This window comes from Xanthomonas sp. CFBP 8151 (genome assembly GCF_011761885.1).
Lineage (GTDB): Bacteria > Pseudomonadota > Gammaproteobacteria > Xanthomonadales > Xanthomonadaceae > Xanthomonas > Xanthomonas arboricola_B.
Genome location: NZ_JAASQZ010000001.1, coordinates 57,672 through 286,232, shown reverse-complemented (window position 1 = coordinate 286,232; position 228,561 = coordinate 57,672). Strand labels below are relative to the sequence as shown.

The window sequence follows — 228,561 nt, the reverse complement described above, 5'->3', positions numbered from 1 at the left end:
GGTATAGACCGCCAGCATCAATAGCGGGTTGAAGAACGACCAGGCCAGTCCAGCTATGGAACCGCGATAGCGCCCCAGAATCTCGCGTTTGGCGAGCTGATAGATCAGCTTGCGATGCCGGCCGAAGCTTTGCAGCGCCGAGGCTGGGGACAGAGAGTTGGTCATGAGCAGGTGTGCATCGATTGAAAGGAAGAGGCAGGAGCAAGCGATTGTTCCAAATCCCTGCGCAAATCCCCCAAATCCTCAACCCCCACGCTCAACCGCACCAGCGCATCGCTGATGCCAAGCTGGTCGCGGCGGGCCACCGGGATGGAGGCGTGTGTCATGACGGCGGGATGGTTGACCAGACTTTCCACGCCGCCGAGCGATTCGGCCAGGGTGAACAGTTCGGTCTTCTCGCAAAAACGCTTGGCCGCCTCGAAGCCGCCCTTGAGAACGATCGAGACGATGCCGCCGAAGCCGGACATCTGGCGCTGGGCCAGTGCGTGCTGCGGGTGTGATGCCAGGCCGGGGTAGATCACCTTTTCGATCGCGGGGTGGGTTTCCAGCCATTGCGCCAGCGCCAGGGCGTTCTCGCAATGCGCGCGCATGCGCAGCGGCAGGGTCTTGAGGCCGCGCAGCGCCAGGAAGCTGTCGAACGGGCCTTGCACGCCGCCGATGGAGTTCTGCAGGAACGCCAGTTGCTCGCCCAGTTCGGCGTTGTCGCCGACCACCGCGATGCCGCCGACCATGTCCGAGTGACCATTGAGGTACTTGGTAGCCGAGTGCACCACGATGTCGGCGCCCAGGCCAAGCGGGCGTTGCAGCATCGGCGAGGCAAAGGTGTTGTCGACCACGATCAGCAGGCCGTGCTTGCGCGCGATCGCGGCGATGGCCGCGATATCGACCAGCTTGAGCATCGGGTTGGTCGGGGTCTCGATCCACACCATCTTGGTGTCGGGGCGGATCGCGGCTTCGAACGCAGCCGCATCGGTCAGGTCGACGAAGCTGAAATCCAGGCCGGCGGTGCGGCGACGCACGCGCTCGAACAGGCGAAAGGTGCCGCCATACAGGTCATCCATCGCCACCACGTGGCTGCCGGCGTCCAGCAGTTCCATCACCGTGGAGGTCGCGGCCATGCCGGAGGCGAACGCGAACGCACGCGTGCCGCCCTCCAGCGACGCGACGCAGCGCTCATAGGCAAAGCGCGTGGGGTTGTGGGTACGCGAGTATTCGAAGCCCTGATGCTCGCCCGGGCTGGACTGCGCATAGGTGGATGTCGCATAGATCGGCGGCATCACCGCCCCGGTGCTGGGGTCCGGCGACTGCCCTCCATGGATCGCCAGCGTCGCGAGCGAGAGTTCGCGCTCGCCGCCGTGGCTGGGTGTGGTGCGATTGGACATGGAGGTTCCCGGAAAAAGTGGCGGATTGTAACAAGCAGGTCTGAATGGCCGGTGCCGCGCGTCGCATCCGGCGCGCGGCGTGGCGCGATCACTGCACGCGGCGGCGCAGGTAATTGAGCAGGTCGATGCGGGTGATCAGGCCGAGGAACTGGTTGCCGTCCATGACGATGGCGACCTGGCCGCGGTCGAACACCGGCAGCAGCGCCTCGATCGGCGAGGCGACATCCAGGCGATCGAGCTTGCTGACCATGGCGGTGGAGATCGGGTCGCGGAAGCGTGCCTCGTCGCCGTACACATGCAGCAGCACGTCGCTCTCGTCGACGATGCCGACCAGTTCACCGTCATCGATGACCGGCAGCTGCGAGACGTCGTACAGCTTCATGCGCTGGTAGGCGGTGGTCAGCAGGTCCTTCGGCCCGACCACCACGGTGTCGCGCTTGGTGTACGGGCGCAGGATCAGGTCGCGCAGGTCGCCGTGCTGCGGGCGTTCCAGAAAGCCGTTGTCCAGCATCCAGTAGTCGTTGTACATCTTGGACAGGTATTTGTTGCCGGTGTCGCAGACGAACACCAGCACGCGCTTGGGCGTGGTCTGCTCGCGGCAGTACTTCAGCGCAGCGGCCAGCAGGGTGCCGGTGGACGAACCGCCCAGGATGCCCTCCTTGGCCAGCAACTCGCGCGCGGTGTGGAAGCTTTCCGCATCGGTGATCGAATAGGCCTTCTTGACCCGCGAAAAATCGGAGATGTCCGGCAGGAAGTCCTCGCCAATGCCTTCGACCAGCCAGCTGCCGGACTTCTCGCTGACCGTGCCCTCTTCGATGTACTGGGTCAGGATCGAGCCGACCGGGTCGGCCAGCACCAGCTCGGTGTGCGGCGAGGCGGTGGCGAAGGCACGCGACAGGCCGGTCATGGTGCCGGAGCTGCCACAGCCGAACACGATCGCGTCCAGATCGCCGTCCATCTGCGCCAGGATCTCCGGGCCGGTGCCGAATTCGTGCGCAGCCGGGTTATCCGGATTGCCGAACTGGTTGATGAAGTAGGCGCCCGGGGTCTCGGCGGCGATCCTGGCGGCCAGGTCCTGGTAGTACTCCGGGTGGCCCTTGGCCACGTCCGAACGGGTCAGCACCACCTGGGCGCCCATGGCCTTGAGGTTGAAGATCTTCTCGCGGCTCATCTTGTCCGGCACGACCAGGATCAACCGGTAGCCTTTCTGCTGGGCGACCAGTGCCAGGCCCAGGCCGGTGTTGCCGGCAGTGCCTTCGACCAGGGTCGCGCCGGGCTTCAGGTCGCCGCGCTGTTCGGCCGCGTCGATCATCGACAGGCCGATGCGGTCCTTGATCGATCCACCGGGGTTGGCCGCCTCCAGCTTGAGGAACAGCTCGCAGACGCCGGTGTCCAGGTGCTGTGCCTTGACGATCGGCGTGTTGCCGATCAGTTCGAGTACGGAGGAATGGATCGCCATCGGAATATCGTCACTGCGTCGCGCGGGGCTTGGCCGCCCATTATCCGACGAACGGCTGGGGAATGCTCATTCAGACTGGAACCGATCGCGCCGGCCCGTGAACGGGCGGGCTCAGCCAGCGCTGCGCCACCACCATCGGCCTGACTGCGCGGCCGCTAGACGGGCATCGCGCCCTGCTGCCAGGCGCGTGACACGCAGATGCGCAAATAAAGACGCGGACGGTGGCAAGCCGACGAGGAGGCCGCCACCGCCCGCGGCGGTGAACTTGTTCTAACGGTGGGGAAGGATCAGTGAGTGAGCTGGTCGTACATCCGGGTGAGCTTTTCTTTCGCCTGCAACTTCTCGCGTTTCATCTGGCCCAAGGTCACGTCGTCGATGGGGAGCACCCCGAGTTCGGCATCCATGCATTTCTTGTTCAAGAGCTTGTGGCGTTGGTACAGCTGCTTGAACTCGGGATCGGACTTGACCAATGCGTCGATTTCGGTCTGCGGTTGCCCTTCGAACATGGCGTTACCTCCTTCACTTAAAACAAGAACGCCCCGGCCGCGGGCGGCACGGGGCGCTGCTTGGGGATGGAAGACGCGCGGATCACAATGGCAAGCGCACTGGCGGAACCAACAAGCTGTCCACCGAACTGCGTTGATGCGTGCCCTTGCGTCACTGGCCCGGCCCTCCGTACTTCCAGGCAGCGGAGTGCTGCCCGGGAGTACGACCCTACGCCGGTCGCGGAGGGGGTTCAAGGCCAGAACGGCTGCTTTTGCCGTTCCCTGCCTCAATCAGTGACCGCGGTTCAACCAGGCGTCATGCCTGGGTTAAAAGACCTTAACTTCCAACCACTTGCATTACGGCAAGACAACCACCTCGGCAGCGCGCGTCTTGCTGGCGGCGGCCTTGCTGCCATTGACCTGCAGCCGTGCACTGGCGACGCCGGCAGCCACCAACGCGTCGCGTACCGCTTCGGCCCGCTTCTTGGCCGTGGCCGCATCGCTGTCGTAGCCGACGATGCTGACCCGGCCTTTCTTGCCGATGTTCAGATACTCGGCCAGCGCCTTGGCCTGCCCTGCGGCATCGCCGGACAGCGCAGACTTGCCACCAAACGCGCCAGTGCCGAGAGAAAACACTTCGCCGCGGCTGTCGAACTTGGCGGACGGTAACTTGGCCCCGGCCACCAGCTCGGCTTCCTCGTGCGCCAGTTGCACCGCTTTTTGCTGGGCGGCATTGAGCTTGGCGGTCTGTTTGCCGGCCACGCTGGTCAGCGCCAGCTCGGCGTCCTGGCGGGCCAGGGTCTCCTGTTCGGCCGCCTGACGCATGCGCTCGGCCTCTTCGGCCTGGATCTGCGTCTGCACGCGTAGACGCTCGGCTTCCTGGCGCGCGCGCGCGGCGTCACGGCGGCTGGCCTCGATCAGCAGGTCGTTGCGGGTGCCTTCCAGTCGATCCAGCTCGCGCCGCGCCAACGCGGTGCGGGCGGTGAGCTCGGCGATTTCGACCCGGCGGTCGGCCAGGAACACCAGTTCGTCGCGGTCGCGCCGCTTGGCCTCGGCCAGCGCCGCCACGCTCTGCTGCGCCTGCAGCCGCTCGAAGCGGGCCAGGTCATTGGTCTGCGGGTCGTTCTGCAACATGGCCAGGCGCCGGTTGAGCGCGTCGGCCTGGGGGTCGTCCTTGGCAGCCAGCGCCAGCGGCGGCAGCGTGGCCAGGCTCAGCACACCGAGATAGAGAAGCGGGCGCAGTTTCATCGGCCGGCCTCCCCGGTGTTGAGGCTGTTCTGCAGTTGCGCCACTTCCTTGCGCCGCTGCTCCAGCTGGGCGGTGACCACTGCCTCTTCGCTGCGGGCCTTGGCCAGATCGGCGTCGGCCGCTGCGCGCAAGGCGAGCTGCGGCACCTGCTTGCGCTGGCGCTTGTCCAGTTGAGCCTGCTGGGCCTGCATCAGTTCCTGGCGGGCCAGGTTGACCAGATCAGGGGCGTACTGGTCAGCATCGGCCTGGGTGGCGCGTTGCACGGCCTGTTCGGCGGCGGTGAGCTCCGGTGCCACCTGGGCGGCAGCAGGAGAGGAAAGAACCATGAAACAGGCGATGCCATACAGGGATCGCCGCAAGTATGCGAAGCTAGCCGTCATTAGGGGAGCCGTAGCGAGAAGTCTCGAGCACGGCCATTGTCGGAAGCCTGCGGCGGACTTGCAACGAGACGCTGCTGTTTGTTGGGGAACCATTGCGCATGGATATCGGCTACTTCCTGAAGCTGATGACCGAAAAGAATGCCTCGGACATGTTCTTGACCACCGGCGCACCGGTGTACATCAAGATCGAAGGCAAGCTCTACCCGCTCGGCAATACGGGGTTGCCGCCGGGAATGGTCAAGAAAATCGCTTATTCGTTGATGGACGAAGGCCAGGTCCCGCAGTTCGAGCGCGAGCTGGAACTCAACATGGCCATCGCCCTGTCAGACGCCGGGCGCTTCCGCGTGAACGTGTTCAAGCAGCGCGGCGAGGTGGGCATGGTGATCCGCGCCATCCGCAGCCGGATTCCCAGCATCGAAGAGCTGAACCTGCCGCAGGTGCTCAAGGACGTCATCATGACCCCGCGCGGGCTGGTGCTGGTGGTCGGCTCGACCGGCTCGGGCAAGTCGACCTCGCTGGCCTCAATGATCGACCATCGCAACAGCACCACCACCGGGCACATCCTCACCATCGAGGATCCGATCGAATATCTGCACAGGCACAAGATGTCGATCGTGAACCAGCGCGAGGTGGGCCTGGACACGCACGCCTTCCAGAGCGCGCTGAAGAACGCGATGCGCGAGGCGCCGGACGTGATCCTGATCGGCGAGATCCTGGATGCCGAGACCATGGAGGCGGCGATCGCCTTTGCCGAGACCGGCCACCTGTGCCTGGCGACGCTGCACTCCAACAATGCCGACCAGACCATCGAGCGCATCCTCAACTTCTTCCCCGAGAGCGCGCACAAGAACGTGCTGATGAACCTGGCGCTGAACCTGCGCGCCGTGGTGTCGCTGCGCCTGGTCAAGGGCGTGGACGGACGCCGCCGGCCGGCGACCGAAGTGCTGCTCAACACGCCGATGATCCGCGACCTGCTGCGCCGCGGCCAGGTGCACGAGGTCAAGCAGGCAATGGAAGAGTCGCTGGAAGAAGGCGTGCAGACCTTCGACCAATGCCTGTTCCGCATGGTCAAATCCGGCGAGATCGAGCAGGAGGAAGCGCTGCGCGCGGCCGACTCGCGCGATGGCCTGGCGTTGAAGTTCCGCCTGTCCGAAGGCGGCTCCGGCGAGCACGACCCGTATGCGGATTACGAAACGGCAGCGGCGCCGAAGATCAGCCACGGGTTTGTTTAGAGCGACCAACAAAATTTAGCGTGCGGCCGCCGGGCGGTGAGCGCAGTGGTTTTGTAGGCCGCATTTTGGTGGATGCAGCCAGAAGCCCAGCTCAAACGCTGAGTGGGTCGAGGGCGCGGTGCCCTCACCGCTCGCGGGACACGCCGTAAACCCGTCCCTGGGGGCTCGGTGGCGGCATCCATGCCGCCACACGGTCCCGCAATCGGCGAGGACACCGCACCAAAGAGTTAATCGGTAGCTTTTTTGAAAGCCTGCAGACTGATCGCCTCGCGTTGCGAAGCTGATCCGACGCTGCGTTATTCAAAAAACGCACATCCTGCCTTGTTTGCAACCCTGCACACCGACCATCTCGACTGGTCCTTGCCCGCTCGCCGTCGCGGGACCTTACGTGGCATGGATGCCGCGTAAGAGCTTACAAGGACGTACTTGCAGCGTGTCCCGCGATGGTGGGCGGGCAAGGGCCCTGCAGCGCGGCCGCAGATCAGCGACCTGCAGTAGACCGGCGTGAGCGTCAGGGTCCGCACGCGCGTCGATGGCTTGGCGTGCCCTCTAACATTGCGGGAGGCTGCCGAAGGGCAGATGCGGTCGGCAACTCCCCGCTTCTACACTGCCGCGTCAGCCTGCATTTCCGGCCGCGCGGCGTCGAACGCCGGCACTGCCAGGCAGGCCTGTTCGATGCGTTGCAGGGTGGGATACGCCGTCAGATCGACGTTGAAACGGCGCGCGTTGTAGAGCTGCGGAATCAGCACGCAATCGGCCAGGCCCGGCCTGTCCTCGTGGCAGAACTCGCCCGTCTGCGCGTCGTTGGCCAACTGTGCTTCCAGTGCGGAGAAGCCGCGCTGCATCCAGTGACGCGTCCATTGCTGGCGTTGCGCGGCATCCAGTTGCCATTCGCGCTCGAAGAACTGCGTGACACGCAGATTGTTGAGCGGATGTACATCGCAGGCGATCACCTGCGCCAGGGCACGCACGCGGGCACGCGCGGCCGGTGTGGCGGGGAGCAGCTGCGTACTGTCCGCAAACGCGTCTTCCAGATATTCCAGGATCGCCAGCGACTGCGGAATCACCACCGCGCCATGCCGCAACGTGGGCACCAGTTCCTGCGGGTTGAGCTGCGCATAGGCCGGTGCATGCTGCTCGCCGCCGTCGCGCAGCAGATGCACCGGATGCGCGAGGTAGGCCAGCGCCTTGAGGTGCAGGCCGATGCGCACGCGATACGCGGCGCTGGAGCGCCAGTACGAGAACAGTTCCAGTGGCGCGCTCATGCCCGGCCTCGCGTGCGGTGTTGTGCAGGCGCCCTTGCCGATGTCATGGCAGCGGCTGACGTTCGACGCGCTGTTCGATCGCACCGAAGATGCTGGCGCCATCGGCAGCGAACATCTCGATCCGCACCACGTCGCCGAAGGACAGGAACGGCGTACTTGGCGTGCCGTCGCGCAGGGTCTCCACCACGCGCTGTTCGGCAAAGCACGAGGCGCCCAGCGTGGTGTCCTGGTTGGCAATGGTGCCGGAGCCGACGATGGCACCGGCCGAGAGCGGCCGGGTCCTGGCGGCGTGGGCGATCAGCTGGGCGAAGTCGAACTGCATGTCGTCACCGGCTTCCGGCGCGCCGAACCAGGCGCCATTGACGTGGGTGACCAGCGGCAGATGCACCTTGTTGTCGCGCCATGCCTGGCCCAACTCATCCACGGTGACGAACACCGGCGACAGCGCCGAGCGCGGCTTGGATTGCACGAAGCCGAAGCCCTTGGCGAGCTCGGCCGGGATCAGATTGCGCAGCGACACGTCGTTGACCAGGCCGACCAGCTGGATATGCGCGGCGGCCTGCTCGGGCGAGGCCCCCATCGGCACATCGTCGGTGATCACCACCAGTTCGGCTTCCAGATCGATGCCGTGGTCTTCGCTGATCACCTTGATCGCATCGCGCGGGCCGTAAAACCCGGCACTGGTGGCCTGGTACATCAGCGGGTCGGTGTAGAAGCTCTCCGGCACCTCGGCGTTGCGAGCGCGGCGCACGCGCTCCACATGCGGCAGGTAGGCGCTGCCGTCGACGAACTCGTAGGCACGCGGTAGCGGCGCGGCCAGCGCCTGCAGATCCAGATCGAACACGCCATCGGCACTGCCTTCGTTGAGCGAGGCCGACAAGGCGTTCAGGCGCGGCGCGAGATTGCTCCAGTCTTCCAGCGCGCGCTGCAGCGTCGGCGCGATGCCGGTGGCGCGGACCGCGGTGCGCAGGTCGCGCGCGACCACGATCAGGCAGCCATCGCGGCCGCCTTCCTTCAGGGAACCTAGCTTCATGACCGTCCTGTGCTGTGGCTGATCGGTCGATTGTACGGCCTGCCGCACTAGTGGTTGCAACTGAAACAACTGACCCGCAGCCCAACCGATCCACTCGCCTTTTGTGCAGCGCGCCAAACGCGCGTACACTGGCGCGGTCTGCATGCGGCCGTCCGTTTCCCTTAGGGACAGCCGGCGAGGCCAGGATCGATCGATCCGCTCGCCCGCCCCACCCGACGTCTTTCGTGGTGCCGACAAACCCATCGCTCCTTAGATTGGGTTGTTCCACCATCTCGCAGCGCGGTTCACGGGAACGCTCCGAGCCTCACTTTTTTGCATCTGCAATGCGTTTGCGCTCCGGGCCTGTCCTGGCGGCGACGCTTTACTTGGAGCTTTCCGATGTCTTTTGAATCCCTGGGCCTGGCGCCCTTCCTGCTGCGCGCGTTGGCCGAGCAGGGCTACGAAACCCCCACCGCGATCCAGCAGCAGGCGATCCCGCTGGTGTTGGCAGGGCATGACCTGCTGGCCGGCGCACAGACCGGTACCGGCAAGACCGCTGCGTTCGGCCTGCCGCTGCTGCAGCACCTGGGCACCTCGCCGCAGCCGGTCAACGGCCCGCGCAAGCCGCGCGCGCTGATCCTGACCCCCACCCGCGAACTGGCCACCCAGGTGCACGACAGCCTGCGCGGCTATAGCAAGTACCTGCGCATCCCGAGCGCGGTGATCTATGGCGGCGTGGGCATGGGCAACCAGCTCGACACGCTGCGTCGCGGCGTGGACCTGCTGATCGCCTGCCCGGGCCGGCTGATCGACCATATCGAGCGTCGCAGCGTGGACCTGTCCGGCATCGAAGTGCTGATCCTGGACGAAGCCGATCGCATGCTCGACATGGGCTTCTTGCCGTCGATCAAGCGCATCCTGACCAAGCTGCCGCGCCAGGACCGTCAGACCCTACTGTTCTCGGCGACGTTCGAGGAGAACATCAAGCAGCTGGCGCTGGAGTTCATGCGTAACCCGATGCAGATCCAGGTCACCCCGAGCAACACCGTGGCCGAGAGCATCACCCACCGCGTGCACCCGGTCGATGGCGCACGCAAGCGCGATCTGCTGCTGCACCTGCTGGCGCAGGACAGCCGCGAGCAGACCCTGGTGTTCGCACGCACCAAGCACGGCAGCGACAAGCTGGCGCTGTTCCTGGAGAAGTCCGGCATCAAGACCGCGGCGATCCACGGCAACAAGAGCCAGGGTCAGCGCATGCGCGCGCTGAGCGACTTCAAGGCCGGCCGCGTGACCGTGCTGGTGGCCACCGATATCGCCGCGCGCGGCATCGACATCGACCAGTTGCCCAAGGTCATCAACTACGACCTTCCGATGGTGGCCGAGGATTACGTGCACCGCATCGGCCGCACCGGCCGTAACGGCTCCACCGGCGAGGCGATCTCGCTGGTGGCGCAGGACGAAGCCAAGCTGCTGCGCCAGATCGTGCGCATGCTCGGCCGCGACGTGGAAATCCGCGACGTGCCGGGCTACGAGCCGCAGACCCCGATCCGTTGGGGCAATAGCGCGCCGGGCCGTGCCGAGCAGCCGGGTGGCGATCGCGCCCCGCGCAAGAGCCACGCCCGTCGTCCGCATGGCGATGCACCGCGTCAGGCGCATGCGCATGCCGGCCCGAAGAAGCCGGGTGGCCAGCGCAGCGGCGGTCCGCGTCAGGCCGGGGTTGCCGCCGGTGCCGGTGCAGGCCGTCGCGATGGTGGCCGTGGCGGTCAGCGTCCTGGCGGCACGCGCTGACGCCAGGACGCCAGTGCGACCGGCGCCCAGCTCTGCGTTGAACTGAAAAAAGCCGCCTTTCGGGGCGGCTTTTTTGTGGGCGCGGCACAGGCGATGCGGTGCAAACGCGACTGCGCGTCAACCTTCGACGCAATCTGTCACGCCCCTAGCCTTCGATCAACGCGGTATTGCGATCGATCGCCTCGCGATACCGATCCAGCACCACAGCGGTCTGCACGATGTAGGCGCTCAGATCCTCCCAACGCCGGTCTTCCAGCGCCTCGCGGATGCCGGGCAAGGTCTTGACCTCGTATCCGGTGGCCAGACCCGGTGCGTAGATCAGGTTCCGGTACCACGGCCGCCCCGGCAGACCGCCTTCGGCCAGCAGGGTCTGGTCGATGTGCTGCAGCGAGGCATTGAGCTTGCCGCGCACGCGTGCATCCAATGCGCCGCCGCGCGATGCCAGTGCATCGTCATAGCGTCTGGCGCTGGTTTGCAGGCGGCTAATGGCCTGATCCAGTGCGGCGAAGTCGATCTGCGGCACCGCGGCTTTCGGCTCGGGCGCACGTTGCGGTCGGTTCGGGTTGTCGACGGCCGCATAGGCACCGGCCTGCAACAACTCGGCCTGGGTGCGGGCGGCAGTGCGGTCGCTGTCGGCCTGCTGCTTGAGGTCCTGCGCGTAGCCGGCCACCGCGTCGGCGAAATCGCCAAAGCGTTGCGGCAACACTGGCGCGTTGGCGACGCGCAGCACCGTGCGGCCGACCGTCTGCGACAACAGCGGCAGATAGCTGAAGTCCGGGTCGATGTAGCGCGCGAAATAATCGTAGGAGTCATACAGCGAGTGATAGACACCGCTGCCGCCGCCCTGCCCGGCATAGCCCAGATCCAGCGTGGTCAGCCCCAGATGCTGCAGGAACGGGCTGTAGTCGCTGCCCGAGCCGAGCGCCTTGAGCGGCACGTCGCCGCCGGATGCGACCTGCTTGGCGATGTCTTTTTGCGCCGGCTTGGCGGTGGGCGCCAGCGCATCGATACGGGTACGGGCGCGTTGCCGTTCGAGCACGCTCACGCCGCTGTCGGGGTCGCGCAGATCCGCCGCCACGCCGTTGACCAGGCGTTGCAACGCATGGCTGCCGCCGGCATTGAGAAAGCCGCGCCCGTTGCCGTCGGTGTTGACGTACAGCACCGCCTTGCGGCGCAGTTCGTCGGCATGCTGTTCGGCCCATTCGGTGGAGCCGAGCAGGCCGGCCTCCTCGCCGTCCCAACTGGCATAGACGAGCGTGCGCTTGGGGCGCTGCCCCTGCCTGGCCAGCTCGCCGATCGCCTTGGCTTCAGCCAGCAAGGCGGTGGTCCCCGACAGCGGATCGGCCGCACCGAACACCCAGCCGTCGCGGTGATTTCCGCGCACCACCCACTGGTCCGGAGACTCGCTGCCACGCAGGGTGGCGATGACGTTGTAGATGGTCTTGCTGCCCCACTCCGCATCCACCTTGAGATGCACGCGCGCGGTGTCGTCGCCGCCGATGCGGTAGGTGATCGGCAGCGCGCCGCGCCAGTCCTCCGGTACCACCGGCCCGCCCAGCGCGGCCAGCAAGGGTTGCGCGTCGCCCCAACTGATCGGCAGGGTCGGAATCTTCAACACGCTGCCGGCCTGGTCGACCTTCAGGCGTTTGGCGCCCTTGCTGGCGCCGACGCCCGGCGTCAGCGGATCGCCGGGATAGATCGCGAAGTTGGCGACCGAGCCGCGTTGCACGCTCCACTGATTACGCGCCGGGCCATCCGGATATGCCCGATCCTGAAAATAACCGTCGTCGCGCGGATCGGAATAGATGATCGCGCCGATGGCGCCATGCTCCTGCGCCAGCCGCGGCTTGAGCCCGCGCCAGCCCTTGCCGTAGCGGGCGATGACGATCTTGCCGCGCACATCCACGCCGTTGCGCGCCAGCGCTTCATAGTCTTCGGCGATGCCGTAATTGACGTAGACCAGATCGCCGGTGACATCGCCGTTGCCGCCGTAGATCACATACGGCGGCAGCACGTTTTCGGTCTGGGTGGAGGTGCTATCGCCCGGCAACGGCGGCTCCTTCAGACGCGCGACATACGGCTTGGCCCCGAGCAACTCCAGCTGCGAGCTCCTGGGCGAGGGCCACAGCACCTCGAAGGTTTCGATGCGCGCGTCCCACCCATAGCCGCGCAGGCGGCTTTGCAGATCGCGGGCATTTTCCAGGTTGTGCGGCGCGCCGACATGGTTCGGCGCCGACGCCCATTGCTTCAACCAGCCGCGATAATCGGCGTCCTTCAGGCCGCTATCGAAACGCGCTTCCAGCGCGCGTTGCGCCTGTGCGGCAGCGGCGTCGTAACCCGGCAGCGCGGCGGGTTGGGCCGCAGGTTGGGCGGCAAGGGAAGGTGCGACAAAGGCCAGGGCGAGCAGCCAGGCATGCTGCGAAGACGTCATCGGAGTTCCTTGATAGAGTGTCCCGGGGGCGAACAGCGATTGGGTTGAGACAGCACGCTGGAGCACGCACGCACCATCGCACAAGCGTGCATGGGCCGTGGGTATGCCGATCAGAAGCGATAGTCCAGGCCAACGGTGAAGTAGCGCCCGCGCAGGTCGTACTGGGTGAAGTCGTAAGGCGCACGAATGCCCGGAAACGAGGCATCGACCGGCGGCTGCTTGTCGGCCAGGTTCTCGATCTTGGCGTACAGGGTGAGCTTGTCGATCCCGCTGTAACCCAGATACAGGTCGAACTGGTTGTAGTCGCCCACGCGCGACTGCACGGCACTGGCCGCGGTGCTGGCCTTCTGGTCGTAGCCGCCGGTGTAGTACCAGGTCAGTGCGGCGCTGACGGTGCCCAGGTTCCAGTCCAGCGTGGTGGTCGCCTTGTTGCGTGGCAACGACGGGCCGAGATTGCTGCCGGCGTAATCCTGCAACGGGCCACCGACCACGGTGGGACGACGGTAATCGCGCACATGGGTGTAGGCGGTATTGAGGCCGAAGTTGCCGGCCGCTTCGGTGCGCCAGCGCTGGCGCAGTTCCACATCGATCCCCGAGGTCGTCAGCTCGCTGAGGTTCTGGTAGCGGTTGTACACCGCCACCAGCGTGCCGCGCTCGTTGCGGATGACGTCGGCCGGGTCGTTGGTCTGCACGATGGTGGCGTTGTTGCCGGTGCCGACCAGATTCTCCAGTTCGATCTTGTACCAGTCCACGCTCAGGCTGGTGTCGGCCCACGGCGACAGCACCACGCCCAGGTTGTAGCTGCGCGTGCGCTCGGGTTCGAGCGCGGTGTTGCCGACGGTGAAGAAGGTCGGGTTCTGGCGCGAGCCCGGCACGTCCGGATCGAACGGGTCGACCACCGAGCCGTAGGAAATATTCGTGCTGGCCGCATTCTCCGACAACGACGGTGCGCGGAAGCCGCGCGAGGCGGCCGCGCGCACCAGCACGGCGTCCAGCGGTTGCCAGCGCAGGCTGGCCTTGGGCGAAAACGCCTCGCCGAAATCGCTGTAGTGATCGCCGCGCCCGGCCAGCTGCAGTTCCAGCGATCGCAGCAGCGGCAGGTTGACCTCGGCATACAGCGCCGACACCCGGCGCTCGCCATCCACCGCGGCAATTGCGGGGCGGATCTGCAGGCCCTGGTCGATCTGCCAGGGATTGCGCGAGACCAGCTCCTCCTGCCGCCACTCGGCACCGGCAGCGAACCCGACGCTGCCGGCCGGCAGCTCGAACAGGTTGCCGGACACCTTGGCATCGACGCCGCGCAAGGTCGATTGCGCCGGGCGCAGCGTGCTGAGGTTGATGCCGTCGATCACCGACTGCGGCGTGGCGGACGGGTTGAGCAGGTTGTAGCTGCCGTCGGCCAGCGCCTGCGCCAGCGTGAAGCGGTTGGCGAAACCGCCGGACACGGTCTCGTGCTCGGTGCTGCGTGCGGCGAACGCAGCCGCCTCCCAGTCCCAGCGCTCGGTCTTGCCGCGCACGCCGCCGAGAAAACGGTAGGACTGCGAGCGATTGGTTTTGACCGTCTGGCCCAGGTCGAAGAAGGTGTATTCGATCGGCACCGCAGTGCCGTACGGGTTGTACGGGCTGGAGGCCGGCAACAGGTTGGACACCGGCTCGGCCAGCCCGCTGGTGGCATTCAAGGCGAAGCGGCCGCCTTCCAGGGTGAAGTACGGGCTGGAGCCGAAGATCGACACGCCCTTGACCTCGCTGTAAAGCGCCTCGCCGAAGGCTTCGACGGTGTCGCTGAGCCGGAAGGTGGCGTTGGTGTAGGCCTGATAGCGCTTGGTCGAGGGAATCAGCGTGGTGAATGGAGCCTGGTTGAAGCCGCAGGTATCGCCGGCCAGGCCGTCGATCGGCGCGCTGGCGGTGAGCACCGTACCCGCGGGGCAATTGCCTTGCGCATCCAGCATCGGCACCGAGCGACCGCCGACCAGATAGCGCGCGCCCTTGGCCGACCAGCCGTTCCAGCGCCCGCCGGGCAGGTCGGTGTAGATGCCCGAACGGGTCAGCTCGCGCTGATCCTGATCCAGCCGGTCGCGGTTATAGGCGTCGAAACTGAAAAGGATGTTGTAGCCGTCGCGGTCCAGGTCGCCGATGCCGCCGATGAACTTGGCGCGCTGGGTGTCCATGCCGCCCTGATCGGAGGTACCGCCGCTTAGGCCCAGCTCGGCGCCCTGGAAATCCTGGCGGGTGATGATGTTGACCACCCCGGCCACCGCGTCGGAGCCGTATACGGCAGAGGCGCCGTCCTTGAGCACTTCGATGCGTTCCACCGCCACCAGCGGCAATGCGTTGAGGTTGACGAAGGTGTCGCCCAGGCCATTGGCGGGAAAGCCGTAGTTGGCCAGGCGGCGTCCGTTGAGCAGCACCAGGGTGTTCTTCTGCGACAGCCCGCGCAGGCCGATGCCTGCCGAGCCGGATGCCCAGCCGTTGTTGGTGGTTTCGTTGGTGGCGTTGCCGGTGTTGGCCGAGATCGAGCGCAGCGCGTCGGCCACGGTGACCTTGCCGGACTGCTCCAGCTGCTGGCGGTCGATCACCTGCACCGGGTTCGGGCCTTCGCTGTCGGTGCGCTTGATATTGGAACCGGTGACGCTGACGGTGGCCAGGGTCTTGCCCGTGTCGGGTGTCGCGTCGTCGGCATGGGCAAGGGGAATCAGCGCCGACAGAACGGCAGCAGACAGCAGATAAGGCATCGGGCGCTTCACGCACGGCATCCATGAATGGGGGTTTTGCAGTGGGCCATGCGCGATCGATTAACAAAAATTACAGATTTGCATAGAGATATGACGCGCCGTGACACACGCCGCTGGCCGGGCGCGGTAGGACGCGCATCGGAGCGCGTGCGGCCAGGCGGCGCTCCTGCGCGACGCGGCCGAGGCGTGCCGTGGTGCCACGCGAGGGCCCAGATGCGCGCTGGGCCGCCGCGACAGGTCAGCCCGGCAGGCATCGGCGCACTTACAATGTCGCGCATGGATATCTTCAAAGTCTTTACGCTCGAAGCCGCGCATCGGCTTCCCAATGTGCCGCCCGGCCACAAGTGCGCCCGCCTGCACGGGCATTCGTTCCGGGTCGAGCTGCATGTCAGCGGCGAACCCGGCGCGCAGACCGGCTGGATCATGGATTTCGGCGACATCAAGGCCGCCTTCCAACCGATCTACGACCGCCTGGACCACCATTACCTCAACGATATCGAGGGACTGGAAAACCCGACCAGCGAGCGGCTGGCGATCTGGATCTGGAACCAGCTCAAGCCGGCGCTGCCGCAGCTGAGCGAGATCGTGGTGCACGAAACCTGCACCTCCGGCTGCCGCTATCGCGGCTGATCGCGCAGCGCAGTCATGTGACGCAAGGCCGCCGCCGGGCGGCCTTGCCATTTCTGCGGCATGGATAATGGATTGATTTCAAAAGGCTTCGCAGACGGTTTTGGAAACTTTCAGCAAACGTGTTGCATCGCAGCAATATCCGCGTATGCTGCAACGCAACAACGGTCACAGCCTTCCCCAAGGGGTTCGCAATGTCGGCGCAGTTCGAAAACGGCTTCAACAGCTTCGCTTCCGCAGCGGCACGCGCCAACCAGTTGGCGATGGAACACGCTGAAAACGCGTTTGGCCTGCAGCTGAAGACGCTCGAACGCAACGTCAGTGCGACCACCAGCTTCTTCGGTGAATTTGCCCAGGCCCGCGACCTGGGCGCCTACCAGACGCTCTGGCCGAAGGGGTTGCAACTGGCCCGCGACAACCTGGAACGTCTGGCCTCGGTGAATCACGAAATGGTCGGACTGGGATTGAAGGCATCCGATGCGCTCGGCCAACTGGCCAAGCAGCAGTTCGAGGCCAACAACGAGCAGGCCGCCAAAGGCAAGACCCGGCGCACGTAACCGCCAACAAAAAATTCAGCGTCTTTGCATGGGTCCCTCCCCCCATGCAATCCGGCCCGACAGATCCCTCCCTCTGTCGGGCTTTTTTATTGTCTGCGCATTGCGCGTGCTGACAATTCGACCGGCGGTATGGCGGCGTTGCGCAGGCATGCCCTGGAAAACGCCGGGACGCAGTGCGAGTGCCGCACTGCGCGCAAGCTTCGAACAGCGTCTGGGGATCCTGGTAGCCGAGCGCATCGCGCAGCAGTTACGCGGTCGCCAGATGTCCCATGTCATTCAGACCGGCACGTGCAGCCCCAGCGATTGCGCCGCGGCATCGGCGTCCGGCCGCCAGGCGATCCGGCCCCAGCACGGCATCGCCAGGCGCTGGCGCAGCATGCCGATGTTCTCCCCGATGCGCTCCATCTGCGGGTCGACCTCGTTGGCGATCCAGCCGATGCAGTCCAGCCCGTCGGCAGCGATCGCCGCAGCGGTCAGACGCGCGTGATTGATGCAGCCCAGCCGGATGCCGACCACCAGCACGACGGGCAGCTTGAGCGCACGTACCAGATCGGCCTGGTCCAGATCCGCGCTCAATGGCGCGGCCCAGCCGCCCACACCTTCCACCACCACCACCTCGGCCTGCGCGCGCAATTGCGCGAAGGCCTGGGCGATCGGTTCCAGCGACAGGGTCATCCCGACATCGGCGGCGGCCAGTTCCGGCGCCAGCGGTGCCGGCAAGGCATAGGGATTGAGGGTGGCGTAATCGGGTTGCGGGTCGCTGGCGGCCTGCAGCGCCAGCGCGTCCTCGTTGCGCCAGCCCAGCGGTGTGTTCTCGCAACCACTGGCCACCGGCTTCATGCCGACCGCCGTGTGCCCTTGCTTGCGCAGCGCGTGCAGCAGCGCGGTGCTGGCCATGGTCTTACCGATGCCGGTGTCGGTGCCGGTGACATACAACGCCGGAAGCTGCATGGGTGTGGTCCTGCGGCCGCGCCGCGGTTGCCGTGGGGCGCGCAGCATAGCGTGCCGATCCAAACGCACGGCTGAGTCGCAATGCCGCTGCGGATGGCCGCTGCTAAACTTCGGCCATGTTCGCAACCTCTTCGCTGACCGGCAGCAAGCCGGAACAATACGCCCAGCTCACCGCCCAGGCCCAGGCACTGGTGCATGGCGAGCCGGACCGGATCGCCAATGCCGCCAACCTGGCGGCGCTGATCTTCAATTCGTTGCCGTCGCTCAACTGGGCCGGCTTCTATTTCTACGACGGCCGCGAGCTGGTGGTGGGGCCGTTCCAGGGCTTGCCGGCCTGCGTACGCATTCCGCTGGACAAGGGCGTGTGCGGCGCGGCTGCCAGCACCCGGCAGAGTCAGCGCATTGCCGACGTGGACGCCTTCCCCGGGCATATCGCCTGCGATTCGGCCTCGCGCTCTGAGCTGGTGATTCCGCTGGTGAAGGGCGATGCGCTGATCGGCGTGCTGGATCTGGACAGCCCGGAGCTGGATCGCTTCGACGCCGACGATCAGCGCGGCCTGGAAGCCCTTGCACAGGTCTTTGTCGGCGCGCTGACGTGACCACCGAACGGCTGCGCAATATCGGCCCGAAAAGTGCCGCGTGGTTGCGCCAGGTCGGCCTGCGCACGCAGCAGGATCTGCAGGCGGTTGGTGCGGTGGGTGCATTCGTCAAAGTACGCCGTGCCGGCTTCAAGCCCAGCCTCAACCTGCTGTATTCGCTGGAAGGCGCGTTGACCGACTGCCATTGGCAGGACGTGCCGGAAGCGCGCCGGCATGCCTTGCTTGCCGAATACGAAGCGGCCAGTGCGCTATTGCCGGTGCGCGGCCGCGCGGTCGGTGGGCCGGTGGAGACCGTGCACTACGCCCGCGCCGACAACGACGACACGCACGGCGACCTGGGCGAAGCAGACGACGACACTGCAGACCTGCGCGAAACGCGCGACGACTGAGTGCCTGCGTCGAATGGCCACCGCTGCATGCGCATGACGCTAGCGCTGCGACCGGCAACAGCGTGCTTGTCGATGCCCGGAGCGGTTTATCTTCGACCGCTTGCTTGATCTCACTTCATCAACGCGTCGCTGCATCCCGCAACGTTGGCGCGAGCGATGCGCCCAACGTCTTGCCATGGCTGAGGCCTGGTAGCGGTTGATAGTCGGCGGTGAGACCGGGTAACGACGACAGCAGCGCGACGAGGCGTTGTGCGGCCTGTGGCTCTGCAAGCGGCCGCCCCGGACGATCCGGTTTTGCGGGGTTCGCCGGTGGTCCGCCCTCGCCTGCCATCAGCGTGAGGCGACGCCTGGATGGCTGTGTGTCTGCCGAACCCTCCCGTGCATGGTCGACCACGCGCTGCGCCTGCTGGACGACAAACCCATCGCCCCACCACAGCGATGGATCGACCGCGACGTAGTGCTGGAACAGCTGCGGCTGCGTCAGCAACACCTGCAGCACGAACAGCCCGCCATACGAATGGCCCCACAGCGTCTGCCGCTGACGATCCACCGCCACGCGCGCTTCCACCTGCGGGCGAATGCCTGTTGCGATCAGTTGCGCGAACGCCGCCGCACCGCCGGTTCTGCGCTGCGGATCGAGCGGATCGGTTTCCACCCGCCCGTCGCTGTAGCGCGCAGGCGTGTAGTCCAGGCTGCGTCCCACCGCATCGATGCGCAACGCGCTGTCGTCGGCGATGAACACCAGCACCGGCGCATCGCCGTGCGTGGACAGGCTGTCGAGCAGGCGCTCATCCAGTTCCATCAATGCGGCATTGCCATCCAGCAGATACACCACCGGATATCCCGCAGCCGGTGGCGCAGCTTTGGGGGTGGCGATGCGCACACGGTAATGGCGCTGGCCATCGGCCGAATCCAGGCGCAACGCGCTGAAGACATACGTGCCACTGGGACGATCGGCGACGGTGCTGCCGATCGTGCGGCTCAGGTCCGGCTGTGCGAACGCCGGCACAACGCCGACGATCCACATCAGCATACCGGCACACGCAAACTGCCAACGCTGCTGTCGGGTCATTGCACTCTCCTGTTGCGGCGCGCACGTTCGCACGCGGCGCCGCATCGCTGTCAGAAACCGAAACTCAGGCTCGCCCAATACGCGCGACCGGGTTCGTTGTAGGTGGCTGCACCCGCCGCGCCGCCGGTGTTGTTGGTGCCTTCACGGAACAGGCGGGTGTCGAACAGATTGTCCACACCGACGCCCACGCTGACCTTGCGGGTGATGCGGTAGTGCGCACTGACACCCCACAGGTCGTAGGGGTCGCGCGAGTCGGGGGCGATGGCGCCGCCGCTGGTGCTCGATTGCGTGGCCGATTCCTGCTTGCCGTAGAAGGTCCCGGTGAGCAGCAGCGACAACGCCTGGGTCGGCTGCCAATCCAGCGTGGTATTGACGGTGTATTCGGGGATCACCGACAGCGGCTGATCGGTCGCGGTGTTCTTGTTCTCGATCATGTAGGTGACATTGGTGTTCCACTTCAGCTCGCGGCCCTGCTCGCCCAGCAGCGGCAGGGTGAGATTGCCTTCCACGCCCTGCACGATCGCTTCCGATGCGTTGGTCCACTGGAACACCTGCCCGCGCCGGTCGGCCGTGACACCCACCGGCACCATGCCGGCGACGATCTTGTCGTCGTAGGCATTGTGGAAGTACGTCAACGACGCATGGTGACCGGTCTGCGGTGCCCACTCGATGCCGATTTCCTTGTTGATGCTGGTCTCCGGGTCGAGCTCGTCGTTGCCCTGGATGTAGCAGCCGGAGCCGAGACTGGGGAACAGCACCGGGCAGCCGTTGCCGCGCGTGTAATACAGATAGTTGGCGTTGGACTGATACAGGTTGGGTGCCTTGAAGGCACGCGCGATACCGCCCTTGAGCAACCAGTCTTCGCTGAGTTTGTACTGCACGTTGAGGCTGGGACTGAGGTTGTTGCCGAACTGGCTGTGGTGATCCAGCCGTACACCCGGCGTCAGCGTCAGCCGCTCGCTGGCGTAGATGTTGTCTTCCAGATACACCGCGCTGAGCGTGGCCTCGCTGCGCGGGCTGCGTGTGCCGTTGGCAAGACCGGGAAAGCCGCCGCCGGCGCTCACCGTCTGCGACATCGAATACGCATCGCTGAGGCGGCTCTGGCGGCGCTCGAAGCCCAGCGTCAGCACCTGCTCGGCCCAGGCCTGCAGCGGCATGTTGAACTCGCCGTCGATGTTGAGATTGTCGAGGGTGGCAGTGGAATCGAGCAGGCTGGCGGCAATGGAGCCTTCGGGGCCGCCGGCCAGGCCTTCGTTGAGGCGGGTATTGTCGGTGCCTTCGTAGGCGGCTGTGAGGCGCGAGGTGCCGAGCGCCCAGGTGCCGCGATGGGTCAGCGAGGCGGTGCGGCGGAGCATGGTGTTGGTTTCGCTGCCGAACAATGCACCCAGATCTGCACCGGCCAGGCCATCGGCGCTGACCGCGCGATCACCGGCGTACAGGTTGCCCTGGCGGCTGACGCCGGCATCGAGTTCGATCACCTGGCCTTCCGTCGGATCCCAGCGCAGCAGGCCGTTGATGTCCTTGTTGCGCACGCCCTCGCGCCCGGCCGGCGGCACCGCAGCGGCACTGCTGGCAAAGCGGCGATTGAGATCCAGCGAATCCGGATCGGTCTTGTTGAGATTGCCGTAGAGGCGGAACGAGAACGTATCGGTCAGCGGTCCGCTGAGCTGGAAACCCGTCCGCTGGCCGCCGCCTTCGGCACTGTGCTGTGGCACCAGGCCGAACACCGTCATCGAGCCGGTCAGGTCGCCGGTCGGCTTCTTGGTGATGATGTTGACCACACCGCCGGAGGCACCGGAACCATAACGTGCCGCGGCCGGGCCGCGCAGCACCTCGATGCGCTCCACCGCTTCGGCTGGCACCCAATTGGTGTCGCCGCGCGTATTGCGCTCGCCGCTGCGGCCCATGCGCACCGCATCGCGCGATCCCACCGGCTTGCCGTCGACCAGAATCAGCGTGTTTTCCGGACCCATGCCGCGCAGATCGATCTGGCGGTTGTTGCCGTACTGGCCGGAGGCACTGTTGCCAGTGAGATTGACGCCCGGCATGGTGCGCAGCAACTGCGACAGATCGTTGACCGGTGGGCGTCGTTCGATGTCTTCGGCGGTAATCACCGATGACCCCAGGGCCTGGCGTGCGATTTGCGCGGCGGTGACGTGCACGGTGTCCAGCGATTGCGCATCGGCTATGGCGTCTTCGGCGGATGCGCTGCAGATGCAGCTGCCGCAACCGAGAGCAATGGCCAGCACCAGCTGAGGGTGGGACAACACGGGACGACGTGCAGGCGCAGACATCCATGACCGGCGTGATGCGGACATTTTCAAACCTCTCGACAGGAGATGGACCTCTGGCGACGGCTTGAGGTGACACGATGGGGGTGATGCATGCAGCGCCGCGCGCGACGTGCGTGCGCGGCGCTGACGCAGTCAAGCTTGTCCGCGCATTCTACACAGATGCGATTCATTCTCAAATCAAAGTGTTGCGCTGGCGCGGTGCAGGCGTTGCGGCTTTTGGCAGCGCGGGCGTCACCAATGGCGTCTACCGGAGAGGGGGCACGGCAGCTTGCTGACGATGCGGCCATCGTGCAAAAGACCATCATTCAAGGCGGCAAACGCAGCCAGCCGACGGTGGTGTTGGTTGCTACGCCGGGGTGTGGACGATGGCTGCACCCCACTCCACTACCACCGCGCCCCTTACTTCAATGCCAGCAATTGCCGCATGTCATCGACGATGGCCACGGCACCGGCGCTACGCACATCGAAGCCGCGCAGATAGCCGTAACGCACCATCGCCAGCGGCATTGCCGCGGCGTTCGCAGCGGCCGCATCGGTGGCCGAATCGCCAACCATCAGACACTGCTGCGGTGTGTGCCGGAACTGCCTGGCCAGGTGCAGCAGCGGCGCTGCATCGGGTTTGCGCTGCGGCAGCGAATCGCCACCGAGCACACTGCTGAAATGCGTAGCGATGCCCAGATGCTCCAGCAGCGGCGCGATGAAGCGCGCGGGCTTGTTGGTGCACAACGCCAGCGTGACGCCGGCATCGCGCAGGCCGGCCAATGCCTCGGCAACCCCGGGATACAGCTGCGGGTTGTGCAGCAGGCAGGCCTGGTAGTGACGCATCATCACCGGCATCTCGGTATCGGCATCGTGGGTGCCGCCTGCTTCGCGCAGGGCGGTGGCAAGCAGTACGTGCACGCCTTCGCCGATCCAGCTGCGGATCGTCGCCTCACTGAACTGCTGCAGTCCGAGTTCCTGCAAGGTGGCGTTGAGCGCTTCGGCGATATTGGGTGCGCTGTCCACCAGCGTGCCATCCAGGTCGAAGATCGCCAGCGGATACGGAAACATGCGCACGGTCTCGTTGGGGGGAGCGGATTGCAGTTTACGAGCTGCAGGATTCAGGACATGTCACCATGGCGCGATACAGACGGCCGATGCAAGCGTCGAGACAGGTGCTGATACGCAGGTGACTGCAATCATCGCTGCATGCACCCCGTCCGCGGCGCGGCAGGCGCGACGCGTCGCCATCACTGCGCCTGCGGCGTATCGCCAAACAACTCGCCCTGCACAACCCCCTCTTCCGCACCGCTGAAACCGCTCAATCCCACCCCGACCAGGCGGTAGCGCGTGTCCTCGGGCAGTTCCACGCGCCGGGTCAGCGCCAGCGCAATGTCCGCCAATGCCTCCAGCGAGGCCGGCGGCTGATCTGGCGTGTACGAGCGGGTCAGGATACGGAAGTTGGAGGTCTTCAACTTGAGAACCACGGTGCGCCCGATGCGCTCGGTGCGCCGCGTGGCCAGCCAGGTCTTTTCGGCCAGGCGCAGGATGTGCGGATCCAGTGCCTCCAGCGCGATGTCCTCGCTGAAGGTATCTTCCGAGGACACCGACTGCACCTCCTGATCCGGCTCGACCGGGCGCTCGTCGATGCCGCGTGCGCGCCGGTACAGGCTTTGCCCGAAGCTGCCGAAATGCGCCTGCAGTTCCTCCAGGGGGCGCAGCCGCAGATCGCTGACGGTGACGATGCCCAGCGCCGTCAACTTGCCATCCATCACCTTGCCCACGCCGGGAATGCGATTGACCGGCAGCGGCAACAGGAACGCATCCACCCGACTGGGCGCGATGACGAACTGCCCATCGGGCTTGCGCCAGTCCGAGGCGATCTTGGCCAGGAACTTGTTCGGTGCAATGCCGGCCGATGCGGTGAGTTGGGTTTCCTCGCGGATCTGGGTGCGGATCAGCTGCGCGATTTCGGTGGCCAGTTGCATGCCGGTCTTGGCCTGCGTGACATCCAGGTAGGCTTCGTCCAGGGACAACGGCTCGACCAGATCGGTATGCCGTCGAAAGATCTCGCGTACCTGCCGCGACACCGCCTTGTAGCGCGCAAAATCCGGCGGCACGAACACCGCATCCGGACACAGACGCTCGGCACGCAGCGCCGGCATGGCCGAACGGATGCCATAGGTGCGCGCTTCGTACGAAGCCGCACACACCACCGAACGCGCACCGCGCCAGGCCACCACCACCGGCTTGCCGCGCAGCGATGGATCGTCACGTTGCTCCACGGACGCGTAGAACGCATCCATGTCCACGTGCACGATCTTGCGCATCAAGCTGGTATCTCTCCGGAAGCGTTGGACAATGATAAATCAGCCGCGTCTCACCAATTGCGCCGCCCCCATGGGCCAGCCCGTGCGCGAACGGACGCAAGCGCTGGCGGGACGCTGCGCAGCATCTGTCTCTGCGCTGCCCCACACCAGTACGCACGCCTGACCGGCAGCCGCTGGACGCCATCACCTGCGTTGGCTGCTGTCCGCACAACGCGCTTGCCGCACTGCGCAATCGGCCGAAAACAGCACGCATGCGTACGGATAAAACGTTTGATTGAACCGCGCGCTCTCATGCACCCTTGCCGGCCTCGCCTTTCGCTTCTTGCAGGAAACGTTCGTCATGACTCGTCAAAGTGCGTACTCGCGCGACCAATTGCTGGCCAGCGCGCGCGGGGAGTTGTTCGGACCCGACAGTGCACGCCTGCCCAACGACCCGATGCTGATGTTCGACCGCATCACCGAGATCAACGACAGCGGCGGCGCACACGGCAAGGGCGTGATCCGCGCAGAACTCGACGTGCGCCCGGACCTGTGGTTCTTCGGCTGCCACTTCATCGATGATCCGGTGATGCCCGGCTGCCTGGGCCTGGATGCGATGTGGCAGCTGACCGGCTTCTTCCTCACCTGGATCGGCGCAGCAGGCCGCGGCCGCGCGCTGGGCTGCGGCGAGGTCAAGTTCACCGGCCAGGTGTTGCCGAACGCCAAACTGGTGAGTTACGAAATCGATGTCAGCCGCGTGATCAACCGCAAGCTGGTGATGGCACAGACCGATGCACGCATGCTGGTGGACGGGCGCGAAATCTACACGGCCAACGACCTGCGCGTGGGCATGTTCACTTCAACGGAGAATTTCTGATGCGTCGCGTCGTCGTCACCGGAATGGGCATCACTTCCTGTCTGGGCAATGATCTGGGCACCGTGTCCAGCGCCTTGCGCGAGAGCCGCTCGGGCATCACCGCCTTACCCGACCACGCCGAGGCCGGCCTGCGCAGCCAGGTCGGCGGTGCGGTGGCGCTGGATCTGGACAGCCTGATCGACCGCAAGCTTAAACGCTTCATGGGCGATGCCTCGGCCTACGCCTATCTGGCCATGCGCGATGCGATCGCCGATGCCGGACTGGATGCCGAGCAGGTCAGCGACCTGCGCACCGGCGTGATTGCCGGCTCCGGTGGCGGCTCAAGCCAGTGGCAGGTGGAAACCGCCGACCTGCTGCGCAGCCGTGGTGTGCGCAAGGTCGGCCCGTACATGGTGCCGCGCACGATGTGCTCGGCGGTCTCCGCCTCGTTGGCGACCGCGTTCAAGATCCGCGGCCTGAGCTATTCGCTGTCGGCTGCCTGCGCGACCTCGGCCCATTGCATCGGCGCGGCCGCGGACCTGATCCGGCATGGCGCGCAGGATGTGATGTTCGCCGGCGGCGGCGAAGAACTGCACTGGACCATGAGCGTGATGTTCGATGCGATGGGCGCGTTGTCCACCGGCTTCAACGATCGCCCTGCGGTGGCCTCGCGCCCCTACGACGCGCAGCGCGACGGCTTTGTCATCGGCAGCGGCGGCGGCATGCTGGTGTTGGAGGATTATGACCACGCCATCGCACGCGGCGCACGCATCCATGCCGAATTGCTCGGCTATGGCGTGACCTCCGACGGTGCCGACATGGTCGCGCCCAGCGGCGAAGGTGCGGTGCGCTGCATGCACATGGCCATGCAGGGCCTGACGCGACCGATCGACTACCTCAACACGCATGGCACCTCCACGCCGCTGGGCGATGTGACCGAGCTGGGCGCGGTACGCGAGGTGTTCGGCGACAACGTCCCGCCGCTGTCCTCGACCAAGGCGCTGTCCGGCCATTCCTTGGGCGCGGCCAGCGTGCACGAGGCGATCTACAGCCTGCTGATGCTGCGCGACGGTTTCATGGCCGGCTCGGCGCATATCGACGAACTCGACCCGCGCGCCGAAGGCTTCCCGATCCTGCGACAGACCCAGGACGCCACGTTGAACACGGTGATGTCCAACAGCTTCGGCTTCGGCGGCACCAACGCGGCGCTGGTGTTCGGCCGGGTGTGACGGCGCGGCGCCAGGCGCCGCGCGGAATTGGGAATTGGGGATCGGTATGCGGAGAGATCGCTCTTGCCACTTCCCCGATCCCGATTGCCCAATCCCGGTTCAGCCGGCCATGCCGTTGTGCCGCAACAGCGCATCGATGCTCGGCGCACGCCCACGGAAGGCGCGGAAGTTGTCGGCCGCGCTGCGGCTGCCGCCACGCGACAACACCTCATGGCGGAAGCGCGCGCCGGTGTCGGCCACCTGTCCGGGCGCTTCCTCGAAAGCGGCGTAGGCGTCGGCGCTGAGCACTTCTGCCCACTTGTAGCTGTAGTAACCGGCTGCATAACCACCGGCGAAGATGTGGCTGAACTGGTGCGGGAAGCGATTCCACGCCGGCGGGCGATTGACCGCCACCTCGTCGCGCACGCGCTCGATCAGCTGCAGCACGTTGTCCTGGGTCGGGTCGAAGCTGCTGTGCAGCTGCATGTCGAACAGCGCAAATTCCAGCTGGCGCACGGTGAACATGCCGCTCTGGAAATTGCGTGCGGCCAGCAGCCGGTCGAACAGGTTGCGCGGCAACGGCTCGCCGGTGCGCACATGTGCGGTCATCGCCTGCACGCGCTCCCATTCCCAGCAGAAGTTCTCCATGAACTGGCTCGGAAGTTCCACCGCGTCCCATTCCACCCCGTTGATGCCGGCCACGCCCAACTCGCCGATGCGCGTTAGCAACTGGTGCAGGCCATGGCCCATCTCATGGAACAGCGTGGTGACTTCGCCATGCCGGAACGTGGCCGGCGTATCGCCACTGCCGCGGCCGAAGTTGCATACCAGATACACCAGCGGCGTCTGCACGCCGTTGGCGGTGTCGCGGCGGTTGCGGCAATCGTCCATCCACGCGCCGCCACGCTTGCCTTCGCGCGCGTACAGGTCCAGATAGAACTGGCCGACCAGCTCGCCCTGCGCATCTTCCAGACGATAGAAGCGCACATCCGCATGCCAGACCGGCGCGCGATCGGGCTTGACGGTCAGGCCATACAGGCTGTGGATCACATCGAACAGACCGGCCAGCACCTTGGGCTCGGTGAAGTACTGCTTCACCTCCTGCTCGGAGAAGCTGTAGCGCGCCTGCTTGAGTTTTTCGGAGGCGTAGGCCAAATCCCAGGCCTGCAGTTCGTCCAGGCCAAGTTCGTCGCGGGCGAAGACTTCGAGCTCGGCACGGTCGCGTTGCGCATACGGCTTGGCGCGTACCGCCAGATCGCGCAGGAAGCCCATCACTTCATCCGGGCTTTGCGCCATCTTGGTGGCGACCGAATACTCCGCGTAACTGGCAAACCCGAGCAGCTGCGCCAGCTCGGCGCGCAGGGCCAGGATACGGTCGATATTGGCGCTGTTGTCCAGCGCGGCATCGCCGAACTCGGAGGCGCGCTCGGCGTTGGCGCGATACAGCCGCGCGCGCAGCGCGCGATTGTCCGCATCGGTCTGCACCGGCAGATAGCACGGCATCTGCAAGGTCAGCTTCCAGCCCTGCATGCCGTCTTTTTCCGCGGCCGCGCGTGCAGCGGCGACCACTTCGGCCGGCAGGCCAGACAGCTCGGTGGCGTCCTCGCTCACGTACGACCATGCATCGGTGGCATCGAGCACGTTCTGCGAAAACCTGGCGGCCAGCGCGGACAGTTCTTCCTGGACCTGCGCAAACCGCGCCTTGGACGCGTCATCCAGCTCGGCACCGCCGAGGCGGAAATCGCGCAGCGCGTTTTCCAGCACCTTGCGCCGCGCGGCGTCGTAGTGCGCCGCTTCCGGTGCTTCGGCCAGGGCCTTGTACTGCGCATACAGCGCCAGATTCTGCGCCAGCGCACTGCCGAAGCGACTGAGCTTGGGCAGGTTGCTGTTGTAGGCCTCGCGCAGTTCCGGCGTGTTGACCACCGCCTGCAGATGGCCAACCTGGCCCCAGGCGCGCCACAGCCGCTCGGTGGCATCGTCCAGCGGCACCACGAAGCTGTCCCAGCTGACCGGGCTGACCTGCTCGGCCGCGTTCACCGCCGCCTCGGCGTCGGCCAGCAGTTGATCGATCGCCGGGCCCACGTGCTCGGGGCGGATCGCATCGAAGGACGGCAGTCCGGACAGGTCGAGCAGCGGGTTGGTCATGGGGCGCTCCGGCGGTGGACTGGATCAGGAATCAGGGCGAGGGGATGGCAGACGCTGCGAGACGCAGCGGTTCTGCCAGCGGCTCACGGGATATGGCGGTCATTCCAGCGCCGCACAAGGCAGCGCGGGCAAGTCGCCGCCGTTCACCGCGATGGCAATGGCCGCATCGCTGTCGATGACGTCGATGTCGCGCGCCACGTACCAGGCCGGGTCGTAATAGCTGTGCGCATAGCGCTCGCCGGCATCGCACAGGATGGTGACGATGGAGCCGCTGCGACCCGCCTGGCGCATGCGATGGGCGGCCTGCAGCACGCCGACGAAATTGGTGCCGGTGGAGCCGCCGACGCGGCGGCCGAGCGTGGCGCTGACATGGCGCATCGCCGCCAGGCTCAGGGCGTCGGGCACCTTGATCATCACGTCCACGCAGCTGGCGATGAAGCTGGACTCCACCCGCGGCCGGCCGATGCCTTCAATGCGCGAGCCGCCGGTGATGGCCAGCTCCTTGGGGCACTGCCCGTCCACCGCGCGGCAATAGCCGTCGAAGAACACCGACACTTCCGGGTCGGCGCACAGGATGCGGGTGGCGTGGCGCCGGTAGCGCACATAGCGGCCAAGCGTGGCGCTGGTGCCGCCGGTGCCGGGGCTGCAGACGATCCAGTCGGGAATCGGATGCGGCTCCTCGGCCAGCTGCTTGAAGATCGATTCGGCGATGTTGTTGTTGGCGCGCCAGTCGGTGGCGCGCTCGGCGTAGGTGAACTGGTCCATGAAATGGCCGCCGGTCTCGCGTGCGAGCTGGTGCGAGGCGCTGTCCAGATCGCAGGCACGTTCGACCAGATGGCAGCGGCCGCCTTGGAATTGAATCGCGGCGATCTTTTCCGGCGAGGTCGAGGCTGGCATCACCGCGATGAAGGGCACGCCCAGCAGCCGCGCGAAATAGGCCTCGGAGATGGCGGTCGAGCCACTGGACGCCTCGATCACCGGCCGCCCGGCACGCAGCCAGCCGTTGGTCAGCGCGTACAGGAACAACGAGCGCGCCAGCCGGTGCTTGAGGCTGCCGGTCGGGTGGCTGGACTCGTCCTTGAAGTACAGGTCGATGCCCGCAAAGCCCGGCAGGTCCATCGGAATCAGATGGGTGTCGGCCGAACGGTTGAAATCGGCCTCGATCTTCTGGATGGCGGCGGCCACCCACTGGCGCTGCGACATGGCAGGACTGTGCGGCGAAGGAAGCACCAATTCTACCGCTGCCGGGCGCGCGGACACGGCGGGCGGGTCATCGGGCGGACAGCTGCAAGCCGGTGCTATGCTCATGCCACCTGTCCGCCCGCCCTGACTGCTCCGACTGCCCGTGCTGGATTGCCTGCTCCGTCTGCTGTTGTGCCTGTGCCTGGTTGCCAATACGGCCACCGGTGCATGGGCGTCGGTGGGCATGGCACTGCCGGAGATGGCGTCGGCCGGGGTGCCGTCGGCCGACTCGATGGCGCACGCGTCCATGCCGGCGGCGATGCCGTGCCATGAGCAGATGCCGCCGCCCGCTGCGGCGCACGCCCCCGATAAAACCCAACAGGCGCACGCGGCCGACTGCTGCAAGCTGGGCAGCTGCGACTGCCTGCAGCACTGCAGTCTCGCCTTGCTGACCCTGCCTGCAGTGCCCGCAGGCCTCCCTGGCCGCCCCACCCTGCTTGCCACACTGGCCGGAGGGCGCAGCAGCCCGGTGCCCGAGCAACCGGTTCGACCTCCCATCGCCTGAGCGCTGACGGCTTTGCGCCGTCGTCGGTCCCGCGCGCGTGTTGCGTGGGCTTTCCTAGCGATGCATGCGTCGGCCGTCAGTGGCCGGCCGCAGTGGAGATGTCATGTCTTTCGATCCTGCTTCTTTCGATCCCTCTTCCAGCGGCGGCCTGAGTCGACGCCGCTTCGTGCAAGGCCTCGCCCTGGGCGGTATTGCGGCCGCCGGCGGCCTGTGGCGCGGCGATGTACGTGCCGCCCCCTCGGCCACACCCGTGTTGCGCGGCACCAGTCAGGTGCTGCAGATCGGCCGCATGCCGGTCAACCTCACCGGGCGCACGCGCAGCGCCATCACCGTCAATCACAGCGTGCCGGCCCCCACGCTGCGCTGGCGCGAGGGCGACACGGTCAACGTGCGCGTGCGCAATACGCTGGCCGACCAACCCAGCTCGGTGCACTGGCACGGCCTGTTGCTGCCCGCCAACATGGATGGCGTGCCGGGGATGAGTTTCGACGGCATCGCGCCGGGCCAGGAGTATCACTACCGCTTTGCGCTGCGCCAGTCCGGCACTTACTGGTATCACAGCCATTCGATGTTTCAGGAACAGGCCGGCCTGTACGGCGCGATCGTCATCGACCCGCTGACACCGCCGCCGTATCGGCACGATCGCGAGCACGTGGTACTGCTCTCGGACTGGACCGACCTGGACCCGGCCGCGCTGTTCCGGCGGCTCAAGCAGATGCCCAGTCACGACAATTACGCGCAGCGCACGGTAGGCGATTTCCTGCGCGACGCGCGCGACGACGGCTTGCGCGCAACGCTGGCCGATCGCGGCATGTGGGGCCGCATGCGCATGACCCCGACCGACCTGTCCGACGTCAACGCCAATACCTACACCTACCTGCTCAACGGCGTCGCCCCGGCGGGCAACTGGACCGGCCTGTTCAAGCCCGGCGAGAAGGTACTGCTACGTTTCATCAACGGCTCGTCGATGACCTACTTCGACATCCGCGTTCCCGGCCTGCGCATGACCGTGGTGGCCGCCGACGGCCAGTACGTGCATCCGGTCAGCGTGGACGAGTTGCGCATTGCTGCAGCCGAAACCTTCGACGTGCTTGTCGAGCCCATTGGCCAGGACGCGTTTACCGTGTTCGCGCAGGACATGGGCCGCACCGGATTCGCCTGCGGCACGCTGGCGGTGCGGCATGGACTGCAGGCACCGATTCCTGCGCTGGATCCGCGCGCCATCCTCACCATGCAGGACATGGGGCACGGCGATGGCATGGCGCATGCAGGTCACGCCATGCACGGCGCCGACACGCCGCACAGCGACCCACACGCGGCACACGCGATGGCAATGCCGATGCCGGCCGCGCAGACGCACGGGCATGCAAGCGGCGATGCGCAGCGCAAGAGACCGCACCACCCTGCCAGCGAAGACGGCAACCCGCTGATCGACATGCGCAGCAATGCCACGGTTCCACGCCTGGACGACCCCGGGGTTGGCCTGCGCGACAATGGCCGCCGGGTGCTGCGCTACGCCGACCTGCGCAGCCTTTTCGAGGATCCGGATGGACGCGCGCCTGGGCGCGAGATCGAACTGCATCTGACCGGACATATGGAAAAATTCGCCTGGTCGTTCGACGGCATCGCCTTCGCCTCGGCAGAGCCACTGCAGCTGCAGTACGGCGAGCGGCTGCGCATCGTGCTGGTCAACGACACGATGATGCAGCACCCCATCCATCTGCACGGCATGTGGAGCGATCTGGAAGACGCCGACGGCAATTTCCAGGTGCGCAAGCACACCATCGACATGCCCCCCGGCACGCGCCGCAGCTATCGCGTCCGCGCCGATGCGCTGGGCCGCTGGGCCTACCACTGCCATCTGCTGTACCACATGGAAGCGGGCATGATGCGCGAAGTGCGGGTGGAGGCATGAGTACGCCACGGACGCAATACAGGGCGCTGCTCGCCCTGCTGCTGAGCGCATCGGCAACTGCACAGGAGCATCAGCATGCGGCGGTGGATTCATCCGCGCATGTCGATGGCGCACATGCAATGCAGATGACCAACCAGGCAACGGCTGCCCAGCCACAGACATCCAGCGCGACGGCGGCGTCGCCACCATCCACACAACAGAGCGCTGAGGCGATGCAGATGGATCATGCGCAGATGCAGCACGCGCAGCACTCCAGCAGTGCATCGGCATCGGCAAACGATGCTGACAGCACGCCTGAGCAACGCCCGGTAGAGGCCGACGTTTCAGCATCGCCGGCATCGATGCACCACACAGGCATGCAGCACGCCGCACACCAGACCTCTGCAAATCCACAACTGGACCACACCCGGCAATCGCAGACAGACAGCGACCACGGCGCAATGGAGCACGCATCGATGGATCATGCCTCGATGCATCATGGGCAAGCCCAGCATGGGGCGATGGATCACATCGGCATGGAACACGCGCCGCACACCGAAGCGGCGACGCAGACGCCGGCATTGGCCATCGCCGGCGCACTGCCCCGCACGCCGATCCCCGAGCCCACTGCCGAGGAGATCGCTGCGGCATTCGCACCCTTGCAGCACCATGCGATGCACACACCAGGCATCAATCACTACGTATTACTCGATCGCCTGGAAGCCTTCGACACCACGCGCGGCAGCGGTCACGACTGGGAAGCGCGCGCCTGGATCGGTGGCGACATCGACCGGCTCTGGCTGCGCAGCGAAGGCGAGCGGCAGGACGGGCGCACGCAGGCCGCATCGATGGAAGCGTTCTATGGTCGTGCCATCTCGCCATGGTGGGACCTGCTGGTCGGTGCACGTCAGGACATCGGAGCGGGCGAGCATCGCAGCTGGGCCGCCTTCGGCGTGCAGGGCCTGGCGCCCTACAAGTTCGAGACCGAAGCAACGCTCTATGTCGGCAGCGGCAGCCGCGCGGCACTGCGCCTGGAAGGCGAGTACGAAGTACTGCTCACCAACCGGCTGATCCTGCAGCCGCGCGTGGAAGCCGACATCGCCCTCACCGACGATGACCGGCGCGGCGTCGGCAGCGGGCTGGAGCAGGTCCAGGTCGGCCTGCGGCTGCGCTACGAAATCACCCGCCGCTTCGCGCCCTACATCGGCTGGGTGCACAGCCGCAATTTCGGCGACACCGCACGCCGCGCCGCGATCGAAGAGGAACCGGCACGCGACAGCCGGTTCGTTGCCGGCGTGCGCGTCTGGTTCTGAGACAGCCGCTGTGCGCATGGGCCTGACCGTTCGGATCCAGGTCCATGCCGCGACCTTGAACAGCGCAGTTCGTGCTGTCGCGCGCGATCGGTCACAGAGCGACGCCAGACCGCCGACGCGCACGGTGCAGACATGCCGACAACCATTGCCCCGCTAACATCTGCGTCCGACGCAGCGTGACCTGCCCCCCACATTCCACCGAGGAGACCGTAATGCCTTTGTCCGATCTGCAACACGTCCCCGGCGCCAGCGCCGCGCCTGCCGACACCGCCGGCTTCGTGTTCAACCACACCATGCTGCGCGTCAAGGATGCGCAGCGTTCGCTGGATTTCTACACGCGCGTGCTGGGATTCCGCCTGCTGGACGCGCGCAATTTTCCCGATGCGCAATTCAGCCTGTACTTCCTGGCCCTGCTGCCCGACGGCACCGCGATCCCCGACGACGATGCCGCGCGTCGGCTGTGGATGGCCGGCATCCCCGGCGTGCTCGAACTCACCCACAACCACGGCACCGAAACCCAGGACGGCCCGGTCTACCACGACGGCAACAGCGAGCCGCGCGGCTTTGGCCACATCTGCATCTCGGTGCCCGACATCCACGCCGCCTGCGCGCGCTTCGACTCCCTAAAAGTGCCGTACCAGAAACGCCTGGAAGACGGCCGCATGAAGCACCTGGCCTTTATCAAGGACCCGGACGGCTACTGGGTGGAGATCATTTCCAATACGCCGTTGGCGTGACGCATAACAAAATGCCCGGAGTTCACGGGCATTTTTTGTTTCAAGCACGTGCGCTGTCGGCACGTCGCTTTCGAGCAGGGTATGTCGGCAGAGGGGGCGCCCACGCAGTTGGATCGGCCAGGCTTTGCTGGACGGGCGAACAGTCGGACCGCGGAAATACGCCATCAGGTGAGCTGCAGCGCCGGATCCTACCCCAACAACGTCGCATTGCGTGTCCCCCACGCAATGCGACATGGCACTGTCAGATCGCGCGGACAGCGATCAACGGCACAGTGCTTTGGTCCATCGGACAACGATCCGCAGTCGGCTAGAACGCTCAGTTGCGCACTTAGTGTGAGCGCATCGTGCGCAATTGGCAGTCGGGGCGGTCCCCACGTCTGTAGGGGCCGCCCCGGAGGTGGCACTTCTCTACGCGCGCAGCAGTCCGCCATGACTGCGCTGCCACTCGTGCGGCGGGCGCAGGGCGGCAAGCGTGTGGACCAGCTCGCGATAGGTGGCGGCCAATTGCGCGAACAGGCCTGCATCGCTGTAACGCGTGTCGGCCACCTCGAAATACGCGCCGCGGCCCAACGCGATGAAATAGTCGACGCTGAGCCGTCGGCGCTGCGCAACTCCGGGAAACAGGCCCGCAATCAACAGGCATTGATCTCCGATATCGCGTAACGCATCCGCCCGCAGGCTGCCGATCTGGTTCTGGGCATGCAGCCAGGCCAGGGCCTGCGTGCGCGAAAACAGCTGCGCATCGCGCTGCAGGCGCAGCAACACGAAGACCAGATAATGCTCGCGCGATTCGTCCAGCGGACGTGCAATCCGCTGCCCCGCTTCACGTACCAACGCCTGCCACACCTCGGCCGGCGCGCCCTGTTTGAAAGACTCGTGCATACGTCCTCCTGCGTGATGGGACCCTCGCAGGAAGCGTATGCATAACCTGGACCAGAGCGTTGGCAGCCGGATCGCTCGTCTGCCAATCTTCCGTCGCTGCGGCACCGATAGCGACCCAAGCGCGGTCGCGCGAAGCGGCGCCGCATCTGCCCTTGCGCGATGCCGACGCAGAGCCACTCGTAGCGTCACCCGACGCCGACATGTGCGAGCGAAGGAAGCGATGAAACGTAGCGGGGGCGTTGGGCGGGCGCGCGAACCCACAACAGTGCATGGTGGTAGAGGCCGCCCGGCAGCGACTGCGCTCATTCGAGTGAGCGCAGCCCTGCGATCGGCCGTGCTTACTCCACCGTCACCGCCTTGGCCAAATTGCGCGGCTTGTCCACATCGGTGCCGCGCGCCAGTGCGGTGTGATACGCCAGCAGCTGCACCGGAATGGTGTGGATCACCGGCGACAGCACGCCGGCGTGGCGCGGGGTGCGGATCACGTGCACGCCTTCGGATTCGCTGAAGTGGCTGTCCTGGTCGGCGAACACGAACAGCTCGCCGCCGCGTGCACGCACCTCCTGCATGTTGGACTTGACCTTCTCCAGCAGGCGATCGTTGGGCGCGATCACCACCACCGGCATCGCCGCGTCCACCAGCGCCAGCGGGCCGTGCTTCAACTCGCCGGCCGGATACGCTTCGGCGTGGATATAGGAGATTTCCTTGAGCTTGAGCGCGCCTTCCAGCGCGATCGGGTAATGCAGGCCGCGGCCGAGAAACAGTGCGTTTTCCTTGACCGAGAAACGCTCGGCCCAGGCCATGATCTGCGGCTCCAGATTCAGCGCGTGCTGCACGCTGCCGGGCAGAAAGCGCAGCTGCTCCAGATAGTCCGCCTCTTCGGCTTCGCCGATGCGCCCCTGCAATTTGCCCAGCACCATGGTCAGCTGGAACAGCACCGCCAGCTGGGTGGTGAATGCCTTGGTCGAGGCGACGCCGATCTCGGCACCGGCACGCGTGTAGCAGACCAGCTCGCTGGCGCGCGGGATGGCGCTTTCGGGCACGTTGCAGATCGACAGCGTGTGCAGATGCCCCAGCGATTTGGCGTATTTCAGTGCCTCCATCGTGTCCAGCGTTTCGCCGGATTGGGAGATGGTGACGATCAGATGTTTCGGGTTGGCGTAGGCGGCGCGATAGCGGTACTCGCTGGCGATCTCCACGCTGCACGGCAGCCCGGCGATCGCCTCGATCCAGTAGCGCGCGGTCATGCCGGCGTAATAGCTGGTGCCGCAGGCCAGGATCTGCACGCCTTCGATGTCGCGCAACACCGCTTCGGCAGTCGGGCCGAACAGGGACGCAGGGAAGCCCTTGGCATCGATCGCCGCTTCGATGGTATCGGCCAGCGCACGCGGTTGCTCGTGGATTTCCTTCTGCATGAAATGGCGGAACGGGCCCAGTTCCAGCGATGCCAGCGACACATCCGACAGATGCAGCGGGCGCTCGACCGGCGCGTCGTTGCCATCGAAGATGCGCACGCCATCGCGGCGCAACTCGGCGGTGTCGCCTTCTTCCAGGAAGATCACCTGGCGGGTGGCCTGCACGATGGCCGAGACATCGGAGGCGACGAAGTTCTCGCCCTCGCCCACGCCGATCAGCAACGGGCAGCCCATGCGCGCGCAGACGAAGCGCTCCGGCTCGGCCTGGCTCATCACCGCCAGCGCATAGGCACCGGTGAGTTCCTTGACGGTGCGTTGCAGCGCGGTCAACAGGTCGCCTGCACTGCCCAGATGGTGATGGATCAGATGCGCGATGACCTCGGTATCGGTCTGCGACTCGAAGGTGTAGCCGAGCGCGCGCAGCTTCTCGCGCTGCTGCTCGTGGTTTTCGATGATGCCGTTGTGCACCAGTGCCACGCCCGCACTGATGTGCGGGTGCGCGTTGGCCTCGGTGACGCCGCCATGGGTGGCCCAGCGGGTGTGGCCGATGCCCAGCGTCGCGCCGAACTGCTCGGCCTGCGCCGCCTGCGCCATCTCCGCCACGCGCCCGGTGCGGCGCACGCGGCGCACCTGGTCGCCATCGAGCACGGCGATGCCGGAGGAATCGTAGCCGCGGTACTCCAGACGCTTGAGTCCCTCGATCAGGACCGGGACCACGTCGCGCCCGGCGATCGCTCCGACAATGCCGCACATAGGACAACCCTTGAGGACGAAGCCGCGCATTTTAGCGTGTCCGCTCTTGTCCGCTGCATGACCATGCCCGGACAACCTGTCCGCAGCGGTGTCCGCGGACACTGCGGACACCGTTCGCCAGCCCATAAAGCTGATTGCTTTCAATCACTTGAAGGTTGGCACACGTCCTGCTTTATCGCAGTGACGCCACCGAGCCAGCCGACCATGATTCGCGATACCTCCGCCCAGGACCAGGTTCTCCGTACACCCGCCCGGCACGCGCCCTGGCGCCGTTGGCTATGGCCCGGCGTCGCCGCGGTCGCGGTACTGGCCGGCATTGGCTGGGCGGTCACCGCGTGGAGCGCCGGCAGCCGTTCGTTCGATGCCAGCCGGGTGCGCATCGCCACGGTCAGCCAGGGCGACCTGGTCCGCGACATCGCCGCCGACGGCCGCGTCATCGCCGCCAACAGCCCGGTGCTATATGCCATCTCGGCCGGCACGGTGACGCTGAGCGTGGTGGCCGGCGACGTGGTCAAGCAGGGCCAGGAGCTGGCACGTATCGACAGCCCGGAGCTGCGCAGCAAGCTGGCCCAGGAGCAGGCCACCCTGGCCGGGCTGGAAGCCGAGTCCAGCCGCGCCGCCCTGGATGCCACCCTGGCCCGCGCCACGGCCAGCAAGCTCACTGACCAGGCCAAGATCGACAAGCAGGCCGCCGCGCGCGACCTGGAACGCTACCAGCGCGGCTACGATGGCGGCGCGGTGCCGCAGGTGGAACTGGCCAAGGCCCAGGACACCCTGAAGAAGACCGACATCGACCTGCAGCACGCCCAGCGGGATGCGTCCCTGAAGAGCCAGGGTGCAGACCTGGATTCGCGCAACAAGCGCCTGCTCGCCGACCGCCAGCGCGCGGTGGTGGCCGAGGTGCAGCGCCAGGTGGATGCGCTCACGCTGCTGTCGCCGTTCGATGGCCAGGTCGGCCAGGTGCAGGCCGTGCAGCACACCCAGGTCGCGGCGAACGCGCCGATCCTGGGCGTGGTGGACCTGTCCAAGTTCGAAGTCGAGATCAAGGTGCCGGAAAGTTTTGCGCGCGATCTGGCGATCGGCATGCCGGCGCAGCTCACCAGCGGCAGCGGCGAGCCGTTTCCGGGCGCCATCTCGGCGGTGTCGCCGGAAGTGGTCAACGGCGAAGTCACCGCGCGCATCCGCTTTGCCGACAAGCAGCCGCCGGGCCTGCGCCAGAGCCAGCGCATGAGCGCACGCGTGGTGATGGACACGCGCCGCAACGTGCTCAAGGTCGAACGCGGCCCGTTCGTCGAACAATCCGGCGGCAGCTACGCCTACGTGATGGACGGCAACACCGCGGTGCGCCGGCCGGTACGCATGGGTGTCAGCAGCCTGGGCGAGGTGCAGGTGCTGTCCGGGCTGCAGGTCGGCGACCGCGTGGTGGTCTCCGGCGCAGACAACTTCGGTGACGCACCGCGCGTCACCGTCCACTAATTCTTTCTTCCCACCTTACCCGCAAAGGAATCGGCAATGCTCAAGATGCAATCGGTCTCCAAGGTCTTTCGCACCGAACAGGTGGAAACGCACGCGCTGCGCTCGCTGGACCTGCATGTGCGCGAAGGCGAGTTCGTCGCGGTCACCGGCCCGTCCGGCTCGGGCAAGACCACTTTCCTCAACCTGGCCGGGCTGCTGGAGACCTTCACCAGCGGGCAGTACCTGCTCGACGGCGAAGACGTCAGCCATCTGTCCGACGACGCGCGTTCGCGCCTGCGCAACCGCAAGATCGGTTTCATCTTCCAGGGCTTCAACCTGATTCCCGATCTCAACCTGTTCGACAACGTCGATGTGCCGCTGCGTTATCGCGGCATGGCCGCGGCCGAACGCAAGCAGCGCATCGAAGAAGCCTTGACCAAGGTCGGGCTGGGCTCGCGCCTGAAGCACTACCCCACCGAGCTGTCCGGCGGCCAGCAGCAGCGTGCCGCCATCGCGCGCGCACTGGCCGGCAGCCCGCGCCTGTTGCTGGCCGACGAACCCACCGGCAACCTCGACTCGCAGATGGCACGCGGAGTGATGGAACTGCTGGAAGAGATCAACAGCCAGGGCACCACCATCGTGATGGTCACCCACGACCCGGAGCTGGCCGCACGCGCGCAGCGCAACGTGCATATCGTCGACGGCCAGGCCACCGATCTGGAACGCAACCCCGCCCTGATGCGCGCGCGCGACAGCGTCCCCACCCTGGCCGAGTAGGAGGCACACCCCATGTTCGGCTACTACTTCAATCTTGCCTTACGCAGCTTCCGCCGCAACAAGGTACTCACCGCGCTGATGGTGCTGGCCATCGCGCTCGGCATCGGCGCCAGCATGACCACGCTGACGGTGTTCTATGTGCTGTCCGGCGATCCGATCCCGCAGAAGAGCGACCGCTTGTTTAGCGTCCTGGTGGATCCATACCCCAAGGCCGGATACCAGCCGGGAGAAGAGCCTGGCGACCAGGTCACTCGCTTCGATGCCGAAGCGCTGCTGCGTGAAAAGCGTGCAAAACGCCAGGCGCTGATGACCGGCGGAAGAGTGGCGATCGAGCCCAGCAAGAATGGCATGACCGCCTTCAAATCCGAAGTACGCTTCACGTCGGCAGATTTCTTCCCGATGTTCGAAACGCCTTTCCTGTATGGCCAAGGCTGGTCGGCCAGTAGCGACGAGGCGCACGAACGCGTTGCGGTGATCACCCAGGAACTCAACGACAAGCTGTTCGACGGCAGCAATAGCGTTGGCCGCGACCTGCGCATGGACAAGAACACCTTCCGCATCGTTGGCGTTCTTGCTCACTGGAAAGCCAATCCGCGCTTTTACGATCTCAGCGATAGCTACGGCTCGAACGAACAGGCGTATCTGCCGTTTTCCGTGGCGATAGATCTGAAAATGGACCATTACGGCGGCACGAATTGCTACGGCAAGAGCGCCAGCAGTGATCAAACCGCGCTCAATGCGCCCTGCACCTGGATGCAGTACTGGGTGGAGCTCGATAGCCCAGCGCAGGCTGGCGACTACAAAGCCTACCTGGATAACTACTCCGATCAGCAGCGCGCTGCAGGGCGTTTCGAACGTCCGAACAATACCCGCCTGCGTAACGTGATGGAGTGGCTGGACTACAAGGAAGTGGTTCCTGGCGACGTTCGCCTGCAGCTGTGGCTGGCGATGGGCTTCCTGCTGGTGTGCCTGCTCAATACCGTGGGTCTGTTGCTCGCCAAGTTCCTGCGCCGCAGTGGAGAGATCGGTGTGCGTCGTGCCCTGGGCGCCTCACGCGGCGCCATCTTTGCGCAGTGCCTGGTCGAAGCCGGAACCATCGGACTTGCGGGCGGTATTACAGGGCTTGGGCTGGCATGGTTGGGCTTGTGGGTGGTGCGCCAACAACCTGTCGACTACGCCAAGCTTGCGCATCTGGATCCAAAGATGCTGTTGCTCACCTTCGCACTGGCGCTGGTTGCCAGTCTATTGGCCGGCTTGCTGCCGTCCTGGCGCGCCATCCAGGTCGCGCCCGCACTGCAGCTCAAAGCATCCTGACTCCCACACCCGCCGCGCTGCGGCGGGCACGGCCTCTTATCGAAGGTACCGCCCATGGACATCCGCCCCATCATTTCCACGTTGCGCCGTCACAAGACCGCAGCCGCATTGATCGTGCTCGAGATCGCACTGGCCTGCGCGATCATCTGCAACGCCATGTTTCTGATCGGCAACCGCATTGAAACGCTGCAACAGTCCAGTGGCATCGCTGAGTCGGAACTGGTCAGCGTCCAACTGGGGGGCATCGGTACCCAGGTCAATGCGCAAGCACGTACGCGCGAGGATCTGGCTGCGCTGCGAAGCCTGCCCGGTGTCCGTGGCGCGATCGTCATCAACCAGGTGCCCTTCGTCCATTACTCATGGAATAGCGGCATCTCCCTGACCAGGGAGCAGGAGCGCCAGACGCTCAATGCCGCACAATTCATGTCGGGCGAAAGCACCGTGGGCACGCTTGGCCTGCAACTGGTAGCCGGCAGGGATTTCGCTGCAAGCGAATTCATTGATATGGAGCAAACGAACAACGACAGATTTCTCGACAGCCGAGGGATCTCGGTGATCATCGCGCAACCCATGGCCGACAAGCTGTTCCCGAACCGCAATGCGTTGGGCAAGACAATTTACGCGGGTGAAACGGCATTACACATCATCGGCATCGTGCAGACACTGGCACGCCCGAACAACAACAATTTCAATGGCGTCAATCAAAGCAACTACTCGATGTTGCTGCCCATACGCATCGATTACACCGCAGGCCAGTACATCATCCGTGTCACCGACCAAGCGCGTCGCGCAGAGGTGTTGCAGTCCGCAGTTGCCGCATTGATGAAGTTGGACAACGGCCGACTGGTGCTGAAGCAGCAGACCTACAGCGAGATCCGCGACGAATACTTCCAGAACGACCGCGCGATGGTCTGGTTACTTGGTGCAGTCTGTATCGCGCTGCTGATCGTCACCGCGCTGGGCATCGTTGGCCTGGCCAGCTTCTGGGTGCAGCAACGCACCAAACAGATCGGCATTCGTCGCGCCCTGGGCGCAACGCGCGGCCAGATCCTGCGCTACTTCCAGATCGAGAATTTTCTGCTGGCCTCGGTCGGCATCGTGCTCGGCATGTTGCTGGCGTACTCGATCAATGTCTGGCTGATGGCCCGCTACGAGTTGCCGCGCCTGCCGGTGCTGTATCTGCCGATCGGCGCACTGCTGCTCTGGTCGCTGGGCCAGATCGCCGTGTACTGGCCCGCACGGCGCGCCGCGCTGGTACCACCGGCGGTGGCCACGCGCAGCGCGTGATGCGCACGCTGCACGTCAGCGGTCGCTGTCGACCCGCTAACGTGCAGCACATGGCATCCAGCGATGTTGCGCAGATCCTGCACGATCGCAGCACGCTGAAATTAACGAGGACATCGGTCGTTTGTGAAACGCTGATTGCGCCACGATCGCCTTAGCCAAGGCGCCTGCGGCGCGGATTCCTGGCCGCCTGATATCTGGCGCTGCGCCCGGACCTGCGCTTGAGGTCGGCATCGACGCAACCTGCTGCCAACCTCATTGCACTGCTCAGACGATCCCCACATTGCCGGAATCTGCCCCATCTGGCAGGAGATTGTCAGGCGCATGCACTCTCCTTTGCCCGCACAGTTCCGCCACGCGTCGAATCCTGTTCTGATAGTCGTTCCCTCCCGCGCCTTCCACCGAGCAATGCGATGCCGCAGATCCTGATCATCGACGACAACACCGCTGTGGCCACTGCGCTGGAGGTGCTGTTTTCGCTGCACGATATCGAAGCGCGGCATGCGCACTCGCCGCAGGCCGGGTTGGCGCTGCTGGACGAGCAGGGGTTCGATCTGGTGATCCAGGACATGAACTTCACTGCCGACACTACCTCCGGCGAGGAAGGCGAAGCCTTGTTCACCCAGATCCGTCAGCGCCACCCGGACCTGCCGGTGATCTTGCTCACCGCCTGGACCCACCTGGGCAGCGCGGTTGGCCTGGTCAAGGCCGGTGCGGCCGACTACATCGCCAAGCCCTGGGACGACACCAAGCTGCTGACCACGGTCAACAACCTGCTGGAACTGTCCGAAGCGCGCCGCGAACTGGAACGTCGGCGCGAGCGCGAGCGGCGCGGTCGCGAGCAGCTGACCCAACGCTACGATCTGCGCGGCGCGGTGTTCGCCGACCCGGCCAGCGAGCGCGCGATCGCGCTTGCCTGCCAGGTCGCACGCTCGGACCTGCCGGTGCTGATCACCGGCCCCAACGGCAGCGGCAAGGAAAAGATCGCCGAGATCATCCAGGCCAACTCTCCCGCCAAACACGGCCCCTTCATTGCGCTCAATTGCGGCGCATTGCCGGGCGACCTGATCGAAGCCGAACTGTTCGGCGCCGAAGCCGGCGCCTATACCGGCGCCAACAAGGCGCGCGAAGGCAAGTTCGAAGCTGCCGATGGCGGCACGCTGTTTCTGGACGAAATCGGCAACCTGCCGTTGGCCGGGCAGATGAAGCTGCTGCGCGTGCTGGAAACCGGCCGCTACGAACGCCTGGGCTCCAACCGCGAACGCCACGCCAAGGTGCGCGTGATCAGCGCCACCAATGCCGACCTGCAGGCCATGATCCGCGATGGCAGCTTCCGCGAGGATCTGTACTACCGCCTCAACACCGTGGAAATCGCGCTGCCCGCCCTGGCCGAACGCCCCGGCGACATCGGGCCGTTGGCCGAGCACTTCCTGGTAGGCGAAAAACCGTTGTCCACCCAGGCCCGCGATGCCTTGCAGCGGCACGCCTGGCCCGGCAACGTGCGCGAGCTGCGCAATGTGCTGCAACGCGCGTCGCTGCTCGCGCAAGGTGTGCGCATCGAGGCCGGCGATCTGAACCTGCCGCGGCCAGCCGCGTCGCGCCCGGCCGCGCCGGCAAGCGGCGAACCGGATCGCGCCCGTATCGAGCAGGCACTGGCGCGCGCGCAGGGCGTCATCGCCCAGGCTGCCGCCGAGTTGGGGCTGAGCCGGCAGGCGCTGTATCGGCGCATGGACCGCTACGGCATCACTTCGGAATGATCCCCGACATGTGGCAACGCTCCTTCACGTTCTCGCTGTTTTTGCGGCTGTTGCCGGTGCTGGCGCTGGCCGCCGCGCTGCCCTGGTTCATGGCGTACTGGATGGACCGCGGCTGGCAAGTGGCCGCAGTGTCGGTGGTGGTGGTGCTGTCGGCGATGTGGTTCAGCCTCAGCCGCGCCACCGCGCCGATGCGCTCGCTGTTCCGCGCCCTGGCCGGCACCACCAGCAGCTACCGCGATGGCGAATACAACTTCGGCGTGTACTGGCGCGGTAGCGACGAACTGGCGCAACTGGTGCAGGCGCATGCGGAACTGGGCGAGGTGCTGCGCGCGCAACGGCGCAACCTGGTGCAGCGCGAACTGATGCTCGACACCATGCTGCAGAACACTCCAGTGGCGATGCTGCTGGTGGTGGCCGGTGGCGATGGCGTGCGCCGCATCAGTTTCTCCAACAACGCCGCACGCAAGCTGTTGTACGACGGCCGCAAGCTCGAAGGCCAGCACCTGGACGACCTGCTCGCGCGCATGCCCGGCGAACTGCGCGATGCGCTGGCGCGCGGCGGCGATTGCCTGTTTGCGGTCCGCGAGGACGGCGATGACGAAGACGACGAGCAGATCTATCACCTGTCACGCCGCAGTTTCCATCTCAACGGACGCGGTCACGAGTTGCTGCTGATTCGCACCCTGACTACCGAACTGCGGCGCCAGGAAGTGCAGACCTGGAAAAAGGTCATCCGCGTGATCAGCCATGAATTGAACAACTCGCTCGCGCCGATCGCGTCGCTGGCGCACTCCGGCGCCGAGTTGCTGCGTCGCGAACGCACCGACCGGCTCGGCACGGTGTTCGAGACCATCGAAGAACGCGCACGTCATCTGGAAGGCTTCATCCGCGGCTACGCCCGCTTTGCGAAGTTGCCGCAGCCGCAGTTGCAGACCATCGAATGGGCACCGTTCCTGGAGCGTTTGCGGCAGCAGATTCCGTTTCAGCTGCAGGGCGCACTGAGCGATGTCTCCAGCCGCATCGATGCCGCGCAGATCGAGCAGGCGCTGCTCAACCTGCTCAAGAACGCGCACGAAGCCTGCAGCGAGGCGCAGCCGCCCAACAGCGAGGTCGCCGTGCGCGTCACGCGCGTGCCGCAGTGGCTGCGGATCGAGGTGCTGGACCGCGGCAACGGCATGAACGAGGCCGTGCTGCATAACGCGCTGATGCCGTTCTACTCGACCAAGCGCAACGGCACCGGGCTCGGGCTTGCGCTCACCCGCGAGATCGCCGAAGCGCACGGCGGGCGCATCTCGCTGCATAACCGCGAGCACGGCGGGTTGTGCGTCACCTTGCTGCTGCCGGCTGCGGCGGCCGGCTAGCTCGCAAGCCCCTGGGGCGCGTTTCTCGGCCATTTCCATTGCGATACCGCTGGCATGCGATCGACCCTCGAGCCGACCGGGACGATCGCCAGCACCACTGAATTGCCACGCGTCGCCAGGCTGCCCAGGCCATTGCCTCGACCAGCATGCCAGCGTGGCCGGCATCGTCTCGCGATCATTCGCCGATCGCAGCTCAATCGCCGCGGATCGTCCCACGCTCGTCGATCCGCGGTTGTTTCAACGCACCGCAGGCATCGTCGGCACCGCTGGTGCGGGTGGCGGCGATGGCGCCGTAATAGCCGGCTCCCACGGTATTGTCGACGAACTGCCCGCCTTGCGACGGACATTCGCCATCGGGCTTGATCCAGTCCGAAAACGCCGCGTACTTGCCGGCCCGGACAAAACGGTTGGTCGCCACGTAGGTGTTGTCGGAGGCATCGCGGGTACGCACGGCATCGCCGTTGACCTCGGTGAAGGTATTGCTTTCGATGCGGTTGCCGGAGGAGTGGCGCGCCAGGTAGATCGCGTGCACGAAACCCGAGGTCCGGGTGTCGTTTTCGATGGACACGAAACGATTGCGTTCGATGCGGTTGTCGCGCGAGTTCTGCAGGCGGATCGCCGCGAACGAATAGGCGGCCTCGCTGCTGCTGCCATGGATGCCACCGATCCGCTCGAAGGTCATGTTGCGGATGACGTTGCCGCTGTTGCCGTCGGCGCTGCGCTTGCTGCTGCCCAGGTCCATCGCCATCCAGTAATTGCTGACCTTCAACCCGGCGAAGGTCAGCCGGGTGGCGGCATCACCACCGCCCTTCAGCGTGAACCAGGTCGCACCGCCGCGCCCGTCGAACCACGGTGGCGCGGCCGCATCCGGCGCAGCGATGAAGCGAATGGGCGCCCCGTTGGTGAAGGTCCATTGCACCGACTGCCGCAGATACGTGCCTGCGGCAATCACCACGTCCACCGCACCGCCCGGCCGCTGCTCCAGCAGCCGTTGCTGGGCAACCGCCAGGCTCCGCAATGCGGTCGTTGCGCTGGTACCTGCCGCCGCATCGTTGCCATCGGGCGCCAGATATAGCCGGTAGGTTTGCGCATGGGCCGCAGCTGGCAGCACTGCCGCCGATAGCAGCAGCCATGTCACCAGCAACGCGCAACGTGGCGTTCGCATCGTGCACCTCCTGACCCATCGTGACGAGCGTAGCCTATGCATGGCATCGCTTTACAGCAGCTGTGCGCGCTGCAGCGACGTGCAGCCAGGCCGCACGCCTGTAGACACACTACTTCTTGACCGGGCGTTCCCAGCCTTCGACCACGGTCTGACGCGCACGCGTGACGCTGAGTTGCCCGGCCGGCGCATCGCGCGTGATCACCGAGCCCGCACCGATGGTGGCCATGGCGCCGATCTCGATCGGTGCCACCAACGCGCTGTTGGAGCCGACGAAGGCGCCATCGCCGATGGTGGTCTGCGACTTGTTCACCCCATCGTAATTGCAGGTGATGGTGCCGGCGCCGATGTTGACCTTGCTGCCGATCACCGCATCGCCCAGGTAGGTCAGATGGTTGGCCTTGCTGCCCACGCCCATCGTGACCTTCTTGGTCTCGACGAAGTTGCCGATATGCACGCCATCGGCCAGCACGGTGCCAGGACGCAGCCGCGCGAACGGGCCGATCTGCACCGCCCCTTCGGTCACCACGCCTTCCAGGTCGCAGTGCGCGCGGACCTGCGTGCCGGCGCCCAGCGTCACATCGCGCAAGCGCACGAAGGGGCCGATCACCACGCCATCGCCCAGTGTCACATCGCCTTCCAGGACCACATCGATGTCCAGCTGCACGTCGCTGCCTACCGTCACCGAGCCGCGCTGCTCCACGCGCGCCGGGTCGGCCATGCGTACGCCCTGCAGGCAAAGCGCACGCGCCGCACGCAGCTGCCAGGCGCGCTCCAGCTGCGCCAGCTGCCAGGGGTCGTTGGCGCCTTCCACGTCCTGCGCATCGGCCACGTGCACCATGTCGGCCGGAGTGAAATCGGCAGCGGCGCTGGCGAACACGTCGGTGAGATAGAACTCGCCCTGTGCATTCTCGTTGGACAGACCGCCCAGCCAGCGGCGCAGCGCCGTGGACTCGGCAGTGAGGATGCCGGTGTTGATGGTGCGGATGCGGCGCTGCTCGTCGTTGGCATCCTTCTGCTCGACGATCGCGGCGACCTTGCCTTCGGCATCGCGCAGGATGCGGCCGTAACCGGTGGGATCGGGCACATCGGCCACCAGCACCGCCATGCGCCCGGGGGCATGCAGCAACTGCAGCAGGTCCCGGGACTGGATCAGCGGCACATCGCCGTACAGCACCAGCACGGTGGCCGCATCCGGAATCGCATCCATCGCCTGCTGCACCGCATGCCCGGTGCCCAGTTGCCGACGCTGCTCGGCCCAGTGCAGATCGCCCTGCGCGGCGAACGCCGCCTGCACCTGCTCGCCGCCATGCCCGTGCACCACATGGATCGCTGCCGGCTGCAGCTGCCGCGCGGTGGCGATCACATGTGCCAGCATCGGCTGGCCTGCCAGCGGCTGCAGCACCTTGGGCAGGGACGAGCGCATGCGCTTGCCCTCGCCCGCGGCCAGGATCACGACGTGCAAGGGCAGAGTCATCGAAGCGTTCCAGAACGTGGGAGCGCTAAATTCTAGTCGCTGTCCCGGCAATGCGTCGTGTCCCGCCTGCAGCACGCGCGACGATGACACTTTTCAAGCGCCGCTGCCGTTAGCATGAGCGCCCCTCCACGATGACCCGGCCTGCATGAGTCTGTTCCGCCAAGGCAGCCAATTCATGATCATTGGCGCCCTGCAGCTGGCGGTGGATTGCGGCATCTTCATCGCCGCCACCGCGGCCGGCATGCCTGCCGTGCCGGCCAATCTGCTCGGGCGGATCAGCGGCGCGGTGCTGGGCTTCTGGCTCAACGGCCGCTACACCTTCGCCCAGGACGGCGGTGCACGCCTGGGCTGGCCGCGTTTCCGTCGCTTTGCGCTGATGTGGCTGGCACTGACCCTCATCAGCACCTGGCTGTTGTCGGCGACAGTGGACCTGGTCGGCCTGCGTCAGGCCTGGCTGGCCAAACCGCTGGTGGAAGGTGGCCTGGCGATCGTGTCGTTTTTCCTGGGCCGGCACGTGGTGTATCGCTAGCGAGCGCGCTGACGTCAGCGCAGTCGCCGACAACGGTGCTGCATTGGACTGACAGAAAACACGATCGGCGTTGCCGTCACCCGCACCGCCGAGGTCTGCGCCGTGCATGGCGCGCCTTGGACACCACGCGTATCAGTGGCAGAAATCGCCCAGGCTGCGGACCAGCGCCGCGCGATGCAGCGCGTCCAGCTGCCATTGCGCCGCATACCGGGCGGCGGCATGCGCGGTATTGGCCGGGCATTGCGGCGCTGCACGTGCCGGCGCGACATCGGCCAGTGCGTCGAGCAGTTCGCCTTGCAGCTGATCCAGACGCGTGCGCAGGCCCGCCAGATCCGGCCGCGCCGTGTCCGGCGCGCGCCCACGTTCGCGCCAGTGGTTCAGCAGTGCGTACTGCACCGACTTGTTGGCCTCGATCTGCGCAGCGAAGAAGCGCGCCGCATCGTCGGCATCCAGCCCGTGCGCAGGCGCCTGCTCGCGCACGCTCTGCAGCACCGCCGCCTCGCGGGTCTGGTCCAGCACCGGCTTGCCGCTGTCCCACTTGCTCAGCGCCACCGCATCGCCGATGGCGTTGCGTTGCACGATGCGATCCAGCAACGGATCCAGCGGCGGCTGGCTGCGTACCGGCAGCGCACACCCCAGCAACGCCACGGCCAGCAGGCCGCTCAGCGCGTAGCCACGAAAGTCATCGATCGTCCGGGTCATCGGGTGTTCCTCGATATGCAGGTGAGATGCCGCGCCGCCGGCAGCACAGTACAAGCCACGCAGTGTGCCTGCAGTCCCCGAGCCTGCAAGCCGCCCCACGCATGCGCAGCGCCAGAAACGAAAACGCCGACACGAGGGTCGGCGTTTTCACTCCACACCTCGGTGTGGCGGTGCAGCAGGTACCGCGTAACGCGCAAACGGGCGCGAGCCCGCGTGCTTAGTGCTTGAGGGTGCGACGCAGGCGTTCCAGTGCCTGCAGCTGCACGGTCGCTTCGGCCAGCCGACGCTGCGCATCGGCCACGTCCACGGTGTCGCCACGGTTGGCCAGCAGACGCTCGGCCTCTTCCTTGACCTTGCGCACGGCGGCTTCGTCGATGTCCTGGGCACGCACTGCGGTGTCGACCAGCACGGTCACCACCTGCGGCTGCACTTCCAGGATGCCGCCGGAAATGGCGAAGTCCAGGTGTTCGCCATTGGCGGTGGTGACCACCACCTTGCCCGGCTTCAGGCGCGTGATCAGCGGCGCGTGCTTGGGCGCGATGCCCAGCTCACCCAGCTCGCCGGTGGCCACGACCAGCGTCGCCTCACCGTGGAAGATTTCCTTCTCGGCGCTGACGATGTCGCAACGGATAGTGCTCATGGTGCCTCACTCTGTGAGGCGGGGAATCGGAAATCGGGAATGGGGAATCGGAAGAGCGGCTGGCTGCGCACGCTTCCTGTTCCCCGCATTTCCGACTCGCCTACAACCCGCCTTTACGATTCCCGATTCCCGATTCCCGATTCCCGATTCCAGCCGCACAGCGGCTGGGATCCTTCAGGCCTTGGCGCTCATCTTGTTGGCTTTCTCGACGGCTTCTTCGATGCTGCCGACCATGTAGAACGCCTGCTCCGGCAGGTGGTCGTACTCGCCGTCGCAGATCGCCTTGAAGCCGCGGATGGTGTCCTTCAGCGAGACGTACTTGCCCGGCGAGCCGGTGAACACTTCGGCCACGTGGAAGGGCTGGCTGAAGAAGCGCTCGATCTTGCGTGCGCGCGACACCGACTGCTTGTCTTCTTCGCTCAGCTCGTCCATGCCCAGGATCGCGATGATGTCCTTCAGTTCCTTGTACTTCTGCAAGGTCTGCTGGACGCGCTGGGCGGTGTCGTAATGCTCGTGGCCGATCACCAGCGGGTCCATCTGGCGGCTGGTGGAATCCAGCGGATCCACCGCCGGGTAGATACCCAGCGAGGCAATGTTACGGCTCAGCGTGACGGTGGAATCCAGGTGGGCGAAGGTGGTCGCCGGCGACGGGTCGGTCAGGTCGTCCGCGGGCACGTAGACGGCCTGGATCGAGGTGATCGAACCGCTCTTGGTCGAGGTGATGCGTTCCTGCAACACGCCCATTTCCTCGGCCAGGGTCGGCTGGTAGCCCACTGCCGACGGCATGCGGCCGAGCAGCGCGGACACTTCGGTACCGGCCAGCGTGTAGCGGTAGATGTTGTCGACGAACAGCAGCACGTCCTTGCCCTTGCCGTTCTCGTCCTTCTCGTCGCGGAAGTACTCGGCCATGGTCAGCCCGGTCAGCGCAACCCGCAGACGGTTGCCCGGCGGCTCGTTCATCTGGCCGTATACCATCGCGACCTTGTCCAGCACGTTGGAGTCTTTCATCTCGTGGTAGAAGTCGTTGCCCTCACGGGTACGCTCGCCCACGCCGGCAAACACGGACAGACCCGAGTGCGCCTTGGCGATGTTGTTGATCAGCTCCATCATGTTGACGGTCTTGCCGACGCCGGCGCCACCGAACAGGCCGACCTTGCCGCCCTTGGCGAACGGGCACATCAGGTCGATGACCTTGATGCCGGTCTCCAGCAGTTCGGTGCTGGAGGACTGGTCTTCATACGACGGCGCAGCGCGATGGATTTCCCAATGGTCCGACGCCTGCACGTCGCCGGCTTCGTCGATCGGACGACCCAGCACGTCCATGATGCGGCCCAGCGTCCCGGCACCGACCGGCACCGAAATGGCACGTTCGGTATTGGTGGCCAGCAGGTTGCGCTTCAGGCCGTCGGTGGAGCCGAGCGCAATCGTGCGCACCACGCCATCGCCGAGCTGCTGCTGCACTTCCAGGGTGATTTCGGTGCCTTCGACCTTCAACGCGTGATAGACCTTCGGCACTTCATTGCGCTGGAATTCGACGTCGACGACCGCGCCGATGATCTGAACGATCTTGCCCTGACTCATTTGGATAACTCCACTAATGTCTGTTCGATTCTGGTGTCGGGAATGGGGAATCGAGAATGGGGAATGGGAAGATCAAGAGCACCGACGGCCTTGCCTATTCCCGTTTGCCGATTCTCCATTCCCGGCTAGACAGCGGCCGCGCCGCTGACGATTTCCGAAATTTCCTGGGTGATCGCCGCCTGACGCGCCTTGTTGTAGACCAGTTGCAAGGTGCCGATCATCTTGTTGGCGTTGTCGCTGGCGGCCTTCATCGCCACCATGCGCGCGGCATGTTCGGAAGCCACGTTTTCCAGCACGGCCTGGTACACCAGCGACTCGATGTAACGCGTCATCACGTGCTCCAGCACGGTCGCGGCATCGGGTTCGTAAAGGTAATCCCAATCGTGATGCGCCACCTTGTGCTCGGCGGCCGGCAGCGGCAGCAGCTGATCGAAGCTGGCTTTCTGCGTCATCGTGTTCACGAAGCGGTTGTAGACCAGATATACGCGGTCCACCTTGCCCTCGACGAACGCATCCAGCATCACCTTGATGACACCGATCAACTGCTCGATGTGCGGACTGTCGCCCAGATGGGTGACGCTACCGACCATGTTGACCTTGATGCGACGGAAGAACGCCGAGGCCTTCTGGCCGATGGTCACCACGTCGATCTCGGCGCCCTTGTCCTGCCACGGGCGCACTTCGCCCAGCATCTTGCGGAACAGGTTGTTGTTCAGACCACCGGCCAGGCCGCGGTCGGAAGAGATCACGATGTAACCGACCCGCTTGACCTGCTCACGCTCGACCAGGAACGGATGCTGGTAGTCGGTGCTGGCTTGCGCCAGATGCCCGATCACCTGCTTCATCGCCTGCGCGTACGGACGCGAGGTCTTCATACGGTCCTGCGCCTTGCGGATCTTGGAGGCCGAGACCATTTCGAGCGCGCGCGTCACCTTGCGGGTGTTCTGCACGCTCTTGATCTTGGTTTTGATTTCGCGTCCGCCTGCCATACTCGCTCGCTTCGCTCGCTTAGTGGGAATGGGGAATCGTGAGTCGGGAATTGGCACAGCCAACCCGCTTTGACGATTCCCTATTCTCTATTCCCGATTCCCGCAGCTGGATTTACCAGCTGCCCGTGGTCTTGAACTCTTCGATGCCTTTCTTGAAGGCCGCTTCGATGTCGTTGTCCCAGCCGCCGGTGCTGTTGATCTTGGAGACCAGCTCACCCTGGGTGTTGGCGAAGTGCGCGTGCAGGCCTTCTTCGAACGCCAGCAGCTTGTTGACCGGCACTTCATCGAGGTAACCCTCGTTGACGGCGTAGATCGACAGTGCCTGGTCGGCGATGGACATCGGCGCGTACTGCTTCTGCTTCATCAGCTCGGTGACGCGCTGACCGCGCTCGAGCTGCTTGCGGGTGGCTTCGTCCAGGTCCGAGGCGAACTGCGCGAATGCCGCCAACTCGCGGTACTGCGCCAGCGAGATACGGATGCCGCCGGACAGCTTCTTGATGATCTTGGTCTGGGCTGCACCGCCAACGCGCGACACCGAGATACCGGCGTTCACCGCCGGACGGATGCCGGCGTTGAACAGGTCAGTTTCCAGGAAGATCTGGCCGTCGGTGATCGAGATCACGTTGGTCGGCACGAATGCGGACACGTCGCCGGCCTGGGTTTCGATGATCGGCAGCGCGGTCAGCGAACCGGTCTTGCCGGTCACCGCCCCGTTGGTGAACTTCTCCACATACTCCTCGGACACGCGCGCCGCGCGCTCGAGCAGGCGGGAGTGCAGATAGAACACGTCGCCCGGGTAGGCTTCGCGACCCGGCGGGCGCTTGAGCAGCAGCGAGATCTGGCGGTAGGCCACGGCCTGCTTGGACAGATCGTCGTACACGATCAGCGCGTCTTCGCCACGGTCCATGAAGTATTCGCCCATGGTGCAGCCGGCGTAGGGGCTGATGTACTGCATCGCGGCCGATTCGGACGCGGTCGCGGCCACCACCACCGTGTGCGCCAGTGCGCCGTTCTCTTCGAGCTTGCGCACGATGTTGGCAACGGTCGAGGCCTTCTGGCCGATCGCCACGTACACGCACTTGATGCCCGTGCCCTTCTGGTTGATCACCGCATCGATCGCCAGCGCGGTCTTGCCGGTCTGACGGTCGCCGATGACCAGCTCGCGCTGACCGCGGCCGATCGGGATCATCGCATCGACCGACTTGTAACCGGTCTGTACCGGCTGGTCGACCGACTTGCGCCAGATCACGCCCGGCGCAACGCGCTCAACCGGTGCGGTCTGGCTGGCGCCCAGCGGACCCTTGCCGTCAATCGGCTCGCCGAGCGCGTTGACCACGCGACCGAGCAATTCCGGACCGACCGGCACTTCCAGGATGCGGCCGGTGGTCTTGGCCACGTCGCCTTCGCGCAGGTTCTCGTAATCGCCCAGCACCACGGCGCCGACCGAATCGCGCTCCAGGTTCAAGGCAAGCGCGAAGGTGTTGTTCGGCAGTTCGATCATTTCGCCCTGCATCACGTCGGCCAGGCCGAAGATGCGCACGATGCCGTCGGACACGCTGGTCACGGAGCCTTCGTTGCGCGACTCTGCGGACAGCTTGACCGCCTCGATACGGGTCTTGATCAGGTCGCTGATTTCGGAGGGGTTGAGCGTGGTTGCCATCGTTCAGTCCTAGGTGCCGGCCGCGAGGGCCATGCGTTTATGTGAATTCAGTGGGCGAGCGAGCTTTGCAGACGCGCGAGCTTGCCCTTCAGCGAGCCATCGATGACCACGTCGCCGGTGTCGATCACCGCGCCGCCGATCAACGAAGCATCCACCGCGGTGGTGATGTCCACCTCGCGGCCGAAACGCTTCTTCAGCGCAGCAGCGATCGTGTCCAGTTCCGCCTGGCTCATTGCAGCCGCCGAGGTCACCGTCGCCTTGACGACGTGTTCGGCTTCGGCCCGCAGCTGTTCGTACAAGCCTGCCACTTCCGGCAGCAGCGACAGTCGCTGCGCGTCGGCCAGCAGGCCGAGGAAACGCAGATAGTCTTCGCTCGCCTGCGGCGGCGCCAGCAACGTCACTGCCTGATCCTGGCCCAGGGCCGGGTTGAGCAGCAGCGCGGCCACGCGCGGGTCGCCGGCCACCTGCGCCGAAAACGCCAGCGCCTCGGACCAGGGCGCGAAGTTGCCGCCCTCACGCGCGATCGCAAACGCGGCGCGGCCGTACGGACGGGCAAGTGTGAGGGCCTGACTCATCGATTAAATCTCCGCCGCCAGCTCGTCGAGCAGCGCCTTGTGGGCGTTGGCATCGATTTCGCGCTTGAGCAGCTTTTCGGCACCGCTGACGGCCAGCACGGACACCTGCTTGCGCAGCTCCTCACGGGCACGCGTGGCGGATGCGTCGATCTCGGTCTGCGCCAGATCCTTCTGACGGTTGGCTTCGGCAATTGCCTCGTGCTTGGCCGCTTCGATGATCTGGTTGGCGCGCGCATGGGCCTGATCGATGATCTCGTTGGCCTTGGTGCGTGCGTCCTTCAATGCTTCGTTGACCTTTTCCTGCGCCTGCGCCAGATCCTTCTGACTGCGGTCGGCCGCGGCCAGACCTTCAGCGATCTTTTGCTGACGCTCTTCGATCGCCTGCAGCAGCGGCGGCCAGATCTTGGTCGCGACGATCCAGATCAGACCGGCGAAGGCCAGCGCCTGGGCAAAGATGGTAAGGGTGATATCCATGGGTCGCTCAATCGCTGTTTAGGGGTGAAAGCGCCACCGCATGGCGACGCTTTCCGACCTTCATCCGCGGACGCAACCGCACGCGGTTGCCTCCACATCCTGCTACCGCTGGATCAGCCGGCAGCCTGCGACAGACGCTCGATGAACACCTGGGCCAGCGGGTTGGCAAAGGCGAACAGCAGGCCGACGGCGACGCTGATGATGAACGCGGCGTCGATCAGGCCGGCGGTGATGAACATGCGGACCTGCAGTACCGGGATCAGTTCCGGCTGACGTGCAGCCGATTCCAGGAACTTGCCAGCCATGATGGCCAGACCGAGGCCGGCACCCAGCGCGGCCAGGCCGATCATGATGCCGACGGCAAGGACAGTGGAGCTCTGGACTTGAGCGAGGTTGGTCAGGACGGCGAGGTACATGGTGATCTCCGAACGAAAGTTTCTAAGGGTGATGGATGAATCGGGATGAAGCGTATGAAGGGTGCAGCGAAACTCAGTGACTGTCTTCGGCAAGGCTCAGATACACGATCGACAGCATCATGAAAATGAAGGCCTGCAACGGAATCACCAACAGGTGGAACAGCATCCAGCCGAGGCCGAATACGCCGCCAGCGACCATGCCGGCGATGCCCGCACCGCCCAGCACCCAGATCAGCAGGAAGACGATCTCGCCGCCGAACATGTTGCCGAACAGTCGCATCGCCAGCGAAATCGGCTTGCTCAGCCACTCGACGATGTTCAAAAGCAGGTTGAACGGCATCATCCATTTGCCGAACGGCGCCGTCAGGAATTCCTTGGTCATGCCGCCCACACCCTTGGAGCGCAGCGAGAAGACGATCATCAGGAAGAACACGCTGATCGACATGCCCAAGGTGGCGTTGACGTCGGCGGTGGGCACCGGCTTCCAGGCGTGGACGCCTGCCCAGCCCAGCGGGATGGCGATGAAATCGGCCGGAATCATCTTGATGAGATTCATCAACAGGATCCAGAAGAAGATGGTGATCGCGATCGGCGTCACCAGCTTGCTGCTGCCGTGATAGGTGTCCTTGGCTTGGCGGTCGACGAACTCCAGGCAGATCTCGACGAACGCCTGCCACTTGCCCGGTACGCCGGCGGTGGCATTGCGGGTCGCCGTCCAGAACGCGAAGACCATCACCAGGCCCATCAACACCGCCATGACCAGGGTGTCGACGTGGATGGTCCAAAACGTGCCGCCACCCTCGCGAACCGGATAGATCAGGTTCTGCAAGTGATGCTGGATATAGGAGGTAGGTGTTGCTGCCTCGCCCGCCATGTGTCCGGAGCCCTTTAAGTTCGAATCAACGCCTGGCCAGAGCCAGAACCTGAAAAATCAGCCCGATGGCGATACCCGCCAACAAGGCCAGAGGAGGCAGCCGCCACAGGCCGAAGCCAAGCGCCAGCGCCACGAAAACCAACACCCACTTCAACACCATCGCCAGAATCAGCCGCACCATGGCAATGCCGGCTGCCTGAATACCGCCACCTAGCGCGGTACGTGCTGCCACCCAACCGCCCAACACCGTCGCAAACCCGGTCAATGCCAGACCGGCAGCGTAGCGGGGACCGACCAACAGCAACCCCAGACTGGTTATAGCTACAGCGGCAAGCGGATATACCGCAGCGCGCAGCATCAACCGCCGACCCGCGTCAACGGAGTTCAGCACTACGGTTACCTTACGTGTGAATGAGTGGGAAGCGCAGATGCGCCTCGTCGAGCCGCGAAAGTATAGCAATGGGACAAATTGCGAGACAACCGGCAAAGGTCATTCGTTGCTGCGTCGCACCATACAGGTTGCCGACGCGGGTGGGAACTTTGCCACAAACCGGCGGTCATAACTGGCGAGGCCTGCACATCCTCGTCGAAAGGTTTTGCCGCAGGTCGCCCATGGGAGCCCCGGGACACCGGGGCTCCTGCTTTTACGCATTTTGTCGCACCCTGCAACCTTCCCATCGGCGGTCCAATCCGCGCGGTCGGGGCACGCTACCCGCCATATCGCCCGCGATTGATGGCTAAAGCGCGCGGCTTACGACTAACGTCGGACTGTCTGCCGTAGCGGACCGTTTTGTCCGATTGCTATCTCGGCCTTCACGGGTATGCGACAGCTCCTTCACTTTTGGACGACGCCGTCTTATCGAAGATGCGCGGCACAGGCCGAACCGCCTGACCATTCCAAGAATTCGGAGCTCCCCATGAAACACCTCCTCGCACTGGCCATCCCATGCGTATTGGCTGCCGCCTACGCCGCGCCGGCGCATGCCGAAGACACCGATGACCGCTTCCAGCTCCGTCTCGGCGCGATGAACGTCGACAACGACAACACCATCCGCGGCAATACCCTGGTGGCGGGCAACAACGTGTCGGTCAACGAAGACTTCAAGCTCGGCGGCAAGGAATGGGAGCCGCGCGTCGATGGCGTGTTCCGCATCAGCACCCGTCAGCGCCTGATCTTCGATTACTTCAAGTACGACAAGGATCGCCGCGAAACCCTGACCCAGGACATCAGTGGCGGTGGCGTCACCGTGCCGACCGGCAGCTTCATCAAGGGTGAGCTGAAGTATCAGGTCGCCACCCTGGTGTATGACTACTCGGTCATCGATTCGCCGGAATTCAGCCTGGGCCTGCAGATCGGCGCCGAGTACGCCAAGGTCGAAGCCAATGCATACGCGGATCTGGGCAGCGTCTTCAGTGGCGACGTGCTGGACGAAAGCGAAGATGGCGCTGCGCCTGTGGTCGGCATCCGCTTCACCGCACGTCCGAGCGAGCATTGGCTGTTCAACGTGCAGGGCCAGTACCTCAACACCAGCTGGGGCGACTTCGGCGATTACGACGGCGACCTGAGCCGCGCCAACGCGATTGCCGAGTACCGCTTCACCAAGAACTTCGGCATCTTCGCCGGCTACGACTGGTTCAGGCTCGACGTCGACCAGCGCGGCAGCGACGGCCTGATCGGCCTGAAGCAGGAGTTCAAGGGCCCGGTTGCAGGCGTGACGCTCGCGTTCTGATTTGCACGCAACGTTGCACCAAAAGGCCCGCTTCTTGCGGGCCTTTTGTCTTCCTGTGATGCGCCGCGACGGCGTTGGGTAGAGCTCCGAGGCGACGCATCCCGATCGCCGCTGCCTGCACAGCCTCGGCACCTGCTTTGGCTGCCTGCGGCATGCGCACGAACTGTGCCGCATCCTGGCATTGCGACAAATCCCCCGTCATGACCGGGTCCTCACCCTCCTGCGCCTCTGCGACGCGCCGTGGGACGACAGCGCAGACCATTAGCACGCACAGCATTCCGCAGCGCATGCAGTGCCTCTCCGTGGCAGTGGCCGCACCGCCTGACCGACCGTGCCGCTCGTCCTGGCGGCACGCCGCAACGACGACGCCCCGCGCAAGGCGGGGCGTCGTTGGCCACGCAGCAGATGCCGGCGCCTACTTCTTCTTCGGGATATACAGGTCGGTGATGGTGCCGTCGTAGACCTCCGCGGCCATGCCGACCGATTCGCTCAGGGTCGGATGCGCGTGGATCGTATGGCCGATGTCTTCGGCTTCGGCGCCCATCTCGATCGCCAGGCCGATCTCGGCCAGCAGGTCACCGGCATGCACGCCGACGATGGCGCCACCGATCACGCGGTGGGTTTCTTCGTCGAAGATCAGCTTGGTGAAGCCTTCGGTGCGGCCGATGCCGATCGCGCGGCCACTGGCGGCCCACGGGAACTTGGCCACGCCGACCTTCAGGCCCTTGGCCTTGGCCTCGGTCTCGGTCACGCCGACCCAGGCGATTTCCGGGTTGGTGTAGGCGACCGACGGAATCACCCGCGCCACCCATTCCTTCTTCTCGCCGGCAGCCACTTCGGCGGCCAGCTTGCCCTCGTGGGTGGCCTTGTGCGCCAGCATCGGGTTACCGACGATGTCGCCGATGGCGAAGATGTGCGGCACGTTGGTGCGCATCTGCCGATCGACCGGGATGAAGCCGCGCTCGGTGATGGTGACGCCGGCCTTGTCGGCACCGATCTTCTTGCCGTTGGGCGTGCGGCCGACCGCCACCAGCACGCGGTCGTAGGCAGTGGCCTGCAGACCCGGCTTCTCACCCTCGGTGGCCGCTTCGAACGACACCGTGATGCCGCCGGCGTCGGCCTTGACGTCGGTGGCCTTGGTCTTGAGATGGACCTCCACGCCCTGCTTCTTCAGGCGATCGGCCAGCGGCTTGACCAGGTCCTTGTCGGCGCCCGGCATCAGCTGATCCATGAACTCGACCACGGTGACCTTGCTGCCGAGCGCGCTGTACACCGTGGCCATTTCCAGGCCGATGATGCCGCCGCCGACCACCAGCAGGGTCTTGGGAATGTCGTGCAGTTCCAGCGCGTCGGTGGAGTCCATCACGCGCTTGTCGTCCCACGGGAAGTTCGGCAGCTTCACCGCCTGCGAACCGGCGGCGATGATGCAGTGCTCGAAGCGCAGCAGCTGGGTCTTGCCGTCGTCGCCGACGATCTCCAGCTCGTTGGGCGACACGAACGATGCCACGCCGGTGACGGTGCGCACCTTGCGCTGCTTGGCCATGCTGGCCAGGCCGCCGGTGAGCTTGCCGACCACTTTTTCCTTGTACTCGCGCAGCTTGTCCAGGGTGATCTTGGGCTGGCCGAAGTCCACGCCGAAATCGCCGGCGTGCGCCACTTCGTCGATCACCGCGGCGGCATGCAGCAGCGCCTTGGACGGGATGCAGCCGACATTGAGGCAGACCCCGCCCAGGCTGGCGTAGCGCTCGATCAGCACCGTATCCAGGCCCAGGTCGGCGGCACGGAACGCGGCGGTGTAGCCGCCAGGGCCGGCGCCGAGCACCACCATCTTGCATTCGATATCGGCCGGCTTGCCGCTGGCCAGCGCCGGCTTGGACGGCGCCGGTTCGGCCGGCGCGCGATGCGACGGCGTTACCGGCGGCTTGCTGCCGGGCGCGGCGGCAGGCGCCGCAGCCGCCGGTGCGGGCTTGCTGTCGGCCTTGGCGGGCGCAGCCGGTGCGGCGGCCTCGCCTTCGGCTTCCAGCAGCAGCACCAGCGCACCTTCGGACAGGCTGTCGCCCACCTTGACCTTGAGCTCCTTGACCACACCGGCGGCCGAGGACGGCACTTCCAGCGTGGCCTTGTCCGACTCCAGCGTTACCAGGCCCTGATCCTTGACCACGCTGTCGCCGACGGCGACCAGCACTTCGATGACGGGGACATCGCTGTAATCGCCGATGTCGGGAACCTTGATTTCAATGACCGCCATTTGCTTCTCCTGTGGCTCAACCGGCCGTGCCGGCAAGCGTCTGCTGGAGTTCATCCAGCGACGATTCGATTTGGGTCCAGCGCTTGTCGCGCTTCTTTTCTTTGCCTTCGCTGGCTTCGATCAGCAACGCGGCCTGCTGCAGCAGCAACTCGCCGGCGCCGCAGCTCGGGCGGGTGCCGCTGTAACGCACGCCATCGACCTGGAACGACAGCACCTCGCCCTCGCTCACCGGCGCGCTGCGACCGCTCGGCGCCAGTTGCGTCAGTGCGCCGGTCCAGTTGCTGACCAGGCGCCTTGCCAACGCCGCCGGAATCGGGATCTCGACCGTTTCCGGGGTGTGCGCGGTGCGGAACTGCACGCTGCCGCGATCGCTCTGGCTGACCCAGCTGTAGACGCGCTCGTCGGCGCGGCTATGCCGCAGGGTCCAGTCGGCACCGTCCTTGCCCGGCACCAGCGATACGCCGCTTTCCACGCCACGGGTGGGCAGCGTCAGCAAGGACAGGCTCGGCCGGGTGCCGGCGTCGAGCAGCGTGGTCACCGCGGTGCCATAGTTGCCCACCGCCGGCGGCCAGCCGCGCCCGAGCGTGCTCTCGCACTCGCGTGCCGCCGCGGATGTCCACGGCAGCACGCCCAGCAGGGCGAAGGTCAGCAGCGCTGCTCTCACAGCAGGACGCGGCGCATGTCGGCCAGCACCTGGCTGAGGTAGGTGGTGAAGCGTGCGGCCAACGCGCCGTCGATGACGCGGTGGTCGTAGCTCAACGACAGCGGCAGCATCAGCTTGGGGGCGAACTCCTTGCCGTTCCATACCGGCTGCATCGCCGACTTGGACACGCCCAGGATCGCCACTTCCGGCGCATTGATGATCGGCGTGAACGCCGTACCACCGATGCCGCCCAGCGAGCTGATCGAGAAGCAGCCGCCGCTCATGTCGGCCGGGCCGAGCTTCCCGTCGCGCGCCTTCTTGGCCAGCTCGCCGCTTTCCTGCGCGATCTGCAGCACGCCCTTCTTGTCGACGTCGCGGATCACCGGCACGACCAGGCCGTTCGGGGTGTCGGCGGCGAAGCCGATGTTGATGTACTTCTTCAGCGTCAGGTTCTCGCCGGCCGCATCCAGCGAGGCGTTGAACTCGGGGAACTTCTTCAACGCCGCGGCGCTGGCCTTGACCAGGAAGGCGAGCATGGTCAGCTTGATGCCGGCCTTCTCGTTTTCCTTGTTCAGCGCCACGCGCAGGGCCTCCAGGTCGGTGATGTCGGCCGATTCGAACTGGGTGACGTGCGGAATCATCGCCCAGTTGCGCGCCAGGTTGGCACCGGAAATCTTCTTGATGCGCGACAGCGGCTGGGTCTCGGTCTCGCCGAACTTGCTGAAGTCCACCTTCGGCCAGGCCAGCAGGTTCAGGCCATTGCCGCCACCGGCCGGTGCGGCACCGGCTGCGGCGGGCGCGCCGCCGCTGAGTGCGGCCTTGACGAAGCGCTGCACGTCCTCACGGGTGATACGGCCGCCCTTTTCGCTGCCTTTGAGCTGGTTCAGATCCACGCCGAGCTCGCGCGCAAACACGCGCACCACCGGGCTGGCGTAGGCCACCTTGGACGGCAGCACGCTGTCGGCGTCGAAGGTCACCGGCGGGCTGGACGGCTGCCCGGCCGACGGCTGACCACCCTGCGCAGGCTGCGACGCCTCGCTGGACCGCGCGCCCTGCACCTGCGCGATCTCGCGCTGGGCCAGCTTGTCCGGTACCGCGGACACGGCGACCGGCTCGACCTTGCCGGCGGTTTCGGCGGTCTCGGTGGTGGGCTTGGCCGGGGACTGCGCCGCACCGGCGCCGCCATCGCTGGCAGCGATGATCGCCACCACATTGCCCTGCGAGAGGGTGTCGCCCACCTTGACCTTGAGTTCCTTGACCACACCGGCGGCCGAAGACGGCACCTCCATCGTGGCCTTGTCCGATTCCAGCGTGACCAGGCTCTGGTCCTTGGCGACGGTATCGCCGACGGCGACCAGCACCTCGATCACCGGGATGTCGGTGTAATCGCCGATATCGGGCACGCGGGCCTCGATCAGGCCGCCTTCCGAGGACGCCGCAGGCGCAGCCGGTTCTGCCTTGGCGGCAGGCGCCGGCGCGGCAGCGGGCGCAGCCTTGGCCGGGGCGGCGGGAGCGGCGGCGGGTGCAGGCGCGGCGGCGGTTTCGGCGCCGGCGTCGGCCACTTCGATCAAAGCCACCAGCGCGCCCTGCGACAGCGCATCACCGACCTTGACCTTGATCTCCTTGACCACGCCGGACACCGACGAGGGCACTTCCATCGTGGCCTTGTCCGATTCCAGCGTGACCAGGCTCTGGTCCTTGCTGACCGTATCGCCGACCGACACCAGCACCTCGATTACCGGGACATCGCTGTAGTCACCGATATCGGGGACAAGTGCTTCCTTGATTTCGGCCATACGGGGAACTCCGGCAACAGAATGGGGAAACCCCTATTGTGGCCGGCTGCGGGCCGCAGCGCCAACCATTGCCGTGGAAAAAGTCGCGCACCGGACGGGATGCAGCGTTCGCCGGCGCATGCGCCGGATCATTTCGACGCGCGTCGATCGACCCGCAACAGTTGCAGTGGCTCGCCCGAGGGCAAACGATACGCCAGCGCATTGTCCAAGCCGTCGAGCGCCTCGACCCGCGTGCACAGTTGCTGCGCGCGTGGCCGCAACGCCCGCGCCTGCGGCTCGATCAGGCGCTCGATGCGCGTTTCCACCCCTTCCAGCGACCGCAGCTGCAGATCGTTTCCGGTCAGTGCCGACTGCACCGCACCGGCGACGACATCGCCGATCAGCTGCGGCAGCAGCTCGGCCACCATCGCGCCGATGTCGTCATCGATATCGATCGAGGTGAGCTGGCTCTTGCCGAAACTCTGCTTCAGGCGGGTGTCGATCTTTTCGCGCACGGCCGCCAGCTGCACGCGCGTGGCCTCGGGGCTGCGGCTGAAGCCGGCCGCCACCTCGCCCAGCGCGGTGACGGCGATATCGGCCGCTTCACGCCCAACCTCCTGCGCCAGCGGCACCACGTCGCGGGTCTGCCGCTCGAACTGGATCAACCGCGCGCGATCGTGCGCGCTCACCGCGACCCAGCGGTCATCGACGAACAACGCGCCCTGGCGCATCACCAGCCGCTGCGGCGTGCCCGACGCGCGGATCAGGATCAGGCTGCGCGGGTTGAGCGTGAGGTCGTAGTCGCTGCTGACATTGCAGTGCAGATCGTCGGCGCTGGCGGCCGGTACGGCGACCAGCAGGCCCAGCAGCAGGCCTGCCGCCATCGGTAGTGCGTGCTTGATCGCCATCTGGTCGCTTCCGTTGATGCGTTGGCTGCAGCATGCCTGCACGGGAGTGGCACTTGCCCGTGCCGGACGCTGGCATGACTTCCGGCCGGTGGCTGCGCCCTGACCAACAAGGCCGGCGCTGCAGTGGTGACAGGTGTCGGCCAAATCCGCCCCGACGCAGGCACATCGCTCGCACGCCGCCATTCGCTGACGTCTTCGATCATCGATTGGTCGCGGCGATCCAGCGTCGCTAATCCAGTGCGTCGCGCAGTGGCTGCCAGGCCGCGCAAAGCCGTGGCAGCGACCATGCCGCATTGGCCGGGCTGGTGGACGGCAACGCCCACACCGGCACCGTGTGCAGTGCGAGCGGCAGCAGCGGCTGCACATGGCGGCGCCATGCCTGCGCGGCGGCCGCACCGTTGCAGGCGACAGCGCGCAGCTGCGGCAGCGTTGCCAGCTGTGCCGCCAGCGGGTTGACCACGATGCTGCTGGCGACGATGGCGGTGTCCAGGCTGCCGCGCCGCTCGCATTGGCCGATCACATCCCACAGGCCGACCCTGCAGCCGGCCAGCGCCAACAGGCGCGCCGGATACGCCAACCCGGCATCGATGCCCAGCAGTTCCTGCATCAGCGGCCAGAAACGGTTGCGCGGATGGGCGTAGTACATCGCCGCATGCAACGAGGCGTTGCCCGGCATCGAGCCGAGCACCAGGACACGGCAATCGTTAGGAATGTGCGCTGGAAGGCCCTGCAACAGGTCGGTTTTCGTCACGGCGATCGCATCTGCGTGAATGTCTTTTTCAGCTTGCCTGTTGCAGCCACGGCCTTCTCCGGAAACTTGCTGAACAAACGAAATTTTAGCGAGCCACGGGTGGGCGTGGATTCAGATTTTCAGGAATAGCTTTGGCGCGGCCCACTCCACGGGCCTAACAAGAACACTGAGGAGACCCCCAATGCGTGCCATTTCCATCCTGAGCCTGGCTGCCGTATCCGCACTTGCGTTTGCGCCGTCGGCATTTGCACAAGACACCACCTACACCGGCGACACCTCCTCGGCTTCCACCAGCGCCGATAGCGCTTCCGGAAAGCATTGGGCAGTGGTCGGCGGTGTTGCTCTGATCAAGCCGAAGAACGACCCGGCTCCGGGCCTGGACGTCGATGGCGGCCCGGCACCGACGCTGAGCGCCAGCTACTACATTAACGACAACTGGGCCGTTGAGCTGTGGGGCGCCGCCGACAAGTTCAACCACCGTGTCAACGCCGATGGCGTGGGCAAGATCGGTACCGTCGAGCAGCAGCCGATCGCCATCAGCGGCCAGTACCACTTCGGCCAGGCCGATAACGTGTTCCGTCCGTTCGTAGGCGTGGGCTACTACGAGTCGAACTTCAGCAACGAGAAGATCGACGCGGCGTCGGCCACCGGCCAGCACGTGGGCCTGGACACCGCCAAGGGTGTCATCGGCACCGTCGGCGTGGACATGAACATCAACTCCACCTGGTTCGCACGTGCCGACGCCCGCTACATGCGTTCGCGCCCGGAACTGCGCGTGGGCGGCCAGGGCACCGGCAGCGAGCTGGAACTGGATCCGTGGACCGTCGGCTTCGGCGTCGGCGCGCGCTTCTAAGCACGCCGGCAAGCGACGTTTCAGTCGAACAGAAAACGGGCCGCAAGGCCCGTTTTTTTTATGCGTTGAAATCGCGGCGCCGCATCCACTTCGGAGCACCGAATCTCGCGCGCGATCTGTGAGAGAGCGCTGCGTGTGTTGGGTGGCCCGCCCGCGCCCGTGCCCATTGCATACCGGTTCGAGTGTGGGTGATGCGGGTGATGCGGACAGTGAAGCATCGACATTCGCTGATGTAGGAGCGCGGGCTCAGCGCCAGTAGACGCTGCCGCGCAGGCGCGCGCTGCGCCAGCGCCACCACAGCAAGGTGGCATAGGCGAGCGCATAGCCGAGCAATACGCCGGCCGCGCCCAACAGGCTGACGTGACTGAGCCACCCTTCCGTGGGCCAGGCCTCCCCCTGCCAGGTGCTGCGCCACCCCTGCACCATGCCGGCGATCACGCGTACCACCACCAGCGCGGTCAAGGCCAGCACCAGCCACAGGTTGGGCCGGTAGAACAGCCCCTGCTGGGTGCGCTCGAAGCGGGTCAGACGCAGTGCCAGCAGCCCCAGCGCCAGCCCGCAGGCCCAGCCGAAGGCGGCATGGCTGATCGCGCCGGGCCAGAACGCGGCGGCGATCAACACGAAGATCACGAACAACACGGTGGAAAGCCCGGCCGAGACCAGATTGATCATCAACAGCCAGCCGCGTGCCTGCCGCCGCGCGGTGCCGACGCGAAAGCGCTGCACCAGCGACAACGGCAACAGCACCGCGAACACCGCCAGGGCGATGATCACGGCCAGCGGTATGGCAAGGAGAAGTGGCATCGGATGCTCGATGGCGGCGAAGGGTGGCAGCACAGCCCGTGGCGATCGGGCGTCAGGTGGCGTGGGAGGTTGTGCAGTCACCGGCGTATCGGCGTCGTACACGCCGATGCCGAGCACCGCTCGCGCGCCTTGCGGTGAGCGCAGTGGTGTTGTCAGGCGCCCTTAGAACGCCGGCAACACTGCGCCTTTGTACTTCTGCTCGATAAACGCCTTCACTTCCGGGCTGGTCAAGGCCTTGGCCAGCTTCTGCACGCGCGGATCGTCCTTGTTGTCCGGGCGCGCCACCAGGAAGTTCACGTATGGCGAGTCCTTGCTTTCGATCGCCAGGGCGTCGCGGGTCGGATTGAGGCCGGCGTCGAGTGCGTAGTTGGTGTTGATCAGCGCCAGATCGACCTGGTCGAGCACGCGCGGCAGCATCGCCGAGTCGAGCTCGCGGAACTTCAGCTGCTTGGGGTTTTCGACGATATCGCGCTGGCTGGACAAGGCGTTGCTGGGATCCTTGAGTTTGATCACGCCCGCCTTGTCGAGCAGGATCAGCGCGCGGCTGTTGTTGCTCGGGTCGTTGGGAATCACCACATCGGCGCCGTTGGGCAGCTCGGCCAATGCCTTGAACCGGCGCGAGTAGGCGCCAAACGGTTCGATATGCACGCCGATCACGGTCACCAGCTGGCTCTTGCGGTCGCGGTTGTAGGCGTCCAGATACGGCTCGGTCTGGAAGTAATTGACGTCGATCTGCTTCTGTACAACCTGGTCGTTGGGCTGCACGTAGTCGTTGAACACGCGCACGTCCAGCTTGACGCCCTGCTTGGCCAGCAGCGGTTCGACCACCTCCAGGATCTCGGCATGCGGCACCGCGGTGGCGGCCACCGTCAGCGTGTCGCCGCCGCTGCTGCCACCGCTACCGCCACAGGAGGCCAGGGCCAGCGTGGCCGCAGCCAGGAGGGAACGAAACGCGAATGTGCTCATGTGGGGGTCCGTGGGAGGAGGAATGCGGCACTGCCGCAAGCGCTAAACCTAGCAGACCGCGGGTGTAGCGGCGATCGGCAGGCCCGTGTTTCTTGCATGGCCCTGTGCGCGCCACGGCGACACGCGGTCCCGATCGAGCTCAGCGCCGGCTGTAGCGCGCCACCAGCCGGTCGCCCAGCATCTGCAGCAGCTGCACCAGCACCAGCAGGGCGATCACGGTGATCAGCGCGACATCCGAATGCGAGCGCAGATAGCCCTCGCGGTACGCGACATCGCCCAGCCCGCCGGAGCCGATCGCACCGCCCATCGCGGTGAAACCGATCAGCGCGATGGTGGTCACGGTGGCGCCGGCGATCAGGCCCGGGCGCGCTTCGGGCAGCAGCACGCGCACCACCAGCTGGCGGGTGGTGGCGCCCATCGCCTGGCTGGCTTCGATGATTCCACGGTCCACTTCGCGCAAGGCGGTTTCCACCAGCCGCGCGTAGAACGGTGCGGCGCCGACCACCAGCGGCAGGATCGCGCCGCGCACGCCCAGCGAGGTGCCCATCAGCATCAACGTGAGCGGAATCATCGCGATCATCAGGATGATGAAGGGCACCGAGCGCAGCAGGTTGATCAGTGCCGCGAGCACGCCATACAGCACCGGGCGGCGGCGCAGCTGCGGCGCACCGCACAGGAACAGCGCCACGCCCAGCGGCAGGCCGATCAGCAGCGTCAACGGCAGCGCACCGGCCAGCATCAGCAAGGTATCGAGCGTGGCCTGGCCGATGTCGCCCCACTTGGCGGCGTCCAGATTGCGGAAAAACCCGCTTGTCGCGGCGATCGACAGAGTCATACGCGCAGATCCTCCACTTGCACGCCGGCGGCGACGAAGCCGGCGCGTGCCGCGTTATGGTCGCCGCCGGTCAGCGCGACGATGAGCTGGCCATACGGGGTGTCCTTGATGCGGTCCACGCGCCCGGACAGGATGTTGTAGTCCACCCCGGTCTCGCGGGCGATACGGCCAAGCACCGGTTCGTAGGTGCCGTTACCCAGGAAGGTCAGCCGCACGATGCGCCCGCCCACCGCAGCGAAGTCGCGATGCAGCTCGGCTTCGTCCACGTGCTCGGCCTCGGACACGAAACGCCGGGTGGTGGCGTGCTGCGGGTGCAGGAACACCTCGGTCACCGGGCCGGTTTCCACCAGCCTGCCGGCATCCAGCACCGCGACGCGGTCGCAGACGCGGCGGATCACGTCCATCTCGTGCGTGATCAGCACGATGGTCAGGCCCAGCTCGCGGTTGATCTGCGCCAGCAGCTGCAGCACCGAAGCGGTGGTTTGCGGGTCCAGGGCGCTGGTGGCCTCGTCGCACAGCAGGATCTGCGGCCGGGTGGCCAGCGCGCGCGCAATGCCCACGCGCTGCTTCTGCCCGCCGGACAACTGTGCCGGATACTTGCTGGCATGCTGCTCCAGCCCGACCCGCGCCAGCAGCTCGGCCACGCGCGCATCGACCTCGGCGCGCGGGGTGCCGGCCAGTTCCAGCGGAAACGCCACGTTGCCGGCCACGGTGCGCGAGGACAGCAGGTTGAAGTGCTGGAAGATCATCCCGACACGCCGGCGCAGCGCGCGCAGGCCCTGGCTGTCCAGCGCGGTGACGTCCTCGCCGCCGATCAGCAGCCGCCCGCCGCTGGGTTCTTCCAGCCGGTTGATCAGCCGGATCAGCGTCGATTTGCCGGCACCGGAGTGGCCGATGATGCCGAACACCTCGCCGGGGCCGATCCGCAGATCGAGTGGATGCAGCGCCACGATCTGGCGACCGTCAACGGAATAAGACTTGTGCAGGCGCTGAAACTGGATCACCGCGCGTGGCCGATTGGGGGGCCGTGAAGCCTACCAGTCAATGTTTGCGGACGATATTCCATTGAGTTCTAAGTTAGGGATTCGGGAGTCGGGATTGGGGATTGGCATAGGACGGGATTGGGTATTGGAGATTCGGGATTCGCAAAAGCCAGAGCGCCCTGCAGTTGCTTTAACGAATCCCTAATCCCCAATCCCCAGTCACGGCTTATCCAGCGACATCGGCAGATCCCCCTGGCGAATCCGCTCGCGGCGCAGCAGATACAGCCCGCTGGCGACGATGATGCCGGCGCCGGTCCAGGTCCAGCCGTCGGGCAGGGTCTGCCACAGCAGCCAGTCCCAGCCGATCGCCCAGACCAGGCCGGTGTATTCCAGCGGCGCGATCATCGAGGCCTCGCCGCGCAGGAAGGCCTGGGTCAGCGCGATCTGCCCCAGCGCGCCGGCCAGGCCCATGCCGGCGATCAGCCAGGCGTGCTCGCCCCGCAACGGCACCCAGTCGGGAATGGCCAGCAGGCCGGCGCCGACCGCCATGAACAGCAGGAACCACACCACCATCGCCTGCGGGGTGTCGGTGCGGGTCAGCAGGCTCACGCTGATGGCGGCGATGGCATAGGCGGTGGCCGCCAGCAGCACCATCAGCCCGGGCAGCGAGACCAGCCCGTCCACGCCCGGGCGCAACACCACGATCACCCCGACCAGGCCGATGCCGATCGCCGTCCAGCGCCGTGGCCCGACCCGCTCGCCCAACAATGGCACCGACAGCGCCGCCACCAGCAACGGCGCCACGAAATACAGCGTGTAGGCGGTCGACAGTGGCATGCGCTTCAGGCCGTAGACGAAGCAGCCGATCATTACCATGCCCAGCGCCCCGCGCAGCAGGTGCAGGCCCCAGCGCACCGGCACGATCGAGCGCGGGCCGGCGGTGGCAAATACCCACACCAGCACGAACGGCAGAGAGGCGGCGCCCCGCAGCAAGGTGACCTGCAGCGGCGGGTAATGCGCCGACAGCAGCTTCATCGCCGCGTCCATCAGCGAGAAGCAGGCCACGGCGGCCACCATCCAGGCAATGGCGGGAAGCGGAGAGCGGGTGGTAGGCATGGACCATTATCGCTGCGCTTGCGCGCAGACTGCCAACCGTGTGTCGACAGGGGCGATGACGCGATGCCCTAGAATGGCGGCTGTTTATACAGAGCAGGAGCTTTGCATGCCTTCCTTCGACGTGGTGTCCGAAGTCGACAAGCACGAACTGACCAATGCAGTGGACCAGGCCAATCGCGAGCTGGATACCCGCTTCGATTTCAAGGGGGTCGAGGCCAGGTTCGAGCTGGAAGACGGCAAGGCGATCAACCAGTCCGCACCCAGCGATTTCCAGGTCAAGCAGATGACCGACATCCTGCGCGCGCGCCTGCTGGCGCGCGGCATCGACGTGCGTTGCCTGGAGTTCGGCGACATGGAAACCAACCTGGCCGGTGCGCGCCAGAAGGTCACCGTCAAGCAGGGGATCGAGCAGAAACAGGCCAAGCAGCTGGTCGCCAAGCTGAAGGAAGCCAAGCTCAAGGTCGAAGCGCAGATCAATGGCGACAAGCTGCGCGTGAGCGGCAAGAAGCGCGACGACCTGCAGGACGCGATGGCGCTGTTGAAGAAGGCCGATTTCGAGCTGCCGCTACAGTTCGACAACTTCCGCGACTGAGTGCGCCTGGTGGCATACATGACGCCTTGTCCTGCCGCGCTGGGCAGGCGGGCCGCGCAGCGCGGCGTGCCGGCCATCCGACACCCGGGCATCGGTGACGGTCGCGCCGACGCGTTACGGATCTGAAGCGCGGATGCGCGGCCTGTTCTCCAGCTTGCTGCAACGCGCGCGCCCGGAAACACCGCCCCAGGCGCCGCCCGCTGCCGGGACGGCGGGCGCCGTGGCGCATGCACAGCCACGCATCGAAACCGGCTCGACGCTGCACACGCTGGCCGGGCTGGACCCGGTGGCGACTGCAGCGCTCGCCGATGCCTTTGCGGCGGAAGTGCAGCATTCCATTGCCAGCTGCACCCTCGGCCAGGCCGGCACCACCCGGGCGCAGGCAATGGAGCAGATCCATTCGCTCAAGAACACGATCTCGCTGACCGGCTCTGGCGAACTGCTGAACGCCTGCGACCAGTTGCGCAACGATGTCGACGGCGACGAACCCGGGTCCGCGCTTGCGCAGCGCTACACCGCGACTGCAACCGCGGCCGGCCTGCTGGTCGAGAATTACCGGCGCACCCTCCCCAACGACGACACCGCCCCCCATGCGTAGTGGATCCAACCGTGCAGCGCCCGGCCTGATTCTGGCCGCCCGGCAGCTGCGCAATGACCGACTGGTGCGGCTGTTCGAATCGTTCCTGGAATACCGCGCCTGCGTCGGCCGGGTGATCGTGCAGACCATCGTGGCCCTGTGGTGCTTCGGCTGGCTGTACGGACCGCAGCCGGTGCTGGTCAAGGATGCGCAGGCAGTCTTCCCCACCGCGGCAACGCTGTGGGTGGTGGCGGTGATCTGGATGGTGCTGGTGCGACGCAGGATCATCCCGCCGGGCGAATGGCTGGATGCGCTCGGATTTGCGATGAACCTGCTGTTCATCGGCATCCAGACCTATCTGGCCTTCATCCTGCTGATGTCGCTGAATGCTTTCCTGCCCTTCATCACCATCGCCGCGGTGGCGCGCTACGGGCAGAAGGCGACGCTGCCGGTGCTGCTCAGCACCTTCGTGTTGATGCTGTTGACCGCGCCGGCCGGCTACTGGCTGTCGCGGCCTGCGTACTTCGTGTATGCGGTGGCACTGAGCGTGGTGCTGCCGCTGCTGGTGGCGCGCATCGTTAGCGCGATGCAGGAGATCGCCTTGCAGGCGCTGGCCTCGCGCGATGCGCAGAGCCGCTTCATCAGCACCATGAACCACGAGCTGCGTACGCCGTTGAACGCGGTCATCAACTGCGCGCAGCTGATCGACAGCGACACCTTGTCGGCGCAACAGCGCGAGCTGATGCAGGCAATGACGGTCAATGCGATCGCGCTGCGGCATCGCGTGAACGAGGTGATCGACGTGGCCAGCATCGACGGTGGCCGGCTGCAGCTGCACAGCAAGTCGCTGAGCCTGCTCGACGTGCTGGCCACGGTCAAAGCGGTGTGCGCGAGTGCAGCGTCGACCAAGGGGGTGGCGCTGGAGTTGCGCAGCGATGCGGCGCCGGCGCCTGACGTCATCGGTGACGAGGGGCGTATCGAACAGGTCATCACCAATCTGGTCATCAATGCGATCAAGTTCACCCCGGCCGGTGGAGTGGTCGACGTGCTGATGACCGCCACGCCGGTGCAGCAGCGCTGGGCGATCGCGGTGACCGTGACCGATACCGGCATCGGCATTCCCGACGCCCAGAAGGCCTACATCTTCACCCCCTTCACCCAGCTCAGCACCGGTTTCAGCCGCGCCGAAGGCGGAGTCGGCCTGGGCCTGTTCATTGCGCTGTCGGTGTCCGATGCGATGGGCGGCAGCCTGAGCGTGCGCGACAACCCCGGCGGCGGCAGCGTCTTTCGCTGGACCTTCGAACTGACCGCTGCCGCGGCGCAAGGCTACCGGCCCCCGGAACTGCGCGAGGCCCTGCAACAACACGCCGCGACGGTGCCGCCACTGCATTGCCTGGTGTTCGAGGACATGGACACCAATCGGCTGGTGATCGGCAATCTGCTTACCCGCGCCGGGCATCGGGTGAGCTTTCACAGCGATGGCAGCAACGCGGTGCAGCGCATCCGCGAGGCGGAGCCGGACCTGGTGTTTCTCGACCTGCACATGCCCGGCACCTCGGGCTGGGACGCGCTGGGCGAGGCGCGCGCGGCGATCGCCGCCCTGCCGCCGATCATCGTGCTGACCGCCGACACCCGCACCGATTCCATGCGCGAAGCCACCGCTGCCGGCGTGGCCGGCTATCTGTCCAAACCGATCAACGCGCACGAATTGCTGGCCATCCTCGCCGCGCATGCCACCCATGCAACCGGCTGACCTGAAACCGGGCAACGCGGCACGCCGGCACTGGCACACCGCCGCGCAGACGCGCACGCCGCTGGCGCTGCTGTACCTGCATGGGTTCACCGCCAGCCCGGGAGAAGCCGGCGAACTGCCCGAGCAGATGGCCGACGCGCTGGCTGCCAACCTGTACGTGCACCGTTGGCCCGGGCATGGCCGCAGCGCCGCCGATGCGATGCAGGGGCTGACGCCGGCGATGTTGCAGGCCTCGGCAATGGATGCCCTGGCGCAGGCGCAGCGCATGGGCGCGCGCGTGGCGATCGTCGGTTCGTCCATGGGCGCCACGCTGGGCCTGTGGCTTGCGGCGCAACGTCCCGACGCGGTGGCTGCGGTAATCGCCTGGTCACCGGGCATCCGGCCGGCCGACCCGGCGCTGCTGGATCAGGTCTGCGCCGCGCAAACGCCCTTGACCGACCCGCGCCCGCGCACCGCCGCGTCGCTGGCGTTCTGGTCCAGCACCATCCACCCGGATGGATTCCGCGCGCTGCGCAGCCTGTTCGACGCGGTTGCCGCCGATCCACCGTGGCCACGCGTGCAATGCCCGGTGTTTCTGGGCTATTACCGCGCTGCCAGCGGCGAGCAGGATCCAACCGCCTCGGTGCCGGCGATGCTGGCGATGTTCGCTGCGCTCGGCACCGCGCCGGAGCACACCTGCGCGATGGCCTTCGACACCGGCGCGCATGCGATCGGCTCGCCGCACAAGACCGCGCACGCCGAAGAGGTTGCAAAGGCATCGAGTGCGTTTCTGTGTCTGCATGTCGGCGCAGATGCGCACGCGGATGACGCCTAGGCTGCACGAGAGCCGCAACTGCTGTGGTTTCTTCCCGAACGCACCCAGTTTTTCGGCAGGGCCTGTTCCGCGCTGCGCCACATCGGCACAGGCGGCCGCGCCGGCAGCGATCGCATACACTGGCCCACCATCACGCCGCCGCCACGATGACGACCACGCCTGCCACGCTCGACCCGTTGACCGCCACCCGCCAGTGGATCGAGCGCGCGGTGATCGGCCTGAATCTGTGTCCGTTCGCCAAGGCGGTCTACGTCAAGGAGCAGGTGCGGCTGGTGCTCAGCGATGCCAGCACGCCCGAAGCGCTGCTCGAACAACTGGCCGAAGAACTGGTGTTGCTGCGCGACACGCCGGCCGAGCAGATCGACACCACCTTGATCGTGCATCCGGACGTGCTCACCGATTTCCTGGACTACAACGACTTCCTCGACAACGCCGATGCGGCGGTGGAAGCGCTGGATCTGGGCGGCGTGTTGCAGGTGGCCAGCTTCCATCCGGACTATCAGTTCGCAGGCGCGGCGGTGGATGACGTGGCCAACTTCACCAACCGCTCGCCCTATCCCACCTTGCACCTGCTGCGCGAAGACAGCGTGGAGCGTGCGGTGGCCGCATTTCCGGACCCGGACGTGATCGTCGAACGCAACATCCAGACGCTGGAACGCCTGGGCCAGGACGGCTGGGAGCGGTTGTTGAGCGCATCGCAGCACTGACCGCTGCATCGCGTGCTGCGGCGCGTGCCTGAAACGCGCAACGATGCCGGCGCGCAGCGACTCGGCATGGCGCGATGACTGCGGACAAGGCATCAATCTGCGTGCTTCGCACGCAGCGACCCCGTTGCTACGGCCACCACGGCGCCCGCGTTACAGTGCGCGCGACTTCACTGCCATGGTGCGCCCGATGCCCCTGACCCCCGCCGTCTCCGCATGGAGTCCCTCCCCGTTGCAGGACCGCGTGGTGGTGATCACCGGCGGCGCCCAAGGCATCGGCCGTGGCATCGCGCAGGCAGTGCTGGGCGCCGGCGGCAGCGTGGTGATCGGCGACCTGGATGCCGATGCCGGCAAGGCCTGCCTGCAGGAGTGGGCATTGCCGCGACGCAGTGCCTTCGTGCGTTGCGATGCCGCGCGCCCGGCCCAGGCAGCGCGCCTGATCGCCACCGCGCTTACACGCTTTGGGCGCCTGGATGGCCTGGTCAACAACGCCGGCGTGGCCGATCCGCATGTGCCGCCATTGCCGCAACTGGACTGGGACGAGTGGAATCGACGGCTGGCCAGCCTGCATGGCGCCTTCCTGTGCAGCAAGCAGGCCTTGCCCGCATTGGCGCAGGCCCAGGGCGGCGGCGCGATCGTCAACATCGCCTCCACCCGCGCCTGGCAATCGGAGCCGCATAGCGAAGCCTATGCCGCCGCCAAGGGCGGGCTGGTGGCCTTCACCCACGCCTTGGCGCTGAGCGAAGGCCCGCAGGTGCGCGTCAACAGCATCAGCCCGGGTTGGATCAGCACCGACGCCTGGCGCGCACCGCAGCGTCGGCGCACACCCAAGTTGTCGCGGCGCGATCATGCCCAGCATCCGGCCGGACGGGTCGGCACGCCGGAAGACATCGCGCAACTGGCGGTCTATCTGCTGTCGCCGCAGCTGTCCGGCTTTGTGACCGGGCAGGAATTCATCGTCGATGGCGGCATGTCGCGCAAGATGCAGTACGTCTGAACGATTACAGCGCAGGTGGCTTGCAGCAGATCGCGCACGCGGCGATCGCCGCATGCGCAATCAACGCAACGCCGATCAGGCCTGCGCGCTGCGGCCGAACAACACCGCAAGATCCCCCGCCGCCAGCGCGCGCCATTGCCCGGGCGGCAGACCGTCCAGCGACAACCCACCGATGCGGCTGCGGTGCAAGGCCACCACGTGATTGCCGGCGGCGGCAAACATGCGCCGCACCTGGTGATAGCGGCCTTCGTGCAAGGTCAGGCGCGCCTGGCGTGGGCCGCGCACTTCCAGTTCGGCCGGCAGCAGCGGCTTGGCGTCGCCTTCCAGCAACAGGGTGCCGCTGGCAAACAGGGCCGCTTCGTCGCCACGCAGATCGTCGGCGAGGGTGACGTCGTAGACCTTGTCCAGCGCCGACTTGGGCGAAATGATCCGGTGCAGCAGCGCGCCGTCGTCGGTCATCAGCAACATGCCGCTGGTCTCGCGATCCAGCCGCCCCACCGGCGCCAGCACCGGTGCGCGCGAACGGAAGCGCGGCGGCAGCAGTTCGTAGATCAGCCGGCCGGTGTCCTTGGTCGAGCAGGTGTAGCCGCTGGGCTTGTGCAACAACAGGCTGAAGCCCGCTGGCGGATCCAGCGGTTCGCCATCGATACGGATCGCATCGTGCTCCACCTGGTCGTCGGCATACAGCACCTCGCCGGCGGCGTCGGTGACCGCGCCCTGGCGAAACAACTGGGTCACCTGCTTGCGGCTGCCGTAGCCGAGGTTGGCGATGTGCTTGACCAGCTTCATGCGCGCGCTCCGCGGCCGCGGATGGCGGAAATCAGCTTGAAACCATCGCGTTCGGCAGCCACGCGCACCTGTCCGAAGCTTTCGTTGAGCACGTACTCGTAGGGCAGATGCCGGTTGGCGACCAGCAGCAGCTGTCCACCCGGGCGCAGGACCTGCGCGGCCACGGCGATGAAGCGCTGACCGATATCCGGGCGATCGGCACGCGAGGGCGTGTGGAAGGGGGGATTGCTGACGATGAAATCGTACTGCGCCACCAGGCCGGCGGTGACGTCGCGCCAGTGGTACTGCAGCTGCGCCGGGTGCGTGACGGCCTGCAGGTTGCGCTGTGCCAGGGTCAGCGCGCGCGCCTCGGCCTCGTACAGATCCAGTCCGGTGACGTTGGGGCAACGCGCCAGCACCTCGGCCGACAGATAGCCGAAGCCCGCGCCCAGATCGGCGCCGTGTCCGGCCAGCGTGCTCGGCAGATGCTCGACCAGCAGCGCAGAGGCAGGATCGATGCGGTCCCAGGCGAACACACCGGGGCGGCTGACGAAGCGCCCGTCCAGAATCGTGCGCGGCGCATCCAGCGCGGCCCAGCGCGCCTGCAGCGCCGCATCGGTGTCGGCAGGCAGCGGCGCGCTCCAGTAGGTGCGGCAGTGGTGCTTGGTCAGGCTGCCGGCCAGACCGGTGAGCTGACGCAGATCCGCCTCGCCCGAGCGCGCACCCTCGTTGTTGGACTGGCAGGCCACCACACGGCCGCCCGGTGCGGCCAGCGCAACCGCACGCGCGAACAAGGCACGCGCTTCCTCGCGTTGCCGCGGTGGCAGCACCAGCACCAAGGCATAACGGGTGCTGTCGGATTCGATCTCGCTCTCGTCGCGCACGCTCCAGCCATTGCGCTCCAGCGTCTCGGCGAAAGGGCGAAAGCTCTGCTCGCAGGTCAGTGCGTCGGCGGCCGCATGCTCGCGCAGCGGGAACCCGTCGCGCGCGCGCAGGAACAGCACCGGGCCGCTGGGCCATGGCAGCACGCCCTGGGCAAAGGGCAGAAACAGAGCTTGAAGCGGGGCATCGTGCGGGCCAGCCATCGGATCATCGGGTCGGGAACAGGCTGCCATTGTAAGGGAGCGGCGCCTGCCGCCCGCCCTGGCGCCCGCTTGGGTAAGCGGTCCATTGCGTGACCTGCGGACGGCCGCCCTTTCAATGTCTATACGGACTATTGATGCGCACGCAACATCCTCCCGCCTAGGCTGGAATCACACCAATACCGGAGAGACGCGATGCGAGCCCTGTTCGTAGGTGGAGTGGTCGACAACAGCGAAATGGATCTGGATGACACCCCGCCGCCGATGCATTATCCCGAAAACACCGGCGCCGGCCGGCCGCGTTATCGCCTGCACCAGGTCGGCGAGCGCGAGGATGGCAGCGTGGCGTATGCGGTCTATGGCGCGCCGGAAATGGCCGATGACGACATCAGCCGGATCACCGAAGAACGCGGCTATGCACGGCGTTTCAGCGCGTCCCCGGAACCGCCGCGCTGAGCGTAAACGCATTGGCGTGATGCCGCGCATGACCGCGGCACGCGCATCAAAAACCGGGCCTGGGCCCGGTTTTTTTGTTTGAACGCCCGGGCCAGCGCGTCGTCAGGATCAACGCGTCTTGGGTGTCACGCGCCAGATCACATTTCCGACATCGTCGGCCACCAGCAGTGCCCCGGTATTGTCGGGGCTCACGCCCACCGGGCGCCCCTGCGCATTGCCTTCGGCGTCCAGAAAACCGTCCAGCACGGTGATCGGCGTGCCGCTGGGTTTGCCATCGACAAACGGCACGAATAGCACCTTGTAGCCACTGGGCGGGTCGCGATTCCACGAACCATGCTGGCCGATGAAGGCGCCCTGGCGGAAGCGCTCCGGCAGCAGGCTTCCGCTGGCAAAGCTCATGCCCAGCGAGGCGGTATGCGGGCCCAGCGCGTAGTCGGGCTTGATCGCCTTGGCCACCAGCTCGGGGTTTTGCGGTTTGACCCGCTCGTCCACATGCTGGCCGTAGTAGCTGTAGGGCCACCCATAAAACCCGCCGTCTCGCACCGAGGTCAGGTAGTCGGGCACCAGATCGCTGCCGATCTCGTCGCGCTCGTTGACCACCACCCACAGCGACTTGCTCTGCGGCTCCCAGGCGGTGCCGACCGGATTGCGCAGGCCGCTGGCGAACACCCGGCTGCTGCCGGTGGCCGGGTCGACCTCCAGGATCGCGGCGCGGTTGAGTTCGGCCTCCATGCCGTTTTCGGCCACGTTGCTGTTGGAACCGACGCCAACGTACAGCTTGCTGCCATCGGCACTGGCCAGCAGCGACTTGGTCCAGTGGTGATTCAAGCCGCCGGGCAGATTGGCCACGAAGGTCGGTTTGGCGGTGATATGCGTCTCGCCCGGCTTGTACGGAAAGCTCACCAGCGCATCGGCATTGGCGACGTAGAAACGATCACCGATCAACGCCATGCCGAACGGGGAAAACAGGCCGCTGATGAACTGGGTGCGCACTTCGGCCACGCCGTCGCCATCGGCATCGCGCAGCAAGGTGATGCGGTTGGCACTGGGTACCACGGCGCCGGCCTTGCTCATCATTGCGCCCTGCACCTTCTTGCGGATGCCGCCGCCTTCGGCCTCTTCCGGTTTGGGCGGCTCGGCGGTCTCGGCCACCAGCACGTCACCGTTCGGCAGCACATAGACCCAGCGCGGGTGATCCAGATCGCGCGCAAACGCGGCGACCTGCAGGTCGTCGGCGGCGATCGGCTTGGCGTTTTCGGTCCAGCGCTTGACCGGCGCCACCTTGACGGTGGGGATCAGGCGTTTGACCGGCTCGGGCAATTGCGGGTTCGGCCCGGTCCCCTGTTCGATGGCAAGCGTGGCGGTATCGCCGCAGGCGGCGAGGATGGCGACGGTCAATAACGACAGCGGCCAGCGGGCGAGCTTCAACGCGGGAGCATTCATTGCGCGATCAATCCTGAACAGTTACGACAATCGGCCATCATGCCGCCAACGCCATGACGAGAAGTAAACACATCGTCAATGCGTGGCTCGGGGCGCAACTTGCGGATCAGGGCCCAACGGCAGGGGGTGCACTGCCACGATGCGATCCATCCAGATCCAGTGCGGCTCCTGCGCGGGATCGAGCCGGTCGATGCGCAACTGGCCGTTGAGTCCTTCGCGCTGCTGGTCGTCCAGATAGGTCTGGATGCTCGGACGCACGGCGACGGTGCCGCTGATCATGCTGCCGTCGTCGAGCTCGACGCGGACGCGCTCCTGGCCACCGAGCAGTGATACCCAATGTTCGAGCGTGGCGATCTGCACCTGTTCCGAATAGACATGCGGGGCGTATCTGGACATGGCGTCATCTCTATCGAGGGAACGCACCACGCTAGGCCACACGCTGTGAAAGAGGCAGCAAACAGCCTCTTTCGCTTGGCAGCGGGTCTGACGACGCAGCGGCGCGACATCGCCGCCTTTGGCCTCACTCCACCGATTCGCGCGCGGCGCGTACCGCAGTGACCAGTTGGGCAACGCTGTAGGGCTTGGCCAGATGCTCCTGGAAGCCGGAGTCCAGCGCGCGCTTGCGATCGTCGTCACGTGCAAGTGCGGTCACCGCCACGGCCGGCAGGGCCGCCGCGTCCAGTCCCATGTTGTCGCGCACGGTGCGGATCAGCCCGTAGCCATCCATGCCCGGCATGCCGATGTCGGTCAGCATCAGATCGAAGCGCGCGTGGCCGCGATGATCGATCAGCGCCAGCGCGTCGGTGGCGCTGCCGGCGGTGACCACTTCGGCGCCCTGCTCTTCCAGCAGACGGCGCAGGTAATCGAGCATGTCCGGCTGGTCTTCCACCGCCAGCAAGCGCAAGCCGTTGAGCGCACGCGCTTCGATGATCTGCTCGGACATCAGCCGCCGGCGCAGCTCGCGCCGCGGACGCCTGGCCTGATCGGGAATGTGCTCAGGCAGGCGTACGGTGAACGTGGCGCCCTTGCCGCGACCGCCGCTAGTGGCGCTGACCTGGCCGCCATGCATCTCCACAAGCTGCTGCACGATCGCAAGGCCCAGGCCCAGGCCGCCATGCTGACGCGTGGTAGTACCGTCTGCCTGACGGAACCGGCCGAACAGGTGCGGCAGGAATTCCGCTGCAATGCCGTCGCCCGAGTCGCGTACCGATACCAGCAAGTGGCCATCGTCGCGCTCGATGCTGACGTCGATGCGGCCATGTGCCGGGGTGAACTTGATCGCATTGGATAGCAGATTCCACAGCACCTGCTGCAGCCGCGTGGCATCGCCCAGCACCAGACACGGCGTCGGCGGAGCATGCACCTCCAGCATCTGGTCCTTGCCTTCGGCAGCCAGCTCCTGGGTGTTCAAGGCCTCGCGCACCTGTTCGACCAGATCCAGCGACTCGACCTCCAGCTGCACCTTACCCAGCAACATGCTGCTGAGATCGAGCATGTCCGAGATCAGGCGTTTCTGCGCCCGCGCGCTGCTGGCGATTACCGACAGACCCTTGTAGTTGGGATGGCCTTCCTCGACCCGCTGCAGCAACAGCTCGCTCCAGCCCAGGATGGTGGTCAGCGGCGTGCGCAATTCATGCGACAAGGTGGCCAGGAACTCGTCCTTCAGCCGCGCCATGCTCTCGGCTTCGTTGCGCGCGCTGCGCTCGGATTCGAGCAGCTGCTCGCGTGCCAGTTCGATCTCGCGCTGTTCAGTCACATCCGGGCTGCTGCCGGCCAAGCCGATGAAACGCCCGTCGGCCGAGTAGCGCGGCGTGGCGGTCATCTCGATCCAGCGCCACTGCCCGTCGTGGCGACGCGCGCGCACCAGGGCGTGCAGGCCGCGCTGCTCTTCCAATGCCGTGGCGAGTTCGAACTGGAAGATGGACAGATCCTCCGGATGCAGCAACTCGCTCCAGGCCGACACCGTGCCGCTGGAAATGTCGATACCGAAAAATTCGCCATAGGCACTGTTGACGAAACGCACCACGCCTTGTGCGTCCAGCACCCAGACCGGCATCGGCAGGCCATCGGCCAGGGCGCTGAAACGCGCCTCGCTCTCGGCCAGTTCGCGCTCCACCCGCTTGCGCTCGGTGATGTCCATGAATAGCACCGCCACCCGCGCCTGCTCCGGTTGCCCCACCCGGAAGGCATCGACCGAATACCAGCGGCGCAGCGCCTTGGCCTGCATTTCGAAGTGAATCCGGTTGCCGGTGCGGGCGACGTAGCCGTAACGGTCGAACCATTCCTGTTCGTGATCGGCCAGCATGCCGCGAATGGACACATTCAATACATTGGACAGGCCGGTGTAGCGCTCGAATGCGCCGTTGGTCATGCGGATCAGATAATCGACGGCCTGCTCGCCCTCGAACACCAGATCGATGACGCAGAACCCCGCGTCCAGATTATGGAAGATCTCGTGGTACATCCCCGGATCGAGGAGGGGCTCGGCGAGTGCTGCCGGGAGGCTGGTGGCCAGATCAGGGCTGGTGGTCGAGGTGCTCAAATCGGGGTCCAGGGGTGATGCCAGGGCGGATGACGAGCAGATGAAACCACGCCCGGTGTCGTCAGCGGGTGCACGGCCAGCCGACGCGGTTCGTTCGCGCCACCGGTGCCCGCGTTCACCACAGCAATGCCGCGCATAGTGCGATACACGCCGCCAGCACCACGATCCCGGCGATCACGCCACGAAATACCCACTCGCCCTCGCGGCGCAACTGCTCGTCCATCCAGCGCTGCGCTTCTTCGCGCCAAGCCGTGGAACGCGCGTATTCGGCATCCAGCAACAGCAGTCGCACCCGCGACAGGCCCAACTTGGTGCATTCGCTACGGCAGCGCTCACTGAAGCCGTCCTCGCCGCTGGCGACCTGCGCGCCCAGTGGCAGCTGCAATTCGAGTTCATGCCTGGACATAACGGGGGCGCTCCTGGTCAAGCTCGTGTTCCAGCGCCATCCGCGCCAGTTGTGTGTAGTTGGCGCGCGGGCCCTGGCCTCGGCCGGTGAGCATTCCCTGGTAATCCAGGTCCTGCCAGACCCGCCCGGTCCACTCGACGCAATCCTCGGCGATCACCAGCATCAACGAGTAGCGATACTCGAGTCCGTTGGCCGCGGTATAGGCGTAAACCGGTGGGAACTGCACCGCCACATCGCCTTGGCGCGCCAACGCGGCCAGATGCTCGCGCAAGGTCTCGCGTGGTGAGGCACCCGGCTCCAGGCGTAGCGTGCGCGTCGCCAGATCCAGATCCACATCGCTTTGCAGGGCAACGAAGGCGGCTGCCCCGGTAGCGGGGTTATGGCCGTGCTGCTTGGCCCAGTCGATGAACTGCAGGCGCACATCCGCCGGCATGTGTGCCGGCGCCGAAGAAGCTGACTTTGTGCGATAAGAATGGGTGTCCATGCCGGCGATCTTCCCGGCTACACCGTGAAGCGCAGGCGCAGGCGCAGTGAACCCGCCGTCATGGCGCCACCGCTGCGGATTAACCGGGTATCAATGGACCTGCCAGTCCTTGCGCGGCAAGCGTTGCCGGGGACCGGACACGCCCCCACACTGCAAGTACGCCCGGTGCTTCCGGCACCCTCCGCCTGGAGACCTTCCATGAAACGTTCCAGCCTTTACGGCGCCAGCCTGTTGCTGGCAGGACTGCTCGCGGCAACCGGCGCGCAGGCACGCGTACGCAACGTCACCGACCCGCAGGCGCCGCGCGCGCTGACCGGCGACGGCAAGGTCGATGTGCGCTGGACAGACCCGGCACAGTTCTCCGAAGTGCGCTTCAGCGGCAATCGCTGGGAAGCGCGGCGCGGCGACTGGGTGACCCAGCTGGCGACCTATTTCCAGCACAGCGCCGCGCGCAAGCTCCCCGACGGCCAGCGCTTGAGCGTGACCATCACCGACATCCGCCGCGCCGGCCAATATGAGCCGTGGCACGGGCCGCGCATGCAGGACGTGCGCGTCGTCAAGGACATCTACCCGCCGCGCCTGAGCTTCACCTACACGCTGACCGGCGCCGATGGCCAGGTGATCGACCAGGGCGAACGCAAGCTGGTGGACTCGGCCTTTCTGATGAGCGGACCGCGCCTGACCGACAGCGACCCGTTGCGCTTCGAGAAAGCGATGATCGACGACTGGGTGCGCAAGCAGTTCCGCGGCGATCGGACTACCGCCGGGCTGTGATTGGTTGGTGCTGACGGCGCCAGAAAAGAAACTCGGTTTTGTGTGACAACGGCGCGTGGCGACGCGCCGTTTTTATTTGCAGGCGCGCAAGGTGATCACGCATCCGCAATGCCATGAGGGTTAACAGCGTTATACGAGTTGCCAGCGCACTTCCGGCGTACGGCGACCGTTTCGAGCCCCTCTCCCGGCGGGGCGATAAGGCACTGCCTGTGCGCCACTGGCCCGCGTGCCTTGGAGTGCCCGCGCTGCTGGCGGGCCGGGGCGCAGAGCGGGGGTTGGGGGTGAGGGTACGGGGCAAGCCCACGTGTGGTTCCAAGTGCATGCGGCTTCGCACCTACCCTCATCCGCCCTTTCGGCGCCCCTTCTCCCGATGGGAGAAGGGGCACACCTCACCGCGAGACTCCCTCGCCCACTGCCGCCTCACCCACATACACGCGCGGCACGCGCTTGAGTCCGCACAGCAGTTGATAGGCGCTGACATTGCACTGCGTTGCCAGCGGACTGACGCGCGGCGTATCGCCCCAGAGCTGCACGCTGGAACCGATGTCGGCCTGCGGGTGCTCAGTGAGATCCACGGTCAGCATGTCCATCGACACCCGACCGATCAACGGGCAGACCTGTCCATCCACCAGCACCGGCGTGCCGTTGGGGGCAAACTGCGGATAGCCGTCGGCATAACCCATCGCCACCACGCCCACGCGGGTCGGACGCTCGGCGACGAAGCGGGCGCCATACCCCACCGGTTCGCCGGCCGGCAGCTCGCGCACGGAGATGATGCGCGAGCGCAGCGTCATCACCGGGCGCAGTTGCGCGGTGGTGTCGGTGTCCTGCGCAAACGGGTTTGCGCCGTACAGCATCAGCCCCGGACGCGACCAATCGTTGCGCAGCGCCGGCCAGCCGAGCAGGCCGGGCGAATTGCGCAGGCTGGTTTCCGCGCGCATGCCGCCTGCGGTGAGCGCGAACGCCACCGCCTGCTCGTCGGTGCGGCTGCACTCCAGCTCATCGGCGCGCGCCAGGTGGGTCATCAGCACCAGCGAGGCGATCTGCGGCAGCCCGCGCAGGCGCAACCACGCCGCACGAAAATCTTCCGGCGACAGACCCAGCCGGTGCATGCCGCTGTCCAGCTTCAGCCATACCCGCAACGGACGCGGGCTCTGGAACTCGGCCAGCGCGCGCACCTGCTGCGGCGTGGCCACCACCGTCCACAGATCATGCTCGGCAATCAGGCGCAGTTCGTCGTGCTCGAAGAACCCTTCCAGCAGCAGGATCGGCGCGCGGATGCCGGCCTGACGCAGCTCCAGCGCCTCTTCGATACAGGCCACCGCAAAGCCGTCGGCCTCGCCGTCCAGCGCCTGCGCGCAGCGCACCGCGCCATGGCCGTAGGCATCGGCCTTGACCACCGCCAGGGCCTTGCTGCCGCCCAGGCGCTTGGCCAGACGGTAGTTGTGACGCAATGCATCCAGGTCGATCAACGCTTGCGCAGGACGCACTACGCGGCCTCCTGCTGCGCGCGGGCGCTGCGTGGCGACAGGTAACGGAAGATGTCCAGGCCTTCGCTGTCGATGTCGGGCGTACGGCCCTGCATCAGGTCGGCCAGATAGCGGCCCGAGCCGCAGGCCATGGTCCAGCCCAGGGTGCCGTGGCCGGTATTGAGGAACAGGTTGGCATACGGCGTGGCACCGACCACCGGCGTACCGTCCGGCGTGGCCGGGCGCAGACCGGTCCAGAACTCGGCCCGGGCCAGATCGCCGGCGCCGGGGAACAGGTCGTTGACCACCATCTCCAGCGTGGCGCGGCGGCGCGGATTCAACGACAGGTCGAAGCCGGCCACCTCGGCCATGCCGCCAACGCGGATACGGTCGTCGAAGCGGGTCAGCGCGATCTTGTAGCTCTCGTCCAGCACCGTGGAGGTCGGCGCGCGCTGTGCATCCACGATCGGAATGGTCAGCGAGTAGCCCTTGAGCGGATACACCGGCAGATGCAGGCCGAGCGAGAGCAGCAGGTCGGCCGAGTAGCTGCCCAGCGCCAGCACGTAGCGGTCGGCGGTTTCGATGCGGCCATCGATCTGCACGCCGGTGACGCGCCCGCCTTGATGCTGCAGGTGCTCGATCTGCTGCCCGTAGCGGAACTCCACCCCGGCCTGCGCGGCCAGCTCGGCCAGGCGTTGGGTGAACAGCCGGCAGTCGCCGGTCTGATCTTCGGGCAGGCGCAAGGCACCGGCCATCTGCGCGCCACCACCGGCCAGCCCCGGTTCGAACTGGGCGATCTGCGCCGGGGTCAGCAGTTCGTAGGGCACGCCGTACTGGGCCAGCACCTCGATGTCCTGCGCGGCGGCATCCAGCTGCTGCTGGGTGCGGAACAGCTGGGTGGTGCCGAGCTGGCGGCCCTCGAACTCGATGCCGGTGCTGGCACGCAATGCATTCAGGCAATCGCGGCTGTAGTCGGACATGCGCACCATGCGCGCCTTGTTCACCGCATAGCGCTCGGCAGTGCAGTTGCGCAGCATCTGGCTGAGCCAGGCCAGCTGACGCAGATCGCGGGTGGGCCGGATCGACAGCGGTGCATGCTGCTCGAACAGCCACTTCACCGCCTTGCCGGGTACACCGGGCGCAGCCCACGGCGAGGTGTAGCCGAACGACAGCTGGCCGGCGTTGGCATAGCTGGTTTCCAGCGCCGCCGCCGGTTGCCGGTCGACCACGGTGACCTCGCAACCGGCCTGCGCCAGATACCAGGCCGTGGTGGTGCCGATGACGCCGCTACCGAGAATGAGCACCCGCATGTCGTTCTCCTGAAAAGGGCATTCCCCCACAACCAGGCGCCGAGGGGGACAGTTAGACGCAGTATATTGCGAGCCAGGCAGTGCCATTTCTGGAATCAGTGCACCTTGGCAGTGAATCCTCCTGTCAAATCCTGTGGAAACAGACCCAATGACGACCCGCACCCGCGAGCTGGACAAGATCGACCGCAAGATCCTGCGCATCCTGCAGCAGGAGGGGCGGATTTCCTTTACCGAACTGGGCGAGCGGGTGGGCCTGTCGACCACTCCCTGCACCGAGCGCGTGCGCCGGCTGGAGCGCGATGGCGCCATCACCGGCTACTACGCGCGGCTGGACCCGCACTATCTCAAGGCCAGCCTGCTGGTGTTTGTGGAGATCAGCCTGGCCTACAAGTCCGGCGACATCTTCGAGGAGTTCCGGCGCGCCGCGCTCAAGTTGCCCAACGTGCTGGAATGCCACCTGGTCTCGGGCGATTTCGACTACCTGCTCAAGGCGCGCATCAGCGAGATGGCCTCCTATCGCAAGCTGCTCGGCAGCACCTTGCTGACCATGCCACATGTGCGCGAATCCAAGAGCTACATCGTGATGGAAGAGGTCAAGGAGACCCTGGCGCTGCCGATCGAGGGCTGAGATTTGGGATTCGGGGGGTGGGGATTGCGGATTGGTAACGGCATGGGTCAGCGCACCACACGCATGCCGTCGCCGGCCGGGACTGCGTCGTAATAGCGCCCGGTCTTGGTGTCCAGCACCCGGTTTGCACCGGCCGGCTGCATACCCTGCAGCAAGCGGCCATTGCGGTCGTAGACCATCGGGGCGCTGGCCGGCGCAACCTGGCTGCCGGCCGGGGCCACCGGCGTCTGTGCCGGGCCACGGGTCGGGATTGTGGGCGCGGACGGGCGCTGGCCCAGCTGCGAGGGCACCGGAGCTGCGGCCGGCGCGGGCTGCACTGCGCGCGGTGCCGTCAGCGTGGGCCGGGCGGGCGTCGGGGTGGTGATCGGCTGCAGCGTATTGGACGAGCGCGTGCTGGTGGCCGATTGCGCCGCCGCAGCGCCGGCGGCAGCCAACAGGCCACACAGCAGCAGGCTGCGCAGTGAAGAAGGGATCGCCATGACGGACACCGTGCTTGATCGAGGAGTACGCATTGGATGGGGGCGCCGGCGTGCTGCGGCAATGCATCGAGTCGGCTATGACCTGAATGCGTTCGCCGGATGCGTGCGGCGCGAAAGGCACTTCTCCCATCGGGAGAGGGTGGCGCGCAGCGCCGGCAGCGCCGGATGAGGGTGCGTGCGAAGCCTGGCAATCCGTACTGCGTCATGGCTTCGCTGCCGTACCCTCACCCCAACCCCCGCTCCGCGCCCCGGCCTGCGCCAGCGGCGCAGGTGCACCAAGGCACGCGCCAGTGGCGCGCAAGCTATGCCGTGGCGCCCCGGCGGGAGAGGGGCTTGCTCCCCGCACGCTTGAACCACGCCGACAACGCCCACATCACGGATGCAGGCGCGGCACCCTGCCAGCGCGCGCATGCGAGAACCCCATGAGCCAGTTCGATCTGACCCCTCCCTCCCCCGCCCAACGCGATGCCCTGATCGCCGGGCTCAGCGACGAGGAACAGCGCGTGCTGCTGCACCATGGCACCGAAGCGCCGTTCTGCGGGGTGTTCCTGGACAACAAGCTCGACGGCGTCTACACCTGCCGCCTGTGCGGGTTGCCATTGTTCCGCTCCAGCGCCAAGTTCGAATCCGGTACCGGCTGGCCGAGCTTCTTCGCCCCCTACGATGCCGCCCACGTGCGCGAAATCCGCGATATCAGCTACGGCATGATCCGCACAGAGATCGTCTGCGCACGCTGCGACAGCCACCTGGGCCACGTGTTCCCCGACGGTCCGCCGCCGACCGGCGAACGCCACTGCCTGAACTCGGTCTCGCTGGGCTTTACCGAACACGGTCAGGCGCTGCCGAACCCATTGCAACGCGAAGGCGCCGACGCACAATCGGCCTGAGCCGAAACGGGTATTCCGGCTCGGAGTGATTCCGTGCCGGAGCCGTCTCGCCATATTTGCGCGAGCGCTCGCAGGCGCCGCCTTGCTGCCGACGCAACGCGGCCGCGACGACCAGGCGTCAGATCACCATTGCAACCCGGCACGATTCACCTGAGCCGAACTGCATCATGACGCGCACTGCAGAGACTGCTTGCGGCAGGCGCAGCCGGGCTGCGAAATCCGTTGGTCAAGGGTGCAACGGTTCAGACGCGACCTGGCACGACCAGCGACATTGCGGCGGACCTCCCGCGTAAAAATCTGCTGCCTGAGCCGGTCGTTCAGTTACACCGCACACCTTCACGCCGTGCGCTTCAAGAATCCGCCGCGCAAGCCGAAACAACAGCAACCTAAGTTTGCTTCTGGCTGCGCCATGCTCATCATCATCGGCTTCATCGTCGTCATCGTCAGCGTCCTCGGCGGCTATGTGCTGTCGCATGGCAAGCTGGGCGCGCTCTGGCAGCCGTACGAGCTGATGATCATCGGTGGCGCGGCGTTCGGTGCGTTTCTGGTCAGCACGCCAGGCAAGATCGTCAAGGAGACCTTCGCCAGCATCCTGGGTGTGTTCAAGGGCCCGCAGTACAAGTCCGACGACTACCAGGCCACCCTGAGCCTGATTTACGAGCTGCTCAACAAGGCGCGCCGCGACGGTTTCATGGCGCTGGAAGATCATGTCGAAAAACCGCAGGACAGCACCATCTTCGGCAACTACCCCAAGGTGGTCGCCGACCATCACCTGCTGGACTTCATCACCGACTGCCTGCGCCTGATGATCGGCAGCAACATCGAGCCGCACGAGCTGGAGCCGCTGCTCGAACTGGAGCTGGAAAAGCATCACCACGAAGCGCTGGCGCCCTCGCATGCGTTGAGCAAGGTGTCCGACGGCCTGCCCGGTTTCGGCATCGTGGCGGCCGTGCTCGGCATCGTGATCACCATGGGCGCGATCGGCGGGCCGATCGAGGAGATCGGCCACCATGTCGGCGCCGCCCTGGTCGGCACCTTCCTGGGCATCCTGCTGGCCTATGGCTTCGTCGCGCCGCTGGCGGCAGCGATGGAAGCGCGTGCCGATCAGGACGGGCGCATGTACGAGGCGGTCAAGACCGCGCTGCTGGCCTGCCTGCGTGGCTACAACCCGAAGATTGCGCTGGAGTTCGCGCGCAAGACGCTGCCCTCCAACGTGCGTCCGAGCTTTGCGGATTTCGAAACGCACCTGAAGACGATCAAGTAGGACCGCGGTCATGGCCGAGGGCAAATCCACCGTCGTCATCCGACGGGTCAAGAAGGTGCAGGGCGGCGGCCATCATGGCGGCGCCTGGAAGGTGGCGTTTGCCGACTTCGTGACCGCGATGATGGCGTTCTTCCTGGTGCTGTGGCTGATGGCCGCCACCACCAAGGAGCAGCGCGCGGCGATCTCGGAATACTTCCGCAATCCCAGCCCGTTGTCGGGCAAATCGCCGGCGCCCTCGCCGGGCATGAACGGCCCCGGCGGCGCCAGCACCTCGATGATCAAGCTCGGCGGCACCGCCGACATGGCCAAGGGGCAGAAGGACGAGATGGGCCGCAAGCGCGACAACGCCGCCGACACCAGCGAAGACAGCCGCGCCAAGGACAAGAAGCGCCTGGAAGCGCTGATGCAGGACCTGAAGGAGGCCATCGACAAGAGCCAGGCGCTGGAGCCGTTCAAGGACCAGCTGCTGCTCGACCTCACCCCGGACGGCCTGCGCATCCAGATCGTGGACAAGCAGAACCGGCCGATGTTCGACATGGGCCGCGACCAGCTCAAGCCGTACACCGTGGCGATCCTGCGCGAGCTGTCCAGCTTCATCAACCAGGTGCCCAACCACATCAGCATCACCGGCCACACCGACACCACCGCCTATAGCAACGATACCGGTTACACCAACTGGGAACTCAGCGCCGACCGCGCCAATGCCGCGCGCCGTGCGCTGGTGGGCGGCGGTATGGACGATGCCAAGGTCACCCGCGTGGTGGGGCTGTCCTCGTCGGTGCTGTTCGACAAGACCGACCCGCAGAACCCGATCAACCGCCGCATCAGCATCGTGGTGATGACCCAGGATGCCGAACAGGCAGCGCTGGCCGGCGCCGGCCAGGGCATTGCGCTGGGCAAGCCCACCCACGATGCCGACACCCATGTGCCGGATCTGAGTGCCGCAGCGACCACCACCGCCAGCACGGCAGTGGGAACACCGGCCGCGCAGCCTGCGGCAGGACCCGCTGCAGCTGCGTCGGCGGGCGGATCTGCCGCTGCGGCCAGCGTCAAACCGACCGCTGCAGCGACCCCGGCCCCCAGCGCCGCGCCGGCGGCACCGCGCGTCTCCACGCGCACCCAGGTGGCTTCGGCCACAGCGCTGGCCAAGGCCGCCGAAGCTGCCGTGGCCGCACCGCGCACTGCCGTCAGCGAAGCACCCGCGCGGCGCTGACGGCGGCTGCGGGCACCTGGCAAGACGTTGCCTGGCGGTTGTTGGGGTTGTTGGGGTTGTTGGGGTTGTTGGGGTTGTTGGGGTTGTTGGGGTTGTTGGGGTTGTTGGGGTTGTTGGCGGTTGCGGACTGCTGCGGGCTGCGGGCTGCGGCAGACGGCAGACGGCAGACGGCAGACGGCAGACGGCAGACGGTATCGTGCATCTCGAATCTGACGTGCATGCCGAACTTGATGTACATGTCGGATCTGACCACCCTGCGGGCTGCTTGTCGTCCCGGATGCCGATTCTGACCAGCATTCGCGCTGGCGCTCCGGCAGACGCGCGGTGCCAGCCGCTGCAGCCTGTCCGAAATATCGCGTCAGCGGCCTTCGGAACGCCGGAAGAGCCGACAGCAGCATCGCCGGCAGAGCTGGCGTTCAATGGCCTGGCGGCGGCACCCGAGCCGGGTCGCGCGCAAGCGCCTAGAATGGTCGGCCATTCCCAGCGTCGAGAACACCGTGTCCCGCAATTCCAAGGCCAAGCGCGACAAGCGCAAGAAGTCCCAACCCAAGCGCCCGATCGTCCGTCTGGGCCAGGCGCCGCAGATCGCCAACCATGCCGTGCTACAGGATGCCGACGGCCGCGTGGTCGCTGCGATCGGCTTGCAGAACGGCAGCGAATGGCTGCTGTCGATCGGCGGCCAGACCATGGGCAGTGCCGACAACCCGGTGCCGATGCTGGCCATGCTCAAGCACCTGGCCAATCTGCAGGAGAAGGAAGGCAAGACCATCTCGCTGGAATACTCCACCCAGCTGCAGCAGATGATCGACGACCTGGCCGCCGAAGACGGCAAGACCGCCGAGGAATACCTGACCGCGCTGGTGTCCGAGTTCGAGAACAGCGACGCTGAGGGCGACGACGGCGAGGCCGAAGACGCAGAGGCCGACGCCGAGGCGAGCGATGCCCAGGCAGCTGCCGATGCGGACATCGATGCCGACGCCACCGCCGGAGACGCCGCTGCCGCGACTGCTGGCGACGCGTCGCAGGACGACGTCGGCGACGCAACCGACGACAGCAAGAAAAACAAGAGCAAGAAGGTCTGAAGGCCGGCAGGTGGCCGTCTACGTCGACGATGCGGTGCATCTGTGGCGCGAGCAGCGCTGGGCGCACCTGCTCGGCGATACGCTGGACGAGCTGCATGCGATGGCGGCGCGGCTGGGCATTCCCCGCCGCGCCTTCCAGAACAAACTCAGTGGCGCGCACTACGACGTGCCCGCTCCGCTACGCGCCGAAGCGATCGCGCTCGGTGCCATCGCCATCTCCCGTCATACCGACCGTGTCTTGCTCAAGGCCTTGATCGCCAATGCACGTGCACAGGCGCGGGGCGCGGTGCCTTGAGGCGGAGATTGGGGGAGTCGGCATCGGGGAGTCGTAACAGCGGTGGCCGAGCCCTGATTGGCGGCACGCCGTTGTAGGAGCGCGCCTGAGCGCGAGGAGCCGTCCCGGTAACGCCCGTCGCGCGCAGGCACGCTCCTACGTGGCAATCCGTGGTACGTGGTTGGCCTGGAGGCCTGCGATTCCAGCAGCCGCGATGACGGCATGCCTCTGCACCATGACGGCATGCCCTTGTAGGAGCGCGCCTGAGCGCGAGGAGCTCTCCCGGTAACGCCTGTCGCGCGCAGGCACGCTCCTACGTGGCAATCGCTGGGCCGCGGACAACGCCGGCTTCCCAGATCTAACGGCCTCCACGCGCTGGGCGCCCCGCCGTGGAAGCGCACGCCACCACGGCCTGTCCCGCCCCCCACACACACTCAGAGCCAGCTCTTGCGGCCCCCCTAATCCCGATTCCCCAATCCCGATTCCCCAATCCCACCCCTCAGAACGCCTCATTCCCCAGCCGCACTTCCACCCCCAGCAGCGAGGTCAGCGCCAGCATGGCATCGTCGTCGCGGCTGAGCGCGATCCAGCCAGCATAGGCATCGCCGCCGGTGTTCCAGTTCCACAGCGAGTAGCCGTGCTCGCGCAGACGATCGAAGGCCACCGCCATCAGGTCGGGCACACTGAGATCGTGGGAAAATTCCTCGTCGTCCAGGTCGCCGCCCCAGTCGATGCGCAGGTTCCAGCGCGCGCTGAGTTCGTCGATGGCGGCAATGAACGCGCCGGTGTCCTTCCAGTCCACGAAGAAGCCCGAGCGCCAGTCGATCGCATCCTTCAAGGCCCACAACCAGGCATCGTCGCCCTCGTCGTCGTCCAGGTCGGCCTGCGCCTCGCGCCAGGTATCGAACTGGCCCAATGCGGTGTCTTCATCGCCGGGGTTGATCAGCACCAGCAGATTCCACACCCGCGCCGGGTGGTCGTCGACATCGTCTTCGTCGCCCTCGGGCTGCAGGCCTTCGTCGTCTTCGTAGTCGGCGCTGTTATCGGGCATGGCGGTCTGGTTCCAGGAGTGCAGGCGTGAGTGTGAGGCCTGGCGACGCGCAAGCAAACCGGTCGAGGCGTGCGCATGCATCGCCGGGGCTGATCTTCGCGGCGCGGGCCCGTATCCTGTGCGGCCGAAGACGGCCATCCCGGCCGCCATGACGCCTTTCCCATGAGCGATACCCCTCCCGATCATCTGGCCATCGATGCACGCAGCCCGTTCCACAATGCCGATGCGCTCGGCCGCGGCGTCGGCGTGCGCTTCAACGGTGTCGAACGCGACAACGTCGAGGAGTATTCGGTCAGCGAAGGCTGGATCAAGGTGCAGGTCGGCAAGGCCCGCGACCGTCGCGGCAATCCGATGACGATGAAGATCAAGGGCGAAGTGGCAGCGTATTACCTGGACACCAAGCACGACGCCAAGCCGGCTGCCGAGTAAGCGCGGCCGGCAACACGACTTGACGTCAGGCTACCGCAGGCCGGCTGCTCTGCGCCCTGGCTGCAGGGCGCCCGCCCACCCTCGCGCGCGACACGCTGCAGGTACGTCCTCGTAAGCTCTTGCGCGGCATCCATGCCGCGTCAGGCCCCGCGACGGTGGGCGGGCAAGGACCCGTCGGGAATATCGGTATGCATGGTTTTCGACATGACAACCGACCAACTCTCTAGCGTGGTGCCCTCGCCGATTGCGGGACCGTGTGGCGGCAAGGATGCCGCCACCGAGCCCCCAGGGCCGGGTTCACGGCGTGTCCCGCGAGCGGCGAGGGTGTCGCGCCCTCGACCCACTCGGCGTTGACCTGGACTTCCGACGGCAGCCACCAGGATGCGGCCGGCAAAACCACTGCATTCACCACTCAGGCCTTGAGCCGGTAACCGCTGCGGAAGATCGCCGCCACCACGCCCAGGCACACCAGCAGGAACAGGAACGTCATGCCGGTGCTCACCGCGATGTGCACGTCGGCCTTGCCGTAGAAACTCCAGCGGAATCCGCTGATCAGGTACACCACCGGATTGAACAGGGTGACCTTCTGCCACAGCGGCGGCAGCATGTTGATCGAGTAGAAACTGCCGCCCAGGAACGTCAGCGGCGTCACCACCATCAGCGGGATCACCTGCAGTTTTTCGAAGCCGTCGGCCCAGATGCCGATGATGAAACCGAACAGGCTGAAGGTCAGCGCGGTGAGCACCAGAAAGCCCAGCATCCACAGCGGATGCGCGATCTCGTAAGGCACGAACAGCCGTGCGGTGAGCAGGATCAGCAACCCCAGCAATACCGACTTGGTCGCCGCTGCGCCCACATAGCCGATCACGATCTCCCACCAGGCCACCGGCGCCGACAGCACCTCGTAGATGGTGCCGGCCCAGCGCGGCATGTAGATGCCGAACGAGGCATTGGAAATGCTCTCGTTGAGCAAGGACAGCATCACCAGCCCCGGAATGATGAAGGCGCCATAGCTGATGCCGTCGATATCGCCCATGCGCGAGCCGATCGCCGCGCCGAACACCACGAAATACAGCGAGGTCGACAACACCGGCGAGGCGATCGACTGGGTCAGCGTGCGGAAGGCACGCGCCATCTCGAAGCGGTAGATCGCCGCGATCGCATGGCGGTTCATGCGCGCACCTCCACATTGCGGGCGCCATGCACCAGGTTGACGAAGATCTCCTCCAGCGAGCTCTCGCTGGAATGCAGGTCCTTGAAGTCGATACCCTGCTCGTTGAGCCGGCGCAGCAACGCACCGATACCGGTCTGCTCGGCCTGGGTGTCGAAGGTGTAGACCAGGCTGTTGCCGTCGGCCGACAGCTCCAGCGGCAGATCGGCCAAAGCGGCCGGGATGGCCTGCAGCGGTGCCTGCAGGCTCAGCGTGAGCTGCTTCTTGCCGAGCTTGCGCATCAGCGTGTGCTTGTCTTCCACCAGCACCAGCTCGCCGCGATTGATCACCCCGACCCGGTCGGCCATGTCTTCGGCTTCCTCGATGTAATGGGTGGTCAGGATCACCGTGGTGCCCTGCTCGCGCAGCCTGCGCACCATCTGCCACATGTCGTGACGCAGCTCCACGTCCACGCCTGCGGTGGGTTCGTCCAGAAACAGGATGCGCGGCTCGTGCGCCAGCGCCTTGGCGATCAGCACGCGCCGCTTCATGCCGCCGGACAGCGTGGAAATCTTGCTGTGGCGCTTGTCCCACAGCGAGAGTTCGCGCAGCACCGTTTCCAGATACGCCGCATTGGCCGGCTTGCCGAACAGGCCGCGACTGAAACGCACGGTGGCCCACACGGTTTCGAACGCGTCGGTGGCCAGCTCCTGCGGCACCAGGCCGATGCTGGCACGCGCGGCACGGTAGTCGTGCACGATGTCGTGACCATCGGCCAGCACGGTGCCGGTGCTGGGGTTGATCAGCCCGCAGACGATGCTGATCAGCGTGGTCTTGCCGGCGCCATTGGGACCGAGCAGCGCGAAGATCTCGCCGCGTCGGATCTGAAGGTCCACCTGCTTGAGCGCCTGAAAACCGCCAGCGTAGGTCTTGCTCAATCCCTGGATCGAAACGATTGGAGTCATGTCTTGTGCACTGGAACCACCAGCCGCACAGGGTAGGCCGTGCGCCATGAAGATGGGAGAAGTGCGGATGGAATGGTGTCTTCCGGCGCGCGCCGGGGAGCCTCAGCGAACTGGACCGCGCATGCCTGCTGCCCTTTGCTGGCGCATCTCCCTGTAGGAACGCGCCTGCGCGCGATGGCGCTTTCCCGCCAATGCCCCATCGCGCCCAGGTGCGCTCCTACCCAGCCAGACACGGCAACCGCTGCTGCTCTTGCGATTCCCCAATCCCCAATCCCGATTCCCGCGCGCTCACGCCCGCTTGCGCGACTCGATCAGGTCCAGATTGCGCACCAGCCGGCGCGACAGGTCGTCGGAAATCTCGCGGCGCCTGGCCAGCTTGAACAGCTCGTTGCGCTCGGCCACCAGCGCGGCATGGCGGAACTGGCGCAGCGCCTGTTCGTAGGCACCGGCCTCTTCCGGATCGGTCTCGGCCATGTCCACTGCACCCAGCTTGCGCTGATAACGCTGGCTGACCTGATTGGCGGCGGCGTTGTAGCGCTCGGCATGCTTGCTACCGTCCACCAGCCGCTGACGCAGTTTTTCCACCGCTTCCAGCGCCGCCTGCGAGGCCGCCTTCACCGCCAGGTCTTCCTTGAGCTGCTCGTCTTCCTCCTCGGGCAATTCCAGCCCGCGCAGCAGCCGCGGCAAGGCCACGCTGGCCACCAGCAGCGACACCAGGATCACCGAGGCGGCCAGGAAGATCGCCAGCTGGCGGGCCGGAAACGGCGAGCCGTCTTCCAGCATCAACGGCAGCGTGAGCACGCCGGCCAGGGTGATCGCACCGCGCACGCCGGCCAGCGAGACCGCCACCACGATGCGCCACGGCGGGCTGACATGCTGCTCGCCGCGCCACTGCGCCTTGAAGATGTTCCAGCGCAGCGACAGGAACACCCACACGAAGCGCAACGCCATCAGGCTGGCGCTGATGGTGGCCACGTACACCGCCAGCCACCACGGATTGAGGTGCCCGGCCTCCTGCACGCTGCGCACCGCCCCGTCCAGGATGCCCGGCAACTGTTCGCCCAGCAGCACGAAGATGATGCCGTTGAAGGTGAACTGCACCGTGTCCCACACCGCCGAGCGCTGCAGCCGCATGTTGCCCGGCGCGTTGCCGGCCATCTCCACGTAACTCATGGTGACGCCGGCGGCTACTGCGGCCAGGATGCCGGAGGCATGGAAGGCTTCGGCCAGCAAATAGGCCGCGAACGGGGTCAGCAGATTGACCAGGATCGCCGAACCCGGCTCCTCGCCGAAGTGGCGCCAGATCCAGGCCTGGATGCGGCTCAGGCCAAACGTGGTGGCCACGCCCAGCGCCAAGCCGGCCAATGCCACCCACAGGAAGGTCAGCGAAGCGGTGGCGAGCGAGAAGCTGCCGGTCAGTACCGCGGCCACCGCGAACTGGAAGCACACCAGCCCGGAGGCATCGTTGAGCAGGGACTCGCCTTCCAGGATGTGCATCAGGCGCTTCGGGATCGACACCTTGGAGGCGATCGAGGACACCGCCACCGGATCGGTCGGCGAGATGATCGCCGCCAGCGCGAAGGCCACTGCCAGCGGCATCGCCGGGATTAGCCAATGGATCAGCAGGCCCGCACCGATCACGGTGAACACCACCAGACCCAACGCCAGCTCGAGGATGGCCGCCTTGTCGCGGAACAGGCCTTGTTTGGGAATGCGCCAGCCATCCAGGAACAGCAGCGGAGGCAGGAACAATAGGAAGAACAGCTCCGGTTCCAGCTCGTGCCCGGCATCGAACACACCCGAAACCACCGCGCCAAGCGCAATCTGAACCAACGGCAGGGGCAACGAGAACGGCAGGATGCGGATCAGATAACCGCTGGCCGCGACCGCCAGCAACATGGCGAGGACGACATCGATCGAATGCATGGAAAACCCGGAAGAAGAAGCGGCGCGCGCGTACGGCATCGCATCGTGCAACGCACCATCACGCGCCTACGGGAACATACCGGTTTGCACGCGACGATGAAACCTTTGCGCCACCTCGCCCGGCTTGCCGTGTGGCAGGGCAGATCTGCATTCAGGGCCTGGCAATGCCGCGCGGTCGCCGATCGGCATCGACCCGGCGCTGTTGGATACGCCAGCGGACGGACGCGCGGACCCGACGTTGCCAATCCCCTCCGACCAACCACCGTGGCACTTGCCGGTAGCTGTCGTTCGCCATGCATCGCGCACACCTGCGCCGGCTCGGCACTGACTGGACAGCGGCAGGTCGATCGCGTCCTGCCGGCAATCGCACCTGGACCTGCATCACCTGAGTTCCAACCACCGACAGATCATGGCGTTGCAGCTGCCGCATGAGCGCGGCGACCGCAACAAGCGGCATCGATGCCTCCTGCATCTCGCGCTCGCCCAGCGCAGCGCCGGTCAGCCGGTGTAAAAACCGCGTGATGCATCCGCGCTGCATCCACCCGCGTATCCAGGACGACGATTGCCATCCAGGCAGTTGCTTACCCAAGGATCGATGCCTCATGAAGACCTCATTCCAGTCGCTTGCCGTCGCCACTGCCATTGCCCTGACCAGCGCCATGGCCCCTGCCTACGCCGCATCGAACCCGACCGTGGGCGGTGCGCCGATGCTGGTGACCAAGGACATCGTCGACAACGCCGTCAACTCCAAGGACCACACCACCCTGGTGGCGGCGGTCAAGGCCGCCGGCCTGGTCGACACGCTGAAGGGGCCCGGCCCGTTCACCGTGTTCGCACCCACCAATGCCGCATTTGCCGCACTGCCGGCCGGCACGGTGGACACGTTGCTCAAGCCCGAATCCAAGCCCATGCTGACCAAGGTGCTGACCTATCACGTGGTACCGGGCAAGGTCGACGCTGCATCGCTGATCGCCAAGATCAAGGCCGGCGGCGGCAGCGCCACGCTGACCACCGTGCAGGGCGAGGCACTGACCGCAAAGCTCAACGGCAAGAAGGTCACCATCACCGATGCCAAGGGCAACACCGCCAACGTCACCATTGCCGATGTCATGCAGAGCAATGGCGTGATCCATGTGGTCGACAAGGTGTTGATGCCGTAAGCGCAGCCTCTACCTGAAGCAGGCAGCTGCATGTGCGTGACCTCCATCGGCGGAACCGAGCCGGGTGACGCGCTGCAGACACTGTCGAATCGTTGCATCCGCGCGTGTCTGGAAACTGGGTCCAGGCAGCGCCACCGCACCGCAAAGCGGCGGTGAGGGGTCACTGGCCCGCCAGTGATCTCACTTGGTGTCATCGTTCTCCGACACCGTGCGCGTGCACTTGCACGCGCATTTTTTATCTACTCGCCATGCGCTGATCTGCAGCGATCGGTGCATCCAGCAACTGGCGCAGGTCCTCGACAAATCCGCGGTAGCCTTCCTCGCGCGCGGCCTCCGAGCCTTGCCGCAACACCCAGGAGGGATGCACGGTGGCCAGCACCGGCGTGCCGTCGTCCAGCCGCTGCCACTGGCCGCGCTGCTGCATCAAGCGGAAGCCGTTTCCCAACACCGCCTGTGCGGCGGTTGCGCCCAGGCACACGATCTGCGCCGGACGCAGCTGCGCGCGTTCGGCATGCAACCAGCCACTGCAGGCTTGCACATGCGACCGTTCCGGATTGCGATGCAGCCGCCGCTTGCCGCGCTGCTCGAAACGGAAATGCTTGACCGCATTGGTCACGTAGACCGTGGCGCGGTCGACGCCGATCTCGCCCAGCGCCATGTTGAACAAACGCCCGGCCGGCCCGACGAACGGACGCCCGCTCAGATCCTCTTCGTCGCCGGGCTGCTCGCCGATCACCATCACCGACGCGTCGCTCGGTCCTTCGCCGAATACCGTCTGCGTTGCCGGTTGCCATAACGCGCAGCGCCGGCAATCGCGCGCGGCCACGCGCAACTGCGCCAGGCTTTGCGTGACCACTTCCGGGGTCGGCGGCGGCGCCGCCGGCACTCGCCGCCTCACCGGTTCGGGCGCACGCTCGGCCATCTCGCGCACGCGCACACCCGCCTCGCGGATCAGCTCCGGCAACAGGCTCGCCTCGGGCAGGTTCTTCCAGTATTTCTGCGGCATTTCCTGCCGCATCATGGTCGGGTTGAGTCGCGCCGGATTGAAGATATGCGCGTAATAGGTACGCCAGAGCGTCTCCTGCGCATCGTCGGCCGGCACCTGAGTGCGCACGGCGCCTTCGCCGAACGTCAACGCCTCGCCGTCCCAGCGCACGCTGCGATATGGGGTGAGGATCGCCCAGCGCATGCCGGCGAAGCGGCGCGCGAAAAACGGCGCCACCCGATCCACGATCCAATGTTCGGGCTCGAACCACGCCACGAAGTCTTCCTCTTGCACCGGCAAACGCCGAAAGCGTACGAACGCCTTCATCTTGTGGGTGTCGCGCTGCACCGCCTTTTGCCACTGCGTCACCCGATGCACGTCGACATCGGTGGCCCGCTCCAGCAGCGCGCGTTCCCCGCACGCCACCCGCCACAACAACCGGTACAGCACCGCGTAGCGCTGCGGATCGCGGTGACACAACACCGCCCCCGCCATCTGCAGGAACTGCGCCGATACCCGCGGCGGCGCAGCCACGGCCGGCAAATCCGGCAGCCCCTGCCCCATCAACAAGCCGCCCTGCGCTCCGCCATTCCACGCGATGGCGTCGGGCTCCACCTGCGCGCACCAGCCCGCCCGCGCCAGCGCACGCCATGCTTCAAGGCTCCAACCCGGCTCGACGTCAGCGTTGTACATCGCGGTGGTCAGGATTGCAGAGGTGGGAGTGGGGATTGGGAATTGGGGATTCGCAAGGCGTCGTGTTCCTGTGTCAGCACTGGTGTTCGGTGGCAGCTTCGCGCCTGATGCGCCCCTTATCCGCGCTTCGGGCAGCTTGCCCGGCAACAGGGAGAGGCCAGCGGAAGCGGTGGGGCGCCGATGCCGGCGGCCAGCTGCGGTTTCAATCGAACAGACTCGCCTGCCTGGGCGCCGGCGCCAATTGCGCGCGCAACCGCACCGGATCGTCCAGGCGCTGGCGCGGATGATGATCCAGCACGCTCACAAACGGCAGCAGCTTCTTCATCGGCACCCGCAACCGCGCCAGGTCCCCCACCCGCAACCGCGCATGCCGGCGCGACAACAATAGGCGCTCCACATTGCGCGTGCCCAGGCCTGGCACCCGCAGCAGCATCTCGCGCGGCGCCGCGTTCAGATCCACCGGAAAACGCTCCGGATTGCGTAGCGCCCATGCCAGCTTCGGATCCACGTCCAGATCGAGCATGCCGCTGGACTGCGCCGGTGCGATCTCCTCCACGCTGAACGCGTAGAAGCGCACTAACCAGTCGGCCTGATACAGCCGGTGCTCACGCTGCAACGGCGGTGCCTGCAGCGGCAATTTGGACGAGGCATCCGGGATCGGGCTGAAGGCCGAGTAGTACACCCGGCGCATCCGGTAATTGCCATAGAGATTGTGGCTGGTGTCCAGGATGCTGCGGTCGTTGGCATCGTCGGCGCCGACAATCATCTGCGTGCTCTGGCCAGCCGGCGCAAAGCGCGGCGGCTTGGCGCGGCGCAGCTTTTCGGCCTTGCGCTCCAGCTGGTTTTCTTCGATGCGCCAACGCAACTCGCCCATTGCCGAACGGATGCCGCCGACACTTTTCTCCGGCGCCAGCAACGTCAATCCCTGCTCGGTCGGCAGCTCCACGTTGATGCTCAACCGGTCGGCATAGCGGCCGGCGGCGGCCAACAATTCCGGCGATGCATCGGGGATGGTCTTGAGGTGGATGTAGCCGGCGAAGTGATGCACCTCGCGCAGCTGCCGCGCCACCTCCACCAGCTGCTCCATCGTGTAATCGGAGTTGCGGATGATGCCGCTGGACAGGAACAGGCCTTCAATGTAATTGCGCTTGTAGAAGTCCAGCGTCAGCGTGACCACTTCTTCCGGCGTGAAGCGCGCACGGCGCACGTTGCTGGATACGCGGTTGACGCAATACGCGCAATCGAACACGCAGAAATTGGTGAGCAGGATCTTCAACAGCGACACGCAGCGGCCGTCGGGCGTGTACGAGTGGCAGATGCCCATGCCCTCGGTGCTACCGATCCCACCGGTGCCGAGCGAATTGCGCTTGTTCGCGCCACTGGAGGCGCAAGACGCGTCGTATTTGGCCGCATCGGCCAGCACTGCGAGTTTGTCGAGGATTTTCACGCAAGCAGCATGTCGTGAAGGCGTCTCAGCCTATGAGACTGCACCGCACTTCATCGTGAATGCTTCAGAGCGCTGCGCTGCCGGCACTTGTCGGCAGCATGCCTTTTGGCTGCGCTGCCGGCACTTGTCGGCAGCATGCCTTGTCGCTGCGCTGCTGGCTCTTGCGGGCAGCATGCCTGGTCGCTACGGCCAGTGTGCCCTAGGTACCAAGCCGTATCACCATGGATCTTGCCTGGTGTAGCCACCGCACCACAGCGGTTTGCAGCGGCAGCAACTGGCCACATGGCATGGCTTGAATGCGGCTGGGTAGTGCCTCGGGATTGCGGGGCCGACATGCTGCCTGCCCCGTCGATAGCGACGGTGCAGGCGTGCTGCGGTCGCCTGGGCTCAGGCGGCGACCGGGCCCGCAAGCGCGCGATCATCTCCGGGATCGCCGTCGAACCGGTAGATATCCATCGCCAGAAACCCCGCGTCGATGCCGGCATCGATGCGCCGTGCGCCGAGCCGGTCGGCGCCGGCGGCGCCCATCGCCACGTACAGCGGCAACAGGTGCTCGTCGGTGGGATGCGCCCGTGCGGCATGCGGTGCCTGCCGGCGATAGTCCAGCAACGCGGCGATGTCGTCCTCCACCAGTTTGCGCTCGGTCCACTCGATGAAGGGCCGCACATACGGCGCCTCGCGCTCGGCGCTGTAGCCATGGCGGAAGTCGTGCAGGTTATGGGTGATGCTGCCCGAGCCGATTACCAGCACCCCGTCTTCGCGCAGCGGCGCCAGCGCGCGGCCGACCGCAAACTGGTGCGCCGGCCCCAGCTCGGGCTGGATCGACACCGACACCACCGGGATGTCGGCGGCCGGATACAGCAGGCGCAGCGGCACCCACACGCCATGATCGAAGCCGCGCTGCGGATCCAGGTGCGGATGCAGGCCGGCCTGTTCCAGCCGGCGCAGAATCTGCTGCGCCAGCGCCGGCTCGCCGGGCGCGGGATATTCCAGCTCGTACAGCGGTGCCGGAAAGCCGCCGAAGTCATGGATGGTGGGCGGCCGCGCCGCGCCGCTGACCAGCGGGCGACGGCCAAGCCAGTGCGCGGATGCCACCACGATCGCGCGCGGCCGCGGCAAGGTCTGCGCGAGCTCGGCCAGGCGCTCGCCGACCTGCCCTGGCTGCAGCGCAGTCATCGGCGATCCGTGCGAGATGTACAGGGAAGGCAAACGGGTCATGGCGTACTCCTCGAAAGAACGACAGGCAGCCTCAACGCGCCGGCTTCAGCGCCCACGCGCCTTCGCCGAGCAGGGCTTGCACGATCAGCAACACCGCCCACAGCGCCGGGTATTCCCAGCCGCCGCCCGGATTGGAGAAACCGAAGCCGTTGCCGCCGTGCACGCTGACGATGGTGCCCAGCAGCAGCGGCACGCCCAGCAACCCGACCCAGCGCGCATAGATGCCCAGCAGCAGGGACAGGCCCAGACCCAATTCCAGCGCAATGGTGAGATAGGCCAGCGCGCCCGGCAGGCCCAGCGAGTGGAAATAAGCCACGGTGCCGGCCGGGGTGAACACCAGCAACTTGGTCAGGCCGTGGGCCAGGAACAGCACGCCCAGGCTGATGCGCAACAAGCCGGCGCCGTAGGCAGCGGTACGCGGGGAAGCAAGCGAGGTGGACATGGGACGGACTCCGGTGAGGACCTGCACAGCCTATTGCTTACAAATTTCTGATAAATAGTTTTAGTTCGGATAATTTATTGCGATCAAAGCAACAATCGGACACCCATGGATACCCTCGATGCGATGCGCGTGTTCGCGGCAGTGGCCGAACGTAGCGGCTTCAGTGCGGCCGCCGACGCGCTGGACCGCTCTACCGCCAGCGTGACCCGGCAGGTCGCCGCGCTCGAGCAACGGCTGGGCACCCGCCTGCTCAACCGCACCACCCGGCGGGTCAGCCTGACCAGCGCCGGCACCGCGTATTACCAGCGCTGTCTGCAACTGCTGGCCGACCTGGACGATCTGGAGGCCACGGTCGGCGCGCAGGCGCTGGAGCCGGCCGGGGTGCTGCGCGTCAATGCGCCGGTGAGCTATGGCATCGAGCGCCTGGCCGCGCTGCTGCCGGGCTTTTGCGCGCGCTACCCGCAGGTGGAACTGGACCTGTCGCTGTCGGACCGGCTGGTGGACATGGTCGAAGAAGGCTTCGATGTCGCCATCCGCATCACCCGGCAGCCGGCGCCGACGTTGATCGCCCGGCGCCTGGGCACGGTCCGCCTGGTGCCCTGCGCGGCGCCGGCCTACCTGGCCCGTGCCGGCACCCCGATGCACCCGTCCGACCTGGCCGGCCACGACTGCCTGCTGTACCACTACTCGCCCAACGGCGACGAAGTGCGCTTCCATGGGCCCGATGGCGATAGCGATGTGCGCATCCACGGCAGCCTGCGCGCCAACAACGGGCATGTGTTGAGCGCGGCGGCGGTGGCCGGCCTGGGCATCGCGATGCAGCCGGACTTCCTGGCCGACGAACATCTGGCCGCTGGCCGGCTGGTACGCATCCTTCCGCAGTACGCACTGGGGGAGATCGGCATCTTTGCCGTCTATACCAGCCGCAGCCACCTGGCCCCGAAGGTGCGCAGCTTCATCGACTACCTGGTCGACAGCCTGGGCGATGCCGGGCGCTGATGAGCCCGGCAACAGTACGTCCCGTCGATGGTCATTAACCTGACGCCGCATGTGTGGTCACAATCAAGATCCCCTCGAGCCACAGGATTGCGCATGAGCAAGATCGCCATCATCTATTTCAGCGGCTACGGCCACACCGTCAAACTGGCCGAAGCCGTGCACGCCGGCGCCGCCAGTGTCGGCGAGGCCACGCTGTACCGCATCGATCAGGACGGCAACCTGCCCGACGACGCCTGGGAGGCAATCGCCGCCGCCGACGCCATCATCTACGGCAGCCCCACCTACATGGGCGGGCCGGCGTGGCAGTTCAAGAAGTTTGCCGACGCCAGCTCCAAGCCATGGTTCGCGCAGGCCTGGAAGGACAAGATCGCAGCCGGCTTCACCAACTCGGCCTCGGTGAACGGCGACAAGTACGCCACCATCCAGTATTTCTGGACGCTGTCACAGCAGCACGGCCAGGTCTGGGTCGGTACCGGCCTGCTGCCGTCCAACACCAAGGCGCACGGTCCGCAGGACATCAACTGGACCGCCGGTTCGGCAGGCGCGCTGGCGATCTCGCCTTCCGATGCCTCGCCGGAAGAAGCACCGCGCAGCGGCGACCTGGAAACCGCCAAGCTGCTCGGCAAGCGCGTGGCCGAATTGGCCGGCAAGCTCAAGGGCTAAGCCGCATGTAGCGGCGCCCGCGTAACAGCGCCCGTGCATGGCGGTGGGCCTAGGTCTGCTGGCATGCGCGGACTTTTGCGTGGAGTCGCAGCGCGCGTTCGGGTTTGCGCGCTGTAACGCCGAATGCCCGATACCGCAGCGATCCGGCATTGGGCGCAGGCGTCGGCCCACCCCGTCGCCACGCGCCGCAACCTCGGCATGCAAGCCCCCACCGCGCGTCATCGCACGGGCCACATCGTGCTCACGCGCGCCGCCGCATCCTTCCCCTGCCTTCCTTGACGCACGGAGTTTCCTCACCATGCAAACCCGCACGCTTGGCCGTTCCGGCCCCACCGTCTCTGCGCTCGGTCTCGGCTGTATGGGCATGAGCGCGTTCTACGGCGATCGCAGCGACGAGGCCGGCTCGATCGCGGTGATCCACCGCGCCCTCGATCACGGCGTCAGCCTGCTCGACACCGCCGACATGTACGGCCCGCACACCAATGAAATCCTTGTCGGCAAGGCCATCGCCGCGCGCCGGCACGAGGTGTTTCTGGCCACCAAGTTCGGCATCAAGCTCGATCCCAACGACCCGTCGGTGCGCGGCATCGATGGCAGCCCGGACTATGTGCAATCGGCGTGCGAAGCCAGCCTGCGCCGCCTGGGCGTGGAGCACATCGATCTGTATTACCAGCACCGCGTGGACCCCAACGTGCCGATCGAAGACACCGTCGGTGCGATGGCGCGGTTGGTCGAGCAAGGCAAGGTGCGTTTCCTGGGGCTGTCGGAGGCCGCTGCAGCCACCATCCGCCGCGCGCATGCGGTGCATCCCATCACCGCGGTGCAGACCGAGTATTCGCTGTGGTCGCGCGAGCCCGAGGACAACGGCGTCTTCGCCACCGTACGCGAACTCGGGATCGGGTTCGTGCCGTATTCGCCGCTAGGTCGCGGGTTTCTGACCGGCGCATTCGCGTCCCCGGATGACTTCGAGACCGACGATTACCGTCGCCATTCGCCACGTTTCCAGGGCGAGAACTTCACCCGCAACCTGGAACTGGTGCAGCAGGTCAAGGCGATCGCCGCCGACAAGGGCATCACGCCGGGGCAGCTGGCGCTGGCCTGGGTATTGGCGCAGGGCCAGGACCTGGTGCCGATCCCGGGTACCAAGCGGCTGGCTTACCTGGAAGAAAACCTTGGCGCGCTCGATGTCGCGCTGATGCCGGACGAGCTCGCACGCATCGATGCGATCTTCCCGCTGCAGGCCGCGTCCGGTACGCGTTATCCGGAAGCGATGATGGGCGCGCTCAGCCGCTGAGCGCGCCGCGTGGGAGCACATGCAGTCGCGGCCGTCTGACTGTGTGCGCTCACGCCATCGCACCGGTGTGGCTCGCACACTTGCCAGCACCGCCATCCGAGTGACACGCCCTGCCCATGCTGTCTTTCGTGATCCCCGCCCATGACGAGGCCGCGCTGATCGGCCAGACGCTGCACTGCCTGCACGCCTGTGCGCAGGCCATGCAGCTGGACTACGAGGTCATCGTGGTGGCCGATGCCTGCGAAGACGACACCGCCGCCATTGCATGCGCGGCCGGTGCGCGGGTGCTGGACGTGCAATTGCGTCATATCGCCGCCACCCGCAATGCCGGCGCGCAGCAGGCGCAAGGCGACCGCCTGCTGTTTCTGGACGCCGATACGCTGATCGACCCGCAGGTGGTCGGCGCGGCGCTGGCGGCGCTGGATGCCGGCGCGGTCGGCGGTGGCGCGCAAGTGCATCTGCAAGGCAGGCGCGCGTGGTTCGAGCGCATGGCGCAGGCGACGTTCGGCTGGCTGTTCCGTCTCGGCGGCATTGCGCCGGGCTGCTTCCTGTTCTGCACGCGCGCCGCATTCGTCAGCGCCGGTGGTTTCGATACGCGTTACTACGCCGGCGAAGATGTGGCACTGAGCCGCGCGCTGGCACGCTGCGGGCGGTTCGTGATCCTGCGCCAGACCGTGCATACCTCCGACCGCAAGCTGCGCAGCTTTTCCAAGCGCGAACACCTGAGCCTGCTGCTGCGCTTTCTGTGGCGTGGGCGAAGCATGCTGCAGACCCGCGATGCACTGGGCTTCTGGTACCAGCGCCGGCGCTGAACCGCGCGTGTCCGCAGGGCTGCTGCACCGGGTGCGCGCTGCCATCGCGCCGGGACGTGGCGTCGGCGGCAATTTACACTGGCATGTCTGTTTTTCGTTTTCCGAGTTGCGCTCGCATGGCTCTTTTGCACCGTCCTGTCCTGATCGCTGCGCTGTCGGCTGCCCTGCTGAGCACCGCCGCGTGCCACCGCGATGACACCTCACCGGCGACGCACGCCAAGCCCACGCCCACCACGCCGAAGCTGGGCGATTTCGGTTTCGATGCGGCAGGCATGGACCGCAGCGTGTCAGCAGGCGACGACTTCTTCAGCTACGCCAGCGGCAACTGGGTCAGAACCACCCAGATCCCGGACGACCGCTCCAGCTTCAACAGCTTTGTCAGCATCGCGATCGCGACCGAGCAACATAGCCGCGACATCATCGAAGGCGCCGCCGCCAACGACCGTGTCACCGGGGAAGACAAGCAGATTGGCGATTACTACGCGGCCTACATGGATGAAGCCGGGATCGAGGCCAAGGGCGCAGGCCCGGCGCAACCGGAACTGGACGCGATTGCGCGGCTAGATGACAAACAGGCGCTGGCGCGCACCCTGGGCCGGCAGCTGCGCGCCGATGTGGACCTGCTCAACTCCACCAATTTCCATACCGACCGGCTGTTCGGTCTGTGGATCTCGCAGGATCTGCATCACCCGGGGCGCTATGCGCCGTATCTGGTGCAAGGCGGCCTGGGCATGCCGGACCGCAGCTTCTATCTGGACGAGGGACGCATGACGCAGATGCGCGACGCCTACCGCGCGCACATCGTCAAATTGCTGGCCCTGGCCGACATCGATGACGCGGCGGCCAGGGCCGAGCGCATCCTGGCACTGGAAACCGCGATGGCCCGCGTGCACGCCACCGCCGAACAGACCAACAACGTGCAGGCCGGCGCCAACACCTGGAAACAGGCCGACTTTGCGCGTAATGCACCTGGCCTGGAATGGGCGCCGTTCTTCGACGCGGCCGGCCTGAAGGCGCAGCAGGACTTCATTGTCTGGCAGCCCGGGGCGGTGACCGGGTTGTCGGCGCTGGTGCGTTCCGAATCGCTGCAGACCTGGAAGGATTACCTGAGCTTTCGCGCCCTGGACCGCGCCTCGCCGTATCTGTCCAAGGCCTTCGCCGATGAGCGGTTTGCGTTCTACGGCACCACGCTGGAAGGCACGCCGCAACAACGGCAGCGCTGGAAGCGAGGCATCGATGCCACCAACGCGGCCTTGGGCGAAGCGGTGGGCGAGCGCTATGTGCAGAAGTACGTCAGCGCCCAGACCAAGACGCGCGCCGAGGAGATGGTCAAGAACATCGTCGCCGCCTTCGGCAAACGCATCGACGCGCTGGAGTGGATGAGTCCGCAGACCAAACAGCATGCCAAGGCCAAGATTTCCGGGCTGACGGTGGCGGTGGGGTATCCGGACACCTGGCGCGACTACAGCGGGCTGGAGGTGCGCCGCGACGATGCGCTGGGCAATGTGCAGCGTGCCGAACTGTTCGAGTACCGGCGCAATCTGGCCAAGCTGGGCAAGGCCGTGGATCACCGCGAGTGGTACATGCTGCCACAGGAGGTCAACGCGCTGAACGTGCCGTTGGAAAACCGCCTGTTGTTTCCGGCAGCGATCCTGCAGCCGCCGTTCTTCGACCCGGCGGCCGACGATGCGGTGAACTACGGCGCCATCGGCGCGGTGATCGGCCACGAGATCAGCCACAGCTTCGACAATATGGGCGCGCAATTCGACGAACATGGCGAGCTGCACAACTGGTGGACGCCGCAGGATCTGAAAAAATTCGAGGCCGCCGGCAATGCGCTCGCCGCGCAGTTCAGTGCGTACAAGCCGTTCGACGACCTGAGCGTCAACGGCAAGCTGACCCTGGGCGAGAACATCGCCGATGTGGCCGGCCTGGCGACTGCCTACGATGCCTATCAGCTATCGTTGCAGGGCAAGCAACCGCAGACCATCGACGGTTTCAGCCCGGATCAGCGCTTCTTCCTGGGCTTTGCGCAGGCCTGGCGCGGCAAGTATCGCGACGCGGCGCTACGCAATGCCGTACTCACCGACGTGCACGCACCCGGACGCTTCCGTGCACAGACCGTGCGCAATCTCGATGCCTGGTATCCGGCGTTCGATGTACAGCAGGGCGAGCAGTTGTACCTGGCGCCCGCGCAGCGGGTGCGGATCTGGTAGCCAGCCCCCGCGTCACACCACCGCCCTGCACACCAGGCAAGCACCCGCACTCACCGCTCCCCAGGCCACTCCAGCAACATCGTCTGCGGCAGCTGCATGCGGCGGCACGCGCGTGCGGACAGCCCGTCGCGTAGCGCGGTGCGGAACAGTGGCGACAGACTGCGCAGCAGCCGCGCCGACGCATGTGCCTGTGCGCGCTGCGTGGTGGTGCGGCCGAGCATGTCGCTGGCCCAACCCGGCAACAAAGCGGTGCCGGCACCGAGGAACACGCCGCGCGACAGACCGGCCGCCGGCACCGGCAGCTGGATGCTAGTGAGGATGTCGAGCACTTCGCGCGAGCGCGTATCCATGCGCAACTGCCCGCGCACGGTGGCGAAATACGCATCGACCTGCGCCTCGCTGGCGGGCACATCGGTGGCGCCCAGCGCTTCGGCGACGCGGCGCGCTTCGTCGTAGTAACGATCGGCGATGCGCGCCGGCACATCACGGCAGTAACGTCGGCAGCCCTGCAGAAAACCGTAGGCTTCGGTGACGTGCACCCAGGTCAGCAACTGCGGATCGTTGGCGTCGTAAGGCACGCCGTCGGCGGTGTGGCCGTGGATATGCGAATGGATGCTGCGCACGCGGGCGATCAATTGCTCGGCTTCGGCGCGCGGGGCGTAGGTGGTGCCGGCGACGAAATTGGTGGTGCGCCGCAGCCGCCCGATCAGGTCGGCGCGGAAGTTGGAATGGTCGTAGACCCCGGCCAGCGCGCGTGGATGCAGCAGTTGCAGCATCAATGCGCACAGTCCGCCGGACAACATGCCGGGAAATTCGGAATGCACGCGCCAGGTGACGCTGTCGGGCCCGAAGATGCCGGTATCTCCGAGGGGCTGGTCGTAGTCGATAGTGCTCTGGCCACGCGGAAACGCGCCCAGCACCCAGCGCTGGATCTGCCTGGCGGCGGGGGCAGTGAGGGTACGCAGGACGGCTGACATGCACGCAAGGATACGTAGGCGGCTGCAAGACCGCGTCGTGGCGCTGAGGGGCTGGGATTGAGGATTGGGGATTTTGGATTGGTGAAAGGCGGCGCCGTGTGCGCTGTTCGTATCCATGCGCGCCGACCGTCTCGACGGGGGCTCGCCCGCCTGTCGCCGGATTTTGCGCGGCATGCATGCTTGCGCGGCGCTCACGCGATCTGTACGCCGGACTGGGTCGCACCGGTCGCAACCGCCACGGATGCAATCACGCAGGCGCGGGTGTGCAGTGCAGCAAGAATGGCGGCGCACTGCAGCTGCAATCGTCCGGCAAATACTGCAAATCGCCTGAATACCGCGGTTTGTGCGCCGGTGCGCAGGATTGGGCGGCCGTCGGCTCGCAGCAGGCATTGCCAAGCACAGCGAAAGTGCTAGAACTGGGGCCGTCCGCGCACCGGCCTGCATCACTGCCAGCCGTCTGCCCGGTCGCTCCAGGGCACCGGCGCGTTGCCGGGTGCAGCAAGTCGTTCGTACCAGCCATCCGTCAGGAGCTTGTCATGATCGCTTTGTTCCAGGGTTTGGGCCTGCTATTGCAGGACAACGCACTCCATCGGCTCTCCTTCGACGAGCAGGTCGCGCACTGGCGCGAAAAGAGCGACGAACAGCTCGACCAGGAGCTCAATCTGCTCAAGGTGGCCAAGAAGCAATGGGTGATCGCCTCGATCATCGGCTGGCAGGCGATCTCGCTGGTGCTGCTGGGCGTGATCACCCACCAGCTCTGGCAGAACGACTACCACCTCACCTTCAGCCGCGTGGTGATCATCTTTACCTCGTGGGCCTCGATCCTGTTCGTCATGTGGTACATCGCCGATCTGTTTGACCACAGTGCCGGTTTCGAACGCTGGCTGCGCGCCTTCAACAGCCGCGCGCGGGTCACCCCGGATGCCGACTCGGTCGAATGCGTGGCCGATGCGCTGGACATGACGCGCCGCTACCCGGAAGTGCTGCGCTACAAGCAGGAGGTGACCTCTAGGCGCGAGCTACGCCACGAGGACATCGTCAACATGCGCGAGATGGGGCGGCTGCGCCGCTACACCGAACTGTTGCGCGATCTGGACCGCTTCGATGGTGCGCCGCGCCTGGTGACCAATTCCGCTACCCATAGCGCGGCAGGGACGCTGGCGTAGCGGTTGCGCGATGGACGCAGGTTGCCGGGAGACGCCGACAACCCCGCGTGTCTGGTGGAACGTGCTGATTGATCCGCCCGCGACACCGGGTGCGCTGCCGGGCAGCGCCAATTGCCGCACCCGATGGCGTGTGCGGCGGCCAACAAGAAAACGGCCGGTGCAGTGCACCGGCCGTTCCTGTTTGCGGCGCCCGAAGACTGGCGCCTGCTCGATCCGTCGTCAGCAATCAGCGATCAGACGCTTACGCCCGCGCGACGGCCTTCTCCACCGACGGCGTACGCCAACCGCTGCGCACGCCCCAGATGTAGAACACCGCGCCGACTGCCGCGACCACCGCCAGATCGGTGCCGTAGCTGAGATAGCCATGCCCGCCGAAGTCGCTGCTGCCGGCCCAGGACAGCAGCGCGATCGTCGGCAGGTAGCAGATCATCCAGGCCGCGCCCTTGAGGTTGCGCCCAAGATCCGGCCAGCCTTGCTTGGCCTGGTAGTAGCAGTACACCGGCAGCGCCACGACCATCAGCAGGATGATCTCGCCGGTCAGCGGCCAGCGCGCCCAGTACAGCAGTTCGGTCGCCATCACGAAGGCCACACCGGCCAGCACCGGCAACGCGGCGATGCGCAGCGGGCGATGCAGCTCCGGCGCATGACGGCGCAACGCCATCGCGCTGATCGGGCCGGTGAGGTAGGAAATGATGGTCGCCACCGAGATCACCGCCGCCAGCGTGCCCCAGCCGCGGAAGAAGAACAGGAACACGAACGACACCGCCAGGTTGAAGAACATCGCCATGCGCGGCACGCCCCAGACCGGATGCAGCTTGCCCAGCACCGACGGCATGGTGCCGTTCTTTTCCATGCCGTAGACCATGCGCGCGGTGGTGGCGGTATAGGTGATGCCGGTGCCGCTGGGGCTGACGAACGCATCGATGTACAGCAGCATTGCCAGCCAATGCAGGTTGACGATGATGGCCAGCTCGGCGAACGGCGAGCGGAAATCGATGCCGTGCCAGCCGGCCTTGGCCAGCAGGTCCGGCGGCACCGCGCCGATGTAGGCCACCTGCAGGATCACGTAGACCACGGTGGCCAGCGCGATCGAGCCCAACACCGCGAAGGGAATGCTGCGGCCCGGGTTGCGCGCTTCGCCTGCTAGGTTCACCGGGCTCTGGAAGCCGTTGAAGCTGAAGACGATGCCGGCGGTGGCCACCGCGGTGAGCACCGCGGCCAGGTCGATCACGTGCGCATCGCCGTGGATGCCGACGCTGAAGTTTTCGCTATGGAAGCCGCTGGCGATCAAGGCCACGCCGGTCGCCGCCGGCACCACCAGCTTGAACACGGTGATCAGGGTATTGGAGCGCGCGAACAGCTTGACGCTCCAGAAGTTGAGGAAGAAATACACCAGCACCAGCACCGCCGAGATCAGCAGGCCGGGCACCGACAACTCCCCCGCCCCGCCGGGTGCCTGCACATACAGGCCCTGCGCCCAGGCCCATGGCCAGGAGGCCATGTACTGCACCGAGGCCTCGGCCTCCACCGGGATCACCGACACGATCGCGATCCAGTTGGCCCAGCCGGCAATGAAGCCCACCAGCGAGCCGTGCGAGTAATGGCTGTAGCGCACCATGCCGCCGGACTCGGGGAACATCGCGCCCAGTTCCGCGTAGGACAGCGCGATGGTGGTGATGATCGCCGCGCCCAGAATCCAGGCCCAGATCGCACCGGGGCCGGCCAGGCCGGCAGCGCGCCAGGCGCCGAACAGCCAGCCGGAACCGATGATCGAGCCCAGGCCGGTGAGCATGAGGGCGAAGGGGCCAACGTCGCGGCGTAGCGATTGTTCGGACATGAGAAGCCTGGCAGTGAGGACGCCGTGAACCGGCAACAAGCCGGCAATGATCGCAGAAGCGGCCGCTGATCGTCAGTGCGTATTCAGGCTTGCATGCGGCTGCATCCGTGCCTTACCACACGGACGGAAGTGTTTTAGCAGGCCGCTCGCTCAACCATGGCAATCGGCGCTGGGCGCGCTGGCATCCACACAGGTATGCGCCTGACGCGGGATGCCGCGCAATTCGCGCACTTGCCCGGGGGTCAGCGCAAAGCTGTCCAGGGTTGTGCGTGCGCAGGCCGGCGTGCCCGAGGTCTGGCCCGCGGCGGGCGCGGCGCAGTGCTCTTCGTAGACCAGGTAATGGCAGCGACCGCTGCTACTGGCCAGGCAGTGCACGTTGAGGTCGGTGGCGGTGGCCAGGGTCTTGCTGAAGATCACGTCCCGGCCATTGCTGGTGGCGCGGGTGATGGAGGTGGTGCCGTTGCGGTCGTGGCAACCGGCCAAGGCAAGCAGGCAATACACGAGGGAGGCGATCAGGCGCATATCAGCAATCCTTTCAGTCGAGGCGATCGGGGGACTTACATGCCGCGGAACAGGCTCATGAAGGGCTGGCTGACGGTGAGCGTTTCGCTGCGCCCGCGCAGTGCCAGCCGGCCCTTGCCGGTGTCCTCGCGCACCACCGAGGCAACCGCCTTCATGTTGACGATGGTGGAGCGGTGGATCTGCTTGAACACCTGCGGATCCAGCACGTCGAGCAATTCGCGCAGCGGCGTGCGCACGATCGCCTCGCCGGCGGCGGTCATCACCGTGGTGTATTTCTGGTCGGCCTGGAAATACGCCACCTCGTCCAGCGCGATCAGGCGCGTCTCGCGGCCGCTGCTGGCGGTGAGCCAGGCCAACGGCGGCGCGGCGCTGGCGGCAGCAGGGCGTGCGGACAGGCGCTGCAGCAAGGCCTCCAGCAGCTGAGCATCCGGCTGGCCGGAGGTGGCGCGCTGTTGCACGCGCTGCCAGGTGGCCTGCAGGCGCTCGCGGCTGATCGGCTTGAGCAGATAGTCCACCGCGCCGTGTTCGAACGCATCGATGGCGTACTGATCGTAGGCAGTGACGAACACCACCTGGGTACGCGGGCTGACCTCGCGCAGGGCACGCGCCACCTCGATACCGGTGAGCCCGGGCATGCGGATATCCAGAAACACCACATCGGGCTGTTGCGCGGCGATGGTCTCCAACGCGCCGGCGCCGTCTTCGCATTCGCCCACGATCTGCAGTTGCGGGCACACCTGCGCGAGTAGGGTCAGCAGCGATTGCCGCAGCAGCGCCTCGTCTTCGGCGATCACCGCACGCAACGCGCTCATGCCTGCACCTGCGCGGCATGGGTGTGCGCGTCGGGCAGCGGCGGCGGCATGCGTGTGGCCAGCACCTGTGCCGGCAGCGGCAGACTGATCGTGGCTGCCACACCGCTGGGGAAATTGGACACGATGGCAAAGCTGGCTTGGCCGGCATAGATCAGCTGCAAGCGCTCGCGCAGGTTCTTCAGGCCGATGCCGGTGCCTTGGGTGTGGGTGCCGAAGCCCTGGCCATCGTCGGCCACGGTCAGCGTGGCGTGGTCGTCGACGCGACGCGCCAGGATCCATATCGTGCCGCCGCCGGGCTTGGGTTCCAGCCCGTGCTTGATCGCGTTCTCCACCAGGGTCTGCAACATCATCGAGGGCAGTTGCAGTGCGCGCAGCTCGTACGGCACTTCCACCTGCAGGGCCAGCCGCGTGCCCATGCGGATGCGCAGGATTTCCAGATAGGCCTGGGTGCGTTCGAGTTCTTCGCCCAGGGTGGAGATGGCCCCGTCGGCGCTGGGCAGCGAGCTACGCAGGTACTGGATCAGGTGCCCGATCATGATCTCCGCGCGCGGCGGGTCGGTGCGTGCCAGCACCTGTGCGCTGGCCAGCGTGTTGTAGAGAAAGTGCGGCTCGACCTGGGCATGCAGCAGGTTCAGGCGGGCCACGGCCAATTCCTTTTCCATCACCGATTGCTCGGCCGCGGCCTGCTCGTCGCGACGCTGCTCGCCGACCCGGCGCACCACCGCGCGGTTGATCGCCTCGGCATTCTCGAAATTGCTGCCTTCGTCCACCGCGAACAGGTCCACCCAGGCGCTGGCGTCGGGCTCGCACAACACGGTGACGCTGCTGGTGCCCTGCCCTGGCGCGATCGTCACCAGCACCTGGTTGCGCTTGATCGCAAAACGCGCGAACAGGTTCCAGCGCGAAGGTTGACGTCCTTCATACGGGTCGATGCGGCGCACCTTGGCGCGGATCAGCAGGCTGCCGGGCGCGCATTCGATGTCCTGCACGCGCGGCAGCGCGCGCACCGCCTCTTCGACCACGGCGAAGCTGGCCTGCACCTCCAGCGGCACCTCGATCTGGCGGCGCTGGCGGGTCGACAGGGTGTCGTGATCCAGCCGCCCGGCGATCAGGCGCACCCGTCGCACATGGGTGATCGCACTCATCAAGGCCAGCGTCAGCAGCACCACGCAGATCAGCACGAAGAACGCGCCGGTGGAGCCGAACAGCTGCGCCCACATGATCCCGGCCACCACCAATGCCGCAGCCCAGGCGAACACGATACGTACGATCAGGAAGACGCTGGCAGACACGGGTGGGAGCTCGTTGGATCGGGACGCGGCGAGCATAGCCGGCAAGCGATCGGACGAAAGCCCCGGGCGACGAATGGCTGCCAGCGCGGCCCCAATTGCCCGGATCGCGGTGCGAAACCCGGCCTGGTCGGCCGTGGCAGGTGCAGATGCGCGCGGTATGCTCGGCGTCGGTGACCTTGCGGCATCTGTCGCTGGCGCGCAGCGCGGGGCCTGGCCTGTACGGATCCTGCGCGCCGCGCGCCGCGCGTGGCCGATAGCGCAGCCGCCGTTACCCCGATCACCTTGTCCACCTCGCTCAGGAGTCGCATGCACCGTCGTCATTTCCTGCACAGCGCCGGTCTTGCGCTCGCGGCCGCTTCGACCGGGAGCTGGGCCGCCACCGGCAAGCCTGCCGCTGCGCCGTCTTCGCCACTGCCCGCCGCGCCACTGGGCGCCTTGTCCGACCAGTTCGCCGCAGCGCTGCCGCTGGCGCCGATCCGTGCGGCGGTCGATCGCATCATCGCGATCAACGGCTGCACCCGTCCGTTCCGTGCGCAGGGGCCACGGATCGAGGCCGAGCGCATCGGTCGCAAGACGGTGGTGCACAACTACGGACACGGCGGCAGCGGGTGGTCGTTGTCGTGGGGCGCGGCCGAGCACGCACTGCGGCTGGTGCGTGCCGCCGATGCGGATGCGCGCGAGCTGGCGGTGATCGGCTGCGGCGCGATCGGGCTGACCACCGCGCTGGTGGCGCAACGTGCGGGCCTGCGCGTGCGCATCTATGCGCGCGAGCGCCTGCCGGACGTGCGCTCGTTCTACGCCACCGGCGTGTGGTCGCCGGATTCGCGCGTGTGCACCAGCGAACACGCTACCGCGGATTTCAGGACCCGCTGGGAAGAGATGGCGCGCATCGCGTTTCGCCGCTACCAGACCCTGCTGGGCCTGCCGGGCGATCCGATCGAGTGGCGCGATGGGTATGCGTTGTCGGATGTGCCGTTCGATCAACCGAGCGCATCGGCCGAAGCGCACGAGCCGGACTACCCGCCGCTGGAGCGCGAACTGCTCGATGATCTCGGCCCGCGCTCGCAACCGGTCGCGCCCGGCGGCCATCCGTTTCCGGTACCGTTCGTGCGTCGCTACAGCCAGCTGACCTTCAACCTCAGTGCGTATGCGCGGCTGTTGATGGACGACTATCTCCAGGGCGGCGGCGAGCTGTATACGCGCAGCTTCGAGCATCCGCGCCAGTTCGACCAGTTGCGCGAAAAGATCCTGGTCAATGCCACCGGCTATGGTGCGCGGGCATTGCTTGGCGACCACAGCGTCATCCCGGTGCGCGGGCAGACAGCGCGCCTGATTCCGCAGCCGGAGGTGACCTACGGGTTGGTCTGGCGCGGCCACAATCTCAATGTTGTGCCACGCCGCGATGGTTTGCTGGTGCAGTCGCAAGGTGCCAACGATTTCAACAACCCCGATGCCACGCCGGATCACGCAGCGTCCGCAGCAGCGATCCGCGAACTGGCACGGTTGTTTCCTTCAGCCTGAGTCAGTTTGCCCGCGCGCTGCGATCAGGACTCGCCAAGCGAGGCCTGCAGCGCGCGGGCCAGTGCGGCATCGCCGCTGACGAGCTCGTCCCACCGCAACACCACGCCTTTGCGTCGGCCTTTCTCGACCAGCTTCAGACCCCGCGGGTCGACGATCAAGGTATAGGCCTGTTCGCCGATCTGCAGCTCGCGGCGTAGCGGTTTGTCCAACGGCGTCATGGCGATTCCCTGGGCAAGGACGAGCCTTCAGTTGTAGCGCATCTGTCTGCAACGACGTGCATGCCCCGTCGTGCATGCCGCACGTTGCCGGTGCAATCGCTGAGCCAGCATCGACATCCGCGCAGCTGGGATCAACGTCAGCGCACGTGCTTGGGTAGTGCGGGATGCGCGGCCGTGGACATGCGCACTGCACGTACGCGCCTCGGCAAGCCGGCATCGGCCTGGGTCAATGCAATGCGACGGCCACGGTTGGGCACTACCGCATCGATCGCCCGCCAATCGCCAGCGCACAGCTTGTGGCACAGGTCGTCATCGCATCGGGATCACCGCATCCACCGATTGCGCTAACACGCCGACGACTAGCTTAGCGACACGCCAGACAGCCTGAGCGAGCACGACAACAACGCTGCCTTGCGGCATCGCCTGACCAGGCGATGCCATGCCGGGGTGATGACGCAGCTGGCTCGCAATCGAAGGCAAAGACGCACACACAGTGCATCGCACTGTTTTAACCACTCATCCATCCAAAGGAGCCGCCCATGGCGATCAAGACAATTGAAGAGCTTTTCGTCCACGAACTGTCGGACATCTACAGTGCAGAAAAGCAGTTGACCAAATCGCTGCCGCGTCTGGCACGTGCGGCGACCGAACCCAAGCTGGTAGAGGCGTTCAAGCTGCATCTGGAAGAGACCCAAGGCCAGATCGAACGCATCGACCAGATCGTCGAACTGCTCGGCATCAAGCTCAAGCGCATCAAGTGTGCCGCGATGGAGGGTCTGGTCGAGGAAAGCCGCGAGGTGATCGACGAGATCGAAGAAGGCCCCGTGCGCGATGCGGCGCTGATCGGCGGCGCACAGAAGGTGGAGCATTACGAGATCGCCTCGTACGGCACCATCGCTGCGATTGCAAAGCAGTTGGGCTATACCGACGCGGTCAGCTTGCTGCTTTCGACCCTGGAAGAAGAAAAAGCCACCGATGAAAAGCTGACGTTGCTCGCCGAGCAGGGCGGCAATCAGAAAGCAGCCAAGGCCAGCAAAGCGGCCTGACACATCGCGCAGGCGGCGCTGCCGCCTGCGTTCGCCCGCATCGCGCGGGCAACCTCCACCCGTAGCCAGCCTCAGGGCTCTGCCCGCATGCCGCGTTGCAGTCGCCGCCGGGCGCCAGCCAGGAAATACGATCCATGTTTATGCATAACAAGCGTCTGATGTACACCGTGCGCGTTGCCGAACCCAATCCGGATCTGGCCACGTTGATGCTCGAGCAGTTCGGCGGACCGCAAGGCGAACTTGCTGCAGCAATGCAGTATTTTACGCAGGCATTGGGCGAAGACGATCCGGGTCGCAAGGATCTGTTGTTCGATATCGCCACCGAAGAACTGAGCCACCTGGAAATCATCGGCTCCATCATCGCCATGCTCAACAAGGGCCCGAAGGCCGTGTTATCCGAAGGCATGGAAGAGGCCATGGAGATGCGCTCCATGACCCAGAACAGCACCAGCCACACCCAGCAGATCCTATACGGTGGTGGCCCGGCACTGGTCAATTCCAGCGGGGTGCCGTGGACCTCGGCCTATGTTGATTCGATCGGTTGCCCAACTTCGGATATGCGCTCCAACATCGCTGCCGAAGCACGTGCCAAGTTGGTCTACGAGCGTCTGATCACCGTCACCGACGACCCGGGCATCGTGGATGCGCTGCGCTTCTTGATGACGCGCGAAGTGGCGCATCAGAAGTCGTTCGAGAAGGCGCTGTACTCAATCGAGCCGAACTTCCCGCCTGGCAAGCTGCCGGGGGACCCGCGCTTTACCGATATCTACTACAACATGTCGCAGGGCGAAGGCGACACGGTCGGCCCTTGGAATACCGGCGAGCAGTGGGACGTGGTTGCGGACCGTGCGCTGCAGTCCGCGGTCGATGGCGGCGATGGTTCGGCCACGGTTGCGCTGGATGCGACCCAGACCGAAGCATTGGATGCCATGTCGCTACGCCTGCTGTCCAATCCGGAACTGGATCGGGTCACCGGCGCAGACCTGGGCGCAGGCCCGGGCGCCGGCTCCACCACCGGCGACATCCAACGCTGATCTTCATCGACAGCGGTTGCTGGCACTGGCCCGGGTCGTTCGCGACCGGGGCTTTTTTATGCGCAACATGATGTGGACAGCAGGCGACAGACAGGTTGTCTCGCGGATGACCATCGCAGCGATGGCGGCGCCCGACCTGCAAAGACCACGCAGTACAGGTGGCTGGATACACGATGCCTGCGCGCGTGCGACGTATTACCGAACGCCCGAAAACACGCCGGGCCGACAGGCCTGCTGTTGCCACAGCGTGCCGACGCGCCTCACATCGGTGCGGCGTGCTTGGGGCGCGCTTCGCTGGCCCACTCGGGCCGCACGCCTGCTGCGGTGGTGCAACGCTCCAGCCGCCATGGCATGAGACGACACATCGCCTCCTCGCCGCTGGTCTTCAGCCATTGCGTGGCATCGCCTTGGATGCATAACGGACGCTGGGTCGGCAGGCTGGTCGACGACGCGACCAATAGCGAAAACCCCATCTGCAGGCGGCCGCCGATATCCATGACATTGCGCAGACCCGCCGCGTACGACGCGCCACCGTCCTGACTCAACCAGGTTGCCGAGGTGGCGCCGTCTGCCGATGCACTGCAGGCAAATCCACACAGCGGGATCAGGCAGCGTTGGGTTTCCCAGATGGCCAGGTCGACGCGCCCCAGCCACTCCGGCTCCTGCGTCGTGATCGAACGCTGCTGCCCCGGAGCACGTCGGCCGAAGGTTGCGCGCTCCTCGCGTTTGCCGCCACGGTCGGCAACCAGAATGTCGGCATCGGCACCGACACCGATTTCGACCCAGGCATTGCTGGCAACGCGACCCGGCAACTGAAGAATGCGCGCAATCATGTTCACTCCGCCGTACATCTTGATGACAGCAGGAGTTACGCATAATACGCGCCAAGTTTTTGGCTCTTGCGCAGCGGCGCACTGCAACGCTCTTGCATGAGGGCAGTGGCATCAACGGCGCTACGAGGTACCAATCCGTCGCAACATCTGCACGCACGCGCAGGATTTTCCGTGAAGGGCGCATCCGGATGCCCGGCATGTCGCACATCGACACAGCAGCGCCTGCCTGAGTGCGCACAGACTGCAGGTGAGCGTGCAGTGCGCTACTGGTCGTACAGCGAGGTCAACGGCAACTGGATCTCGCATTCCAGACGTGTATCGCTGAGCTCGTAACGCGTCTGTGCGCCGTGGCTGTACGGCAAGGCTTTTTCGATCAGGCGGCGGCCGAAACCGCCCGCCTGGTCGCGATCGTTGCGTCGTTGCCGGCTGGCGCCTTCTTCGATCCACGACAGTACCAGATGCGCCGAGGCATCGTTGTTGGACACCACGTCCCAGCGAACCGACAAGGTACCGGTCTCTACCGCCAGTGCCCCATGCTTGAGCGCATTGGTGGCCAGTTCGTGCAAGGCCAGCGCCAACGTCTGCACAGTGGACTTGCGCAGCGCCACATCCGGGCCATCCACCACGATGCGCTGTTGATCGGGCTCGGCGCCGAGTGCATCCAGCTCCATGCGCAGCAGTGCGCCGATGGTGGTGGGCACGTTGTCCGACTGCGACAACAGCCCTTGCACACGCGACAATGCAGAGAGCCGGTCATCGAACCTGCCGGCGAATTCCGGCATGCTGTGGCTGGTCTGGACGGTCTGCTTGGCGACCGACTGCACCACGGTGATCAGATTGCGGGTGCGGTGCTGCAATTCGCTGACCAGCACGCGCTGCTCGTCCTGCAGACGGCGCAGATTGTCCGATTCGGTCGAGGTTCCCAGCCACTCCAGCACCTGGCCGCGCTCGTCCAGCACCGGCGCGCTGCGCGTATGGAACCAGCGGTAGCGGTCCTCGGCTGCATTGAACAGGCGGTGCTCCACATCCAGCCCGCCGGTGCGCACGCTGTCGTGCCAGGCATTCAAGGTCAGTTCGCGCTCGTCCGGATGCACCGCCTGCAGCCAGCCCAGCTCCAGGCTCTGGCCATCGCGTTGCCCGGTATACCTGGACCATTGCGGGCTGGACCAGGTCCAGCGGCCGCCGTCGAGCGAGCGCCACACCAATTGGGGGATGCCTTCCATCAAGGTGCGCAGGCGCTGCTCGCTGCTGCGCAACGCGCGCTCGGCGCGCGTCAGCGGGGTGACATCCATGAAGGTCAACACCGCCCCGCCGATGAAGTTGTTGACCGTGCGGTACGGCAGCACGCGCACCATGTAGCGCGCGCGGGTAGCGGGGTTTTCCACTTCGCGGTCCAGTACCGCCAGCGTACGGATCACCCGACGTAAATCGTCCTGCAGCTCGTCGTAGCTCACGTGCAGCTTGATGTTGCTGATCGGCCGGTGGATATCGCTTTCCACCAACGGCAGGATATCGGTGACGGCGGGGGTGAAGTTGGTGACGCACAAGTCGTTATCCAGAAACACGGTGGCGATCTGGGTGCTTTCCAGCAGGTTCTTCAGATCGCTGTTGGCATGCGCAAGTTCCTGCACGCGGTGGGCCAGCTCGCCGTTGACCGTGGTGACTTCCTCGTTGACCGACTGCAGTTCTTCCTTGGAGGTTTCCAGTTCCTCGTTGGCGCTCTGCAGTTCTTCGTTGAGCGACTGATACTCCTCGTTGGAAGACTTGAGCTCCTCGTTGGTGCTTTCCAGCTCCTCGATCATCGACTGCAGCCGCTCGCGCGTCATGCGCAGCTCGTTCTCCAATGCCCGCACGTGCGCGTTGTCGGACACCCTATCTTTCGGCGGTGCCAGCTCGGCCAGTTCGCGCGCTTCCACTTCCTGGAACAACACCACATAGCCGCGCGGCACCTCCGAATCCGAAGTCGGCTCCACGAACAGATCCACTGCCAAGGTCGCCGCATCCTCGTGCATCTGGATGCCCTTGGCCTGCACCGGCGCCATGTCCGCTTCGGCACGGCTGAGCGCGCTGCGCAACTCCAGCCGCAGGTCGCGGTGAACGAGGTTGAGCAGGTTGAGACTGGGCGCACCGCCGCCGGGACGGATGAAACGCCCGGCCTGCGAAGAGAAGTGCAGCACATCGAAATGTTCGTCCAGCACCGCATAGGCCGGTGCATAGCGATCGGCGATGCGCTCGCCGGCACGCACCAGTGCATTGCTGGCACTGCGCTGCTGGCGGGTGGCCGCCGGCGCATGGCCGTCGGGTCCGAGCGAAGACGACGGGAAGGTCGCATGCATGCGGCTGTCGGCATCGATCTTCTGGAACACGCGGAAGCTGCGCTCCACCGGTGCGAACAACTTGGCATGCCGCGAGACGTTCTCGGCGTTGCCCAGGAACAGATAGCCGCCCGGCTTGAGTGCGAAGTGAAACACCGGGATCACCCGATTCTGCAGCTCGGCATCCAGGTAGATCAGCAGATTGCGGCACGACACCAGATCCAGCCGCGAGAACGGCGGGTCCTTGACGATGCTGTGCTGCGAGAACACGCACAGCTCGCGCAGCTGCTTGCTCACCACATAGGTATCGCCTTCCTTGACGAACCAGCGCTGCAGGCGCTCCGGTCCCACATCGGCAACGATGCTGGACGCATAACGCCCTACCCGTGCGATGGCCAGGGCCCGCCCGTCGATGTCACTGGCAAAGATCTGGATGCGCGGTGCCACGTCCAGCGTCTGCGCATGCTCGCGCAACAGCATCGCCAGCGAATACGCCTCTTCGCCAGTGGAACAGCCCAGTACCCACACCCGCAGGTGGTCGCCTGGCTGCTTGCCCTGGAACAGGCGCGGAATCACCTGCTGCTCCAGAAACTCGAACTCGCGACGGTCGCGGAAGAACTGGGTCACGCCGATCAGCAGATCGTTGAACAGCAGCAGCGGCTCGTCGAAGCGGCCGCGCAGCTGCTCCAGATACTGTTCCAGCGTGTCCACCTGGACTACCTGCATGCGTCGCTGTACGCGGCGCAGAAACGTGGCGCGCTTGTACCCGTGGAAATCGTGGCCGGTGGCGTTGCGCAGGATGCTGGCGACCTGGCCGAGCTGGTCGTTTTCGCTGCCCTTGCGCACACCTACCGGCGCCGGATGACCGAAGCGGTGGTAGCGCCGCATATGCGCGGCGATGCGTGCGGCCACGCGCGGCAGCGGCAGGATGTCGTCGCTGATGGCGGCCGGGTTGCCGGCACTGCGCAGATCCATGCCGTGCAACGACGGGTCGTCTACCGCCAGTGCCAGACCGCCGCATTCCTTGATGGCGGCGGTGCCCAGGGTGCCGTCGCCATCGAAGCGGCCCATGATCAGGCCGACCACGTTGCCGTCCTGGTCGTGCGCCATCGAAACGAAGAAGCTGTCGATCAGGCCGTGATCGCTGGCTTCCTCCAACGGACGCAGCCGCAGCCGGCCTTCTTCCAGGGTCACCAGCGTCTGGCTGGGCGGCAGGTAAATGCGTCCGGGATGCAGCGTATCGCCATCCTCCGGTGCCAGCAGCAGGCTGGATTGCGGCCCGAGCAACTCGCGCAGGCGCGGCTCGTCCAGCAAATGGCGATCGCGCAGCAACAGCATGACCACCAGATTGGGCGCGCCGGCGACCGCGTCCAAAAGTTCGGCCAGGCGCGTGGCATCCAGGCCGTCGGCACCGACACCGAGAATGAACAACGGCGGTGGCGCCACGGCGTCGTGCGCAGGGGTCGCTGCCGTGTCGTCGCAGGAGGTGTCGTCGTCGGTCATTGCAGCCATCGCATCAACGGCGCCGGGCGTGAGGCGCAATCGTCAATGATGGCGCAAACCTGCCTCTACTGCTACGCGGCGTCTGCGTGATACATCCGCCTTGCGCGGACCGGTTCTGGAAGCGCCTGCTTACGCGCGGCGTTAACCGACGCGGCGCGCACTATGGCTTGCGCGTCGCCAGACAGCGCCACCGCTCTAGGAGTCCCCATGCTGGACAACCCACTCAACGGCCGTCGCATCCTCGTGGTGGAGGACGACTATCTGCTGGCCGAATCGCTCAACGATCTGTTGGTGGAGGCCGGCGTCTATGTGCTCGGGCCGGTGGGCAACGTGCCGGAGGCGCTGACGCTGGTGACCTCCGGCCAGAGCATCGACGGTGCATTGCTCGACGTCAATGTGCGCGGCCAACCGGTGTTTCCGGTCGCCGATGCGCTGCTGGAACGCGGCGTGCCGTTCTCGTTCTGCTCGGGCTATGACCGCTACACGCTACCGCCGCGGTTTGCGCACCTGTCCTACTGCATGAAGCCGTACAACCCGCGCATAATCACCGCGCTGCTGAGCAACCAGGCCCAGCCTGCCGAGCACTACTAATCGGTGCTATCGGTTGACACCGCATCGTCCTGGCGCAGGGCGCGCTCGTCTTCGCCGAGTTGATTGAGCAACTCCACGGCCGACTGATGGGTGGTGCGCAAGGTGTCCATGGGTTTGGAGGTTTCGTTGCGCAAGGCGTACAACGCAAAGCCCATCACGTTGAGACGGTTGCGCAACTGATGCAGCAGCTCGCGCCGCCGCCCCTGGGATGCATCGCTCATTACGTGTCCTTGTCACTGAGCCGGTTGTGCAAGGTGCGTACGCTGATCCCCAACTCGCGCGCCGCCGCCTTCTTGTTGAAACGCGTGCGCGCCAATGCCGCTTCGATCATGGCGTCCTCGGCCTGGCGCATAGTCCACCCTGCCGGAATCAGCAAGCCGTCTTCGTCGGCCTGCGGCACGGTGTGCACCACCTCCGGCGCGCTCAACAGATCGCCGTCCGAGCGCAGGTACAGATAGCGGATGAACGAGCGCAGTTCGCGCACGTTGCCCGGCCAGGTGTGGTACGCCAGATAGCGCAACAACGATTTGGTCGGCAGCTTGCGGGTGCCGTACTTGACGTTGAGCTCATCGATCACGCGTAAACCCAGCAGACGCGCATCGCCACGACGCTCGCGCAGCGGCGGTACCTGGATCGGGTACTCGTTGAGCCGGTAGAACAGATCCTCGCGCAGCACGCCGTGCTCACGCTGCACACGCTGATGCGTTGCCGCAATCACGCGCGCATCCAACGGAATTTCCTCGCTGCCACCCACGCGCATGAAGCTGCGCGACTCGATCGCGCGCAGCAGATAGACCTGCAGCCGGGGCGGCATCTCGCCGATTTCATCCAGGAACAGCGTGCCATCGGCCGCCTGCTCCAGAAATCCGGCATGCCGGCGATCGGCACCGGTGAAGCTGCCGCGCTCGTGGCCGAACAACTGACTGGCCAGCAGCTCTTCGGGAATGGCACCGCAGTTGACCGGCACAAAACGACCGTGACGGCCGGAAACCCGGTGGATCGCGCGCGCAACCAGGTCCTTGCCGGTGCCGGTTTCGCCGGTCACCAGCACATTCAGATCGGTCGGTGCCACGCGGACGATGTCCTTGCGCAACAGCACGATGCTGTCACTGTTGCCGCTGATGCCCAGATTGCCTTGCTGGGCCTCACGCAGGCCGCCGAGCACGCGTTCCAGTCGTTCGGGCGCGAACGGCTTGGTGAGGAATTCGCTGACGCCGAACTGCTGCGCGCGGCCCTGGGTTTCATAGGCGTAATCGCCCGACACCACAACGATCTGCGGCGTGTGATCCGGGTCGAGCCGTTCGATGAGATCGAAGCCACTGCCGTCGGGCAGGCCAACGTCCACCACCAACAGGTCGGGGAAGTTGCTGTCCAGCCAATGGCTGGCTTCGCCAAGGGTATAGATTCCCTTGGCACGGAAGCCGCTATCGGTGGCTAACTCAACCACCTGATCGCAGAACTCCACGTCGTCGTCGATGATGGCGCAGGAAAGACGGTCCATGAGCGCTTCTGTCCGCAATGGCTAGTACATGTTCAGTTGAGAATTGTGACGGCGACGCGAAAAACGCGCCCACACATCACCACGAGATGGCATATCGCGTTCACCGCTGCGCGGCCGTATGGTGCTCGCTCCCCCAAGTCGAGCTCGCCGTAAATGTCTGGCAGAAGTACGCATCGCGGCGTTGGTTTCCGCCAGTGCCAAGCGTCATGGTCGGGGCCGGTAAGCGCTTCGAGTGCGACCCCACGCCAAGAAGCGCAGGGTATGTGAGGGACGGTGGGCAGCCCGGGCATGGGTGCCGTCGGACTGCGCTGGACGTATCAGCTCACTTCCGATAGGAAGCGACAGCTGGGCTGCCCGCTTGAGCCGACCTCGGTCAACCGCTTGACGCATTGCGCAAACCTAGCTGAAGGACCACCGGGAGCGTGGTGCCCAACCCCACGCACCAGCAATGAAACACATGTGCGTGGCGTTGGCCGGCCAGCACCGTGACAGCAATGCGGGGTCTGCATGTACCAGGCGCGCACCGCGAATGCCGCAGTTGCAGCGCCAAACGCGACTCAGCGCTTCTCGGAGCCGTCTGGCCGTTCGTAATCGTGTTCGGGATCGGCCTTGTTCACATTGCTGTCCTCGTCAGGCATGTCGTGGGCTTTCCGTCCCGCCTCCTCGTTGCGCCGCTCCTGCGGCGTAAACGGCTTTTGCTGGTCGTCGTCCGGGCCCCATGGCTTTTTCGGTTCGCTGCCCATTGTCGTTCTCCTGCCTGTGGTCATGACCCACGCTAGGCCGGCACGCATTGCAGAGCAGTGAACAAAGCTGTGCAATGGCGTGAAGCACCCCTCGAATGCGCACGCAGCGCGTCGTCAACACACGCGCTGCCGACATCACCTAGCCCGCACGTTGACGTTTGCGGACGCACACTGTCACTCATTGTGATGCGTCACACCGTCAGGAGAGCAACATGCCCGTACCCAACTACCCACGCCCGCCGTTCAAACCGCAGCAGCAGAGCTTTCCGGGGGGTACCGAAAAAATGGATCCGCGCCCGGACCACGGCGAAGACAGTTACGTCGGTCATGGGCAGCTCGCCGGCAAACGTGCGTTGATCACCGGTGGAGACAGCGGCATCGGCGCGGCGGTGGCGATCGCGTACGCCCGCGAGGGCGCCGACGTGGCGATTGCCTATCTCCCCGAGGAGCAGGAAGATGCCGCCAGGATCGGTACATTGATCGAAAAGGCAGGCGTCAAGGCATTGCTGGTGGGCTGCGATATCAGCGACCCTGCCCAGGCTGCAGCATTGATCGAAGAGGTCGACCGCAACTTCGGCGGCCTGGATATCCTGGTCAACAACGCCGCCTATCAGAAGTATTTTCAGCGCTTCGAAGACATCACCCTGGACGAATGGCGCAAGACGTTCGATACCAACGTGCACGCCGTGTTCCACCTGGTGCAGTTGTCGGTGCCGCTGATGAGCGACGGCGGCTCCATCATCAATACTGCCTCGGTGCAATCCAAGAAACCGACGCCGAACATCCTGCCGTATGCCGCCACCAAGGGCGCGCTGGCCAATCTGACGATCGGCCTGGCAGGCGTGCTGGCCGACAGGCACATCCGCGTCAACGCGGTGCTGCCAGGCCCGATCTGGACGCCGTTCATTCCTGCCGGCATGGATGAGGAGTCGGTGGAAAACTTCGGCGGTCAGACGCCGATGGGGCGCCCCGGGCAGCCGGTGGAACTGGCATCGGCGTATGTGATGCTGGCAGCCGACACCGCCAGCTACACCTCGGGCACATTGCTGACCATTGCCGGCGGTGCGGTCACGCTGTAACGCCACCCTGCGCTGCGCTTGTGCGCAAAGCCCGCCTCGATCCAGCGCCGTGCCGATGTGCAAACCGGATGCGTGCTGGTCGATGGCAACTGTATCCGCAGCGTCGGCCAGAACAGCCTGCGCGAAGAGATTGCGGTGGTCCCGCAGGAGACCGCATCGCATCGGGTAACGCAGAAAGGCCGCGTGGTCGAAGACGGCACCTGGCACAGCTACGTGGACTCACGTGGTGTATCTGAAGACCTGTGGCAGCGCCAGGCTGCCCGATTCGAATCGCTTACACCTGGCGCGCTGTGGCAACCGCCTGGCGATCGGATTGCCTGGCATCAGTCGATGCAGACGATGCGCGGCATGCAGCACGTAGAGCGCACACGCCAATCATACCCATGACGGCAACAGGCAGCCGAAGCTGCCTGTCTGTCTGCTCGCACCACACCTCATCCAGGGTTCGATCGGCAGCTTTCTGCCGATCAATGCGACTGGGTCGCCTTGGCACGCAGGGACTTGGCATGCTCCAGATGCTGGGCGATGGTTTCGTGGGCACGCTGCAATTCCTTGCCCAGATCGGTCGATCCCGGCTCGCTGGCCAGCTGTGCGTCCAGCAGCGCCAGCGCCTGCTCGTGGCTGGTTATGCTGGCCTGCAGGTACTGGGTTTCGAACTCCTTCCCGTTCAGGCCTTCCAGACGCTTGCGGGCGCCGTCAGCGCGGGTGGATGCAGCCTGCGCCAGGGGGCCGCTACGGTCCGGCGCAAAACGGCTGAGATCGGTCAGGGCCGCACTGTGCGCCTCGTCCATCTTGCGGGCAAACTGTAGCGTCTCGCCCTCAAGCTCCTTCACGACCGCCAGTTGTGCAAGCGTGCGCTCCTGCTCGTTGAACACGGCCAAGGCACCAAGTGCCTGCTTGCGATCGCCGGAGATTGCCGCAACGTTACCGAGCGGATCGCCATGCGGTGGCGTGCTGCCCGCATTGCCCGGCGCGCTCAGTGTCTGCTGCTGAATGTCGCGGTCGTTGCTCTTCGGGCTAGCTGCCTCACCGGCGTCGCTCTGACGACGCTGCCACGCCCGGTAAGCCACGTAACCCACCGCACCGGCGGTTACCATCTTCAAAATTCCCATTGCTGTCTCCTGGTTGATCGCATCGCGCACGATCGTTGATTGTCGGGTCGCATGGTCGCCATACGCATGACCTGCGAGCGATTCAGCGCGTCATCCGAGAGTGCGAGTGCGTTGGTTATCCAGACGTGACACGCGCATCAACGCCGCGTCGCCAATCGAACGCGTCCACACGGTGCGCACGTGCCGTGCTGATCGATTTAACGGCGCTCCACCAACACTACGCAGCGTTGCCGCGTACCGACGGCTTTCCGGAGACACCTATGCTTGCCCTCAACTACCACGGCTCACGCGATGTCCGGGTCGAAACCGTGCCGGACCCGATCCTGGTCGAACGCGACGATCTCATCCTACGCGTGACGGCCACTGCCATCTGCGGCTCGGATCTGCATCTGTACCGCGGCAAGATTCCCGATCTGCGGCACGGCGATATTCTCGGCCATGAGTTCATGGGCATTGTCGAAGACGTCGGCCCCGACGTGACCGCGGTCAAGCCGGGCGACCGTGTCGTGATCCCGTTCGTGGTGGCCTGCGGGCGCTGCTTCCATTGCATGCTGCAGGAGTTCTCCGCCTGCGAGACGACCAATACCGGCAAGGGTGCAGCCCTCAATCACAAGGACATGCGACCGCCGGCGGCGCTGTTCGGCTTTAGTCATCTATACGGCGGTTTGTCCGGCGGTCAGGCCGAATACGTGCGCGTACCCAAGGCCAATGTCGGGCCGTTGGTGGTTCCTGACGCACTGCACGACGAGCAGGTGCTGTTCCTGTCCGACATCCTGCCGACCGGCTATCAGGCCGTCATCGATGCCGGAGTCAAGCAGGGCTCGACAGTGGCGATCTTCGGTGCCGGCCCAGTAGGCCTGATGGCGGCGGCATGCTGCCGCATGCTGGGCGCCGAGCGCATCTTCATGGTCGACCGGCACGCGTATCGGCTGGACTTCGCTTCCAGGGCCTACGGCGTCATTCCGATCAACTTCGATGAGGTCGACGACCCCGCCGATGTCATCGTGTCGCAAACCGATGGCCGCGGCGTGGACGCCAGCATCGAAGCAGTGGGCTTCGAGGCCGAAGGCAGCGCCATCGAAACCGCACTGACCAACTTGAAGCTGGAGGGCAGCAGCGGTGTCGCAATCCGCCAGTGCATTGCGGCAACGCGTCGCTGCGGTGTGGTCAGCGTGCCGGGCGTGTATGCCGGCTTCATCCACGCCTTCATGTTCGGCGATGCCTTCGACAAGGGATTGAGCTTCAAGATGGGACAGACCCATGTGCAGAAGCACATGCCGCATCTGCTGGAATGCATCGGCAATGGCGACCTCAAGCCCAGCGCGATCATCTCGCATCGCATGCCGCTGGCCGACGCGGCGCGCGGCTATGAACTGTTCGATAAGAAGCAGGACGATTGCCGCAAGGTGGTGTTGACGCCGTAACAGCCGGCAACGCTGCAAATGCAAACGGCGCGGTCGATGACCGCGCCGTTTGCGCTGCTGGCTCGTATGGGCTGGTCAGTCCAACGGCTTGGCCGGCACGAACGGCGACACCGGATCGCTGGCCGGAAAGGTTTCTTCCAGCGCACCGTCCTGCAAGGCGTCCTGCTTTTCCTTCTCGCCGCGTTGGTCGGCGTGATCGCCGGCCGGATCGGGCGCAGTTGCGTGTTGATGGGCAGTATTCATGGGATCTCCTGTCGCGATGATGCGTACCACCCAACGCTACGGCGGGCTGCCGACGGCACAGGTGAAAGACGTCTTCGCATCGGCACGACAAAGGCAACCGTTTATGGAAACGTCGAATGCATCCGCACGATGCGGCGAGTTGCGCGCGGCTTCGCATACGATCAGTTGACGATCGATGTCGATCCGGCAATCCAGGCCGTGATGCAAACAAGCACTCTGCGGATCGCACCGATCCGTGCGTCGCGCTTGTCTGCGCATCGCAGCGTTCGGCGCCACCGTCATGGCCAGCATGGGGGGCCGCGCCTGTCTGGCGAAGAGGTGGTCGCGTTCGATTACGCGCGCACATGAGCGACACCAAGTGAGTGTGCAGATGCCTGTGCGCATGCCCCCGCTGCCATAGGCACATACGCAATGCACCGCACGGCAACGGCCACCACGTGGTCGTCGCGAGTTCTGCGCGCCGCGATCCAGCCTGCTGCAGCCACGGCGGGGACCGGTTCACACCCCGGCATGCCCAAGGTGTATGGTGCAAGGGCGGCCGGACTCCGGTGTCGCCTTCACTCTATCTGGCCTTCTCCATCAAGAATCTCTGCGAACGCTGCGACGCCGTCTGTTGCCGGCTCACCGTCATGGTCGATCCATCCGACCGCATCCCCAACCACTTGACCAGCGTGACACCGCAAGGTTGGCACGTGATGGCGCGTGACGAGGAAGGCTGGTGCGTGGCCATCGACGCCGCGCGCATGTGTTGTTCGATCTACGACACGCGCCCGGCGATCTGCCGGCGTTTCGTCATGTCCGGGCCGTATTGCCGCGACGTGCGTGCCACCTACGACGACCAACGCCGGCGGGGCATTCCCTTGACGCTGTACAACGCATGAGGATTTCGCCATGAACAACTCCCGCCGTCAGTCGATGACCGTCAGCAATCAGCCGGGCAAGCCGCGTTTGTCCGAGCAGCGTCTGGCTGCCGATCTGGAGGCGTTCCAGCAATCCGGCGGCGCGATCGAGCGTCTGGGCGACACCCCGCTGCGTCGCGACAAGAAGCGCGGCGAGCCCGAGGCCGCCCCTGCCAAGGCAGTCAAACCTGCCGCCAAGACAACCGACGCGTCCGAAGCAGAGACAGCGACACCCGCAACGACCGACGTCGAATAAGCCGCGCATCGCAGTGGCAGCACGCCTGCGGTGTGGCTGTCGCGACTGAAGTTGGTTGATCGGTTGCGCGCTGCGTGCAGACACCGCCGCCGGCTAAAAGCACGGCGCCGGCCATCATCACCTTCGACAATGGCGGCGCACGGTGCGTAGACCGCGTTGCCAGTCATCAGGCAGTGGTGAGTTACAGCAGCTGCGCGTGCTTGGTCGCGCCAAGTCCCTGCGCCAGGGAAGCCATTTCGTTGGCCAGTGTGATCAGGTCGCCGCCGGCTTGCGCGGCGAGGGTCATGATGCGTTGATACGCGTCCCAGAAGTCCGGCCCATTGCCATAGGCATCGTGGAACCCTTGCAACTCCAGGACCATGAGATCGGACACCTGCATATCGCAGCGATCCATTGCGGTCACCTCGTTGGGGGAGTCGTCCCCGGACGGCAGACTACACGCGTTCACCTTACAAAACAGGGTCGGCCGTAAGACAGTGCAGTCGTAGCTGAATTGGTCAGAGAGCACGCGCAGACTGGCGTGATGGCGCTCGATCGTGCCCGCTATTGCGTGGGCTGGCATGTGCGCCAGCCCGAACCTGGCGCTGCATCGCGCCAAGTCGATGCACGCCGCGCGCAACCGCTGCCGCGATCACGCACGGCACAGCGCCAGGCGCCGCACTCACGCCGCATCCTGCAAGCCCTGTTGCAGGCATTCCAGCAACCGGCTCAGCTTGGGCAGCAACTGGCGCGCGCGCATCCACACCAGATGCAGCGGCAGGCCTTCGGTGTCGCACTGCGGCAGTACCGCGACCAGGCTGCCGCGCTGCAGATGCCGATCGATCAGCCAGGTCGGCAGCTGTGCGATGCCCAGCCCGGCCACCACCGCATCCACCTGCGCCTCGGCATTGCCGAACACCACCCGCGCGTCCACCGCACGCTGTTCCACCGGCCCTGCGCCGTGCCGCAGCAGCCATGGGCTATTGCTGCCATCGGCCTTGCCATAGAGCACCGCGTCGTGCGCCAGCAATGCGGCGATGCTGTCGGGCGTGCCGCGCTGCGCCAGGTACTGCGGTGCGGCGCAGAACACGCGTTTTTCATGGCCCAGATAGCGATGCCCCAGGCTGCCATGCCAGTGATCGGGCCCGCCGATGCGCACCGCGATGTCGATGCCTTCTTCGGCCATGTCGACGAAGCGATCGGTAAACGAAATGACCGGTTGCAGACCGGGATAACGCTGGAAGAACGGCAGCAGCACCGGCAACACCTTGTGCCGGCCAAAGCTCACCGGCAGGTCTAGCCGCAGCCGGCCGGTGGGCGCCTGGCCGTCGGCGCGCAGCACGTGTTCGGCCTCCTCCAGCTCGTCGAGCACCTTGACGCAGACCCGGTAGAACGCCGCGCCGGCGTCGGTCAGCGCCAGCCGCCGGGTAGTGCGTGCGAACAGACGCACGCCCAGGCGCGTCTCCAGGCGTGCGATGGCCTTGCCCACTGCCGAGCTGGTCAGGTTGAGCCGCTCGGCGGCAGCCGTAAAGCTGCCGGCGTCGGCGGCGCTGACGAAGATATCGATGCCCTTGACGCGTTCGGATGGATGCATGGCAGCGTATTCAGGAAATGAAGTCCGCAATATACGGAAAATACTCCCGATATACGATCTGATTTCTTTCCTATGATGGCCAGCCCACACTGCGGCGCATGCCATGTCTGCTGTTGGCTCCACCCCCTCCCCCTCCCCCGCTTCCGCCACTGCGGCGCCTGCCGCTGCGCGCAGCGGCTTGGCGATCTTCATCCTGGCGTTTGCCGCGTTCGTGATCGTCACCACCGAGTACCTGATCGTCGGGCTGCTGCCCGGCCTTGCACGCGACATGGACATTTCCATCTCCGCCGCTGGCCAGCTGGTGACGTTGTTCGCCTTCACCGTGATGCTGTTCGGCCCGCCGCTGACCGCGTGGCTGTCGCATCTGGATCGCAAGCGCCTGTTTGTCGTGATCCTGCTGGTGTTTGCGGTCTCCAACGCGGTGGCCGCGCTGGCGCCCAATATCTGGGTGCTGGCCTTTGCCCGCTTCGTGCCGGCGCTGGCGCTGCCGGTGTTCTGGGGAACCGCCAGCGAAACCGCCGGGCAACTGGCCGGGCCGCAGCACGCCGGGCGCGCGGTGTCGCGGGTGTATCTGGGCATTTCGGCGGCGCTGTTGTTCGGCATTCCGCTGGGCACGGTGGCGGCCAACAGCATCGGCTGGCGTGGCGCGTTCTGGATCCTGGCCGCCCTGTCGCTGGCGATGGCCGCGGCGCTGGCGCTCTGGATGCCGACGGTGGCCCGCAGCGAACGGGTGAATCTGCGTCAGCAGGCCGGCATCTTCGGCGAGCGCTTCTTCCTGGCCAATGTGGCCTTGTCGGTGGTGGTCTTCACCGCCATGTTCACCGCCTACACCTATCTGGCCGACCTGCTGGAACGCAGCGTGGGCGTACCGGCGGCGAACGTGGGCTGGTGGCTGATGGGCTTCGGCGCGATCGGCCTGATCGGCAACTGGCTGGGCGGGCGGGTGGTGGATCGCTCGCCGCTGCGTGCCACGGCGGTGTTCCTGCTGCTGCTCGCGCTGGGCATGGCCTTGTGCGTGCCGGTGGCCAAGACCGGCGTGCCGCTCTATCTGACCCTGGCGGTCTGGGGCATCGCCTACACCGCGCTGTTTCCGATCAGCCAGGTGCGGGTGATGAACTCGGTGACCCACTCGCAGGCGCTGGCCGGCACCACCAATGTGTCGGCGGCCAATGCCGGCATCGGCATCGGCGCCATCATCGGCGGGCTGGTGATTCCGGCCTGGGGGATGGGCAGCATCGGCTATGTAGCCGCGGCGGTGGCGTTGCTGGGCGTGGTGCTGATTCCCTTGGTACATCGCGCCAGAGGCTGAGTTATCGCGTTGCAGGCCAGGCATATCCGGCCCGCAGCGTTGGTCGCGCTCGCTGCGCATGACCACAGGAGCGCGCTAGCCAGATATCGCTACGGATGGACGTGCTCTTTGGGCGCTGCGCTCGCTGGATCGCAGCGCTGCACGCTGCAATCGCGCGCACGCCCCACACCAGGCCGGCTGAATGCCGCCAGGGCCGGCCTGCTTCGCAGGCCCGCAGCTGCCCATGCAAAGCGCCGAACGGCGCAGCTTCCCGTGTAAAATGCGCGGTCTTTGACCGGAACAATGGCGAAAGCTTCTCCACGGGCGCCCCTGTCGGGCCCGGCGTTCATTCGCCTGCTTGCTCGCCTCACCGATGCCCACGTTGCCCAGTCCAACCATGCGCTCGCCGACCGGCTCAGCCAATGGATCGACTGGACGCGCGCGGTCGCCGTGTCCAAGGCGCTGGATGGCAAGCTGCCGGAGATCGACGCGCTGCCCGAGACGCGCAGACTCGACACCGAGGCCTGCGCCCGTGTGCGCACGGGACTGGCGACCAGCAGCGTGGTCGAGCTGGATGCCGTGGTCGTGCGCGTGCGTCGCGATGCGCGCAGCGCCACCGCTGCCGACAGCGACGCAGCGGCAGCGGTGCCTGCGCTCGACTATGCCCCGTTCCGCCAGCACTACCTGGCAATGCAACGCGCGATGCGCACCGCTACCGGCGACCTGCGTGGCCGCCTGCGCGACATGCTGGCCCTGGAGTCCGGCGAAATGGCGCGGCTGGCCGAGGTGGATGCGGTGATGGAGCTGACCTTGAGCCCGCGCGAGCAGACCCTGTTGAATCATGTGCCGAACCTGCTCGGCGCGCATTTCGAGCGCCTGCGCGATGCCGCGCAGGCGCAGAACCCGGCATCCGACGGCGAGGCCGCGCCACGCGCGGTGTCCGACGGCTGGCTGGATGTGTTTCGCAAAGACATGCAGAGCGTGTTGCTCGCCGAACTGGATGTCCGTTTTCACCCGATCGAAGGCCTGCTCGCAGCGCTTCGTACCCGCTAACTGGGACCCCATGTTCAGAACTCTCGTCCACCTGTGTGTGTTTGTCGTCGGCCTGTTGGCGGTTTGCTGGGTCGGCATCGGTTATCTGGGCTCCAATCCGCTCGGCGCCTGCGTCGCGGCGGTGATCGGCGCCTGTTATGTGGCCGGCGCGCTGGAGCTGTATCGCTATCGCCAGGCCAGCGCGACGCTGGACGATGCCGTTGCCGCGTTGACCACCGCGCCATCGGCGTTGGGCGAATGGCTGGAGCGCCTGCATCCGAGCCTGCGCAATGCGGTGCGCCTGCGCATCAAGGGCGAGCGCGTGGCGTTGCCGGCACCGGTGCTGACGCCGTATCTGGTCGGCCTGCTGGTGCTGCTGGGCATGCTCGGCACCCTGCTCGGCATGATGGCCACGCTCAAGGGCACCGGCTTCGCATTGCAGAGCGCCACCGACCTGCAGGCCATTCGCGGCTCGCTGGCTGCGCCGGTGGAAGGCCTGGCGTTTGCGTTCGGCACCTCGATCGCCGGCGTTGCGACCTCCGCGATGCTGGGACTGTTGTCGGCACTGTGCCGGCGCGAGCGGCTGCAGGCGGTGCAGCGGCTGGACCTGAAGATCGCCTCCGAGCTGCATCCGCACTCGGACGCGCATCAGCGTGGCGAAGTGTTCAAGTTGCAGCAGCAGCAAAGCGCGCTGATGCCGACGCTGATCGATCGCCTGCAGACGCTGATGCGCAGCATCGAGCAGCAGAGCATCGCCGCCGATGAACGCCTGGCCGCACAGCAGGCCGAGTTCCACGCCAGAAGCGAAGCGGCCTATGCGCGCCTGGCCACGGCGATGGAGCAATCGCTGCAGAGCGGCGTGGCAGAAAGCGCACGCGCGGTGGGCGCGGCCTTGCAGCCGGCGATGGAAGCGACCATGACCAGCATCGCGCGCGACACCGCCGCCCTGCACGAGCGCCTCACCCACGCCGTGCAGCAGCAACTGGACGGCATCACCAGCGGCTTCCAGCACAGCGCCAGTGCCGCAGCCGCGCACTGGACCAGCGCGCTCGCCGCACAGGAACGCGCGCAGCAAGCGCTCGACACGCGGCTGCAGACCACGCTGGAGCAGATCACACAGCAGACCACTGCCGTACAGGACGGCGTCGGCACCGCCGTGCAGCAGCAGTTGCACGCGCTCAACGACGGCTTCCAGCACAGTGCGCAGACGGCCGCCGAGCACTGGCAGGCCGTGCTGGCTGCACAGGAACGTGCGCAACACGCGTTGACCGAGCAGTTGCAGACCACGCTGGCGCAGATCGATCAGCGCAGCATCGCGGTGCAGGACGGCGTGACCCACGCGGTACAGCAGCAGTTGGCCGCGCTCAATGACGGGTTCGAACGCAGCAACGCCGCTACGGCCGATCACTGGGCGGCAGTGCTCGCCGAGCAACAGCGCGCAGGCGCCGCGTTGAACGCGCAAATGCAGGCCACGCTTGCACAGCTCGCGCAGCAGAGCACCGCGCTGCAGGACGGCGTGCACCAGGCCGTGCAGCAGCAACTCGACGGCCTGAGCAGCGGCTTCGAAAGCAGCACCGCCGCAGCAGCCGCCACCTGGACCGCGGCGGTGGCCGAACAGCAACGCGCAAACCACGCGCTGACCCAGGAGTTGCAGGGCACGCTGACCCAGTTCGCCGGCACCTTCGACGCACGCTCCAGCGCCCTGGTCGATGCGGTATCCAGGCGCATGGATCAGTCCAGCAGCGAGACCGCCAGCGCCTGGAGCGCCGCGCTGGCGCAGCAACAGGACGCCAGCGCCGCATTGGCCGCCCAGCACCAGGGCGCACTGGCAGCCGCCACCGCCAGCTTCGACGCGCATGCCGCTGCCCTGGTGGGCACCCTGCAGCAATCGCACACCGAGCTGCAGACCGCACTGGAAGCCCGCGACACCCAGCGCCTGGCGCTGTGGAGCGAGCGCTTCAGCGCGATGAGCGCAGAGCTGAGCACGCAGTGGGAACGCACCGGCGAGCGCGTCACCCAGCAGCAGCAGGCGATCTGCGACACCCTGGCCAGCACTGCCAGCGAGCTGTCCACGCAGGCGCAGGCACAGGCCAGCGCCACCATCAGCGAAGTGGCGCGCCTGATGCAGGTCGCCTCCGAAGCGCCCAAGGCGGCCGCCGATGTGGTGGCCGAGCTGCGCCAGAACCTGTCCGAGAGCATGGTGCGCGACACCGCCATGCTGGAAGAACGCAGCAGGCTGCTCGCCACCCTGGACACCTTGCTCAACGCGGTCAACCACGCCTCCACCGAACAACGCGCAGCGGTCGATGCGCTGGTCACCACCTCGGCCGACCTGCTGCAACGCGTGGGCACCCAGCTCACCGAGCAGATCGGCAGCGAGACCGGCAAGCTCGGCGCGGTGGCCGCACATGTCAGCGGCAGCGCGGTGGAAGTGGCCAGCCTGGGCGAAGCCTTCGGCGTGGCGGTGCAGCTGTTCAGCGGCTCTACCAGCGAGCTCAACGAGCGCCTGCAGCATGTCGCCAGCGCACTGGATGCCTCGCTGGCCCGCAGCGACGACCAACTGGCGTACTACGTGGCGCAGGCGCGCGAGGTGGTCGACCTCAGCATGCTGTCGCAGAAGCAGATCATCGAAGAACTGCGCCAGCTCGATCGCGGCCGCGGCGATGCCGGTGAGGCCGCTGCCGGCGAGGCCAGCGCGGCATGAGCGACGAGATCGACATCGACGGCGAATCGGGCACACCGATCTGGGCCGCCTTCGGCGACCTGATGTCGGTGCTGCTGGGCGCGTTCGTGCTGATTCTGGTCGGTGTGATCGGTGTGCAGCTGCAGCTGTCCAGCCGCCTGGACGAAGAGGTCAAACAGCGTCAGGCCGAAGCGCAGCGCCGCAAGACGCTGGAGCAGGCACTGGCAGCGCCGCTGGCCGCCGGCCGCGTGACCCTGGTCGACGGGCGCATCGGCATCCGCGGCAATGTGTTGTTCGCCTTCAATTCCGACCAGCTGCAGCCGGAAGGCCGCGAGGTGCTGAAGACGCTGGCCGCGCCGCTGACCGAATACCTGGCGGCACGCGAGGAGATCCTGATGGTCAGCGGCTTCACCGACGACCGCCCGGTGCTGGGCGGCAACCGGCGCTACGCCGACAACTGGGAACTGTCGGCCCAACGCGCACTCACGGTGACGCGTGCATTGATCGCCGACGGCGTGCCGGCCGCATTGGTGTTCGCCGCAGCCTTCGGCGCGCAACAGCCGGTGGATTCCAATGCCGATGAAGCACGCCGCGCCAGGAACCGCCGTGTGGAGATCGCACCGATTGCGCGCCCCTCCACCTCGCGTGCCTCTTCTGCCTCCAATCCGACAGCGGCCGCAGGCACGCGATGAGCACACAGGCGCCATCCGCGCACACGCGTCTGCAGCGCTGGCGCAGCCAGGGGGCCGACCAGCTGGACCCGGTGCGTTTCCATCTGATGGAAACCCTGGCCGCGCGTGCAGGTACGCAGGCCGAGCCAGTGCGCGAGGTGCTGGAAGAAAAGCTGGGCAAGCTGGTCGATGCGTATGCGGCAACGGTGAAGCAAGCCGCACGCCGCCGTGTCGCCAGCGCCGCCACACAGCCGTCGCAACGCAGCGCGCTGGGCGCACTGGCCGAGCGGATGGCAGGCCATGCGGCGTTGATGGAAGTGGACAGCAGAAAGACCGCCAGCGCCGATGCCACGCAGTTCCCCGAGCTGCCGGCGCTGGAGGATTTCCGCCGCACCTGGACCACGGTGCGCACCGCCAGCCAGGTGCGGCAGTCGCTGCAGGATGCCCCCAAGGATGCCGGCCCGCTCAATTCCAGCGTGCTGGTGCATCGCTGCATCAGCCTGATGCGCGAGTGCTCACCGGGCTATCTGCAGCACTTCCTGGGCTATGTCGATGCGCTGTCGTGGCTGGAACAGCTGCACAGCGGTGGCGCGTTGGCCAGCGAGGATGCCGCGCCGGTGGCGCCGGGCAAGAAGCGCAGCAAGCGTCCGTCCACACGGCGCAGCTAGCGCGACCAGTCAGTCGCGCTGCACTGCACACACACGGCCGCTGGCTGAAACTGGTTTGACCCACGCGCTCCGCGAAATGGCGGCCAATCAGCTGTCCGGTCGGCGCTCGCATCCGCCGACCAGCGCTGGCGTGCTCCATCAAGCACGCATGGTCGGACATCGCCAGCCGGTATCGATCACATGCGGGCGCTGATCAAAAGCGCAGCCGCACGCCCACCGTCCAGCTGCGCGGCGCGCCCGGATACACCCACTGCTCGCTGTAGGAGAACGCGGCGTAGCGGCGGTCGGTGAGGTTCTCGACCTTGGCATACAGGCGCAGGCGCTCGCTCAGATCGTAATGCCCGACCAGGCGCCACACCGTGTACGCAGGCAGCACGAAGTCGGTATTGCTATCCACCGAGCCCAGCCGCTCGCCGGTATGCGACACGCCCACGCCCACTGCCGCACTGCGCTTGCCGGTCAACGGCTGCGCGTAGTTGACGAAGGCGTTGCCGCTGAAACGCGGCACGTTCGGAAAACGGCGACCCTCGGCCAGGCCGGTACCGGCGGCGGCTTCACTGCTGCGCGTGACCCGCGAGTCGGTATAGGCCAGGCCCACCGAAGCGGCCAGGCGCGGGGTCAGCCGCCCGAGCAGATCCAGCTCCAAACCCTGGCTGCGCATCTGGCCCACCGGCAGCGAAAAGCTGGTGTCGGCCGGATCCAGGCTCAGCACGTTCTTCTTGTCGATGCGGAACGCGGCCAGCGTCGCTTCCAGGCCATCGCCGGGCTGCACGTACTTCAAGCCGGTTTCCAGCGAGCGGCTCTTCTCCGGCGCAAAACTCTGCCCGTCCGCACCCACGCCGCTGTTGGGACGGAAGCCCGCCGCAGCGCTGGCATACAGCGACAGCGCAGCGTCGACATGGAAGATCACGCCCGCACGCGGGCTGACCACGCCATCGGAGGCGCGCTGCGTGGCGCCGCGCAGCCGGTTGTCGAGATCCTGCTGGTAGTGGTCGTAGCGCAGGCCGAGCAAGGCCTTCCAGCGCGCACCAAGATCGAGCTGATCCTGCGCATAGATGCCCCACACCTGCTGGCGTTCTTCGGTATCGGTGATGGTGGCCAGCCGCCCCGGCTGCGCAACGCCGTACTGCGGCGCGAGCACGTCGATGCTGTACGGCGTGGCCGCAGAGCGTGCGCGCTGCTGGAAACGGCTGTCGTCGAAGCGATTGCCATCCACGCCGAACAACACGTTGTGGGTGACGCTGCCGGCCTGCAAGCTGCCGAGCAGTTCCGCACGCGCGGCGATATCGCGGCCCTGGTAATCGCGGTAGCGGCGCTCGCGGCGCAGCGTGCGCGCGTCGGCCTGCAGTGTCCACGGCTCGGTGGAAAAACCGCGCATGCCGCTGTCGCGATAGGTCGCCCCACCCTGCAGCGACCAGGTCTGGTTCACGCCATGCACCACGAATACCTGGTGTCCGGTGGAATGCAGATCGATATCGCCATCGCGCGGCTCGCCCAGAAAACGCCCGGCCGGCAGCCGATTGGCATCGCCATCGATGGCGGTGACGCCGCGATCGAACGGCGCATGGATGCGCACGAATTCCAGCTCGTAGGACACCGTGGTATCGGGCGTGGGCATCCACAGCAGCGAGGGCGCCAGCAGCGTGTTGTCGCTGTCGACGGTGTCGCGGAAGCTGTGCTGATCCTTGTGCATGACATTCAGCCGATAGGCCAGGTTGTCGCCCAGCGGGCCGGTGCTGTCGACCGCAGCGCGATAACTGTCGAAGCGCCCCGCCGACAGATCCACGCTGTGCTGCGGCTGGAACAAGGGCTTCTTGGTGACGATATTGACCGCTCCGCCCGGCTCGCCGCGCCCGTACAACGCCGAGGCCGGGCCCTTGATCACTTCGATGCTCTGCGTATTGGCCGCATCGCGCAGGCCGTTGTAGCCGCGGCTGGCATTGAAGCCGTTGACCATGTAGTCCGAGCTGAAATTCGGGTCGCCGGTGAAGCCGCGCATCGAATAGCTGTCCCACAGCCCACCCAGGTTGTTGGCCTTGGTGATGCCGCTGGCCATCTCCAGCGCGCCGGCCAGATCGTTGACGCCGGCGTCCTCCAGCAGGGTCTGGTCCAGCACGCGCGCACTGATCGGCAGATCGCGCAGCGGCGCATCGGTCTTGGTGGCACCGGTCACGCTCAATGCGCGGTACGGCGTGTACTGGCTGCGCACCTGCACCGCATCCAGATCGCGCGCCTGCGGCTCGGCGGCCTCGGCAAGGGGGCTGACGCCTGCGCAGCTCAGTGCACCGAGCAAAGGCAGCGTGTTGGACAGACGGCGGCGCGGCGTGGACACAGACATCGGGCAGGACTCCTGAAACACCCGGGCGCGCTGGGCCCGGGTCGCAAGTGAGACAACGAAGGTGAGGGGTGACAGGCAGCTGCCGCTATGACGCAGGATCGGCGCTTGCATCGAAACGTGGCGCGCGCCCGAAGTCCGCGCGCGTAAATGGGCGCTCGCGGAACAGATAGCCGTAATAGAACGTCCGCAGCGCCTGGTGATAGGCGCGGATGCGGTCCTGGTACGCCAACTGCGCTTGCAGATCGGTACCCGCCAGGCGCGTCAACGCGGCCTGCAATGCAACCGGCGGCAACACGCCGGCCACACGCTGCGCCAGCGCTTCGCGTCGCTGCAAGCCGTGGCGATAGGCCGCGACCTGCGGGGCCACCTGTTGATCGCCGTTTTCGTGGAAGGCGAAATACCACTTGTAATGGAACGCGCCGGTCAGCGGCGCAGAATCTGCCCACTGCGGGTTCTGCGCGTAGAAGGCCCGCATGGTGTGCTGGCGCGGAATATCCCAGGCATGGTTGACCGCCTCGCGCTGCAGCCGCGCGATCTCGCTGCCTTGATTGACCGGCATCGCCTGATTGATCGCCACGTGCGCCAACGCCGGTGCGACCAGTGCCAGCACCACCCAACAGCTTGCCAGGGCGGTGGCATGCGCGGCCGGGCGCCAGTGGAGTCGCCCGACCAGTACCGCCAGCAGCACCCAGAACAGCAGATAGGCACAGGTCAGTGCCAGCACCGCGAGTTGTTGCAGCAGCGGCACCGCATTGAGGGTTGCGGCAATGACAAACGGCACCCCCAGGCACACCAGCACGGCAGCTGTACGCACCGCCACGCGCCGCACCAGCAACGCGGTACCCGCGCCCGGCAGCGCGGCCAGCATGCGCGCGCGCCCGGCCTCGCGCTCGCCCGAACGCAGATCGAACAGCAGCGCGATCACGAACAACGGCAACAGGAACACCAGCACGAAGGCGTAGTCGAAGCGCCCGGCCAGTGCCAGCTGCGGGTTGTAGCTGTCGCCATCGTGGATCTGCGCTTCCAGGCCCAGCGCGCGGACACGCAAAATGTACGGCGAGACATCGCGCATGCCCACCGCGGCAAATGCCAGTGGCGTGGGCAGGTCCCAGGTCGGATGGAAGCTGTAGTAGGCCGCGCTGCCGGCGTCGTTGGAGCGCGCCACATAGTCTTGCACCGCTGCGATGTCTTCCTGCTGCAGCGCTGCAATACGCGCGATGTTGGCGCGTTGCGCAGCGATGACATGCTGGCCCGAGAGCAGGCTGCACACCGTCAACACCGCCAGCAACAGCAAGCCGGCCAGCGCGGCGCGTGCGCGCAGCAACAACAGCAGTTCGTATTTCCACAGCAGCATCAGCGCGCCACTCCCACACGTCGGCCGGCCACCACCAGCATGCACAGCGCCGCCAGCAACCAGGCACCGACCAGGCCGAGCGCCGCGCCTGCGGCGCGCAGCACCTCGGTGGTGGCAGGCGGCTGGAATGCGAACACCGGAATCTCGTGCCAATGCGCGGAAGAGATGCGCTTGCGTTGATCGGCACCGGCATCCTGCGCGGTGTCGTCGGCCATGCTCACCGCATCGGCCTGCAGCTGGTTGAGCTGCTGCACCAGCGCGTAGCGGTAACGCTCGGCCTGCGCGAGAAACCGCTCGTGCGCACGCAGGTCGGTTTCCGCCAGCGTCATCGACAGCTCGCGCAGCGCAACCGTGGGGCTCACCAGGGCGAACGTGCGCACCAGCAGATTCTGTTGCTGCTGGATGGCCGAATCGCGCGCGGCATAGCGCTCGAACAGGCTTGAGGTGAGCCGCTCGCCTTCCAGCGCCAGCAGGCCCTTGTAGTTCACCGGCAGCTCTTCCACCCGCTGCACGCCATAGCGCGCCAGCGTCTGCTGCTTGAACTGCGCAAAGTGCGGGTCATCCGGGTTGTGGCTGTCGCCGAGCGTGCGCAGGTCGCGCTGGATCGCCACATCGGTTTCCAGCCGCGTCGGCAGGCGATACGCCGCACTGGCCACATCCGGCGCCACGCGCGGCACCAGCAGGGCCAGCCACACCCACACCGCCAGCGACACCAGCAACGCATCGCGGCCGCGCCGGCACAGCATCGACACCGACAGCACCAGCGCGCACCACACCAGCAGATACACCGCATACGCCAGCACCAGCAGCGCGACCCGCAGCGCCTGACCCGGCAACGAGGCGATCGGCAGCAACCCGACCAGGGCCGGCAACAGGCAGGCAGCAGCCACCACCGCGAGCGCGAGATATTTGCCGCCGAACAATTGCCCACGCGTGGCACCCTGCAGCAACAGCACGCGCAGGGTGCCGGTTTCCTGCTCGCGCGCCACCGCGCCATAGCCGAGAAACACCAGCAGCAGCGGCGCCAGCACCTGCAACACGAACGCGGGGGTGAGCTGGCCGAAACGCACCAGCAGCGAGCTCTGACGCACATCGCCGAAGTTGGCGGTGTTCTGGCGATGGCCTTCCAGAAACATGCTGTTGCCGGTGAACGCGTCCACGCCGGCATCGAAGGCGGCCAACGCCGGCAACGGGCGATAGATGAAATGGCCGTAGTGCACCACCCGATGCGGGTGGCGGTCCGGCTGCGCTGCGAAGGCCTGCTGCGCGGCCAGCTGCTGGCGCGCGCGGAACTCGGCCACGTCGCGCTGATGGTGCGCGGCGGTCAATGCCGCCACCAGCGTGAGCAGCATCAGCAGCACCACGCCGATGGCAGCGGAACGGTTGCGCGCCATGAAACGCAGTTCTTCGCGCGCGACCAACAGCACAGGACTCATGCAGCCCGATCCTGCTCACGCGCAAAACGCGCATGCAGGGTGCGTACGTCGAAGCCGCTGTCGCCGGCACCGATGTCTTCGGCAATGCGCCCGTGTTCCAGGAACCCGATCCGGTCGGCGACATCCACTGCACCGAGCAGGTCGTGGGTGACCATCAGCACCGCACCACCGCGTTCGCGCACGCTGCTCACCAGCCGGTTGAAGTCGGCGATGGCGCGCGGGTCCAGGCCGGAGGTGGGCTCGTCCAGCAGCAGCACCGGCACCTGGCGCAGCGTGGCCACCGCAATCGCCACCTTCTGGCGCATGCCCTTGGAAAACCCCGCCAGCCGCTGGCGCCAGGCCTCACGTTGCAGACCGGCAGCGGCCAGCGCCTGCCCGATCTCGGCCTGGTTGCGGCGCTGGCCGGCCAGCGCGAGCAGGTAGTCGGCATTTTCCAGCGCGCTCAGGTGCTCGTAGAGCGCGACGTTTTCCGGCAGGTAGGCCAGCCGCGCACGCGCGGCGCCAGGGTCGGCGACCGGGTCGATGCCGTCGATCCGCAGGCTGCCGGAGGCGGGTTTGACGAAGCCGAGCAAGCTGGAAAGCGTGGAGGACTTGCCGGCGCCGTTGCCGCCAAGCAAGGCGTAGACACTGCCGGGGGCGACCTGCAGATCCAGCCCCTGCAGCACGGCACGGCCGCGGTAGGCCACATGCAGGTTGCTGATCGAGATCGCGGGGGTGGCTGTGGGACTGGAAAGCATGACAAGGCGATGGGTCAACGAAATGATACGTTATCACATTTCGATAGATGCTTGAGTCGGACGGCCTCTCGAGCGCGCCAACCGACTATCAGCGAACGCGCTGCGTCCTGCCTTTGGCGACACCTATATCCGAGATGCCGCGAAAACACGCAGGCTCCGCAGCGCCTGCAATCGGCACGTCCCGCTGGTAATCGCCCGCTTCGTGAAGCCGGAGGTCGCGTGCAGCGGACGCGCGACGGTGGCCGCCGAGGTCCCGGCCTTCTTCAGGTGGCCCGACTCAAATGTTACTGTATTACGCAAATGCCCTACTGTTAGCTGTAGCGCCGGAGGCAGCGAACTCCCCGCACCGCGCAACCTGCGCGTAGGGAATGACCAGATCCCGACGCATGCAACCTGCTGCAATGCGTCGATGCGGCGTGGCACCTTTCAAAGGCCGCCGCCGCTGCCGATGCGGCCATCCGGAATCAGCAGCCCTGCCACGTCCTCCCCTCAATCGAGCTCCCGTACCTCCCCCATGACTTCCGATACGCGCCCCTCCGCCCCGCACGCTTCGCACCTGCCCGAACTCGCTGCCGATAACGCCATAGCCGAGATCACGGCACGCAGCACCGCGCGCGCAGCCGCCGGCCTGCTCGCCGCAACCCTGTTCACCACCGCACAGGTCAGTGCGCAATCCATCGATACCAGCGCGCCGCTGCCGCCGGTACGCGCCTGGCATGGGGCCAGCGAGGCGTTGATCGTCAGACCGGACGATCCGTGGAGTACGCCGGTGGAGCGCGGCGATTTCGCCAGCACGCCCAGCTATGACGAGACGCGCGCGTGGCTGGAACGGCTGGTCGCCGCCTCGCCGCTGCTGTCGTTGGACGTGTTCGGCAAGAGCAGCGAGGGCCGCGACCTGCTGCTGGTCCGCGCGCACAAGGGCGCGCCCGGCAAGCCGGTGGTGCTGGTGCAGGCCGGCATCCACGCCGGCGAGATCGATGGCAAGGATGCCGGCCTGATGCTGCTGCGCGATATCGCGCAACGCGGCAAGGACCACCTGCTCGACCAGGTGGATCTGGTGTTCGTGCCGATCTTCAATGCCGACGGTCACGAGCAGCGCGGCCCGCTGATCGGCGCCGCATTGCGCGGCCCGCAGCAGATGGGCTGGAATACCACCACGCGCGGCATCAATCTCAACCGCGACTACCTCATCCTGGAAGCGCCGGAAACGCGCGCGATGGTCGCGTTGCTGCATCGCCTGGATCCGGCGCTCTACATCGACCTGCATGTCAGCGGTGGGCTGGATCACCAGTACGACATCACCTTTACCTTCGCCGGTTGGGGCACCTATGCACGCTCGCGCGCCACCGCCGACTGGCTCCAGCAACGCTTTACGCCGGCGGTGAACACCGCATTGCGCAAACAGGGCCACGAACCGGCCATCTACCCGAGCCTGATCAACGAGGACGAGCCGCGATCGGGCCTGCGTCACGCCCCGGAAGGCCCGCGCTATTCCACCGGGTATGGCGACTTCGCCGGCATCCCTACCGTGCTGGTGGAGAACCATCGCTTGAAGTCCTACCGGCAGCGCGTGCTGGGCGACTATGTCCTGCTGGAAGCAGCACTGCGCGTGGTTGCCCGCGATGCAAAAAACATCGATGCGGCCAAGCGCGCCGATCGCGCCGATCGCCCGCAGGAACTGATGGTGGCCTGGGAACGCCTGCAACAGCCGATCGCCCAGGTACCGTTCAAGGGCGTGAGCTACACCCGCGCCTTCTCGCCGGTGTCCGGGCGGCAGGAACTGCGCTGGGAAGGCCGCGACGAAACCTGGACCATGCCGGTGATCGGCTATCGCCAGACCCAGGCGGTGCGCTACCCGCTGGCCTGGTGGATCCCGCCCGGCAACGACGATGTGGTGGAACTGCTCAAGGCGCACGGCATCCGCTACGAACGCCTGCAGCAGCCGCGCCAGATCAGGGTGCAGCAGATCCGCGTGGTGAAACAGGCCGGCGCCCAGACAGCGCAGGCCGACGAAGCGGACGAAGCCTTCGCCGCCGGCAGCGTCCGCGTGCCTGCCGATCAACCGATGCGCATGCTGGCGGCCGCGTTGCTGGAGCCGCAGAGCAGCGACTCGTTGCTGGCCAGCGGACATTTCCGCAATGCCGGCAGCCCCGACAGCGGCTTGTACGGCGCCGAACTGGTGGACTTCAGCGAGCGCGTGCTGCGCAGCGACGCCGCCCTGCGCGCCGCCTTCGAACGCAAGCTCGCAGACGATGCCGCATTCCGCGCCGATGGCGATGCGCGGCTGCAATGGATCTATGCGCGCTCGCCGTATGCGGCGATCAACGGCTGGCGTTATCCGGTGCGGCGTCAGCTGGCGGACTGACCCGCACAGTGCCGATTCCACGCTATGGGATCGGCACTGCAGCTCGGAGGTCTGTCGCATCGCACAGCGCATAAGACAAGCCGCATCGGCACGCACGTTTGTGTGACTGTTGGCAGGCAGGGCGCCAGCTTCATCGCCGCAGTGAGCGATCCATCACCTGTGCGGGCCTTGAACCCTGCGCCCTAACCCGCCGTCACCGCAGTGGGCGTGACCTGGCTGGCCGGCTTCCGGTTCGGGATCAAGGTGGTGGTCGAAACTGCCGGCGCGGCAGCAGTAACCGTTTCCAGTACCTGCCGGTCGTGTATCTCCTCGCGTGTGCATGCACCCGGACCAAATCTCCGATGGCCGCATCGCACTGGCGATAAGCAACTGGTACGCCCGCTCGAAGTAACAAAAAAAAACGCCACGCCTGGCTCGCCAGTGCGTGGCGTTTTTTTGCGTGCGCACTCAGAGCAGAGGCAGTGATATCCACTTTGACCTAGAAAATGGGGCTTTTTCCCTTCCGTCCTCCCTCACCTGTCGCGCTGGTAATCGGCAGGCCACCGATGCGGACGCTTATGTCCGCAGATACTCATGCCAGCTGTTTCAAACACGTAGAACGCGCGTCTCGATAGGGCAAAACTATCGTCAATCTTTTTTTAGCGCTTCGGCTTCTTAACTTAATTCCAGATTGTAAAAATCCCGCTAAAGCAACGATGCAGACGGCCGCTACCGCAATCCAGGGCGTTGCGACGCTCACTCACGTTCTGCCCGCGCGCCACTCATGGCGCAGCGTCCACCACCCACTCAGCCGAGATTCTCAATGAAACTGACCGTCAAGCTTCTCAGTGGCGCCATCGCCCTGGCATCGTCGACCTGCGCCTACGCGCAGCAGGACTCGATGTTCTCCTTCAGCGGCTTCGGCACGCTGGGCGTGGTGCATTCGACCGAGGACCAGGCCGACTTCACGCCCGACATCCAGACCGTGGAAGGTGCCGGTGCCAGCCACTCCACCTCGGCACGCCCGGACTCGCGCATCGCCGGCCAGGTCAATGCCAATTTCACCGAGAAGTTCACCGGCGTGTTGCAGGTGACCAGTGAGTACGCCGAACGCGGCGATTACGATCCCAAGGTCACGCTGGCGCATGTGAAGTATCAGTTCGGCCCGCAGTTCGCTGCGCGCCTGGGCCGCATCACTGCGCCGCTGTACATGCTGTCCGAGTACCAGCGCGTCGGTTACGCCACCCCGTGGGTGCGTCCGCCGTACGAGGTCTACAACTACCTGCTGCCGATGGACGGCGTCGAAGGCGTCTACACCATCACCGCCGGCGAGAGTGTGGTCAGCGTGCAGGGTTTCTACGGCCGCATCAATTCGAAGAAGGCCGATGTGTACGCCATGCGCGGCCTGGCGCTGGGCTTGGAATCGGGTGCGTCCACGTTCCGCGCCGCCTACATCGTGGGCACCACCGATTTCGATACACCGTCGCTGGATCGCCTGTTCTCGGTCTATCAGCGCGTCAATCCCGCGCTGGCCGATCGCCTGACCACCTATGGCGTGGACGGCAGCTTTGCCAGCGTGGGGTATGCCTACGATCCGGGCAGCTGGTTCCTGCGCAGCGAAGTGATCCGCGCCGATTACTCGCCCTCGCTCAACGGCAAGACCACCTCCGGTTATCTCAGTGTCGGCGGTCGCTTCGGCACGCTGACGCCGTCGATCACCTATGCCAACGTCGATCGCAAGGGCCCGACCATCGCGGCCGGCCAGGATCCGGTCGGCGTGATGACGCGCGCACTGGCGCAGGCCGAAAGCGGCCGTCACAGCTTCACCGCATCGCTGCGTTGGGACGCGCGTGAAAGCGTCGCGTTCAAGCTGCAGGCCAGCCACATCAACAACAACGCGGGATCGTTCGGATCGTTGAACAACATCCAGCCGGGCTTCCGTCCGGGCGGCAGCTACAACCTGCTGTCGGCCTCCGTCGACTTCGTGTTCTAAGAGAGCCCCCATGACCATTTCCAAGTATTTTGCAGCCTCCCTGCTTGCTGCGTTGTCGCTGAGCGCGTTCTGCGCCAATGCCGATGTCGTGGTGGTGATGTCGGCCAAGGGCGGCCCGGACAGCCTCAGCGCCGCGCAGGTGTCGCAGATCTTCCTGGCCAAATCCAACAGCGTGCCCGGTGGCGGCGCGGCGGTGCCGATCGATCAGGAAGAAGGCGTCGCCACCCGCGATGAGTTCTACAAGAAGGTCGCCGCGCGCGACGCGGCACAGCTGAAGTCGTACTGGTCGCAGCTGATGTTCACCGGCAAGGCGCAGCGTCCCAAGCGTGTCAGCGGCGACGATGCGGTCAAGAAGGCCGTTGCCGCCACGCCGGGCGCCATCGGTTACATCAGCGCCAGCGCAGTCGACGCCAGCGTCAAGGTCGTCCTGAAGCCGTGACCCGCCACCTGCTCGAGACTCAAGTCATGAGACGCATCCTGTCGCTACCGTTGTTCTGGAAAATCCTGATGCCGGCCGCGGTGGCGATCCTTTGCCTCTCGAGCTATGTGGCCTTCAGTACGCTGGTCTTTCACCGCAACAACGACCGCCTGGAAGCGGTACGCGACGTGCATTTTCCGATGCTCGACGCCATGACGCGCAACGTGGCTGCGCTGGACAAGCTCATCAACGGGCTCAACGGCGCCGCTGCCGCCGGCGATGCCGACATGCTGGCGGCCACCAAGCCGGTGGCCGACGAGATCCACGCCTCCTACGTGAAACTGCAGACATCCGATCCCGCCAATGCGACGGAGCTGGCACGCCTGGGCAACCAGTTCGATCAGTACTACAGCCTGGCGCACGGCGTGGCCGCCGCGTTCGTGGAGCAGCGCGAACCCGATGCGGCGCAGATGAGCGCCATGGCACCGGCACTGGAAACCTATCGCACCACCCTGACCGCCATGCAGAAGCGCGCCGATGCACGCTTCCGCGGCACCGTGCAGGAAGCAGTGGACAGTTCGGTGGCGGCAAGCATCGGCGGGCTGGTGCTGGGCCTGGTCGGTGCGGTGCTGTGCATCGCCTTCGGCTGGATCGTGGCACGCGCCATCACCCAGCCGCTGCACCGTGCGGTGGGCATTGCGCATGCGGTGTCGTCGGGCAAGCTGGACAACCGCATTTCGATCGACCGCAACGACGAGGTCGGCCAACTGCTGCAGGCAATGGACAGCATGCAGCGTCAGCTGCGTCGCGTGATCCAGGCGCAGACCGACATGGGCGACAAGCACGAAGCCGGCATGGTCAGTCACCGTATCGCCGAGCAGGACTTCCCCGGCGAATTCGGCAGCATGGTGCGTGCCAGCAACGCGCTGGTGTCCAGCCATATCGCGGTGACGATGCAGATCGTCGCATTGACCGAACGCTATGCCGCCGGCGACCTGTCGCAGCAGCTGGAGCCGTTGCCGGGCGAGAAGGCGGTGATCAGCCAATCGATCAACGATGTGCGGGCCAGCCTGTTGTCGATCAATGGCGAGATCAAGCGGCTGGCATCGGCCGCAGCGGCGGGCGACTTCGGCGCACGTGGCGACGAGACCGCGTTCGAGCATGATTTCCGCCAGATCGTGGTGGACCTCAATCATCTGATGAGCAGCTCGGACAAGAGCCTGGGCGCGGTGTCGCAGGTATTGCAGGCGATTGCCGGCGGCGACCTGACCACGCGCATGCACGGCGACTTTGCCGGCGTGTTTGCGCGCATGCGCGACGATGCCAACACCACGGTGGACCGCCTGACCGACATCGTCGGGCGCATCCAGCATTCCTCGTCGGAGATCGATACCGCGGCCGGCGAAATTGCCGCCGGCAATCAAGACCTGTCGCGGCGTACCGAACAGCAGGCGGCCAGCCTGGAAGAAACCGCCGCCTCGATGGAAGAACTCACCTCCACCGTCAAGCAGAACGCCGAACACGCGCTGCAGGCCAACGAACTGGCGCGCACTGCGGCCAGTGTGGCCTCCAAGGGTGGCGAGGTGGTCAGCCAGGTCGTCGGCACCATGTCGGGCATCGAAACCTCCTCCAAGAAGATCGCCGAGATCATCAGCGTCATCGATGGCATCGCGTTCCAGACCAATATCCTGGCCTTGAACGCTGCGGTGGAAGCCGCACGTGCCGGCGAACAGGGCCGCGGCTTTGCGGTGGTGGCCTCGGAGGTGCGCACGCTCGCGCAGCGTTCGTCCGCTGCGGCCAGGGAGATCAAGGAGCTGATCGACGCCTCGGTGGGCAAGGTGGCCGAAGGCTCGGTGCTGGTGCACAAGGCCGGCACCACCATGACCGAGATCGTCGCCAGCGTGAATCGGGTCACCGACATCATGGGCCAGATCACCGCCGCATCCAGCGAGCAATCGGCGGGCATCGAACAGGTCAACCAGACGGTGATCCAGATGGACGAAACCACCCAGCAGAATGCAGCGCTGGTGGAAGAGGCCATGGCCGCGGCACGGGCAATGGAGAAGCAGTCCAGCACCCTGACCCAGCTGGTCTCGCAGTTCCAGCTGGAGCCTGCCGGCGTAACGCAGCGGGAAACAGAGCTCGCATAGTCGATCGAGCGGATCGTCTCGCGACGTATCCGGCGCCCTCTTCTGCACGGAGTGCAGGAGAGGGTTTTTTGTATCCGTTGGCCGCGCAGACAGCGGTGATCCGGGATCGTTGCGGGCGAGCCATGTGCGCGTCGCGGCGCTGACCATCGCTGCGGTGCTCCCGCCTCTGTCGCCGGCGTCGGCTGCTGCCCGCTGGTGCTGGGGGGCAACTCCGAGCTCCAGGTGTGCGCTTGCACGCCATCAGCCACCGGGCTTTGCCGATGGCGCAGCTGCGCGCCACCGCACAGCGCATGCGTCAGCGGCACGTTCGCGCGCTCCAGGCATAACCGCACACTTATCGCTTGCCGGTGGCATGCCAACGAATGCGCCGAATGCATCACATTCCTGTGGAAAAAAACGGTGCGACCGCACATTCCTCACGCATACGTCACCACCAAGCAACATTTGCGTGCGATAGCTGTCGCGCTCGTTAGATAGCGAGCCAACCGTCCCCCTACAGCGCGCGTTCCGCTGAGCGTCGATCTGCCCATCAGCAGCCGGCGGTGGCGTCGTGCGTCCGATCGATTTCCAGGAGATTCACTGCCCATGCGCTTCCGGACTTTCTTTGCCGTTCTGCTGTTCACCGCTGCCAGTGCCAGCGCAAACGCCCAGGTCGTCACCCTCAACAAGGGCGGCTACAGCTTGCGCTACGACTGCACCAACCACACCGCGTTGCGCTACGAGTACGTCCTGCAGGCCGATACCGGCTCGGCCGCGCGCCCGTCCAGTTTCAATCTGGATACCGAACTGCCCAGCGGCTGCGCCGGCCAGACCTCCACCGCCTCCTACGCCAGCGCGCGCACCGGCTACGATCGCGGGCACCTGGTGACGTCCAACCACATGGACTACAACGCGACCTACATCCGTCGCGCCAATCTGATGTCCAACATCGTGCCGCAGGTAGCCAGCTTCAACCAGGGCATCTGGGTGCGCGCCGAGAACGTGGCCGAGTGTTACCGCGACATCGCCAGCGTGCAGGTCTACGGCGGGGTGATCTACAGCGACACAACCAACGATTATTTCCTGAGCAGCCACGGCATCCGCACCCCGGATTTCTTCTGGAAGACGATCATTACCGCCAACCCCGGCGGCGGCACCCGCGCAATCAGCTGGCTGATTCCCAACAGCGCCACCCTCGGCTCGCTGGACAGTTACATCGTCAGCATCGACGAACTGGAAGACCTCTACGGCGCCAGCACCATCGGCATCACTGCACCGGCCGCGGTCAAGGCCATGCTGCCTGCCACCACCTGGCCGCAGCCGAGCAATTGCGATCTGGGCTGAAGGCGGTTTCTCTCTTTTTCTAGCCACGTCGATCAAGCGCGGCTGACACCCTGTTGCAAGTAGGCGTCAGGTGGTGCGGACGGCACGCCCGGAACCGGAGTATCCGAGTGGTCCATGCCGATTCTGGGTACCGGCTGCGCCCACCTGGCGGTGAGCGCAACAGCCTGGTCAGCCGCTCTACATCGCCGGGCGTTTGATCCAGCGGACAAGGCCCGGGATTTCCGGGCCTTGTCTGTGCAGGCGGCGGCACGCCTGGCCCGCTGCAACGCGCACTCAGGCATCGGGCGCGGCAAGCGCCGCAAACCAGTCCGCGTACGGGGTGTTTTTAACCAGATGCCGATTGAGGTCTTGTGCGCCATCGCTCCACCACACCGGGCCGCGCTCTCCCAGCGCCGTCTTGGCACGGTCGACCGCCGCACGCGCCGCAGCCAGCCGCCCGGCATCGCCGTCGCGCTTGGCCGCCTTGACCGCGCGTCGCGCGTCCATCAACGCGCTGACCAGCCCGGCACGCACGTCTTCGCGCAGATGCGGGTTGGCGGTGCGCCAGAGCCGGCCACGCACGATCAGATACCGGCCATCGGGCGTGGTGACGGGCGCGGCAGCGGCGGCCGTCATTAGCGTCGCGCCGGCTGCAGGCAAGCACGTAGCATCGGACAGACCAGGCCGTGCCTATTCGACCCGCGCGAAGCGGGGACGCGCCACGCCCTCCACCTCGACCTGCGCGACGAACATCGCATACGGCCGCACCCATAGACCGACATCGCTGTCCAACGGGCGATAGAGCACCAGCGGAGCCAGCGTCTCGCTGCACCGCACGACGCCGAGCACTTCATAGCGGCCGCCCTTGAAGTGGCGGTACTGGCCCAACGCGATGCTGGGCAATGGCGACAGAGAGGTGTCCATGGATGTCACAGGATGGGCGAACCGCAAGTCTAGGCAGCATGGCCGGCCGCAGCCAGCACATGCCGCGCAACCGGCGGCATGCCGGGTTCAGCGCTGCACGCCCGCGTACAACGCTGCGCCGTGCCTACTGGTCGTCGTCTTCGTCGTCGTCTTCTTCGCCCAGGTCGTCATCGTCCTTCACCGGGTCTTCGATGCCGTCGTCGTCATCGATCTCGCTGTCCTGCGCGGGCCCTTCCTGGATCGGCGCAGTGTCCCGGCCCGGCGCCTTGACGCCATTGGGCGGGGTCGGATCGTCTACGCCGCGGTTGCCGTTTTGATTAGTGCTCATGGTCAGCTCCAGCGGTAAAGGACCGCTCAGCCACCCTCCTCCCGCCGATGTGATGCGCGCGTGTGTCCGGCCCGGCCGCAGCGCCACCCGTGCAGGGTGGCGCGGGCGAACGGGCGCCACTGCATCCGGCCAGCGCCTTCGGTCGTACTGAAGATATCGCCAATGGAGCAACCAGCATGCCGAGCCTGATCTGCGACCTGGAAGACCTGCTCGCCGCCTGGAAGGCCGAAGCCAGAACCTTCGATGCCTGCGACATGCCGGCCTCTGCGCTGGCCTTTCGCGACTGCCATCGTCGTCTGTCCGCGTTGCTGGACGAACATGCAGGCCACACGGCGGCGCCAACGGCCGAGCTGGCTGCGCACGGGCGGCTTCCGAAGAATCCGCCAGCGCTCGCTTGCGCCGCCGCGCCAGCAATGCCACCAGATCCACCCACAGACCGCCCGACGGCAATTCCGATAGCTGGGTGATGGTGACCGGTTCGGCGGTACTGCGGCGCTGTCCTGGCACAGGCATCGACAGCCGGGCCTGCAGAGCGGGCGCAGTGCCCTCCTGCACCGCCATCGGTGCCGCGGCAACCGGACCGACCGCCGCTTTTACGGCAGAGCACAAACCCGACCCCACTCAGTGTGCGGCAGCGCACCCGGCACAGCTGAGGCCTCTTGCGTGCAGCACAGATTCGCCTGCGGCCTGCCGTCGTCTGGCTATACATCAATCGACCAGACACAACGGCTTTTCTCTGGGGCGCAACGTCAGCACACGCACACCGGTACGCGTCACCGCCACGGTGTGCTCGAACTGCGCCGACAACTTGCCGTCGCGCGTATGCACCGGCCATTGATCCGGCTCGGCGCGGATCGCCGCCCTGCCCTGATTGATCATCGGCTCGATGGTGAACACCATGCCTTCCTGCAGCTGCATCCCGCTGCCGGCATGCCCGTAGTGCAGGATCTGCGGCTCTTCATGCATCTGCCGGCCGATGCCGTGCCCGCAGTACTCCTTCACCACGCTATAGCCCTGCTCGCGCGCATGCCGCGCGATCGCATGACCGATGTCGCCCAGCCGCGCGCCAGGACGCACCGCGGCAATCCCCTTCCACATCGCCTGATAGCTGGCCTGCACCAATCGCCGCGCCGGATAGGCCACGTCTCCGACCAGATACGTCGTGCTGGAGTCGGCGATATAGCCGTCTTTTTCCAGCGTGATATCCAGATTGACGATCTGCCCGTTGCGCAGCACGTCCCCGGCCGATGGCACGCCATGGCACACCACATCATCGATCGAGGCATTGAGCACGAAGGGGAAGTCGTACTGCCCCTTGCTGGCCGGCCGCGCGTCCAGCTCATCGACAATCATCCGCTCGACGAAGTCGTTGAGTTCCAGCGTGCTGCGGCCTGCCAGCGGCAGTTGATCCAGCGCATGGAACACCTGCGCCAGCAACGCACCGGCGTTGGCCATCAACGCAATTTCCGTCGGCCGCTTGATCATGTCCGCGCCGGTTTCAACGATTGCGGACGCACGCCTGCCGCGCGCAGTTCCTGCGCCACGATGTCCTGGAACGAGGATTCCGGATGCATCTCGCACAGCATGCCGACCTTGATCCAGAAGGTGGCCTGCGCGTTGATCGACCGGCTGGTCACCGTGCACGCGCGACGCAGCTGATCGTGCAGTTCGTCATCGATATTGACGATGCCCATGCAAACTCCAATGCCGCAAATATACGTATCGTATATGAAACGTATATTTGCGCACAATGCCGGCAGTTGCCGTGGACTGCACCGATGGGTGCCGGGCGAACGCAGCCCGGAAGCTGCAGAGCCGGCACGCGACCAAGCTCAAGTTGAAAAAAATTCAGCCGGTGCCAAGCGCGACAGCGAAAAAAATTCAGCCCGAGTTGTGATCAAGTTCATCGATCACGCAAGCCGCTTCTCACTTGCGGGCCTTGGCCTCCCGCGTACCGCGCCGCTTTGGCTGCGCCTTGGTCGGCGCGAGGGCGAACGCAAGGCTCGTGAGTCGATTGCGGCCTTCGGCTCTGGGCTGGCTAGTGAGCTCGCTGAGTCGCTCCAGCAGTACGTTGACCTCCTGGAGATCCCGGTCACTGAGCCAGCCCTTGTTGCGCGAGACCCACAGTTCGCGCTTCTTCCCTTCGGTGATCACCCCCTCAACCTCAAGAGCGGCCTCGAAGTCCTGCTGCGCCACGTGCAACAGGGAACGGGCGAAACGTGCCAACTCGTCTGCATTGCCGTGGGGAGCTAGGTCGTAGACCAAACGGACGGGGCCGGCGCCTTCTCCCGCCAGGCGGAAGACACGCTCGCCCCCAGCCTCCATTACTTCCGTGAGCAAGTCGCCGGCGACCAGCTCGCGCAGGTGGTAGTACAAGCCGTCCGCAGGCCGGCCCAACTGCTCGGCGAGTTCGGCCGTGCTTGCCGCTCCTCCAAGAGAGGCGAGCGTGTCGACGATCTCTTGCCGCACTGGCGAGCTCAGTAGCCTCACTTGCTCGGGCCGGGAAACGAGATGCCGCGGTGATGTCCGCATGGGTATAGACGCTTGTTGAAATTTGTGTGCATTATTTAAACACAAGTGGCGCGCGGGAAGGCGCGCTTCATCAACCGCCCGGAGCAGACGTGTCGATCGATCGATGGAAGACCCTGGGCTTGGCCGCCCTGGCGCTGTTGACAGCGCCTGCGATACCCGCCGTTGCCGTATCCCCTGCTTCCGTCGTTTCTGCAGCGGACTTGCGTGCCGACCTGCAGACCGCGATCGAAGCCATCGAGAAACATCATCCTGACCTTGAACACATGGTGGACAAGGCGACGCTGCACCGCACCGCCAAATCGATCGCGCGTGATCTGGACCGGCCGATGGATCAGACCCAGGCCTGGTCCGTGCTGGCCCAGCTCAATCCTGTGCTGGCCGACGGCCACCTCCTCATCGGCTTGCCCGACTGGAGAGCCTCGGCCGCTTCTGCCACCGCGCAGGGGGCCCCGTGGTTTCCTTTCGAGGTCTCCGTGGCGGCATCCGGACATCTACGCCTCGTTGCGCGACTTGGGGGGGCTCCGTCCGCCGATGCCGGGCGTTCTGTCAGCCATATCAATGGGGTCCCGGCCAAAGACGTCGTTCGTACGCTGCTAAAGCGCACTCACGGCGACACGCCCAGTGCCCGTGCGGCGCTGCTGTCGCAACGCTGGTGGCTCTTCTATGCCAAGGTCTACGGCACACCAGAGAGCTTTGATCTCGAATTCACCGACCGGCGAGGTCGGCAGCGGCAGGCCGCGTCACGCTTGGTACTGCCCGCCATCCTGCAACGCGACGCGAGCTTCGAGCGGCTATTTCGCTGCGAAATCAGGAATACAGGCGCCGTACTGACGGTGAGCACGTTCTCCTGGCCAGACAAGGCCCGCTTTTTCGCGTTCACGCAAGCATGCTTCACGCAAATGGCCACAGAACGGGTCCGGCGCCTCGTCATCGACATTCGCCAAAACGGCGGTGGGGATGACGACATGTGGCGCGACGGCATTCTCCGCTATATCGCCGATCAGCCTTACCGGCACGGTTCGCATTACATCAAACGCGTGCTGACACCAGGGCCGGGAGAAGTCGCCGGGCAGCGTGTGGAAGGAACGATCGAATCCGTCACGGAACCGGCAACCGCAGAACCGGCGCACTTCACGGGAGACGTCAACGTGCTGGTCGGCCCGCTGACCTATTCCTCGGCGGTGCTGTTCTCCAACGTCGTCCAAGACTACCGCTTCGGTCACGTGGTGGGTGTCGGCAAATCGGTCAGGACGCGACAGACCGGCGGCGTAAAGACACTGATACTTCCCAATACCGGCCTCCTGCTGTCCTATCCACGCTTCGTCCTCGACCGCCCGTCGGGAGCTCGGCGACCGACGTGGCTGACGCCCGACAGGCAGATCGCGGACGATCCACTCAATCCAGAAGTCCCGATTGACGTACTGCTTGAGACCGACGGTTAGCCACGAAAAGAGGGCAGCTATCTGCCCTCTCATTCCTCATACTCCGCCAAGCCGCTCCTGAGTGGCAGCGGCGTATTGGTCGGTCATCTCGATTCCAGCTGCTTCGAAGCCTTCTGATTGGGCAGCCACCAACGTAGTGTCGGATCCGGCAAGCGGATCAAGCACGCGTCCGCCCGCCTGGCGGGGTACGGCCAGCCTCGGTGCAAACGGGTGGCAGAACACTCCAGCATGGGCCTCGCGGCAAGAGTTCTTGTCGGGACGCTTCACTACCTCACTGTAAGGACTGCGGCAATGAAGTGACCGCCATTTGCAAGTCAAGCCGGGGTGCAATACGCTGTTCAGGCTGCGTTGGCAGCTAACAAAGAGAGTGTCTGTGAAGCATGTATGGATGGCATTGTTCGCAACGGGAATTACATTTGGCTCTTGCAACGCGGAAGCGGCCGCAATTCGTTGCGAAACATGTCAGGTAGACGGTGATTTCCGAGCAGAGGCTGTCAAAGCTGGCACAGGGACACACGTCGTATATAGCGTTGCATACAACACCGTGCAGCAGTGGTATGTCGGATCAGGCGGCGGCGGAACCATCCCAACCGCAGTGAGCGCTGCAGCAACACCAGTAGTGAAGAAGCAGACACCACCGACAGGCGCTACTCAAGAGGTTTCAAAAGCGCATACGTTGTATGTGATTGCAGGCAATACGATTCGCCCCACTTACAACATGCCGGTCGAGAGCCTCGGCTTGAATCCAGACGCGCGTGAGAAGAGCGCATACGACTACGTGACCGATGCAAACCTTAGGGCGATGGTTGAGTCGGCAGTGGGTAGCATTACCATCATGGAAAAGGTTACCGGTTCAAATGTTTTGTTAGCCATGACTGATATGCTCCAGCTGACGAGCAACTACACCGGACTCCGGGATCAGGCACGTTTAATTTTCAGAGTCGTCTTCAAGGACGGCTCCTACGTCAGCGTAATTGTTGACCTGACACAGCAGAACGGTAAATCTGAACCTGGCAGCGAGAGGACGGCTGCAGGCCAGCTTATTCCGAAGCAAGCAAGTGAAATATCTGGAACTTGGACTAACTACGGTGGAGATAATCTAGCTCCGATGGTTGCCCACATCCAGCGCATGGGTGGCACGGTTTCATTTTCTTCAGGCTCCACGCCAGGCGGCACAATCAACAAAATTGTTTGTGTAGCTAAGCGCTGTACCGCTGAAACTGCTAATTATTGATAATAACTTGATGCACGCATATTTCTAGGCCGACCTGCAAATTATTCTAAAGGTCGATAAAAGCAAGGAAGATGCGACGAAAAGGCTGCTTTAAAGGAGCCTTTTCTTTTGGGTTACTGTGGGTTTTTGTCCGCTAGCCGCTGACGTGCAACGGTAGCGTAGTGAGCTGTCATCTCAACGCCAGCCCAGTTATAGTCACCTAACTCGGCTGCTACCAGCGTTGCGCCACTCCAGCGAAGGGGTCCAAAATTCGGTCTCCAGATTCACAAATTTCCACCAATTGCAGCATCAATTTGGTGGGCTTCCCGGTCAGGTGGTGCTTGTCCGCCTTGAGCACCGGGTAAGCACTACACCAGGCAACACAGGCGCACGGCGAACCAGCGACATGTCGCCCTTGCTGCCCCAGACGATGTATTCGGCCTGGTTGCGGAAGCGGCCCAACTGCGGCCGCACGCCTTCGGTCTTGCCCACGGTGATGCCACGCCAAGTGAAGCCGGCGATCTGCAGCGCGTTGGTGGTCAGCGGCAGCTGCCGCCAGTCCGTAAACAGCAGCACCGGGGCGCCATCCTTGAGCACACGCGCACACTCCGACAGCCACAAATGCGTCCATTTCAGGTGCGAGCGTTGGTCTCGTTCGTCGCCAATGAAGTCGGCGTGCCCGCCATCCGGCAATACTTGGTCGAGGGCGGCCGAGCACGGGCAGCGGCGGTCAGGCCGCCACTCGCGTAAGGCGGATCAGTGATCAGTGCGTCGAACGAGTTGGCTTCAAGCGTGGGCAGGATGGTCAGGGCGTCGCCCTGCAGGAGCTGGTTTTTCATGGTGAGAGCCTTCTTGGATTCGCTCGCGGCGATCGGAGGTGAGGCTCTCGGCCTCCAGGTGATTGAGTGTGCCGCAGCGCGGGCACTTTATCTGGATTTCATCGAAGGCGCCGGCCTTGCACAGCAGGCGGGCGCAATCGCAACAACGGAGGTTCTTGAGCATTGCGTGGTCTTGCGGTGGGACGAGATTACGCCGCTGCTCGTGGCGTAATTCGGTCAGGCTGGCACGGTTGGAACTGAAAAAGTTGCTGCATGGAGTGATGGCGCAATTCGCGCCGGCATACGCTTATGTCGGCCAACACTGCCTTAAGGATCGCGGCGCTCACCAATAGTTTCGGCACCGCCACAGCTGTGAAGTGTGGTGCTTCGAGACTATTGCTATAGCGTTGCGGATTTTCCCCGTTGACACGCTCCAAGCGGCGGAGCGAGTATTCCAACGTCGCCGCATATTCGGCGACCGGGATTGGTCTCCCGAATCAAAAGGCGCACCAGCGCCCATCGATCGATGCACGGCGCTTTTTAATCGCCCGCATCGTCGCGGGTGCATGCCGGCCAGCTTTATGGCGGGCGGTGCGCGGGGGCCGCAAGGCCCACCGGTTCCTTTTGGCCGGCAGACCAACCGCGCACTGTCCGCCACCCCGATTGGTCTCGGCGTGGCGGATTCCAAAACACAAAAGGAATCCAGCATGTCTTACAACACCCAAGTAGCGCCCGCGTCTGCGGCGCGGCAGATGCCCCAGCATGTGGGTCTGATCGCCACCACTCTCGAATGCAGCCATACCGCGTGGCTGAGCCTGATGGCGCACCTCGCAGGTGCACGCAAAGCGATCCACACCTTCACGATTGCCGACGCTGCTGCAGCGATCGCTGTCGTCGATGCCTTGTATGCGCAGGTGCGGCGATGAGCATGAGCAAACAGTTCCGCGTCTGCACAGGCGTCACCCTCAGCTTCGAAATGATGCAGGGCTATGTGCTGGCCATGCTGCATTCCCACGCGCAACCTGATCTTCCGCCGGTCCTGATCGCCTGCGAAGCCATGGGCGTTGATGACGTCTTGCCGGGCGGCGATGCGCAGAGCGTGGTGCTGGGTCGGCTGCATGTCTGCATGCATGAGGACCCGGCAGTTGATGTCCTCACCTGGCTGCGCAAGCAAGCGCATCACAGCAGAGCAGCACGATGAATACCGCACACGCAATCGCTTATCCAGAAGACGCCGACTACGCGATCAGCGAAGAAGAAGAAGACATTTCCCGATAGTTTCCTGAGCCACAAAAAAGGCACTTGGACGCGCGTCCAAGTGCCTGCATTTCATTGGTGGGCCCACCAGGATTCGAACCTGGAACCAAAGGATTATGAGTCCTCTGCTCTAACCGTTGAGCTATAGGCCCGGCAGGGTGGGTGGCGAGATGCGGGGCATGTCGGACCGTCCAGCTGACGCGAAAGTTTACCTGCCTGCGCGCGTCGCTGTCTGCTGACATCAGGCATTGAGGAGGAGAAGCGCCCGCACCCACACGTGCCCGCGCATGCCACACAAAAAAGCCCGGCCTGAGCCGGGCTTCTAAATTTGTATGCGATCACTGCGCTTTGCGCACCACGCGCGGTGGACGATCCGGAGCCACAAGTACCTCGGCAATCCCGAATCCCCACTCCCCAATCCCGGCTGCTAAGCCATCTCAAGCTGCGCATCGACCAACTGCCGGCCTGCGCGGAATCCCTGCGCGATGGCTTCCTGGTAGGTCTCCCAGCCCGGTTCCCGGCCACCGATGCGTGGCTGGCGTTTGCCGCCCAGCGCATACACGTCGACCCACAGCGTCCACCTGGCGCCCGGGGATGCCTGTTCGGCGCGTACGCGAATCTCGTGCTCGCGGTACGTGGTGGTTTCAAAGCGGCTTTGCTTGCTCATACGACGGCCTCGTTCCATTCGTCCATCAACTTAGAAGCCACGGCTAGAACGTCACGTGAGCCAGCAAGAAACATCGGCCGCATGTTGCGCCGCTGTCCGGCTTCGTCGCCAAGGCGTGAATGTCGCCTGCGCCATCCCCGGCGCATCCGTGTTCCGGCGACGTCCACCCGGCCAAGCATAGCCCGCGGCATGCCCCACAACGCAACAGCCCCGCATGTGCGGGGCTGTTGCGTGATCACTGCACAGATACGGCTACCGGATCAGTCGATGTCCAGGAACGAGCGCAGCTGTTCCGAACGGCTCGGGTGACGCAGCTTGCGCAACGCCTTGGCCTCTATCTGACGAATCCGCTCGCGGGTGACGTCGAACTGCTTGCCGACTTCTTCCAGGGTGTGATCGGTATTCATGTCGATACCGAAGCGCATCCGCAGCACCTTGGCCTCGCGCGGGGTCAGCCCTGCCAACACGTCCCGCACCGTCTCGGAGAGATTGATGTTGGTGGTGTTGTCGATCGGGGACTCCACGTTGGTGTCCTCGATGAAGTCGCCCAGATGCGAATCCTCGTCGTCGCCGATCGGGGTTTCCATCGAGATCGGCTCCTTGGCGATCTTCATCACCTTGCGGATCTTGTCCTCGGGCATGTCCATTTCCTTCGCCAGCTCCTCCGGCGTGGCCTCGCGGCCGAACTGCTGGAGCATCTGACGGGAAATGCGGTTCAACTTGTTGATCGTTTCGATCATGTGCACCGGAATACGGATGGTGCGCGCCTGATCGGCGATCGAACGGGTGATGGCCTGACGGATCCACCAGGTTGCATACGTGGAGAACTTGTAACCGCGACGGTATTCGAACTTGTCCACGGCCTTCATCAGGCCGATGTTGCCTTCCTGGATCAGGTCGAGGAACTGCAGGCCGCGGTTGGTGTACTTCTTGGCGATGGAGATGACCAGGCGCAGGTTGGCCTCGACCATTTCCTTCTTGGCCTTGCGTGCCTTGGCTTCGCCATAGGCCATCGCGCGGCTGATTTCCTTGATCTCGCCCAGGGTCAGGTAGTTGGCCTTCTCCATCTCGATCGAGCCCTGCTGCTCAGAGACGATCTGGTCCTTGACATCGCGCAGCGCCGACGACCACTTCTGCTTGCGCTTGAGTGCGTCTTCCACCCATTCCAGGTTGGTCTGGTTGCCTTCCCAGGAGCGGATGAAATCCTTGCGCGGCATGCGTGCCACGGTGGTGGCAAGGTGCAGCACCTTGCGCTCGTGATCCTTGATGCCGTTGACCACGCCACGCAGCTGGGTGACCAGTGCATCGGTCAGCGGCAGCGGCAGCTTGAGCGTGGTGAAGATGGCGGCCATGTCCTCGCGCGCCTTGACCACCAGCTTGTGCTCGGCGCCGTTCTTGGCATACACCTTCTTGAACTTGGCGTATTCGTTGGCCAGGTTCTCCATGCGCGTGGCCACTTCCACCGGGTCAGGACCGGTCGGGCCGGCCTCTTCTTCGGCAGCGTCGTCATCGCCGTCTTCGTCGTCGTCTTCATCGGCTGCATCCTCGTCGACGGCGACGGGACCGGCGGCGGCCAGCGCGGCAGCGGCGGCATCGGCTTCTTCGATCAGGTCGTTGAAGCCAACCACGATCTCGGCCAGACGCTTCTTGCCTTCCTTGTGCGCTTCGTAATCGGCCAGCAGCATTTCGGTCGACAGCGGGAACACGCCCAGTGCTGCCTGGACCTGGCTCAGGCCCTCTTCGATACGCTTGGCGATGGCGATTTCGCCTTCGCGGGTCAGCAGCTCGACCGTGCCCATTTCGCGCATGTACATGCGCACCGGGTCGGTGGTGCGGCCGCCTTCGGTGTCGAGCGCGGTCAGCGCGGCGGCAGCTTCTTCGGCTGCGGTGTCGTCAACCTCGCGGTTGCCGGTGTTGCCATCGTTGAGCAACAGGGTTTCAGCATCGGGCGCAACTTCATGGACATCGATGCCCATGCCGTTGATCATGCTGATGATGTCTTCGATCTGCTCCGGGTCGACCAGGTCGTCGGGCAGGTGGTCATTGACTTCGGCGTAGGTCAGATAGCCCTGTTCCAGGCCCTTGCTGATCAGTAGCTTGATGTCGGATTGCTGGGCAGGACGTTCGTTGGCCATGAGTGCTCGCGCCACCGGCTTTGAGATTGGAAAGAGAACCTAGCATTATACCAGCGTGAAGCCCGGTCTGCCGGATTCAAGACAGGACCGCTGGTAGACGTGATATCTAGGGTCTGAGAAGGAAGGTCACCGGGCCATCGTTGACCAGGTCGACAACCATATGGGCACCAAAGCGCCCGGTTTCCACCCCGCCCAAATGTTTTTCGCGGCAGATCGCCACCAATTGATTGAACGCCCGTTCAGCCTCCAACGGCGGCGCCGCGGTGCTGAAGCCGGGGCGATTGCCGGAACTGGTGTCCGCGGCCAGGGTGAACTGGCTGACCACCAGCAGGCCGCCGCCGGTGTCGGTGAGTGAGCGGTTCATCTTGCCGGCGTCGTCGGCGAACACGCGGTAGCTAAGCAGGCGCTCGGCCAGGCGCCGGATCTGCGCATCGGTGTCGCCGGGCTCGACCCCGACCAGGGCCAGCAGCCCGGGACCGATCTGCCCGACGGTCTGCGCATCGACCGTGACTGCGGCGCGGGTGACACGTTGGATCAGCGCAAGCATGGGCACTCTCAGGCAGCAAACTGTGCCGCGCAGCATGCCCAGCGCTGTTCGCACTGTCACGCGCGGGTCTTGGCCGGCCGCGCTGTTTAGAATTGCGCGGATGAAACCCGATGTTCGCGCTCGCCTGCTCTACACCATTGCCGCCACCGTGGGCCGCCTGCCTTGGCCGCTGCTCAAACGTGTGGCCGACGCGATGGCCTGGAGCTGGCGCAAGCTCAATGCGCGCGAAGCCCGCGTGGCACGCCGCAACCTGGAACTGGCGTACCCGGAACTGGATGCCGGCCGGCGCGCGCAGCTGCATGTGCAGGTGCTGCGGTCGACCGCGCGGCAGACGCTGGAAGTGCTGCGCACCTGGACCCGCCCACCGGCCGAGAACCTGGCGCGGCTGCAACGCAATGGCCAGGCGCTCTACGACGCCGCGCTGGCCTCCGGGCGCGGCGTGATCGTGGCCGCACCGCACTTCGGCAACTGGGAGCTGCTCAACCAGTGGCTGTCCGAACGCGGGCCGATCGCCATCGTGTACCGCCCGCCCGAATCGGACGCGGTGGACGGCTTCCTGCAACTGGCACGCGGCGGCGACAACGTGCGCCAGGTGCGTGCCGAAGGCCCGGCCGTGCGGCAGTTGTTCAAGGTGCTCAAGGACGGTGGTGCGGTCGGCATCCTGCCCGACCAGCAGCCGAAAATGGGCGATGGCGTGTTTGCGCCGTTCTTCGGCATCCCTGCCTTGACCATGACCCTGGTCAACCGACTTGCCGAGCGCACCGGCGCGATCGTGCTGTATGGCTGGTGCGAACGTGCCGGTGGCGACCTGCAATTTGCGTTGCATGTGCAGCCGGCCGACCCGGCAGTGGCCGACGCCGACCCGGTGCGCGCCGCCAGCGCGCTCAACGCAGGCATCGAACAGATCGCCCGACGCGACCCGGCGCAATACCAATGGACCTACAAACGCTACACGCTGCGCCCACCGGGCAGCGGCGAGCCCAATCCGTATGCGACCGAGCGGCATCCGCACTGAAGCCGGTTGGCTGAAGACCGATCCGCTCGCGCACAGCGCGGCAACGGCAACGGCTCAATCGTCGTGCGGATCGGCCGGCGTGGCGAGGATGCGCTGATAGAACGCCAGGTCCAGCCAACGGCCGAACTTGAAACCGGCCTCGCGCACGGTGCCGGCATGGGTGAAGCCGAACTGTTCATGCAGGGCGATGCTGGCTTGATTGCTGGCATCGATACCGCCGACCAGCACATGCACGCCGCGCTGTTCCGCCGCCGCGATCACGCCCTGCAACAGCAGGCGTCCAAGCCCCTTGCCGCGATGGTCGCGGTGCACGTAGATCGAATGCTCCACGCTGTACTTGAACGCCGGCCAGGCGCGGAAGGTGCCGTAGCTGGCGAACCCCATCAGGCTGCCGTCGGCAGCTTCCACCCCGATCACCGGAAACCCGCCCGCACGCTTGGTCGCAAACCAGCCGACCATGCTCTCCGGTGGCCGCGGCCTGTAGTCGTACAACGCGGTCGAGTTGGCGATGGCGTCGTTGAAGATCTCCAGGATGGCGCTGGCGTGGCGGTCTTCGCTGCAGTCGATGAGAGACATGGGGTCCGATGCGGGCAGAGGGTCTTGGGATTAGAAGACATTGCCGGGCGATGAACAACGCAGCCGGCCTGCAACCCACCCGCGCCCGCCGCGCAACTCCAATTGCGGGCGCTGGATGCAGCGTTCACCCGGCCTTGGCGACCGGCAATTGCGAACCACGCGACAATGGCCGCGCGCGGCAGGCAACGGCCGCGGCAGCGTCCGCCTTGAAGCGGCCCTGGCAGTCCCCATCTGGAGTCGTGCATGAGCAGCCCCGTCCCCTCCCCCAGCGCACAGGCCTTCGGTGATCCGGCGGCGATCCGTTGCGAGCGCGCCGCCTCCGAACTGCGCGCCGGCCGCCCGGTGCTGCTGACGGCGGCCAACGGGCAGGCGCGCGCGGTGCTGGCGCTGGACAGCAGCACCGCGCAGTCCTACGCGGCCTTCGCGCGTGCGGCGCAGGGGCGGCACTATCTGTTCGTCACTCCGACCCGCGCCCAGGTGCTGGGCCTGAGCGCGCCGCAGGGCGCACGCGTGGCGCTGGTCGAACACGACTACGACCAGCTCGCTGCCCTGGCCTACCTGCGCGATACCCCGGTACCGACGCAGTGGACCGCGGGCGATGCGCTGGACGCAGGCGCGGTGGAAATCGCGCGGCTGGGGCTGCTGCTGCCGGCGATGCTGGCCGTGGAGCTGCACGATGCAGATGACCACGCCGCCTTTGCCGGTTGCCAGTCGCTGACACTGGACGATCTGGGCAGCGGCTGCGCCAAATCCGCCGCGGCCGGCTACGAGCTGGTCACCCGCACGCCGGTGCCGTTGCGCGGGCTGGGGATGAGTGAGTTCGTGGTGTTTCGCGGCGGGGTGGCACAGCGTGACCAAGTGGCGATCGTGGTCGGCCAGCCCGACCTGTCGGCGGCAGTGCCGGTGCGCGTGCATTCCTCCTGCCTCACCGGCGATCTGTTCGGTTCGCTCAAATGCGATTGCGGCGACCAGCTGCGGCATGGCCTGGCCAAGCTGAAGGAGCTCGGCGGCGGCGTGCTGCTGTATCTGGACCAGGAAGGCCGCGGCACCGGCATCGCCGCCAAGATGCGCGCGTACGGCTACCAGCATGCCGGCCTGGACACCATCGATGCCGACGCGCAACTGGGCTTCGGGCCGGACGAGCGCCGCTACGGCAGTGCGGTGGCGATGCTGCGTGGTCTTGGCATCGGCCGGATCCGGCTGCTGACCAACAACCCCGCCAAGGCCGAACGCCTGCGTGCGGCCGGCATCGCGGTCGAAGACCGCATCCCGGTGACCGGCGACATCACCCCGGAGAACGAGCAGTACCTGCGCACCAAGGCCGCGCGTGCCGGGCATGCGCTGGATGTGGACGCGCTGATTCTGGCCGCGCAGTAAGCCCCGCTGCGCCGGATGCGCCTGCCCGCGGCGCCCGGCTATGCTTGCGCACCGCTCCTGCAGGCCAGCCTTGTGCACGACGCTCCACCGCCGCACCCCGAGGTCATCGTCGCTGCCGCGCCGGCACAGGTTCCGGCCGTGGACCACACGCAGTGGCAACCGCTGCCGCAGCGCGGGGCGTATGTGGCCGGCGTCAACGGCGCGCTGGGCGGCGGATGTGCCGGGCTGATCGCAGCCGGCGTCACCGTCACCGTGCTGCACGCCTGGCATGACTGGCCGGTGGTGCTGGGCGTGACCGTGGTGGCCGCGCTGCTGGGTGCGTGGTTCGCGGTCAAACGGCATCGGCTCACCCACTGGAAACTCGACCAGCACGGCCTGGCGCTGCAACGCGGGCATCTGTGGCAGAGCGACACGCGCATTCCGATTTCGCGCGTGCAGCACGTGGACCTGCGCCGCGGCCCGATCGAACGCGCCACCCGGCTGACCACGCTGGTGGTGCATACCGCCGGCAGCCGGCTCAACGCGGTGGCCTTGTCCGGCCTGGATCAGGGCGATGCCGAACGCCTGCGCGACCGCCTCGCCCGCCAGCTCGATCACGACGACGACGCGCTGTGAGCGCCATCGAACACCACCACCAGGACGAGCAGCGCCTGCATCCGCTGTCGTGGGTGTTCGTGTTGTTGCAGCAGATCCGCCAGTTCCTGATTCCGCTGGCGGCCTTGGTGCTGTTCGGCAGCCGCGATGGCAGCCGCGACTCGGCCGACCACATCGCCACCGGCGTGGTGATGGCGGTGCTGGTGGCGATCTCGGTGCTGCGCTATTTCACCTACCGCTACCGCATCGGCACCGATGGCGTGGCGATCCGCAGCGGGCTGCTGGAACGCAGCCGACGCGATATTCCGTTCGCGCGCATCCACAATGTGGTGGTGCATCAATCGCTGCTGCACCGGCTGGCCGGCGTGGCCGAGGTGCGCCTGGAATCGGCCGGCGGCCACAAGCCCGAAGCGGAAATGCGCGTGCTGCGGCTGGACCAGGCATTGGCGCTGGAAGACCTGATCCGTCGCCGCACGCATGACGCCGATGCCAGCACGCCGCAGGTCGTCAACGACAGCACCACCCTCCTGCGTTTGCCGCTGGCCGAAGTGATCCGGCTGGGGCTGATCTCCAATCGCGGCATGGTGGTGGTGGCGGCCAGCTTCGGCGTGATCTACCAGATGATTCCGCGCCGTACGGTGTCCAACTTCGTCGAGCACAACGGCGAGCTGGCGTACCGCTACGTCAGCCAGATCCATCCGGGGGCGGCGGTCACCGCCGCATTGGTGGTGCTCGGCGCCTTGGCCGTATTGGTCGCGATGCGTGCGCTGTCGGTGGCGCTGGCGCTGGCGCAGTACCACGGCTTTCATCTCAGCCAATCCGAGCGCCGCCTCACCGTGGAGCGCGGCCTGCTGACGCGGATCCGCAGCAGCGTGGCGCTGCGGCGCATCCAGTCGTGGACGCTGTACGAAAGCCGCCTGCATCGCCTGTTCGGCCGTCGCCAGTTGCGGGTGGAGACCGCAGTGGCCGGCACCGCCGACAGCGAAGGCAGCGCGTTGAAGGAGCTTGCGCCGATTGCCGAGCCGCAGCGCTGCGATGCCTTGTTGCAGCGCCTGCTGCCGGGGATTGCCTGGCCGCCGGCACAGTGGCAGGCGATCGCCACGCATTGCTGGTGGCGATTGAGTCTGCCCACGCTGTTATTGCTGCTACCGCTGGTGATCGGCCTGGTCTGGCAATTCGGCACCCAGGCAGCGTGGTTGCTGCTGTGGTTGCCGTGGAGTGCGTTCAAGGCGCATCGCCAGGTGCATCGCATGGGCTACGCGGTGGATGCGCGGTTTGTCGCCGTGCGCGGCGGCTGGTGGAAACGCTGGTGGCGGCTGGCCGAGCTGGACAAGCTGCAGGCGCTGCAACTGCAACGCTCGCCGCTGGACCGTCTGTCCGGCACCGCGACGCTGTGGCTGGACACTGCCGGCGCCAGCGCGACCGGCCCGGGGTTGCGCCTGCGCTTTGTGCCATTGGCGCAGGCGCAGGTGCTGCAGGCGCAGTTGGGTGCCGCGTTGGCGCGGCGCAAGCTGCGATGGTGAATCGGGAATCGGGATTGGGGATTAGGGATTGGATCAACCGCTGATTGGCGGCGGTATCTCGTCAACGGGCGACTAGCGGCGATCAACGTTGCGCCGGGCCCCAGTATCCGAGTTCGCGGCGGATCTGCAGGCCTCGCCACACTGCGCCCAGCGGCTTGCGCCGCAGTGGACCCAGCTTGCCGGCGATGAAGTCCTCGGTCGCTGCCATCACCCGCTCCGAGGACTGCCCGTCGCGATACGGGTGGATCGCATCGGCATACCTGGCGAGCGCATTGCGCAGCGCCGCATCCGGCGCCAGCGCGCGCGCCAGCTGCTGCGGCAATTGCCCGGGCTGCTGGAAGTCCAGCATATGCGGCTGCGGCACGCGGTTGCGGAAGGTCACCACCGCTTTGTGCTGCACCACGAACTCGGACACGATCGACGAGGTGTCCGACACCAGCACATCGGCCGCACGCTGCGCGGCCATGACCTGTTCGGGTTCGACAAAGCGTGCATGCGGCCCGGCCAACGCGCGATAGCGATCGAACAGTTCCGGCGCGCACTTCGGATGCAGCGTCAACAGCCAGTAATGCGCACCGCGCGCGATATCGGCGGCGATCTCGTCGTAGAGCGCGGGCGCAGCGCTCAGGCGCTCGGTAAACGTGGAGCCGAACAGGATCACCGGGTGTCCGTTGGCGGGCGCGCGCAGTGCAGCGCTGCGGCCGCCATCGTCGCGGAACACCGGGTCGAGCTTGGGCCAGCCGGTTTCGACCACCGCAAAATGCCCTTCGCGCTCGGCGAGTGCGCGAAACGGCGCCGTGGTGGCCGGGCCCTGCGTGCAATACAGATCGAACAGCCCGCGCACGCGGAAGTGCCCACGGTTGTCTTCGCGCTTTTGCACATTGAAACCATGGAACAACTGCACCTTGGCACCCGCAATGAACGGTGGCACCCAGTTGGCCGCACTGAACACCGCACGCGGGCGCAACGCCAGCGCCTCGCGCAGGCCGACCTCGCGCACGTCCGGCAACGCCAGTCCGCGCGCACCGCCCTCGAACCACGCCGACACCGCATGGCCGCGGGCCTGTAATGCCTGCGCCAATGGCGCCAGAATAGGCAACGCGTAACGCTCCGTTGCGAACAGCAGGTATTGAGCCATCACATGTCCTCTTCGACCGCACCCGACGAACGGCCGCGCATCAGCGCCTGCATTATCGCGTTCAACGAGGCCGATCGCCTACGCGACTGCCTGCGCTCGCTGGCGTTCTGCGACGAGATCGTGGTGGTGGACTCCGGCTCCACCGACGCCACCGTGACGCTGGCCACCGCACAGGGCGCGCGCGTCCTGCAGCGCGCCTTCGATGGCTATCGCAGCCAGAAGGCGTTCTGCGTTGCGCAGGCCAGCCACGACTGGGTGCTGTGCCTGGATGCCGACGAACGCGTCAGCGATGCCTTGCGGGCGTCGATCGTTGCCGCGCGCGATGGCGGCTTTGCCAACGCGGCCGGCTATCGCTTCGCACGGTTGTCGGATTATTTCGGCCGGTTCCTGCGCCATGGCAACGCCTATCCGGATCGGGTGCTGCGCTTGTTCGATCGACGCCACGGCGGCTGGCGCGGCAAGCGCGAGATCCACGAGGCGGCCAGTGTCGACGGTGCAGTGGTGACCCTGGCCGGCGATCTGATCCATTACCCGTACCGCTCGCTGGCGCAGCAACTGGCCAAGACCCAGCGCTACGCGCAGATGATGGCCGAGCACGAGCACGCGCGCGGCAAGCGTGCGACCTGGAGCAAGCTGGTGCTGGCGCCGGCCTGGCGCTTCTGGCGCGGCTATCTGCTGCGCGGCGGGTTTCGCGATGGCTGGCATGGGTTGATCTACGCCTACGTCCGCGCCAACTACGTGCGCCAGAAGACCATCATGCTGTGGCTGCTGCAGCACAACCAACCGGTGCAGGACCCGCCGCGTGCGGACGATCGGCGCATCGACTGAGAGCGGCCGACAACACCGCTGCGCTCGCCGCTACGTTGGCGCAAGACACACGCGGAGCCGGCGGTCGCAACATCCATCCCGGTGGTGGGCGCAAAGCCCGCAACCCGCTGCCGGACCGCTCGCTAGACCCTGTCGGCCATTCGCGCCGAGGCCTCCTGCGCCTGGCGCGCCGCCAGGCCCACCAGCACACCGACCAGCGCCGTGTAGAAACTGGCCGACACCTGGTGCGCAAACATCGACTGGGTCAGTCCGCACAGGGCATAGCTGGCCACGATCATCACACCGGCCGCTGCCGGTCCGCGGAACTGGCGCTCGCCGCTGCGGCGATGCAGCCGCACGAAGATCCAAAACGGCACCCCGTACACCGCAAACAGCAGCAACAGGCCCGGAACACCCTGGGTGGCGCCCCACTCGGCCAGATCGTTGTGCGCATGGCCCAGATGACAGCGCAGCAGCCAGGTGTCGCCGGCGCACACCGGCAGCTCGCGCATCGCATCGTCGAAGCGCCCGACGCCGATGCCGGTGAGCGGATGCGCGCGCAAGGTGTCCCAGGCCACATGCAGGCGCTCGATACGGGCACCGGCGGACGAGTCGCTGTCGCCGACCTCATAGCGCTGCAGGTCGCTCTGCAACTCGCCCAGGCGCATCTGCTCGGTCAATGCCGGCACGCTGAGCACCACACCCACTGCCAGCACCGCACTGCCGACAAAGGTCAGCAAGCGCATGCGAGCACTCTGCCAGGGCGCGCCCCAGATCAGCACGCCCAAGGTCATCAGCAACGACAACCACACCCCGCGACTGCCGCTGAGCACGATCACCACCACCGTGGCGATGGCCGCGCCCACCAGCCAGCGCACGTTGCCGAGCGGACGGCAGAACACCGCCACCACCAGCAGCATCAGCGCGATATCGGCAAAGACAATCGCATTGGTCCAGCCTTCCGCGCGGTCGGCACCGTTCATCACCTGCAGCATGGCGATCAACATTGCCGCGAACACGCCCGCCAGCGCGCCACGCCATAGCCAGACCTGCCGCGGCTGCAGTGCGTACGCCCACACCGCCGCCCACGGCAGCACCAGAAAGCGCGAGCGGTTGTCGACATCGCGCAGCCCGTGTTCGAACAAGGCCACCGACAACAGCGACATCGCGATCACCGCCGCCGTCAACCACACCAACGCGCGCAGCGACCCACGGCGCGCGGCGACGCCTGCGCGCAGGCTGCGCCAACCCACCAGCGAGCCAAGCAATAGGCACAGCCCGAAGGGCAGCAACCCGCTCGGCATGCTGACCACCAGTGCGGTCAACGCGAACACGCCCAGTTCGGCAATGCCCATGCCCGCCGGTGACGCGATGGGGGCCGACGAGGAAAGCGAAGCGGGCTGGGTGGGCAAGGAATTCATTCAGACATCGGTGGCCAATGGGGGCGAAATCGGGCGACGTGCGTCAGCGACGCCGGCCAAGCTAACGATGCCCCGCATGAATCCATGCTAGACAGCGGCCGGCGGCGGCATTGACGGGCCGCCGATCGCGGCAGACACCTGCGCTGCGCCGGCTCATTCGGTGTCCAGGTTGCCCTGCTCCTGCGCTTCCACCGCCCGCTGCTCGGAGCTCGCCACGCAGCTGCCATGCACGGCATCGGCCGGCACCAGCCACCAGCGACGGCGGTTGGCCACTCCCACCATCTGGCTGCGGCTGCGGTCCACACAGGCCAGCAGCGCGGTCTCCTGCGCCATCAGCCACCGTTGGTGCGGACGTTCCGCCTGCCAGGCCACCGCACGCTGCAGCTGTTGTTCCCACGGTACCTTGAAGCCGAAGGTCTGCGCGGGGCGGTCGGCCATCAGCAGGTTCTGCTCCTTCCAGGCCACCAGCCCGAGCTGCGCGTCCGGTCCGATCCGACGCCCGGCCTCGCGCATCACCGCGCCCGCCGAGCTGGACTCGTTGAAGATCGGAGAGCAGACCAGACCGAACGCCACCCACCACGCGCCCAGCAGCGATGCGGCGGCAAGCGCGGAACGGCGCACCCGCAGCAGCAACAGACTGGCCACGCCCCACGCACCGACCGCCAGCAACAGCCAGCCGAGCGGGTCGGTGGCCTCGCTGCCGACCCCGCGGCTGTCCATGATCTTCTGCTCGAACCCCGGGTGCCCGATCAGCATCGCCGCGCCGCCGGCAGCAAAGGCCACCGTCAGCAGCAGCACGAATCCGAACAGCAGCCGCTGCACCCCGGCCCGGCGCAGCAGGCCTGCCGCCAGCGGCGCCAGCGCCAGGCAGAACATCGGCAGCGCCGGCAGGATGTACACATCGCGCTTGCCGCTGGGAATGGTGAAGAACACCAGCACCAGCAGCCACCAGGCCAGCGGCAACAGATAGCGCGCATCGCGTCGCTTGAGCCGGCGCCACCAGGCCGGGATCGCCCAGGGCAGCACCAGGATGGTCGGCAGCCACATCGTGGCCATACCCTTGAAGTGGTACCAGACCGGCTGCGCGTGATCCCAGGAATTGGCATAACGCTTGGCGGTCTGGCGCAGCAGGATGTCGTTGAGATAGACCCGGTATTCGGGCTGGCCGGCGGTCAGCGCAGTCACCATCATCGGCACGAACCACAGCAGGATCGCGACGAAGAAGAACAGCGGCCCCAGCCAGAAACGCCGATCGCGCACATGCACGCGCACGCCCGGCCAGCCGCGCGCCGCCGCAATGCCGGCCGGGATCAGCATCAGCAGGGCGATGATGCCGACCCCCTTGGTAATCACGCCCAGCCCGGCGGCGAACCAGCCCAGCGTCCACCAGCGCCAGGCCGGCCCCAGCAGTAGATGACGCAGCAATCCGTAATTGGCCAGGGTGATCCAGAACACCACCAGCGGATCGATCTGCGCCTTCTTGGCTTGAAAGGTGAAGTGCAGCGTGAACAGCAGCATCCACGCCGCATACGCGCCCACGCGTCGGGTCCAAAGACGCCGCCCCAGGTCGTACACGCAGGCCAGCGTGCCCAGCGCCGCCAGCAGCGACGGCAGCAGGAACGCCACCCGCCAGTTGCCCAGCAGCGTGTAGAACAGCGCCTGCAGCCACATCAGCATCGGCGGCTTGTCCGAGTACAGCTCGTTGCCGCGATGCGGGAACAGCCAGTCGCCGCTCATCACCATCTGCTTGGCAACCAGTGCAAACCGTGGCTCGTCCGACGGCCAGGGGTCGCGCAGTCCCAGGCCGGCACCGATCACCAGAACGGCCGTGATGGCCAGCAGCCAGAAATCCTTGGAAGCACGAGTCTTGAGCATGACGGGCCGCAATGGGTGCACAGGTGGAGCGCCGGGGGCGGCGCGCGGTCAGGACGCTTTTAGCAAAAGCGCGTAGAAAAAACCGTCGCAGTGCTGCTCGCCGGGGAAACGCTGCCGTCCGGCACCGGCCGCATGACCGAACTGCGCACCCAGCGGCTGCGCCTGCGCATCGGCGGTGCGTTGCAGGAATGCCTGCACCTGCGCCTGGTTCTCGCGTGCAAGCAGGGAACAGGTGGTGTAGAGCAGCTGCCCGCCCGGCCGCAGCGTGCGCCAGGTGGCATCGAGCAGACGCGCCTGCAACGCACACAAGGCGTCGATATCGTCGGCACGGCGATGCAGCAGCACGTCGGGCTGCCGGCGCACCACGCCGGTGGCCGAACATGGCGCATCCAGCAGCACCGCATCGAACGGCTGGCCGTCCCACCATGCGGCGGTATCGGCCGCGTCAGCCGCATGCAAGGTCACCTGCGCACCCGGCACGGTGCGCTGCAAGGTCTGCTGCACCCGCTCCAGCCGGCGCGCATCCACATCCAGCGCGGTGAGCTGCAGGCCAGGATGACGTTCCAGCAGATGCGCGGCCTTGCCACCGGGGGCTGCGCAGGCATCGAGCACGCGTGCAGATGGCGCCAGCGCCAGCGCATCGGAAACCTGCTGCGCAGAGCCGTCCTGCACCGAGACATCGCCGTCGGCAAAGCCCGGCAACTGGCTCACCGGTACCGCGCCGTGCAGACGCACCGCATCCGGCAACACCGCATCCGTGTCCGCGCCGATGCCCAGCGCTGCCAGCCGCGCGACATAGCCGGCCGGGTCGATCCGCGAGCGCTGCACGCGCAGCCACATCGGCGCCATCTGCGCGCTTGCCACGAAGATGGTCTCGGCCTGGTCGCCCCAGTCGGCACGCAGCTGCTTGCGCAGCCAGGACGGCCAACCCGCATCGGCGGACACTGCCGGAAACCCCTCGCGCTGGGCGCGCCGCAGGATCGCGTTGACCATGCCGGCCTGGCGCGGCCGGCCCAGCGCGCGGCACGCGTCCACCGTGGCCGACAAGGCCGCATGGGCGGGCAGCTGCAGCACGTCGAGCTGGGCGAAGCCGGCCATCAGCAGCGCTTTGAGTTCGGCATCGCGCGGCGGCAACGGACGTTCCAGCCACTGCCGCAATGCCACGTCATAGGCCGGGCGGCGGCGCAGCACTGCAAAGCAGATCGCCTCCACCAGCGCGCGGTCGCGTGGATCGTCAAGGCCGGGCAAGGTCGCGGCCAGTTCGGCCTTGAGCGAGCGGCCATGGTCGAACACTGCCGTCAGCACCCGGGCGGCGGCCAGGCGCGAGCCGACGCCGGCAGTTGCGGTCTCTGCCGGCATCAGCGCAGCGCCGGCAGGTCGCGGCGCGCATTGAGGTAGTCGGCAGCGGTGATCGCCTTGCCGCCCTCGCGCTGCAACACGCGTACCCGCAGCGCCCCCTGCCCGCAGGCAATGTCGATGCCCTGCTTGCCGGCAGCGAGCAGGGTGCCCGGCGCCTGCTGATGCGCCAGCTCCAGCGCCACCGCGCCATGCAGGCGCACGCGCTCGCCGGCCAGGATCGCCTCGGCCACCGGCCATGGATTGAACGCGCGTACGCGCCGCGCCAGTTCCTGCGCCGATTGGGTCCAGTCCAGCCGCGCCTGCGTCTTGTCCAGCTTGTACGCATAGGTCACGCCCTCTGCCGGCTGCGGTTGCGCCACCGGACGGATGCCCGCACGCAGCAAGCCCAGGCCATCGGCCAGCACCTGCGCGCCCAGCGCGGCCAGGCGGTCGTGCAGCTGCCCGCCGGTTTCCTGCTCGCCGATGGCCAGCCGCTGCGACAGCAGCACCGGGCCGGTATCCAGCCCGGCTTCCATCTGCATGAGGCAGACGCCGGTTTCGGTATCACCGGCCTCGATCGCGCGCTGGATCGGCGCAGCGCCACGCCAGCGCGGCAACAACGAGGCATGCACGTTCCAGCAGCCATGGGTCGGCGCGGCCAGCACCGCCTTGGGCAGGATCAGGCCGTAGGCCACTACCACCATCAGATCGGCATCGAGCGCGCGCAGCGTGGCCAGGGCCTCCGGCGAGCGCAGCGTCTGCGGCTGCAAGACCGGGATGCCGCGCGCGATCGCCTCCAGCTTGACCGGCGACGGCGTCAACCCACGGCCACGGCCGGCAGGCCGATCCGGCTGGGTGTAGACCGCCACCACTTCATGCCGCTGTGCAGCTGCGCGCAACGAGGCGACGGCAAAATCCGGCGTACCGGCGAATACGATTCTCATAGGGCGGGGATTCGGGAGTGGGGATTGGGGAGTGGCAGCAGCGGCGGGGACTGGGGATTGAGGAATCGGAATCGCAGCAGGGGCTTGGGCAACAGAGCAACGGCTAGCCGATCCCACATCCCCAATTCCGACGTGTCGCCCCATCCGTGTACGCGGAGCGCGCGCAGCGACGGCCTGCGCCATCGCCTCAATCACACGCAATGGCGCCGCGCCTGGCGATTGGGCATGGGTACCAACGGATCCGGCAAGCAGCCAGAAAAACCCGCTTCACCAATCCCCAATCCCAACTCCCCAATCCCGGCCGTCAGGCCACGTGCTTACGCTGCTTGGCCAGTTTCTTGCGCACCATTTCGCGCTTGAGCGGCGACAGGTAATCGACGAACAACTTGCCGTCCAGATGGTCCATCTCGTGCTGGATGCATACCGCCAGCAAGCCATCGGTGCTCAGTTCCTGCGCCTTGCCCTCGCGGTCGAGATAGCGCACGGTGATCGCATCGGCGCGGGCGACATCGGCATAGATGCCCGGGACCGACAGGCAACCTTCCTGATACACCTGCTCGCCCTGCCTGTTCACGATCTCCGGGTTGATGAACACCTGCGGGAGGGTCTTCTCCTCGCTGACGTCGATCACCATGAAACGCTTGTGCACGTCCACCTGACTGGCGGCCAGGCCGATGCCGGGCGCCTCGTACATGGTCTGGAACATGTCGTCGAGCAGGGTCTGGAATGCCGGGCTGGTGAGCTCGGCAGCGTCGACCGGCGCGGCCTTGGTGCGCAGCCGCGGGTCGGGGAATTCGAGGATAGGGAGCAAAGCCATGGGATTACCCGTCTGGGGAACACCGGCTCTGCGCCGGCAAGACGCTGTCATTCTAGCGCAATGCTTGCGTGACGCCCCGGTTTCTGGACTATAGTGCGCAGACCTGTTGGGGAATCAGGCAAGAAGGCACTCATGTTGAACCGACTTCGTACGGTCGTCGCTGCGGCGATGCTGACCGTCGCGACCTACGCTGCCGCGCAAGCGGTGGGCGAACATCCAGACACTTACGTGGTCCGCAAGGGCGATACCCTGTGGGACATCGCTGGACGTTTCCTGCAAAAACCGTGGTTGTGGCCGGAAATCTGGCAGGCCAACCCGCAGATCCAGAATCCGCACCTGATCTATCCGGGCGACGTGATCAGCCTGGCCTACCTGGATCGCGTCGTTAAGGGCACCGTCCAGGCCGGCCCGCGCCAGGAAGCGCCGATCAACGCGATTCCGCTGGCCGATGTCGAGCCGTTCCTGAAGAACCTGCGTGTCACCGACGACTTCGACCAGCTGCCGTATGTGGTGGGTCTGGAAGGCGGCCGCACGCGCGCCACCACCGGCCAGGTGGCCTACGTGGTGGGCCTGGACGATGCACAGCCGGGCCAGCGTTTTGCGGTGGTACGCCCGACGGTGAAGTTCAGCCTGCCCAAGCACAACGAAGACCTCGACGCGGCCGGCAACATCACCGCAGGCGCCGGCAACATCTGGAAGAACTACATCGCGCCGAGCACGCGCCGCGAGTTCCTCGGCTACGAACTGGCGCAGGTCAATGTCGGCACCATCACGCGCAGCGCGGCGGGCGGCAACTCCAAGGCGGCCACCCTGCTGCTGCAGGACAGCGGCCGCGAAGTACGCGCCGGCGACCGCATCGTCGCCGTCGAGGCGCAGCCTTACGACCTGCAGTTCATCCCGCATCCGCCGTCGGACCAAGCCCTGCAGACCGAATTGCGGGTATTGGCCATCTCCGACGCCTTCACCGTCGGCGGCACCCGCGATGTGATCGCCATCTCCGGCGGTGCCCGTGAGGGCATCAACAACGGCACGGTGTTCTCGATCTGGCGCAAGGGCCGCACGGTCAGCGACCGCGTCAAGCATTCGCGCTTCTCGCGGGCCGACGACGACTTCAGCGGCCCGGCCGGCTCCACCGTCGGTCTGCCCGACGAATACGCCTCGCACGCGATGGTGTTCCGCACCTTCGACAAGGTCAGCTATGCGCTGGTGATGGAAAGCGTCAAGCCGACCGGCCTGGGCTACTTCGTCAAGCATCCCGACGCGCAGTAAGCAAAAATTCTGATGCGGTAATGCGACGGCGCCTGAGGGCGCCGTCGACGTTTGCGGTCCAGGCTGGACGCATGGCCCTCCCCACTTCCGACCTGCGCGCACTCCTGACCCTGCTCCTGGCGGGTGGCCGCAGCCCGCCGCGCAACGCGCTGCTGAGCCGTTTCGCCAGTCCGGCCGAGATACTGACCGCCGGGCCCCAGGCCTGGCGTGCCGCCGGCTGCGACGAGCTGCAGGCGGCCCGGCTGCAGACTCCCGATGCGCGCAGCCTGGACGTCGCCCTGCAGTGGTGCGAGCAGCCGGGCCATCACCTGATCGGCCTGAACGATCCCGACTACCCCGCCCTGCTGCGCCACATCGTCAATCCGCCGCTGGCCCTGTTCGTGGACGGCGACCCGGACGCGCTCTGGCACCCGGGCGTGGCCGTGGTCGGCAGCCGCTCCGCCACGGCCGGCGGCCGCGACCACACCCGCGCATTCGCCTCCAGCCTGGCCTGCGCCGGGCTGGCCATCGTCAGCGGCATGGCCGCCGGCGTGGACGCGATCGCACACGAGGCCGCGCTTGCCAGCGCCGAGGCCATCACCGTGGCGGTGGTGGGCACCGGGGCGGATGTGGCCTACCCGGCAAATCACCATTTCCTGCGCGATCGCATCGCCGCGCGTGGCGCGGTGGTCAGCGAGTACCTGCCCGGCACCGGGCCGGTCGCGGCACACTTCCCGGCCCGCAACCGGATCATCGCCGGGCTGGCACTGGGCACCCTTGTGGTGGAAGCGGCCATGCGCTCGGGCGCGCTGATCACCGCGCGGCTGGCAGCGGAGGCCGGGCGCGAGGTGTTCGCCCTGCCCGGCTCGCTGCACAACCCGCTCGCGCGTGGCTGCCATCACCTGATCCGGCAGGGCGCCACCCTGGCGCAGGAGCCGGGCCAGGTCATCGACGGCCTGCGCCTGCTGTCGGGCGAACTGGCAAACGCCTTGCGCCAGCGCCTGGCCGCCCCCACTGATCAGGCCAGGACACCGCCGCAGGCCGGCCCGGCGCGCCCGGATCCGGACTACCAGCGCTTGTGGCAGGCGCTGGGCCACGACCCAACCCCTATGGATTCCCTGGTCGAACGCACCGGATTGACGGCCGCCACACTGTCCTCCATGCTGCTCATCATGGAACTGGAGGGAGACGTGGTCACCGAGCACGGTCGCTATACCCGCAATCCCTAGTTTCTTCACCTCCACAGCGTCGCGCGACGCAGGCCGAGGGGCAATGAAAGAGAGCATTCTTGATGTACTGCTGTACCTGTTCGAACATTATTTCAGCGAAGATGCGGACCTGGTCCGCGACCGTGACTCGCTTCAGAATGGCCTGATCCAGGCCGGTTTCAGTCCCGCAGAAATCAGCAAAGCCTTCGACTGGCTGGACGCGCTCTCCGAGCAGCGGCCCAGTGTCGCGCGCCCGCATGTCGATGGACCGGTACGCATCTATCACGGCCCGGAGCTGGACAAGCTCGATGTGGACTGCCGTGGCTTTCTGCTGTTCCTGGAGCAACACCGCATCCTCGACGCCGACCAGCGCGAGCTGGTACTGGACCGCGCCATGGCGCTGGATCAGGACGAACTGGATCTGGACGACCTCAAATGGGTGGTCTTGATGGTGTTGTTCAACCAGCCGGGTGCCGAAGCGGCCTACGCCTGGATGGAAACGCAGATGTTCCTGGACGAGCCTGAACCCGTACACTGAGGCGGAAGCCGCAACGGAAGCGTGCGAGGGAACGGCAATGAGCAGTTGGTATTACGCCGAAGGCAACCGCCATCGGCGTGGCCCCGTGGCCGACGAGGCATTGCTGGCGTTGTATCGCGATCACGCGATCGCGCTGGACACCTTGGTCTGGCGCGACGGATTTGCCCGCTGGGTGCCGCTGTCTGCGTGCGCCGACGAGCTCGGGCCACCGATGTCCACCGATCTGCGCGCCGCAGCGCAGCCGCCGCCCCTGCCGCCGGTTCCGCCAGCGGCTGTTCACAACGCCGCCGCCAGTGCACCCTCTTCGTCAGCGCATCGCCTGCCCAGCAACGGCCCGGGTTGGCCGCTGGCGTTGGTGCTGGGCGCGGTGGTGGGCATGTTCGTGCTGGTGGCGATGATCGGCATCCTGGCGGCGATCGCGCTGCCGGCTTACCAGGACTACACCGCGCGCACCAAGGTCGCCCAGGCGATCACGGCACTGGCGCCCTTGAAGCCGCAGATCGCCGAATTTCTGGCGCAGCAGGGCCGTTGCCCGGTCAACGGCGACACCGGCTTTCTCGCGCCCGAGCAGTATGCAACCGATGTCCTGACCAGCGTGCAGATCGGCCGTTTCGACACCACCGACTGCGGAGTCGAGGCGCTGCTGCATGCGCCGAAAATGACCAGGATCGACGGCAAGGCGCTGTGGCTGGATTTCGACGCGGACGCCGGCAGCTGGCAGTGCAGCTCCGAGATCGACGACAACCAACTTCCGCTGGACTGCCGCGGCTAGTCAATCGTTTCACGCAAGGGGACTTCAATGACGCAGTGGTATTACGCCGACGCACAACGCGAGCGCCAGGGGCCGGTGGACACGGACACGCTTCGCGCGCGCCTGTCGGAAGGCCTGATCGACGCATCCAGCCTGGTCTGGCGCGAAGGCTTTCCGCAGTGGGTCGCACTGGGCGAGGTCGCGGCCGAGCTGGGGATCGACACCGCCGTGCCAGCGCCCGCCGCGCCGAGCGTCGGAGATGTGCCGGTGAACGTTGCGCACAGTGAGCCGCAGGCGACGGTTCACCCAACCAGCATCGCGGTGGATTACACACCTGCCGCAGATGCGCCGTTTGCCGGCCCGGCGGCAGACGCTGCGCTCGGGCGGTCCGACTCCGGGCTTGCCGATCACCCTGCCGTAGCCGACCACCTGCAGCGTCCGCCGAGCGGGCAGACTGCGCTGACAGATCCAGCGGCGTGGCCCACCACGCCGGCAGACCCTGCGGCAACCCCGGCGGCATCGAGCCCGCTCCTGACCGACACCTCCCACGCGCCTGCAACACCCGCGCATGCCGTGTCGCAACCACCGGCCGGCGCGCCGCTTCCAAGCGCCTGGGATTCCGTCGCCGCGCCCTCGGCAAGCGTCGCATTGCGCGATGCCCCGGTCGTCTACGCCGGCCTGTGGCGGCGCGTGGCCGCCAGCATCCTGGACAGCCTGATCACCAGCTTTGCGGTGTACCTGATCGTGGTCCCGCTGGTGTTCGTCGTGGCGCTGGCGACCACCCGGGGCGATTCCGGTTCGGCGCTGGACGACGGCAGCGCGCTCGGCATCGCCATCCTGGTGATGTCCTACGGCATCGGCCTGGCGATCCCGACGCTGTATTTCGCCTGGATGCAGTCCAGCCGGCACCAGGCCAGCCTGGGCAAGCTCGCCTGCGGCATCAAGCTGGTGCGCGCCGACAGCAACGGCGGCCGGGTCGGTTTCTGGCGCAATGTGCTGCGCTATCTGGCCTACATGCTGATCAGTGTGCTCACCCTGGGCATCGGCATGATCGTGGCGGCGTTCATGGCCGGCATGACCACGCGCAAGCAGGCTCCGCACGACAAGGTGTGCGACACCCTGGTGGTGGACCGCTGGGCGTTTACGGATCACCCGGAGCGGCAATCCAGGGGCCTGGACACGGTCACCATCGTGGTCCTGGCCATTTATGCGGTGCTGTTGGTGCTCACGGTCGTGGCGGTGGCCTTCCTGCTCGCCGCCATCGGAATGAGCCATAGCTAGCAGTTGGCGGCCCTGGCCGCTTGACACGGCGGCGTCCGCCGTGATCTTTCTAATAAGAGAACTGAACGCCCGGGCTCGTTTCCCGGGCGTTGACCTGTGGGAACCATTCGATCTGCTTCCCTCCACCGGCCAATTAGGCCACGCTACCCGCCCCCCGGGCTCTGCCCAAAGAATTCGCCACCATGCCCAAGCACCTGCTCATCGTCGAATCGCCTGCCAAGGCCAAGACGATCAATAAATACCTCGGCAAGGACTTCACCGTCCTGGCCTCGTATGGGCACGTGCGCGATCTCGTTCCCAAGGAAGGCGCGGTCGATCCGGACAACGGCTTCGCGATGCGCTACGACCTGATCGAAAAGAACGAGAAGCATGTCGAAGCCATTGCGCGCGCGGCCAAGGGCGCCGACGACATCTATCTGGCGACCGACCCGGACCGCGAGGGCGAGGCGATCAGCTGGCACATCGCCGAGATCCTGAAAGAGCGTGGGCTGCTCAAGGACAAGACGATGCAGCGGGTGGTGTTCACCGAGATCACCCCGCGCGCGATCAAGGAAGCCATGCTCAAGCCGCGCGCGATCGCGGCCGATCTGGTCGATGCGCAGCAGGCCCGTCGCGCACTCGACTATCTGGTCGGTTTCAACCTGTCGCCGGTGCTGTGGCGCAAGGTGCAGCGCGGGCTGTCGGCCGGCCGCGTGCAATCGCCGGCGCTGCGCATGATCGTCGAGCGCGAGGAAGAGATCGAAGCCTTCATCGCACGCGAATACTGGTCCATCGATGCGCATTGCCGGCATCCGTCGCAGCCGTTCAATGCGCGCCTGATCAAGCTGGACGGGCAGAAGTTCGAGCAGTTCACCGTCACCGATGGCGATACCGCCGAAGCGGCGCGGCTGCGCATCCAGCAGGCCGCGCAAGGCGTGCTGCATGTCACCGATGTGGCCAGCAAGGAGCGTAAGCGTCGCCCTGCCCCGCCGTTCACCACCTCAACGCTGCAGCAGGAAGCCTCGCGCAAGCTCGGTTTCACCACCCGCAAGACCATGCAGGTGGCGCAGAAGCTGTACGAAGGCGTGGCGCTGGGCGACGAAGGCTCGGTCGGTCTGATCAGCTATATGCGTACCGACTCGGTGAACCTGTCGCAGGACGCCTTGTCGGAAATCCGCGACGTGATCGCGCGCGATTTCGGCACCGCTTCGTTGCCGGACCAACCCAACGCCTACACCACCAAGTCCAAGAACGCACAGGAAGCGCATGAAGCGGTGCGCCCGACCTCGGCGCTGCGCACCCCGGCGCAGGTGGCACGCTTCCTGTCCGACGACGAGCGTCGCCTGTACGAATTGATCTGGCGCCGCGCAGTGGCCTGCCAGATGATCCCGGCCACGCTCAACACCGTCAGCGTCGATCTGTCGGCCGGCAGCGCGCACGTGTTCCGCGCCAGCGGCACCACCGTGGTGGTGCCCGGCTTCCTGGCGGTCTACGAGGAAGGCAAGGACACCAAGAGCAGCGAGGACGAGGACGAGGGCCGCAAGTTGCCGCTGATGAAGGCCGGCGACAACATCCCGCTGGACCGCATCGTCACCGACCAGCATTTCACCCAGCCGCCGCCGCGCTTCACCGAGGCGGCATTGGTCAAGGCGCTGGAGGAATACGGCATCGGCCGGCCGTCCACCTACGCCTCGATCATCCAGACCCTGCAGTTCCGCAAGTACGTGGAGATGGAAGGCCGCAGCTTCCGTCCCACCGACGTGGGCCGCGCCGTGTCCAAGTTCCTGTCGGGGCATTTCACCCGTTACGTGGATTACGACTTCACCGCCAAGCTGGAAGACGAGCTGGATGCGGTCTCGCGTGGCGAGGAAGAGTGGATTCCGCTGATGGAGAAGTTCTGGGGCCCGTTCAAGGAACTGGTCGAGGACAAGAAGGATTCGCTGGACAAGACCGACGCTGGCAGCGTGCGCGTGCTGGGCACCGACCCGGTCAGCGGCAAGGAAGTCAGCGCGCGCATCGGCCGGTTCGGCCCGATGGTGCAGATCGGCACCGTCGAAGACGAGGAAAAGCCCACCTTCGCCTCGTTGCGACCGGGCCAGAGCATCTACTCGATCTCCATCGAAGACGCGCTGGAACTGTTCAAGATGCCGCGCGCGCTGGGCCAGGACAAGGACCAGGACGTCAGCGTCGGCATCGGCCGCTTCGGCCCGTTCGCGCGCCGCGGCAGCGTCTATGCCTCGCTGAAGAAGGAGGACGACCCGTACACCATCGATCTGGAGCGCGCGGTGTTCCTGATCGAGGAGAAGGAAGAGATCGCGCGCAACCGCGTGATCAAGGACTTCGAAGGCAGCGACATCCAGGTGCTCAATGGCCGCTTCGGCCCGTACATCAGCGATGGCAAGCTCAATGGCAAGATTCCCAAGGATCGCGAGCCGGCGTCGCTGACGTTCGAAGAGGTGCAGCAGCTGCTGGCCGACACCGGCAAGCCGGTGCGCAAGGGCTTCGGCGCCAAGAAGGCCACGCTCAAGAAGAACGCGGTGAAGGATTCGGCCAAGGAGGCCAAGGACGCCGCAGCCAAGAAGACCGCGGTAAAGAAGACGGCCACCAAGACCGCGGCGAAGAAGGCGCCGGCCAAGAAGGCCGCTGCCAAGAAGGCCACCAAGCGCGTGGTCAAGAAGACCGTGAGCAAGGCCGCAGGCTAAGGGCGCCGCATGCAGCACACGCTCAGCCCGGACCGCGCAGTCGCCACCCTGAGCCGGGGCGGCGTGATTGCCTATCCCACCGAAGCGGTATGGGGACTGGGCTGCGACCCGCGCCAGCAGGCCGCCGTGCTGCGGCTGCTGGAGATCAAACGGCGCCCGGTCTACAAGGGCGTGATCGTGGTCGCCGCCAGCGTGGATGTGCTGCACGACTGGGTGGATCTCGACGCGCTGGCACCGGCCCGCAAGCAGCAGGTGCTGGCCAGCTGGCCGGGCCCGCATACCTGGATCCTGCCGATTACCGCCCAGGCGCCGCGCTGGGTCACCGGCGCGCATGACGGGCTGGCGGTGCGCATCAGCGCACACCCGCTGGTCGCCGCGCTCTGTACGGCCTGGGGCGGCCCGCTGGTGTCCACCAGCGCCAATCTGGCAGGTGAGCCACCCGCACGCAGCTTTCAGGCGCTGGACCCGGCTCTGCTGGCCAGCATCGACGGGGTGACGGACGGCGAAGTGGGCGCGTTGGCGCAACCGACCCAGATCCGCGACGCCCGTAGCGGCCAGATCCTGCGCGACTGAGCAGCCGCCGCGCGCCGCCTGTCGGCGCGCTTGGCCCTTGACGCCTTGCCCCCCTTTGCCCACAGCCGGGCAGACGCGCACACTGCGGCCATGCGTACCGTCCTGACCCTCCTGTTGCTGGCCACCGCGCTGCCTGCGTCGGCGGCCAGCACCGCCAGCAAGCCGGATCCGAATGTGCGGATCTACCGCTGCGTCAGCAGCACCGGTACCGTCGCCCTGCAAGATGCGCCATGCAGCAGCGGCCGCCAGCAGGTGCTGGACCTGCAGCGCCCGCAGGATCCGCCACCACGACCGCAGCGCGCCGTTGCCGCCCCGGCCGCCGTCGCCACGCAGCCACCGCGCGAGGTGCGCATCGTCACCGTGCAGCCGCCGCAGCCGATGTACGAGTGCACCACCGAAGACGGCGACCGCTATACCAGCGACAGCCCGGAAGGCAATCCGCGCTGGGTGCCGACCTGGGGCCCGGCCTATGTGGGCAATGGCATTGCCCCACCGGTCAACGGCGGCGGCATCCAGCGTCCGCCGATATCGGTCCGCCCACGCCCGGCGATGTCGGTGCAGGGAAGCGCCGGTCGCGGTGGAAGCTTGCGCGGCAGCGCAAGCTTCGGCGGCGGCGGTTATCAGGGAGGCTACCAAGGCGGCTACAACGGCGGCGGCTACGGCGGCACGGTGATCGTGCCGTACGGCAACGTGCAGATCCGCGATCAATGCCATGCCCTGCCCGAACAGGAAGTCTGCGCGCGCCTGGCCGACCGTCGCTGGGAACTGATCCGCCGCTACAACAACGCCTTACAGAGCGAGCGCCAGGACCTCAGCCGCGAACAGCGCGGCATCGACGCGCGCCTGCAGCGCGATTGCGGCGGCGCATGAAGCGCTGGCTAGGGGCGGCATTGCTGGCGTCTGCCTCGTGGGCCGGCGCACAGGAAGTGGCGATCTACCGGTGCACCGATCCCAGCGGCGCGCTTACCGTGCAGAACATGCCGTGCCCGAAAGGCATGCAGCAGCAGAAGAAACTGATGACGGCACCGGCCGCGATGCCGTTGACGCCGGGCGTCGCGGGCGCAGCATCGCCTGCGCGTACAGCGCCCGCGACGCAGCCGCGGACCACGCCTAAGGCCGATGTCTCCGCTGCCGCCCCGGCTGCACCACCAGTACCGGTGGCACCGACGCCACCTGCCACGTCCTCGATATCCACGCTGCCACCGCCACCCTTGTTCGAATGCACCGCGCACGACAACGGGCGCTATTTCACCGAAGACCGCGAGCCGGCCACGCGCTGCCTGCCGATGCAGACCACCAACCTGGCGGGTGGGCCGGCGACCGGCGGCGGCAGCGCCTGCGAAGTGGTCACCGATCGCTGCGCACCGGTGCCGGACCAGACCCTGTGCGAGGCCTGGCGTCAGCGTGCCGAGCAGGCCGAATCGACCTGGCATTTCTCCGACGAGGCGCAATCGGCCGAGCGCAAGCAGCGCTACGCGCAGATGCGTCGGGTGCTGGACGAAAGCCGCTGCGCGAATCCGTCCGCCACGCCGTGATGCTGCAACCGGCGATGCAGCGCACAGCAGCCAGTATGCCGGCGCTGTGCTTGCCGGGCTGATTTTTTCGAGCCACTGCAACCGTCAGCGGTCTCCGGACGACATGCACAGTGCAGTGAGCCGCACGCGAGCGGGCCGGCTGCGCTGTCGCCTGCATTGCGCGCAGGCGACAGCGGACAAGACGGGCGCGCCGTCGGCTCGGCGCATGCCTGCGCATCTTCCGGTGCCATGCACACGCACTGTCCGCGTCACCACGCGCGCAGGCGTGTCAGAACCCGTAACGCAAGAACCCGCCATCCACTGCGATGCATTCGCCGGTGATGTAACTGGCTGCCGGCAGACACAGAAAGCCGACGGCGGCGGCGACTTCTTCCGGTTCGCCGATGCGGCGCATCGGGGTGCGCTCGATGACCTGTTCGTAGTAATCCGGATCCGACAACGGCCCGGAGGTGCGACGGGTGCGGATGTACCACGGCGCCACCGCGTTGACGCGGATGCCGTCCTCGGCCCATTCCACCGCCAGGTTGCGCGTCATCTGCTGCAACGCGGCCTTGGTCATGCCGTACGGTGCACCGCTGCGCACGTGGGTGATGCCGGAGACGCTGCCGACGTTGACGATCGCCGAGGCCGCGTGGCGGGTCAGCAACGGATGCGCATAACGCGACAGCTCGAAAGCGGCGAACACATTGGTTTCGAAGATGCCGCGCCACTGGTCTTCGGTGTAATCGATCGCCGCACGGGTGATGTTGCCGCCGGCGTTGTTGATCAGCAGATGCAGGCCATCGGCATGGTCTTCCACCCAATCCAGAATCGCGCGCCGCTCTTCATCGTCGGCCACGTCGGCGGCCAGCCCATGCAGTTCGCGCCCGGGAAATTCCTCGGCCAACTCGTCGCGCGCCTGCGCCAGCGCATCGGCATCGCGCGCCACCATCAGCAGATCCGCACCGAAGGCCAGCAATTCGCGCGCGATGGCAAAGCCAATGCCGGCGCTGGCGCCGGTGATGAGCGCGGTCTGTCCATCCAGCCGCCAACGATGGGTTGTCACGTGGGTGATCCTCTTTCAAGCCGCAGGAAACGGCCGCGGCAGCGCGATTGACGCATGCCTGCGGCCCGGGCGCTAGGATACCGCCACCCCGAGCGAGGTCACGACGATGAAACGGCATTGGATTCTTGCGACCAGCCTGACGTTGCTGCTGGGCGCCTGTCAGCGACCGCAACCTGCACCCACCGAGCAGAAGCCCGAGCCGCAGGCCACCGCCCTGCGCGACCACATCCAGGAGCCGTTGAACAAGGCGCACGCAGTGCAGGCGGCAACCGATCACGCTGCAGACGATCAACGCAAGGCGATCGATGCGGCCACGCAGTAACCGCAGCCTGCTATCTGAAGCACGCGCGTTTCTGTCGACGCAGCAACTGCGCGTGCGCGCATGCGATTGAGCGCAAGGCGATCACTGCATCTGCGCGCACGGCAAGCACGCGTGAGTTCGCTCGACCGATGGCTGATTGCCTGTGATCGTGGCGCCGTGCGTTCTGCCATTTTTGCGCTGTTGGCGCGCCCGCATTGCTGCATCGCCTGAGCGCAGATACAACAACGCCGGCACGAAGCCGGCGTTGTCGATCCATCATGCTGCAAACCTGCCGCGTCAGAAGCCGCAGAAGCAGTACGCCAGCGACTTGACCGGGGTGCCGCCCGCCTTGCTGTCGTGCACGGCGTCTTCGACGAAGCGCAGCTGCGTATCCACTTCCGGCAGCGAACGCGCCAGCAGTGTGCGCGCCATGCCCGAATCGCCCAGCATCCAGGCGCCCATGCGGCTGCCGGCAAATCCGCTCATGAACTGCGAGAACGGCGTCGCCGGCTTTTCCACATAGCGCACGCGGAACTTGCCGCGGCTCAACTTGGCGCGGTCGGCCGCATCTGCCACCGCTTCGGACATGCCGCCGAACGCGTCCACCAGGCCATGCTGCCTGGCCTGCGCACCGCTCCACACGCGACCGCGTGCGACCTTGTCGATGGCATCCACCGATTGGTGACGCGCCTGCGCCACCTTGCCGGTGAAGTCGGCGTAGCCCTTGTTGATCACCGCTTGGATCACCTGGCCGGCGGCCGGGTCCAGCGGCCGGGTGATGTCGAAGGCGCCGGCAAACCGCGTGGTGCCCACGCCATCGGTATGCACGCCGATCTTGTCCAGCGCGCGGGTCAGGTTGGGCACCATGCCGAAGATGCCGATCGAGCCACTGATGGTCGACGGGTCGGCATAGATGCGATCGGCATTCATGCTGATCCAGTAACCGCCCGAGGCGGCCAGATCGCCCATCGACACCACCACCGGCTTGCCGGCCTGCTTGAGCGCGACCACCTCGCGACGGATCTGCTCGGAGGCGAACACTTCGCCGCCGGGCGAATCCACGCGCAGCACCACCGCCTTGACCTCCTCATCGTCGCGCGCCTGACGCAGCAACGCGGCGGTGGACTCGCCCCCGATACGACCGGCCGGCTGCTCGCCACTGCTGATCTCGCCAGCGGCCACCACCACCGCCACCTGCGGACGGCTGTCCATCGGCGAGCGCTGCGCCTGCAGCTGGCTCAGATAATCGTTGAAGCCGATGTTGCGAAAGCCGCTGTCGGCATCGCTGTCGGCGACGCCGCGCTTGGTCAGCAACGCATCGACTTCCTCGCGGGTCTTGAGCCCGTCGACCAGCTTCTGCTGCAGCGCGAACTTGGCCAGATCGCCACCGGTCGCGGCCACGCCCTCGGGCAAGGTGTCGATACCGGCGGTCAGCTGCGCCGGGCTCAGCTTGCGCGCGTTGCCGACATCGGCCAGGTAGCGCTGCCAGACATCGTTCATCCAGAACAGGTCCGCTTCCTTGGCGTCGGCCGAAGCGGCATCGAGGATGTACGGCTCGGCGGCGGACTTGTACTCGCCCACGCGGAACAGATGCACGTCCACGCCGAGCTTGTCCTGCAGGCCCTCGCGAAAATACTGCCGATAGCGGCCAAGCCCTTCCAGCAGCACGCTGCCCATCGGGTCGAGATAGACCTCGTTGGCCTGTGCGGCCAGCAGGTACTGGCCCTGGCTCATGCTTTCGCTGAAGGCGACGATCTGCTTGCCGGAGGCGCGCAGCTTCTGCAACGCCGCGGCCACTTCGCGCTGCGAGGCGAAACCGGAGGGCTGAAACTTATCCAGGCTCAACACCACCCGTTCGATCTTGCGGTCTTTGCCGGCCGCCTCGATCACCCGCACCAGGTCACGCAGCTGCACTTCCTCGGCACTCTTGTCGCCGACCGCCTTGGCCAGCGACCGGCTCACCGGATCGGCGCTGAACTGCTCGACCAATGTGCCTTCGGGGTTGATCACCAGGGTAGTGCGCTCGGCCAGCGGCTTGCTGCCGTCGCCACGCGCAATCGCCACCACGAACAGCAGCAGCACCAGGAACAGGAAACCGAAGAACACCAGGTTGAAGATCAGGCGCCGGGTGAAATTCATCACATCCCACAGGCCGACGAAGAAACTGGCGATGGGACTGCGACGCACGGGGTGGTTCATGGAAAACTCCGTCGAAAGACGCTGCATACAAGTCAATGGTGTCCAGCATACCGGCTGCGCGGCACGCGCGGCATGCGCTGGAAGTCAGGGGGCCGCGCCGGCAGTGAGCCGCCGGCTGGTCTGCCGGAAGCGCAAGCCCATCAGGACCGACGCCACGGTCAGGCCCAGAATCAGGCCGATCCACATGCCTTGCGGCCCCCATCCCAGCCCCAGGCCGAGCCCGGCCCCGATCGGCATGCCGACACCCCAGTACGAGAACATCGCCAGGAACATCGGCACACGGGTGTCCTTGAGCCCCCGCAAAGCACCGCTGGAAAGCACCTGGATGCCGTCGGGAAACTGGAACGTGGCGGCAAACAGCAGCAGCACCGAGGCCAGCGCGGCCACCGCCGCATCGTCGGTATAGACGCTCACGATGGCATCGTGGCCCAGCAACAGCACGCTGGCCGACAGCGCCTGGGTGCCCAGCACGATGGCGTAACCGGCCCAGGCCGCACGCCGCATGCCGAGCGGATCGCCGCGCCCGACCGCATGCCCGACCCGCACGGTGGTCGCCTCGGCCACGCCCATCGGAATCATGAAACACAGCTGCGCGACGTTGATCGCGATCTGGTGCGCGGCCGCTTCGGTGGAGCCGAGCCGGCCGATCAGCAAGGCGGTGACGATGAACAGCCCGCCTTCCATCAGCACGGTGATGCCGATCGGCAGACCGGTGCGCAACAGATCGCCGATCGCACGCCAGCGCGGCCCCTCGAAATGGGCGAACAACTGCAGATGCGCAAAGCGCCGCGAGCGCCACAGATATAGCGCAAACACGCTGGCCTGCACCCACATGGTGATCGCCGAAGCCATGCCCAGCCCCTGCGCACCGTGCTCGGCAAAGCCGAACTTGCCATAGGTCAGCGCGTAGCCCAGCGGCGCCAGCACCAGCAGGCCGCCAAAGCCCAGCAGCATGGTCGGCAGGGTCCAGTGCATGCCCTCGCTGAGATAGCGCATGCAGAAGTAGAACGTCAGCGCCGGCCCGCCCCAGCGCACCGCATGCAGGAAGTCGGTCGCGCCCGGCACGATGTCCGGCGCAATCCCGAAGGTGGGCAGCAGCGGCGGCACCGCACTCAGGAACGCGAACATCACCGCGCCCAGTCCCAGCGACAGCCACAGGGCCTGGCGGAACAGCGGGCCGATCTCGCGCTCGCGGCCGGCACCGCGCAGTTGCGAGACCGAGGCGGTCAACGAGATCAACGTGCCGATCGGCACCAGCATCGGCAGCCACAGCAGCGAGGTGCCGATGGTGACCGCCGCCAGCGTGGCGGTGCCGTGGTGACCGGCGATGACGTTGTCGACAAATCCGATCAGGCCGGTGGAGACGTGGCCGAGCACCAGCGGCAATGCGAGCAGGCCGGTGGTGCGCACTTCCGCGGCGAAGCGCGGCGTCGCGGACGTGGGTACAGGAGAGACAGACATGACAACCGATCGCTGCGCGGACTACGGCCGTGCCGGGAGGCGCTGGCACCGGGTCGCGTGGGGCCGCTATCTTACCCGCACTTGCGACGCGGGCAGCGGCTGTCGGCGGCCAGGCCACGCCGGGAACGCGCGCGGCGGCAGGTGCGCGGCGGCGAACGGCCGGCGTGGCTGGTCACCGAAACGGGATGCCTGGGTTTCAGCGCGGTCCATGTCCTTCGTGACGATCGCCGCTTCGCACACGCATCGCCGAGGGCGGCAGCCCCGCATGCCCCCGGCTCGATGTCCGGCATCGACGATGCGGGGAGACGACATCAGCGCAGGGATGCTGCAACGGCGCTGTCCCGCCGCTGCCGATTAGCGCGCCAGCTGGCGCTTCAACCAGGCGCTGCGCGTTGCCGGTGCCTGCGCAAGCAGGGCATCGCGCAAGCCATCGCGCTCCTGCGGCGGGGTGCGTTGCGCCAGCATCGCCAGCTGCTCCAGTTGCCCGGCATCCAGGCTGCGCAGCGCCGCCAGCAGCGTGTCGCGCTGCGCTGGCGGCACGTAGCCGACCAAGGGCTGCAACTGCGGATAGAACGCGCCCAGCTGCGAACCCAGGCGCCAGCCATCGCGATGCAGGCGATCCATCGCGGTGAACTGCGTGCGCAACGCGCGTTGCTGGTCGTCGGGCAAGCCATGCAGACGTTCGCGTGCCTGCCGCAAGACCACCCGGTCGGTGGCGGTGAGCCCTTTCCAGGCCGCATATCGGGCGCGCAGCTCGGCCCGCTGGGCCGGCGTCAATGCGTCCCAGCGCGCGCGTTGCTGCGCAGCGCTCGGGGTGGCGGCCGTGGAGGCTACGGGCGTCGGCGTGCCGGATGACGCAGGCGCGCTGCCTTCTTCCAATGGTGCCGGCAGGGTTTGCGCGGCGGCCATGCCGACCGCGGCCACCATCAGCAGGCCGCACCACTTAATTATCGTCATCGACGGTCTCCAGGGTGGCGGCAGGCTGGCCGGCGGCGGTGGCATGCGCGCCGGATTCGTCGGCCGGCACCGGGTGGCCGGCCGCATACCAGGCGTAGAAATCGGCCGAACGCGCCAGTTCCAGGTCCGGGTCGGCGAGCATCGCCTGGTCGCGCGGATCCAGGCCGGGGCTTGCCACTGCATCCGGCAAGTCGGCGGCGGGAAGCTCTTCCACTAGCACCGGCGCGGCATCGGTGACATGCAGCACGCCGGCCGGGGCCTGCGAGACCGGCTCGGGCGGCAGGGCCGGGCGGCGGTGCGTCCACCACCAGCCCAGCACCGCGAGCAGCAGCGCCAACGCCAGCACGGCCAGCACGAGGCCGGCGTGGCGGCGGTCGATCCGTGGCCACTGCCAGTGGCGCGCAGGACGGGTGCGCGGCGCGGCCGGGCGGCGCGACTCGGCGGCGGCCACGAGCGCGGCCGCGACAGGCTGCAGCGGCATGCCGGCCAGGGCCGACTCGCGGAGCTGTGCCAGCCGGCTGACCTGCGCCGGGCTGAGCTCGCGCAACTCCTGCTGCGCCGCCTCGGCCAGCGCCCGCCAGGCCTGCGCATCCGGATTGCCGGCCGCATCGCGCGGACAGGCGCGGGCCAGCGACTGCCGATAGGCCGCCACCTCGATGCCTTGCACCTCGCTGGCAGGCTCCTCTTCCAGTCCGGCCACGATACGCAGCAGCAGCGCCAGCCGGTCGCTGGTCTGCATGCGCCCTAGCGCGGTGAACGGCGGCAACCAGGTTCCCGGCATGGGCTCGCGTCGCAGCGGTGGCGCAGTTGCCAGCAGGCTCCAGAAGCGCATCGGCCAGCCGGCCATCGGGCGACCCGCCGCCTGGCTGCTGAACGCCCGCAACGCCGCCGCCAGGGCCCGCTCGGCCATCGCGCCATCGCCGCATTGCAGGTGTGCAAGCACCAGACCCCGGCGTTCGACACCGCGCAGGAAAGCTGACAGCGCGGCAGGGGTGACGGGGGCGTCGGGGATTACGGTCATGGGAACTCCAGCATCGGCCGGCATGATACCGACGCAATCGCGCCTCGCCGATGGCTTGACAGATCGACCCGGCTGCGCTGCGCCCGGATGCCATCGACCGCCCTCACCCGCGCGGGTTGTGCACAGCGGCAGACATGCCGATGCGCAGGCGTCTGTCAACTGTTGATTTTTCTTTGTTGCATTCGTGTTTCACGCCTAAGTTATTGATCCTTATAAACTTAAGCCGATTGGTGAAAAAATGTCCAAGAGGTTGCAGAGTCTAGTGAATCCGCCTTCACAGCGTGGAGCACGAGACTAATTCACAGGTTTATCCACAGGCAGTGTGGATAAACCCGTTTCCTCAACCCTCACATAGGTTTACGTCGGATTTATCACTTCGATCACACAAACGCGTCGTAAGCCGAAGCGCCGATTCGAGGGCGATCGATCAGCGTCTGCCGGGTACTGGGCAGGGTCGGTAGACTGGCCGGATGTCTTCGACCGTCGCCACCTTGCGCGTCGCCCTGCCGGTGCCGCTGCCCCAACTGTTCGACTATCTGCCTCCGGCCGATGCCCCGTTGACCGACCCGGCGCGGGTCGGCTGCCGGGTGCGGGTGCCGTTCGGGCCGCGCGAGCTGGTCGGGGTGGTGGTGGAGATCGGCCAGCTGGCCTCCGCCGAGGGGCTGCGCCCGGCACTGGCATGGTGCGACGACGCGCCGCTGCTGGTCGAGGAGCTGGCCCGTTCGCTGCAGTGGCTGGCGCGCTACACCCACGCCCCGCTGGGCGAGGCCCAGTCCAGCGCCCTGCCCGGCCCGCTGCGCCGCGGCGAGCCGCTGGCCGACACCCACGCCTGGGCCTGGCAGCTTACCGAGGCCGGGCGCAGCGGTACCGCCAGCCTGCGCGCCGGCAGCCGCCCCGCCTTGCTGGCCGCCCTGCTGCTCACCGGTGCGCTGGGCGAAGAACAGCTGGACCCATTGCTGCCGCAGTGGCGGCAGGCCGCACGCAGCCTGGCCAAGCGCGGCCATGCCGAGCGCGTGGCGGTGCCGGCCGACAGCATCCCGCCCCGCCCCGGCAGCGGCCCGCAGCTCAACGACGAACAGCAGTCCGCCGCCGACGCGATCCGTGCGCAGGGCGGTTTTGCCACCTATCTGCTCGATGGCGTCACCGGCAGCGGCAAAACCGAGGTCTACCTGCAAGCGATCGCCGACTGCCTGGCGGCCGGTCGCCAGGCGCTGGTGCTGGTGCCGGAGATCGGCCTGACCCCGCAGACCCTGGGCCGCTTCCGCGCCCGCCTGGGCGTGCCGGTGCACGCGCTGCATTCGGGCCTGTCCGATGGCGAGCGGGCACGGGTGTGGGCGGCGGCGTGGCGCGGCGAAGCCAAGCTGATCGTCGGCACGCGCTCGGCGGTGTTCACCCCGCTGCCCAATGCCGGGCTGATCGTGATCGACGAAGAACACGACGGCAGCTACAAACAGCAGGACGGCATCCGCTATCACGCCCGCGACTTCGCGCTGGTGCGCGGCAAGGCGCTGGATGTGCCGGTGATCCTGGGCAGCGCCACGCCGTCGTTGGAAAGCCTGCACAACGCCTATTCCGGTCGTTACCGGCATCTGCGCCTGTCGCGCCGGGCCGGCGAGGCGCGTCCGCCGCGCGTGCGCGTGCTCGACGTGCGCAAGCGCCCACTCAAGGACGGCCTGTCGCCGGAGGTGCTGGCCGGCATCGGCGCCACCCTTGCGCGTGGCGAGCAGGTGCTGGTGTTCAAGAACCGCCGCGGCTATGCGCCGGTGCTGCTCTGCCACGACTGCGGCTGGACCGCCGCCTGCCAGCGCTGCAGCACGCCGCTGCACCAGACCCCGATGACCGTGCACGCCGGCGGGCGGCGCCTGCAATGCCATCACTGCGGCGCACGTCAGTCGGCACCGCTGGCCTGCCCGGCCTGTGCCAGCCTGGCGCTGCAGCCGCAAGGCATCGGCACCGAGCGGCTGGAAGAACGCCTGACCGAAGCATTCCCGGAGTTTCCGGTGGTGCGCATCGACCGCAGCACCACCCAGCGCCGCGATGCGCTGGAGACCCAGCTGGCGCGCCTGGGCAGCGAGGCCGGCATCCTGGTCGGCACCCAGATCCTGGCCAAGGGCCACGATCTGCCACGGCTGACCATGGTGGTGGTGGTCGGCATCGACGAAGGGCTGTTCTCGGCCGACTTCCGTGCCGCCGAAAAACTCTCCCAGCAGCTGATCCAGGTGGCCGGACGCGCCGGGCGCGCCGACCGCCCCGGCGAGGTCTGGCTGCAGACCCATCACCCCGAACACCCCTTGCTGCAGACCCTGGTCAACGGCGGTTACCACGCCTTCGCCGATGCCGAACTGCAGCAGCGCGAGGCCGCGGGATTTCCGCCGTTCGCGCATCTGGCGCTGTTCCGCGCCGAGGCCAAGGACGTGGCCGCGGCCAACCAATTCCTGCTGGCGGTGCGCGGCCTGACCACCGCAGACAGCACCGCGCAATCGCCCGCGTTTGCCGCAGTGGAATGCTACGGCCCGATGCCCGCACCGATGCCGCGCCGCGCCGGTTTCCAGCGCACCCAGTTGCTGTTGTCCGCGCAACAACGTTCGGCGCTGCATCGTTTGCTGGACGCGCAACTGCCCGCGATCTATGCGCTGCCGCAGGCGCGCCGCGTGCGCTGGTCGCTGGATGTGGATCCGATCGATCTGTATTAGTGCAGGCGTATCGCACGCGGGGCAGCGCAGCAGCCAGACCCAGGTGTTGTAGGAGCGCACCTGGGCGCGATGTGGCGTTACCGGGAATGCCATCGCACCCAGGTGCGCTCCTACGACACCGCGAGCTACTTGGCCGCGCGATGTACAAGGCCCACGTATTTGCAGCAATGTGTTGGGTCGGCGGCGCGTGCGGTGCTTGCCATGAACCACGCTGGCCTGAGCTGTGGCGCGAAACTCAGGTCAGCGCAGTCATCACCCCACGCTGGTACGCGGGCCGCGCGCGCAGGCGCTGGTACCACGCCTGCAGATGCGGCAGCTCGGGCCGCTCGATCGGCATTTCGAACCACGCGTAGATGAAGCTGCCGAGCGGAATATCGCCCATCGCAAATTGCGCGCCGGACAGATACGGCTGCTGCGCCAGCGCCGCATCCGCGCGTGCGAGCAGGTCGCCCGAGCGCGTCAGGGCCGCGGCGATGCGCGCAGGATCGCGCTCGGCCTCCGGCGTGCGCAGCACACCCCAGAACAGGTCGCGGAACACGCCGGCAAACGTCGAGGTGGTCCAGTCCATCCAGCGATCGCCCAGCGCGCGTTCGGCCGGTGCCTGTGGATACAGGGCCGGCGCATATTGCGCGGCCAGGTAGCGCACGATCGCATTGGACTCCCACAGCACCAAGTCGCCATCCTGCATCGTCGGCACCAGACCGTTGGGATTCAACGCGCGATACTCGGGCGTGTCGTTGCGACCAAACGCACCGCCGACTTCGATCGAGGTATACGGCAGGCCGGCTTCTTCGGCGCACCACAGCACCTTGCGCACATTGCTGGAATTGCGCCGCCCCCATAGCGTGATCGAGGCGCTGCCTGCAGCCGATTGCGTTGCAGCGTCGGTCACCCTCATTTCCCCGCTGCCGGCTTGGGCGTCGTGCGCGCCGGACGCTTCGCGGTGGACGCCTGCGTGGCGACAGCGGCCGCTGGCTGCGCCGCTTTCGCCCGCCCGCCCTTGGGCGCATCGCGCACCCACAAGGCCTGCTCGTCCTGCTTGATCTCGAACAGGCCGATCGCACGCACCAGGTCGCTGAGTTTGCGATAGCCGTAGTTGCGCGGATCGAACGAGGCCTGGTTGGCCACCTGCTTGCCCACCGCCCCCAGATGCGCCCAGCCATCGTCTTCGCAGGCACTGTCGATCGCATTGCGCAGCATCTGCACCAGCCGGGTGTCGCCGCGCAGCGCGGTGGCGTCCTTGCGGCCGGCGGCGGTGTCGCTGGCCGCTGCCGCCTGCTCGCCCAGCGCTTCGACATAGGTGAACTTGGAACAGGCATTGACGAACGGCGCCGGGGTTTTCTTCTCGCCGAAGCCGTACACCTTCATGCCATCGGTGAGCAGACGCATCACCAGCGGAGTGAAATCCGCATCGCTGGAGACGATCGCAAAGCCATCCAGATTGCGCGCGTACAGCAGATCCATCGCATCGATCACCATCGCCATGTCCGAGGCGTTCTTTCCCGAGCTGTAGGCAAATTGCTGGATCGGCCGGATCGCATATTCGTGCAGCGCCGCTTCCCAGCTCTTCAGGTGCGGGCTCTTCCAGTTGCCGTAGGCACGGCGCACGTTGGCCACGCCATAGCGCGCCACTTCGGCCAGCACCACATCGATCTTGCCGGCCGGCGCGTTGTCGGCATCGATCAGCAAGGCGATGCGTTTGTCGGGATTGTCGATCATGGTCATTCCTCGAAGGTGCCGGCAGAGTCGGTGTCGACTGCGGTGTCGGCGGTATCCGCCGACGGCAGCGTGTATTGGCTGCCGTCGTGCATGGTCAACATGCCATCGCTCAGGATCTCGCGTTCGGACCCGCCGCTGACCCAGGTGGCATGCACGCGGCCGCGGCCGCGATCGCCTTCCACCGTGAACACGAAGTCGTCGTCGCCCGGCGCCAGACCGGTGCGCACCAGATCCACCCGCATCGTGTGGATCTGGCCGATCTGTTCCTGCACCACTGCATCGTCCTGCAGTGCGGCGCGTGCCTGGTCGGCAAACAGCGACCAGCCGAACACGATCAGCCAGCCGAGCGCGCCTAGCACCAGCATGCCGAACAGCACCACGCAGGCCGCCAGCCCGATCAGGCCGAGCGCGACGCCGCCGAGTTTGTTTCCGTGCGCACGCGCCGTAACCGGCGCCATCGCCGGCGAAGCGGATGGCGGTGGCGGCAACGGTGGCGGTAGTGACGGCATGCGGCAGTCAGGTCGATGAGATGCGACATGATGCCGCAGGCAGGCCGACTTCAGGCGGCATGTTCATTGCCGATGCGGCATGCTGATGAGCCCGCATCGCATTCCATCGGACCTTACGATGACTTCTTCCCCCTCCCAAGCTCCGCTGCACCTGGTTGTGATTGGCGGCGGTTTTGCCGGCTTATGGGCCACCCGCGCGCTCGACGATCCCGGCATCCGCATCACCCTGATCGACCGCCAAAACCATCACCTGTTCCAGCCGCTGCTGTACCAGGTCGCCACCGCCGGGCTGTCGGCACCGGATATCGCCGCGCCGCTGCGCCACATCCTGCGCGAGCAGCGCAACGTCGAAGTGCTGCTCGGCGACGTCGCCGAAATCGCCCCGGCCCGCCGTGAGGTGGTGCTCGCCGACGGCAGCACGCTCGGCTACGACATGCTGCTGCTGGCCACTGGCGCCACCCATGCCTACTTCGGCAACGATCAATGGGCCGAGCATGCGCCCGGCCTGAAGACGCTGTACGACGCGCTGGTGCTGCGGCGCAAGTTGCTGCTCGCCTTCGAGCGCGCCGAGGCCGAATCCGACCCGGCCGCACGCGCGGCCTGGCTGAGTTTTGCCGTGGTCGGCGGCGGCCCGACCGGCGTCGAGCTGGCCGGCACGCTGGCCGAAATCGCCCGTCACACGCTCAAGAACGAATTCCGCCATATCGACCCGCAGCAGGCGCGCGTGCGCCTGGTCGAAGCCGGGCCGCGCGTGCTGCCCTCGTTCCCGGACGACCTCACCGCCAAGGCGCGCAAGCAGCTCGAGCGCCTGGGGGTGGAAGTGCACACCGGCACGCCGGTCAGCCATATCGATGCGCTGGGCTATCAGCTCGGCGAGACCTTCGTGCCTGCACGCACCGTGGTATGGGCCGCCGGCGTGGCCGCATCGCCGCTGGCGCGCACGCTTGGTGTGCCGCTGGACCGCGCCGGCCGCGTACTGGTGGAGCAGGACCTGAGCGTGCCTGGCCACCCGGAGATCTTCGTCGGCGGCGACCTGGCCTCGGTCCAGCAGGACGGGCGCCCGGTGCCGGGTGTGGCACCGGCGGCAAAGCAGATGGGCAAGCACATCGCCAGGACGATCCGCGCCCGCCATCGCGGTCAGCCTGCACCGGCTTTCCGTTATCAGGACTACGGCAACCTGGCCACGATCGGCCGCATGGCCGCCATCGTGCATGTGGGCAAGCTCAAGCTTTCCGGCATCGTGGCCTGGTGGTTCTGGCTGGCCGCGCATGTGTACTTCCTGATCGGTTTCCGCAACCGGTTCGTGGTGCTGGTGAACTGGGCGATGGCGTACTGGAGCTACCAGCGCGCCGCGCGCATCATCTTCGGCGGTGCCACCGACGACCCGCCGCCCAGCAGCAAGGACGGATGACAGCGCCGCAGGCCGTGCGCGATGCTGTGCGGCCTGATGCGACAGTCTGATCGTGACCACTCTCCTGTTTCTGCTGGATCTGCTCGGCACCTTCGTGTTCGCCCTCAGCGGCGCGACCGTGGCGGTGCGCAATCGCCTGGATCTGTTCGGCGTACTGGTGCTGTCGTGCGCGGCGGCGGTGTCCGGCGGCATCGTGCGCGATGTGCTGATCGGCGCCACCCCGCCGGCCGCGCTGGTGCATCCGCAGTACCTGCTGGTCGCCTGCCTGGCCGGCGTGGCCGGTTTCTACTGGCATGCGGCGGTGGAACGGCTGCGTAACCCGGTGCAGTTGTTCGACGCGGCCGGGTTGGCGCTGTTTGCGGTCTATGGCACCAGCAAGGCGCTCGACTATCAGCTCAGCCCGCTCAGTGCGACCTTGCTCGGCATGCTCAGCGGCATCGGCGGCGGCATCGCGCGCGATCTGCTGGTGGCGCGGACGCCGGTGGTGCTGCAGGCCGAGCTGTATGCGGTCGCCGCGCTGGCCGGTGGCGGCCTGGTCGCGATCGGGCACATGCTCGACGCGCCGCAGGCCTGGTCGCTGGCAACCGGCGCGCTGGTCTGTTTCGGGCTGCGTTTCATGGCCATCCGCTATGGCTGGCATCTGCCGGTGGCGCGCCTGCCGGAATAGCGCAGGCGGCCGCCGTACGTGGTCGATCATCGACGGGCAACCACCAGGCTTCGGACGCGAAGCATCGGCAGCGCCACACATGCAAACGGCCCGGAAAACCGGGCCGTTCCTGTACCACCTGCCGCGCGATCAGGGATCAGGCGACGAACAGTGCCTTCATCTTCTTCAGCGCATTCGCCTCGATCTGGCGGATACGCTCGGCCGACACGCCGTACTCGTCGGCCAGCTCCTGCAGCGTCACCTTGGAGTCGGAGTCCAGCCAGCGACGCTTGACGATATCGCGCGAGCGCGTATCCAGACCGGCCATGCCTTCGCGCAGCAGCTGCAGCTGATTGTCTTCGCTGTCGTGACGCTCGTAAGCCTGCGACGGATCTTCGTCGTTGGCCACCAGGTAGCTCACCGGCGACGGCGGGCCGTGATCGTCGTCTTCGTCGGACGAGGCATCGAAGCCGATATCACGACCGGACAGACGCGACTCCATCTCCATCACTTCGCGCTCGGAGACGTTCAGATCCTTGGCGACTGCGGTCACCTCGGACGCATTGAGCCAGCCCAGGCGGGTCTTGGACTTGCGCAGGTTGAAGAACAGCTTGCGCTGCGCCTTGGTCGTGGCGACCTTGACGATGCGCCAGTTCTTCAGAATGAACTCGTGCATCTCGGCACGGATCCAATGCACCGCGAAGCTGACCAGGCGCACGCCCATTTCCGGGTCGAAGCGCTTGACCGCCTTCATCAGGCCGATATTGCCTTCCTGGATCAGGTCGCCAAGCGGCAGGCCGTAGCCGTTGTAACCGCGAGCGACGTGCACCACGAAGCGCAGGTGGGAATGGACCAGCTCGCGCGCGGCGTCCAGATCCAGCTCGTCACGGAAGCGACGGGCAAGATTCTGTTCCTCATCGACCGACAGCACCGGGATCTGGTGCACGGCACCGATGTAGGCGTCCAGCGAACCGAGCGCACTGGGAATCGGGAGATTGTTTGCCACAAGGGCAGTCGAGGTGATCTGGTTCATAGGGCACCATCTTAGCAGTCGAACTAGTGGACTGCCGGGTACAGAAAGAGTTCCCAGCATTCCATTTATAGGACGTTCGGGCTTTTTGCAGTGCCGTCGTTCTACGGCAAAGCTCCCGACTTCAGGCGCTTACGCTACCACCGCCGTCCTGCGCAGACCGTGACAAAGACGCCGCGAAATGGACCGACGCCAGGATCGTTCAGCCCCTGGACGAGGTGGTGTCCAGCGCGTTGCGCGGCGGCAGCGACCAGTCGATCGGACCGAGCCCACGGCGCTGCAGGTGCTCGTTGGTCTTGGAGAAGTGCTGGCAACCCAGAAAGCCGCGATGCGCTGACAACGGCGAGGGATGCGGGGCCTTGAACACGCGATGGCGTGCCTGGTCGATGACCTTGCCCTTGGCCTGCGCGTAGCTGCCCCAGAGCAGGAACACCAGGCCTTCACGCTCGCGGTTGAGGGTCTCCACGACATGGTCGGTAAAGCCCTCCCAACCCTTGTTCTGGTGCGCGCCAGCCCGGCCCTGCTCTACCGTCAGCACTGCATTGAGCAGCAGCACGCCCTGACGCGCCCACGGCATCAGATAGCCATGGTCCGGCCGCGCGATGCCCAGGTCGTCCTGGATCTCCTTGTAGATGTTGAGCAGCGACGGCGGTACCGGCACGCCGGGCAACACCGAAAAGCACAGCCCATGCGCCTGGCCTTCGCCGTGATACGGGTCCTGGCCAAGGATCACCACCTTGACCTGTTCGAACGGGGTGGCGTCGAAGGCTGCAAAGATCTGCGGGCCCGGCGGGAACACCCGCGCGCCGGCCGCCTTGCGCTGGCGCAGGAATGCGGACAGCTCCTGCATTTCCGGGCGCAGCAACCAATCGCCCACCCGCGCCTTCCACGACGGTTCCAATTGGATACGTGCTTCCACCTCAGCCACTTCAGTCATAGCGTGACCGCCTGATCCTCGAGCCGTGCCAGGCGCAGCTGGAACAGCACCTTGGTCACCAGCAGACGTTCTTCGATGGGTTTTTGCACCAGATCGTTGGCGCCGGCGCGCAGCAGTTCGGACTGGTTGCGCGGATTGGTGTCGCCGGTCATCACCAGCACCGGCAGCCGGCGCTTGCCGTAGGCGAAGTCGATGCGGATGCGCTCGACCACGTCGCGGCCGTTGAGCTCGCCCTTCAGGGTCACATCGGTCAGCACCACGTCGATGCGGCGCTCGGTGCGGCCCAGCGATTCGGCGGTCAGCAGCGCGAAGGCATCCTCGGCGGTGAGCACATGCACCACCTTCAGGCTCTGCCGCTCGAGCATGCGCTTGGTCGCCTCGGCCACCACGCGGCTGTCCTCGATGTACAGCACGGTCGCGCCGACCACCGGCTCGGGCTGCACATAGCCGCGGATGAAGGTCGCCAGGGCTTCGTGACCCAGCGCCTTGTCAAAATAATCGGTGACGTACTCGGTGAAGCGACGCTCCACCAGATGCTGCTGCGCGTCGCCGGAGACCACGATCACCGGCACATAGGCCTGGCCGGCCGCTTCGCGCACGCTGCGCGCCAGCGTCAGACCGTCGCCATCGGGCAACGACAGCGAGGTGGTGACCAGATCCACCGCACCGGCTTCCAGCGCGTGGCGCGCCTCGGCGATGCTGGAGCAGCCGATCACCTGCACGTTGGGCAGATCGCGCTGCAACACATCGGCGATCAGCTTGCGCACCAGCTTGGAGCCATCGACCACCATCACGCGCGGCGCGTCACTGATCAGGTGCTTGAGATCTGGTGGGTGCATGGCAGGCCTCAGGTCTCGGTGGGACGGGTCTGGCGAAGGAAATGGCCGGTCACCAGCCAGGCGCCCAGCCAGCCCAGGACCAGCGTGCCGACCAGAACCATCGCAGAATGCAGCAGATCCAGCCCGTGCAGGGTAAAGGAGCTGCCGTAGCTGTCGGCCAGGATCGCCAACGGCGCGCGCAGCGCCAGCCCGGAAGCGGCGATCAGCGCGAGCGCCACGGCGCCGGCACCGAGCCCGTACCAGGCCCCCAGATACAGGAACGGACGCCGGATGAAGCCATCGCTGGCGCCCAGCAATTGCAGCACGCCGATTTCCTCGCGCCGCGACTGGATGTCCAAACGCACCGTATTGCCCACCACCAGCACCGCGCCGACGCCCAGCAGTGCCGACAGCACCTGCACCAGCCGCTCGCCGAAGTGCAGCCAGCCATCCAGGCGCTTGCGCCACAACGCGTCGTGCTGCACCTGGTCCGCCTGCGGCAAGGCCTGCAGCGCGCCGGCCAGCTGCGCATCGTCGGCCGTCTCGGTGGGCGTGACGACCAACAGCGTGGGCAGCGGGTTGTCGCCCAGCGCATCGATCGCCTCGTCGAGCTTGGCGCTCTCGCGCAGTTCGGTCAGCCCCTGCGCCGGCGTACGCAGCGTGACCTGGGCAACGTCCGGGCGCGCGCGCAGCTCGCCGGCCAGGGCCTGCGCGGCCTCGGCGCCGATCTCGACCTTCAGGAACAGATTGATCTCGCGCGACTGCTGCACGCTGCCGGCCAGCAACTTGACGTTGTCCAGCGCGATCGACAGCCCCAGCGGCAAGGCCAGCGCCAGCGCCATCACCACGATGGTCAGCATGGTGGCCCAGGGCTTGCGCATGGCACGGCCCAGGCTGAAGGCGATGCTGTGCAGATGGTGGTCGATCCACACGCCGACCCGCGAGGGGGCGACGGCGTCGGTATTGGCGGGTTTGCTCATTCGGCCAGATCCTGCGGCGAGATGTCGTCGACCAGCCGGCCGTGATCCAGGATCAGCACGCGCTTGCGCATCTGCTTGAGCAGGGCCAGGTCGTGGCTGACCACCAGCACGCTGGTGCCGCGCGCGGGCAGCTCGGCGAACAACTGCATGATTTCCGCGGCCAACGCCGGATCCAGATTGCCGGTGGGCTCATCGGCCACCAGCAGGCGCGGTTCGCCGACGATGGCGCGGGCGATGCCCACGCGCTGCTGCTCGCCGGCCGACAACTGCGACGGCAAGGCCCGCTCGCGATGGGCCAGCCCGATCCGCTCCAGTGCCGAGCGCACGCGCTTGCCGATCTCGGCACGCCGGGTGCCGCGCAGGATCAGCGGCAACGCCACGTTCTCGGCGATGCTGCGGTCGTTGAGCAGACGATGGTCCTGATAGACCGCACCCACCTGGCGACGGTGCAGCGGAATCTGCCGGCCGCGCACCTTGAGCAGGTTGCGTTCGCCCAGCAGCACCGCGCCCTGGCTGGGTCGCTCGCTGAGGTGGATCAATTTGAGCAGGGTGCTTTTGCCGGCGCCGGAGTGGCCGGTCACGAACAGCATCTCGCCATCGGCCACTTCGAAGCTGACATCGGTCAGCGCCTGGTGGCCACCGGCGTAGTGCTTGCTGACGTTGTCGAAACGCAGAACGGTCATCCGGCGATTATGCCGGAGCGCCAGCGCTTGCGTCGCATCGCCGGAGCCCGGCGATGCGACGCAGGCCGCAGGCGATCAGTTGCCGGACACCAGCGAGCGCAGGCGACGACCGATACGGCTCAGCAGCGACGGGCTGCCGGACGGCTTGGCGGCGCTGCGCACCGGTTTGGCGACCACCTGGGTGGGCTTGCGCGGTGCCGCAGGTGCGGCAACCGGTGTGGAGGCCACTGCCGGCTCGGCACCCTCGACCGGACGGCCGTTGCGACGACGCCGCCGCTTGCGCGGTGCGCGCTCGGCATCGGCCACGATGGTGGAAGGCGCCTCGACCGACGCCGCAGCAACCACCGGCGTTTCGCTCGGCGCTGCCGCGGCCGGGGCTTCGCCCTCCACACGCGGCTTGCGACGCGGACGCGGCTTGCCATCGGCGCTGCCGCCGTCGCGACGACCGCCGCCACTGCCGCTGCGCGACGCACCGCCCGGGCCGCTGCGACCGCCACCGCGGCGCTGCTCTTCGGCAGCACGCTGTTCGCGCGCCTCGCGGAAGATCGTGCCCACGCTGTCGCCCGCATCGTCGTCGGCCTCTTCGCCTTCCACCGGCACGCGCGCGGTGCGCGGCAGCGGCGTCAGCAGCTCGGAGGTCACCGGTTCGACCGGGATCTTCTGCTCGATATATGCCTCGATGTCCGGCAGGCTCATCGCATAGCGCTCGCAGGCGAAGCTGATCGCATCGCCCTCTTCGCCCAGCCGCGCGGTACGGCCGATGCGGTGCACGTAGTCTTCCGCATCGAACGGCAGGTCGTAGTTGTAGACGTATTTGACCCCGTCGATATGCAGACCGCGCGCGGCCACGTCGGTGGCGACCAGGATTTCGAGCTGTCCCTTCTGGAAGCGGTTGAGCAGCGACTCGCGCTTCTTCTGCGGCACATCGCCCGACAGCACGCCGACCCGGTAGCCATGCCGCTCCAGGGTGCGCGCCACGCGCTCGACGAATGCCTTGGTATTGACGAACACCATGGTGCGCGCGCCTTCGCTACGCGACAGCAGGCCCAACAGCAGCGTCTGCTTCTCTTCGTCGGAGGGGAAATAGATGCGCTGGCGCACCCGCGCGGCGGTGATGCTTTCCGTTTCGACGACCAGCTTTTCCGGCTCGTTCATGTGCTCGTAGGCGAGCTCGAGCACGCGATGGCTGAGCGTGGCCGAGAACAGCAGGGTCTGCCGGGTCCCGCGCTCGGGCATGCGCCGCAGCAGGAAGCGGATGTCCTTGATGAAGCCCAGGTCGAACATGCGGTCGGCTTCGTCCAGTACGCAGATCTCGCAGGCGTGTAGCGAGACCACCTTGTGCTGCTTGACGTAGTCGATCAGCCGGCCCGGGGTGGCGATGATCACGTCCACGCCCTGCTGCAGCAACTCGCGCTGCTTGTCGTAGTCCACTCCGCCGTAGACCAGCGCAAAGCGCAGGCCAAGGTCGGCGCCGAACTTGACCGCATCCTTGTGGATCTGGATCGCCAGTTCGCGGGTCGGTGCCAGGATCAGCGCGCGCGGGTCTTCCGGCTTGCGGTCTGCCAGCGCCGGGCGGATCAGCAGGCGGTTCATCACCGCCACCAGGAACGCCAGGGTCTTGCCGGTGCCGGTCTGGGCCTGGCCGGCGACGTCGCCGCCCGGCAGCGCGACCGGCAGGGTCAGCGCCTGGATCGGGGTACAGCGGGTAAACCCGGCGCTCTCCAGCCCGGCGATCAGCGCCGGATGCAGGTCGAACGTGGAAAAAGTCAAATCGGTCAGCGGTTTGTCGCTCATTATTCCGTCTTCGTGAGGCGCCCTGGGCAGCCCGGGCGCGGCTTGCATCGATGCCGACAGCGTCGCAAACTGCGGCTGTTGTGGCGGACAGCGCGGCTTCAGGACTGATACTTGATTCAGTCGCGCAATGCCCCAGTTTAACGCAATGTAGCGGCCTGCCCGTTCGGGCGGGCCGTTTTGGTTTCCAGGAGACCCAACGTGAGCGACAAGGTTCAACATGTCGGCGATGCCGACTTCGATACAGCTGTACTGCAATCCGGCGAACCGGTGCTGGTGGATTTCTGGGCCGAGTGGTGCGGACCCTGCAAGATGATCGCCCCGGTGCTGGACGATCTGGCCGATACATACCAGGGCAGACTGAAGGTTGCCAAGGTCAATGTGGACCAGAACCGCGCCCTGGCCATCAAGTACCACGTGCGTTCGATCCCGATGCTGTTGCTGTTCAAGGACGGCCAGGTGCAGGCCACCCAGATCGGTGCGGTTGGCAAGGGCCAGCTGACCCAGATGATCGACAAGACCCTGGGCGGCGCGGCCGCCTGAGCGGGTGGGCGTCCAGCGATGGGCGCCCGGTGATGCGCCAGCAGTTAAATCCTGCTGCGGCAGGCGCTTGCGCGGTTGCGCGCAGCGGTGATAGTGTCAGTTGATCCGGAGCACGTTCGTGCGCCGACGTACCCCTCTAGAAACCTCTTCTAGACTCCCATCACCTAAAGTTCGCCCCCCAGCCGGGCGCTCGCACTCTTAGCGAGGAATCACGCACTTGTCCGATCATCCTTCCTCCGATACCGGGAGCAGCGTCGACGCTCCTGTCGAGAAGCGCGTGCGCAAGCCGCGCGTGAGCAAGACCGCCGCTGCCACCGACGACGGTGGCGCGCAGCAGCCCAACCTGCCCTTGCCCGCCAGCCCCGCATCCGACGCTCCACGTGCCCCGCAGGCACCGTCGCACGCTGCCGACTCGGCACCGGCGCAGACGTCCGGCGATGGCGCCTCTTATGCCGGTAACGCCCCCAGCGCCAACCAGGGCAACCCGGGCGGCGACACCCATGGCGACTCCCGCGAGGGTGGCCAGACACAGCAGCAGCGCTTCAATCAGGCGCAGCAGCAGCAGAACCAGAATCAGGTGCAGCACCGGGCTCAGGGCCAGAACCAGGGTCAGGCACAGGCGCAAGGTCAGGGTCAGGGTCAGGGTCAGGATCAAGCCCAGAATGGCGGCCAGAATCAGCAAGGTCAGGGGCAGGGGCAGAATCAGCAGGGCAACCGCCGTGACCGCTTCCGCAACCGCCGCGACCGTGGACGCGACCGCTTCGGCAACGAGGGCGGCGGCGGCATGCCGTCGTCCGATGGCAGCAACGAGCCGTTCATCGCGCGTCCGCACCCGGCCGTGCCGGAAGGTTTCCCGGTCTATTCGCTGAGCGATCTCAAGCGGATGCCGGCGCAGAAGCTGCTGGACATCGCCGACCAGCTCAACATCCAGGAAGGCGTGGCGCGCGCGCGCAAGCAGGACGTGATCTTCGCCCTGCTCAAGGTGCTGACCCGCCACGGCGAAGGCGTTGCCGCCGACGGCGTGCTGGAAATCCTGCCCGATGGCTTCGGCTTCCTGCGTGCCGCAGAAGCCAGCTACCTGGCCGGCCCGGACGATACCTATATCTCGCCCAGCCAGATCCGTCGCTTCAACCTGCGCACCGGCGATCACCTGTCCGGCCGCATCCGCTTTCCCAAGGATGGCGAACGCTATTTCGCGCTGTCGATCGTCGACACCATCAACGGCGAGCCGCTGGAAGCCAGCAAGAACAAGGTGCTGTTCGAGAACCTGACCCCGCTGTTCCCGCGCCGGCGCTTCCGGCTGGAGCGTGGCGATGGATCGACCGAGGACATCACCGGCCGCATCCTGGATCTGATGGCGCCGCAGGGCAAGGGTCAGCGCGCGCTGATCGTCTCCCCGCCCAAGGCCGGTAAGACCATGATGATGCAGCAGGTGGCCACGGCCATCACCAGCAATCATCCCGAAGTGCACATGATCGTGCTGCTGATCGACGAGCGCCCGGAAGAAGTGACCGAAATGCAGCGCACCGTGCGCGGCGAGGTCATCTCCTCCACCTTCGACGAACCGGCCGCCCGCCACGTGCAGGTTGCCGAGATGGTGATCGAGCGGGCCAAGCGCCTGGTCGAGCACAAGAAGGATGTGGTGATCCTGCTCGACTCGATCACCCGTCTGGCACGCGCCTACAACAACGTGGTGCCCAGCTCGGGCAAGGTGCTCACCGGTGGTGTGGACGCCAATGCGCTGCACCGTCCGAAGCGTTTCTTCGGTGCGGCCCGTAACGTCGAAGAAGGCGGCTCGCTGACCATCATCGCCACGGCGCTGGTGGAAACCGGCAGCAAGATGGACGAGGTGATCTACGAAGAGTTCAAGGGCACCGGCAACAGCGAAGTGCATCTGAACCGTCGCATCACCGAAAAGCGCGTGTACCCGGCGATCGACATCAACCGCTCGGGCACGCGTCGCGAGGATCTGCTGATCGAGCCGGAGCTGCTGCAGAAGATCTGGATCCTGCGCAAGCTGCTGCACCCGATGGACGAAATCGCAGCGATGGAATTCCTGCTGGACAAGATGAAGACCACCAAGTCCAACGACGAGTTCTTCAGTTCGATGAAGCGCTGATTCGGTCGGCATTCTCGATATGAAAAAGCCCCGCATCGCGGGGCTTTTTTTGTTTCACGATGACTCCAGTACCGCAATTCGCTGGACTACGCCAAGGCTAGATACAGCAGGTTTATCAATCACTTAGGCGAGTTCAACATATGCCGGTGCTTTCCGAAACTTGACCCGGCTTCCCTTCGCGTGGCTCCCATGCGGCTCTTGGAAACCGGGCTTTCCGAGGAGTCATCATGGCGAAGATCAAGCTCACCAAGTCCGCAGTTGATGCGGCACAACCCCAAGACAAGGCCATCGAACTGCGGGATACCGTGGTGCCCGGCTTCCTGTGCAAGATCACCCCGGCGGGCCGCAAGGTGTTCATGCTCCAGTACCGCTCGAACGCGGGCGAGCGCCGCAAGCCCGCCTTGGGCCAGTACGGGGAACTGACGGTCGATCAGGCACGCACAATGGCGCAGGAATGGCTGGCCGAGGTGCGCCGGGGCGGCGACCCGAGCGCAGCCAAGAATGCCGCCCGCAAGGCACCGACCATGAAGGAGTTTTGCCACACCTTCATGGAGGACTACTCCAAACAGCGTAACAAGCCCAGCACGCAGCGCGGCTATCAGGGCGTCATTGACCGCTGCATCATCCCGATCATGGGCCGGATGAACGTACAGGACGTGAAGCGCCCTGACGTGGCGACGCTGATGAAGAAGCTGGCCTACAAGCAGGCGGAGGCCAATCGCACCTTCGGCGTACTGCGCAAGATGTTCAACCTGGCCGAAGTGTGGGGGCTGCGCCCGGACGGCACGAATCCATGCCGCCACGTTCCGATGTACCCACCTGGCAAGGAAACCCGGCTCATCGTGGACGATGAACTGGTGCGGATCTTCCGCCAGTTGGAGCACTTGGAGGCGGAAGGACTGGAGAGCTACGTCATCCCGCTGGCAATCCGCCTGCAATTCGAGTTTGCCGCCCGCCGCTCCGAAATTTGTCCACTCGAATGGGATTGGGTTGATCTGGAAAAGCGCCGCGTCGTCTGGCCCGACAGCAAGACCGGCGGTATCTCCAAGCCCATGAGTGAAGAAGCCTATCGGCTACTGTCTACCGCGCCTCGCCGGGAAGGTTGCCCCTACGTCCTGCCGTCGCCGAACGATCCGACCCAGCACATGACCCACGGTGAGCATTACGGCGGCTGGACGCGCGTGCTCAAGGCCGCTGGCGTTCCACACGTTGGCACGCACGGCATCCGCCACCGGGCGACGACAGACATTGCCAACTCGGGCGTGCCAACCAAGGTGGGCATGAAGCTCACAGGTCACAAGACCGTGGCGATGTTTATGCACTATGTTCATACCGAAGACAAGCCGGTGCGGGAGGCGGCCGAACTGGTGGCGAATCGGCGGCTGGCGATTACTGGGGCATCCCGTTCCATGGAGGCATCAGCATGACAAGGAAGACGCCTGCGGCAGTGGGGAAACCTGCTGCCGTACCGGCTGGCTATGCCGGCATCCACGGTGGCATCGTGGAACTGCTGGATGCGGCGCGCCGGGCAGCGGCGCGCAGTGTCAATGCGTTGATGACGGCCAGCTATTGGGAGATTGGCCACCGAATCGTCGAAGCCGAGCAGAAAGGCAGGCGGCGGGCCGGTTACGGCGAGCAGTTGATGGAGCAGTTGTCCGCCGATCTGACGGCCCGATTCGGGCGTGGCTTCGGTGTCAATAACTTGGAGAACATGCGGCGTTTCTTCCTCGCATACCCCCAGCCTGAGATTTCCCAGACACTGTCTGGGAAATTGGGAAATGAGTCGCCTGCCGAGAAATCCCAGACAGTGTCTCGGAAATTCGACCTCTCCGAACTGGCCCAGGTCTTCACCTTGCCGTGGTCGGCCTATGTCCGGCTGCTGTCGGTCAAAGATGACCATGCCCGTCGATTCTACGAGACAGAGGCGTTGCGCGGCGGCTGGAGCGTGCGCCAGCTCGACCGGCAGATCGGCAGCCAGTTCTACGAACGCACGGCCTTGTCCAAGGACAAGGCGGCGATGCTGGTCAAGGGCTCGGTGGCCAAGCCCGAGGATGTCGTCACGCCCAATGATGCGATCAAAGACCCGTATGTGCTGGAGTTCCTCGACCTCAAGGATGAGTATTCGGAATCCGACCTGGAAGCGGCCTTGATCCAGTGGCTGGAAGACTTCCTGCTGGAACTGGGGGAAGACTTCACCTTCGTTGGGCGGCAACGTCGGTTGCGCATCGATCAGACCTGGTATCGGGTGGATCTGTTGTTCTTCCATCGCAAGCTGCGCTGCCTGGTCATCATCGACCTGAAGCTAGGCAGTCTGACCCATGCTGACGTGGGCCAGATGCATATGTATTGCAACTATGCCAAGGAGCATTGGGCCTATGCGGATGAGAATCCGCCGGTGGGCCTGATCCTGTGCGCAGACAAAGGCCATGCCCTGGCGCGGTATGCGCTAGATGGCTTGCCGACCAAGGTGATGGCAGCCAACTATCGGACGGTACTGCCGGATGCCGAGTTGCTGCAAAAAGAGTTGGAGAAGACGCGGCGCCTGCTCGAATCGCGCGGAGCGCTTTCCCTCAAGGACGACAAGCCATAGTCGTGCGTTCCGGCGTTCCGGCGTTTCGCCGTCGTGCTCGCGGGCTATGCCCTGTGCCTCGTGCCGAATCACAGCCATTCGGCGCTGACCCCTTGACGCCTCCGGCCTGGATCGTTGAGCCGGGCCTGCGCATGCTGCGCACTTGCCAACGGCGGGTGTGTGGCTAAGTGGGGTGTAGGCGGTCTTGCTGTTCCCTTCACCGTATCACGGCGTTCTCGCCGTCAATGACTGCGCGCGCTGGCACGCTTGCGGCCTGCCGGCCGTCTTCGATCCATGACTGCTTGCGCTGCGCCGTGCTGGCCACGGTTCCGGGCAATTCCGCCCGAGCAACCGGAGTACGATCATGTCGCAACTGTCCTTTTCCTCATCCGATTTTTCGCTGTTGGTGCGCGACGCACACGGGCGCTATCTGCCGGCGTCGGCCGACGACATTCTGGAGCGGCGCGCCACGTGATCGACCGGAAGATGCAGCGCGGTGCCGAGTTCACTTCTCCGGCGGCAGTCAAGGAGTACCTGCGCACCAAGCTGGCCGGCTTCGAGCATGAGGTATTCGCGTTGCTGTTCATGGACTTATGTGGATGCCTTCGTAATGTGCAGCGAGCCGGGGAAGCTCTTGCGCCACAAGCCTTCCCGGCTCTTTCGCTTCACATAACCGACCTCACAGCCGCCGCAACCATTCAATGATTTCCAGGTGTTGAGGAGCGATCCTGCCGGCCTTGGGCGGAGCGAGCACATCGGGGAAGACCTGGGCCAAGGCCTGGCGCTTGAGATCAAGATCGGCGCGGGCGTAGTTCATCGTCGTCGTCAGCGACGCATGCCCCAGCCACTGGCTGATAGTGGCGAAGTCCACGCCTGCGCGCAGCAGATGCACCGCCGTCGTATGCCGCAGCGTGTGCGGATGGATCTGCCGCGCACGGTCGGCGCCGATCGTGTCGATGCAGCCCGCCACGCGCTGACGCAACAAGTAACGCACGCCGAAACGGGTGAGCTTCTGACCGCGATGGTTGACGAACAAGGGGCTGTCGGCCTCCGTGGGCGCAGGCAACTGGTCGATGAGCTGCTGCAGCTTTGCAGCCGTCTGCGGCCAGATCGGACAGATGCGGATCTTGCCACCCTTGCCCTGCAGCCGCACTTGGCATGGTGCGGCCATGCGCACGTCGCATACCCTCAGATCAAGCGCTTCCTGCACACGGGCGCCGGTGTTGAACATCAGCGAGAACAGTGCATGGCTGCGCCGGTCGGCCTGACTCGGCCGATCGGGCAGCTTCAGCAGGACCTCCACTTCGTTCTCTTCCAGGTACATCAGGGGTTCACGCCGGTCGCGGCGCTTGAAGGGAACGCCCAGCACGCGCTGGAGTTCGGCCATGTGCTGCGGATACTCGCTGAGCGCGAAGCGCACCAGTGTGTGCAGGGCGGCGAGCCGGGCATTGCGGGTGCCGATACCGTTGCCCCGCACCTGTTCGAGCGAGACGACGAAGGCGGCCACCTGTCGGGCATTGAGGTCGCCGAGGTCGAGCCGGTCAGGCGGTTTGCCCAACTGGTCGGCAGCGAAGCGCAGATACAGCACGATGGCATCGCGGTAGCTGCGGATCGTGTGCGTGCTCATGCCGCGCATGGCCGGCAGGTGGTCCTGAAAGAACTTCGACAGGCAGATGCCAAGATCGTTGGGCGTGTTGCGCTTCATGATGGTTCTCCCGCGACCAATTGGCCGTACCGGGCCTCGAACCGTTGGCTGGCCGCGAAGGCGATCTCCGGAATCCAGTGCAGGTAATACTCCGTCGAGACGATGGAGACGTGCCCCATGTACATCGACAGGTAAGGCAACTGCACCTGGACATCGGCGCCTTCGTGGTACCAGCGCAGCAGGGCCTGCACGGCGAACGTATGGCGGAAGTCGTGGATGCGGGGCCTGCGGCCCTGGTCATCGACGATGCCGGCCTGCTCCAATGTGCGGGCCAGCAAGGTGTACAGGCCGAAGCCCGTGTAGCCGCTGAAACCGCCCGACAGGGTGTAGTGTCCCAGCAGTGGCGCCCCTTCGGATTGATCGGTGCCTGCTGCCAGGCGCAGCGCCAGATAGGCCTGCAGTTCCGCCTGTGCATCGGCCGACAGGGGCAGCATCCGGGTCTTGTTGAACTTGGTGGCCCGTATCGTCAGCATGCCCTGCTGTGGATCGGCGTCGGCCAGCGTCAGGTTGACCAGTTCCTGCCGCCGCAGGCCCGCCGTGTACAACAGCACGAAGGCCAGTTGCAGCACCGCATGGCGCAAGGCCAGGACCGGCTGGGGCGTTCGGCATGCATCAAGATGGGCCAGCAATCGTCCTATCTGCCTCGGACTGACGATGAAAGGAATGGGACGAGCGCCCTTGCGGGCGAAGTACAGCGGATCCGGCACGAAGCAGTCGGGCTCGCTGCGCTGGCGATACAGGCATAGCCGACGCACCGACAGTTGCGCGTTGCGTCGCATCGTCGGGGTCGTATGCTGCATCGAGTCGCTCCAAGCCTCGAAGCTGGCACGGTCCAGGTCGATATGCCGGCCCGCTTCCAGGAACTGGCAGAGCTTGTCCAGCTTCCACTGCTCCCCTCGATAGGAGCGTCCGAGGGAGCGCCAGTAAGACAGGTAGCGATGCACGACAAGACGCAGCGGCGTGACGAACCAGGTGGGAAGTTCGCTGTTCATGATGCAGCCCTCCTGGCGGTCCCGGCAGGCAGCGAAAGCGCCACGCCGCGCAAGGCTTCGGTGTGCAGCCGGAGGTAGACCGATGTGCTCTCCAGGCTCGCGTGTCCCATCAGGTCGCCTATGGCCTTCATGCCGACCCCGTGTTCGAGCAGCCGCATGGCAAAGCCATGCCGCAGCCCATAGGGCGAAGCGCCGCGCAACGGCAGGCCACTGGCGCAGACGCGGCGCTGGAACATCGAGCCGATGGCCGTTACCGGCATGGGACGAATCGGCGCCGTCAGGATCAGGAACAGCTCGCGCCGGCCGGTGGAGGGACGCCCTTGGCGCACATGGCGTTGCAGTACCTGCTCGACCTGTTCAGCCATCGGCAGGACCAGCGTCGATCGGGTCTTGCTCTGGACAATGCGCAGCGTGTGCTGCGTCCAGTCAATCGAGTCTAGGGTCAGGGCGGCCACTTCGCCGGTCCTCAAACCATAGTGGGCCATCAGGTACAACAGCGTGTAGTCGCGCTCGCCCAGCAAGTCACTACGGTCGATGGAATCAAGCAACTGCTGGGTCAGTTCCCAGGCGATGGCGCGCGGCGGCTTCTCGTGCCGATACTTGCGCGGCAGGTCGATGCCGTCAGGGTTGAGGCTGCTGACGCCACGGTCGCGACAAAAGCGGAAGAAGGCGCGCAGGCTGCACAGGCGCGACATCATCGTCGGGCGCTGCAGGAACTGCGCGCAATGGGCGGTATAGGCCTCGATATCGGCCACTGCGACATCAGCCAGGATCTTGCCGCCAACCAGGCTTCTGCGCAGGAAGTCGTCGATCGTCTCGGCTTGCCGGCGCTGGTGCGCCTCCGACAGGCCGCGCATATCCAGGCCGTGCAGGCGGAAGGCTTCGACAAGATCGGCGCAAGGGCCTGCGGGCGAGTCATCGTGCCACTGTCCTGACTCGATCAGGAACCTGCGGAACGCACCGATGCTGGCTCGATGGAAATAGTCCTGCTCGAAGGGTTGGAACATCCGCCGGAACTCGCTGCGTGCGAACACCCGCTGCCTGTCCACTGGCGAATGCTGCTCCAGGACGTGGCGGGCCACCGATAGGTGCGTTCGGTGCGAGGTGCGGTTGTAGGCCTGACGCGCCAGCCAGGCGTCGAAATCCACCAGCCAGTCCCGTACTGGCGATGCTTCATAGCGGCTGGAGTAGTACAGCGGGAAAACACGATTGCGGTTGCTCATGACGGCCTCCAAAGAACCCCGGGGATGGGGTTCCCTGAAAGTAGCCCTGCGGCAACCGGCTAATGTTGAGTTGCTACCCTCGTGCAGGGCTGTCCTGCCTGGCGATGATCTGTCTGCTGCACATTACGTAGGCATCCACATAAATCCAGTTATGTGGCGCTCAACATAACTCGACACGCGCCATCGGTTGATCGAATACCGGGAGATGTTCCACGGCACCATCGACGGTGCTTCGGTGTATCCGCGCGAAGTGGTCAAAGAGGCTCTGCGGCTCAATGCGGCAGCGGTGATCGTCAGCCACAACCATCCGAGCGGCAACCCGGAGCCAAGCGCTGCCGACCGGGCGCTGACCCAACGGCTCAAGGAGGCGCTGGGGCTGGTCGATGTGCGGGTGCTCGATCACGTCATCGTCGCGGGCAGCGCCACGGAGTCATTTGCCGAGCGAGGCTTGATATGATCCTGGGGCTTCGGCCCCTTTTTGCTTCGACAAATGGAGGTGAAGGAAGGGGCCCCACTGAGTGTGTGGATGCAAAAGTCACCGAAGCGACTTCTGCACCGCTCAAGCACCGCCCCGTACTTCCTGCCATTGCTGACCATACGCATGAGTCGATGCTGATCCACCAAGGTGTTCTGAAGCCAGCAAGCGTCAGATTGACCATCTGGCGCATATGAAGCAAGCAACGGCCTACTGAGCTGGCGCTTTGCAGCAAAGCCACAGGAGTCCGCTTCCATGGATACAAAAATCAATACATCCGTAGCTGTCGTTGGTCCGGGCGCCATCGGCACCACGATCGCGGCAGTGCTGCACGAAGTCGGCCGCACGCCGTTGCTGTACGGCCGCACACCCCGCGATCATCTTGCGTTGCACGATGGCGATCGCCTCATCACCATTCCCGGTCCGGTCCAGACGGATCCCAGACAGATCGATCAAACCGTCGATCTCGTCTTTCTCGCTGTCAAGGCGACACAGACCGAGGCAGCAGCGGAATGGCTCGCAGCGTTGATCGGTCCAGAAACCGTCGTGTGCGTTCTGCAAAACGGGGTCGAGCAGTTGGAGAAGGTCGCCCCACATTTCCCGCGCGGGCGGATCGTCCCTGCTGTCGTGTGGTTTCCTGCGCAGGCGCAATCCGATGGCTCGGTGCGCTTACGCGGCGATGTGCGCCTCAGCCTGCCGGACACGTCGGCTTCCCGCGTGATAGCCGAAGCACTGCAAGGCACACGCTGTTTAGTTGAGCTGGCCACAGATTTCAAATCTCTAGCCTGGCGCAAGCTGCTGCAGAACGCGGTGGCCGGACTCATGGCGCTCACGCATCGTCGCTCGGGCATGTTCGGCCGGTCCGACATCTCCAGGCTCACGCTGGACTATCTGCAGGAATGTCTGGCCGTGGCCCGTGCCGAGGGCGCTGGACTTGGCGACGAGGTACCGCAGGCGATCCTCGACAAGTTCCTGGCGTCTCCCGCCGACATGGGCACATCCATCCTCACGGATCGCGAAGCCGGCAGGCCACTCGAATGGGACATTCGCAACGGTGTCGTCTCACGTCGCGGCCAGGCTCACGGCATTCCGACACCAATTAGCGACGTGTTGGTACCGCTCCTCGCAGCCGCGAGTGACGGCCCTGGCTGATTCCCAGCCTTCGCTCTCACTCGTCTTTCCGCTTCGCCGGCCTGACCGCTGAAGTCCTTACTGATCATGCTGTTCGACCTCGTCGCCCAACATGCATGGTGAACCACAGTTCCTGCGATGGCGGACGGGCATGTTTCGTCATCGCCTTATCGACCGACATCAGAGGCGATTCATTGAAGGTGGATGACGGCTACGGTGCCAAGGGCGGCCGGGAGCGGTTTATCCCGATCGACACGCCGGCGCGGGTGGCCGACGTCGCCTGCGCGCGGCAGATCGCGGTGGCTCGGCATCGGCGAGGCCACGCCTCCACAACCAAGCTGAAGCATCAGCGTCGCAACATCAGCGGTTTTGCCTGGCCAGGCACTGCATGAAGTCGCCTTCCTTCCACTTCAGCTCTTTGCGGCTCATCTTGGCGATAGCTTCGGCATCCGTTGGCCCCAGGCCGAGACCGCGAAGAACGGTCCCGGCTGCTGCAACGATGATTCCTTTCGGTTCCGCGGTTGCGGAAATTTCATGCGCGCAACCCAGGACAACCCCGCCGACGAGCGCCATGGCAACCGGCATCGGGACAGGGAAAAAGCGGCCCTGGTCAATGCCCTGCGCCACCGTGCCACCAATCTTGTCGAGCAGCAGGCCGCCAGTCCTGTCCACCGGCCACCCCCCGCGCACCAGGAAACGGCCAAGGACTGGATTGGCAGTCACCATGGCCAGAACACCTGTAATGCCCGTTGCCAGGCGTTCGGCCGGATCGACAATCGTGGTCATTTCCTCCTCAAGGCCGAGGATGACTTCCTCGGCGATCACGGTTCCGATGGCTTCGGCAAGCTCGGCCGTGCCGTCGAAGTACTTGTAGAAGCTGCCTCGTGCGACCTCGGCATGCCTGACGACATCGTCGACAGAGGTCGCGGCGATCCCCTTTTCCGCCATGACCTCAAGGCCGGCGCGCATCAAAGTCGCACGCATCCTGGCACGCCGTTGCGCCGCGACAGCGATCCTGTGATCTTTCATATTGACACTATTGTCATCATGACATTTAATTGATTATGACATGGCGCAAGCGCGTTGACATTGTCTAGTCGCCTGGTTGATGCGTAACGACTGTGCATTGGCCACCGAATTCCCAATCCCGCGCCACAGCCACAAGCCATCCACACGAAAGGAACGACCATGACCGACCAGCTGACCGTACGCCCTCCGACTTCCTTCTTCATCGGCGGGGAATGGGTAAAGCCCAAGGGTCAGCGAAAGATCCAAGTCATTTCCCCTGTGACCGAAAAGGTGGTGATGGAATATCCGGAAGCGTCGCAGGCCGATATCGACGATGCCGTCCAGGCTGCACGCAACGCCTTCGAGACAGGCCCTTGGCCGAAAATGGCGCCCAGAGAACGGGCGGCGATCCTGCGCCGCACGGCTAATGAACTGGAGAGCCGTGCCGAGGAGATCGCGCAGGACTGGACCACCCAGATAGGGGCGCCGATCTTGATCGGGCGCATGCTGGCTCCGCAGAACGCCCAGATCTTCCGCTTTTATGCGGATCTGCTGGAGCAGGATGGCTTCAGCTTCGTAGATCAGCGCACGCGGCTGGACGGAGGCCGCACCCTCATCGTTCGCGAACCGGTTGGTGTCTGCGCCACCGTCACGCCCTGGAACGCGGCCATGATACTGATGAGCTACAAGATCGCCGCCGGGCTGGCGTCGGGCTGCACCTTCGTCTCCAAGCCTTCACCCGAGACCCCCCTGGAGGGCTATGTTCTAGCAGAATGTCTTGAGGCGGCAGGCTTGCCGAAGGGAGTCTTCAACTTGGTGCCAGCGGGAGCCGAGGTGGGCGAATACCTTGTGCGCCATGCCGGTATCGACAAAGTGGCCTTCACCGGCTCCACGGCTGCGGGCAAGAAGATCGCCGCGATCTGCACCCAACGGCTGGCGCGCGTGACTCTGGAGCTGGGTGGGAAATCGGCAGCCATTTTGCTGGATGACGCCGATTTCGCCGCGGCGCTGCCCAGCATCGCCCTGTTCGCCATGCCCAGTTCGGGTCAGGTCTGCTTCGCGCTGACGCGGATACTAGTGCCGAAAGGCCGCGCCGAGGAACTGACCTCGATGTTGGTACAGGCGATTTCGCAGTTCAAAGTGGGCGATCCGTCTGACCCGCAAGTCTTCATGGGGCCGCTGTCCAAGGCCAGCCAGTACCAGCGGGTGATGGAGTACATCGCAAAAGGCAAAGCCGAGGGCGCCACGCTGGCTTTGGGCGGTGGCCGCCCTGAAGGAATAGATACAGGCTATTACATCGCCCCCACGATCTTTGCCGACGTGACGCCTGAAATGACCATCGCCCAGGAAGAAATATTCGGGCCTGTGGTTGCGATCATGGCCTATGAAGATGAGGAGGATGCGATCCGGATTGCCAATGACAGCCGGTATGGCCTGAGCGGCTCGGTGTTTTCCTCCGATGTGGACAGAGCCTTGCGGGTCGCGCGCCGCATCCGCACCGGAAACCTGACGATCAATGGCAATGTCGTGGACCCGACCATGCCCATTGGCGGATTCAAGGAGTCCGGCTGGGGCCGCGAGGGAGGCATCGAGGGAATGAACGGCTACCTTGAGGCCAAGACCATCAGCTTCGCCTGAGTTCTTGGAACGCTTGGAACGCATTGCAGAACTAACCAATTTACTGCGGGGAACGGTTGTCGAAGCTACCTCCATACGGATCGGTGCGCTGATTGGAGTGGGCCGAGAAGAAGCTCTGCGCCAGGTAGCCGTGGGCGAAGTGCAGTTCCAGCCACTCGAAGCCAGCACCGCGCGCGCGGCTGAACCGCCCCGATTATCCTGGAGAAAGTTAAGACAGGAAGCTCAGGCTGCCAGATTATTTTTTGTGGGCGCGGTATTCGTGCAGACGGGCACCTGGTTATCGTCTGCGCCACGCCTGCCGTCGTTCGGCGGCTACGCCAGCCGACGCGAATCCGCATACGGCGGGGTGTCGGGGTAGTCGTCCTCGCGCAGCCGGGCTTGTAGCTCGCGCCACCATTGCGGGTCGAACAGCTCCGGATGCAGGTGCTTGACCGCTTCCAGCTGCGAGGACGGCAAGCCCATGAACAGCGCGAAGCGCTCGGGGAACACGTCGCGCGGGCCGACATGGAACCAGGGCTCGGCAGACATCTGCTCTTCATAGGTGGCGGGGGCTGGCCAGTTGCGGAAAGTGCATTCGGTGATCAGGCACAGCTCGTCGTAGTCGTAGAACACCGCGCGCTGATGGCGGGTGATGCCGAAGTTCTTCAGCAGCATGTCGCCGGGAAAGATGTTGTTGCGCGCCATGTCCTTGATCGCCTGGCCGTAGTCCAGCGCGGCCGCATGCGCGGCCTCCGGCAATTGTTCGCGCAGGTAGAGATTGAGCGGGCGCAGGCGGCGCTGCACGTAGCACAACGCGATCAGCACGTCCTGGCCATCTTCGCTCAGACTCGTCGCACAGCTGGTCTGCAGCTCTTCCAGCAACGCGGGCGAGAAACGCGACTTGGGAAACCGCAGGAAGCGATACGGCTGCGCGTCCAGCAAGCGGCCGATGCGATCGAGCTGGAACACCAGCTCGTACTTGCCCTCCACCTGCGCGCGGCTCATGGTTTTGGGATACGCAAAGCGGTCGCGGATCAGCTTGAATACCAGCGGATAACTGGGCAGCGTAAACACCACCATGACCATGCCGGGCGTGCCATCGGCATGCACCAGCTGCTCGGAGGGATGGGCCTGGAAATGACTGAAAAAGGTGCGATAGCGTTCGGTCTTGCCCTGCTTGGCGCGCCCGAGCATCGTGTACAGCTCGTCGACCGGCTTGTGGGTAAGCAGGCTGCGCAAAAACACCACCGCGTCGCCGACAGTGGACAGATCGGCCTGGAAATAACTGCGCGAATTGCTGAACAATTGCGCGACGTCGCTGCGTCGGGTCAGCACCGCTTCGGCACGCAGACCGGCGTCGTCGTTGACCAGGGCGATGACACATGGCGAGAAGCGATGCTCGCCGAACACGCGGCCGACCAGGTAGGCGCGACGCTCGCGATAGAACACCGTTTCCAGCAATTCGACACTGCGCACCGGATGCTCGCCCCAGTGCGCGAGATCGTCGAGCAGACGCACCGCGATCGCCGCTGCACAGCGGGTGCGATGCGCATACGGAACGCCGAAGGAATAATCGCCGAGCACGCGCACCAGCATGTCGGTCAGCCGGCCGGGCGAGACCGCGTAGGTATGCCGCGCGACCGGCACGGTGATCGCATCGGTCGGCTCGATATCCAGCGCGATGAATTCGATATCCGCATCCACGCCATGGGTGCCGAAGTAACGCCGGGTCAGGGTGTTGTAGAAGGTCTTGTACAGCTCCTGATCGATCAGCCCGCTCAGCAGTGCGGCGTAATGCACGCGTGCGCGCATCCACAGCGCGCGATCGTGCGCCTGCCCCAGCAGCACCGCGCGCAGACGCAACATGCATTCGCTGATGTACTGGTCGTAGAGCGCGATCCGTGCCACCGCGTCATCGCGCGCACAGCTCCAGTCGCGCGTTTCGAAGCGCTGTTTGGCGCGTGCGGTGATCTCGGCGAACCGGGCGTGGTAGTCCTCGAAGGCGTCGTACACGGCATGGGCGATCGCCAGCGCACGGCGCTCGGACTGCGGCGGTAACGGGAGCTGGCTCATGCCGGCAGTGTACCCAGCGCATGTTGCGGCGTGCAGCCGAGCGCACCGGCCAATCGAACAGGCGCGCAGCCGACCAGATACCGGGGCCGCCCGCAACCAGGCGCAGGATCTCTCGCAGGCAAGGCATTGCAAGGCCATCAGGCTTGGCACGCAACGACGGTGTTCTCGCGGTCGCATGCAAACGCCGAAAACGACAAGGCCCGCCCCTGATCGAGGCGGGCCCAGACTGTCGCAGCTGCCGGACGCACCGCCAGGCGGTGCGTTGGATCAGGCCTTCAGCGTGGCCAACACGTCGTTGAAGGTCTTGCTCGGGCGCATGGCCTGGCTGACCTTGGCCAGGTCCGGGTGGTAGTAGCCGCCGATCTCGACCGGCTTGCCCTGGGCGCCGTTGAGCTCGGCCACGATGGTGGCTTCGTTCTCGATCAGGGCCTTGGCCAGCGGTGCGAACTTGGCCTGCAGGGCGGTGTCCTCGGTCTGCGCAGCCAGGGCCTGCGCCCAGTACATCGCCAGATAGAAGTGGCTGCCGCGGTTGTCGAGTTCACCGACCTTGCGCGCCGGCGACTTGTTGTTGTCCAGGAACTGGCCGTTGGCCACGTCCAGCGCCTTGGCCAGCACCGTGGCGGACGGGTTGTCGTAGCGGTTGCCCAGATGCTCCAGCGATGCGGCCAGGGCCAGGAACTCGCCCAGCGAATCCCAGCGCAGGCTGTTCTGTTCGACGAACTGCTGCACGTGCTTGGGCGCCGAGCCACCGGCACCGGTCTCGAACAGGCCGCCACCGGCCATCAGCGGCACGATCGACAGCATCTTGGCACTGGTGCCCAGCTCCAGGATCGGGAACAGGTCGGTGAGGTAATCGCGCAGCACGTTGCCGGTGACCGAGATGGTGTCCTGGCCCTTGCGGATGCGCTCCAGCGAGAAGGTGGTCGCTTCCACCGGCGGCAGGATGCGGATATCCAGGCCGTTGGTGTCGTGGTCCTTCAGATAGGTGTCGACCTTGGCGATGACCTGCGCATCGTGCGCGCGGGCCTTGTCCAGCCAGAACACCGCAGGCGTCTGGCTCAGGCGCGCGCGCTCCACGGCCAGCTTGACCCAGTCCTGGATCGGTGCATCCTTGACCTGGCACATGCGCCACAGGTCGCCCGCTTCCACGGCATGTTCGAAGACGGTGGCGCCGGTGTCGTCGGTGACCTTGACGGTCCCGGCGGCGGCAACCTGGAAGGTCTTGTCGTGCGAGCCGTATTCCTCGGCTTTCTGCGCCATCAGGCCGACGTTGGGCACCGAGCCCATGGTGGACGGATCGAATGCGCCATGCGCCTTGCAGTCGTCGATCACGGCTTGATAGACATCGGCGTAGCAGCGATCGGGAATCACCGCCTTGGTGTCCTGCAACTTGCCTTCGGCATTCCACATCTGACCGGAGTCGCGAATCATCGCCGGCATCGACGCATCGACGATCACGTCGCTGGGCACATGCAGGTTGGTGATGCCCTTGTCGGAGTTGACCATGGCCAGGGCCGGACGCTGCGCGTATTCGGCCTGGATATCGGCCTTGATCTGCGCCTGCTGGTCTTCCGGCAGCGTGGCGATGCGTGCGTACAGGTCGCCGATGCCGTTGTTGGGATCGAAGCCGGCCGACGCAAGCGCCTCGGCATGCTTGCCCAGCGTGTCCTTGTAGAACTCGCCGACCACCACGCCGAACAGCACCGGGTCGGAGACCTTCATCATGGTGGCTTTCAGATGCACCGAGAACAGCACGTCGCGGGCTTTGGCATCGGCGATCTGCGCGTCGATGAAGCCGGCCAGCGCGCGCTTGCTCAACACTGCGGCATCGACGATTTCGCCGGCCTTGACCGCGACCTTGTCCTTCAACACGCTGCTGCTGCCGTCGTTGCCGACGAACTCGATCTTCAACGAGCCAGCTGCGGCCACTGTGGCGGATTGCTCGCTGCCGAAGAAGTCGCCATCGTCCATGTGCGCCACGTGCGACTTGGAGTCGCTGCTCCACTTGCCCATGCGGTGCGGATGCTTGCGTGCGTAATTCTTCACCGACAGCGGCGCACGGCGATCGGAATTTCCCTCGCGCAGCACCGGATTGACCGCGCTGCCCTTGACCTTGTCGTAGCGCGCCTTGATGTCCTTTTCGGCATCGTCCTTGGGCGTGTCCGGATACGCCGGAAGCGCATAGCCCTGGCCCTGCAGTTCGGCGATGGCGGCCTTGAGCTGCGGCACCGAGGCGCTGATGTTGGGCAATTTGATGATGTTGGCTTCCGGCGTGGTGGCCAGCTCGCCCAGCTCTCCGAGGTCGTCGGCGATCTTCTGCGCGTCGCTCAGCTGCTCGGGAAACAGCGACAGGATGCGGCCGGCCAGCGAGATGTCGCGGGTTTCGACCACGATGCCGGCGGTATCGGTGTAGGCATCGATGATCGGCAGCAGCGACTGCGTGGCCAGATACGGTGCTTCGTCGGTGAGCGTGTAGATGATCTTCGGTGTCTTCGACATAAGGTGCGATGGCTCGTGTGGTCGGAAGGAGCGCCGGCGTCCTTGGCACTGGCGTTGGCGTGCGCGACGGGGGTCGCTGCTGGCACGCCGATCAGCCAGCGCGTGGAACGCGGCGATGGGTCAGCACGGCATTGTCGCGTCTGAGCCGCGCCCGGGTAAAGCGACCACAGGCGGATGCTCCATCCCGCCGCTGGCCGATGCAATGGATGCAGCTGTAACGAACATGCCATGCAAGCAAAAGGGCGCGACCTTGCGATCGCGCCCTTTTGTGTCATTGCCTGAGTCAAGCATCCGGCCCAATGCACTGTCGCCGTCTACAAAAACCCTGGGGATGGCCACTGCGGCCACCCGCCACTAGCGATGCGGGATGTGCCTTGTTCGTCGGCGTGCTCACTTCACCGAGATGGTTTGCGGCGCACCGGCCGGCTTGCCATTGACCATCGCCTGCACGGTGTACGTGCCGACCGGCCAGCCATCAGGCTTGGTGAAGCTCAGGTTGGTGGTCTCTGCGCCGGTGGTGTTGAGCGTTGCGGTCTGCTCGCCGGCAACCTGGCCGTCCTGGTAGGTCATCTTGGCCGCCACCGGCACGTTATTGGCGCTACCGTCGGTCTTGATCGAGACGATGATCGTGTTCTTGTTCCCGATACTGGCAGACGGCGTCACGCTCTTGTCCGCAGCGGCCTGGGTGCCCACCACCACGCTGGAAACCGTGACTGCCGATCCAGCAGATGCCGCGCTGTCGGTGCTGGCAGCGCCGGTTGCGCTGCTCTGGCCGGCCTGATCGCTTGCCGGCGGTGTGCCGGCCGGACCCGGCATTGCCTCGGTGGCAGCGCCCGCGGTTGGATCCTTGGACACGCTGTCGTCGTCGACCTTCTTGTTGCAGCCCGACAACGCTAGAACGCCGGCCAGGGCAATGGCGAGGGTGCTGGAAACGGTTGTAGTACGCATGGATCAATCTCCGGATATCAAACTATAAAATGGGTCGAAAAGTCGCCAGGTATGCGATGCGCCTACGATTTCGGCGGCAACTGCAGGACCTGCCCTGGAAAGATCTTGTCCGGATCCTTGAGCGTTTCGCGGTTGGCCTCGAAAATACGTGGCCACAGGTTGCCATCGCCGTAATGGCGCTTGGCGATGCTGGAAAGGCTATCGCCCGCCTGCACG

210 protein-coding genes, 1 tRNA gene, 1 other RNA gene and 8 pseudogenes (2 of these 220 running past the window's edge) are annotated in these 228,561 nt (G+C 66.0%); 96 read left to right on the top strand and 124 right to left on the bottom strand.

Annotated elements, in window-relative coordinates:
* The 6 genes from FHT08_RS01340 to FHT08_RS01315 form a co-directional block, all read right to left on the bottom strand.
* Positions 1-165, bottom strand: partial view of an ABC transporter permease gene (locus tag FHT08_RS01340; RefSeq protein WP_166774028.1) — the 5' end (the start) only. 657 nt of this gene lie to the left of the window's left edge; 165 of the gene's 822 nt are visible here — the first part of the coding sequence; it begins with the start codon at positions 163-165; its stop codon lies beyond the left edge, outside the window.
* Positions 162-1,382, bottom strand: coding sequence for a cystathionine gamma-synthase (locus FHT08_RS01335; RefSeq protein WP_166774027.1), 1,221 nt, complete (start codon positions 1,380-1,382; stop codon positions 162-164). The genes FHT08_RS01340 and FHT08_RS01335 overlap by 4 nt, the downstream gene beginning before the upstream one ends.
* 88 nt (positions 1,383-1,470) lie before the next feature.
* Positions 1,471-2,841, bottom strand: coding sequence for a pyridoxal-phosphate dependent enzyme (locus FHT08_RS01330; protein WP_166774025.1), 1,371 nt, complete (start codon positions 2,839-2,841; stop codon positions 1,471-1,473).
* A gap of 287 nt (positions 2,842-3,128) precedes the next feature.
* On the bottom strand, positions 3,129-3,347 hold the full coding sequence (locus FHT08_RS01325) for a YdcH family protein (RefSeq protein ID WP_002814034.1): 219 nt from the start codon (positions 3,345-3,347) through the stop codon (positions 3,129-3,131).
* Positions 3,348-3,683: 336 nt separating this feature from the next.
* The gene (locus FHT08_RS01320; RefSeq protein ID WP_166774024.1) at positions 3,684-4,574 is read right to left on the bottom strand and encodes a hypothetical protein; all 891 of its coding nucleotides are present in this window, start codon (positions 4,572-4,574) and stop codon (positions 3,684-3,686) included.
* Positions 4,571-4,954, bottom strand: coding sequence for a DUF4398 domain-containing protein (locus tag FHT08_RS01315; RefSeq protein ID WP_104605921.1), 384 nt, complete (start codon positions 4,952-4,954; stop codon positions 4,571-4,573). Before FHT08_RS01315 ends, FHT08_RS01320 begins: the two co-directional genes overlap by 4 nt.
* A 98-nt stretch (positions 4,955-5,052) precedes the next feature.
* Here FHT08_RS01315 and FHT08_RS01310 point away from each other — a divergent pair, with 98 nt between their 5' ends.
* A complete protein-coding gene (locus FHT08_RS01310; RefSeq protein ID WP_166774023.1) occupies positions 5,053-6,186 on the top strand; it encodes a PilT/PilU family type 4a pilus ATPase in 1,134 nt (377 codons plus the stop codon).
* A 602-nt stretch (positions 6,187-6,788) separates the two neighbouring features.
* On the opposite strand, the gene maiA is transcribed toward FHT08_RS01310, so the two are convergent.
* Together maiA and FHT08_RS01295 are read right to left on the bottom strand one after the other, a co-directional pair.
* A complete protein-coding gene (maiA, locus tag FHT08_RS01300; RefSeq protein ID WP_166774022.1) occupies positions 6,789-7,451 on the bottom strand; it encodes a maleylacetoacetate isomerase in 663 nt (220 codons plus the stop codon).
* Positions 7,452-7,494: 43 nt separating this feature from the next.
* Entirely contained in the window at positions 7,495-8,553 is a 1,059-nt protein-coding gene (locus FHT08_RS01295; protein WP_208408864.1) for a fumarylacetoacetate hydrolase family protein, read from the bottom strand.
* A 309-nt stretch (positions 8,554-8,862) separates the two neighbouring features.
* Here FHT08_RS01295 and FHT08_RS01285 point away from each other — a divergent pair, with 309 nt between their 5' ends.
* Positions 8,863-10,251 carry a DEAD/DEAH box helicase gene (locus FHT08_RS01285; RefSeq protein ID WP_104536350.1) on the top strand — a complete coding sequence of 463 codons (1,389 nt, stop codon included), beginning with the start codon at positions 8,863-8,865 and terminating at the stop codon, positions 10,249-10,251.
* Between the two features lie 145 nt (positions 10,252-10,396).
* On the opposite strand, the gene FHT08_RS01280 is transcribed toward FHT08_RS01285, so the two are convergent.
* Entirely contained in the window at positions 10,397-12,682 is a 2,286-nt protein-coding gene (locus FHT08_RS01280; protein ID WP_166774020.1) for a transferrin receptor-like dimerization domain-containing protein, read from the bottom strand.
* Positions 12,683-12,792: 110 nt separating this feature from the next.
* A complete protein-coding gene (locus FHT08_RS01275; RefSeq protein WP_208408863.1) occupies positions 12,793-15,414 on the bottom strand; it encodes a TonB-dependent receptor in 2,622 nt (873 codons plus the stop codon).
* Positions 15,415-15,690: 276 nt separating this feature from the next.
* Here FHT08_RS01275 and queD point away from each other — a divergent pair, with 276 nt between their 5' ends.
* Both queD and FHT08_RS01265 read left to right on the top strand, forming a co-directional pair.
* Positions 15,691-16,044 (top strand): 6-carboxytetrahydropterin synthase QueD, encoded by a 354-nt coding sequence (gene queD, locus FHT08_RS01270; RefSeq protein WP_016900974.1) that lies wholly within the window; start codon positions 15,691-15,693, stop codon positions 16,042-16,044.
* A gap of 191 nt (positions 16,045-16,235) precedes the next feature.
* Positions 16,236-16,598 (top strand): phasin family protein, encoded by a 363-nt coding sequence (locus tag FHT08_RS01265; protein WP_016900975.1) that lies wholly within the window; start codon positions 16,236-16,238, stop codon positions 16,596-16,598.
* A 276-nt stretch (positions 16,599-16,874) separates the two neighbouring features.
* Here the strand turns inward: FHT08_RS01265 and bioD are convergent, their stop codons facing one another.
* The gene (gene bioD, locus FHT08_RS01260; RefSeq protein WP_166774018.1) at positions 16,875-17,549 is read right to left on the bottom strand and encodes a dethiobiotin synthase; all 675 of its coding nucleotides are present in this window, start codon (positions 17,547-17,549) and stop codon (positions 16,875-16,877) included.
* 116 nt (positions 17,550-17,665) lie between these two features.
* Here bioD and FHT08_RS01255 point away from each other — a divergent pair, with 116 nt between their 5' ends.
* Positions 17,666-18,148 (top strand): GAF domain-containing protein, encoded by a 483-nt coding sequence (locus FHT08_RS01255; protein ID WP_047130634.1) that lies wholly within the window; start codon positions 17,666-17,668, stop codon positions 18,146-18,148.
* Complete coding sequence (locus FHT08_RS01250; protein WP_104605929.1) at positions 18,145-18,537, top strand: TfoX/Sxy family protein; 393 nt, start codon at positions 18,145-18,147, stop codon at positions 18,535-18,537. The genes FHT08_RS01255 and FHT08_RS01250 overlap by 4 nt, the downstream gene beginning before the upstream one ends.
* Positions 18,538-18,655: 118 nt before the next feature.
* Here FHT08_RS01250 and FHT08_RS01245 read toward each other — a convergent pair whose 3' ends face one another.
* The 4 genes from FHT08_RS01245 to dinB form a co-directional block, all read right to left on the bottom strand.
* The gene (locus FHT08_RS01245; RefSeq protein WP_166774745.1) at positions 18,656-19,570 is read right to left on the bottom strand and encodes an alpha/beta hydrolase-fold protein; all 915 of its coding nucleotides are present in this window, start codon (positions 19,568-19,570) and stop codon (positions 18,656-18,658) included.
* A gap of 89 nt (positions 19,571-19,659) precedes the next feature.
* Positions 19,660-21,903, bottom strand: coding sequence for a TonB-dependent siderophore receptor (locus FHT08_RS01240; protein WP_166774017.1), 2,244 nt, complete (start codon positions 21,901-21,903; stop codon positions 19,660-19,662).
* A 399-nt stretch (positions 21,904-22,302) separates the two neighbouring features.
* On the bottom strand, positions 22,303-22,953 hold the full coding sequence (gph, locus tag FHT08_RS01235; protein WP_166774016.1) for a phosphoglycolate phosphatase: 651 nt from the start codon (positions 22,951-22,953) through the stop codon (positions 22,303-22,305).
* A 179-nt stretch (positions 22,954-23,132) separates the two neighbouring features.
* On the bottom strand, positions 23,133-24,212 hold the full coding sequence (gene dinB / locus FHT08_RS01230; protein WP_166774015.1) for a DNA polymerase IV: 1,080 nt from the start codon (positions 24,210-24,212) through the stop codon (positions 23,133-23,135).
* Positions 24,213-24,552: 340 nt separating this feature from the next.
* Between dinB and fabA the strand changes: the two genes are divergently transcribed.
* Entirely contained in the window at positions 24,553-25,068 is a 516-nt protein-coding gene (gene fabA / locus FHT08_RS01225) for a 3-hydroxyacyl-[acyl-carrier-protein] dehydratase FabA (protein WP_104605968.1), read from the top strand.
* A complete protein-coding gene (gene fabB / locus FHT08_RS01220; protein WP_166774014.1) occupies positions 25,068-26,276 on the top strand; it encodes a beta-ketoacyl-ACP synthase I in 1,209 nt (402 codons plus the stop codon). The genes fabA and fabB overlap by 1 nt, the downstream gene beginning before the upstream one ends.
* Positions 26,277-26,375: 99 nt before the next feature.
* Here fabB and FHT08_RS01215 read toward each other — a convergent pair whose 3' ends face one another.
* Together FHT08_RS01215 and FHT08_RS01210 are read right to left on the bottom strand one after the other, a co-directional pair.
* On the bottom strand, positions 26,376-28,400 hold the full coding sequence (locus tag FHT08_RS01215; protein ID WP_166774013.1) for a M3 family metallopeptidase: 2,025 nt from the start codon (positions 28,398-28,400) through the stop codon (positions 26,376-26,378).
* A gap of 99 nt (positions 28,401-28,499) precedes the next feature.
* On the bottom strand, positions 28,500-29,603 hold the full coding sequence (locus FHT08_RS01210) for a PLP-dependent cysteine synthase family protein (RefSeq protein ID WP_166774012.1): 1,104 nt from the start codon (positions 29,601-29,603) through the stop codon (positions 28,500-28,502).
* A 142-nt stretch (positions 29,604-29,745) separates the two neighbouring features.
* On the opposite strand from FHT08_RS01210, the gene FHT08_RS01205 reads away from it, so the two are divergent.
* The 4 genes from FHT08_RS01205 (at position 29,746) to gloA (ending at position 34,091) form a co-directional block, all read left to right on the top strand.
* A complete protein-coding gene (locus tag FHT08_RS01205) occupies positions 29,746-30,147 on the top strand; it encodes a CopL family metal-binding regulatory protein (RefSeq protein ID WP_104536357.1) in 402 nt (133 codons plus the stop codon).
* Between the two features lie 103 nt (positions 30,148-30,250).
* Positions 30,251-32,062 (top strand): copper resistance system multicopper oxidase, encoded by a 1,812-nt coding sequence (locus FHT08_RS01200; protein WP_104536358.1) that lies wholly within the window; start codon positions 30,251-30,253, stop codon positions 32,060-32,062.
* Positions 32,059-33,354: a copper resistance protein B gene (locus FHT08_RS01195; protein ID WP_166774011.1), complete on the top strand. Its 1,296-nt coding sequence runs from the start codon at positions 32,059-32,061 to the stop codon at positions 33,352-33,354. Before FHT08_RS01200 ends, FHT08_RS01195 begins: the two co-directional genes overlap by 4 nt.
* 212 nt (positions 33,355-33,566) lie before the next feature.
* Positions 33,567-34,091 (top strand): lactoylglutathione lyase, encoded by a 525-nt coding sequence (gene gloA / locus FHT08_RS01190; RefSeq protein ID WP_166774010.1) that lies wholly within the window; start codon positions 33,567-33,569, stop codon positions 34,089-34,091.
* A gap of 408 nt (positions 34,092-34,499) precedes the next feature.
* Here the strand turns inward: gloA and FHT08_RS01185 are convergent, their stop codons facing one another.
* Positions 34,500-34,973 (bottom strand): hypothetical protein, encoded by a 474-nt coding sequence (locus tag FHT08_RS01185; protein ID WP_104536360.1) that lies wholly within the window; start codon positions 34,971-34,973, stop codon positions 34,500-34,502.
* A 338-nt stretch (positions 34,974-35,311) separates the two neighbouring features.
* Entirely contained in the window at positions 35,312-37,141 is a 1,830-nt protein-coding gene (gene glmS, locus FHT08_RS01180; protein WP_166774009.1) for a glutamine--fructose-6-phosphate transaminase (isomerizing), read from the bottom strand.
* A gap of 204 nt (positions 37,142-37,345) precedes the next feature.
* On the opposite strand from glmS, the gene FHT08_RS01175 reads away from it, so the two are divergent.
* From FHT08_RS01175 to FHT08_RS01150, 6 genes are all read left to right on the top strand, one after another.
* A complete protein-coding gene (locus FHT08_RS01175; protein ID WP_166774008.1) occupies positions 37,346-38,617 on the top strand; it encodes an efflux RND transporter periplasmic adaptor subunit in 1,272 nt (423 codons plus the stop codon).
* 36 nt (positions 38,618-38,653) lie between these two features.
* Positions 38,654-39,373: an ABC transporter ATP-binding protein gene (locus FHT08_RS01170; protein ID WP_166774007.1), complete on the top strand. Its 720-nt coding sequence runs from the start codon at positions 38,654-38,656 to the stop codon at positions 39,371-39,373.
* A 12-nt stretch (positions 39,374-39,385) separates the two neighbouring features.
* The gene (locus tag FHT08_RS01165; RefSeq protein ID WP_166774006.1) at positions 39,386-40,687 is read left to right on the top strand and encodes an ABC transporter permease; all 1,302 of its coding nucleotides are present in this window, start codon (positions 39,386-39,388) and stop codon (positions 40,685-40,687) included.
* A gap of 54 nt (positions 40,688-40,741) precedes the next feature.
* Positions 40,742-41,974, top strand: a complete 1,233-nt coding sequence (locus tag FHT08_RS01160; protein WP_166774005.1) for an FtsX-like permease family protein — start codon at positions 40,742-40,744, stop codon at positions 41,972-41,974.
* A gap of 410 nt (positions 41,975-42,384) precedes the next feature.
* Positions 42,385-43,728 carry a sigma-54 dependent transcriptional regulator gene (locus FHT08_RS01155; protein WP_166774004.1) on the top strand — a complete coding sequence of 448 codons (1,344 nt, stop codon included), beginning with the start codon at positions 42,385-42,387 and terminating at the stop codon, positions 43,726-43,728.
* Positions 43,729-43,736: 8 nt separating this feature from the next.
* A complete protein-coding gene (locus FHT08_RS01150) occupies positions 43,737-45,089 on the top strand; it encodes a HAMP domain-containing sensor histidine kinase (RefSeq protein ID WP_104536745.1) in 1,353 nt (450 codons plus the stop codon).
* Between the two features lie 193 nt (positions 45,090-45,282).
* Here the strand turns inward: FHT08_RS01150 and FHT08_RS01145 are convergent, their stop codons facing one another.
* Positions 45,283-46,254: a right-handed parallel beta-helix repeat-containing protein gene (locus FHT08_RS01145; RefSeq protein ID WP_208408801.1), complete on the bottom strand. Its 972-nt coding sequence runs from the start codon at positions 46,252-46,254 to the stop codon at positions 45,283-45,285.
* Between the two features lie 109 nt (positions 46,255-46,363).
* Positions 46,364-47,728 carry a bifunctional UDP-N-acetylglucosamine diphosphorylase/glucosamine-1-phosphate N-acetyltransferase GlmU gene (glmU, locus tag FHT08_RS01140; RefSeq protein WP_166774003.1) on the bottom strand — a complete coding sequence of 455 codons (1,365 nt, stop codon included), beginning with the start codon at positions 47,726-47,728 and terminating at the stop codon, positions 46,364-46,366.
* A gap of 145 nt (positions 47,729-47,873) precedes the next feature.
* On the opposite strand from glmU, the gene FHT08_RS01135 reads away from it, so the two are divergent.
* On the top strand, positions 47,874-48,257 hold the full coding sequence (locus tag FHT08_RS01135) for a GtrA family protein (RefSeq protein ID WP_104583250.1): 384 nt from the start codon (positions 47,874-47,876) through the stop codon (positions 48,255-48,257).
* A 132-nt stretch (positions 48,258-48,389) separates the two neighbouring features.
* On the opposite strand, the gene FHT08_RS01130 is transcribed toward FHT08_RS01135, so the two are convergent.
* The 10 genes from FHT08_RS01130 to FHT08_RS01085 form a co-directional block, all read right to left on the bottom strand.
* Positions 48,390-48,959: a chorismate mutase gene (locus tag FHT08_RS01130; protein ID WP_115677867.1), complete on the bottom strand. Its 570-nt coding sequence runs from the start codon at positions 48,957-48,959 to the stop codon at positions 48,390-48,392.
* Positions 48,960-49,176: 217 nt separating this feature from the next.
* Entirely contained in the window at positions 49,177-49,599 is a 423-nt protein-coding gene (locus tag FHT08_RS01125) for a F0F1 ATP synthase subunit epsilon (protein WP_104583248.1), read from the bottom strand.
* A 174-nt stretch (positions 49,600-49,773) separates the two neighbouring features.
* A complete protein-coding gene (atpD, locus tag FHT08_RS01120; RefSeq protein WP_046963369.1) occupies positions 49,774-51,180 on the bottom strand; it encodes a F0F1 ATP synthase subunit beta in 1,407 nt (468 codons plus the stop codon).
* A gap of 125 nt (positions 51,181-51,305) precedes the next feature.
* A complete protein-coding gene (atpG, locus tag FHT08_RS01115) occupies positions 51,306-52,169 on the bottom strand; it encodes a F0F1 ATP synthase subunit gamma (protein ID WP_104536370.1) in 864 nt (287 codons plus the stop codon).
* A gap of 112 nt (positions 52,170-52,281) precedes the next feature.
* Entirely contained in the window at positions 52,282-53,829 is a 1,548-nt protein-coding gene (gene atpA / locus FHT08_RS01110; RefSeq protein ID WP_104536371.1) for a F0F1 ATP synthase subunit alpha, read from the bottom strand.
* Between the two features lie 47 nt (positions 53,830-53,876).
* Entirely contained in the window at positions 53,877-54,404 is a 528-nt protein-coding gene (locus FHT08_RS01105; protein ID WP_166769121.1) for a F0F1 ATP synthase subunit delta, read from the bottom strand.
* Positions 54,405-54,407: 3 nt separating this feature from the next.
* Positions 54,408-54,878, bottom strand: a complete 471-nt coding sequence (locus FHT08_RS01100) for a F0F1 ATP synthase subunit B (RefSeq protein ID WP_016901014.1) — start codon at positions 54,876-54,878, stop codon at positions 54,408-54,410.
* A gap of 113 nt (positions 54,879-54,991) precedes the next feature.
* Positions 54,992-55,294 (bottom strand): F0F1 ATP synthase subunit C, encoded by a 303-nt coding sequence (gene atpE, locus FHT08_RS01095; protein ID WP_002814105.1) that lies wholly within the window; start codon positions 55,292-55,294, stop codon positions 54,992-54,994.
* A gap of 73 nt (positions 55,295-55,367) precedes the next feature.
* Positions 55,368-56,168, bottom strand: coding sequence for a F0F1 ATP synthase subunit A (gene atpB / locus FHT08_RS01090; RefSeq protein WP_166774002.1), 801 nt, complete (start codon positions 56,166-56,168; stop codon positions 55,368-55,370).
* Positions 56,169-56,193: 25 nt separating this feature from the next.
* Positions 56,194-56,559, bottom strand: a complete 366-nt coding sequence (locus FHT08_RS01085) for a hypothetical protein (RefSeq protein WP_005920882.1) — start codon at positions 56,557-56,559, stop codon at positions 56,194-56,196.
* Positions 56,560-57,085: 526 nt separating this feature from the next.
* Here FHT08_RS01085 and FHT08_RS01080 point away from each other — a divergent pair.
* Positions 57,086-57,898, top strand: a complete 813-nt coding sequence (locus tag FHT08_RS01080; protein ID WP_166774001.1) for a hypothetical protein — start codon at positions 57,086-57,088, stop codon at positions 57,896-57,898.
* A gap of 415 nt (positions 57,899-58,313) precedes the next feature.
* Here FHT08_RS01080 and lpdA read toward each other — a convergent pair whose 3' ends face one another.
* The 5 genes from lpdA to FHT08_RS01055 all read right to left on the bottom strand — a co-directional run bounded on the left by lpdA (position 58,314) and on the right by FHT08_RS01055 (position 64,223).
* On the bottom strand, positions 58,314-60,146 hold the full coding sequence (gene lpdA / locus FHT08_RS01075) for a dihydrolipoyl dehydrogenase (RefSeq protein WP_154832682.1): 1,833 nt from the start codon (positions 60,144-60,146) through the stop codon (positions 58,314-58,316).
* A gap of 16 nt (positions 60,147-60,162) precedes the next feature.
* Positions 60,163-60,810 (bottom strand): hypothetical protein, encoded by a 648-nt coding sequence (locus FHT08_RS01070; RefSeq protein ID WP_166774000.1) that lies wholly within the window; start codon positions 60,808-60,810, stop codon positions 60,163-60,165.
* On the bottom strand, positions 60,807-62,585 hold the full coding sequence (locus FHT08_RS01065; RefSeq protein WP_166773999.1) for a dihydrolipoyllysine-residue acetyltransferase: 1,779 nt from the start codon (positions 62,583-62,585) through the stop codon (positions 60,807-60,809). The genes FHT08_RS01070 and FHT08_RS01065 overlap by 4 nt, the downstream gene beginning before the upstream one ends.
* 128 nt (positions 62,586-62,713) lie before the next feature.
* The gene (locus tag FHT08_RS01060; RefSeq protein ID WP_166773998.1) at positions 62,714-63,472 is read right to left on the bottom strand and encodes a DUF2884 family protein; all 759 of its coding nucleotides are present in this window, start codon (positions 63,470-63,472) and stop codon (positions 62,714-62,716) included.
* Between the two features lie 229 nt (positions 63,473-63,701).
* Entirely contained in the window at positions 63,702-64,223 is a 522-nt protein-coding gene (locus FHT08_RS01055; RefSeq protein ID WP_343204123.1) for a DNA-deoxyinosine glycosylase, read from the bottom strand.
* A gap of 181 nt (positions 64,224-64,404) precedes the next feature.
* On the opposite strand from FHT08_RS01055, the gene FHT08_RS01050 reads away from it, so the two are divergent.
* A complete protein-coding gene (locus FHT08_RS01050) occupies positions 64,405-65,076 on the top strand; it encodes an OmpW family outer membrane protein (RefSeq protein WP_016901022.1) in 672 nt (223 codons plus the stop codon).
* Between the two features lie 246 nt (positions 65,077-65,322).
* On the opposite strand, the gene FHT08_RS01045 is transcribed toward FHT08_RS01050, so the two are convergent.
* The 5 genes from FHT08_RS01045 to FHT08_RS01025 form a co-directional block, all read right to left on the bottom strand.
* Positions 65,323-65,880: a DUF1453 family protein gene (locus tag FHT08_RS01045; RefSeq protein ID WP_166773997.1), complete on the bottom strand. Its 558-nt coding sequence runs from the start codon at positions 65,878-65,880 to the stop codon at positions 65,323-65,325.
* Between the two features lie 162 nt (positions 65,881-66,042).
* Positions 66,043-66,846: a MetQ/NlpA family ABC transporter substrate-binding protein gene (locus FHT08_RS01040; protein WP_053045905.1), complete on the bottom strand. Its 804-nt coding sequence runs from the start codon at positions 66,844-66,846 to the stop codon at positions 66,043-66,045.
* Positions 66,847-66,985: 139 nt separating this feature from the next.
* Positions 66,986-67,681: a methionine ABC transporter permease gene (locus tag FHT08_RS01035; protein WP_053045907.1), complete on the bottom strand. Its 696-nt coding sequence runs from the start codon at positions 67,679-67,681 to the stop codon at positions 66,986-66,988.
* Entirely contained in the window at positions 67,678-68,685 is a 1,008-nt protein-coding gene (locus FHT08_RS01030; protein WP_053045908.1) for a methionine ABC transporter ATP-binding protein, read from the bottom strand. The genes FHT08_RS01035 and FHT08_RS01030 overlap by 4 nt, the downstream gene beginning before the upstream one ends.
* A gap of 198 nt (positions 68,686-68,883) precedes the next feature.
* Positions 68,884-69,780, bottom strand: coding sequence for a DMT family transporter (locus tag FHT08_RS01025; protein ID WP_166773996.1), 897 nt, complete (start codon positions 69,778-69,780; stop codon positions 68,884-68,886).
* A gap of 106 nt (positions 69,781-69,886) precedes the next feature.
* Between FHT08_RS01025 and FHT08_RS01020 the strand changes: the two genes are divergently transcribed.
* From FHT08_RS01020 to FHT08_RS00995, 6 genes are all read left to right on the top strand, one after another.
* Entirely contained in the window at positions 69,887-70,372 is a 486-nt protein-coding gene (locus tag FHT08_RS01020; RefSeq protein WP_016903460.1) for a YajQ family cyclic di-GMP-binding protein, read from the top strand.
* Between the two features lie 133 nt (positions 70,373-70,505).
* Entirely contained in the window at positions 70,506-70,970 is a 465-nt protein-coding gene (locus FHT08_RS01015; protein ID WP_166773995.1) for a hypothetical protein, read from the top strand.
* Positions 70,963-72,702, top strand: coding sequence for an ATP-binding protein (locus FHT08_RS01010; protein ID WP_166773994.1), 1,740 nt, complete (start codon positions 70,963-70,965; stop codon positions 72,700-72,702). Before FHT08_RS01015 ends, FHT08_RS01010 begins: the two co-directional genes overlap by 8 nt.
* Positions 72,689-73,516, top strand: a complete 828-nt coding sequence (locus FHT08_RS01005) for an alpha/beta fold hydrolase (RefSeq protein WP_104605958.1) — start codon at positions 72,689-72,691, stop codon at positions 73,514-73,516. The genes FHT08_RS01010 and FHT08_RS01005 overlap by 14 nt, the downstream gene beginning before the upstream one ends.
* Positions 73,517-73,662: 146 nt before the next feature.
* Positions 73,663-74,223, top strand: a complete 561-nt coding sequence (locus FHT08_RS01000) for a DUF1415 domain-containing protein (RefSeq protein ID WP_016903456.1) — start codon at positions 73,663-73,665, stop codon at positions 74,221-74,223.
* A gap of 187 nt (positions 74,224-74,410) precedes the next feature.
* Positions 74,411-75,217 (top strand): SDR family oxidoreductase, encoded by an 807-nt coding sequence (locus FHT08_RS00995; RefSeq protein ID WP_166773993.1) that lies wholly within the window; start codon positions 74,411-74,413, stop codon positions 75,215-75,217.
* A 75-nt stretch (positions 75,218-75,292) separates the two neighbouring features.
* Here the strand turns inward: FHT08_RS00995 and FHT08_RS00990 are convergent, their stop codons facing one another.
* Together FHT08_RS00990 and FHT08_RS00985 are read right to left on the bottom strand one after the other, a co-directional pair.
* A complete protein-coding gene (locus FHT08_RS00990; protein ID WP_166773992.1) occupies positions 75,293-76,006 on the bottom strand; it encodes a pseudouridine synthase in 714 nt (237 codons plus the stop codon).
* On the bottom strand, positions 76,003-77,070 hold the full coding sequence (locus tag FHT08_RS00985) for a class I SAM-dependent methyltransferase (protein WP_166773991.1): 1,068 nt from the start codon (positions 77,068-77,070) through the stop codon (positions 76,003-76,005). Before FHT08_RS00985 ends, FHT08_RS00990 begins: the two co-directional genes overlap by 4 nt.
* A 192-nt stretch (positions 77,071-77,262) precedes the next feature.
* Here FHT08_RS00985 and FHT08_RS00980 point away from each other — a divergent pair, with 192 nt between their 5' ends.
* The gene (locus tag FHT08_RS00980; protein ID WP_074052541.1) at positions 77,263-77,523 is read left to right on the top strand and encodes a hypothetical protein; all 261 of its coding nucleotides are present in this window, start codon (positions 77,263-77,265) and stop codon (positions 77,521-77,523) included.
* Between the two features lie 108 nt (positions 77,524-77,631).
* Here the strand turns inward: FHT08_RS00980 and FHT08_RS00975 are convergent, their stop codons facing one another.
* The 5 genes from FHT08_RS00975 to FHT08_RS00955 all read right to left on the bottom strand — a co-directional run bounded on the left by FHT08_RS00975 (position 77,632) and on the right by FHT08_RS00955 (position 82,347).
* Positions 77,632-78,966: a sorbosone dehydrogenase family protein gene (locus FHT08_RS00975; protein ID WP_166773990.1), complete on the bottom strand. Its 1,335-nt coding sequence runs from the start codon at positions 78,964-78,966 to the stop codon at positions 77,632-77,634.
* A 75-nt stretch (positions 78,967-79,041) separates the two neighbouring features.
* On the bottom strand, positions 79,042-79,362 hold the full coding sequence (locus FHT08_RS00970; RefSeq protein WP_166773989.1) for a DUF3247 family protein: 321 nt from the start codon (positions 79,360-79,362) through the stop codon (positions 79,042-79,044).
* A 124-nt stretch (positions 79,363-79,486) separates the two neighbouring features.
* A complete protein-coding gene (locus FHT08_RS00965; RefSeq protein ID WP_166774742.1) occupies positions 79,487-81,520 on the bottom strand; it encodes a PAS domain-containing sensor histidine kinase in 2,034 nt (677 codons plus the stop codon).
* 103 nt (positions 81,521-81,623) lie between these two features.
* The gene (locus tag FHT08_RS00960) at positions 81,624-81,914 is read right to left on the bottom strand and encodes a hypothetical protein (protein ID WP_166773988.1); all 291 of its coding nucleotides are present in this window, start codon (positions 81,912-81,914) and stop codon (positions 81,624-81,626) included.
* Positions 81,901-82,347: a hypothetical protein gene (locus FHT08_RS00955; RefSeq protein ID WP_166774741.1), complete on the bottom strand. Its 447-nt coding sequence runs from the start codon at positions 82,345-82,347 to the stop codon at positions 81,901-81,903. Before FHT08_RS00955 ends, FHT08_RS00960 begins: the two co-directional genes overlap by 14 nt.
* Positions 82,348-82,596: 249 nt before the next feature.
* Between FHT08_RS00955 and FHT08_RS00950 the strand changes: the two genes are divergently transcribed.
* Complete coding sequence (locus FHT08_RS00950) at positions 82,597-83,172, top strand: DUF3016 domain-containing protein (RefSeq protein WP_166773987.1); 576 nt, start codon at positions 82,597-82,599, stop codon at positions 83,170-83,172.
* A 389-nt stretch (positions 83,173-83,561) separates the two neighbouring features.
* Here the strand turns inward: FHT08_RS00950 and alr are convergent, their stop codons facing one another.
* Complete coding sequence (alr, locus tag FHT08_RS00945; protein ID WP_166773986.1) at positions 83,562-84,662, bottom strand: alanine racemase; 1,101 nt, start codon at positions 84,660-84,662, stop codon at positions 83,562-83,564.
* Positions 84,662-85,951 (bottom strand): D-amino acid dehydrogenase, encoded by a 1,290-nt coding sequence (locus FHT08_RS00940; RefSeq protein ID WP_166773985.1) that lies wholly within the window; start codon positions 85,949-85,951, stop codon positions 84,662-84,664. The genes alr and FHT08_RS00940 overlap by 1 nt, the downstream gene beginning before the upstream one ends.
* 148 nt (positions 85,952-86,099) lie before the next feature.
* Between FHT08_RS00940 and FHT08_RS00935 the strand changes: the two genes are divergently transcribed.
* On the top strand, positions 86,100-86,579 hold the full coding sequence (locus FHT08_RS00935) for an Lrp/AsnC ligand binding domain-containing protein (RefSeq protein ID WP_024940284.1): 480 nt from the start codon (positions 86,100-86,102) through the stop codon (positions 86,577-86,579).
* A gap of 47 nt (positions 86,580-86,626) precedes the next feature.
* Here the strand turns inward: FHT08_RS00935 and FHT08_RS00930 are convergent, their stop codons facing one another.
* Entirely contained in the window at positions 86,627-87,058 is a 432-nt protein-coding gene (locus FHT08_RS00930; RefSeq protein WP_104605965.1) for a hypothetical protein, read from the bottom strand.
* A 422-nt stretch (positions 87,059-87,480) separates the two neighbouring features.
* Between FHT08_RS00930 and msrB the strand changes: the two genes are divergently transcribed.
* The 3 genes from msrB (at position 87,481) to motB (ending at position 90,422) form a co-directional block, all read left to right on the top strand.
* Complete coding sequence (msrB, locus tag FHT08_RS00925) at positions 87,481-87,945, top strand: peptide-methionine (R)-S-oxide reductase MsrB (RefSeq protein ID WP_104605975.1); 465 nt, start codon at positions 87,481-87,483, stop codon at positions 87,943-87,945.
* A 409-nt stretch (positions 87,946-88,354) separates the two neighbouring features.
* On the top strand, positions 88,355-89,209 hold the full coding sequence (motA, locus tag FHT08_RS00920) for a flagellar motor stator protein MotA (protein ID WP_104536394.1): 855 nt from the start codon (positions 88,355-88,357) through the stop codon (positions 89,207-89,209).
* 10 nt (positions 89,210-89,219) lie between these two features.
* Complete coding sequence (gene motB / locus FHT08_RS00915) at positions 89,220-90,422, top strand: flagellar motor protein MotB (RefSeq protein ID WP_104605966.1); 1,203 nt, start codon at positions 89,220-89,222, stop codon at positions 90,420-90,422.
* Here motB and FHT08_RS00910 read toward each other — a convergent pair.
* On the bottom strand, positions 90,397-90,660 hold the full coding sequence (locus FHT08_RS00910) for a hypothetical protein (RefSeq protein ID WP_166773891.1): 264 nt from the start codon (positions 90,658-90,660) through the stop codon (positions 90,397-90,399). The genes motB and FHT08_RS00910 overlap by 26 nt on opposite strands.
* A gap of 181 nt (positions 90,661-90,841) precedes the next feature.
* Between FHT08_RS00910 and FHT08_RS00905 the strand changes: the two genes are divergently transcribed.
* The gene (locus FHT08_RS00905; RefSeq protein ID WP_243848922.1) at positions 90,842-91,504 is read left to right on the top strand and encodes a hypothetical protein; all 663 of its coding nucleotides are present in this window, start codon (positions 90,842-90,844) and stop codon (positions 91,502-91,504) included.
* Positions 91,505-91,514: 10 nt separating this feature from the next.
* Complete coding sequence (locus tag FHT08_RS00900; RefSeq protein WP_104536397.1) at positions 91,515-91,799, top strand: DUF4031 domain-containing protein; 285 nt, start codon at positions 91,515-91,517, stop codon at positions 91,797-91,799.
* A 478-nt stretch (positions 91,800-92,277) separates the two neighbouring features.
* Here FHT08_RS00900 and FHT08_RS00895 read toward each other — a convergent pair whose 3' ends face one another.
* A complete protein-coding gene (locus tag FHT08_RS00895; RefSeq protein ID WP_104536398.1) occupies positions 92,278-92,829 on the bottom strand; it encodes a hypothetical protein in 552 nt (183 codons plus the stop codon).
* A gap of 162 nt (positions 92,830-92,991) precedes the next feature.
* On the opposite strand from FHT08_RS00895, the gene FHT08_RS00890 reads away from it, so the two are divergent.
* Complete coding sequence (locus FHT08_RS00890) at positions 92,992-93,258, top strand: DUF3297 family protein (protein ID WP_104536399.1); 267 nt, start codon at positions 92,992-92,994, stop codon at positions 93,256-93,258.
* 412 nt (positions 93,259-93,670) lie between these two features.
* Here FHT08_RS00890 and FHT08_RS00885 read toward each other — a convergent pair whose 3' ends face one another.
* The 3 genes from FHT08_RS00885 to FHT08_RS00875 all read right to left on the bottom strand — a co-directional run bounded on the left by FHT08_RS00885 (position 93,671) and on the right by FHT08_RS00875 (position 97,299).
* The gene (locus FHT08_RS00885; protein WP_016900895.1) at positions 93,671-94,432 is read right to left on the bottom strand and encodes an ABC transporter permease; all 762 of its coding nucleotides are present in this window, start codon (positions 94,430-94,432) and stop codon (positions 93,671-93,673) included.
* On the bottom strand, positions 94,429-95,373 hold the full coding sequence (locus tag FHT08_RS00880; protein ID WP_166773984.1) for an ABC transporter ATP-binding protein: 945 nt from the start codon (positions 95,371-95,373) through the stop codon (positions 94,429-94,431). The genes FHT08_RS00885 and FHT08_RS00880 overlap by 4 nt, the downstream gene beginning before the upstream one ends.
* 288 nt (positions 95,374-95,661) lie before the next feature.
* Positions 95,662-97,299 (bottom strand): Na+/H+ antiporter, encoded by a 1,638-nt coding sequence (locus tag FHT08_RS00875; RefSeq protein ID WP_016900897.1) that lies wholly within the window; start codon positions 97,297-97,299, stop codon positions 95,662-95,664.
* A 602-nt stretch (positions 97,300-97,901) separates the two neighbouring features.
* Between FHT08_RS00875 and FHT08_RS00870 the strand changes: the two genes are divergently transcribed.
* Positions 97,902-98,459, top strand: coding sequence for a fasciclin domain-containing protein (locus FHT08_RS00870; RefSeq protein ID WP_166773983.1), 558 nt, complete (start codon positions 97,902-97,904; stop codon positions 98,457-98,459).
* Between the two features lie 235 nt (positions 98,460-98,694).
* Here FHT08_RS00870 and FHT08_RS00865 read toward each other — a convergent pair whose 3' ends face one another.
* From FHT08_RS00865 to FHT08_RS00850, 4 genes are all read right to left on the bottom strand, one after another.
* On the bottom strand, positions 98,695-100,137 hold the full coding sequence (locus FHT08_RS00865; RefSeq protein ID WP_166773982.1) for a UdgX family uracil-DNA binding protein: 1,443 nt from the start codon (positions 100,135-100,137) through the stop codon (positions 98,695-98,697).
* 202 nt (positions 100,138-100,339) lie between these two features.
* Positions 100,340-101,584: a putative DNA modification/repair radical SAM protein gene (locus tag FHT08_RS00860; protein ID WP_166773981.1), complete on the bottom strand. Its 1,245-nt coding sequence runs from the start codon at positions 101,582-101,584 to the stop codon at positions 100,340-100,342.
* Between the two features lie 387 nt (positions 101,585-101,971).
* Positions 101,972-102,802 (bottom strand): class III extradiol ring-cleavage dioxygenase, encoded by an 831-nt coding sequence (locus tag FHT08_RS00855; RefSeq protein ID WP_166773980.1) that lies wholly within the window; start codon positions 102,800-102,802, stop codon positions 101,972-101,974.
* A 31-nt stretch (positions 102,803-102,833) separates the two neighbouring features.
* Positions 102,834-103,244 (bottom strand): DoxX family protein, encoded by a 411-nt coding sequence (locus tag FHT08_RS00850; protein ID WP_016900904.1) that lies wholly within the window; start codon positions 103,242-103,244, stop codon positions 102,834-102,836.
* A 105-nt stretch (positions 103,245-103,349) separates the two neighbouring features.
* Between FHT08_RS00850 and FHT08_RS00845 the strand changes: the two genes are divergently transcribed.
* The 5 genes from FHT08_RS00845 to FHT08_RS00825 all read left to right on the top strand — a co-directional run bounded on the left by FHT08_RS00845 (position 103,350) and on the right by FHT08_RS00825 (position 109,228).
* A complete protein-coding gene (locus tag FHT08_RS00845; protein WP_047124887.1) occupies positions 103,350-104,243 on the top strand; it encodes a LysR family transcriptional regulator in 894 nt (297 codons plus the stop codon).
* Between the two features lie 93 nt (positions 104,244-104,336).
* Positions 104,337-104,906 (top strand): flavodoxin family protein, encoded by a 570-nt coding sequence (locus FHT08_RS00840; RefSeq protein ID WP_047124886.1) that lies wholly within the window; start codon positions 104,337-104,339, stop codon positions 104,904-104,906.
* 298 nt (positions 104,907-105,204) lie between these two features.
* Positions 105,205-106,200: an aldo/keto reductase gene (locus tag FHT08_RS00835; RefSeq protein WP_166773979.1), complete on the top strand. Its 996-nt coding sequence runs from the start codon at positions 105,205-105,207 to the stop codon at positions 106,198-106,200.
* Between the two features lie 116 nt (positions 106,201-106,316).
* Positions 106,317-107,012 carry a glycosyltransferase gene (locus tag FHT08_RS00830; RefSeq protein WP_104536409.1) on the top strand — a complete coding sequence of 232 codons (696 nt, stop codon included), beginning with the start codon at positions 106,317-106,319 and terminating at the stop codon, positions 107,010-107,012.
* Positions 107,013-107,164: 152 nt separating this feature from the next.
* Positions 107,165-109,228, top strand: coding sequence for a M13 family metallopeptidase (locus FHT08_RS00825; protein ID WP_166774740.1), 2,064 nt, complete (start codon positions 107,165-107,167; stop codon positions 109,226-109,228).
* Positions 109,229-109,278: 50 nt separating this feature from the next.
* Here the strand turns inward: FHT08_RS00825 and FHT08_RS00820 are convergent, their stop codons facing one another.
* Positions 109,279-110,205 carry an oxygenase MpaB family protein gene (locus FHT08_RS00820; protein WP_104536410.1) on the bottom strand — a complete coding sequence of 309 codons (927 nt, stop codon included), beginning with the start codon at positions 110,203-110,205 and terminating at the stop codon, positions 109,279-109,281.
* Between the two features lie 446 nt (positions 110,206-110,651).
* Between FHT08_RS00820 and FHT08_RS00815 the strand changes: the two genes are divergently transcribed.
* On the top strand, positions 110,652-111,371 hold the full coding sequence (locus FHT08_RS00815; protein WP_166774739.1) for a hypothetical protein: 720 nt from the start codon (positions 110,652-110,654) through the stop codon (positions 111,369-111,371).
* A gap of 241 nt (positions 111,372-111,612) precedes the next feature.
* Here FHT08_RS00815 and FHT08_RS00810 read toward each other — a convergent pair whose 3' ends face one another.
* The 4 genes from FHT08_RS00810 to FHT08_RS00795 form a co-directional block, all read right to left on the bottom strand.
* Positions 111,613-113,208 carry an APC family permease gene (locus tag FHT08_RS00810; RefSeq protein ID WP_026064004.1) on the bottom strand — a complete coding sequence of 532 codons (1,596 nt, stop codon included), beginning with the start codon at positions 113,206-113,208 and terminating at the stop codon, positions 111,613-111,615.
* Positions 113,209-113,358: 150 nt separating this feature from the next.
* Positions 113,359-113,730, bottom strand: coding sequence for a hypothetical protein (locus FHT08_RS00805; protein WP_104536411.1), 372 nt, complete (start codon positions 113,728-113,730; stop codon positions 113,359-113,361).
* A gap of 35 nt (positions 113,731-113,765) precedes the next feature.
* The gene (locus tag FHT08_RS00800) at positions 113,766-114,542 is read right to left on the bottom strand and encodes a LytTR family DNA-binding domain-containing protein (RefSeq protein WP_104536412.1); all 777 of its coding nucleotides are present in this window, start codon (positions 114,540-114,542) and stop codon (positions 113,766-113,768) included.
* Positions 114,539-115,834 (bottom strand): histidine kinase, encoded by a 1,296-nt coding sequence (locus FHT08_RS00795; protein WP_181126173.1) that lies wholly within the window; start codon positions 115,832-115,834, stop codon positions 114,539-114,541. Before FHT08_RS00795 ends, FHT08_RS00800 begins: the two co-directional genes overlap by 4 nt.
* A gap of 306 nt (positions 115,835-116,140) precedes the next feature.
* Here FHT08_RS00795 and FHT08_RS00790 point away from each other — a divergent pair, with 306 nt between their 5' ends.
* Entirely contained in the window at positions 116,141-117,355 is a 1,215-nt protein-coding gene (locus FHT08_RS00790) for an FAD-dependent oxidoreductase (protein WP_166773978.1), read from the top strand.
* Positions 117,356-117,378: 23 nt separating this feature from the next.
* On the opposite strand, the gene FHT08_RS00785 is transcribed toward FHT08_RS00790, so the two are convergent.
* The gene (locus FHT08_RS00785) at positions 117,379-117,573 is read right to left on the bottom strand and encodes a hypothetical protein (RefSeq protein ID WP_104536415.1); all 195 of its coding nucleotides are present in this window, start codon (positions 117,571-117,573) and stop codon (positions 117,379-117,381) included.
* 539 nt (positions 117,574-118,112) lie between these two features.
* Between FHT08_RS00785 and FHT08_RS00780 the strand changes: the two genes are divergently transcribed.
* Complete coding sequence (locus FHT08_RS00780) at positions 118,113-118,619, top strand: ferritin-like domain-containing protein (RefSeq protein WP_104536416.1); 507 nt, start codon at positions 118,113-118,115, stop codon at positions 118,617-118,619.
* A gap of 134 nt (positions 118,620-118,753) precedes the next feature.
* Positions 118,754-119,653: a manganese catalase family protein gene (locus FHT08_RS00775; RefSeq protein ID WP_166773977.1), complete on the top strand. Its 900-nt coding sequence runs from the start codon at positions 118,754-118,756 to the stop codon at positions 119,651-119,653.
* 260 nt (positions 119,654-119,913) lie between these two features.
* On the opposite strand, the gene FHT08_RS00770 is transcribed toward FHT08_RS00775, so the two are convergent.
* Together FHT08_RS00770 and FHT08_RS00765 are read right to left on the bottom strand one after the other, a co-directional pair.
* Complete coding sequence (locus FHT08_RS00770; protein ID WP_104536751.1) at positions 119,914-120,486, bottom strand: hypothetical protein; 573 nt, start codon at positions 120,484-120,486, stop codon at positions 119,914-119,916.
* Between the two features lie 263 nt (positions 120,487-120,749).
* Complete coding sequence (locus FHT08_RS00765) at positions 120,750-124,304, bottom strand: CheR family methyltransferase (RefSeq protein WP_166773976.1); 3,555 nt, start codon at positions 124,302-124,304, stop codon at positions 120,750-120,752.
* A 207-nt stretch (positions 124,305-124,511) separates the two neighbouring features.
* Here FHT08_RS00765 and FHT08_RS00760 point away from each other — a divergent pair, with 207 nt between their 5' ends.
* On the top strand, positions 124,512-124,895 hold the full coding sequence (locus FHT08_RS00760) for a response regulator (RefSeq protein ID WP_166773975.1): 384 nt from the start codon (positions 124,512-124,514) through the stop codon (positions 124,893-124,895).
* On the opposite strand, the gene FHT08_RS00755 is transcribed toward FHT08_RS00760, so the two are convergent.
* From FHT08_RS00755 to FHT08_RS00745, 3 genes are all read right to left on the bottom strand, one after another.
* A complete protein-coding gene (locus FHT08_RS00755; RefSeq protein ID WP_166773974.1) occupies positions 124,892-125,116 on the bottom strand; it encodes a hypothetical protein in 225 nt (74 codons plus the stop codon). The genes FHT08_RS00760 and FHT08_RS00755 overlap by 4 nt on opposite strands.
* Entirely contained in the window at positions 125,116-126,396 is a 1,281-nt protein-coding gene (locus tag FHT08_RS00750; protein ID WP_166773973.1) for a sigma-54 dependent transcriptional regulator, read from the bottom strand. The genes FHT08_RS00755 and FHT08_RS00750 overlap by 1 nt, the downstream gene beginning before the upstream one ends.
* A 557-nt stretch (positions 126,397-126,953) precedes the next feature.
* Positions 126,954-127,163: a hypothetical protein gene (locus tag FHT08_RS00745; protein ID WP_181141428.1), complete on the bottom strand. Its 210-nt coding sequence runs from the start codon at positions 127,161-127,163 to the stop codon at positions 126,954-126,956.
* A 188-nt stretch (positions 127,164-127,351) separates the two neighbouring features.
* Here FHT08_RS00745 and FHT08_RS00740 point away from each other — a divergent pair, with 188 nt between their 5' ends.
* Both FHT08_RS00740 and FHT08_RS00735 read left to right on the top strand, forming a co-directional pair.
* Positions 127,352-128,218: an SDR family oxidoreductase gene (locus FHT08_RS00740; protein WP_166773972.1), complete on the top strand. Its 867-nt coding sequence runs from the start codon at positions 127,352-127,354 to the stop codon at positions 128,216-128,218.
* A gap of 72 nt (positions 128,219-128,290) precedes the next feature.
* The gene (locus FHT08_RS00735) at positions 128,291-128,605 is read left to right on the top strand and encodes a hypothetical protein (RefSeq protein WP_166773890.1); all 315 of its coding nucleotides are present in this window, start codon (positions 128,291-128,293) and stop codon (positions 128,603-128,605) included.
* Positions 128,606-128,685: 80 nt separating this feature from the next.
* Here the strand turns inward: FHT08_RS00735 and FHT08_RS00730 are convergent, their stop codons facing one another.
* Positions 128,686-129,330: a DUF4142 domain-containing protein gene (locus FHT08_RS00730; RefSeq protein WP_166773971.1), complete on the bottom strand. Its 645-nt coding sequence runs from the start codon at positions 129,328-129,330 to the stop codon at positions 128,686-128,688.
* Between the two features lie 260 nt (positions 129,331-129,590).
* On the opposite strand from FHT08_RS00730, the gene FHT08_RS00725 reads away from it, so the two are divergent.
* Complete coding sequence (locus tag FHT08_RS00725) at positions 129,591-130,754, top strand: zinc-dependent alcohol dehydrogenase (RefSeq protein ID WP_166773970.1); 1,164 nt, start codon at positions 129,591-129,593, stop codon at positions 130,752-130,754.
* Positions 130,755-130,829: 75 nt separating this feature from the next.
* On the opposite strand, the gene FHT08_RS00720 is transcribed toward FHT08_RS00725, so the two are convergent.
* A complete protein-coding gene (locus FHT08_RS00720; protein ID WP_166773969.1) occupies positions 130,830-130,997 on the bottom strand; it encodes a hypothetical protein in 168 nt (55 codons plus the stop codon).
* Positions 130,998-131,033: 36 nt separating this feature from the next.
* Positions 131,034-131,288 (bottom strand): hypothetical protein, encoded by a 255-nt coding sequence (locus tag FHT08_RS00715; protein WP_166773968.1) that lies wholly within the window; start codon positions 131,286-131,288, stop codon positions 131,034-131,036.
* Positions 131,289-131,545: 257 nt separating this feature from the next.
* Between FHT08_RS00715 and FHT08_RS00710 the strand changes: the two genes are divergently transcribed.
* Entirely contained in the window at positions 131,546-131,878 is a 333-nt protein-coding gene (locus tag FHT08_RS00710; RefSeq protein WP_104536423.1) for a YkgJ family cysteine cluster protein, read from the top strand.
* 10 nt (positions 131,879-131,888) lie between these two features.
* Entirely contained in the window at positions 131,889-132,152 is a 264-nt protein-coding gene (locus tag FHT08_RS00705) for a hypothetical protein (RefSeq protein WP_104536424.1), read from the top strand.
* A 181-nt stretch (positions 132,153-132,333) separates the two neighbouring features.
* On the opposite strand, the gene FHT08_RS00700 is transcribed toward FHT08_RS00705, so the two are convergent.
* Together FHT08_RS00700 and FHT08_RS00695 are read right to left on the bottom strand one after the other, a co-directional pair.
* Entirely contained in the window at positions 132,334-132,546 is a 213-nt protein-coding gene (locus tag FHT08_RS00700) for a hypothetical protein (protein WP_166774738.1), read from the bottom strand.
* A gap of 267 nt (positions 132,547-132,813) precedes the next feature.
* Positions 132,814-133,725, bottom strand: coding sequence for a LysR family transcriptional regulator (locus tag FHT08_RS00695; protein WP_166773967.1), 912 nt, complete (start codon positions 133,723-133,725; stop codon positions 132,814-132,816).
* Positions 133,726-133,828: 103 nt separating this feature from the next.
* Between FHT08_RS00695 and FHT08_RS00690 the strand changes: the two genes are divergently transcribed.
* The 5 genes from FHT08_RS00690 to FHT08_RS00670 all read left to right on the top strand — a co-directional run bounded on the left by FHT08_RS00690 (position 133,829) and on the right by FHT08_RS00670 (position 140,067).
* A complete protein-coding gene (locus tag FHT08_RS00690; RefSeq protein ID WP_208408800.1) occupies positions 133,829-135,034 on the top strand; it encodes an MFS transporter in 1,206 nt (401 codons plus the stop codon).
* A 282-nt stretch (positions 135,035-135,316) separates the two neighbouring features.
* A complete protein-coding gene (locus FHT08_RS00685; RefSeq protein WP_166773966.1) occupies positions 135,317-136,066 on the top strand; it encodes a DUF3348 domain-containing protein in 750 nt (249 codons plus the stop codon).
* A 10-nt stretch (positions 136,067-136,076) separates the two neighbouring features.
* Positions 136,077-138,749, top strand: coding sequence for a DUF802 domain-containing protein (locus tag FHT08_RS00680; protein WP_166773965.1), 2,673 nt, complete (start codon positions 136,077-136,079; stop codon positions 138,747-138,749).
* On the top strand, positions 138,746-139,420 hold the full coding sequence (locus tag FHT08_RS00675) for an OmpA family protein (protein ID WP_166773964.1): 675 nt from the start codon (positions 138,746-138,748) through the stop codon (positions 139,418-139,420). The genes FHT08_RS00680 and FHT08_RS00675 overlap by 4 nt, the downstream gene beginning before the upstream one ends.
* Positions 139,417-140,067, top strand: a complete 651-nt coding sequence (locus FHT08_RS00670; RefSeq protein WP_104536430.1) for a DUF2894 domain-containing protein — start codon at positions 139,417-139,419, stop codon at positions 140,065-140,067. The genes FHT08_RS00675 and FHT08_RS00670 overlap by 4 nt, the downstream gene beginning before the upstream one ends.
* A gap of 193 nt (positions 140,068-140,260) precedes the next feature.
* On the opposite strand, the gene FHT08_RS00665 is transcribed toward FHT08_RS00670, so the two are convergent.
* From FHT08_RS00665 to FHT08_RS00650, 4 genes are all read right to left on the bottom strand, one after another.
* A complete protein-coding gene (locus FHT08_RS00665) occupies positions 140,261-142,405 on the bottom strand; it encodes a TonB-dependent siderophore receptor (protein ID WP_166773963.1) in 2,145 nt (714 codons plus the stop codon).
* Positions 142,406-142,490: 85 nt separating this feature from the next.
* The gene (locus FHT08_RS00660; protein ID WP_166773962.1) at positions 142,491-143,759 is read right to left on the bottom strand and encodes a DUF3526 domain-containing protein; all 1,269 of its coding nucleotides are present in this window, start codon (positions 143,757-143,759) and stop codon (positions 142,491-142,493) included.
* Positions 143,759-145,195, bottom strand: coding sequence for a DUF3526 domain-containing protein (locus FHT08_RS00655; protein WP_166773961.1), 1,437 nt, complete (start codon positions 145,193-145,195; stop codon positions 143,759-143,761). The genes FHT08_RS00660 and FHT08_RS00655 overlap by 1 nt, the downstream gene beginning before the upstream one ends.
* On the bottom strand, positions 145,192-145,932 hold the full coding sequence (locus FHT08_RS00650; protein ID WP_166773960.1) for an ABC transporter ATP-binding protein: 741 nt from the start codon (positions 145,930-145,932) through the stop codon (positions 145,192-145,194). Before FHT08_RS00650 ends, FHT08_RS00655 begins: the two co-directional genes overlap by 4 nt.
* Positions 145,933-146,446: 514 nt before the next feature.
* On the opposite strand from FHT08_RS00650, the gene FHT08_RS00645 reads away from it, so the two are divergent.
* The 6 genes and pseudogenes from FHT08_RS00645 (at position 146,447) to FHT08_RS00620 (ending at position 154,160) form a co-directional block, all read left to right on the top strand.
* Complete coding sequence (locus FHT08_RS00645; protein WP_166773959.1) at positions 146,447-148,297, top strand: M14 family metallopeptidase; 1,851 nt, start codon at positions 146,447-146,449, stop codon at positions 148,295-148,297.
* A gap of 174 nt (positions 148,298-148,471) precedes the next feature.
* Positions 148,472-148,567, top strand: a pseudogene (locus FHT08_RS00640) (RidA family protein); the annotation flags it as partial.
* 532 nt (positions 148,568-149,099) lie between these two features.
* Positions 149,100-150,269: a hypothetical protein gene (locus FHT08_RS00635; protein WP_166773958.1), complete on the top strand. Its 1,170-nt coding sequence runs from the start codon at positions 149,100-149,102 to the stop codon at positions 150,267-150,269.
* 10 nt (positions 150,270-150,279) lie between these two features.
* On the top strand, positions 150,280-150,708 hold the full coding sequence (locus FHT08_RS00630) for a substrate-binding domain-containing protein (protein ID WP_104536437.1): 429 nt from the start codon (positions 150,280-150,282) through the stop codon (positions 150,706-150,708).
* The gene (locus tag FHT08_RS00625) at positions 150,705-152,837 is read left to right on the top strand and encodes a methyl-accepting chemotaxis protein (RefSeq protein WP_104536438.1); all 2,133 of its coding nucleotides are present in this window, start codon (positions 150,705-150,707) and stop codon (positions 152,835-152,837) included. Before FHT08_RS00630 ends, FHT08_RS00625 begins: the two co-directional genes overlap by 4 nt.
* A gap of 585 nt (positions 152,838-153,422) precedes the next feature.
* On the top strand, positions 153,423-154,160 hold the full coding sequence (locus tag FHT08_RS00620; RefSeq protein ID WP_166773957.1) for a DNA/RNA non-specific endonuclease: 738 nt from the start codon (positions 153,423-153,425) through the stop codon (positions 154,158-154,160).
* Between the two features lie 40 nt (positions 154,161-154,200).
* Here the strand turns inward: FHT08_RS00620 and FHT08_RS00615 are convergent.
* The 4 genes from FHT08_RS00615 to FHT08_RS00600 all read right to left on the bottom strand — a co-directional run bounded on the left by FHT08_RS00615 (position 154,201) and on the right by FHT08_RS00600 (position 155,391).
* Positions 154,201-154,276: non-coding RNA, sX9 sRNA (locus tag FHT08_RS00615), on the bottom strand.
* 157 nt (positions 154,277-154,433) lie between these two features.
* On the bottom strand, positions 154,434-154,775 hold the full coding sequence (locus FHT08_RS00610; protein ID WP_166773956.1) for a hypothetical protein: 342 nt from the start codon (positions 154,773-154,775) through the stop codon (positions 154,434-154,436).
* 54 nt (positions 154,776-154,829) lie between these two features.
* Positions 154,830-155,063, bottom strand: a complete 234-nt coding sequence (locus tag FHT08_RS00605; protein ID WP_104536440.1) for a DUF1653 domain-containing protein — start codon at positions 155,061-155,063, stop codon at positions 154,830-154,832.
* 124 nt (positions 155,064-155,187) lie between these two features.
* The gene (locus FHT08_RS00600; protein ID WP_166773955.1) at positions 155,188-155,391 is read right to left on the bottom strand and encodes a hypothetical protein; all 204 of its coding nucleotides are present in this window, start codon (positions 155,389-155,391) and stop codon (positions 155,188-155,190) included.
* 176 nt (positions 155,392-155,567) lie between these two features.
* On the opposite strand from FHT08_RS00600, the gene FHT08_RS19870 reads away from it, so the two are divergent.
* A complete protein-coding gene (locus FHT08_RS19870) occupies positions 155,568-155,858 on the top strand; it encodes a hypothetical protein (RefSeq protein WP_243848920.1) in 291 nt (96 codons plus the stop codon).
* A 241-nt stretch (positions 155,859-156,099) separates the two neighbouring features.
* On the opposite strand, the gene map is transcribed toward FHT08_RS19870, so the two are convergent.
* The 3 genes from map to FHT08_RS00580 all read right to left on the bottom strand — a co-directional run bounded on the left by map (position 156,100) and on the right by FHT08_RS00580 (position 157,860).
* The gene (gene map / locus FHT08_RS00590) at positions 156,100-156,876 is read right to left on the bottom strand and encodes a type I methionyl aminopeptidase (RefSeq protein WP_166773954.1); all 777 of its coding nucleotides are present in this window, start codon (positions 156,874-156,876) and stop codon (positions 156,100-156,102) included.
* Positions 156,873-157,085 (bottom strand): ParD-like family protein, encoded by a 213-nt coding sequence (locus FHT08_RS00585; RefSeq protein ID WP_024938505.1) that lies wholly within the window; start codon positions 157,083-157,085, stop codon positions 156,873-156,875. Before FHT08_RS00585 ends, map begins: the two co-directional genes overlap by 4 nt.
* Positions 157,086-157,317: 232 nt before the next feature.
* Complete coding sequence (locus FHT08_RS00580; protein WP_208408798.1) at positions 157,318-157,860, bottom strand: helix-turn-helix domain-containing protein; 543 nt, start codon at positions 157,858-157,860, stop codon at positions 157,318-157,320.
* A gap of 152 nt (positions 157,861-158,012) precedes the next feature.
* Between FHT08_RS00580 and FHT08_RS00575 the strand changes: the two genes are divergently transcribed.
* Positions 158,013-159,365: a S41 family peptidase gene (locus tag FHT08_RS00575; RefSeq protein WP_166773952.1), complete on the top strand. Its 1,353-nt coding sequence runs from the start codon at positions 158,013-158,015 to the stop codon at positions 159,363-159,365.
* Between the two features lie 36 nt (positions 159,366-159,401).
* Here the strand turns inward: FHT08_RS00575 and FHT08_RS19865 are convergent.
* Positions 159,402-159,545: pseudogene (locus FHT08_RS19865) on the bottom strand (DNA methyltransferase); the annotation flags it as partial.
* 502 nt (positions 159,546-160,047) lie between these two features.
* Between FHT08_RS19865 and FHT08_RS19860 the strand changes: the two are divergent.
* Positions 160,048-160,599: a hypothetical protein gene (locus tag FHT08_RS19860; RefSeq protein ID WP_166774735.1), complete on the top strand. Its 552-nt coding sequence runs from the start codon at positions 160,048-160,050 to the stop codon at positions 160,597-160,599.
* A gap of 113 nt (positions 160,600-160,712) precedes the next feature.
* Here FHT08_RS19860 and FHT08_RS00560 read toward each other — a convergent pair.
* Both FHT08_RS00560 and FHT08_RS00555 read right to left on the bottom strand, forming a co-directional pair.
* Positions 160,713-161,417, bottom strand: a pseudogene (locus FHT08_RS00560) (DNA methyltransferase).
* A pseudogene (locus FHT08_RS00555) lies at positions 161,365-161,520 on the bottom strand (Com family DNA-binding transcriptional regulator); the annotation flags it as partial. The pseudogenes FHT08_RS00555 and FHT08_RS00560, both read right to left, overlap by 53 nt.
* On the opposite strand from FHT08_RS00555, the gene FHT08_RS20165 reads away from it, so the two are divergent.
* The 3 genes from FHT08_RS20165 to FHT08_RS00545 all read left to right on the top strand — a co-directional run bounded on the left by FHT08_RS20165 (position 161,449) and on the right by FHT08_RS00545 (position 162,597).
* Positions 161,449-161,628, top strand: coding sequence for a hypothetical protein (locus FHT08_RS20165; RefSeq protein WP_343204135.1), 180 nt, complete (start codon positions 161,449-161,451; stop codon positions 161,626-161,628). The pseudogene FHT08_RS00555 and the gene FHT08_RS20165 sit on opposite strands and share 72 nt — an antisense overlap.
* A 475-nt stretch (positions 161,629-162,103) precedes the next feature.
* Positions 162,104-162,322 carry a hypothetical protein gene (locus FHT08_RS00550; protein WP_166774734.1) on the top strand — a complete coding sequence of 73 codons (219 nt, stop codon included), beginning with the start codon at positions 162,104-162,106 and terminating at the stop codon, positions 162,320-162,322.
* Positions 162,319-162,597, top strand: a complete 279-nt coding sequence (locus tag FHT08_RS00545; RefSeq protein ID WP_166773950.1) for a hypothetical protein — start codon at positions 162,319-162,321, stop codon at positions 162,595-162,597. The genes FHT08_RS00550 and FHT08_RS00545 overlap by 4 nt, the downstream gene beginning before the upstream one ends.
* A 132-nt stretch (positions 162,598-162,729) precedes the next feature.
* Here FHT08_RS00545 and FHT08_RS00540 read toward each other — a convergent pair.
* The 4 genes and pseudogenes from FHT08_RS00540 to dtd form a co-directional block, all read right to left on the bottom strand.
* Positions 162,730-162,805, bottom strand: a tRNA-Ile gene (locus FHT08_RS00540).
* A gap of 275 nt (positions 162,806-163,080) precedes the next feature.
* Positions 163,081-163,394, bottom strand: a pseudogene (locus FHT08_RS00535) (DUF6566 family protein).
* A 186-nt stretch (positions 163,395-163,580) separates the two neighbouring features.
* Complete coding sequence (gene rpoD, locus FHT08_RS00530; protein WP_104536451.1) at positions 163,581-165,455, bottom strand: RNA polymerase sigma factor RpoD; 1,875 nt, start codon at positions 165,453-165,455, stop codon at positions 163,581-163,583.
* Positions 165,456-165,561: 106 nt separating this feature from the next.
* A complete protein-coding gene (gene dtd, locus FHT08_RS00525; RefSeq protein WP_166773948.1) occupies positions 165,562-166,002 on the bottom strand; it encodes a D-aminoacyl-tRNA deacylase in 441 nt (146 codons plus the stop codon).
* Here dtd and FHT08_RS00520 point away from each other — a divergent pair.
* Positions 166,001-167,017 carry a lauroyl acyltransferase gene (locus FHT08_RS00520; RefSeq protein ID WP_208408796.1) on the top strand — a complete coding sequence of 339 codons (1,017 nt, stop codon included), beginning with the start codon at positions 166,001-166,003 and terminating at the stop codon, positions 167,015-167,017. The two genes, dtd and FHT08_RS00520, sit on opposite strands and share 2 nt — an antisense overlap.
* Before the next feature lie 54 nt (positions 167,018-167,071).
* Here the strand turns inward: FHT08_RS00520 and FHT08_RS00515 are convergent, their stop codons facing one another.
* A complete protein-coding gene (locus FHT08_RS00515) occupies positions 167,072-167,593 on the bottom strand; it encodes a GNAT family N-acetyltransferase (protein WP_104536454.1) in 522 nt (173 codons plus the stop codon).
* 243 nt (positions 167,594-167,836) lie between these two features.
* Between FHT08_RS00515 and ribA the strand changes: the two genes are divergently transcribed.
* From ribA to FHT08_RS00500, 3 genes are all read left to right on the top strand, one after another.
* Positions 167,837-168,970, top strand: a complete 1,134-nt coding sequence (gene ribA / locus FHT08_RS00510) for a GTP cyclohydrolase II RibA (RefSeq protein ID WP_104536455.1) — start codon at positions 167,837-167,839, stop codon at positions 168,968-168,970.
* A 138-nt stretch (positions 168,971-169,108) separates the two neighbouring features.
* A complete protein-coding gene (locus FHT08_RS00505; protein WP_039529659.1) occupies positions 169,109-169,585 on the top strand; it encodes a PH domain-containing protein in 477 nt (158 codons plus the stop codon).
* On the top strand, positions 169,582-171,087 hold the full coding sequence (locus FHT08_RS00500) for a PH domain-containing protein (protein ID WP_166773946.1): 1,506 nt from the start codon (positions 169,582-169,584) through the stop codon (positions 171,085-171,087). The genes FHT08_RS00505 and FHT08_RS00500 overlap by 4 nt, the downstream gene beginning before the upstream one ends.
* Positions 171,088-171,169: 82 nt before the next feature.
* Here FHT08_RS00500 and FHT08_RS00495 read toward each other — a convergent pair whose 3' ends face one another.
* Positions 171,170-172,228 carry a CDP-glycerol glycerophosphotransferase family protein gene (locus FHT08_RS00495; RefSeq protein ID WP_343204122.1) on the bottom strand — a complete coding sequence of 353 codons (1,059 nt, stop codon included), beginning with the start codon at positions 172,226-172,228 and terminating at the stop codon, positions 171,170-171,172.
* Between FHT08_RS00495 and FHT08_RS00490 the strand changes: the two genes are divergently transcribed.
* Positions 172,229-173,053, top strand: coding sequence for a glycosyltransferase family 2 protein (locus FHT08_RS00490; protein ID WP_166773944.1), 825 nt, complete (start codon positions 172,229-172,231; stop codon positions 173,051-173,053). It begins immediately after the preceding gene.
* A 122-nt stretch (positions 173,054-173,175) separates the two neighbouring features.
* Here the strand turns inward: FHT08_RS00490 and FHT08_RS00485 are convergent, their stop codons facing one another.
* The 5 genes from FHT08_RS00485 to def form a co-directional block, all read right to left on the bottom strand.
* Positions 173,176-174,453 (bottom strand): O-antigen ligase, encoded by a 1,278-nt coding sequence (locus tag FHT08_RS00485; RefSeq protein ID WP_166773943.1) that lies wholly within the window; start codon positions 174,451-174,453, stop codon positions 173,176-173,178.
* 153 nt (positions 174,454-174,606) lie between these two features.
* Positions 174,607-176,328, bottom strand: coding sequence for a glycosyltransferase family 39 protein (locus FHT08_RS00480; protein ID WP_104536460.1), 1,722 nt, complete (start codon positions 176,326-176,328; stop codon positions 174,607-174,609).
* Positions 176,329-176,376: 48 nt separating this feature from the next.
* Entirely contained in the window at positions 176,377-177,687 is a 1,311-nt protein-coding gene (gene rsmB / locus FHT08_RS00475) for a 16S rRNA (cytosine(967)-C(5))-methyltransferase RsmB (protein ID WP_166773942.1), read from the bottom strand.
* On the bottom strand, positions 177,687-178,610 hold the full coding sequence (gene fmt / locus FHT08_RS00470; protein ID WP_166773941.1) for a methionyl-tRNA formyltransferase: 924 nt from the start codon (positions 178,608-178,610) through the stop codon (positions 177,687-177,689). The genes rsmB and fmt overlap by 1 nt, the downstream gene beginning before the upstream one ends.
* A 304-nt stretch (positions 178,611-178,914) precedes the next feature.
* The gene (gene def / locus FHT08_RS00465) at positions 178,915-179,427 is read right to left on the bottom strand and encodes a peptide deformylase (protein WP_166773940.1); all 513 of its coding nucleotides are present in this window, start codon (positions 179,425-179,427) and stop codon (positions 178,915-178,917) included.
* 132 nt (positions 179,428-179,559) lie between these two features.
* Between def and FHT08_RS00460 the strand changes: the two genes are divergently transcribed.
* The 9 genes from FHT08_RS00460 (at position 179,560) to FHT08_RS00420 (ending at position 189,242) form a co-directional block, all read left to right on the top strand.
* Positions 179,560-180,696 (top strand): LysM peptidoglycan-binding domain-containing protein, encoded by a 1,137-nt coding sequence (locus FHT08_RS00460; RefSeq protein WP_166773939.1) that lies wholly within the window; start codon positions 179,560-179,562, stop codon positions 180,694-180,696.
* A 71-nt stretch (positions 180,697-180,767) separates the two neighbouring features.
* Complete coding sequence (dprA, locus tag FHT08_RS00455; RefSeq protein WP_166773938.1) at positions 180,768-181,904, top strand: DNA-processing protein DprA; 1,137 nt, start codon at positions 180,768-180,770, stop codon at positions 181,902-181,904.
* Between the two features lie 43 nt (positions 181,905-181,947).
* The gene (locus FHT08_RS00450) at positions 181,948-182,421 is read left to right on the top strand and encodes a DUF494 family protein (protein WP_003484452.1); all 474 of its coding nucleotides are present in this window, start codon (positions 181,948-181,950) and stop codon (positions 182,419-182,421) included.
* A gap of 37 nt (positions 182,422-182,458) precedes the next feature.
* Complete coding sequence (locus FHT08_RS00445; RefSeq protein WP_166773937.1) at positions 182,459-183,193, top strand: pilin; 735 nt, start codon at positions 182,459-182,461, stop codon at positions 183,191-183,193.
* 27 nt (positions 183,194-183,220) lie between these two features.
* Positions 183,221-184,453, top strand: a complete 1,233-nt coding sequence (locus FHT08_RS00440; protein ID WP_166773936.1) for an RDD family protein — start codon at positions 183,221-183,223, stop codon at positions 184,451-184,453.
* Between the two features lie 182 nt (positions 184,454-184,635).
* The gene (locus FHT08_RS00435; protein WP_166773935.1) at positions 184,636-187,134 is read left to right on the top strand and encodes a DNA topoisomerase I; all 2,499 of its coding nucleotides are present in this window, start codon (positions 184,636-184,638) and stop codon (positions 187,132-187,134) included.
* A gap of 9 nt (positions 187,135-187,143) precedes the next feature.
* Positions 187,144-187,707, top strand: a complete 564-nt coding sequence (locus tag FHT08_RS00430; protein ID WP_166773934.1) for a Sua5/YciO/YrdC/YwlC family protein — start codon at positions 187,144-187,146, stop codon at positions 187,705-187,707.
* Positions 187,708-187,797: 90 nt separating this feature from the next.
* Positions 187,798-188,577, top strand: a complete 780-nt coding sequence (locus FHT08_RS00425) for a DUF4124 domain-containing protein (protein ID WP_166773933.1) — start codon at positions 187,798-187,800, stop codon at positions 188,575-188,577.
* Positions 188,574-189,242: a hypothetical protein gene (locus FHT08_RS00420; RefSeq protein WP_104645417.1), complete on the top strand. Its 669-nt coding sequence runs from the start codon at positions 188,574-188,576 to the stop codon at positions 189,240-189,242. The genes FHT08_RS00425 and FHT08_RS00420 overlap by 4 nt, the downstream gene beginning before the upstream one ends.
* Before the next feature lie 268 nt (positions 189,243-189,510).
* Here the strand turns inward: FHT08_RS00420 and FHT08_RS00415 are convergent, their stop codons facing one another.
* On the bottom strand, positions 189,511-190,287 hold the full coding sequence (locus tag FHT08_RS00415; protein WP_104536472.1) for an SDR family oxidoreductase: 777 nt from the start codon (positions 190,285-190,287) through the stop codon (positions 189,511-189,513).
* 106 nt (positions 190,288-190,393) lie between these two features.
* Between FHT08_RS00415 and FHT08_RS00410 the strand changes: the two genes are divergently transcribed.
* The gene (locus FHT08_RS00410) at positions 190,394-190,609 is read left to right on the top strand and encodes a hypothetical protein (RefSeq protein WP_104536473.1); all 216 of its coding nucleotides are present in this window, start codon (positions 190,394-190,396) and stop codon (positions 190,607-190,609) included.
* Positions 190,610-190,885: 276 nt separating this feature from the next.
* Here FHT08_RS00410 and sppA read toward each other — a convergent pair whose 3' ends face one another.
* From sppA to FHT08_RS00390, 4 genes are all read right to left on the bottom strand, one after another.
* A complete protein-coding gene (gene sppA / locus FHT08_RS00405) occupies positions 190,886-192,787 on the bottom strand; it encodes a signal peptide peptidase SppA (RefSeq protein WP_104536474.1) in 1,902 nt (633 codons plus the stop codon).
* An 84-nt stretch (positions 192,788-192,871) separates the two neighbouring features.
* On the bottom strand, positions 192,872-194,248 hold the full coding sequence (locus FHT08_RS00400; protein WP_104607240.1) for an MATE family efflux transporter: 1,377 nt from the start codon (positions 194,246-194,248) through the stop codon (positions 192,872-192,874).
* A gap of 354 nt (positions 194,249-194,602) precedes the next feature.
* Positions 194,603-195,205, bottom strand: a complete 603-nt coding sequence (locus FHT08_RS00395; protein ID WP_166773932.1) for a DUF3106 domain-containing protein — start codon at positions 195,203-195,205, stop codon at positions 194,603-194,605.
* The gene (locus tag FHT08_RS00390; RefSeq protein ID WP_166773931.1) at positions 195,192-196,226 is read right to left on the bottom strand and encodes a hypothetical protein; all 1,035 of its coding nucleotides are present in this window, start codon (positions 196,224-196,226) and stop codon (positions 195,192-195,194) included. The genes FHT08_RS00395 and FHT08_RS00390 overlap by 14 nt, the downstream gene beginning before the upstream one ends.
* Before the next feature lie 470 nt (positions 196,227-196,696).
* On the opposite strand from FHT08_RS00390, the gene FHT08_RS00385 reads away from it, so the two are divergent.
* Positions 196,697-198,919 carry a primosomal protein N' gene (locus FHT08_RS00385; RefSeq protein ID WP_104536478.1) on the top strand — a complete coding sequence of 741 codons (2,223 nt, stop codon included), beginning with the start codon at positions 196,697-196,699 and terminating at the stop codon, positions 198,917-198,919.
* Between the two features lie 235 nt (positions 198,920-199,154).
* On the opposite strand, the gene FHT08_RS00380 is transcribed toward FHT08_RS00385, so the two are convergent.
* Genes FHT08_RS00380 through FHT08_RS00370 form a run of 3 tightly spaced genes read right to left on the bottom strand, consistent with a single transcriptional unit; the run spans position 199,155 to position 201,147 of the window.
* Entirely contained in the window at positions 199,155-199,817 is a 663-nt protein-coding gene (locus FHT08_RS00380; RefSeq protein WP_166773930.1) for a glutathione S-transferase, read from the bottom strand.
* Entirely contained in the window at positions 199,814-200,644 is an 831-nt protein-coding gene (locus FHT08_RS00375; protein ID WP_166773929.1) for an NYN domain-containing protein, read from the bottom strand. Before FHT08_RS00375 ends, FHT08_RS00380 begins: the two co-directional genes overlap by 4 nt.
* Positions 200,641-201,147: a hypothetical protein gene (locus FHT08_RS00370; protein ID WP_166773928.1), complete on the bottom strand. Its 507-nt coding sequence runs from the start codon at positions 201,145-201,147 to the stop codon at positions 200,641-200,643. Before FHT08_RS00370 ends, FHT08_RS00375 begins: the two co-directional genes overlap by 4 nt.
* 118 nt (positions 201,148-201,265) lie before the next feature.
* Between FHT08_RS00370 and FHT08_RS00365 the strand changes: the two genes are divergently transcribed.
* Both FHT08_RS00365 and FHT08_RS00360 read left to right on the top strand, forming a co-directional pair.
* Entirely contained in the window at positions 201,266-202,558 is a 1,293-nt protein-coding gene (locus FHT08_RS00365) for an NAD(P)/FAD-dependent oxidoreductase (RefSeq protein WP_166773927.1), read from the top strand.
* Between the two features lie 52 nt (positions 202,559-202,610).
* Positions 202,611-203,225 (top strand): trimeric intracellular cation channel family protein, encoded by a 615-nt coding sequence (locus tag FHT08_RS00360; RefSeq protein WP_104536482.1) that lies wholly within the window; start codon positions 202,611-202,613, stop codon positions 203,223-203,225.
* Between the two features lie 136 nt (positions 203,226-203,361).
* On the opposite strand, the gene rpoH is transcribed toward FHT08_RS00360, so the two are convergent.
* The 6 genes from rpoH to rhlB form a co-directional block, all read right to left on the bottom strand.
* Complete coding sequence (gene rpoH, locus FHT08_RS00355; RefSeq protein WP_024938885.1) at positions 203,362-204,237, bottom strand: RNA polymerase sigma factor RpoH; 876 nt, start codon at positions 204,235-204,237, stop codon at positions 203,362-203,364.
* Positions 204,238-204,436: 199 nt separating this feature from the next.
* Positions 204,437-205,162 (bottom strand): uracil-DNA glycosylase, encoded by a 726-nt coding sequence (gene ung / locus FHT08_RS00350; RefSeq protein ID WP_104536759.1) that lies wholly within the window; start codon positions 205,160-205,162, stop codon positions 204,437-204,439.
* 5 nt (positions 205,163-205,167) lie between these two features.
* Positions 205,168-206,010, bottom strand: coding sequence for a response regulator (locus FHT08_RS00345; RefSeq protein ID WP_166773926.1), 843 nt, complete (start codon positions 206,008-206,010; stop codon positions 205,168-205,170).
* Between the two features lie 8 nt (positions 206,011-206,018).
* Positions 206,019-206,969, bottom strand: coding sequence for a permease-like cell division protein FtsX (ftsX, locus tag FHT08_RS00340; RefSeq protein WP_104536483.1), 951 nt, complete (start codon positions 206,967-206,969; stop codon positions 206,019-206,021).
* Entirely contained in the window at positions 206,966-207,652 is a 687-nt protein-coding gene (ftsE, locus tag FHT08_RS00335) for a cell division ATP-binding protein FtsE (protein WP_016903688.1), read from the bottom strand. Before ftsE ends, ftsX begins: the two co-directional genes overlap by 4 nt.
* Positions 207,653-207,727: 75 nt before the next feature.
* Complete coding sequence (rhlB, locus tag FHT08_RS00330) at positions 207,728-209,446, bottom strand: ATP-dependent RNA helicase RhlB (RefSeq protein ID WP_047127482.1); 1,719 nt, start codon at positions 209,444-209,446, stop codon at positions 207,728-207,730.
* A gap of 198 nt (positions 209,447-209,644) precedes the next feature.
* On the opposite strand from rhlB, the gene trxA reads away from it, so the two are divergent.
* The 5 genes and pseudogenes from trxA to FHT08_RS00305 form a co-directional block, all read left to right on the top strand.
* Complete coding sequence (gene trxA, locus FHT08_RS00325; RefSeq protein WP_005923050.1) at positions 209,645-209,986, top strand: thioredoxin TrxA; 342 nt, start codon at positions 209,645-209,647, stop codon at positions 209,984-209,986.
* A gap of 217 nt (positions 209,987-210,203) precedes the next feature.
* Positions 210,204-212,105, top strand: a complete 1,902-nt coding sequence (rho, locus tag FHT08_RS00320) for a transcription termination factor Rho (RefSeq protein ID WP_166773925.1) — start codon at positions 210,204-210,206, stop codon at positions 212,103-212,105.
* A 227-nt stretch (positions 212,106-212,332) separates the two neighbouring features.
* Positions 212,333-213,532, top strand: a complete 1,200-nt coding sequence (locus FHT08_RS00315) for a site-specific integrase (RefSeq protein WP_166773924.1) — start codon at positions 212,333-212,335, stop codon at positions 213,530-213,532.
* Entirely contained in the window at positions 213,529-214,695 is a 1,167-nt protein-coding gene (locus FHT08_RS00310) for a PDDEXK nuclease domain-containing protein (protein ID WP_166773923.1), read from the top strand. Before FHT08_RS00315 ends, FHT08_RS00310 begins: the two co-directional genes overlap by 4 nt.
* Positions 214,696-215,038: 343 nt before the next feature.
* Positions 215,039-215,265: pseudogene (locus tag FHT08_RS00305) on the top strand (DNA repair protein RadC); the annotation flags it as partial.
* An 88-nt stretch (positions 215,266-215,353) separates the two neighbouring features.
* On the opposite strand, the gene FHT08_RS00300 reads toward FHT08_RS00305, so the two are convergent.
* The 3 genes from FHT08_RS00300 to FHT08_RS19785 are packed head-to-tail and all read right to left on the bottom strand — an operon-like array spanning position 215,354 to position 218,594.
* Complete coding sequence (locus FHT08_RS00300; protein WP_166773922.1) at positions 215,354-216,379, bottom strand: tyrosine-type recombinase/integrase; 1,026 nt, start codon at positions 216,377-216,379, stop codon at positions 215,354-215,356.
* The gene (locus tag FHT08_RS00295) at positions 216,376-217,371 is read right to left on the bottom strand and encodes a tyrosine-type recombinase/integrase (protein ID WP_166773921.1); all 996 of its coding nucleotides are present in this window, start codon (positions 217,369-217,371) and stop codon (positions 216,376-216,378) included. The genes FHT08_RS00300 and FHT08_RS00295 overlap by 4 nt, the downstream gene beginning before the upstream one ends.
* Complete coding sequence (locus tag FHT08_RS19785; protein ID WP_208408794.1) at positions 217,368-218,594, bottom strand: tyrosine-type recombinase/integrase; 1,227 nt, start codon at positions 218,592-218,594, stop codon at positions 217,368-217,370. Before FHT08_RS19785 ends, FHT08_RS00295 begins: the two co-directional genes overlap by 4 nt.
* Before the next feature lie 169 nt (positions 218,595-218,763).
* On the opposite strand from FHT08_RS19785, the pseudogene FHT08_RS00285 reads away from it, so the two are divergent.
* The 3 genes and pseudogenes from FHT08_RS00285 to FHT08_RS00275 all read left to right on the top strand — a co-directional run.
* Positions 218,764-219,051, top strand: a pseudogene (locus FHT08_RS00285) (JAB domain-containing protein); the annotation flags it as partial.
* A 273-nt stretch (positions 219,052-219,324) separates the two neighbouring features.
* Positions 219,325-220,221: an oxidoreductase gene (locus FHT08_RS00280; RefSeq protein ID WP_166773920.1), complete on the top strand. Its 897-nt coding sequence runs from the start codon at positions 219,325-219,327 to the stop codon at positions 220,219-220,221.
* A gap of 98 nt (positions 220,222-220,319) precedes the next feature.
* A complete protein-coding gene (locus tag FHT08_RS00275; protein WP_166773919.1) occupies positions 220,320-220,592 on the top strand; it encodes a hypothetical protein in 273 nt (90 codons plus the stop codon).
* On the opposite strand, the gene FHT08_RS00270 is transcribed toward FHT08_RS00275, so the two are convergent.
* Positions 220,561-221,184 (bottom strand): TetR/AcrR family transcriptional regulator, encoded by a 624-nt coding sequence (locus FHT08_RS00270; RefSeq protein WP_166773918.1) that lies wholly within the window; start codon positions 221,182-221,184, stop codon positions 220,561-220,563. The two genes, FHT08_RS00275 and FHT08_RS00270, sit on opposite strands and share 32 nt — an antisense overlap.
* A 204-nt stretch (positions 221,185-221,388) precedes the next feature.
* On the opposite strand from FHT08_RS00270, the gene FHT08_RS00265 reads away from it, so the two are divergent.
* The gene (locus FHT08_RS00265; protein ID WP_166773917.1) at positions 221,389-222,846 is read left to right on the top strand and encodes an aldehyde dehydrogenase; all 1,458 of its coding nucleotides are present in this window, start codon (positions 221,389-221,391) and stop codon (positions 222,844-222,846) included.
* Between the two features lie 49 nt (positions 222,847-222,895).
* Here the strand turns inward: FHT08_RS00265 and FHT08_RS00260 are convergent.
* From FHT08_RS00260 to FHT08_RS00240, 5 genes and pseudogenes are all read right to left on the bottom strand, one after another.
* A pseudogene (locus tag FHT08_RS00260) lies at positions 222,896-223,024 on the bottom strand (NADH:flavin oxidoreductase/NADH oxidase); the annotation flags it as partial.
* A 134-nt stretch (positions 223,025-223,158) separates the two neighbouring features.
* Positions 223,159-224,898, bottom strand: a complete 1,740-nt coding sequence (gene aceK / locus FHT08_RS00255) for a bifunctional isocitrate dehydrogenase kinase/phosphatase (protein ID WP_166773916.1) — start codon at positions 224,896-224,898, stop codon at positions 223,159-223,161.
* Between the two features lie 267 nt (positions 224,899-225,165).
* A complete protein-coding gene (locus FHT08_RS00250) occupies positions 225,166-227,397 on the bottom strand; it encodes an NADP-dependent isocitrate dehydrogenase (protein WP_166773915.1) in 2,232 nt (743 codons plus the stop codon).
* Between the two features lie 390 nt (positions 227,398-227,787).
* On the bottom strand, positions 227,788-228,345 hold the full coding sequence (locus tag FHT08_RS00245) for a hypothetical protein (protein WP_166773914.1): 558 nt from the start codon (positions 228,343-228,345) through the stop codon (positions 227,788-227,790).
* 62 nt (positions 228,346-228,407) lie between these two features.
* A protein-coding gene (locus tag FHT08_RS00240; RefSeq protein ID WP_104536487.1) for a LysM peptidoglycan-binding domain-containing protein crosses the window boundary here: on the bottom strand, positions 228,408-228,561 show its 3' portion. The gene runs 140 nt beyond the window's last position; the window shows 154 of its 294 coding nt (coding positions 141-294); its start codon lies beyond the right edge, outside the window — the gene reads right to left on this strand; its stop codon occupies positions 228,408-228,410.

Coding starts and splice junctions, on each gene's coding strand:
- rpoH (WP_024938885.1), bottom strand. CDS start 204,237: ATGAACCAGATCACCTCGACTGCCCTTGTGGCAAACAATCTCCCGATT.
- FHT08_RS01255 (WP_047130634.1), top strand. CDS start 17,666: ATGTTCGCAACCTCTTCGCTGACCGGCAGCAAGCCGGAACAATACGCC.
- def (WP_166773940.1), bottom strand. CDS start 179,427: ATGGCTTTGCTCCCTATCCTCGAATTCCCCGACCCGCGGCTGCGCACC.
- FHT08_RS00835 (WP_166773979.1), top strand. CDS start 105,205: ATGCAAACCCGCACGCTTGGCCGTTCCGGCCCCACCGTCTCTGCGCTC.
- FHT08_RS00765 (WP_166773976.1), bottom strand. CDS start 124,304: ATGACCGACGACGACACCTCCTGCGACGACACGGCAGCGACCCCTGCG.
- FHT08_RS00725 (WP_166773970.1), top strand. CDS start 129,591: ATGCTTGCCCTCAACTACCACGGCTCACGCGATGTCCGGGTCGAAACC.
- FHT08_RS00685 (WP_166773966.1), top strand. CDS start 135,317: ATGGCGAAAGCTTCTCCACGGGCGCCCCTGTCGGGCCCGGCGTTCATT.
- FHT08_RS01020 (WP_016903460.1), top strand. CDS start 69,887: ATGCCTTCCTTCGACGTGGTGTCCGAAGTCGACAAGCACGAACTGACC.
- FHT08_RS00740 (WP_166773972.1), top strand. CDS start 127,352: ATGCCCGTACCCAACTACCCACGCCCGCCGTTCAAACCGCAGCAGCAG.
- FHT08_RS00390 (WP_166773931.1), bottom strand. CDS start 196,226: ATGACCGTAATCCCCGACGCCCCCGTCACCCCTGCCGCGCTGTCAGCT.
- ftsE (WP_016903688.1), bottom strand. CDS start 207,652: ATGACCGTTCTGCGTTTCGACAACGTCAGCAAGCACTACGCCGGTGGC.
- dtd (WP_166773948.1), bottom strand. CDS start 166,002: ATGCTTGCGCTGATCCAACGTGTCACCCGCGCCGCAGTCACGGTCGAT.
- FHT08_RS00645 (WP_166773959.1), top strand. CDS start 146,447: ATGACTTCCGATACGCGCCCCTCCGCCCCGCACGCTTCGCACCTGCCC.
- map (WP_166773954.1), bottom strand. CDS start 156,876: ATGATCAAGCGGCCGACGGAAATTGCGTTGATGGCCAACGCCGGTGCG.
- FHT08_RS01135 (WP_104583250.1), top strand. CDS start 47,874: ATGAGTCTGTTCCGCCAAGGCAGCCAATTCATGATCATTGGCGCCCTG.
- FHT08_RS00310 (WP_166773923.1), top strand. CDS start 213,529: ATGACAAGGAAGACGCCTGCGGCAGTGGGGAAACCTGCTGCCGTACCG.
- FHT08_RS00875 (WP_016900897.1), bottom strand. CDS start 97,299: ATGCATTCGATCGATGTCGTCCTCGCCATGTTGCTGGCGGTCGCGGCC.
- FHT08_RS00720 (WP_166773969.1), bottom strand. CDS start 130,997: ATGAATACTGCCCATCAACACGCAACTGCGCCCGATCCGGCCGGCGAT.
- FHT08_RS00985 (WP_166773991.1), bottom strand. CDS start 77,070: ATGGCTGGCCCGCACGATGCCCCGCTTCAAGCTCTGTTTCTGCCCTTT.
- FHT08_RS19870 (WP_243848920.1), top strand. CDS start 155,568: ATGCCGAGCCTGATCTGCGACCTGGAAGACCTGCTCGCCGCCTGGAAG.
- ribA (WP_104536455.1), top strand. CDS start 167,837: ATGAGCAGCCCCGTCCCCTCCCCCAGCGCACAGGCCTTCGGTGATCCG.
- FHT08_RS00460 (WP_166773939.1), top strand. CDS start 179,560: ATGTTGAACCGACTTCGTACGGTCGTCGCTGCGGCGATGCTGACCGTC.
- FHT08_RS01165 (WP_166774006.1), top strand. CDS start 39,386: ATGTTCGGCTACTACTTCAATCTTGCCTTACGCAGCTTCCGCCGCAAC.
- FHT08_RS00700 (WP_166774738.1), bottom strand. CDS start 132,546: ATGGATCGCTGCGATATGCAGGTGTCCGATCTCATGGTCCTGGAGTTG.
- FHT08_RS01050 (WP_016901022.1), top strand. CDS start 64,405: ATGCGTGCCATTTCCATCCTGAGCCTGGCTGCCGTATCCGCACTTGCG.
- FHT08_RS00515 (WP_104536454.1), bottom strand. CDS start 167,593: ATGTCTCTCATCGACTGCAGCGAAGACCGCCACGCCAGCGCCATCCTG.
- motB (WP_104605966.1), top strand. CDS start 89,220: ATGGCCGAGGGCAAATCCACCGTCGTCATCCGACGGGTCAAGAAGGTG.
- ftsX (WP_104536483.1), bottom strand. CDS start 206,969: ATGAGCAAACCCGCCAATACCGACGCCGTCGCCCCCTCGCGGGTCGGC.
- FHT08_RS00970 (WP_166773989.1), bottom strand. CDS start 79,362: ATGTCCAGATACGCCCCGCATGTCTATTCGGAACAGGTGCAGATCGCC.
- dprA (WP_166773938.1), top strand. CDS start 180,768: ATGGCCCTCCCCACTTCCGACCTGCGCGCACTCCTGACCCTGCTCCTG.
- FHT08_RS00775 (WP_166773977.1), top strand. CDS start 118,754: ATGTTTATGCATAACAAGCGTCTGATGTACACCGTGCGCGTTGCCGAA.
- sppA (WP_104536474.1), bottom strand. CDS start 192,787: ATGAACCACCCCGTGCGTCGCAGTCCCATCGCCAGTTTCTTCGTCGGC.
- gloA (WP_166774010.1), top strand. CDS start 33,567: ATGCCTTTGTCCGATCTGCAACACGTCCCCGGCGCCAGCGCCGCGCCT.
- FHT08_RS00880 (WP_166773984.1), bottom strand. CDS start 95,373: ATGACTCCAATCGTTTCGATCCAGGGATTGAGCAAGACCTACGCTGGC.
- atpE (WP_002814105.1), bottom strand. CDS start 55,294: ATGTACCTCGCCGTCCTGACCAACCTCGCTCAAGTCCAGAGCTCCACT.
- FHT08_RS00660 (WP_166773962.1), bottom strand. CDS start 143,759: ATGCTGCTGTGGAAATACGAACTGCTGTTGTTGCTGCGCGCACGCGCC.
- atpD (WP_046963369.1), bottom strand. CDS start 51,180: ATGAGTCAGGGCAAGATCGTTCAGATCATCGGCGCGGTCGTCGACGTC.
- rsmB (WP_166773942.1), bottom strand. CDS start 177,687: ATGCCGGCAGAGACCGCAACTGCCGGCGTCGGCTCGCGCCTGGCCGCC.
- FHT08_RS00385 (WP_104536478.1), top strand. CDS start 196,697: ATGTCTTCGACCGTCGCCACCTTGCGCGTCGCCCTGCCGGTGCCGCTG.
- atpA (WP_104536371.1), bottom strand. CDS start 53,829: ATGGCAACCACGCTCAACCCCTCCGAAATCAGCGACCTGATCAAGACC.
- FHT08_RS19785 (WP_208408794.1), bottom strand. CDS start 218,594: ATGAGCAACCGCAATCGTGTTTTCCCGCTGTACTACTCCAGCCGCTAT.
- FHT08_RS00810 (WP_026064004.1), bottom strand. CDS start 113,208: ATGTCCGAACAATCGCTACGCCGCGACGTTGGCCCCTTCGCCCTCATG.
- FHT08_RS00520 (WP_208408796.1), top strand. CDS start 166,001: ATGGGCACTCTCAGGCAGCAAACTGTGCCGCGCAGCATGCCCAGCGCT.
- FHT08_RS00395 (WP_166773932.1), bottom strand. CDS start 195,205: ATGACGATAATTAAGTGGTGCGGCCTGCTGATGGTGGCCGCGGTCGGC.
- dinB (WP_166774015.1), bottom strand. CDS start 24,212: ATGCGCAAGATCGTGCACGTGGACATGGATGCGTTCTACGCGTCCGTG.
- FHT08_RS00295 (WP_166773921.1), bottom strand. CDS start 217,371: ATGAACAGCGAACTTCCCACCTGGTTCGTCACGCCGCTGCGTCTTGTC.
- FHT08_RS00545 (WP_166773950.1), top strand. CDS start 162,319: ATGAGCATGAGCAAACAGTTCCGCGTCTGCACAGGCGTCACCCTCAGC.
- FHT08_RS00550 (WP_166774734.1), top strand. CDS start 162,104: ATGTCTTACAACACCCAAGTAGCGCCCGCGTCTGCGGCGCGGCAGATG.
- queD (WP_016900974.1), top strand. CDS start 15,691: ATGGATATCTTCAAAGTCTTTACGCTCGAAGCCGCGCATCGGCTTCCC.
- FHT08_RS00375 (WP_166773929.1), bottom strand. CDS start 200,644: ATGACCATGATCGACAATCCCGACAAACGCATCGCCTTGCTGATCGAT.
- FHT08_RS00990 (WP_166773992.1), bottom strand. CDS start 76,006: ATGAAGCTGGTCAAGCACATCGCCAACCTCGGCTACGGCAGCCGCAAG.
- FHT08_RS01330 (WP_166774025.1), bottom strand. CDS start 2,841: ATGGCGATCCATTCCTCCGTACTCGAACTGATCGGCAACACGCCGATC.
- FHT08_RS00895 (WP_104536398.1), bottom strand. CDS start 92,829: ATGCCCGATAACAGCGCCGACTACGAAGACGACGAAGGCCTGCAGCCC.
- FHT08_RS00905 (WP_243848922.1), top strand. CDS start 90,842: ATGGCCTGGCGGCGGCACCCGAGCCGGGTCGCGCGCAAGCGCCTAGAA.
- FHT08_RS00760 (WP_166773975.1), top strand. CDS start 124,512: ATGCTGGACAACCCACTCAACGGCCGTCGCATCCTCGTGGTGGAGGAC.
- FHT08_RS00430 (WP_166773934.1), top strand. CDS start 187,144: ATGCAGCACACGCTCAGCCCGGACCGCGCAGTCGCCACCCTGAGCCGG.
- msrB (WP_104605975.1), top strand. CDS start 87,481: ATGAGCCAGTTCGATCTGACCCCTCCCTCCCCCGCCCAACGCGATGCC.
- FHT08_RS01335 (WP_166774027.1), bottom strand. CDS start 1,382: ATGTCCAATCGCACCACACCCAGCCACGGCGGCGAGCGCGAACTCTCG.
- FHT08_RS01060 (WP_166773998.1), bottom strand. CDS start 63,472: ATGGCGATCAAGCACGCACTACCGATGGCGGCAGGCCTGCTGCTGGGC.
- FHT08_RS01310 (WP_166774023.1), top strand. CDS start 5,053: ATGGATATCGGCTACTTCCTGAAGCTGATGACCGAAAAGAATGCCTCG.
- maiA (WP_166774022.1), bottom strand. CDS start 7,451: ATGAGCGCGCCACTGGAACTGTTCTCGTACTGGCGCTCCAGCGCCGCG.
- FHT08_RS00250 (WP_166773915.1), bottom strand. CDS start 227,397: ATGTCGAAGACACCGAAGATCATCTACACGCTCACCGACGAAGCACCG.
- FHT08_RS01210 (WP_166774012.1), bottom strand. CDS start 29,603: ATGTCGCAGCGCCAGTGGGTGGCCGCCGCCATCCAGAAGATCGAGGCC.
- FHT08_RS00245 (WP_166773914.1), bottom strand. CDS start 228,345: ATGCGTACTACAACCGTTTCCAGCACCCTCGCCATTGCCCTGGCCGGC.
- FHT08_RS00800 (WP_104536412.1), bottom strand. CDS start 114,542: ATGAGCGCGTTGCGTGCGGTGATCGCCGAAGACGAGGCGCTGCTGCGG.
- FHT08_RS00705 (WP_104536424.1), top strand. CDS start 131,889: ATGAACAACTCCCGCCGTCAGTCGATGACCGTCAGCAATCAGCCGGGC.
- FHT08_RS01170 (WP_166774007.1), top strand. CDS start 38,654: ATGCTCAAGATGCAATCGGTCTCCAAGGTCTTTCGCACCGAACAGGTG.
- FHT08_RS01195 (WP_166774011.1), top strand. CDS start 32,059: ATGAGTACGCCACGGACGCAATACAGGGCGCTGCTCGCCCTGCTGCTG.
- FHT08_RS00485 (WP_166773943.1), bottom strand. CDS start 174,453: ATGAATTCCTTGCCCACCCAGCCCGCTTCGCTTTCCTCGTCGGCCCCC.
- FHT08_RS01280 (WP_166774020.1), bottom strand. CDS start 12,682: ATGACGTCTTCGCAGCATGCCTGGCTGCTCGCCCTGGCCTTTGTCGCA.
- FHT08_RS01125 (WP_104583248.1), bottom strand. CDS start 49,599: ATGAGCACTATCCGTTGCGACATCGTCAGCGCCGAGAAGGAAATCTTC.
- FHT08_RS00425 (WP_166773933.1), top strand. CDS start 187,798: ATGCGTACCGTCCTGACCCTCCTGTTGCTGGCCACCGCGCTGCCTGCG.
- FHT08_RS01240 (WP_166774017.1), bottom strand. CDS start 21,903: ATGTCTGCGCCTGCACGTCGTCCCGTGTTGTCCCACCCTCAGCTGGTG.
- FHT08_RS00610 (WP_166773956.1), bottom strand. CDS start 154,775: ATGACGGCCGCCGCTGCCGCGCCCGTCACCACGCCCGATGGCCGGTAT.
- FHT08_RS00490 (WP_166773944.1), top strand. CDS start 172,229: ATGTCCTCTTCGACCGCACCCGACGAACGGCCGCGCATCAGCGCCTGC.
- fabB (WP_166774014.1), top strand. CDS start 25,068: ATGCGTCGCGTCGTCGTCACCGGAATGGGCATCACTTCCTGTCTGGGC.
- FHT08_RS00750 (WP_166773973.1), bottom strand. CDS start 126,396: ATGGACCGTCTTTCCTGCGCCATCATCGACGACGACGTGGAGTTCTGC.
- FHT08_RS00975 (WP_166773990.1), bottom strand. CDS start 78,966: ATGAATGCTCCCGCGTTGAAGCTCGCCCGCTGGCCGCTGTCGTTATTG.
- FHT08_RS00400 (WP_104607240.1), bottom strand. CDS start 194,248: ATGTCTGTCTCTCCTGTACCCACGTCCGCGACGCCGCGCTTCGCCGCG.
- FHT08_RS01320 (WP_166774024.1), bottom strand. CDS start 4,574: ATGAAACTGCGCCCGCTTCTCTATCTCGGTGTGCTGAGCCTGGCCACG.
- FHT08_RS01015 (WP_166773995.1), top strand. CDS start 70,506: ATGCGCGGCCTGTTCTCCAGCTTGCTGCAACGCGCGCGCCCGGAAACA.
- aceK (WP_166773916.1), bottom strand. CDS start 224,898: ATGAGCCAGCTCCCGTTACCGCCGCAGTCCGAGCGCCGTGCGCTGGCG.
- FHT08_RS00410 (WP_104536473.1), top strand. CDS start 190,394: ATGAAACGGCATTGGATTCTTGCGACCAGCCTGACGTTGCTGCTGGGC.
- FHT08_RS01035 (WP_053045907.1), bottom strand. CDS start 67,681: ATGACTCTGTCGATCGCCGCGACAAGCGGGTTTTTCCGCAATCTGGAC.
- FHT08_RS01150 (WP_104536745.1), top strand. CDS start 43,737: ATGTGGCAACGCTCCTTCACGTTCTCGCTGTTTTTGCGGCTGTTGCCG.
- fabA (WP_104605968.1), top strand. CDS start 24,553: ATGACTCGTCAAAGTGCGTACTCGCGCGACCAATTGCTGGCCAGCGCG.
- FHT08_RS01265 (WP_016900975.1), top strand. CDS start 16,236: ATGTCGGCGCAGTTCGAAAACGGCTTCAACAGCTTCGCTTCCGCAGCG.
- glmU (WP_166774003.1), bottom strand. CDS start 47,728: ATGACTCTGCCCTTGCACGTCGTGATCCTGGCCGCGGGCGAGGGCAAG.
- FHT08_RS00300 (WP_166773922.1), bottom strand. CDS start 216,379: ATGAAGCGCAACACGCCCAACGATCTTGGCATCTGCCTGTCGAAGTTC.
- FHT08_RS00790 (WP_166773978.1), top strand. CDS start 116,141: ATGCACCGTCGTCATTTCCTGCACAGCGCCGGTCTTGCGCTCGCGGCC.
- FHT08_RS00805 (WP_104536411.1), bottom strand. CDS start 113,730: ATGCGCCTGATCGCCTCCCTCGTGTATTGCCTGCTTGCCTTGGCCGGT.
- FHT08_RS00830 (WP_104536409.1), top strand. CDS start 106,317: ATGCTGTCTTTCGTGATCCCCGCCCATGACGAGGCCGCGCTGATCGGC.
- FHT08_RS00955 (WP_166774741.1), bottom strand. CDS start 82,347: ATGCCGGCGGATGTGCGCCTGCAGTTCATCGACTGGGCCAAGCAGCAC.
- FHT08_RS00745 (WP_181141428.1), bottom strand. CDS start 127,163: ATGACCACAGGCAGGAGAACGACAATGGGCAGCGAACCGAAAAAGCCA.
- FHT08_RS00850 (WP_016900904.1), bottom strand. CDS start 103,244: ATGTCCACCTCGCTTGCTTCCCCGCGTACCGCTGCCTACGGCGCCGGC.
- FHT08_RS01010 (WP_166773994.1), top strand. CDS start 70,963: ATGCGTAGTGGATCCAACCGTGCAGCGCCCGGCCTGATTCTGGCCGCC.
- FHT08_RS01065 (WP_166773999.1), bottom strand. CDS start 62,585: ATGGCCGAAATCAAGGAAGCACTTGTCCCCGATATCGGTGACTACAGC.
- FHT08_RS01325 (WP_002814034.1), bottom strand. CDS start 3,347: ATGTTCGAAGGGCAACCGCAGACCGAAATCGACGCATTGGTCAAGTCC.
- FHT08_RS00270 (WP_166773918.1), bottom strand. CDS start 221,184: ATGCGTGCGACTTTGATGCGCGCCGGCCTTGAGGTCATGGCGGAAAAG.
- FHT08_RS01315 (WP_104605921.1), bottom strand. CDS start 4,954: ATGACGGCTAGCTTCGCATACTTGCGGCGATCCCTGTATGGCATCGCC.
- FHT08_RS00585 (WP_024938505.1), bottom strand. CDS start 157,085: ATGGGCATCGTCAATATCGATGACGAACTGCACGATCAGCTGCGTCGC.
- FHT08_RS00630 (WP_104536437.1), top strand. CDS start 150,280: ATGACCATTTCCAAGTATTTTGCAGCCTCCCTGCTTGCTGCGTTGTCG.
- FHT08_RS00450 (WP_003484452.1), top strand. CDS start 181,948: ATGAAAGAGAGCATTCTTGATGTACTGCTGTACCTGTTCGAACATTAT.
- bioD (WP_166774018.1), bottom strand. CDS start 17,549: ATGCAGCTTCCGGCGTTGTATGTCACCGGCACCGACACCGGCATCGGT.
- FHT08_RS00265 (WP_166773917.1), top strand. CDS start 221,389: ATGACCGACCAGCTGACCGTACGCCCTCCGACTTCCTTCTTCATCGGC.
- FHT08_RS00445 (WP_166773937.1), top strand. CDS start 182,459: ATGAGCAGTTGGTATTACGCCGAAGGCAACCGCCATCGGCGTGGCCCC.
- FHT08_RS00730 (WP_166773971.1), bottom strand. CDS start 129,330: ATGGGAATTTTGAAGATGGTAACCGCCGGTGCGGTGGGTTACGTGGCT.
- FHT08_RS00995 (WP_166773993.1), top strand. CDS start 74,411: ATGCCCCTGACCCCCGCCGTCTCCGCATGGAGTCCCTCCCCGTTGCAG.
- FHT08_RS00930 (WP_104605965.1), bottom strand. CDS start 87,058: ATGGCGATCCCTTCTTCACTGCGCAGCCTGCTGCTGTGTGGCCTGTTG.
- FHT08_RS01175 (WP_166774008.1), top strand. CDS start 37,346: ATGATTCGCGATACCTCCGCCCAGGACCAGGTTCTCCGTACACCCGCC.
- gph (WP_166774016.1), bottom strand. CDS start 22,953: ATGTTTCCGTATCCGCTGGCGATCTTCGACCTGGATGGCACGCTGGTG.
- FHT08_RS00315 (WP_166773924.1), top strand. CDS start 212,333: ATGGCGAAGATCAAGCTCACCAAGTCCGCAGTTGATGCGGCACAACCC.
- FHT08_RS00885 (WP_016900895.1), bottom strand. CDS start 94,432: ATGAACCGCCATGCGATCGCGGCGATCTACCGCTTCGAGATGGCGCGT.
- FHT08_RS01045 (WP_166773997.1), bottom strand. CDS start 65,880: ATGCCACTTCTCCTTGCCATACCGCTGGCCGTGATCATCGCCCTGGCG.
- FHT08_RS00435 (WP_166773935.1), top strand. CDS start 184,636: ATGCCCAAGCACCTGCTCATCGTCGAATCGCCTGCCAAGGCCAAGACG.
- FHT08_RS00950 (WP_166773987.1), top strand. CDS start 82,597: ATGAAACGTTCCAGCCTTTACGGCGCCAGCCTGTTGCTGGCAGGACTG.
- FHT08_RS00960 (WP_166773988.1), bottom strand. CDS start 81,914: ATGTCCAGGCATGAACTCGAATTGCAGCTGCCACTGGGCGCGCAGGTC.
- FHT08_RS01215 (WP_166774013.1), bottom strand. CDS start 28,400: ATGACCAACCCGCTGCTCGACCTGTCCGGACTGCCGTCCTTCGATGCG.
- FHT08_RS00840 (WP_047124886.1), top strand. CDS start 104,337: ATGAGCAAGATCGCCATCATCTATTTCAGCGGCTACGGCCACACCGTC.
- FHT08_RS00600 (WP_166773955.1), bottom strand. CDS start 155,391: ATGAGCACTAATCAAAACGGCAACCGCGGCGTAGACGATCCGACCCCG.
- rhlB (WP_047127482.1), bottom strand. CDS start 209,446: ATGAGCGACAAACCGCTGACCGATTTGACTTTTTCCACGTTCGACCTG.
- FHT08_RS01185 (WP_104536360.1), bottom strand. CDS start 34,973: ATGCACGAGTCTTTCAAACAGGGCGCGCCGGCCGAGGTGTGGCAGGCG.
- FHT08_RS00755 (WP_166773974.1), bottom strand. CDS start 125,116: ATGAGCGATGCATCCCAGGGGCGGCGGCGCGAGCTGCTGCATCAGTTG.
- FHT08_RS00845 (WP_047124887.1), top strand. CDS start 103,350: ATGGATACCCTCGATGCGATGCGCGTGTTCGCGGCAGTGGCCGAACGT.
- FHT08_RS00345 (WP_166773926.1), bottom strand. CDS start 206,010: ATGCACCCACCAGATCTCAAGCACCTGATCAGTGACGCGCCGCGCGTG.
- FHT08_RS00420 (WP_104645417.1), top strand. CDS start 188,574: ATGAAGCGCTGGCTAGGGGCGGCATTGCTGGCGTCTGCCTCGTGGGCC.
- motA (WP_104536394.1), top strand. CDS start 88,355: ATGCTCATCATCATCGGCTTCATCGTCGTCATCGTCAGCGTCCTCGGC.
- FHT08_RS01005 (WP_104605958.1), top strand. CDS start 72,689: ATGCAACCGGCTGACCTGAAACCGGGCAACGCGGCACGCCGGCACTGG.
- rpoD (WP_104536451.1), bottom strand. CDS start 165,455: ATGGCCAACGAACGTCCTGCCCAGCAATCCGACATCAAGCTACTGATC.
- FHT08_RS01105 (WP_166769121.1), bottom strand. CDS start 54,404: ATGAGTCAGGCCCTCACACTTGCCCGTCCGTACGGCCGCGCCGCGTTT.
- FHT08_RS00675 (WP_166773964.1), top strand. CDS start 138,746: ATGAGCGACGAGATCGACATCGACGGCGAATCGGGCACACCGATCTGG.
- FHT08_RS00665 (WP_166773963.1), bottom strand. CDS start 142,405: ATGTCTGTGTCCACGCCGCGCCGCCGTCTGTCCAACACGCTGCCTTTG.
- FHT08_RS00480 (WP_104536460.1), bottom strand. CDS start 176,328: ATGCTCAAGACTCGTGCTTCCAAGGATTTCTGGCTGCTGGCCATCACG.
- fmt (WP_166773941.1), bottom strand. CDS start 178,610: ATGAGAATCGTATTCGCCGGTACGCCGGATTTTGCCGTCGCCTCGTTG.
- lpdA (WP_154832682.1), bottom strand. CDS start 60,146: ATGGCGGTCATTGAAATCAAGGTTCCCGACATCGGCGATTACAGCGAT.
- FHT08_RS01245 (WP_166774745.1), bottom strand. CDS start 19,570: ATGCTGATGTGGATCGTCGGCGTTGTGCCGGCGTTCGCACAGCCGGAC.
- FHT08_RS01040 (WP_053045905.1), bottom strand. CDS start 66,846: ATGAGCACATTCGCGTTTCGTTCCCTCCTGGCTGCGGCCACGCTGGCC.
- FHT08_RS00650 (WP_166773960.1), bottom strand. CDS start 145,932: ATGCTTTCCAGTCCCACAGCCACCCCCGCGATCTCGATCAGCAACCTG.
- FHT08_RS00655 (WP_166773961.1), bottom strand. CDS start 145,195: ATGAGTCCTGTGCTGTTGGTCGCGCGCGAAGAACTGCGTTTCATGGCG.
- FHT08_RS01100 (WP_016901014.1), bottom strand. CDS start 54,878: ATGGATATCACCCTTACCATCTTTGCCCAGGCGCTGGCCTTCGCCGGT.
- FHT08_RS00980 (WP_074052541.1), top strand. CDS start 77,263: ATGCGAGCCCTGTTCGTAGGTGGAGTGGTCGACAACAGCGAAATGGAT.
- FHT08_RS00785 (WP_104536415.1), bottom strand. CDS start 117,573: ATGACGCCGTTGGACAAACCGCTACGCCGCGAGCTGCAGATCGGCGAA.
- FHT08_RS01155 (WP_166774004.1), top strand. CDS start 42,385: ATGCCGCAGATCCTGATCATCGACGACAACACCGCTGTGGCCACTGCG.
- FHT08_RS00935 (WP_024940284.1), top strand. CDS start 86,100: ATGACGACCCGCACCCGCGAGCTGGACAAGATCGACCGCAAGATCCTG.
- atpB (WP_166774002.1), bottom strand. CDS start 56,168: ATGGCGGGCGAGGCAGCAACACCTACCTCCTATATCCAGCATCACTTG.
- FHT08_RS01080 (WP_166774001.1), top strand. CDS start 57,086: ATGAAACACCTCCTCGCACTGGCCATCCCATGCGTATTGGCTGCCGCC.
- FHT08_RS00635 (WP_166773958.1), top strand. CDS start 149,100: ATGAAACTGACCGTCAAGCTTCTCAGTGGCGCCATCGCCCTGGCATCG.
- FHT08_RS00670 (WP_104536430.1), top strand. CDS start 139,417: ATGAGCACACAGGCGCCATCCGCGCACACGCGTCTGCAGCGCTGGCGC.
- atpG (WP_104536370.1), bottom strand. CDS start 52,169: ATGGCAGGCGGACGCGAAATCAAAACCAAGATCAAGAGCGTGCAGAAC.
- FHT08_RS01160 (WP_166774005.1), top strand. CDS start 40,742: ATGGACATCCGCCCCATCATTTCCACGTTGCGCCGTCACAAGACCGCA.
- FHT08_RS00870 (WP_166773983.1), top strand. CDS start 97,902: ATGAAGACCTCATTCCAGTCGCTTGCCGTCGCCACTGCCATTGCCCTG.
- FHT08_RS01275 (WP_208408863.1), bottom strand. CDS start 15,414: ATGCCTTATCTGCTGTCTGCTGCCGTTCTGTCGGCGCTGATTCCCCTT.
- FHT08_RS00280 (WP_166773920.1), top strand. CDS start 219,325: ATGGATACAAAAATCAATACATCCGTAGCTGTCGTTGGTCCGGGCGCC.
- FHT08_RS00620 (WP_166773957.1), top strand. CDS start 153,423: ATGCGCTTCCGGACTTTCTTTGCCGTTCTGCTGTTCACCGCTGCCAGT.
- FHT08_RS00890 (WP_104536399.1), top strand. CDS start 92,992: ATGAGCGATACCCCTCCCGATCATCTGGCCATCGATGCACGCAGCCCG.
- FHT08_RS01285 (WP_104536350.1), top strand. CDS start 8,863: ATGTCTTTTGAATCCCTGGGCCTGGCGCCCTTCCTGCTGCGCGCGTTG.
- FHT08_RS00680 (WP_166773965.1), top strand. CDS start 136,077: ATGTTCAGAACTCTCGTCCACCTGTGTGTGTTTGTCGTCGGCCTGTTG.
- FHT08_RS01000 (WP_016903456.1), top strand. CDS start 73,663: ATGACGACCACGCCTGCCACGCTCGACCCGTTGACCGCCACCCGCCAG.
- FHT08_RS01145 (WP_208408801.1), bottom strand. CDS start 46,254: ATGCGAACGCCACGTTGCGCGTTGCTGGTGACATGGCTGCTGCTATCG.
- FHT08_RS00370 (WP_166773928.1), bottom strand. CDS start 201,147: ATGCCGTCACTACCGCCACCGTTGCCGCCACCGCCATCCGCTTCGCCG.
- FHT08_RS00380 (WP_166773930.1), bottom strand. CDS start 199,817: ATGAGGGTGACCGACGCTGCAACGCAATCGGCTGCAGGCAGCGCCTCG.
- FHT08_RS00605 (WP_104536440.1), bottom strand. CDS start 155,063: ATGGACACCTCTCTGTCGCCATTGCCCAGCATCGCGTTGGGCCAGTAC.
- FHT08_RS00690 (WP_208408800.1), top strand. CDS start 133,829: ATGTCTGCTGTTGGCTCCACCCCCTCCCCCTCCCCCGCTTCCGCCACT.
- FHT08_RS00910 (WP_166773891.1), bottom strand. CDS start 90,660: ATGTACATCAAGTTCGGCATGCACGTCAGATTCGAGATGCACGATACC.
- FHT08_RS00770 (WP_104536751.1), bottom strand. CDS start 120,486: ATGATTGCGCGCATTCTTCAGTTGCCGGGTCGCGTTGCCAGCAATGCC.
- FHT08_RS00715 (WP_166773968.1), bottom strand. CDS start 131,288: ATGCTGGCCATGACGGTGGCGCCGAACGCTGCGATGCGCAGACAAGCG.
- FHT08_RS00820 (WP_104536410.1), bottom strand. CDS start 110,205: ATGTCAGCCGTCCTGCGTACCCTCACTGCCCCCGCCGCCAGGCAGATC.
- FHT08_RS00695 (WP_166773967.1), bottom strand. CDS start 133,725: ATGCATCCATCCGAACGCGTCAAGGGCATCGATATCTTCGTCAGCGCC.
- FHT08_RS00855 (WP_166773980.1), bottom strand. CDS start 102,802: ATGACCCGTTTGCCTTCCCTGTACATCTCGCACGGATCGCCGATGACT.
- glmS (WP_166774009.1), bottom strand. CDS start 37,141: ATGTGCGGCATTGTCGGAGCGATCGCCGGGCGCGACGTGGTCCCGGTC.
- FHT08_RS01025 (WP_166773996.1), bottom strand. CDS start 69,780: ATGCCTACCACCCGCTCTCCGCTTCCCGCCATTGCCTGGATGGTGGCC.
- FHT08_RS00780 (WP_104536416.1), top strand. CDS start 118,113: ATGGCGATCAAGACAATTGAAGAGCTTTTCGTCCACGAACTGTCGGAC.
- FHT08_RS00940 (WP_166773985.1), bottom strand. CDS start 85,951: ATGCGGGTGCTCATTCTCGGTAGCGGCGTCATCGGCACCACCACGGCC.
- FHT08_RS00865 (WP_166773982.1), bottom strand. CDS start 100,137: ATGTACAACGCTGACGTCGAGCCGGGTTGGAGCCTTGAAGCATGGCGT.
- FHT08_RS01130 (WP_115677867.1), bottom strand. CDS start 48,959: ATGACCCGGACGATCGATGACTTTCGTGGCTACGCGCTGAGCGGCCTG.
- FHT08_RS01200 (WP_104536358.1), top strand. CDS start 30,251: ATGTCTTTCGATCCTGCTTCTTTCGATCCCTCTTCCAGCGGCGGCCTG.
- FHT08_RS00440 (WP_166773936.1), top strand. CDS start 183,221: ATGACGCAGTGGTATTACGCCGACGCACAACGCGAGCGCCAGGGGCCG.
- FHT08_RS00365 (WP_166773927.1), top strand. CDS start 201,266: ATGACTTCTTCCCCCTCCCAAGCTCCGCTGCACCTGGTTGTGATTGGC.